The sequence below is a fragment of the Mesorhizobium sp. B4-1-4 genome (assembly GCF_006439395.2).
Taxonomy (GTDB): domain Bacteria; phylum Pseudomonadota; class Alphaproteobacteria; order Rhizobiales; family Rhizobiaceae; genus Mesorhizobium.
Genome location: NZ_CP083950.1, coordinates 1,814,856 through 2,040,057, shown reverse-complemented (window position 1 = coordinate 2,040,057; position 225,202 = coordinate 1,814,856). Strand labels below are relative to the sequence as shown.

Here is a 225,202-nt window from a genome sequence, read left to right as displayed (position 1 = left end):
CCCCGGCAGCCGTCAGCCGCAGCTGGCGGGGCAAAGCCCGCTGCTGTGTGTCTGGATGAATGTGGGTGCCGGATAATTGAACGTCCGCCGGACGCTGCCTGCGTGTCATGGCGGTGCCGCCCGCAGCCATATTGGCGCGGTTTGATGCGGACCTTTCCATGATTGCGCTTGAAGCCATCGTCACCAGCAGAACCTTTGAACCAAAGCCCGGAAACCGGACCAGCTTGTTTGCTCATACAGAGCCGGCACGGGAACAAACCCGGCCGTTTTCCTCACGCAGGCGATTCCCCCGCCACGGGCGCACACCTGCGAAATTCGTCGCGATCACCTGTAGCCTTCTCGCGTGAAGCGAAAGGAGCCGCCTTTCATCTGACCCTGTAGCAGGAAGCTGCGGAGGAGGGCGGTTCCAGGATTGCAGTGATCCACTATCGCTTTTATGATTTGGCGGGTTGGAAGGCAACCCCGATTTCCGATGCCGGCAAAAAGCAGTTCCGCAGCGTAAGCCTGGGTTCCGACCTTGCATGAAAAGGCTTGGTTAACCTTCTCTGGATACCAATCGTTAATCGGGTTCGCGGCCTAACCGGCACTTCGATGAAACGAGCAGGCGCCCTGGCGCCAAACCGTGAGCGACTGGAAGAGAGATGGGATTGGCAGACTTCACAGACAAGGGATGTCGTGTTGGCGGCCAGATTCTCGGCGCCTTCCGTCTCCTGCTGCTGATGGCGATTTTCCTTGCGTGCTCCTCTGTTGCCGATGCCGCCGATGCACCGCTCGTGGCGAAGGGTTACAAGATGGCGGGCGATGCCACCAAAGTGCGCATCGTCATGGATTTCGATCGCGAGCCGGACATCAAATGGTTCCTGCTGCGTGGGCCCAATCGTCTGGTCATCGACCTGGCGAACACCAGGCTGGCCATCGACGCCAAGGATCTGAAGCCGCGCGGCCTGGTCAAGGGCGTGCGGCTGGGTGAGATCGGCGACGGCGTTTCGCGGCTGATCCTCACCGGCAAGGGGCCGTTCGCCGTCGACAAGCTGGATGTGCTCAAGAACGATGACGGAACCGGCTACCGCATCGCCATCGACATGTCGGCGGCCTCCGAACGGGAGTTCGACATCGCGCTTGCCAACCAGGCGTTGACCACCGGCTCCACGGTTTCGACCGACAAGGGTGGGCGGGTAGGCACCGGCCCGGTCTCCAATCCGGGCCACCGCTTCACCGTCGTCCTCGATCCCGGCCATGGCGGTATCGACGGCGGCGCCGAGGGCCTGAATGGCACCATCGAGAAGAACGTCACACTGGCTTTCGCCACGGAGTTGCGCGACAAGCTCGCGGCTATCGGCAAATATGATGTCTTCATGACGCGTGACACCGATGAATATCTGCGCCTGGACGACCGGGTGCGCATCGCCCGCCAGCATGAGGCAGACCTGCTGATCTCGATCCATGCCGATACGATCAGCGTCAAGGGCATCCGTGGCGCCACCGTCTACACCGTCTCCGACAAGGCGTCGGACCCCGAGGCACAGGCGCTTGCCGACCGCGAAAATCTCTCCGACCAGTTCGCCGGCATGGTTATCAAGGACGACAACAAGGAAGTGACAGACATCCTGATCGATCTGATCCGCCGCGAGACGCACACCTTCTCGATGAGTTTTGCCCACACATTGGTCGGCCAGCTGTCGACCAGCGTGGGCCTCATCAACAATCCGCAACGTTCCGCGGGATTCAAGGTGCTGAAGGCGCCAGACGTGCCATCCGTGCTGGTCGAGCTCGGCTATCTCTCGAACGCCAAGGACGAGGCGCAGCTCCTCAACGCCGAGTGGCGCGGCAAGGCCGCGCAAAGCATCACCAACGCTGTTGCGCTGTTCGCTTCCGCCCGGGCCGGAACCGGAACCGGAACCGGAACCGGGGGCTGACATGCCTCACGGGCACGCGCAACCGGAGGCGGCGTTGCGCGACGACAACACAAGCTGCCTTTATTTCCGGCGCGCGGTCACGAAATCAGGGCTTGCCGTATTTTGTCCACATGGTGGCGACATGGGTTTTCGATTACGGTTTGGGACCGGCTCGAAAGCTTGCGTGGAAGGCGGCTTCGTTTAGGAAATTCCCGAACCAAGGACTGGAGCGGGTATGATTCGTCTCATTGGCTATTTCTTCGGCATCGGCACGACGCTGGCCCTTCTGGTCGCGGCGGGCGTTGCGATTTACATCAGCCATCTGTCCAAGGATCTGCCCGACTACGAGGTGCTGGCCAAGTATGAGCCGCCGGTGACCACCCGCATCCATGCCTCGGACGGCTCGCTGATGGCCGAATATGCGCGCGAGCGGCGCCTGTACCTGCCAATCCAGGCGATCCCGGATCGCGTCAAGGCGGCGTTCCTGTCGGCCGAGGACAAGAACTTCTACAATCACCCCGGCATCGACGTGACCGGCCTTGGCCGCGCCATCATCGTCAACTTCCAGAATCTTGGCTCGGGCAGGCGTCAGGTCGGCGCCTCCACGATTACCCAGCAGGTGGCAAAGAACTTCCTATTGACCGCGGACCAGACCTACGAGCGCAAGATCAAGGAGATGATCCTGGCCTTCCGCATCGAGCAGGCCTATCCCAAGGATCGCATTCTCGAGCTCTACCTCAACGAAATCTTCTTCGGCTTCGGCGCCTATGGTGTGGCCGGCGCGGCGCTTACTTATTTCGACAAGTCGGTGAACGAGCTGACCGTGGCCGAGGCCGCTTATCTGGCCTCCCTGCCGAAGGGACCGAACAATTACCATCCCTTCAAGCATGCCGATCGCGCGATCGAGCGCCGTAACTGGGTCATCGACCAGATGGTCGAGAATGGCTACGTCACGCGTGAGGAAGGCAACAAGGCCAAGGCCGAGCCGCTCGGCGTGACGCCACGCCGCACCGGCACCTATCTTTTCGCCGGCGAGTATTTCACCGAGGAGGTTCGCCGCCAGATCATCGCCCGCTATGGCGAGAACGCGCTTTACGAAGGCGGCCTGTCCGTTCGCACGACGCTTGATCCGAAGATACAGCTCATTGCCCGCAAGGCGATGCAGAACGGCCTGTTGAAGTACGATACGCTGCGCGGTTATCGCGGGCCGGTGAAATCAATCGACGTATCCGGTGACTGGGGCGTGCCTCTGGGCAACGTCAAGGGCCTCGAGGATGTTCCCGAATGGTCGCTCGCCGTCGTGCTCGACAGTTCCGCGACCGGCCTGTCGATCGGCCTGCAGCCCGCGCGCCAGGCGTCTGGCGACATCGTCAAGGAACGTGTCGAAGGCACCGTCAGCAAGGACGACATGGGCTTCGCCATGCGCCATGTGGTCGGCGGCAAGACCGTCAAGGCCAAGTCGCCGGCCGAAGTGCTCAAACCGGGCGACGTCATCTTCGTGCAGAAGAACGAGGGCTCCGACAATGCCTACAGCCTGCGCCAGGTTCCCGAGGTGGAAGGCGGCCTGATCGCCATGGATCCGCATACCGGCCGCGTGCTGGCCATGGTCGGCGGTTTCTCCTACGCCCAGTCCGAGTTCAACCGCGCCACCCAGGCGATGCGCCAGCCAGGCTCTTCGTTCAAGCCGATCGTCTATTCGGCCGCGCTCGACAACGGCTATACGCCGGCCTCGGTGATCATGGACGGACCGATCACCATCCAGAGCGGCAACACGACCTGGACGCCGAAGAACTATGACGGCACCGTCGCCGGGCCGGCAACCCTGCGCTCCGGCATCGAGAAGTCACGCAACCTGATGACGGTGCGGCTTGCCAACGACATGGGCATGAAGCTGGTCGTCGAATATGCGGAGCGCTTCGGCGTCTATGATCATCTGGCGCCGTATTTGCCGATGGCGCTTGGCTCCGGCGAGACGACTGTCATGCGCATGGTTTCGGCCTATTCGATCATGGCCAATGGCGGCAAGTCGATCAAGCCGTCGCTGATCGACCGCATCCAGGATCGCTACGGCAAGACGGTGTTCAAGCAGGATGAGCGTGGCTGCGAGGGCTGCAACGCGCCTGAATGGAAGAACCAGCCGGAGCCGGAACTGGTCGACAATTCCGAGCAGGTGCTCGATCCGATGACCGCATACCAGATCACCTCGATGATGGAAGGCGTCGTGCAGCGCGGCACCGGCGCCACCATCGGCGAGCTCGGCCGCCACATCGCCGGCAAGACCGGAACGACCAATGACGAGAAGGACGCCTGGTTCATCGGATTTACGCCCAACCTCGTCGTCGGCCTCTATATGGGCTACGACACGCCGCGCGGCCTTGGCCATGGCGCCACCGGCGGCGGTCTCGCCGCTCCGATCTTCAAGGATTTCATGCGTGTGGCGCTGGACGGCACGCCCAATGTCGACTTCAAGGTTCCCGATGGCATGAGCCTGATCGCCATCAACCGCAAGACCGGCATGCGGGCGACACCGGGTGACCCGGGCACCATCATCGAGGCCTTCAAGCCAGGTACCGGCCCCGCCGACAGCTATTGGGTGATCGGCATGGGCGCCGACGGCTCCAACGCCTCCGGCGGCGCACTATCGCCGCAGGCCAACCAGGCCATTCAGGACGGTGGCGGCGGCCTCTACTGACGGTTCAAATCCCGACCATGGGCCAGCCCGGGGCTGGCCCATTTCGCTTTACACGCGGCAGCACCGTCCCTATGTATCGCGCCGACCAGAGCAATTCCAGGAAAGTGCCTAGCGGTTTTCCGTCCGGAATTGCGTCAAACAGAAAAGTTGCAGCGATTCGGCGTTTCCTTCAAACACCGATCCGCTCTAACCGTCACTTTCAGCAACAGGACAAAATACCAGGCCATGCGCGCGGAAACGCAGAATATTGTCGACGAGATCAGGCAGGCGATAACCCTGCTGAGGAGGCATCTTTGACTGGGATCAGGCCATTAAACGGCTTGAATACCTGAATGTCCGTGCCGAGGACGCCAGCCTCTGGAACGAACCGCTGGAAGCGCAGAAGCTGATGCGCGAACGCCAAGGCCTCGAGGAAGGCATAGCGGCGGTCAAGGGCCTGACCCAGGCCCTGGAAGACAATATCGGCCTGATCGAGCTCGGCGAGGAAGAGGGTGACGAGGGCGTCATTGCCGAGGCGGAAGCCGCGATCCGCTCGATGCAGGGCGAGGCGAAGGCCCGCCAGGTCGAGACGCTGCTGTCGGGCGAAGCCGACGCCAACGACACCTATCTCGAAATTCATGCCGGCGCCGGCGGCACCGAGAGCCAGGACTGGGCCTCGATGCTTTTGCGCATGTACACGCGCTGGGCCGAGCGCCGCCGGTTCAAGGTCGAGGTGCTGGAAGTGCATGACGGCGAAGAAGCGGGCATCAAGTCCGCGACATTGCTGATCAAGGGCCACAATGCCTATGGCTGGCTGAAGACCGAATCGGGCGTCCACCGCCTGGTGCGTATTTCACCTTATGACAGCAACGCGCGCCGGCATACGTCCTTTTCCAGTATCTGGGTCTATCCTGTCGTCGACGACACGATCGAGATCGACGTTTCCGAATCGGACGTGCGCATCGACACCTATCGCTCCTCCGGCTCAGGTGGCCAGCACGTCAACACCACCGATTCGGCCGTGCGCATCACCCATATCGCCACGGGCATCGCGGTCGCCTGCCAGGCCGAGCGTTCGCAGCACAAGAACCGGGCAAAGGCTTGGGAAATGCTGCGCTCGCGCCTCTACGAGGAAGAGCTGAAGAAGCGTGAGGCCATCGCCAATGCCACCGAAGCCTCGAAGAGCGACATCGGCTGGGGTCACCAGATCCGCTCCTATGTGCTGCAGCCCTACCAGTTGGTGAAGGACCTGCGCACCGGTGTCGAAAGCACCAGCCCGTCGAGCGTGCTCGACGGCGACCTCGATGAATTCATGGAGGCCTCGCTGTCGCAACGCATCGAGGGCGGCGCGGGCGAAGTGATGGCGGACCTGGATTAGGTCAGCCGATGTCCTGCGACGCAGGCCAGCGAATGACAGTCGCGCATTTGGTTCGCCCTTTTTCACCATTGTCGCGACGAGCTGGCGCTGTGTGAAAGCGCGCTGTGGCTGCCGCGATGGCAGCGCATGGGCCGGCTACGCAGCTATTGCTTGCGCCGGCTCGCATTTCGGCTCACCATTAGAGGTAGGAGGAGGCAAAGCATATATGGCCGGTCGCGGCGTATCTGCTGACGGTTCGGCCACTGGGAAGACACGTTCCGGGAACGGGCAAGCGAAATGCTTGAATCTCGTTTGAAAGGAGCGTTGCCATGTTCTCTGCCGGTTTTAGATCGGCCTTTGCCGTTCCATCGGTTGGCCGGCCTCTCCTGCCTCTGTGTGCTGCCTGCGCGATAGCTGCCCTGACGGCGCCAGCCCTGGCGCATGACGCCAAGCCGACCGTGGCCAAACCGCAAGGCTGGAGCTATCCGTTCGCCTGCTGCGCGAACTACGACTGCCGCGAGGTATCGCAGACCTCGATCAGCGAGCGCCCGGAAGGCTATGTCATCAAGGATACCGGGGAGGTGCTGGCCTACAGCGACAGGCGGATCAAGGATTCGCCCGACGGTGAGTTTCATTGGTGTGCTCACGTGGCCGGTCTCGATGCAGGCAAGACGATCTGCCTGTTTGTGCCGCCGCAGTCTTACTGATGCATGTCGCCTGGGTCCCGGTTCCGGGAGCCCGACAAGCATGAAACAGAGACCTAAAGTGCGTCGCCACAATCCGTTCGAACGCGACACGCTTTAGAGCCGCTGACTGCTGTCCGCGGGCAAAAGCCTGCTGACGGACAGTTGTCAGGATCGCTTCTTTATGGTGCCTTGCCGCGCGGGCGGCGGACAATGGAGAGGTGATGTTCATGACCATCAAGGGAAGCTGCCACTGCAAGGCCACCGCGTTCGAGGTTTCGCAGGCGCCAGAAACGGTGACGCGATGCACCTGTTCGTTCTGCTCGAAACGCGGCTCGCTCTGGGCCTACTACACCCCATCGCAGTTCAAGCTTATTACCCCGATGAAAAACGTGACCTTCTATCAATGGGGCTCGAAGACTGTAAAACATGGTTTTTGCCCGACCTGTGGCTGCGGCACCTTCACGGAAACGCCGGATTGGTCGACTGGCGAGCCGGATTTCGACAATCCGAAGATCAGCGTCAATTCTCGGCTATTCGACGATTTCGATCTCGACAAGGTCGAAGTGGTGGTCATTGACGGCAAGAATCTCTGGTAGCCTTCCAAGCGTCAGTCAGCTCCGGGGAAAAGCTGAGGCAGGCGCTTTTGCCATTCCGCTTTTCGCCGTATTTCATGGTACAAGTCGCGGGAAGGGCTGATTTGGCGCCATCGCAATGGCGTGACTTGGAGAGGGACCATCCTATGAAGAAGACCGTGCTCGTCGTTGTGGCGACGGCTTTGCTCGTGAGCGCCTGCACCACGACCGATCCGTATACCGGCGACCAGAAGATTTCCAACACGGCCGCTGGTGCCGGCCTCGGCGCCTTGGCTGGCGCCAGCCTCGGCCTGCTTGCCGGTGGCAATGATCGCCGCAACGCCTTGATTGGCGCCGGTATTGGTGCACTGGCCGGCGGCGCCATCGGCGCCACCATGGATCAGAACGAGGCCGAGCTGCGCCGCCAGCTTCAGGGCACCGGAGTCAGCGTCACCCGCAGTGGCGACCAGATCATCCTCAACATGCCATCCGACATCACCTTCAATGTCGATCAGGACGCGGTGAAGCCCGGCTTCTATCCGGTGCTGAATTCCGTCGCGCTGGTACTGAAGAAGTTCCGCCAGACGACCGTCGATGTCTTCGGCCATACCGATTCGACCGGCGGCGACCAGCACAATTTCGATCTGTCGCAGCGGCGTGCGCTGGCCGTCGCCAACTATCTGTCCGGTCAGGGCGTCGATTCGCGCCGCTTTGCCGTCACCGGCTTCGGCAAGACGCGGCCTGTCGCATCCAATGCAACGGCCGAAGGCCGCGCCCAAAACCGGCGCGTCGAGATCCAGCTTTCTCCGCTCACCTGAACTGGACGGCATGCGAATGCGAAACGGTCCCATGTGGGGCCGTTTTTGTTTGAGCCGATTTCGGCGCTCTTCAGATTGGCGCGCTGGGGAATTAGCTAGTTCTAAATAGCTGCTTTCCTGCGGCCGTGGAAAGGAATAGCATCGTGGCTGTCCAGAGGGGATGAGGCGGTACAACTGGCCGCGCAATCAGCATTTTCCGCCTCCGTCTTGAACGGCCAGATCAGAAAATCTGGGAGGAATGCATGACAAGAACAGCCTGCCTTGGGCGCTGCGGCGTCCTCGCTTTGACGAGTATTGTAGGCGCATCGTTAGGCGTCGCTTCGGCCGTGGCCGAAGACGCCAACAAGGCCGACATCGACGCCTTGAAAAAATCGCTGGCCAAATATCAGGACTACACCGTCGCCGTTCGCGACCTCTATCTGTCGACAGTTGGCTGCGTCTATTACAGCGGAGAAAAGATACCGGGCGCGATGGACTATCCGAAAGGCGCCATGGGCATCCATTTCGTCAACGCTCAAAGTGTCGGCCAAAAGCTCGATCCGATGCGCCCCAATGTGCTGATCTACGAACCGACGAAAAAGGGCTTGCAACTTGTGGGGGTGGAATGGCTGGTGCCGCTGACGCCCGACATCAAGGAGCCGCCGAAACTGCTCGGCCAAACCTTCCAGGGTCCGATGGAGGGACACTACCCGCTCATTCCGAGGGAGTTCGTCCACTACGATCTTCACGCCTGGCTGTTCAGGGACAATCCGAACGGCATGTTCAGCCCGACGAACCCGAACGTGAAATGCAACAAGGCCGAGTTTCCGATGCTGGAAAAACCGACCAAGATGATGCCTGGACCGATGTAAGGGGCGAGTCAGGGCTAACGCATGTCGCCGGAAGCGGCCCCGTCTTGGGAGCACGACACGGATGAAAACAAAGGCCTATGGCGCGTCGCCTGACTCTGTTCTCACGCGACGCGGTTAGACGTCTGCCGGGAGGGCAAGCCGGATGGCTGGCTTGCTTTCAATCGTTCGGCGATCAGACCTTGGCGACGATGCGCATGAAGGCCGGCATGTCGTCGCCGAAGCCGACGGTGCTATCATTGTCTTCTTGATGCTGGCGGGCAGGGCGGTTGCGCTGGGGCCTGGTGTCACCGCGCTCCGGTGCTCGATCCGAGGACGTCTTGCGCTCGGTGTTTTCCGAACGGATCGCATCCTTGCGCGCGCGCCGTTCGACAATGTCGGCCACGGCCGACTCGGGTGCATCGGGCTGTTCGCTCTGCTGGGCAACCGCGGCCGGGGCATCTTCCTCGCTGCGTCGGGCACGACGTTCGCCGCCTCGCTTGCGCTCGCCATTGTCCTTGCGATCATGGGCCTTGCGGTCCTCGTCCTTGCGGCCGGCACGACGCGGCACGCCTTTGCCACGGCGCGGAGCATCATCCTCGCTCTCGCTGGCAACAACCGTCGACAGGTCGCCGTCATGCCACTCGATCTTGGTGCCGATCAGCCGTTCGATGGCGTCGATATACTTGGTGTCGGACTTGGTCGCGATGGTGAAGGACTTGCCTGAGCGACCAGCGCGGCCGGTGCGGCCAATACGGTGGACATAATCCTCGGCATGGATCGGAACGTCGTAGTTGAAGACGTGGCTGACGTCGGGGATATCGAGGCCGCGCGCGGCCACGTCCGAAGCGACGAGATAGCGCAATTTGCCGTCTCGGAAATTAGCCAGCATCTGCATGCGCGCGCGCTGGTCCATGTCACCATGCAGTGCGCCGGCATCGAAATCATGCTTCAGCAGCGAGCGGAACAGCTCCGACACCTCGACCTTGCGGTTGCAGAAGATGATGGCGTTCTTCAGTTCCGCGTCTTCGGCCTTTATCAGGTTGCGCAGCGTCTCGCGTTTGTCCCATGGCTTGGAGCCGGATTTCACCAGCCGCTGCGTAATATTGGTGGCGGTGGAGGCTGCCTTGGAAACCTCGACACGCACCGGGGCATGCAGGAATTTCTCCGTCAGCTTGGTGATCTCGGGCGGCATGGTCGCCGAGAAGAACAGCGTCTGCCGGGTGAACGGGATCATCTCGCAGATGCGCTCGATATCGGGAATGAAGCCCATGTCGAGCATGCGGTCGGCCTCGTCGATGACAAGGATCTCGACACCATTGAGCAGCAGCTTGCCACGTTCGCGGTGGTCGAGCAGGCGGCCCGGCGTCGCGATCAGCACGTCGGCGCCGCGCTCCAGCTTCTTGTCCTGCTCGTCGAACGACACGCCGCCGATCAGCAGCGCAATGTTGAGCTTGTGGTTCTTGCCGTATTTGACGAAGTTTTCCTCGACCTGTGCGGCGAGTTCGCGCGTCGGCTCCAGGATCAGCGTGCGCGGCATGCGGGCGCGGGCGCGGCCCTTTTCCAGCCGGGTCAGCATCGGCAGCACGAAGGAGGCCGTCTTGCCGGTGCCGGTCTGGGCAATACCCAGCACGTCCTTGCCGAGCAAGGCGTGCGGGATGGCGCCGGCCTGGATCGGAGTCGGCTGCGTGTAGCCGGCATCGGTGACTGCGGAAAGCACCTTCGGCGACAGGCCGAGGTCTGAAAAGGTCAACGCTTCTTGAGCGATCGTGGTGTCTGAGGACAAGTGTTGTCGTCTTTGGCTGGTTCGGGGAGGCGCAACGTCATTCGTCGCGGCAAGCGCCGCGCGCCTGCAAAGTTGGTATGCGATTAGGCGCAAGTCCACGATTTGTCAACAGAAACAGGCGGGATTGGCGCGATTGTGAAGTCGTAACCTTAATCGCGATGCTTAATCCGGCCGCTTCTCTCTGTGCCGGCTCAGTAACGGAACTGTTCAGCCAGGATGCGTTCGTTCCAGGAATGGTTGGGATCGAACAGCAAGGTCGCCGTGGCTGTCGGCGATTCCCGCACTGTCACGGAAGTCACCGCCTTGACCTCCGTGTGGTCGGCGGCGGCGTTCACCGGCCGCTTTTCAGGCTCCAGAATGTCGAAGCGCACGGTCGCCTTGTTGGAGAGCAACGCACCACGCCAGCGGCGCGGGCGAAACGGGCTGACCGGCGTAAGCGCCAGAAGCGGAGCGTCGAGCGGCAGGATCGGGCCGTGCGCGGAAAGATTGTAAGCGGTCGATCCCGCAGGCGTGGCGATCATTACGCCATCGCAGCTCAGTTCCTCGAGCCGTATCTGGTCGTCGACACTGATGCGGATCTTGGCCGTCTGATAGGATTGGCGCCACAGCGCCACTTCGTTGATCGCCAGCGCCGACACCGTTTCGCCTTCCGAGGTGACGGCCTGCATTTCGAGCGGGCGGATCGTTTCAGCGACCGCGGCCGCGATGCGCTCGGTGAGCCCTCCGGACCGGTACTCATTCATCAGGAAGCCGATGGTGCCACGGTTCATGCCGTAGACCTTCTTTCCCGTTCCCATCGTGTCGCGCAAAGTCTGCAGCAGGAAGCCGTCGCCGCCCAAGGCCACCACAACGCCCGCGTCCGCGACCGAACACTGACCATAGCGCCTCGTCAGGCTTTCCAGCGCCGCCTTGGCGTCTGCTGTGTCGGACGAAACGAAGGCGATGCTGTTGGCGGCTGTGCTCATGGCTCCCCGATCGCGACCGATTGGCGAGATTCCGGCCGCGCCAGCGCCGGGGTAGCATGGGCGGGCGGGTCTGCAAAGAGAGCCGGTATGTCGGCCAGCGAAACTGCGCCGGGCTGCGTCGCCAAAGCCGGTAGCTCGCGCTTCATGTCAAAGCGCGAGCGAATGTGATGGTTAAGGCGGGGCTTAAACTCTCGTAAACGCGGATCGATCATGTTAGCCGGCATGGGCAGCGTGGGGCGCCCGCAGCACCGCTGTATCCTTCGGGATGTCAAATGGAGGCTGCGGCACTTTTGATCGTGCGCATGATTCCTGGAAAATCCTCATACCCGGGACATGCGCCAGCCAGACGAGGCCGACACATTGCCGGTAACACGCCTGATCGTCGTTTTTGTCATGCTGGGTAGCTTCGCGCTGGTCTTCGCCGAGCTTGTGCGCCAGTCGGAAGCAATGAGCACCAGACCATTACCCACGGCGTCACGCTGCGGCGATGCCGCAGGGATGCCTTGCCCGCAAAGAGCGCTCTAGGTCGCGAAAGCACGATCGTCCATCCACGCCATGGAACCGCCGCCGATGCTCGGCATGTCTTGCCTGCTGCTGGATCGCCTGCGGTCTTGGCGGAAACCGAGGAATCGAGGGCCAGACTATCGGATTTCGCTTCCCGCCAACAGCCGCGGCTGAGCCTGCGCCGCCATTCTGTCAGCGGCTCGCCGCCTGGAAAGTGCAGGGCATCTGATTAGGTCGCGGTAGTGCCGGCGAAAAGATATTGACTGTATAGTTAGTTATAATTTAGCCTCGGGGATAACCGAGTTGGCCAGCCGGCATTTGCCTGTGAATGGCCGCGAAGAGGGAAATATCTCGACAGCCGTCCGGCCCATCATCGGGACGAAAGGCGTCAACAGGCTTGTTCATCGCAGGAAATGGACCTGAGGCGGCGACGCGGCCGGTCCCAACAATGGGAGCACTAGCATGAACTGGAAACTGACAGCGGCGGCCGTTGGGCTATCGCTTTTCGCCGTAACAGGCATTGCCCGCGCCGATGGCGAACTCAACATCTACAACTGGGGCAACTACACCAGCCCGGACCTGATCAAGAAGTTCGAGGAGACCTACAAGGTCAAGGTCACCGTCACCGATTACGACTCCAACGACACCGCGTTGGCCAAGGTCCGCCAGGGCGCGTCCGGCTACGATATCGTGGTGCCGTCGGCCAGCGTCGTGCCGATCTGGATCAGCGAAGGTCTGCTGCTGGAGACCGATCCCAACAAGATGGAGAATTTCAAGAATGTCGATCCGCGATGGGTCGATGTTCCCTTTGATCCGGGCCGTAAATACACGGTTCCATGGCAGTGGGGGACAACGGGCATTTCGGTGAACAAGTCGGTCTATGCCGGCGATCCGAACACATCTGCGATTTTCCTCGACCCGCCACCGGAACTCGCCGGTAAGATCAATGTCGTGCCCGAAATGGGCGACATCCTTTTCCTCGCCATCGCCTATGAAGGCGGCAAATACTGCACCGACGACATGCAAGTCCTGAAGAAGGTGCACGACAGACTGATCGCGGCGAAGGCGAAATGGCTTTCGCTCGACTACGCGGCCGTCGACGGCCTGGGCAGGGGCGACATTGCCGCCGGCGTCAACTGGAATGGCATATCGCTGCGCGAGCGGCTGCAGAACGACAAGATCGTCTACGGCTATCCGAAGGAAGGCTTTCCGATCTGGATGGACAATGTCGCCGTCCTCAAGGACGCCAAGAATGTCGAGAACGCCAAGCTTTTCCAGAATTTCATCATGGACCCGAAGAATGCCGCGATGATCTCGGCCTTCGCGCGCTACGCCAATGGCATCAAGGGCTCCGACACTTTCATGCCGGACGACATGAAGGCCGCGCCTGAAGTGGCAATTCCGGCCGAATTTGCCGCCAAGGGCCAGTTCATGCAGGCCTGTCCGCCGAATGTGCAGGCGCTCTACACGAAAATCTGGACCGATCTCCAGAAATAGCGCTGCCAACCCAATCCGAGAACAGCCACCGGGCCGCAATGCGCGGCCCGGCCACCTTCATGCCAAGTGCGGTCTCTTGATCGCGGGAGACTTCCGATGTCCGATCTCGACATTTGCTACATGCCGGCCCATGAGGCGCTGCGGCTGTTCAAGGCGAAGAAACTCTCGCCCGTCGAATTGATGCGGGCCACCATTCGCCGCGCCGAAGCCACAAAATCGGCGATCAACTGCTTCACGTTCACGCATTTCGAGGAGGCGATGGAGCTGGCCGCCAAGGCCGAGGCGAAATACGCCAAAGGCGCCAGAACCGGTGCGCTCGAGGGCCTGCCGATTGGCATCAAGGACGAGAGCTACATCAAGGGCAAGCCGACATCGCACGGTTCGCTGCTGTCGAAAGATGCCATTGGCGGCCACACCTCGACCATGAATGAGCGCATCGTCAAGGCCGGCGGCATCGTCCACGCGCGTACCGCGACGCCGGAATTCAGCTGCGCCGGCTATACCTGGTCGAAGCGATGGGGCGTCACGCGCAATCCATGGAACCCGGACTTCACTCCGGGCGGTTCATCGGGCGGCGCGGCGGCGACGCTGGCTTCGGGCACCTCCGCGATCGCGACGGGATCCGACATTGGCGGGTCGATCCGCATTCCCGCATCGGCTTGCGGCCTTGTCGGCTTCAAGCCGCCCTACGGCCGAAACCCGGATGATCCGCCCTTCAATCTCGACTTCTACTGCCACACGGGACCGTTGGCGCGAACCGTGAAGGACGCGATCCTGCTGCAGAACGTCATGGCCGGGCCAAGCCCGCTCGACATCGCGACGCTTCGCCCCAAATTGCGCCTGCCGTCCGACTATAAGCCGATCCAGGGCTGGAGGATCGCTTTCTCCATGGATCTCGGCTCCTATGAGGTGGATCCGGAGGTTCGCAAGAACACGCTTACCGCGTGCGACGTCTTCCGGTCGCTGGGCGCCACTGTCGAGGAGGTCGATCTGGGCTGGGGCGATGAGGTGCTCAAGGCCGCCATGATGTATCTTGAGCATCTGTTCGGCGCGTCGCTGTCGCAACTGCTCCAACGGCACGCCGACGACATGACCAGCTATGCCCGCAAGTTCGCCGAGGACGGGCAAAAGTCGAAGGCCACGGATTTTGTCGCAACACTGGATGTCGCCGCCAGGATGTACCAGACCCTTGGGCCGTTGCTGGAAAAGTATGACGTGCTCATCTGCCCGACAAACGCTATCCCGGCGGTTCCGGCGGAGTTCGACCAGACCAGGGACACTGTCGAGATCAACGGGAGGCAGGTGAACCCATCGCTGGGCTGGGTGATGACGACGCCGTTCAACATGATGAGCCGCTGCCCGGTTCTTTCCATACCGTCGGGCCATGCCGCCAACGGCGTGCCGACAGGCATCCAGATCGTCGGCCGCACCTATAGCGACGCTCACGTTTTCCGGGCCGGGCTGGCCTATGAAACGGCTCGGGGGCAATGGTATGGAAATGCCGGGACACGCCCGTCGCTTTAAGCGGTTTGGGGGATGAGCCGGCGGTCCGTATGGCACAGCAATCCGTGCGGCGAAATAATTCCGCCGCAGGTCCGAAAGGGCTGACGAAAATGGCGCAGCGCAAGGCAACCGCAAAGCCGGAGAAACACAAGGCTGCGACGACGAAGGGCAGGGAGTCGGCAAACGATGCCGTTCCCAGGGACCGTCGGCGCGAACGCGGCGAAGCGAGCGTGCAGCGCATCATCGACGCCACCATCGAGCTCATCGCGGAGGAGGGCCTGGCGAGCGTCACCATGCAGCGCATCGCCGAACATGTCGGCTCGTCCAACGCGCTGGTCGTCTTCCACTTTCGCAGCAAGGAGAACTTGTTCCGGGCCGTCCTGCAATATCTCAGCGATCAGTATGATGAGCTGTGGTTCAACCTGGTGCGGGCGCCCGGCCTCTCGCCGGTTGACAGGCTGCTGGGAGCCGTCGAATGCGCGCAACGTTTTGCCCGGCAGCATCCGAAATGGGTGTCGGTCTTCGTCGTGTTCTCCAGCGACCGCAAGAGCATGCAGATCTACAATGAGATTGGCCTGCCCAGTGACCTCGCCTACACCGCCGAAGCGCGCGAATTGCTGATCGAGATCGCGCGTGGCGGCGGCTATGCCGGCGTCGATATCAACACTCTCTCAGAGAGTCTGAATTATCTAGTTCATGGTGCGTGGTACTGGGATCATCTGAACCCTTCCGGGCGCGATACCGACGTTCTGCGCAAGACGATGCTGCTCCTGCTGCATCAGGCATTTCCGCGACATTTCGAATTGATGCGTTGAGCCTGTTAGGGGTGCTGCCGCAAATGGCAGCCGGCCCGGCGCTTGTGCGCCAGGTACTCGTCGATCAGCTGGCGGTAGCGCACTCTGCCGAAGCTCGGGAAATGGCCACCATGCACGACCAAGACATCAAGGTCGCGCATGGCGATCAGCGTGGCCATATAGTCCGGGATGTCCGAGTGGTAGACGTCGTCGATCAGCGGGCCGTCATAGACGATGTCACCGGACAGCAGGATGCCGGTCTTTGTCTCGTAGAGCGCGATGCCGCCAGGCGAATGGCCCGGCGTATGGACGACCTCGAAGGCACGGTCACCGAGATCCACAATATCGCCATGCTCAAGCAGACGGTCGGCCGGCGCGGGTAAAATGTCGTAGCGCGCGGTGTCCCAGCCTTGCGGCAGCCGATCGAACATTTCGTCGGTGGCGTAGCGGTCGGCAACCGTCCATTCGCTGCGCGGATCGGCGAGGATTTCCGCTTCGGCGCTGTGCACGCAACGGTCGGGAAATTCGTGGTGACAGCCGATATGGTCGAAATGCGTGTGGCTGGCGACGCAGATGAGCTTGCGCTCCGTCAAAGGCACATGCGTGCGCAGGCTGAAATGGCCGAGCCCGGTGTCGAAGAGGAGATCGCGGTCGCGACCGCGCACATGCCACATGTTGCAGCGGAAGAACGGTTTGATCCATGGTTCATGGATCAGCGTGACGCCGTCGGCCATGCGGATGGTCTCGTACCAGTCTGCCGCGTCGATAGCTGGAAGCACACTCATGTCTCAGTCCGCCAGCTGGATGATGTCGTCAGCGTTGCACGAAACCACGACAGTGTCGCCTGCCTGAACAGTTGTGGATGCGGGTGCCTTGGCGATGAACTGCAGTGCCGGATCCAACGCCGAAGTCGCCAGCACGCGTTTGAAGCTGCCTTGGAAGACGACATCGCTGACTTTGGCGGCACCCAGCGCAATATCGCTTTTGGTCTCACCAAGGCGCAGGTGTTCCGGCCGGATAGCAAGCGCAATGCTGGTGCTGGCCGGCTGAGCGCCGGACAGCGAGATCGCACCCGCTGGCGTCGAAACCGTGATTGCACCGTTTGTTGCTTTCATCACCGTTCCGGCAAGGATCGTGCTTTCGCCCATGAAGGTCGCAGAAAAGCGCGTCGCCGGCCTGGCATAGACACGCTCGGGCGGGCCTTCGTCCTCGATGCGCCCATCATTCATGACCACGCAGTGGTCGGCCAGCGCCATCGCTTCCTCCTGGTCGTGGGTGACATGGATGAAGGCGGTGCCGACGCGCTTCTGGATCGCCTTCAACTCGTCCTGCATTTGCCGCCGCAGTTTGAGATCGAGCGCACCGAGCGGTTCGTCGAGCAAGAGTACCGCCGGCTCGATGACCAGCGCACGCGCCAGCGCGACGCGCTGCCGCTGGCCGCCGGAAAGCTGGTGCGGCTTCTTGTCGAAGGCGGAGGCAAGGCCTACCAGCGCCAGCGCCTCGCGCGCCCGGGCGGCGCGTGTCGCGCCATCGACGCCCTGCATACGCAGGCCGAAGCCGACATTGCCGCCGACGCTCATATGCGGAAACAGCGCGTAGTCCTGGAACACGGTTGTCGTCGGCCGCTTGGCCGGCGGCACCGATGTGCAGTCCTCGCCACGGATAAAGACTTTGCCTTCGCTTGGGGTGAGGAAGCCGCCCAGTATGGACAGCAGCGTCGTCTTGCCGGAGCCCGACGGCCCCAGCAGGATCGTATAGCTGCCGGGCTCGATCCGCAGCGAGACGTTCTTCAGTACGGCCAGCTGCCCGAAACGGTGCGAGACACTGCGGATGTCGACCAGGGGCGCGGTCATGGCTTTCTCCTGCGCAGCAAAGTCAGTTCGAACAGCACCACCAGCACGATGGAAACGGCAAAGACCAGCGAACCGACGGCATTGGTTTTTGGATTAAGGCCGGAGCGCAGCAGGTTCCAGATTTCCACGGGCAATGTGGTGTCGAAACGAGTGAGTAGGAAAGAGATCACGAACTCGTCCCAGGAGAAGGTCATCGACAGGAAGAAGCCGGCGAAGATGGCCGGCGCCATGACCGGCACGGTGATGAGGAGCAGCACCTTCCACTCCGGCGCGCCGAGGTCGCGCGCGGCACGCTCGATGTTGATCTGGTGGTCGCCCATCTGGCTGTAGATGATGGCGAAGCAGAGCGGCAGGTTGATCACGACATGGCCAATACCGGCGGCGAGCAGCGACTTCGGCACGCCGGCCCAGTTGAACAGCACCAGAAGCCCCATGCCGATGATGAGATAGCTGACCGTCAGCGGCAGCGTGATCAGGCCGCGCAGCACGCCCGAGCCCGGCAGCACGAAGCGGGCGAAGCCCCAGGCCGAGAGGAAGCCGAGCGTGACGGCGGTCGCCGAGGAAAGCACCGCGACCAGCAGCGAGTTGACCAGCGCCGAGGTCAGCCTGGCTTCGGAGAGCACGGCATCGTACCAGCGCAGCGACGGGCCGGTGAAGGGCGGGATGGGGAAGGAGGTCGACTGCAACGAGAACAGCACCAGCACGACAACCGGCAGGAAGATGAAGCCGTAGACGGCAAGCGCATAGATCCAGGAAGCGACGCGGATCACTTGGCGCATGGTCAGGCCCGCTCAATCTTCAGCCAGCGCGCGCAGGCGAGGTAGGCAACGGTGACGACCGCCATCAGGATGATCGACAGCGCCGAGGCCAGCGGAAAATCGCCGCGCCGGCCGATCTGCATCATCACCAACTGCGGCATCAGAAGCTCGTTGTTGCCGCCGAGAATCTGCGGCGTGATGTAGTCGCCGATGCACAGCACGAAGGTCAGGAAGGCGCCGACCATGATACCGGGCAAGGTCAGCGGCAGGATGATGTGTAGGAAAGTGCGCACCGGTCCGGCGCCGAGATCGGCGGCCGCCTTGCGATAGCTCGGGCTGAGCTGCTTGAGGTTGGCGAAAATGGTCAGCGTCAACAGCATGACGAAGAAATGCACGAAACCGGTGACCGTGGCCAAACGCGTGTTGGCGAGCTGCGGCGGCTCCGAGATCAGGCCCGAACCTATCAGCGCGCGGTTGATGACGCCGTTCTGCGCCAGCACCAGCAGCCAGGAATAGGAGCGCACGACATAGGAGGTCCAGAACGGCAGCACGGCCAGCATCAGCGCCAAGCGCTGCCAGCGCTCCGGCACCTGTTCGGCCAGGATCCAGGCGAAGGGGTAGGCGAGCAGCACCGAAACCACGGTGACGATTGCCGTGACCTGCAGCGAGTTCACCATCGCCTGCCAGTAGGACGGATTGGTGAAGAACTGGCTGTAGTTGGCGAGGGTGAAACCGCCGCCCCCATGCGCCGTCAGGCTGGAAAGCCCCATGGCGATGAACGGCAGCACGAAGAACAGCAGCGTCCAGCCGAGCGCCGGCGTGACCAGCGCCCAGGGCAGGGCACGGCCCGCCCGGGGCTGGGCACGTCCGTTGTTTCCTGCAGAGTTCATGGGCAGAGGCCGATCACTTGGCCTGCAACATTTCGGTCCACATGTCCTGCATCTTCTTGTCGAGATCGGCATTGGGCGCCGGATAGGCTTGCGCACGAGCGAGGAAGCCCGGCTGCTCGTCGAACCGCAGGACCTTCTTCTGGTCGTCGGTGAGCGCGGCCTTGGTGTTCGACGGCATGCCCCAATAGCAGGACGATGTGGCAAGCCGCGCCTGGCCCTCGGGGCTCAGTATGTACTGGATGAACTTCAGCGCCATGTCCTTGTTCTTGGAATCCTTGAACATGGCCAGCGACTGCGACCACAGCACCGCGCCCTCTTTCGGGATGGAGAAATCCAGCGCTGGGTTCTCCTTCGCCAGTCCCGCCGTCACCCACTCGCCGCCGCCGACCAGTATGTCGACTTCACCCGTGGCGAGCGCGGTCTGACTGGCGGTTACTTCGCCGACCAGCTTGGCATTGGCCTTCATCTTCAGGAGCTCTTCCTTGAGGGCGGGCAGGTCGGCCTCGGTGAGATCAGCCGTCTTCTTGCCGATGGCCAGCGCCGCCATGCCGATGACCGGAAGGTAGTAGTCGTATATGGCGACCTTGCCCTTGTACTTGTCGCTGGTCAGCGACGCCAAAGACTGCATGTCGGCCGGATCGACCTTGGTCTTGTTGAAGCCGATCGTGTTGTAGCCGAACTTTTCGGTGATGCCGTAGCGCTTGCCGTCGATCATCGTCGACTTGTCCATCTTCACTTGCGGGAAAAGGTCGGCGAAGGGCAGCTTGTCTTCCGGCAGCGGCTCGAACAGGCCTTTCTCGACGCCGCGCGGCACGTCGATCGAGTCGATCACCATCACGTCCCAGTCGCCGGGCTGGGACTGCTCGACGATGGCGAGACCAGCGCCGGTGCCCTCGAATTCCTTGACGTTGACCTTGACGTTGTTGGCCGTCTCGAAGGGCTGGAGCAGCGCCGGATCGGAATGGTCGCACCAGATCAGCGCGTTGAGATCGGCGGCCTGGGCGAGGCTGCCGCCCCCAAGCAGCAGGGCCGCGGCGGCGCAAGCTCGATGCAGATGGCGTTTCAGGCCAGAAAGCGGATTCGCGGATTTGACGGACATCGAGTGTTCTCCCTTGCCTTTGTGGCTTCTTGCAAAAAGTTGAACCAATTCTAAAATTGAGTCAATTCTGTTTTTGTGGCAAGAGGCCGACATGAGCGGATTGAGGGCAAGGCAAAAGGCGGACCGTCACAGGCGCATCATCGAGGCGGCGGCGGCGCTTTTCCGCGAGACCGGTTACGAGGGCGCCAAGATCGAGACGATAGCGGCGCAAGCCGAAGTCTCGATCGGCACGATCTACAATTACTACCAGAACAAGGGCGACATCCTCGGTGCCATCGTCTCGCTCGAGGTCAACGAGGTCCTCAATGCTGGACGCGGTGTCGTTGCCAACCCGCCGGCCAATATCGGCGATGCGCTGGACATGCTGGTCGGCATCTATATCGAGCACTCCCTGCATTATCTCAGCAAGGAGATGTGGCGGCAGGCGATGGCGATCTCGACGCAACTGCCAGACAGCCCTTTCGGGCAGGCCTACAGCGCGCTCGACCGATCGCTGACCGAGCAGATACGCGCACTGATCGCCCGGCTGCAGGCGCTCGGCCTGGTACGTCAGGACATCGACGGGGCGTCACTCGGCGAACTGATCTTCAACAACATGAACATGATGTTCATCGAGTTCGTGAAACGCGAGAAGGCAGGAATACCGGAATTGCGCGCGGCGATAAGGCGGCAGAACCGGATATTGGTGGCGGCGATTGGGGTGTGAAACTAACTGTCAGGAGCAGGCAGCAGAAATCGCCGCTTCGGCATCCGACGTGCCTCTCGCGAGCTTCACCTCTTGAGTTGAATTTAAAATATGATACAACCTGAAGGGGCATAAAAGGGGGATAAAGATGTCGTTTTCCATCTGGCATTGGGCAATAGTACTGTTGCTGATCGGCGTGCCTGTTTTCTTTGCCGTCCGGTCAGCCGCGAAGCCATCACAGAATCCAGCGACACTTGCGGGTTTCGGCGGCTGGTTGATGCTGCTGGCGATCGGTCAGACATTGTCACCGCTGCGTACGATCGCGGAATTGGCCAATTCGGTCGAAGGTTACCAGCAACTCGTGACCCTGCCGAACGGGGCTCTGGCGGCGTATGGCGAAGTTGCCCTCAATCTGGCGTTTCTGGCGCTTCAGCTGGTCGTGCTGGTTTCGATGCTGCGACGAAGCCACCGCTTCCCGCAATTGTTTCTGTTCCAGTGGTTTGCAATTCCGCTCGTGTTCATCCTGGACACGATCTGGATCTCATCGATTTTGGGCGTCTCGGTGAACCAAGCGCTTGCAGGCGATGCATTGGTGGCACCCATAGCCTCGTTTGTGGTGACCGGCATCTGGGCCGCTTATCTCCTCAGGTCGATCAGGGTGAGGAATACGTTCACCAGGACGAACGTGTCTGCCCAAATCGCGAGCGCCTCGTAGAGGGGCGCGCCCGTGGTCAAATACAGTTTTGGGCTGCTGGGTCGTACACGTTAGGAACTGGTGCCCCCGGCAGGAATCGAACCCGCGACCTTCGGTTTACAAAACCGCTGCTCTACCAGCTGAGCTACAAGGGCATGGCGCCCCGTTAGCATATTTGTCGCGCCAGTAAAGACAAAACTCCGTTTTTCGGCTTCGTGCCCTGGTCGATGACGCGTGGGCCCCACGCTGAAATCCGCAAACGTGCTTCCTACATGTAAGGCAGGTGCAATCGCTTCGAACTGGAGTGTCGCATGATCAGGCTTGTCATCATTCTTCCGATCGTCGTCATCGCCTGGATGCTGCTGGTGAAGCTCATCAGTGACGTGAAGAAGGCCAATGTCGACTGGACCGGCGTGACCACCATCATCGGCTTCATCGCGCTCGCCTTCTGGCTTCGCCATATCACCGGCATGGGATGAGGTCAGGAAGTAGTCAGTAGTCAGTAGTCAGTAGTCAGTAGTCAGTAGTGACCCGACGTTCGTGATCCTGTCTTCACTACTCACCACTCGCTTTTTCCGGCTCAGCCGAAAAATCTCCCCGACCTTCGAACCTTTTGCCGCCCTCCGTCGACTGATCTCCAGAGGCGAATGGTCGCCTCGGTCAAGGATCCAGGAGATCATCATGTTCAAGCGCACGCTCACTTCCGCTCTCGTAGCCATTTTCGTCGCCACAGGCGCGCTGGCCGCCACGGTTCAGACGTCGTCAGCTTACGGTATGCACCACCACCATCATCATTACGAGGATTGGTCGTACTATTCAGACTACCCGGATTACCCTGATTACCCGGATTACTGGTGGCACCATCATCACCACCACCATCATCACCATCACATCATCGTCTACTGAACATAGCCTGACGGTGCGATCGAAGAAGGGCGGCTTCGGCCGCCCTTCAGACTGCTGACAACCACTGGCATTTGCCGGGGGTTTTTGATTCACTGGGTCATGTTGAAGCGACCCGCCCCTGAACAGACCGCGCTCGAGATGGTGACGTTGGATCAGCTGGTTCCGGCTGACCACCTGTTGCGCAAGATCGATCGCGCGATCGACTTTTTCTTCATCCACGATCTGACAGCGCCGCTCTACTGCGCCGACAATGGCCGACCGCCGCTCGATCCGACCTTGATGTTCAAGGCGCTGTTCATCGGCTACCTGTTCGGCGTGCGCTCGGAGCGGCAGCTGGTGCGCGAGATCGAGGTCAATGTCGCCTACCGCTGGTTTTTGCGGCTGAAGCTGACGGACAAGGTGTTCGACGCCTCGACGCTGTCGCAGAACCGGCGCCGGCGCTACCAGGACGAGACGATCGCGCAGGCGATCTTCGACCGCATCGTCGAGCAGGCGATCCGGGCGGGGCTGGTGGACGGGACGGTGCTCTACACCGACAGCACGCATCTGAAGGCCAACGCCAACAAGGGCAAATACGACCTTGCCCTGGTCGCCAAGTCGCGGGCCGACTACTGGAGCGAACTCGACCGCGCCATCGAGGTGGAGCGGGCGCTGCATGGCCAAAAGCCGCTGAAGCAGAAGCAGAAGCAGCGCAAGCCGCCCGAGAAGCAGACCAAGGTCAGCCGTGCCGATCCGGAGGCCGGCTACATGGTGCGCGAGGGCAAGCCGAAGGGCTTCTTCTATCTCGATCACCGCACGGTGGATGGCCGTTGCGGCATCATCACCGACACGTTCGCCACGCCGGCCAACGTGCATGACTCGATCGTCTATCTCGGCCGGCTCGACCGCCAGGTGGAGCGCTTCGGCTTCAATGTGGCGGCTGCGGGGCTGGATGCCGGCTACGCCACGCCGGGCATCGCCAAGGGGCTGGAGGACAGGACGATCAGGGGCGTCACCGGCTATCGCAACCCGACCCCGCCCAAGCCCGGCATGATGAGGAAGAGCGCCTTCGTCTATGAGCCGGATGCGGACGGCTATCGTTGCCCGCAGGGCCAGTTGCTTGCCTATGCCACAACCGACCGCAGCGGCTACCGGCATTACAGGAGCGATCCGGCGATCTGCCGCGACTGTCCGCTGTTGGCCTCCTGCACCTCAAACGCCAAGGCCGAACGCACCATCACGCGCCATGTCTGGCAGGACGCCCGCGAGCGGGTCGACGCCAATCGCTCGACCGCATGGGGCAAGGCCATCTACCGGCGCCGCAAGGAGACGGTCGAGCGGTCTTTCGCCGACGCCAAGCAGCTCTTCGGCCACCGCTATGCCCGCTTCCGAGGGCGAACCCGCGTCGCCTGCCAGTGCCTGATCGCCGCCGCCGCCCAGAACATGAAAAAGATCGCAATCAGCCTCTGGCCAAGCCCAAAACCAGCACCCGCCTGAGGCCAGATGCGCAGCGCCAGCCTCCTGACATCTTCTCCTGACACCAATTTACAAAGCTCAATCAACGCGCAAAACAAAACCCCGCCGAAAATCGACGGGGTTCGTCAGCAGTCTGAAGGGCGGCTTCGGCCGCCCTTCTTGCGTCCGCGTGCCGCCATGCGCCGATTTCATCGTTGATGACTGGCGCCACGTGGCCACGTCGAGCTGGTCGATCTTTGTCCGCCCGAGAAATCTTTCGAACCTTTTTCCTTGTCACCGCGACAGATGATCAAGAGGCGGATGGATCGCCTCGGTCAATGAACCAAGGAGATCGTCATGTTCAAGCGCATACTCGTTTCCGGCCTCGTCGCCACCACTGTCGCCGCCACCGCTTTGGTCGGCACCGTTCAGCCCTCGGCGGCTCACTCGCATCACCACGACCTCGGCATCGGCATCGCCGCCGGTGTTGGCGGTTTCGTCCTCGGCAGCCTACTCGCCCAGCAGCAGCCGCGAACTGTCTATGTCGACGAAGATGGCGGTTCCTGGCATGTACGCCGCTGCTTCGAACGCTATTCGAGCTACGATCCGGACTCCGACACCTATATCGGCCACGACGGCTACAGCCACTACTGCCGTCTTTGAGAGAAGGTGTGCCAACACAGGCAAGAGGGGCTGCACGCGGCCCCTTTTCCTCGTTTGAACGCCGGAAGGTCGCGTTTAGAGACTAGCCTTCAGTTTGGAGTCCAGGATCGCTAATCCGGCGGCACGGCAGGTGTCGCCAATGAGGAGGCTCGCATTCGGTGACTGGTCACCCATCGCGACGAGTTCGAAGCTGCTTCCCGCGTCGGGATAGATCTTGGCGGCAAAAGGTTCGTCGGTGCCATGGTCGCCGGAAGATTTCTTGACGCTGACATGGCCGCAGATCACGATCTCCCGGTGGCCGTTGCGGGTCCGCTCGCCGGCAAGCATCGTCCCGAACCTGGCGGAGGCAGGGTCCTCCAGGCGCCGGCGATGCCCGTGGTGACGATCTCCTCCAGAGCAAGCGAGATCGGGATCGGATTGACGCGCTGGTCCCCAGGATCGGGTTTGGGCGCTGCCGCCACACATCCGCAATGTGAAGCGGCAAGCAGAAGCGGAACCGTTTTCCTCATGCGTGCCCTTTCGCATGCATTCCAATCACGCCGCTTGTCGTCGGCCTTTGGCGCGGCAACCCACGATGTATAGGCATTTGATGCGCGTCCAGCGGGCCAAACTCCTATCAGCGACAAGAGCGCGCTGCAGCCGATCAGCCCGTTGTCCCGCCGATCATCCTGGTTACCTCTGCCGCCGCATTGCGCACCATCGGGCCGATTTCGGCCAGCCGCTCCGGCGTCACCCGCACGGTCGGGCCCGACACCGAGACGCCACCGATCGGTTCGCCGAACTCGTTGAAGATGGCCGCCGCCACGCAGCGCATGCCGGGGTGCCGTTCCTCGTCGTCGACCGACCAGCCGCGCTGCTTGATCGTCGCCAGGTCGTGGGCGAGGGCAGGGATCTCGGAGAGCGTCTTGTCAGTGAAACGCTGCAGGCCGGCCTTGCGCAGGATGGTCCCGACGCGCTCCGGTTCGAGATGCGCCAGCACCGCCTTGCCGATGCCGGACGCATGGAAGGGGCTGCGCGTGCCCGGACGGAAGAAGGCGCGGATCGCCTGATGCGTCTCGACCTGGCTGACGAACACCACGCAATCATCTTCGGCGACCCCGAGATTTGCCGTTTCGCCGGTGTTCTCCATCAATTCCTGCATAACGATGCGGGCGCGGTCGACCAGCTTGCGGCGGCGCAGGAATGCCGCGCCCATGCGGTAAGTCTCGACACCGATCGACCACAGCTGGTCGCTCGTGTCGAACTCGACCATGCCGTGGTTTTGAAGCGTCGTCAGCATGCGGTAGGCGGTGGAGGCCGCAAGCCCGCTCCGCGCTGATATCTCGCTCAGCGACAGGCCGCTACCCTCGGCGACGATGGCCAGGATCCGCAAGGCCCGATCGAGCGATTGAACCGAATTGGCCTCGGATGGCCCGTTGAAGGCGCGCGGGCGGCCGCGCTGTCGTTTTTCGGGGGTTTCCATTGCACATTGTCACCGATTTCGCCGAGCAAGGAAATGAAAAAGTTTTCCACCGCTATCGGCGAGCAAATTCCTGAAAAACCGGAAGGCAAATAAAATCAATGCATAGCGGCCGTTTTCTAGAAATGAAAAAATATTCTGAAAAAATTGAAAAATAGCCGGCTTGCTGACATCCTTAGTCAATCCAACAACGACAACCCCTGTGGAGGGCCGGAAAATGGCCAGGATGCGCGCTGTCGATGCCGCGGTTCTCGTTCTCGAAAAAGAAGGCATCTCCTGCGCCTTCGGCGTGCCGGGCGCGGCGATCAATCCGCTCTATTCGGCGCTGAAGGCGAGGGGCACTATCCGCCATGTCCTGGCCCGTCACGTCGAGGGCGCCTCGCACATGGCCGAAGGCTACACCCGCGCAAAGGCGGGCAATATCGGGCTGTGCATCGGCACCTCGGGTCCCGCCGGCACCGACATGATCACCGGTCTCTATTCGGCTGCCGCCGATTCCATTCCGATCCTGTGCATCACCGGGCAGGCGCCGCGTGCGCGGCTCAACAAAGAGGATTTCCAGGCCGTCGACATCGCCGCGATCGCGTCGCCTGTCGCCAAATGGGCGGTCACAGTCATGGAACCCTATCTGGTGCCGATGGCGCTGCAGAAGGCATTCCACCTGATGCGCTCGTCGCGGCCGGGCCCAGTGCTGATCGACCTGCCGGTCGACGTCCAACTGGCCGAGATCGAGTTCGACATCGAGGCCTATGAGCCGCTGATGCCATTCAAACCGGCGATGACGCGCGCGCAGGCCGAAAAGGCGCTGACCATGCTCAATGCCGCCGAAAAGCCGCTGATCGTCGCCGGTGGCGGCATCATCAATGCCGATGCGTCGGATCTGCTGATCGAATTCGCCGAAATCACGGGCGTGCCGGTCATCCCGACGCTGATGGGCTGGGGCGCGATCCCCGACGACCACCGGCTAATGGCTGGGATGTGCGGGCTGCAGACCTCGCACCGCTACGGCAATGCGACGATGCTGGAAGCCGACTTCGTCTTCGGCATCGGCAACCGCTGGGCCAACCGCCACACCGGCTCGGTCGACGTCTACACCAAGGGCAAGAAATTCATCCATGTCGACATCGAGCCGACGCAGATCGGCCGCGTCTTCGCGCCGGATCTTGGTGTCGTCTCGGATGCGGGTGCCGCATTGAAGGTGCTGCTCGACGTCGCCACCGAGTGGAAGACGGCTGGCAAATTGCGCGACTGGTCGGGCTGGGCGAGGGAGTGCCAGGGCCGCAAGAAGACGATGAAGCGCAAGACCCATTTCGAACAGGTGCCGCTGAAGCCGCAGCGTGTCTATGAGGAGATGAACAAGGCGTTCGGCCGCGACGCCACCTACGTCACCACGATCGGCCTGTCGCAGATTGCCGGCGCGCAGTTCCTGCATGTCTACAAGCCGCGCAACTGGATCAATTGCGGCCAGGCCGGCCCGCTTGGCTGGACGCTGCCGGCAGCACTTGGCGTTCGCGCCGCCGATCCGGACCGCACCATCGTGGCCCTGTCGGGCGACTATGATTTCCAGTTCATGATCGAGGAACTGGCGGTCGGCGCGCAGCACAGACTGCCTTACATCCACGTCGTCGTGAACAACGCCTATCTCGGCCTGATCCGCCAGGCGCAGCGCGGCTTCTCGATGGACTACGAGGTCAGCCTTGCCTTCGAAAACATCAACCGCGCCGACGACCCCGAAGCCGGTTATGGCGTTGACCATGTCGCCGTTGCCGAGGCCATGGGCTGCAAGGCGGTCAGGGTGCGCAAGCCCGAGGAATTCGCCGCCGCCTTCAAGCAAGCGCAGCGGCTGATGAAGGAACACCGGGTCCCGGTCGTGCTCGAATTCATCCTGGAGCGCGTCACCAACATCTCGATGGGCACCGAGATCGACAAGATCACCGAATTCGAGGACCTTGCCGAACGTCAGGAAGACGCGCCGACTGCGATCGTCATGTTGGATTAGGAGAGAAGAATGCCGCGTTTTTCAGCCAATCTGTCGATGCTCTTTGGCGAGCACGATTTCCTCGACCGTTTTGACGCAGCCGCCCGCGCGGGCTTCAAGGGCGTCGAATATATCGGCCCCTATGATCATGCGCCTGATGTGGTGGCCGCGAGGCTGAAGAAGAACGGCCTGACGCAGGTTCTGTTCAACCTGCCGGCCGGCGACTGGGGCAAGGGCGAGCGCGGTATCGCCGTGCTGCCGGACCGTGTGCCGGAATTTCGCCAGGGCATCGCCAAGGCGATCACCTATGCGCAGGCGCTCGGCTGCGAGCAGGTTAATTGCCTGGCCGGCATCGCGCCGGCCGGTGTCGACCGCAAGGTGCTGGAAGACGTCTTTGCCGAAAACCTCGCCTTCGCGGCGGAGAAATTGGAGCAGGCCGGCATCAGGCTGCTGATCGAGCCGATCAACACGCGCGACATTCCAGGCTTCTTCCTGAACTATTCGGAGCAGGCGCTGGCGTTCATCGATCGTGTCGGCTCAAAAAACCTGTTCCTGCAATACGACATCTATCACATGCAGATCATGGAGGGGGATCTCGCCCGGAAAATCGAGGCAAACCTCGGCCGCATCGCGCATATCCAGCTTGCGGACAATCCCGGCCGTCACGAGCCGGGGACGGGCGAGATCAACTATCCCTTCCTCTACGAGCACATCGACCGCCTCGGCTATTCCGGCTGGATCGGCGCCGAATACAAGCCGAAGGCCGGCACGGAGGCCGGATTAGGCTGGTTCAGCGAGTTCGCCGGGCAGGGGAGCGCTGCGGCTTAGGCGGATTTCCAACCACGGCTGGCGCTGCCCCTCACCCTTATCCTCTCCCCGTGAAGAACGGGGAGAGGGGGCCGCCAGCGCTGGAGCTTTGTCCCTTCTCCCCGTCTTTTCACGGGGAGAAGGTGCCGGCAGGCGGATGAGGGGCAGCGCCGACCTTCGATACATTTGAACAGAGACCTTCAGGAGAAAATCAATGGAAACCATCGGCTTCATCGGCCTCGGCATCATGGGTGCGCCGATGGCAGGGCATCTGCTCGACGCCGGCTACAAGGTCATCGCGAGCGACCACCGCTCCAAGCCATCGGCGGATCTCGTGGCCAAAGGCCTGAAAACCGTCACCGGCCATGCCGCCGTGGCCGAGGCTGCCGACATCATCATTACCATGGTGCCCGACACGCCGCAGGTGGCCGATGTGCTGTTCGGCGAGAACGGCGTTGCGTCAGGCCTGACCAAGGGCAAGCTGGTGATCGACATGAGCTCGATCTCGCCGATCGAGACCAAAATATTCGCTGGGAAGATCAACAACCTCGGCTGCGACTATCTCGACGCGCCGGTTTCGGGCGGCGAGGTCGGCGCCAAGGCGGCGTCGCTCACCATCATGGTCGGCGGCGAGGAAAAGGCATTTGAACGCGCCAGGCCCGTGTTCGAGAAGATGGGCAAGAACATCACGCTGGTCGGACCGAACGGCGTCGGCCAGACCACCAAGGTCGCCAACCAGATCGTCGTCGCGCTGACGATTGAAGCCGTCGCCGAAGCGCTTGTTTTCGCGTCGAAAGCCGGCGCCGATCCGGCAAAGGTCAGGCAAGCCTTGATGGGCGGGCTGGCGGCCTCGCGCATCCTCGAAGTGCATGGCGAGCGCATGGTCAAGCGCACTTTCGCGCCGGGCTTCCGCATCGAACTGCACCAGAAGGATCTGAACCTGGCACTGGAGGGCGCCAAGGCGCTCGGCGTGTCGCTGCCCAACACCTCGACCACCCAGCAACTGTTCAATTCCTGCGCGGCCAATGGTGGTGCCAAGGAGGATCACTCGGCCCTGGTCCGGGCGCTGGAGCGGATGGCCAATTTCGAGGTCGGCAGTGAGGCAGCCGGACTCGAAGGCAAAGCGGCATAGGTCCGGAGGCGGCGGTATAACGTTCCCAAGCCGCCACTTCTTGCCCTACCAAGAACGGGTTTCGGCTGATGTCGTCGAAACCCGTTTCTCGTTTCGTGACCTTCCCGGCAGGCGGCTCTGCCGTTTCCGGATCAGCCGCGCTTCAAAAATGCCCGCGCGGCGTAGAGACTGACCGCCGCCGCGTTCGACACATTGAGCGAGCGGATGGCGCCGGGCATGTCGAGCCGCGCCAGCGTCGTCACGGTCTCGCGCGTCTTCTGGCGCAAGCCCTTGCCCTCTGCGCCGAGCACCAGCGCTATCTTCTCGCCGGCAAAGCTGATTTCGAGTTCCGCCGGCCCATCCGAATCAAGACCGATCGTCTGAAAGCCGGCCTCGTGCAATTGCCCGAGCGCGTCGGCGAGATTCTTCACTTCGATCTGGTCGATATGTTCCAGCGCGCCGGAGGCGGATTTCGCCAGCACGCCTGATTCCTGCGGGCTGTGACGCGCGGTGGTGATCAGCGCGCCGGCGCCGAAGGCGACCGCCGAGCGCAGGATGGCACCGACATTGTGCGGGTCGGTGACCTGGTCGAGCACCAGCACCAGCCTTGTGTCGCCGAGCGCATCGAGGCGCTTGGGCTTCAGCGGCTCCGCCTCGATCAGCACGCCCTGGTGCACCGCATCCGATCCGGTGATCTTGTCGATGTCCCTGGGTTCGACCAGTTCCGCCTTGAAGGACAGGGCGGCGAGGTCGGCTATGTCAAGACGCTCGGCCGCATTGCGCGTCACCAGCATTTTCCGGATCTTGCGGCGCGGATTGTCGATCGCGGCACGCACCGTGTGCAGGCCATAAAGTCGCACCAGGCCGTCGGCGGCATTCTCGCCCGGCGGAACGGGCAGGCGCGGCCTGAATGCCGGCGCGCCGCCGCTTTTCTCGTCGCGATGGGCGCGGCGCAGTTTGGCGTAGTGGGTGTCTTTCGGGGTGTTGGTCTTGTTGTTCATGGCTGGCTTCTATAGCTGGGTCCCGCGGCCAGGGATATGGCCCGTCGCCGCAGCCGGCGAACAACATCGAAAAACCCTACCAGCGCGGTTGACACCCACTGGCCTTGCCGCCATAAGGCGCTTCGCTGATTTCGGAGAGGACATCTATCTCGGATCCGGATCGGCGTGAATGCCTCGTTGCATGGCTCCGGCGGCAGACTGGAGAGGTGCCCGAGTGGTTAAAGGGGACGGACTGTAAATCCGTTGGCTTAGCCTACGTTGGTTCGAATCCAACCCTCTCCACCACTGCCGGCCCGGAAGCCCTGAAACGAGAAAAGCATCGGAGGCGAAAAGCGCATGGCGCTTTTCGGGTGAATCCGGTACTTCAGTGCAAGGCGCGGGTATAGCTCAGTGGTAGAGCAGCAGCCTTCCAAGCTGAATATGCGGGTTCGATTCCCGCTACCCGCTCCAGATTCTCTTCCTCTATCATCGCTAGACCCCAACGCTGCACGGCAAAGCGCGCAGCGCTTCAGGGCATGCGTGCGTTAACTGTTGAACGCGGAGGCCACCTGGTGTTGCGGCGGCACCTGACCGTTTGGCGTCAGTCTGTCGACGATGCCGGGCAGGCGGTGGAAAGCTGCTTGAGCAGTTCCTGCTCGTCCATGCCGGTGCGCTGCGCGATCTCATGGATGACCTGCGGCCCGAGTGCTGCACCCAGATCATTGGCGTTGATCGACTGGTTCTGCCCGGTGCCGACCCAGGAATCGGCGACATTGCCATGGCCGGCTGGTCGGCGCTTCTGCCGCTCAGCATCTTGCCGACCAGCAGCGCGCCGAGCGCGATCATCAGCGGTTTGGTGATGTTGCCGCCGGGAACGGCGTTGTCGAAAAGTCCCATAGTGGATCCTCCATCTCAACCAAGCCCGGCCCATCTCCAACAATGACGCATGCAGGCAGAATTTCAAGCTGGCTTGAGCTTTTGACAATCATATGAAAATGTCGGGTTGGCAGGGGATGGAGAGGAAAAAATGGGTATCATCAGCTGGATCATTCTCGGCGTGATCGCCGGCTTCATCGGCAGCAAGATCGTCAACAAGACCGGCCAGGGCCTGATTATGGACATCGTGCTCGGCATCGTCGGTGCCGTTGTCGGCGGCCTGATCTTCAGTGCTTTCGGTGCATCGGGGGTCACCGGCCTCAACATCTGGAGCCTGATCGTTGCGGTGGTCGGCGCCGTCGTCGTGCTGTGGGCGTATCACCAGTTCAGCGGCAAGCGCACCATCTAGACGCGTCGGCTCTTCGTCTGCCATCTGCGGGCGTGGGATGGAGTCGTGTTTGCGGCTCCATCCGCCGGCCGGTCTGCGTATTGACTCAAGCGACCAAGGCGAGCCGGCGCTTGCGTTCGTCGAGCGATACGATGGCGAGCCCGCTGGCGACGACAAGCAGGATCCCGCAGACGGCCAGCGCATTGGGAAATTGTCCAAATACGAGCAGGCCAGAAATGACCGCCCAGACGGTGAAGCAGTAGTAAAACGGCGCCACGGCGCTGGTCGGTCCGATGCGGTAGGCCATGAAGATGAAGAAATGGCCGAAGATCAGGAAAAATCCGGCGCCGGCCATCAGCAGCAGGTGATGCGTCTCGGGCGCCACCCAGCGCTCCGAAACCAGATGTGCCGCACCCGAGCCGATCAGCACCACCACGACGGCGGAAATCGCCACGATCATTCCCGGCACCTCGGCCGAAACGCGCCTGCCGGCAAGGTCGCGCGCGGCTGCCAGTGCCGCATTGCCGAGCGCAAGCAGGGCGTAGACCGAAATGCCCTGCATGGTCGGCTGCGCCACCATCAATGCGCCGATGAAGCCGAGCCCGATCAGCGCCATGCGTTGGCCGCCGATGCGCTCGCCGAACAGGATCGAGGAGCCGACCAGCATCAGCAGCGGCGTGATCTGTCCGAGCGCGGTGGAATCCGCGATCTGCATGTTAGCGAGCGCCACGACATAGCAAAGGATCGCCGCCAGTTCGAGCAGGTTCCTGCGCAGCACTTGGCCGTCGAAGATCAGGGGGATCTGTTTGCCGTAGCCAAGCAGAAACAGCAGCGGAAAGCCCCAGAGCGTTGCGGCCGCGCCGCGCAGAAACAGCACTTCGTAGGAGGGCAGACCTGTGGTCGCGAGTTTCATCATCGTATCGTTGACGAGATACGATCCGGTCGAGACGATCATGAAAAGCGGGCCGCGAACGGTCGTCGGAAGGAAATGCATCCGGTCAGGAAATCAGACCTCGCCAGCGGCCGCAATGGGCCATCAACTGGCCGTGAACCAGACAGCGATTGGCGGGAACAGAGCGCGATACCGGCTTCGATCGGTCGGCTCCGCGCCCATTTCATTTTGTCCCGAACCTTCCTATATCGGCGTCATATCCCCGCAATCGGATCGCTGGTTCGGACCGAGTGAGACTGCACCGGCCAAAAGACGCTTGTGTTTTTTGGCCTTTGTCGCTAATCGCCCCGCATTCGACTGAACTGAAGGTCCAGGCCGTCCAAGGAAAGAGACTATGGCAAAAGGTAAATTCGAGCGCACTAAGCCTCATGTGAACATCGGCACGATTGGTCACGTTGACCATGGCAAGACGTCGCTGACGGCGGCGATCACGAAGTATTTTGGCGAATACAAGCGCTACGACCAGATCGATGCGGCGCCGGAAGAGAAGGCGCGCGGCATCACGATCTCGACGGCTCACGTCGAATACGAGACGGCCAACCGTCACTACGCCCACGTCGACTGCCCCGGCCACGCCGACTATGTGAAGAACATGATCACCGGTGCGGCGCAGATGGACGGCGCGATCCTGGTCGTGTCGGCCGCCGACGGCCCGATGCCGCAGACCCGCGAGCACATCCTGCTCGCCCGCCAGGTCGGCGTGCCGTCGATCGTGGTGTTTTTTGAATAAGGTCGACCAGGTCGATGACGCGCGAGCTGCTGGAGCTGGTCGAGCTCGAGGTGCGCGAGCTGCTGTCGAAGAACGAATTCCCCGGCGACGACATTCCGATCGTCAAGGGTTCGGCCTTGGCCGCGCTCGAGGATTCGAACAAGACGATCGGCGAGGACGCGATCCGCGAGCTGATGGCTCAGGTCGACGCCTACATCCCGACGCCGGTCCGTCCGCTCGACAAGCCGTTCCTGATGCCGATCGAGGACGTGTTCTCGATCTCGGGCCGCGGCACGGTCGTCACCGGCCGCGTCGAGCGCGGCGTGGTCAAGGTCGGCGAGGAACTCGAAATCATCGGCATCCGTCCGACGACCAAGACGACCTGCACGGGCGTCGAGATGTTCCGCAAGCTGCTCGACCAGGGCCAGGCCGGCGACAACATCGGCGCGCTGCTGCGCGGCGTTGACCGTGAAGGCGTCGAGCGCGGCCAGGTTCTGGCCAAGCCCGGCACGGTGAAGCCGCACAAGAAGTTCGTGGCCGAAGCCTACATCCTGACCAAGGACGAGGGTGGCCGTCACACGCCGTTCTTCACCAACTACCGTCCGCAGTTCTACTTCCGCACGACCGACGTGACCGGCATCGTGTCGCTGCCGGCCGGCACCGAGATGGTGATGCCCGGCGACAACATCACGGTCGATGTCGAGCTGATCGTGCCGATCGCCATGGAAGAGAAGCTGCGCTTCGCCATCCGTGAAGGCGGCCGCACCGTCGGTGCCGGCATCGTCGTCACCATCAAGGAATAATCGATCCGGCTTCTGCCGGTTCGGTAAGGAAAGGGCGGTCTTCGGGCCGCCTTTTTTGTTTTCGGCGCGGCGTGGCCTGGGAACTGCGTCTCACTCCCAAAGCTGCCGCAAGCCCCGTCGCAGTGAGGAGTGTAGGGTGCTCCGGAGGAGCTTTGCCAAGAGTGCCCGGCGGAAACTGGCCATCGAGGCAGGTTGAGCCACGCTCGATTTTGCCGCTATCGTGGCCGTTGGCAGCGCAGGGGCCGGCGGAGGATCGAGAATGAGCCAGGACGTTCCGACAATGTATGAATGGGCAGGCGGCATCGAGGTGCTGAACCGCCTGACCGAAACCTTCTACGACAAAGTGGCGAAGGACCCGATCGTCGGGCCTGTCTTCAAGGCCATGTCGCCGGATCATCCTATGCATGTCGCGGCCTTTATCGGCGAGGTTTTCGGCGGGCCGAAAACCTACAGCGAAAAGTTCGGCGGCCACCGCGAGATGGTCATGCACCATCTGGGCAAGCATTTGACCGAGGAGCAGCGCCGCCGCTGGATCAACCTCCTGGCCGATGTCGCCGACGAGGTCGGCTTGCCCGACGATCCCGAGTTCCGTTCCGCCTTCATGGGCTATGTCGAATGGGGATCGCGATTGGCGAAGATGAATTCCAATCTCGGCGAGACCTGCGATCCGGAGACAGAACCAATGCCAGCCTGGGGCTGGGGCGTGCCTGGCGGCCCGTACAAGCCGCCAGCCGGAAAATCGTAGCCGTGCCGAAACAGACCGCGCAGGTTGCCGGCATCGATCGCCGGCGGCGGGACGTGATCTGCCTGCTTTCGCCAAGACCCTGAATCTGCACAATACCTGCAAACTCCGGCACCTTCCCGTACCGTGCTTGATGCTGATTGCCCATCTGCCATCGGGTTAGTCCTAGGTCGCTTCGCGCGCGGCTGCTGGCGCAAAACGCGCGGTCTTACGAGCGCAACTGGGTGGTGAGCTTTGTCCAGCATTGGACTTTTGCGCTCGAAATCCTTATCTGCGTATGGGTCTTGTGCCTTGCGCTGGGACAATCCTCGCCTTGGACGGTTATGCCTCAAAAGGGCACTTGAGTTCTCATCCGCTTTGTGGAATAGCAGCCCGCGTTACGGGCATAGCTCAGTTGGTAGAGCGGCGGTCTCCAAAACCGCAGGTCGTAGGTTCGAGCCCTGCTGCCCGTGCCATTTTCGAAATGGCTATCAGAAACGACATTTTTGCCGGTGGCCTTTGAAATTCGGCGACCCGCTTGCCATATTGAGGCAATTCGGGCATAAGAGCGCCATAGCCGGGACGGAACGACTGGATGGTTCCGAGGCGGCGTTTGGTCATAAAGCGGACACTTGCCACTTGCGTGGATCAAGAATCGGTTTTATGTAGACAGGACAGACACGCGGCGCGTGGAGCTGGGAAGCCGGCTTTACGCGTCTGATTTGCATGGGCGAAGTGATTGCGCTGATTCGGCGCGACAGTGGACCCAGGCGGCACGTCCCGGCCAGCGGGATCATCCAGGGGACCCGGCCAACGGGTCTTGAAGACAGGCGGCATATGGCTTCGAAAACCACAAATCCATTCGTCTTTCTCCAGCAGGTGCGCGCGGAGACAGCCAAGGTGACTTGGCCGTCGCGGCGCGAGACGATGATCTCGACGGTGATGGTTCTGGCCTTCGCTGTGATCGCGATGCTCTTTTTCTTCACCGCCGATCAGCTCATGGGCCTCGCGGTCGAGCAGATTCTGGGAATTGGACGCTAAGTCCGGCGATTACGGAGAAGTCGTAAAATGGCTACGCGCTGGTACATCGTCCACGCCTATTCGAACTTTGAAAAGAAGGTCGCCGAGGACATCGAGAACAAGGCCAAGCAGAAGGGCCTGTCCGCCGATATCGAGCAGATCGTGGTGCCGACCGAGAAGGTCGTCGAGGTTCGTCGCGGCCGCAAGGTCGATGCCGAGCGCAAATTCTTCCCGGGCTATGTGCTCTTGAAGGCCAATCTGACCGATGCAGTGTTCTCGCTGGTCAAGAACACGCCGAAGGTCACCGGCTTTCTCGGCGACTCCAAGCCGGTGCCGATCACCGAGGCGGAAGCGCAGCGCATCCTGAATCAGGTGCAGGAAGGCGTCGAGCGGCCGAAGCCCTCGGTCACCTTCGAGATAGGCGAGGCGATCCGCGTCTCGGATGGTCCGTTCGCGTCGTTCAATGGTTTCGTCCAGGAAGTGGACGAGGAGCGGGCGCGGCTCAAGGTGGAAGTTTCGATCTTCGGGCGCGCCGTGCCTGTCGATCTGGAATTCGGACAGGTCGAAAAGGGCTGATCCGAATCCTTGGCGCCTGTCGGCGATCAGGGGAGGCGGCGCGGAGGCGCGCGGCCTTGAGAACGGTGGGAGGCGAATGCGGCTTTAGCCTGTCGCAGGAACCGCACCACCAGACTGCAACCGCCGGTGTTTCCCAGGTCGTGGAGCCGGCATAGACAAAGGCAGGAATAGAGATGGCTAAGAAAATTGCAGGCCAGCTCAAGCTCCAGGTCTCCGCGGGTTCGGCTACGCCGTCGCCCCCGATTGGCCCGGCGCTTGGTCAACGCGGCATCAACATCATGGAGTTCTGCAAGGCGTTCAACGCGCAGACCCAGGAAATGGAAAAGGGATCGCCGGTTCCGGTGGTCATTACCTACTATCAGGACAAGTCGTTCACCTTCGTCATGAAGACGCCGCCGGTGAGCTACTTCCTGAAGAAGGCTGCGAACCTGAAGTCTGGTTCGAAGGAACCCGGCAAAGTCAAGGCCGGTACTGTTTCGCGCGACAAGGTTCGCGAGATCGCTACCGCCAAGATGAAGGATCTGAACGCAAACGACGTCGAAGCGGCCATGCGCATGGTCGAGGGCTCTGCCCGTTCGATGGGTCTGGAAGTGGTGGGCTGAGGTCATGGCAAAGATTGCAAAGCGTGTATCCAAGTCCCGCGAAGGCATCGATCCCAACAAGGCCTATGCCCTGGGTGAAGCGCTGAAGCTGCTCAAGGACCGTTCGTCGGTCAAGTTCGACGAGACCGTCGAAGTCGCCATGAACCTCGGCGTCGACCCGCGCCATGCCGACCAGATGGTCCGCGGCGTGGTCAACCTGCCGAACGGCACCGGCCGCTCGGTTCGCGTCGCCGTGTTCGCCCGTGGCGATAAGGCTGAAGAGGCCAAGGCCGCTGGCGCCGACATCGTCGGTGCGGAAGACCTGGTCGACATCGTCCAGAAGGGCACGATCGATTTCGATCGCTGCATCGCTACGCCGGACATGATGCCGCTCGTCGGCCGTCTCGGTAAGGTGCTCGGCCCGCGCGGCATGATGCCGAACCCGAAGGTCGGCACCGTCACCACCGACGTCGCCGCCGCCGTCAAGGCATCGAAGGGCGGCGCGGTCGAGTTCCGCGTCGAGAAGGCGGGCATCGTGCATGCCGGCGTCGGCAAGGTCTCGTTCGATGTCAAGGCGCTGGAAGAGAACGTCCGCGCCTTCGCCGACGCGGTGACCAAGGCAAAGCCGGCTGGCGCCAAGGGCAACTACGTCAAGAAGGTGTCCGTCACCTCGACGATGGGCCCGGGCCTCAAGTTGGATGTCTCGACGCTCGCCGCGTCCTGATCGAATTTTTTGGGCCAGCCGCACGCGGCTGACCTTTGAAGTGAATTCCGGGCCTTGGACTTGTCCTGGGCCCGGTACCGGGAGCCGGAAGGCTTCCGGACATCCTGTCCGAGATTGCAGGCGGCCCTCAGCCTTAATTCGTCTGGGCCTGCATGAGACGGGTGAAGACCTGACAACGGAGCGACTGCTCCAATGAAGGGTTCGAACCGTGTTTGCCTTTTGTCTGCGCATCGCCGGCTTGGCCGTCGATGTGGCGAAAGGGGGCAGGATCCTCGAGCGTCGTTCGGGAGATCCGTTACTGGATGGCCCGGCCGGCAAAAAGGCAACCCGACGCCTGTCTTTGTGAATGGGATGTTCCCGTTAACAGGATGGGGGTCAACTGGAGATAGGCAGTGGACAGAGCGGAAAAACGCGAACTCGTCACGGGCCTGAACGATGCGTTCTCGGGCGCAGGTTCAGTGGTCGTGGCCCACTATGCCGGTATCACCGTCGCGCAAATGAACGACCTCAGGTCGAAAATGCGCGCCGCCGGTGGCACCGTTAAAGTCGCGAAGAACCGTCTCGCCAAAATCGCTCTTCAGGGCACGGACTCCGCATCGATCATCGACCTGTTCAAGGGACAGACGCTGGTCGCCTATTCGGAGGATCCGATTGCGGCGCCGAAGGTCGCGTCCGATTTCGCCAAGGGAAATGACAAGCTTGTCATTCTCGGCGGCGCAATGGGCACGACCTCGCTTGACGCCGACGGTGTGAAGGCACTCGCCACACTTCCGTCGCTCGACGAGCTGCGCGCCAGGCTGGTTGGCATGATCGCCACGCCGGCAACCCGGATCGCCCAGATCGTCAATGCACCCGCGGCTTCGGTCGCGCGCGTCATCGGCGCTTACGCCCGGAAGGACGAGGCGGCATGAGGCCGTTCCTCGCTATCACAAACACACGTTCGAACCTAACGAAGGAATACAACAATGGCTGATCTCGCAAAGATCGTAGACGACCTTTCGAAGCTGACCGTCCTCGAGGCGGCTGAGCTGTCGAAGCTTCTGGAAGAAAAGTGGGGCGTTTCGGCTGCTGCTCCGGTGGCGGTTGCCGCCGCTGGCGGTGCTGCCGCCGCCGCTGCTCCGGTCGAAGAGAAGACCGAATTCGACGTCGTCCTCACCGAGGCCGGCGCTCAGAAGATCAACGTCATCAAGGAAGTCCGCGCCATCACCGGTCTTGGCCTCAAGGAAGCCAAGGATCTGGTCGAAGCGGCTCCGAAGCCGGTCAAGGAAGGCGTTTCGAAGGCCGATGCCGACAAGTTCAAGGCCCAGCTGGAAGCAGCCGGCGCCAAGGTCGACCTGAAGTAAGCGTATCAAGCGGCGGGCGGCCTCGCGCCGTCCGCCACTCCCTTCGCCCGGAGGGAGGACGCCTAACGCGAGATGTACGAGAACCTCTTTCCTGAGGGCCTGGAAGCGGCCTTCAGGAAACGGGTTTTCTCCCGTTTTAGCCGGCCACCGACGGGAGGCTGGAGAACAGACAGAGAGCCGCCGCCCAGGTGGCTCGGAATGCAAGGCGAACCGCGGCGAGGTTCGCCCCGAGTTTAGAGCTAAGGAGCGACGATGGCCCATACCCAGACTTTCAATGGCCGCAGACGCGTACGCAAGTTCTTCGGAAAGATCCCGGAAGTTGCGGAGATGCCGAACCTCATCGAGGTTCAGAAGGCGTCCTATGACCAGTTCCTGATGGTGGACGAGCCCAAGGGCGGCCGCCCGGACGAGGGACTGCAGGCTGTTTTCAAGTCGGTCTTCCCGATCTCCGACTTTTCCGGCTCCTCGATGCTGGAGTTCGTGAAGTACGAGTTCGAAGGACCGAAATTCGACGTTGACGAATGCCGTCAGCGCGACCTGACCTATGCCGCGCCGCTGAAGGTGACGCTGCGCCTCATCGTGTTCGATATCGACGAAGATACCGGCGCCAAGTCGATCAAGGACATCAAGGAGCAGGACGTCTACATGGGCGACATGCCGCTCATGACCTTGAACGGCACCTTCATCGTCAACGGCACCGAGCGCGTCATCGTCTCGCAGATGCACCGTTCGCCGGGCGTCTTCTTCGACCATGACAAGGGCAAGTCGCATTCGTCGGGCAAGCTTCTGTTCGCCGCCCGCGTCATTCCCTATCGCGGTTCGTGGCTCGACATCGAGTTCGATTCCAAGGACGTCGTGCACGCCCGTATCGACCGTCGCCGCAAGATCCCGGTGACGTCGCTTTTGATGGCGCTCGGCATGGATGGTGAAGAGATCCTGTCGACCTTCTACAACAAGATCACCTACAAACGCGCCGGCGACCATTGGCGCATTCCGTTCAACGTCGAGCGTTTCCGCGGCCTCAAGGCCGTCGGCGATCTGGTCGATGCTGATACTGGTGAGGTCGTTGTCGAAGCCGGCAAGAAGATCACCGCCCGTCAGGCGCGTCAGCTCGGCGAAAAGGGCCTGAAGGCGATCAAGGCGACCGACGAGGACCTGCTCGGCAACTATCTCGCCGAGGACATCGTCAACTACGCCACCGGCGAGATCTTCCTCGAAGCCGGCGACGAGATCGACGAGAAGACGCTGAAGGTGCTGCTCGGCACCGGTGAGCAGGAGGTGCAGATCCTCGACATCGACCATGTCAATGTCGGCGCCTACATCCGCAACACGCTCGCCGTCGATAAGAACGAGAGCCGCCAGGACGCGCTGTTCGACATCTACCGCGTCATGCGTCCGGGCGAGCCGCCGACGCTCGAGACCGCCGAAGCCATGTTCAACTCGCTGTTCTTCGACAGCGAGCGCTATGACCTGTCGGCCGTCGGCCGAGTCAAGATGAACATGCGCCTCGAACTCAAGGCCGAGGACACCGTCCGCGTGCTGCGCAAGGAAGACATCCTGGCCGTGGTCAAGACGCTGGTCGAACTGCGCGACGGCAAGGGCGAGATCGACGACATCGACAATCTCGGCAACCGCCGCGTTCGTTCGGTCGGCGAGCTGATGGAGAACCAGTACCGCGTCGGCCTGCTGCGCATGGAGCGCGCGATCAAGGAGCGTATGTCCTCGATCGAGATCGACACGGTCATGCCGCAGGACCTGATCAACGCCAAGCCGGCGGCCGCCGCCGTGCGCGAGTTTTTCGGTTCCTCGCAGCTGTCCCAGTTCATGGACCAGACCAACCCGCTGTCGGAGATCACGCACAAGCGCCGTCTCTCGGCGCTTGGACCGGGCGGTCTGACCCGCGAACGCGCCGGCTTCGAAGTGCGCGACGTGCACCCGACGCATTACGGCCGTATCTGCCCGATCGAGACGCCGGAAGGCCCGAATATCGGTCTGATCAACTCGCTGGCCACCTTCGCGCGCGTCAACAAGTACGGCTTCATCGAGAGCCCGTACCGTAAGATCGTCGACGGCAAGCTGACCAATGACGTCGTCTATCTCTCGGCGATGGAAGAAGCCAAGCACCATGTCGCGCAGGCCAACGCCGAGCTCGACAAGAATGGCGGCTTCGTCGACGAGTTCGTCATTTGCCGCAGTGCCGGCGAAGTGATGATGGCGCCGCGCGAAAACGTCGATCTGATGGACGTGTCGCCCAAGCAGATGGTGTCGGTGGCCGCGGCCCTGATCCCGTTCCTGGAAAACGACGACGCCAACCGCGCGCTGATGGGCTCCAACATGCAGCGTCAGGCCGTGCCGCTGGTGCGCGCCGAGGCGCCGTTCGTCGGCACCGGCATGGAGCCGGTCGTCGCCCGTGACTCGGGTGCCGCCATCGGCGCCCGCCGCGGCGGCATCGTCGACCAGGTGGACGCTACCCGTATCGTTATCCGCGCGACGGAAGATCTCGATCCGGGCAAGTCCGGCGTCGACATCTACCGGTTGATGAAGTTCCAGCGTTCGAACCAGAACACCTGCATCAACCAGCGTCCGCTGGTGCGCATGGGTGACCGGGTCAACAAGGGCGACATCATCGCCGACGGTCCGTCGACGGAGCTCGGCGATCTGGCGCTCGGCCGCAACGTGCTGGTCGCGTTCATGCCGTGGAACGGCTACAACTACGAGGACTCCATCCTCTTGTCCGAGCGCATCGTCGCCGACGACGTCTTCACCTCGATCCACATCGAGGAGTTCGAGGTCATGGCGCGCGATACCAAGCTCGGTCCGGAGGAAATCACGCGCGACATTCCGAACGTCTCGGAAGAAGCGCTGAAGAACCTCGATGAAGCCGGCATCGTCTATATCGGTGCGGAAGTGCAGCCGGGCGATATCCTGGTCGGCAAGATCACGCCGAAGGGCGAAAGCCCGATGACGCCGGAAGAAAAACTTCTGCGCGCCATCTTCGGCGAAAAGGCTTCGGATGTGCGCGACACTTCGATGCGCATGCCTCCGGGCACCTTCGGCACCGTCGTCGAGGTGCGCGTGTTCAACCGCCACGGTGTGGAGAAGGACGAGCGCGCCATGGCGATCGAGCGCGAGGAGATCGAACGCCTTGCCAAGGACCGCGACGACGAGCAGGCGATCTTGGACCGCAACGTCTACGCCCGCCTCTCCGACGTGCTCGTCGGCAAGGAAGCGATCGCCGGACCGAAGGGCTTCAAGAAGGGCTCGACGTTGTCCAAGGACACGCTCGACGACTATCCGCGTTCGCAGTGGTGGCAGTTTGCCGTGGAGAACGAAAAGCTCCAGAGCGAACTGGAAGCCCTGCGTGGCCAGTACGACGACTCCAAGAAGGCGCTCGAACAGCGCTTCATGGACAAGGTCGAGAAGGTCCAGCGCGGCGACGAAATGCCTCCGGGCGTCATGAAGATGGTCAAGGTCTTCGTGGCGGTGAAGCGCAAGATGCAGCCGGGCGACAAGATGGCCGGCCGTCACGGCAATAAGGGTGTCGTGTCGCGCATCGTTCCGGTCGAGGATATGCCTTTCCTCGAGGACGGCACGCATGCCGATATCGTGCTCAACCCGCTGGGTGTGCCGAGCCGCATGAATGTCGGCCAGATCCTGGAGACGCATCTGGGCTGGGCCTGCGCGGGAATGGGCCGGAAGATCGGCGAATTGATCGACGCCTACAAGGCGGGCGGCGACATCAAGCCGTTGCGCAAGACGTTGGAAAGCTTCATGCCTTCCAACGACCGCAATGAGCCGATCCGCGAATATGACGACGAGAGCATTGTTCGCCTCAGCGAGCAGATGCGTCGCGGCGTCTCGATCGCGACCCCGGTGTTCGACGGCGCGCACGAGGCCGACATCAACACCATGCTGGAGCAGGCTGGCCTGCACACCAGCGGTCAGTCGCAGCTCTATGACGGACGCACCGGCGAGCCGTTCGATCGCAAGGTGACGATGGGCTATATCTATATGCTCAAGCTTCACCACCTCGTGGACGACAAGATCCACGCGCGTTCGATCGGTCCGTACTCGCTCGTCACCCAGCAGCCGCTGGGCGGCAAGGCGCAGTTCGGCGGCCAGCGCTTCGGCGAAATGGAGGTCTGGGCGCTGGAAGCCTACGGTGCCGCCTACACGCTGCAGGAAATGCTGACGGTGAAGTCGGACGACGTCGCCGGCCGTACCAAGGTCTACGAGGCGATCGTCAGAGGCGACGACACCTTCGAGGCGGGCATCCCTGAGAGCTTCAACGTGCTCGTCAAGGAAATGCGGTCTCTCGGCCTCAATGTCGAGCTGGAGAACACCAAGCTCGACGAAGCACCGGTTCGGCTGCCAGACGCTGCCGAATAGGGAGTAAACAAGACATCCGGTCGCGGGAGAGGGCTCCCGCGACCGGATGCATCAATTTCTTCGGCCGGTGGGCCGACCACTCAGCGGGCATTCGGCCCGCGTTAGATGCAAGGGGTTTTCGAGGACCCCGAAAAGGAGAACGGCATGAACCAAGAGGTCATGAATCTCTTCAATCCCCAGGCGCCCGCGCAGGTGTTCGATTCCATCCGGATCTCGCTTGCCAGCCCTGAGAAGATTCTGTCCTGGTCGTTCGGCGAGATCAAGAAGCCGGAGACCATCAACTACCGCACCTTCAAGCCGGAGCGTGACGGTCTTTTCTGCGCACGCATTTTTGGTCCGATCAAGGACTATGAGTGCCTGTGCGGCAAGTACAAGCGCATGAAGTACAAGGGCGTCATCTGCGAAAAGTGCGGCGTCGAAGTCACGCTGTCGCGCGTGCGTCGCGAGCGCATGGGCCATATCGAGCTCGCCGCCCCCGTCGCCCACATCTGGTTCCTGAAGTCGCTGCCCTCGCGCATCGGCACGCTGCTCGACATGACGCTGAAGGATATCGAGCGCGTCCTCTACTTCGAGAACTATATCGTCACCGAGCCTGGCCTCACCGCGCTGAAGGAGCACCAGCTGCTCAGCGAGGAAGAGTATATGATCGCCGTCGACGAATATGGCGAGGATTCCTTCACCGCCATGATCGGCGCCGAGGCCATTCATGACCTTCTGGCCGGCATGGACCTGGAGAAGATCGCCGGCGACCTGCGTTCGGAGCTGGCTTCGACCACGTCCGAGCTGAAGCAGAAGAAGTATCTGAAGCGGCTCAAGGTCGTCGAGAACTTCATGGAATCCGGCAACCGTCCGGAATGGATGATCATGAAGGTGGTTCCGGTGATCCCGCCGGACCTGCGCCCGCTCGTCCCGCTGGACGGCGGCCGTTTCGCGACGTCCGATCTGAACGACCTCTATCGCCGGGTCATCAACCGCAACAACCGTCTGAAGCGGCTGATCGAGCTGCGCGCCCCCGGCATCATCGTGCGCAATGAAAAGCGCATGCTGCAGGAAGCCGTCGATGCGCTGTTCGACAACGGCCGTCGCGGCCGCGTCATCACCGGCGCCAACAAGCGCCCGCTGAAGTCGCTGTCCGACATGTTGAAGGGCAAGCAGGGCCGGTTCCGTCAGAACCTGCTTGGCAAGCGCGTCGACTATTCCGGCCGTTCGGTCATCGTCACCGGTCCCGAGCTCAAGCTGCACCAGTGCGGCCTGCCGAAGAAGATGGCGCTCGAACTGTTCAAGCCCTTCATCTACGCCCGTCTCGACGCCAAGGGTTACTCCTCGACCGTCAAGCAGGCGAAGAAGCTGGTCGAGAAGGAGCGTCCGGAAGTCTGGGATATCCTGGACGAGGTCATCCGCGAACATCCGGTGCTGCTGAACCGTGCGCCGACGCTGCACCGACTCGGCATCCAGGCGTTCGAGCCGATCCTGATCGAAGGCAAGGCGATCCAGCTGCACCCGCTGGTCTGCACGGCCTTCAACGCCGACTTCGACGGCGACCAGATGGCGGTTCACGTGCCGCTGTCGCTGGAAGCGCAGCTCGAAGCCCGCGTGCTGATGATGTCGACCAACAACATCCTGCATCCGGCTTCCGGCGCGCCGATCATCGTGCCGTCGCAGGACATGGTTCTGGGTCTCTATTATCTCTCGATCGTCAACCAGAACGAGCCGGGCGAGGGCATGGTGTTTGCCGACATGGGCGAACTCCAGCATGCGCTCGAGACCAAGGCGGTGACGCTGCACGCCAAGATCAAGGGTCGCTTCCGCTCGGTCGACGCCGAAGGCAAGGTCGTGTCGAAGATCTACGACACCACGCCTGGCCGCATGATCATCGGCGAGCTTCTGCCGAAGAACGTCAACGTGCCTTACGAGACCGCCAACCAGGAGATGACCAAGAAGAACATCTCCAAGATGATCGACACCGTCTACCGCCACTGCGGTCAGAAGGAGACGGTCATTTTCTGCGACCGCATCATGGCGCTCGGTTTCGCCCATGCCTGCCGTGCCGGCATTTCGTTCGGCAAGGACGACATGCTGATCCCGGACACCAAGACCAAGCTTGTGTCGGACACCGAGGCTTTGGCCAAGGAATACGAGCAGCAGTACAATGACGGTCTGATCACGCAGGGCGAGAAGTACAACAAGGTCGTCGACGCCTGGGCCAAGTGCTCGGAAAAGGTCGCCGACGAGATGATGGCCCGCATCAAGGCGGTCGAGTTCGAGGACAATGGCCGTCAGAAGCCGATGAACTCGATCTACATGATGTCGCACTCCGGTGCGCGTGGCTCGCCCACCCAGATGCGTCAGCTCGCCGGCATGCGCGGCCTGATGGCCAAGCCGTCGGGTGAAATCATCGAGACGCCGATCATCTCGAACTTCAAGGAAGGCCTGACCGTGCTCGAGTACTTCAACTCGACCCACGGCGCCCGTAAGGGTCTGGCCGACACCGCCTTGAAGACGGCGAACTCGGGCTACCTCACCCGCCGTCTGGTCGACGTGGCGCAGGACTGCATCGTCAACTCCGTGGATTGCGGCACCGACAAGGGCCTCACCATGCAGCCGATCGTCGATGCCGGTCAGGTTGTCGCTTCGGTTGGCCAGCGCGTGCTGGGCCGCACCGCGCTCGACGACATCAACCATCCGGTGACCGGCGATCTGCTGGTCAAGGCCGGCAAGCTGATGGACGAGCGCGATGTGGAGCAGATCGAAAAGGCCGGCGTTCAGTCGGTCCGCATCCGTTCGGCGCTGACCTGCGAGGTCAGGGTCGGCGTCTGCGCGGTGTGCTACGGACGCGATCTGGCCCGCGGCACCCCGGTCAACCAGGGTGAAGCCGTCGGCGTCATCGCGGCGCAGTCGATCGGTGAGCCGGGCACCCAGCTCACCATGCGTACCTTCCACATGGGCGGTACCGCGCAGGTGGTGGACTCTTCGTTCCTTGAAGCCTCCTATGAGGGCAAGGTCGAGATCCGCAACCGCAACGTGGTGCGCAACTCCGACGGCCAGCAGATGGTCATGGGCCGCAACATGGCGGTGCTGATCCTCGACGAAGCCGGCAAGGAGCGCGCCACGCACCGCGTCACCTATGGTTCGCGCATCTTCGTGGACGATGGCGACAAGGTGAAGCGCGGCCAGCGTATCGCCGAGTGGGATCCCTATACCCGCCCGATCCTCACCGAAATCGAGGGCAAGGTGGCGTTCGAGGATCTGGTCGACGGCATTTCCGTGCAGGAAACGGCCGACGAGTCGACCGGCATCACCAAGCGTGAGGTCATCGACTGGCGTTCGACGCCGCGCGGCAACGACCTGAAGCCGGCGATCGTCGTCCAGGACACCAAGGGCAAGGTCGGCAAGCTGTCGAAGGGTGGCGATGCCCGCTTCCTGCTCTCGGTCGAGGCCATTCTCTCGGTCGAGCCGGGTGCGCAGGTTCGTCCCGGCGACGTGCTGGCGCGTATCCCGATGGAAAGCGCCAAGACCAAGGACATCACCGGTGGTCTGCCGCGTGTTGCCGAACTGTTCGAGGCACGTCGTCCCAAGGATCACGCCATCATCGCCGAGATCGACGGCACGATCCGCTTCGGCCGCGACTACAAGAACAAGCGTCGCATCATCATCGAGCCGCATGACTCGACGCTTGAGCCGGTCGAATACCTGATCCCGAAGGGCAAGCCGTTCCATCTCCAGGACGGCGACGTCATCGAGAAGGGCGACTACATCCTCGACGGCAATCCCGCGCCGCACGACATCCTGGCGATCAAGGGCGTGGAAGCGCTTGCTTCCTACCTCGTCAACGAGATCCAGGAAGTCTACCGTCTGCAGGGCGTGTCGATCAACGACAAGCACATCGAGGTGATCGTTCGCCAGATGCTGCAGAAGGTCGAGATCACCACGCAGGGCGACTCGACCTATATCCCGGGCGACCATGTCGACGTGATCGAACTGGAAGAGGTCAACGAGCGGCTGATCGAGGACGGCAAGAAGCCGGCCGAAGGCCAGCCGGTGCTGCTCGGCATCACCAAGGCGTCGCTGCAGACGCCGTCCTTCATCTCGGCCGCCTCCTTCCAGGAGACGACCAGGGTGCTGACGGAAGCAGCCGTCGCCGGCAAGACCGACATGCTGCAGGGCTTGAAGGAAAACGTCATCGTCGGCCGGCTGATCCCGGCCGGTACTGGCGGCACGATGAGCCAGATCCGGCGCATCGCCACCTCGCGCGACGAACTCATCATCGACGAGCGCCGCAAGGCCTCCGGTGTGGAAGTGGCCGAGCCGATGCTCGCCGACATGACAACCGCCGCGCAGTAAGCGCGGCGGCAAGGATCTCAGGCAACAGAAGCCGTCGGGGCAACCCGGCGGCTTTTTCGTTTCACATCAACCCGAGGAGGGAAACATGAGCAGAAAGACATGGACGGCTGTCGACGACTACATCGTCGCCTCTCTCTTCGAGCCGGATCCCGTGCTCGACGCTGTCCTGGCGGCCAACCGCGATCAGGGCCTACCGGCGATCGACGTCTCGGCGGCGCAGGGAAAGCTGCTCTCGCTGCTGGTGCGCATCGGCGGCGCCAGGAAGGTGCTCGAGATCGGCACGCTGGGTGGCTATTCGACCATCTGGATGGCGCGGGGATTGCCGGCCGGCGGCAAGATCGTGACGCTCGAACTCGATCCGCATCATGCCAAGATCGCCCGTTCGAATTTTGAGCGGGCTGACGTCGCGGACCGGGTGGACCTGCGTGTCGGTCCGGCACTTCAATCGCTCGCCGCGCTGGGTGGCGAGAATGCCGGCCCGTTCGACCTGATCTTCATCGACGCCGACAAGCCGAACAACCCGAACTATCTCGACTGGGCCATGCGGCTGTCGCGCTCCGGAACGGTCATCGTCTGCGACAACGTCATCCGCGACGGCGATGTCGTGAACGAAGATGGCCGCGACGCCAATGTCGAAGGCGCCCGCGCGGCCTTTTCATTCATCGGCGGTGACAAACGGCTGGACGGCACCGCCATCCAGACCGTCGGCGCCAAGGGCTATGACGGCTTTGCCATCGCGATCCTCGACTGAAGGCAACCACCGGAGTTGGATGTACGAGCGCCTTCAGTCCTGTTCACAGCCATCCGAGATTGCAGACGTCGACCCAGGCAGGGGGTTGAGCAGCAATCAGTCGAAAAACGCCTCGACCACGTTGCGCTTGCCGAGCATGAAGGCGTCGGCGACATGCTGCAGTGGGGCGAGATCGACGTCGGAGACACCCGCGCGCACGATTTCGGCGAACCGCCTGTAGAGCATCGGGTACTCCGTTTCCGGCTCCTCGTGGACAACTCGCCCGTCAATGGCGAGTTTCGAGCCGCCACCGGAAAGCACCATCTTGCCGGCATCGGTGTCGGCAAGGATGTCCCAGCTTTGCGGGCCGGTCTGCAACCAGTCGAGGTCCATCGTCACCGGCAAGCCGTTCGAGGTGCGGAATGTGACTTGCGCCGCGATCGGAGCGGCGCGGTTCTCTGGAAAGTCGAGTACCGCCGAGGTGATGTGCATCGCCGGCAGGATATAAGTCGCGATCGACAGCGCGTTGATGCCGGGATCGAAGACACCGAAGCCGCCGGGAGCCCAGATCCAGTCCTGGTTCGGGTGCCAGCGGCGGACATCTTCCTTCCAGACGATTGCCGCGGAGCGGATTCGAGTCGATGCGAGAAAGCCGCGTGCCGCTTCAACCGCCGGTGCATAGCGCGAATGCCAGCTGGCAAAGAGGGAAACACCCTGCTTTGCAGCCAGCACCTTCAGGTCCTCGACCTCGCTGACCGTGGCGCCCGGCGGTTTTTCCAGGAAGACATGTTTCTTCGCCTCGAGTGCGGTGCGCGCGGCGTCGTAACGGAATTGCGGCGGCATGCAGAGCGATACGGCGTCGAGCTCCGGCACCGCGTCGAGCATCGCCTCGATGGTGGGAAAATTCGGGATGCCGTCGACCTTGCCATGCCGGCTTGCTGCGGCGGCGAGGCGGTAGGCCTGGTCCTTCGCCAGGGCCGGCAGGTGCTGGTCGCGTACGATCTTGCCGACGCCGATGATGCCGAGCTTGATGGGGCTATTGGTCGAGGACATGTGTGCTCCGGAATGGGAATGGCAGATTTTTCTATGCGCGAGAAGACGGCCGGGTAACTTGCGGAAGATAGAGCGTCTGTCCAGCCGACATCAGCCGCGTCCGGACTTGATTCTCATATCGGCTCGTCGAAAGTAACGATCGACACTTCGCCTTCGAGCGCGCCTTGGTAGGCCGAAAGGTGCGGCTCCTCGTCGGGCACGCCGTCCATGTCGCCGATCTGGTCGAGCTCGGCCTCGGCATAACCTTCCGCGGCGAGCGATTCGAGGGCGCGGCGCACCGCCGAATCGTCGTCGGGCGCGACAAGCATGACATGCACGCCTTCCGCCTTGCCGCCTTTGCGCTTCCACACCCGGCCAGTGATGATGGTGACCGGGCGTTCTTCATTGTCGTTCACGGGCTGATTCCTCCTGGCAAGGGCCGTGTGAGGGGACTTTGAGTGCTCAGGCGGCCTTTTCGCATGAAGCAGGGCCGCGCGACAGCCGGATGCCGGTCACTTTCTTCCTCGCCCTTGCAAATTGGCGAAAGAAAATTACATGCGGTTTTCGCATGGCTGCCAAGCCCCGGCTTCAATGCAATATTTGCCGTTGCGGGGTTGACGCTTCGCGGGCTTGCGAGTAGAAGCCGCCCAGTCAGAACCGATGTGAGGCTCTCCCTTCCGAAGCGACACGCTTTGGAGTTTGCCTCAAACAGGGTTCATCTTACGAGCGAAAAGACATTTCCGGCGTGCATGAAGCGGCTTCCGCTTCCTCTGCGATTTGTTCGGGCAGGACCGCGAGGCGCGGTTTGTGGCCCGAATTTGCGTATGGAAATCACGCTTTGAGCGGCCCTGACCGGGCGAGACACGGAATTGAGAGACAAGAGGGTTTAATGCCTACCGTCAACCAGCTGATCCGCAAGCCGCGCATTGCGCCGGTGAAGCGCAACAAGGTCCCGGCCATGCAGCAGAACCCGCAGAAGCGGGGCGTCTGCACGCGCGTCTACACGACGACGCCGAAGAAGCCGAACTCGGCGCTGCGCAAGGTGGCCAAGATCCGCCTGACCAATGGTTTCGAAGTGATCGGTTACATTCCCGGTGAAGGTCACAACCTTCAGGAGCATTCCGTGGTCATGATCCGCGGCGGCCGCGTCAAGGACCTTCCGGGCGTCCGCTACCACATCATCCGCGGCGTGCTCGACACGCAGGGTGTGAAGAACCGCAAGCAGCGCCGTTCGAAATACGGTGCGAAGCGTCCGAAGTAAGGTTTTCCGGCTTCGGCGCTTTTTTGACTGCGCCGGGCTATGAGAAATTGAGAGACAAAAGCCATGTCCCGTCGTCACAGTGCAGAAAAGCGTGAGATCAATCCGGATCCGAAGTTCGGCGATCTGATCGTTACCAAGTTCATGAATGCCGTCATGTATGATGGCAAGAAGTCGGTCGCCGAGACCATCGTCTACGGCGCGCTCGACCAGGTCCAGTCGAAGACCAAGCAGGAGCCGGTCACCGTCTTCCATCAGGCGCTCGACAATGTCGCGCCGCATGTGGAAGTGCGTTCGCGTCGCGTCGGCGGCGCCACCTACCAGGTTCCGGTCGACGTGCGTCCCGAGCGCCGCCAGGCATTGGCCATCCGTTGGCTGATCGCGGCTGCTCGCAACCGCAACGAGACCACCATGATCGACCGCCTCTCCGGCGAGCTGATGGACGCGGCCAACAACCGCGGCACGGCCGTCAAGAAGCGTGAAGACACCCACAAGATGGCTGAAGCCAACCGCGCTTTCGCACACTATCGCTGGTAAAGCGCGAACAGGACTGAGAGGCAGCTACGATGGCCCGCGAATACAAAATCGAAGACTACCGCAATTTCGGTATCATGGCGCATATTGACGCCGGCAAGACGACGACCACCGAGCGCGTCCTCTATTACACGGGCAAGTCGCACAAGATCGGCGAAGTGCACGACGGCGCTGCGACCATGGACTGGATGGAGCAGGAGCAGGAACGCGGCATCACCATCACGTCCGCCGCGACCACGACCTTCTGGAAGGGCCGTGACGGCAAGATGCGCCGCTTCAACATCATCGACACTCCCGGACACGTCGACTTCACCATCGAGGTCGAGCGTTCGCTGCGCGTGCTCGACGGCGCCATCGCGCTGCTCGACGCCAACGCCGGTGTCGAGCCGCAGACGGAAACCGTCTGGCGTCAGGCCGACAAGTACCGCGTGCCGCGCATGATCTTCTGCAACAAGATGGACAAGATCGGCGCTGACTTCTACCGCTCGGTCGAGATGATCGGCTCGCGCCTCGGTGCGCAAGCTGTCGTCATGCAGCTGCCGATCGGCGCCGAGACCGAGTTCAAGGGCGTTGTCGACCTCGTCGAGATGAACGCGCTGGTCTGGCGCGACGAGACCCTGGGCGCTGCCTGGGACGTTGTCGAGATTCCGGCCGACCTCCAGGCTCGTGCCGAGGAATATCGCGAGAAGATGATCGAAGCCGCCGTCGAAATGGACGAGACGGCGCTCGAGAACTATCTCGAAGGCAAGATGCCGTCGAATGACGAGATCCGTTCGCTGATCCGCAAGGGGACGATCGCGGTCAAGTTCTTCCCGATGTTCTGCGGCTCGGCCTTCAAGAACAAGGGCGTGCAGCCGCTGCTCGACGCCGTCGTCGAGTACCTGCCGTCGCCGGCCGACGTACCCGCCATCAAGGGTGTCGATGCCAAGACCGATGCCGAGATCGAGCGTCATGCCGTCGACGACGAGCCGTTGTCGATGCTCGCCTTCAAGATCATGAACGACCCGTTCGTCGGTTCGCTGACCTTTGCCCGCATCTATTCGGGCAAGCTTTCGAAGGGCATCTCGGTCGACAACACCGTCAAGGGCAAGAAGGAGCGCATCGGCCGCATGCTGCAGATGCATGCGAATTCGCGCGCCGACGTCGAAGAAGCTTTCGCCGGCGACATCGTCGCCCTGGCGGGCCTCAAGGACACGACCACCGGCGACACGCTGTGCGATCCGCTGCATCCGGTCATCCTCGAGCGCATGGAATTCCCCGATCCGGTCATCCAGATTGCCATTGAGCCGAAGACCAAGAACGACCAGGAAAAGATGGGCCTCGCCCTGCATCGCCTGGCTGCCGAGGATCCGTCCTTCCGCGTCAAGACCGACGAGGAAAGCGGTCAGACCATCATCTCGGGCATGGGCGAACTGCACCTCGACATCATCGTCGACCGCATGCGTCGTGAGTTCAAGGTCGAGGCCAATGTCGGTGCGCCGCAGGTGGCCTATCGCGAGACGATCACCCGCAAGCACGAGCAGGACTACACCCACAAGAAGCAGACCGGCGGTACCGGTCAGTTCGCCCGCGTCAAGGTTCTGTTCGAGCCGAATTCGGAGAGCGAAGACTTCGTGTTCGAATCCAAGATCGTCGGCGGCGCGGTGCCGAAGGAATACATTCCGGGCGTCGAAAAGGGCATCCAGAGCGTCATGGGCGCGGGTCCGTTCGCAGGCTTCCCGATGATCGGCGTCCGGGCGACGCTGATCGACGGCGCCTACCACGATGTCGACTCTTCGGTCCTGGCTTTCGAAATCGCTTCCCGCGCCTGCTTCCGTGAAGCCGCACCCAAGCTTGGCGTGCAGCTGCTCGAGCCGATCATGAAGGTCGAGGTCGTGACGCCGGAAGATTACGTCGGCAGCGTCATTGGTGACCTGAACGGCCGCCGTGGCCAGATCCAGGGCCAGGAAGCACGTGGCGTGGCGGTGGTCATCAATGCGATGGTGCCGCTCGCCAATATGTTCAAGTACGTCGACAACCTGCGCTCGATGAGCCAGGGCCGCGCGGCCTACACGATGCAGTTCGACCACTACGAGCCGGTCCCGACTGCAGTCGCCCAGGAAGTCCAGAAGAAATACGCGTAACTCGAAAGAGCTGCCGCGATAACGCAATTCAAAGCCCGCATGGGCGAGCAGGAAATGGAGACATCACATGGCAAAAGGTAAATTCGAGCGCACTAAGCCTCATGTGAACATCGGCACGATTGGTCACGTTGACCATGGCAAGACGTCGCTGACGGCGGCGATCACGAAGTATTTTGGCGAATACAAGCGCTACGACCAGATCGATGCGGCGCCGGAAGAGAAGGCGCGCGGCATCACGATCTCGACGGCTCACGTCGAATACGAGACGGCCAACCGCCACTATGCGCACGTCGACTGCCCCGGCCACGCCGACTATGTGAAGAACATGATCACCGGTGCGGCGCAGATGGACGGCGCGATCCTGGTGGTGTCGGCCGCCGACGGCCCGATGCCGCAGACCCGCGAGCACATCCTGCTCGCCCGCCAGGTCGGCGTGCCGTCGATCGTGGTGTTTTTGAATAAGGTCGACCAGGTCGATGACGCCGAGCTGCTGGAGCTGGTCGAGCTCGAGGTGCGCGAGCTGCTGTCGAAGAACGAATTCCCCGGCGACGACATTCCGATCGTCAAGGGTTCGGCCTTGGCCGCGCTCGAGGATTCGAACAAGACGATCGGCGAGGACGCGATCCGCGAGCTGATGGCTCAGGTCGACGCCTACATCCCGACGCCGGTCCGTCCGCTCGACAAGCCGTTCCTGATGCCGATCGAGGACGTGTTCTCGATCTCGGGCCGCGGCACGGTCGTCACCGGCCGCGTCGAGCGCGGCGTGGTCAAGGTCGGCGAGGAACTCGAAATCATCGGCATCCGTCCGACGACCAAGACGACCTGCACGGGCGTCGAGATGTTCCGCAAGCTGCTCGACCAGGGCCAGGCCGGCGACAACATCGGCGCGCTGCTGCGCGGCGTTGACCGTGAAGGCGTCGAGCGCGGCCAGGTTCTGGCCAAGCCCGGCACGGTGAAGCCGCACAAGAAGTTCGTGGCCGAAGCCTACATCCTGACCAAGGACGAGGGTGGCCGTCACACGCCGTTCTTCACCAACTACCGTCCGCAGTTCTACTTCCGCACGACCGACGTGACCGGCATCGTGTCGCTGCCGGCCGGCACCGAGATGGTGATGCCCGGCGACAACATCACGGTCGATGTCGAGCTGATCGTGCCGATCGCCATGGAAGAGAAGCTGCGCTTCGCCATCCGTGAAGGCGGCCGCACCGTCGGTGCCGGCATCGTCGTCACCATCAAAGAATAATTTGGACTTAAACCGATCTGTCGCGGGCGCGGTAGTTGCCCGCGCCGCGCCAGAACAAGGAAGTGACGCATGAACGGACAGAATATCCGCATCCGCCTGAAGGCGTTTGACCACCGGGTGCTCGACGCCTCGACGCGCGAAATCGTGTCGACGGCCAAGCGCACCGGCGCCAACGTCCGCGGCCCCATTCCGCTGCCGACGCGGATCGAAAAATTCACGGTGAACCGGTCGCCCCACGTCGACAAGAAGAGCCGCGAGCAGTTCGAGATGCGCACGCACAAGCGTCTGCTCGACATCGTCGATCCGACCCCGCAGACCGTCGATGCTTTGATGAAGCTCGATCTGGCCGCCGGCGTCGACGTCGAGATCAAGCTCTAAGGGAACGAGAGCGCGGTAAGGGGCGGTGCCCCTGGCCCGGAACTCTAAAGGAATTGAACCGATGCGTTCAGGTGTGATTGCAAAGAAGGTGGGAATGACCCGCATCTATAACGATGCCGGGGAACATGTTCCCGTCACCGTTCTCCAGATGGAGAACTGCCAGGTCGTGGCACAGCGCACGCAGGAGAAGAATGGCTACACCGCCGTTCAGCTCGGCGTTGGCCTTGCCAAGGTGAAGAACACGTCGAAGGCGATGCGCGGCCATTTCGCGACCGCTTCCGTCGAGCCGAAGGCGAAGCTCGCCGAGTTCCGCGTCTCCGCCGACAACATGATCGATGTCGGCGCCGAGATCACGGTCGAGCACTTTGTCGCCGGCCAGAAGGTCGACGTCACCGGCACGACGATCGGCAAGGGTTTTCAGGGCGTCATCAAGCGTCACCACATGGGTGGTGGCCGCGCGACCCACGGTAACTCGGTCTCGCACCGTACGCACGGCTCGACCGGCCAGCGCCAGGACCCCGGCAAGGTGTTCAAGGGCAAGAAGATGGCCGGCCACATGGGCGACACCCGCGTCACCACGCAGAACGTCGAGATCGTTTCGACCGATGCTGATCGCGGCCTGATCCTGATCCGCGGCGCGGTTCCCGGCACCAAGGGTGCCTGGATCCTGGTTCGCGACGCTGCCAAGGTTGCGCTTCCGGCCAATGCGCCGAAGCCTGCCGCGATCCGCGTCGCCACGAAGAATGAGGCTCCGGCCACAGAGGGAGCGGAATAATGGATCTCAAGATCACAACGCTTGGCGGCAAGGACGCCGGCAAGGTGGAACTCTCCGAGGAGATTTTCGGCCTTGATCCGCGCGAGGACATCCTGCAGCGCGTCGTGCGCTGGCAGCTTGCCAAGAAGCAGCAGGGCACGCACAAGGCCAAGGGTCGCGCCGAAATCGCGCGCACCGGCGCCAAGATGTACAAGCAGAAGGGTACGGGCCGCGCCCGTCACCACTCCGCACGCGCTCCGCAGTTCCGCGGCGGCGGCAAGGCCCACGGCCCGGTCGTTCGCAGCCACGAGCACGATTTGCCGAAGAAGGTTCGCGCGCTTGGCCTCAAGCACGCCCTCTCGGCCAAGGCCAAGAGCGCTTCGATCATCGTCATCGACGAGCTGAAGCTGACCGAGGCCAAGACCAAGGCACTGGTCGCGAATTTCGCGACGCTGGGCCTGACCAGCGCCCTGGTGATTGGTGGCGCCGAGCTTGACCAGAACTTCAAGCTGGCCGCGACCAACATCCCCAACATCGACGTGCTGCCCATCCAGGGCATCAACGTCTACGACATTCTGCGCCGCGGCACGCTGGTCCTTTCGAAGGCCGCCGTCGAGGCTCTCGAGGAGCGCTTTAAATGACCGACCTTCGTCACTACGACGTGATCGTCAGCCCGGCGATCACCGAAAAGTCGACCATGGCTTCCGAGCAGAACCAGGTCGTCTTCAACGTCGCCAAGAAGGCGTCGAAGCCGGAAATCAAGGCCGCCGTCGAAGCGCTGTTCGGCGTCAAGGTGATGGCCGTGAACACGCTTGTCCGCAAGGGCAAGATCAAGCGCTTCCGCGGCACGATCGGCCGCCAGAGCGACGTCAAGAAGGCGGTTGTGACGCTGGCCGACGGCCAGTCGATCGACGTCGCGACGGGTCTCTGAGCAAGGCCGCGAGGACAAGAACATGGCACTGAAAAAATTCAACCCGGTAACGCCGAGCACCCGCCAGCTGGTCATCGTCGACCGCTCGGGCCTCTACAAGGGCAAACCCGTCAAGGGTCTGACCGAAGGCCTGACCAAGTCGGGCGGCCGCAACAACTACGGCCGCATCACCGCCCGTTTCATCGGTGGTGGTCACAAGCGTTCGTACCGCATCATCGACTTCAAGCGCCGCAAGTTCGACGTCGTCGGCACGGTCGAGCGCATTGAATACGATCCGAACCGCACCGCCTTCATCGCACTGATCAAGTATGACGATGGCGAGCTGTCCTACATCATCGCCCCGCAGCGCCTTGCCGCCGGCGACAAGATCGTGGCTGGCGAAGCGGTCGACGTGAAGCCGGGCAATGCGATGCCGTTAGCCGCGATGCCGGTCGGCACGATCGTCCACAACATCGAGCTGAAGCCGGGCAAGGGTGGCCAGGTTGCCCGTTCGGCTGGCGGTTACGCCCAGCTCGTCGGCCGCGACCAGGGCATGGCGATCCTGCGCCTCAACTCGGGCGAGCAGCGTGTCGTTCACGGCTCCTGCATGGCCACCGTCGGTGCCGTGTCGAACCCCGACCACGGCAACATCAACGACGGCAAGGCCGGTCGCACGGTTTGGCGCGGCAAGCGTCCGCACAATCGCGGCGTGACCATGAACCCGGTTGACCACCCGCACGGCGGCGGCGAAGGCCGCACCTCCGGTGGTCGCCATCCGGTTTCCCCGTGGGGCAAGCCGACCAAGGGCAAGAAGACGCGGTCCAACAAGGCGACCGACAAGTTCATCCTGCGCTCGCGCCATCAGCGCAAGAGCTAAGAAGAGGTAACGCCAAGTGACTCGTTCTATTTGGAAAGGCCCCTTCATCGACGGCTACCTTCTCAAGAAGGTGGACAAGGTTCGTGAAGGTGGTCGCAATGAGGTGATCAAGATGTGGAGCCGTCGCTCCACCATCCTGCCGCAGTTCGTCGGCTTCACCTTCGGTGTCTACAACGGCCAGAAGCATGTTCCCGTCTCCGTGAACGAGGACATGGTCGGCCACAAGTTCGGTGAATTCGCTCCGACGCGGACCTACTACGGTCACGGCGCGGATAAGAAGGCGAAGAGGAAATAATCATGGGCAAGGCCAAAGCTCCGCGCAGTCTTGCTGACAACGAAGCGCGCGCCGTTCTGCGCACGATCCGTATCAGCCCGCAGAAGCTGAACCTGGTTGCCGCGCTGATCCGCGGCAAGAAGGTCGCGACAGCGCTTTCCGACCTGGAATTCTCGGCCAAGCGGATTTCCGGCACGGTCAAGAAGACCTTGGAGTCGGCGATCGCCAACGCGGAAAACAACCACGACCTCGACGTCGATGCGCTGATCGTGGCGGAAGCCTATGTCGGCAAGTCGATCGTCATGAAGCGGTTCCACGCTCGTGGCCGCGGTCGCGCCAGCCGTATCGAGAAGCCGTTCTCGCACCTCACGATCGTCGTTCGTGAAGTCGAAGAAAAAGGGGAGGCCGCATAATGGGCCAGAAAGTCAATCCGATCGGTCTTCGCCTCGGCATCAACCGCACCTGGGATTCGCGCTGGTTCGCGAACACCGGCGAGTACGGCAAGCTGCTGCATGAGGACATCAAGATCCGCAAGTATCTTGAGAAGGAACTCAAGCAGGCCGCGATCTCGAAAGTCGTGATCGAGCGCCCGCACAAGAAGTGCCGCGTCACCATCCATGCCGCGCGCCCGGGTCTGATCATCGGCAAGAAGGGCGCCGACATCGAAAAGCTTCGCAAGAAGCTGATGGAGATGACGAAGTCCGAAACGCACCTCAACATCGTCGAGGTGCGCAAGCCGGAAATCGACGCGACCCTGGTCGCCCAGTCGATCGCCCAGCAGCTCGAGCGCCGCATCGCGTTCCGCCGCGCCATGAAGCGCGCCGTGCAGTCGGCGATGCGTCTCGGTGCCGAAGGCATCCGCATCAACTGCTCGGGCCGTCTCGGCGGCGCCGAAATCGCGCGCATGGAATGGTACCGCGAAGGCCGCGTGCCGCTGCACACGCTGCGCGCCGATGTCGACTACGGCACGGCCGAGGCGAATACGGCTTACGGCATCTGCGGCGTCAAGGTCTGGGTGTTCAAGGGCGAGATCCTCGAGCACGACCCGATGGCTTCGGAGCGTCGCGCCACCGAGGGTGATCATTCGCATGGCGGTGGTGGCGAGCGCGAACGCGGTCGTCGTCGCGAGAACGCCTGAGACATTTAGGAATTTGGAGTTAGAACGATGCTGCAGCCAAAGCGCACAAAGTTCCGCAAGCAGTTCAAGGGCCGCATCCATGGTACCGCAAAGGGCGGCACCAACCTGGATTTCGGTGGTTTCGGGCTGAAGGCGCTTGAGCCGAACCGCGTCACCGCGCGTGAGATCGAGGCGGCCCGCCGCGCGATCACTCGCGAAATGAAGCGTGCTGGCCGCGTCTGGATCCGTATTTTCCCGGATCTGCCGGTCACGTCGAAGCCGACCGAAGTCCGCATGGGCAAGGGCAAGGGCGCGGTCGACTATTGGGCGGCGCGCGTCAAGCCGGGCCGCATCATGTTCGAGATCGACGGCGTCAGTGAAGAAACCGCCCGTGAGGCGCTGCGTCTCGGCGCGGCCAAGCTCTCGGTCAGGACGCGCTTCGTACAGCGCATCGCAGAATAAGGACGGGCTGATCATGAAAGCCGAAGACATCCGGACCAAGACCCAGGACCAGCTGACCGACGACCTAGCCAGCCTGAAGAAGGAGCAGTTCAACCTGCGCTTCCAGAAGGCCACCGGCCAGCTCGAGAAGACCGCGCGCGTGAGGCAGGTCCGCAAGGACATTGCGCGTATCAAGACCATCGCTGCGGAAAAGTCCGCGGCCAAGAAGGCTTAAGGACGAAAACCATGCCAAAGCGCATTCTGCAGGGCACCGTCGTCAGCGACAAGAACGAGAAGACGGTTGTCGTCAAGGTCGAACGGCGCTTCACGCATCCCGTGATGAAGAAGACCGTGCGCATGACCAAGAAGTACAAGGCGCACGACGAGAACAACGCCCATAAGGTTGGTGATCAGGTGTTCATCCAGGAATCGAAGCCGATTTCCAAGGACAAGCGCTGGATCGTCGTGTCTTCGGACCAAGCCTGACCTCTGGGCGTAAACAACGAATTTTGGACAGACCGGGGAGGGGCTTCGAGCCCGTCCCGTTAGAAAAGAAGAAGGCGGCCAGTCATGATTCAGATGCAAACAAACCTCGACGTCGCGGATAATTCCGGCGCGCGTCGTGTCATGTGCATCAAGGTGCTGGGCGGCTCGAAGCGGAAATACGCTTCCGTGGGCGACATCATCGTGGTGTCGATCAAGGAAGCCATTCCGCGCGGCCGCGTTAAGAAGGGCGATGTGATGAAGGCGGTCGTGGTTCGCACGGCCAAGGACATCCGCCGCCCGGACGGCAGCGTGATCCGTTTCGACAAGAACGCGGCCGTTCTCGTCGACAACAAGAAAGAGCCGATCGGCACGCGTATCTTCGGACCGGTTCCGCGCGAACTCCGCGCCAAGAACCACATGAAGATCATCTCGCTCGCGCCTGAAGTGCTGTAAGGAGCCGGACCAATGCAAAAGATCAGAAAAGGCGACAAGGTCGTCGTGCTTGCCGGTAAGGACAAGGGCCGTTCGGGCGAAGTCCTCTCGGTTCAGCCGAAGGATGACACCGCGCTGGTGCGCGGCGTCAACATGATCCGTCGTCACCAGAAGCAGACCCAGTCCCAAGAGGGCGGGATCATCACCAAGGAAGCGCCGATCAATCTGTCGAACATCGCGCTGGCCGACCCCAAGGATGGCAAGCCGACCCGCGTTGGTTTCACCTTCCAGAAGGACGGCAAGAAAGTGCGCGTCGCCAAGCGCTCGGGAGAAGTCATCAATGGCTAAGTCTCAAACCAAGCAGGCGACTGCCGCCAACACGCCGCGCCTGAAGCAGGTCTACAACGAGACCATCCGCAAGGCGCTGCAGGAGCAGTTCGGCTACGACAACGACATGCAGGTTCCGCGCCTCGACAAGATCGTGCTGAACATGGGCGTCGGCGAAGCGACCGCCGATTCCAAGAAGCCTTCGGTCGCGGCCGAAGACCTGGCAATGATCGCCGGCCAGAAGGCCGTCGTCACCCGCGCCCGCAATTCCATCGCTGGCTTCAAGGTCCGCGAGAACATGCCGATCGGCGCCAAGGTCACGCTGCGCAAGGAACGTATGTACGAGTTCCTCGACCGCCTCGTGAACATCGCGCTGCCGCGCGTCCGCGACTTCCGCGGACTGAACCCCAAGAGCTTCGATGGCCGTGGCAACTACGCCATGGGCATCAAGGAGCACATCGTGTTCCCGGAGATCAACTACGACAAGGTCGATCAGATCTGGGGCATGGACGTCATCGTTTGTACGACTGCGAAGACGGACGACGAAGCCAGGGCATTGCTCAAGGCCTTCAACTTCCCCTTCCGCCAGTAACGGCAGCGAGAAAAGGAAAAATCTGAAATGGCAAAGACCAGCTCAGTCGAGAAGAACAACAGGCGCCGCAAGCTTGCCGACCAGTACGGTCCCAAGCGCGCTGCGCTGAAGGCGATCATCATGGATCAGTCCAAGCCGATGGAGGAGCGCTTCCGCGCTCAGCTCAAGCTTGCTGCCCTGCCGCGCAACTCGGCCAAGATCCGCATCCGCAACCGCTGCGAAGTCACCGGCCGTCCGCGTGCCTACTATCGCAAGCTCAAAGTATCGCGCATCGCGCTTCGTGATCTCGGCAATAACGGCCAGATCCCGGGCCTGGTCAAGTCGAGCTGGTAAGGAGGACATAACATGTCATTGAGCGATCCTCTCGGCGATATGCTGACCCGCATCCGCAACGCCTACGGCCGCAAGAAGTCGAGTGTCTCGACCCCGGCCTCGCGTCTGCGCACCCGCGTCCTCGACGTGCTGAAGGCTGAAGGCTATATCCGCGACTACAGCCAGACCGACTTCGACAACGGCAAGTCCGAAATCGAAATCGAGCTGAAGTATTTCGACGGTGCGCCGGTCGTGCGCGAAATCGCCCGCGTCTCGAAGCCGGGCCGCCGCGTTTACGTCTCGGCCAAGTCGATCCCGCACGTCGCCAACGGCCTCGGCATCGCCATCCTTTCGACACCGAAGGGCGTGATGGCCGACCACGAAGCACGCGAACAGAACGTCGGTGGCGAGATCCTCTGCCAGATCTTCTGATCTGGCAGCTGACCGCAAAGTGGAATCCGGTCTTCGGATCGTTCCGAAGACAGAGACCTGAAACAAGAGAAGTGACGAGGACAACAAAATGTCTCGTATTGGAAAGAAACCCGTTTCGCTGCCGCAGGGCGTGACCGCGACCGTCAACGGCCAGACCGTGACGGCGAAGGGCCCCAAGGGCGAGCTGAAGTTCGTGGTGAACGACGAAGTCCTGGTCAGGATGGAAGGCAGCGAGATCGCTGTTCAGCCGCGCGACCAGACCAAGACCGCCCGCTCCAAGTGGGGCATGTCGCGCACGCAGATCGTCAACATTCTGCATGGCGTCAAGGACGGCTTCGAAAAGAAGCTCGAGATCACCGGCGTCGGCTATCGCGCCGCCATGCAGGGCAAGAACCTGCAGCTCGCCCTTGGCTTCAGCCACGACGTCGTCTATGAGACGCCGGCTGGTGTCACGATCACCGTGCCGAAGCCGACGGAAATCACCGTGACCGGCATCGACAAGCAGCAGGTCGGCCAGGTCGCCGCGGAGATCCGCGAGTACCGTGGTCCCGAGCCTTACAAGGGCAAGGGTGTCCGCTACGCTGGCGAGAAGATCGTCCGCAAGGAAGGCAAGAAGAAGTAGTGGGCTTGGCCCCCGAAAAGTTGCAGACTTTTCGGAAAAGACCAAGCCAAAGAAGTGTAACGCCGCGGGGAGCGGTCGCGGGAGGCGGTTTCGCTTACCGCATATGGCGGCCCCCGATTTTTGAAGGCAAGGAAGACCATTATGGGTAGCAAGGAAGCCACACAGCGCCGCGCGCAGCGCGTTCGCCGTCAGATCAGGAAAGTCGCCGGCGAGCGTCCGCGTCTGTCGGTTCACCGCACGTCGAAGAATATCTACGTGCAGGTCATCGACGACGCCAAGGGCCACACCATCGCCGCTGCCTCGACGCTGGAGAAGGATCTCAAGGGTTCGCTCAAGACCGGGGCCGATACCGCTGCCGCCGCCGCGATCGGCAAACTGATCGCCGAGCGCGCCACCAAGGCCGGCGTCAAGGAAGTCGTCTTCGACCGTGGCCCGTATATCTATCACGGCCGCGTCAAGGCGCTGGCCGAAGCTGCTCGCGAAGGCGGCCTGAGCTTCTGAAATGACTTTCACCGTCGGCGACCCAAAGCGGCGCCGGCAATCAGCAACCCGTGCTTCCGGAAAAGAACAAGGAACAGGATATGGCACAGGAACGTAGGGAAGGCGGCCGCGGCCGCGAGCGTGAACGCGAAGAGCGTGACGACGGCATGGTGGACAAGCTGGTCCACATCAACCGCGTCGCCAAGGTCGTCAAGGGTGGCCGCCGCTTCGGCTTCGCCGCACTTGTCGTCGTCGGCGACCAGAAGGGCCGCGTCGGCTTCGGTCATGGCAAGGCGCGCGAAGTGCCGGAAGCGATCCGCAAGGCAACCGAGTCGGCAAAGCGCGACATGATCTTCGTGCCGCTGCGCTCGGGCCGCACGCTGCACCACGACGTCGAGGGACGTTGGGGCGCCGGACGCGTGCTGTTGCGCGCCGCCAAGCAGGGTACCGGCATCATCGCAGGCGGCCCGATGCGCGCCGTCTTCGAGACGCTCGGCATGCATGACGTGGTCGCCAAGTCGATGGGTTCGTCGAACCCGTACAACATGGTTCGCGCCACTTTCGACGCGCTGAAGAGCCAGATGCATCCCAAGGATGTGGCTGCCGCGCGCGGCATCAAGTATTCGACCCTTCAGGCCCGCCGCGGCACCGCCGTTGCGGCTGAAGAATAGTCGATCTGACCAGGGATTTTGACCATGGCCAAGAAAGCAACCAAGACCATCACCGTTGAGCAGATCGGTTCGCCGATCCGCCGTCCGAAGGAACAGCGCGCGACGCTGGTCGGCCTCGGCCTCAACAAGATGCACAAGCAGCGCACGCTGGAAGATACGCCTTCCGTGCGCGGCATGATCGCTGCCGTCCAGCATCTCGTCCGCGTCGTGGACGAGGGCTGAGCCAAAGCGCAGGAGAAGTAAGATGAAACTCAACGATCTGCGTGACAAGGACGGCGCGACGCATTCCAAGAAGCGTCTCGGCCGGGGCATCGGTTCCGGTTCGGGTAAGACCGCCGGTCGCGGCGTCAAGGGCCAGAAGGCGCGCTCCGGCGTCGCCGTCAACGGCTTCGAGGGTGGTCAGATGCCGCTTTATCGGCGCCTGCCGAAGCGTGGCTTCAACAACATCTTCGCCAAGAGCTTCGTTGTCGTCTCGCTGGCCCGCATCCAGGAAGCCGTCGATGCCAAGAAGCTTGATGCCAAGGCAACCGTGACGGCCGAGGCGCTTGTCGCCGCCGGTGTCATCCGCCGCGTCAAGGACGGCGTGCGCGTGCTGTCGGATGGCGAACTCAAAGCCAAGCTGGCCTTCGACGTCGCCGGTGCCTCCAAGGCCGCGATCGAAAAGATCGAGAAGGCCGGCGGTTCGGTCAAGTTGCCCGAAAAGGCAGCTGCCGAGTAACGGCAATTTGAAGCGCGATCGGCAAGAGTGGGATTTGTTTTTACTCACGATTGCGCTTTGATCTGCTCAATTAGGCGGCCGCGTCAACGCGGCCGCTTGCATGTTTACAGCCCGGAGCTTATCTCGTGAGCTTCGGTGAAACGCGCCGCCTGACCTCACGGGCCATCAAGCGTTACCAAGCGGAGAATCAGGTATGGCTTCGGCTGCTGAACAACTAGCCTCGAATCTGAATTTCTCGGCCTTCGCCAAGGCGGAGGATCTGAAGAAACGCATCTGGTTCACCATCGGCGCGTTGCTCGTCTATCGCCTCGGCACCTACATCCCGCTTCCCGGTATCAATCCAGACGCTTTCGCCCATGCCTTCTCCTCGCAGAGCAAGGGCGTGCTTGGCATGTTCAACATGTTCGCCGGCGGTGCCGTGCAGCGCATGGCGATCTTTGCGCTCGGCATCATGCCCTACATCTCCGCCTCCATCATCATGCAGCTGATGACGTCGGTCATCCCATCGCTGGAAGCGCTGAAAAAAGAAGGCGAACAGGGCCGCAAGGTCATCAACCAGTACACGCGCTACGGCACCGTGCTGCTCGCGCTGGTGCAGGCCTACGGCATTTCGGTGGGCCTGGAGAACGGCAATGGCATCGTCAGCGATCCCGGCATGTTCTTCCGCATCTCGACCGTCGTCACGCTGGTCGGCGGCACCATGTTCCTGATGTGGCTTGGTGAGCAGATCACCGCGCGCGGCATCGGCAACGGCATTTCGCTGATCATCTTCTCAGGCATCGTCGCCGGCCTGCCACATGCCATTTCCGGCACGCTGGAACTCGGTCGCACCGGTGCCCTGTCGACCGGCCTGATCCTGGCGATCATCGTTCTGGCCATCGTCGTCATCGCGCTCATCGTGTTCTTCGAGCGCGCCCAGCGTCGCCTGCTGATCCAGTACCCGAAGCGTCAGGTCGGCAACCGCATGTTCCAGGGCGACACCTCGCATTTGCCGCTCAAGCTCAACACGTCTGGCGTCATTCCGCCAATCTTCGCTTCGTCGCTGCTCTTGCTGCCGGCCACCATCGCCGGCTTCTCGCAGACGACCAACATGCCGGCCTGGGCGAGCACCATCCTGGCCTCGCTTGGCCACGGCCAGCCGCTCTACATGGCATTCTATGCGGCGATGATCGTGTTCTTCGCCTTCTTCTACACCGCGATTGTCTTCAACCCGAAGGACACCGCCGACCAGCTCAAGAAGCATTCGGGCTTCATCCCGGGCTATCGTCCGGGCGAGCGCACCGCCGATTATATCGATTACGTTCTCACCCGCATCACCGTCGTCGGCGCCATCTATCTGGTGCTGGTGTGCCTGCTGCCGGAGTTCCTGATCTCGGCGACTGGCGTACCATTCTACCTTGGTGGCACATCGCTTCTGATCGTGGTCAGTGTCACGCTCGATACGGTTGCGCAGATTCAGGGTCACCTGATCGCGCACCAGTATGAAGGCCTGATCAAGAAGTCGAAGCTGCGCGGGGGGAAGAAAGCCAGATGAGGTTGATTTTGCTTGGGCCGCCAGGGGCGGGCAAGGGGACACAAGCACAAAGACTGGTAGAAAAACACGGCATACCCCAGCTTTCGACGGGAGACATGCTGCGTGCCGCCGTGCAGGCCGGTACCGAAGTCGGTAAGCGTGCCAAGGCGGTGATGGATGCCGGTGAACTGGTGTCCGACGCCATCGTCAACGCCATCGTTGCCGAGCGAATCGACCAGGCCGACTGCGCCAAGGGATTCATCCTCGACGGTTACCCGCGCACGCTGGTGCAAGCCGATGCGGTTGAATCGATGCTTTCGGAGCGTGGCATCGGCCTGGACACGGTCATCGAGCTGGTTGTCGACGACAGGGCCTTGGTCGGCCGCATCGTCAAGCGCGCCGAAGATGCAAAGGCCGCCGGCCAGCCAGTGCGCAAGGATGACAACCCCGCGGTGTTCGAAGAGCGTCTGCGGGAGTACTACAAGAAGACCGCTCCGCTGACGGGCTACTACTACGCCAAAGGTAAGCTCAAGACTGTCGATGGCATGGCCAGCATGGACGCGGTAACCGCCGAGATAGAAACCGTGCTCGCGGCCGCCGCGAAGGCGCGGTAAGGGAATTCAAAGATTAAGCTTGACGGGAGCGGCCCGCTGCGGTATGGCGGCCCGTCTTCCTATCAGGCGTGAACTTTGCTTGTCCGCAAGGGCAAGGCGGTTGCTTTGAACTGGAAACACCCGCAAGGGCCGGCCTCCACCGGACGCGGGGCAATTTGGACAGCGTCGGACCTGCCTTGTTTTTGAAGGTTGGCCGGCCCATATGGAGAAGAGAAGAATATGGCTCGTATAGCCGGCGTCAACATTCCGACCAACAAGCGCGTCGTCATCGCGCTTCAGTACATTCACGGCATTGGCAAGAAGTTCGCCCAGGAGATCGTCGACAAGGTCGGCATCCCGGCCGAGCGCCGCGTCAATCAGCTGACCGACGCGGAAGTGCTGCAGATCCGCGAAACCATCGACCGCGACTATCAGGTCGAGGGCGACCTGCGCCGCGAAGTGTCGATGAACATCAAGCGGCTGATGGACCTCGGCTGCTACCGCGGCCTGCGTCACCGCCGCTCGCTGCCGGTTCGCGGCCAGCGCACGCACACCAATGCGCGTACCCGCAAGGGCCCGGCCAAGTCGATCGCCGGCAAGAAGAAGTAATCAGGGGAAGGGAATAGGGCAGTAAGGCAGTAGGGAATGGTCCGCGGATCGGGCAATCAATTTCCCTACTGCCTTACTGCCCTATTCCCCTACTCCCTTACGAAGGTGGAGCCGCTGGCATTACGGCGGTGTAGAGATCAACTGAAAGGACTATCATGGCCAAGGAAGCCGCTCGTGTTCGCCGTCGCGAACGCAAGAATATCTCGTCGGGCGTTGCCCACGTCAATTCGACCTTCAACAATACGATGATCACCATCACCGACGCGCAGGGCAATTCGATTGCTTGGTCGTCGGCCGGTGCCCAGGGCTTCAAGGGTTCGCGCAAGTCGACCCCGTTCGCGGCCCAGATGGCCGCCGAGGACGTCGCCAAGAAGGCCCAGGAGCACGGCATGCGCATGCTCGAAGTCGAGGTCTGCGGACCTGGCTCCGGTCGTGAATCGGCCCTGCGCGCCCTGCAGGCGGCCGGCTTCACCATCACGTCGATCCGTGATGTGACGCCGATCCCGCACAATGGCTGCCGCCCGCGCAAGAAGCGCCGCGTCTAACAGTATCGAACGCCGCGCGAACGCTCACAAAGCGTTCCTCCGCGGCATTCCAGGTCGCCCGCCACGATTGGATGGTGGCGGGTCAACGGAAGGAAAGCATCATGATCCAGAAAAATTGGCAGGAACTGATCAAGCCGAACAAGATCGAGTTCTCGTCGAAGAAGAAGACGCTGACCACGCTGGTCGCCGAGCCGCTCGAGCGGGGCTTCGGCCTCACCCTCGGCAACGCGCTGCGCCGCGTGCTCCTGTCTTCGCTGCGCGGTGCGGCTGTCACCGCCGTGCAGATCGACGGCGTTCTGCATGAATTCTCGTCCATCGCCGGCGTGCGCGAGGACGTGACCGACATCGTCCTCAACATCAAGGAAATCGCCATCCGCATGGAAGGCGATGGCCCCAAGCGCATGGTCGTGCGCAAGCAGGGACCGGGTGCGGTTCTCGCCGGCGACATCCAGACGGTTGGCGATGTCGAGATTCTCAACCCCGATCACGTCATCTGCACGCTGGACGAAGGCGCTGAGATCCGCATGGAGTTCACCGTCGACACCGGCAAGGGCTACGTGCCGGCCGAGCGCAACCGCGCCGAGGACGCGCCGATCGGCCTGATCCCGGTCGACAGCCTCTATTCGCCGGTCAAGAAGGTCTCCTACAAGGTCGAGAACACCCGCGAGGGCCAGGTTCTCGATTATGACAAGCTGACCATGACCATCGAGACCGACGGTTCGATCTCGGGCGAGGATGCGGTGGCCTTCGCCGCCCGCATCCTGCAGGACCAGTTGGGCCTGTTCGTCAACTTCGACGAGCCGCAGAAGGAAGTCGCGGCGGAAGCCGTCACCGAGCTCGCCTTCAACCCGGCGCTGCTCAAGAAGGTCGACGAACTGGAGCTTTCGGTGCGTTCGGCCAACTGTCTGAAGAACGACAACATCGTCTACATCGGCGATCTCATCCAGAAGACCGAAGCCGAGATGCTGCGCACCCCGAACTTCGGCCGCAAGTCGCTGAACGAGATCAAGGAAGTCTTGGCGGCGATGGGCCTGCACCTCGGCATGGAAGTGCCGGACTGGCCGCCGGAAAACATCGAAGACCTCGCCAAGCGTTACGAAGATCAATATTGAGCATGAATTCCAAGGATCGGCGGCGTAAGCCGCTCGATCCGACGGTCATGCGGAAAACCATCAGAGGCCGTGGCCTCTTGAACAACTGAAGAAGGAAAAGAGCTATGCGCCACGGTTTCAAAGGCCGCCGCTTCGCCCGCAGCATCAGCCACCGCAAGTCGATGTTTGCCAATCTCGCCGTGTCGCTGCTCGAACACGAGCAGATCGTCACCACCCTGCCGAAGGCGAAGGACCTGCGTCCGATCGTCGAGAAGCTGGTGACGCTCGGCAAGCGCGGCGACTTGCATGCCCGCCGTCAGGTGATCGCCCAGATCGGTAATGAAGGCGTCGTCAAGCGCCTGTTCGACATCATCGCCCCGCGCTACGCCACCCGCAACGGCGGCTACCTGCGCATCATGAAGGCGGGCTTCCGTCACGGCGACAATGCCGCGATGGCCGTCATCGAGTTCGTCGATCGCGACACCTCGGCCAAGGGCGCCGGCGACCGCGCCCGCATCGAGGCCGAAGGCGCCAATGAGGAAGCCGCGGCCGCGTAAGGCGTAGTCTTTGCGAAGTGAATTGAAGGGGCCCCGCAGGCCCCTTTTTTCATATCTGGTGCTCGCCAAAGCCTCCCATAATGGTCCGCTGGCGCGAAAATAATCGGATTTCAGCAGCTTAGCCTTTCATTTTGCACAATCGTCGGGACAATGCGCCCGAACTTGCCTTGGAGGATTCGCGAATGCGCGCCAAAAGACTGCCTCTAGTTCTGCTCTGCGCCTTCATGGTGTTCGCAGCCGCACCGGCAGTCCGGCAGGCTCTGGCTGAAGACGCCGCGAAGCCCGCCGATCCGGGCCTGTCGGACGTGCTGACCGATCTGCTGCACGGCGTTGAAGGGGAGAATGCCACCTCAGGACCGGACAAGCGCGTGCCTTTCGGTCGCGACGAGGTGCAACTTTCGTTCGCGCCGCTGGTCAAGCAGACGGCGCCGGCCGTAGTCAATGTCTATGCCTCGCAGACGGCCAAGGTGACATCGCCCTTCGAAGGCGATCCGTTCTTCGAGGAGTTTTTCGGCCGCGCGCAGCCGCGTGCGCAGTCCTCGCTGGGTTCGGGCGTGCTGGTCGATCCGAGTGGTGTCATCGTCACCAATTTTCATGTCATCAAGGATGCCGACGAGGTCAAGGTGGCGACCGCCGACGGGCGCGAATTCACCAGCAAGGTGATGCTGAAGGACGAGACGCTCGATCTCGCCGTGCTCAAGATCGAAGCCGACAAGCCGTTCCCGGTCATCGCCATCGGCGATTCCGACGCGCTCGAAGTCGGCGATCTGGTGCTGGCCATCGGCAATCCCTTCGGCGTCGGCCAGACCACCACCAGCGGCATCGTTTCCGCGCTTGCCCGCAGCCATATCGGCGTCTCGGATTCGGGCTATTTCATCCAGACCGACGCCGCGATCAATCCCGGCAATTCCGGTGGCGCGCTGATCAACATGGGCGGCCAGTTGGTCGGCATCAACACCGCCATTTACAGCCGCAGCGGCGGCTCGATCGGCATCGGCTTTGCCATCCCGGCCAATATGGTGCGGGCTTTCGCCGATGCCGCGAAGGCAGGGCTCGACTTCTTCGAACGTCCCTATATCGGCGCCGAGTTCGAAGCGGTGACGCCGCAGATCGCCGAATCGCTCGGCATGGAGAAGCCGACCGGGGCATTGGTGTCTTCGGTCGACGCCACGGGCCCGGCGGGCAAGGCGGGGCTGAAGCCGGGCGATGTCGTGCTGCAGGTCAATGGCAAGCCGGTCGAGAGCATCGAGGCGCTCGACTACCGCATGGCGACGCTGTCGATCGGCACCAAGGCGAATTTCGCGATCCTGAACAAGGGCAAGCAGGCGGCAATGGACATCGCCCTGGAGCGCGCGCCGGAGGGGGCGAAAGCCTCGGAGGTGACGCTCCATGGCCGCAGCCCGTTCTCGGGCGCCAAGGTCGCGGAACTGTCGCCGCGGCTGGCCCAGAAGCTTGGCCTGCGCACTGATCTCAAGGGCGTGACGGTGATCGACATCAACCGCGATTCGCCGGCCGCTGATTTCGGCTTCCAGCCGGGCGATATCGTGCGCGAGGTCAACGGCACCACCATCGACACCGCCGCAACTCTGGCGCAGGCTGCCCAGCAGGATACGCGCTGGTGGCGCTTTACCGTCGAGCGCGGCGGGCAGATACTGCGCCAGGTGTTGCGTTACTGAGTTCGGCCCGCGAGGGTCATGCTCCGACCTGAAGATGTGCCCCAACCTGAAGATATAGATGGCCGATCTGTTCAGCGTTGACGAACCGGAAAAGGCGCCGCCCGGACGGCCGCTGGCCGACAGGCTGCGGCCGAGAAACCTTGGCGAGGTCGTCGGCCAGGAGCATCTGACCGGCCCCGATGGCGCACTAACCCGGCTGATCGGCTCCGGTTCGCTCGGCTCGATGATCTTCTGGGGGCCGCCTGGCACCGGCAAGACCACGGTGGCAAGGTTGCTCGCCGGTGAGACCAGCCTTGCCTTCGAGCAGATATCGGCGGTCTTCTCAGGCGTCGCCGATCTCAAGAAAGTGTTCGAGGCGGCCAAGCTGCGCCGCGCCAACGGTCGTCAGACCCTGCTCTTCGTCGACGAGATCCATCGTTTCAACCGCGCCCAGCAGGATTCCTTTCTCCCTGTCATGGAGGATGGGACAGTTGTTCTGGTGGGCGCCACGACCGAAAACCCCTCCTTTGAACTCAACGCGGCCCTGTTATCCCGCGCGCGGGTCATGGTCTTCCATTCGCTCGGCGAGGAGAGCATCGCCAAGCTGATGACGAGGGCGGAGGAAACGGAGGGCAGGGCGCTTCCGCTCGATGACGAGGCGCGGGCGATGCTGATCCGCATGAGTGATGGCGACGGACGCGCATCGCTGACCCTCGCCGAGGAAGTCTGGCGTGCCGCCAAGCCTGGCGAGGTATTTGATCCCGAAGGGTTGCAGCGCATCGTCCAGCGCCGCGCGCCGATCTACGACAAGGGCCAGGACGGCCATTACAATCTGATCTCGGCGCTGCACAAGTCGGTGCGCGGCTCGGATCCGGATGCCGCGCTCTACTATCTCGCCCGCATGTTCGATGCCGGCGAGGATCCGCTCTATCTCGGCCGCCGTCTGGTCCGCATGGCGATGGAGGACATCGGCCTTGCCGATCCGCAGGCGCTGGTCGTCGCCAACGCTGCCAAGGACGCGTATGACTATCTTGGCTCCCCGGAGGGCGAACTCGCCTTTGCCGAGGCCACCGTCTATCTCGCCACCGCACCGAAATCCAACGCCGTCTACACCGCCTTCAAGGCGGCCACGCAGGCAGCCAAGCAGCATGGCTCGCTGCTGCCGCCGAAGCACATCCTCAACGCGCCGACCAAGCTGATGAAAGAGGAAGATTACGGCGCGGGCTATCGCTACGACCATGACGAGCCGGACGCCTTTTCGGGGCAGGACTATTTTCCGGAGAAAATGGGCCGCCAGACCTTCTATGATCCGCCGGAGCGTGGTTTCGAGCGCGATATCCGGAAGCGGCTCGACTACTGGGCGAAGCTGCGCAAGGAACGGGAATAGCCGTCTTGCGTGGCCCGGTGGTCGTCACGCTTCGGGACGAGGCTTCGCCCTGGGGCATTTCAACCTCGGTCGTCCTGCACACACTGTTCGCCGCGACACTGGCATTGTTGCCCTTGCCGAAGCGGCCGAACCGGCTGGAGGAAGAACGTGTGTCCCTCGACATCCTGACGCCTGAACAATTCGAGGCATCGACCAGACCGCCGCCCGCACCATCTGCTCCGGCGATGCCGAAGCCGCGGGCAGCAGCGCCACCACCTCCTTCGAACCCGGCCAAACCTCAACCGCCCAGCGCGCCGACCATGATCCGGCCAACAGAAATGCTGTCGGGCAAGACGCTCGCCGATCCGCGCAGCCGGCAGGCGCGCGCCGATCTTGCGACCTTCGCTTCCGACGAGCGCATGGTGCAATTGTGCGATATCGAGGCCACGGACCAGATTCGCCGATGGCGCGCGGACTTTCAGCCAGACCGTGTGGTGCCCTATGCGACGGCGGAGGAAAAGATCACGGGCACCACGATCGCCGCGAATGGCGCGGCTTTCCGCAGCCGCAAAAACTGGTACAACCTGAAATTCAAATGCCAGCTCGCACAAGACGGTGAAAGCGTCATTGACTTTGAGTTTCTGGTCGGCGATCCCGTGGCCAGGGACAAATGGGACGAGCTCGGCTTGCCGGCGGTGCATTGACCTGATTCCAGCAAGCTCCACAAGGCAGCCACTAGGCCACGATGCCCTGACCGTTGTGTGGTCACCCAAAAAACCTTATCAAGGCGCACGACCGGGCGGTGGTCGTTGCCGTGATTTTGGCATCTCGCAACAGGATCGCGCTTCGCGCGTGGAAAAATGACAAAAACCCTTCGCAAATCCCTTCGCAAATTCGCCATCGCCATTCCGCTTCTCGCCCTTGGCTTCTATTTCATTCCCATCCTGACGACGATCTTCATCGTTTGCGGCCTGATCGACGTCTTGCGCAACGACAGGAAGGATCTGTCGCTGTTCAGCGGCTATTTCCTTGGCAACGGCCTGTTCACCTGGCTGCTCTCGCCGTTCAACCTGCTGGTGGATCTGCTCTGCTACAAAAATCCGGGCGTGTGGAAGCTGGAGCAGTTTCCGGAAGACTATCAGCGCGAGGTCAATGAGGTTCTTGATATTTTCAAGGCGCGCAAGGACGAGATCATCGCCGACATCGACGCCAATTTCGGCGCCGGCCGGCGCGGCATGTATGTCTATCAGTGGTACGGCAAGCACAAGATAGACAACGTCGCCGAGTTCAACAAGGATTTCAAATACATCAAGACCATCGCCGTTTCCGTTTTCAGCAAACGCGAATCGACTTCCTGGCATTTCGGCCCGCTGCGGCTCAGCCTGCGCATCCTCTATAATTTGATCCCGGTGAAGTCGGAGATCTTCGTCGAATGCGGCAACGTCAAGAATTACTGGTACGACAATCCGCTGTTCATTTTCGACGACACGCTGCTGCATCGATCGGTCAATGAATATGACGGCCGCCGCTACTGTGTGTTCATGGACATCATCAGGCCGTCCCCGGTTCCCCGCCTGATAGCCGGCATGCTCGCCGTCGTCTCGGTCAGCGTCGAACGCATCAATTCGATGTTCTACAAGAACTGGAAGATGATTGGCTCGACCAAGCCGAAGAAGGTCGAAACAACCTGAACTGAAAAATCCACTGGCGCAGCCGGACCGGTGCTGTTTCACCAGTCCGGCGGCTGCTGCGACGGCTCATCGCCAATGTGCTATCCCCGCGGTGAGTTCATTGTCGGCGACAACGACGTCATGCTGGGCGAGATCGGCGGAACGCCGGTCTATATCAGCGCCTCGCAATATGAGGTGTGGAAACACACCGACCTCATCATCGACGTAGTAGCGGGCAGGGGTGGCATGTTCTCCCTCGACAACGGGCGCGAAAAACGGTTTCTGACGCGCTCAACCATCTGTGCCATTCCCGGAACGCCTTGCGGGTCTGAAGGGATTGACGCCGCCGCCCTCGCAGGGGCAGTAGACGGCCATGTTCAATCTGCTTCTCGTTGTCATTGGCGGCGGCATCGGCGCCGGCATCCGCCATCTGACCAGTATGGGCGCGCTGCGCCTTGTGGGCCCTAACTATCCCTGGGGCACGATGGCCATCAACATCGTCGGCTCCTTCGCCATGGGCCTGTTCATTGCTATCCTGGCGCGCCGCGGCGGATCGAACGAAGTCAGGCTCTTTGTCGCCACCGGCATCTTCGGCGGCTTCACCACCTTTTCGGCTTTCTCGCTCGATTTCGCGACGCTTTGGGAGCGGGGCGCCACACTGCCCGCGTTTGGATATGCACTGGCCAGCGTCATTGGTGCCATCATCGCCTTGTTTTTGGGTCTTTGGCTCGCAAGAAGCCTGCCTTAATGCTATTGGCGCGCCGAGAGCAGGCCAGGCCCCGCTCGGAAAACAGGTAAGAAAATATGGCAGGCGTTGAACAGATCACGGTGGAAGCCGGCGAGGCGGGCATGCGGCTCGATCGCTGGTTCAAGACCCATTTCCCGGGCCTTGGCTTTGGCCATCTGCAGAAACTGCTGCGCTCCGGCCAGATCCGCGTCGATGGCGGTCGCGTCAAGGCGGACACCCGCGTCGAGCCTGGTCAACTGGTGCGCGTTCCGCCGCTCGAGGTGGATAAGAAAGGCGACAGCCCGCTCACCGGCCACTCGATCCGCAACCAGGACGATGCCGACGTGCTCGCCAAGATGCTGCTGCATGAGGACCCGAAGGTCTTTGTCTTCAACAAGCCGGCGGGTCTGGCGGTGCAGGGCGGTTCGGGCGTCACCCGCAATGTCGACGACATGCTGGAAGCCTGGCGCAACCAGAAGGGCGAGAAGCCACGGCTGGTGCACCGGCTCGACCGCGACACGTCGGGTGTGCTGGTCGTTGCTCGCACGAGACTGGCCGCGATGAAGCTCTCCGAGGCATTCCGCGCCCGTGAGACCAAGAAAACCTATTGGGCGCTGGTCAAGGGCGTGCCGCCCAAGCGCGAGGACAAGATCTCGACCTGGCTGATCAAGGAGGCGACGCCAGACGGCGACCGCGTGCGCATCGCAGCACACGGCGAAAAGGGCGCCGACCACGCCGTCTCCTACTACCGCATCATCGAGCAGGCGGCACAGACGATGACCTGGCTGGAGATGGAGCCCTATACTGGGCGCACGCATCAGTTGCGCGTCCATGCGGCCTATATCGGTTGTCCGATCATCGGTGATCCCAAATATTTCGAGGCCGACACCAATTGGGATTTTCCCGGTGGCATTCAGAACCGCCTGCACCTGCATGCGCGCCGGATTATCATTCCTCATCCGGACAAGGGTGTCATCGACGTCAGCGCCCCGATGCCACCACACATGCGCCAGAGCTGGAACCTGATCGGTTTCGACGAGCAGAGCGCGGAGGACTGATTGTGAGTGGCGCTACCGACGTGCTGGACCGCCGCGACACGGTCGATCTAGCAGCCGCTGCCATCATGGTCGGCCTGACCTTTTCCTGGGGCCTGAACTACGTCGCCGCCAAGATCTCCTATGCCGGCTACGATCCCGTCTTCCTGGCGATCGCGCGCTCGGTCATTGGCGGCTTCTTCGTCTTTCTCTGGTGTCGCTGGCGCGGCATCGCGCTTTTCACCCGGGATGGCACGTTGCTCGCCGGTATCGCTGTCGGCGTGCTTTTCGGCATCGAATTCCTCTGCCTCTACGTGGGGCTGGAGCACACGACCGTTGCCCGCAACACGCTGTTGGTCAACTCAATGCCGTTCTGGATGCTGGTGGGTGGGCATGTCCTGCTTGGCGAGCAGATCACCTGGCGCAAATTCCTCGGCCTGCTATTGGCCTTCGCCGGCCTTGCCACGGTCTTTTCCGATAAGCTCGGCGGCGGCGACATGCTGTTCGGTGATCTCCTGAGCCTCGGCTCCGGGTTCTTCTGGGCCTTGACCAATATCCTCATCAAACGGTCGAAACTGGTTGAAGCGAGCGCCGAGAAGCTGTTGCTCTATCAGCTCGCCGGCGCGGCGATAGTCGGCATTTTGGTATTGCCTCTCGCCGGTCCGCCGGTGCGCGATCCCTCATTGCTGCCGACATTGGCGCTGCTTTTCCAGGCGATCTACATCGTCGCTTTCACCTATGTCCTATGGTTCTGGCTGCTGCGCCGCTATCCGGCCTCCGGCCTGTCCAGCTTCACTTTCCTGTCGCCGGTTTTTGGTGTCTTGTGCGGTGCCTTGATCTTGAACGAGCCGCTGACCATTCGCATTTTTCTGGCACTTGGCTTGATTGTAGCGGGCCTGATCATCGTCAACCGGCCGGCACGCAAGCTGACACCGGTGTAAGAGAGAGATTTCATGCGTGATATCCTCAACGACCTCGAAGCGGGCAAATATCTTTCCGATCCGGATCCGGTGCGTCGCGCCCAGATTCAAATGAAGACACCGCTGCCCAAGCGCTTCTACAAGACCGTTTCGGTTGCGCCGATGGAGGGAGGGTTTGCCGTCCATCTCGACGGCAAGCCGGTGCGTACGCCCGGCAAGGCGCTGTTGGTGCTGCCGACGCAGGCGGCGGCAGCGCTTGTGGCCGACGAGTTCGCCGCGCAGGACGAGACCATCAATCCGGTGACGATGCCGGTGATGCGCCTCGTCAACACCGCTTTGGACGGGGTCGCCAGCGATCCGCAGGCAGTGCTGGAAGACATACTTCGCTTTGCCTCGTCGGATCTGCTCTGCTACCGTGCCGACGCGCCGCAAGGGCTGGTCGAGCGGCAGAACGAGCAGTGGGATCCGGTCATTGACTGGGCCCGTGCGGCGCTCGGCGCCCGCTTCAACCTTGCCGAAGGAATCATCCATGTCGAGCAGCCGCGCGAGACGATCGCCGTTCTGGGCAGTCATCTTGCCCAGCGCGCGCAGCCGCTGCGGCTGGCCGCCATCCACGTCATGACCTCGCTGACCGGTTCGGCGCTGCTGGCGCTCGCCGTCGATTTCGGCGAGCTCGACGGTGAGGCGGCCTGGGCCGCCGGCCATGTCGATGAGGACTGGCAGATCGAGCATTGGGGGCAGGACGCCGAAGCGGTCGCGCGTCGCACGGCCCGCAAACGGGACATGATGGCTGCCGTCAATCTTCTCGAAGCGCTCAAGGTCTGACCGGCCGGTTTATTGCCGCAGCGCACCTAATACCAAAGTCATAATCCCAAAGGCGCTCTGCCTTAGACCCCGGCTTTCTGTCATTTTTTCCGTGATGGCTGTCGTGAGTCCGCGTTCGCAGGAGAACCCGGACGCTGTCACGCGGCATCGAGGACAAGGGTCTCACGGGAGGATAACTCAATGGCAATGGCATCAACCGCCGGCGGAACGAGCCGCGGCATGACGCGGGAGGAGAAGAAAGTCATCTTCGCCTCTTCGCTCGGCACCGTTTTCGAATGGTATGATTTCTACCTCTATGGCTCGTTGGCGGCCTTCATCGGCTCGACCTTTTTCAGCCCGACCATTCCCGAGGCGACCCGCAACATCTTCGCGCTGCTGGCCTTTGCCGCCGGCTTCCTCGTGCGCCCGTTCGGCGCGCTCGTGTTCGGCCGCATCGGCGACCTTGTCGGCCGCAAATACACCTTCCTCGTCACCATGACGATCATGGGTCTGTCGACCTTCCTGGTTGGCCTGCTACCCGGTTATGCGACTTTGGGCATCGCGGCTCCGGTGATCCTGATCGTCCTGCGTATGCTGCAGGGCCTGGCGCTGGGCGGCGAATATGGCGGTGCGGCGACCTATGTCGCCGAGCATGCGCCCGATGATCGCCGTGGCTTTTATACGTCCTGGATCCAGACGACGGCGACGCTCGGCCTGTTCCTGTCGCTGATCGTCATCCTGATCGTGCAGGGATCACTGAGCAAGGAAAGCTATGCCGCCTGGGGCTGGCGCGTTCCCTTCATCGTCTCCTTCGTTCTGCTTGCCGTTTCGATCTGGATTCGGCTGTCTCTCTCCGAATCTCCAACCTTCCAGAAGATGAAGGACGAAGGGAAGGGCTCCAAGGCGCCGCTATCGGAAGCCTTCGGCCAGTGGAAGAACGCCAAGATCGCCCTGCTGGCGCTGCTCGGCCTTACCGCAGGCCAGGCCGTGGTCTGGTATAATGGGCAGTTCTATGCACTGTTCTTCCTGCAGAACGTGCTGAAGGTCGACGCGCAGTCGGTCAACATCATGATCGCCATTGCACTGGCGCTCGGCTCGATCTTCTTCGTCGTCTTCGGGTGGCTGTCCGACAAGATCGGCCGCAAGCCGATCATCATGGCCGGCCTCGCGCTTGCCATCGTCTGCACCTTCCCCCTGTTCAAGGCGCTGACCTGGGCCGCCAATCCGGCGCTCGCCAAGGCGCAGCAAAATACGCGGGCAACGGTGACGGCAGCACCCGGCGACTGCAAGTTCCAGTTCAATCCGGTCGGTACCGCGAAGTTCACGACGTCCTGCGACATCGCGACTTCGTTCCTGACCAAGAACTCGGTTCCCTACGACGTGGTGCCGACGGCCGCGGCCGGAACGGCTGCGTCGGTCAAGATCGGCAACGAGACGGTGACGTCCTACGATGCGGTCGCCGCCGGCGATCAGGCCAAGGCCAAGGACGCTGCCTTCGTCAAGGCCGTCAACATGTCGTTGCAGGATGGCGGCTATCCGCTGAAGCGCGCGGCAATCAAGGTTGTGGATCAGAAACTCGACGCCTTCATCGCGGCCAATCCCGAGTTGAAGCTCGATGCCGCGACCATCCGAGGCGGTGAGAAGGCGACTGTTCCGACTGACAAGGCAGTCACCGACAAGCTGTTGACCAAGGACGAGGCGGCCGGCGCGCCAGAAGTCACCGTCTACAACATTCCGGGCGGCGGTGCCTTCGCCATGGTCGCTGATCCGGCGGCCGTGAACTGGCCAATGACGATCGGCATCCTGTTCATCCTGGTGGTATTCGTGACCATGGTGTACGGACCGATCGCCGCGATCCTGGTCGAGATGTTCCCGACCCGTATCCGCTACACCGGTATGTCGCTGCCCTATCACATCGGCAATGGCTGGTTCGGCGGCCTGCTGCCGGCGACCGTGTTCGCGCTCAGCGCCTACAAGGGCGACATCTACTATGGCCTCTGGTACCCCGTGGTGATCGCGGCGATGTCGCTGGTCATCGGCATGATCTTCGTCAGGGATACGCTCGGCACCGATTTGGACGCCAAGCAATAGCCGACTGGTTGAGCTTAAAAAACAAAGCCCGGCGCGAGCAATCGCGCCGGGCTTTTCATGTCCGAGGCCTGAAGAAAGCGGATCAACTCTTGCGCTGGTTTTCGTCTTCAATCGCCGCTTCGTGGTACCATCCATCAAAATCGACATGCGTGCCCCGCAGGGATGCGAGCTCTGCCGCGAATTTGGCCTTCGCGCCTAAATTTGAAGCAGATTTGCGTGCTGCCAGAGGGAACATCAGAATTTGTGCCGACGGACGGGAGGTAGCGACTTCCACGGGCATTCTCCTTCTTCCGCAGGAGCTTGTCGATTCAGCTTTGCTGCAAGATAGGTTCTGCGTGTCCTTTAGGCAATATGCCTATGAAGAGATCAGTATTTGCCTGTTATTTGTGCATTTCAGGCCTTTGATCGATATTGGTCGACTTGTTGAGGCGGCTCAGAAATTCAACGCGATCTCGCAGCCATTTTGCCGCACTCGCCGACACCCGAGTGGCACACGAATTGCTTTTTAGTGATCCGGCAGGGCCGGCTGCTGAGGGCAGGCGCAAGTCGACGCCGTTCAGTGTTCGGTGATCAAGCAACGAGAGGCTAGAATGACGAAATACAAGCTCGAGTACATTTGGCTCGATGGTTACACCCCGGTCCCCAACCTTCGCGGCAAGACGCAGGTCAAGGAATTCGCCGAATTCCCGACGCTCGAACAGCTGCCGCTGTGGGGCTTCGATGGATCCTCGACCATGCAGGCCGAGGGCCGCAGTTCCGACTGCGTGCTGAAGCCGGTGGCGCTTTACCCGGATCCGGCCCGCACCAATGGCATTTTGGTCATGTGCGAAGTCATGATGCCCGATGGGGTGACGCCACACGAGTCCAACAGCCGTGCGACCATTCTCGACGACGATGGGGCCTGGTTCGGTTTCGAGCAGGAATATTTCTTCTACAAGGACGGCCGTCCGCTCGGCTTCCCCGACAGCGGCTATCCCGCGCCGCAGGGCCCGTACTACACCGGCGTCGGCTACAAGAACGTTGGCGACGTCGCGCGTCAGATCGTCGAGGAGCATCTCGATCTTTGCCTCGCCGCCGGCATCAACCATGAAGGCATCAACGCCGAGGTGGCCAAGGGCCAGTGGGAATTCCAGATTTTCGGCAAGGGTTCCAAGAAGGCTGCCGACCAGATCTGGATGGCTCGCTACCTGCTGCTGCGGCTGACCGAAAAGTACGGTATCGACATCGAGTTCCACTGCAAACCGCTCGGCGATACCGACTGGAACGGCTCGGGCATGCACTGCAACTTCTCGACCAAGTACATGCGCGAAGTCGGCGGCAAGGCCTATTTCGAGGCGCTGATGGCGCAGTTCGACAAGAACCTGGTGGACCACATCGCCGTCTATGGCCCCGACAACGACAAGCGCCTGACCGGCAAGCACGAGACCGCGCCGTGGAACAAGTTCAGCTATGGCGTCGCCGACCGTGGCGCCTCGATCCGCGTGCCGCACTCCTTCATCAAGAATGACTACAAGGGCTATCTGGAAGACCGTCGTCCGAACTCCCAGGGCGACCCCTACCAGATCGCCTCCCAGGTCCTGAAGACAATTTCGGAAGTTGCGACCGACGCGTCGGTTTCGGCCGCTGCCTGAATTGTTTTCGCGACGCGGGCCGTGAACGTGCCCGCCTCGATAAATCGACGATAAAAAGCCTCGGTGGAACGCCGGGGCTTTTTGTCGTGATGCTTGTGGAAAGTGAGTCCGCCAGCTGATCTTAGCCGGTAACAGCCCCGCGCGCCTTGAGTGCCGCCACCACCTTCGCATGCGGCAGGGCAGGGCTGCGGTTGCCGTCGCGGCCAATCATGTCGCTGTTGGCGACGAGCGCGTTGGGCACCGCTTCCTCGGTCGCCTGCACCACGGCCGTGTAAAAATCGTCCATCCGGCCCCAAGGGATGAAATCCATGTGCCCATAGCTCTGCTCGGTGGCCGGTCCCTGCGGGAAGCGGCCGTTGAGCGCGTCGCGGTTAGCGGTCGAGAAGGCTAGGAAAATGTCGCCGGAGAAATGCGAGCCGGCGGTGCCGGTCCGCGCCAGGCCGAGCGGCACGCGTCGGGCCAGCGCCTTGCATTGACCGGGCAAAAGCGGCGTGTCGGTAGCCATGATGCCGATGCAGGAACCGGCGCCCGTCGGGCCGCCGCGAAAATAAGACTCCATCGGGTTGTCATCACCCAGCTGCTCGCCGAGCGGCACGCCGGCGATGGTGAGTTCTTGGCGTGAGCCGAAATTGGCCTGCAAAAAGACGCCGACCGTGTAGGAGCGATGGCCGTAGTCGACGATCCGCGAGGCGGTGCCGGAGCCGCCTTTGAAGGCATAGCAGTTCATGCCGGTGCCTCCGCCGACCGAGGCCTTTACCGGGGTTCTTTTTTCTGCGCCGGCCTGGCGGAGCGAATACACCCAAAAAAAGTCAGGTTGAAAAGGGGCGGCTCGAAACCGTCGTGCCGGCCCACCCCGGCTCACATGAGGGTACCGTGGCTCCGATCGGCAAGCTCGTAAATCGCTCAAAAAGCCCGGAAAACCGCCGGTTATGCGGCGCCTGCCCACTGAAAGGCTCTTATATAAGCTGTGGTTCATACACCGAAATCGGCGGTTATGCCTCCGGTTGGCGGCGTTGACAGATTGCGCCGCGGCATGCGTATTCATGGCCTTGGGGTTGCGCCAAAGTGATGCTGTTCGAACGGGGCGGGGTTTCTTGAACGACGGCATCGGCGGGGGCGCCGGACGAGCGGGCATTGCAGCCTGAGGCAGTGCGCCGCTCGCTCCTGGCGTTTTCATGACGTTCAAAGCCGTTTGCGAACGCAGCTGCATCAGCCTCGTCCCGATCCTGATTTTCATCCTCCGCCGCCAGCTATTGCCTGGGCAAGGGCAATCCATCCCTGAACCGAAAGCAGTCGAGCGCTGGCGCATGGCTGGCCCTTTCGCATTGGCGAAACCAGGGCAGCAAAAAGCCCTTGAAGGAGGACGTCCTTCAAGGGCTTTTTAACGCTATCCCAGGGGATCTTAGACCGAGTAGTACATATCGTACTCGACCGGATGCGGGGTCATTTCGAAGCGCATCACTTCGGCCATCTTCAGCTCGATGTAGCTGTCGATCTGGTCGTCGTCGAAGACGCCGCCGGCCTTCAGGAAGCCGCGGTCCTTGTCGAGGCTCTGCAGGGCTTCACGCAGCGAACCGCAGACGGTCGGGATCTTCTTCAATTCCTTCGGCGGCAGGTCGTAAAGATCCTTGTCCATAGGCTGGCCGGGATGGATCTTGTTCTTGATGCCGTCGAGGCCGGCCATCAGCATGGCGGCGAAAGCGAGGTAAGGGTTCGCGCCCGGATCGGGGAAGCGGACCTCGACGCGCTTCGACTTCGGCGACGAGCCGAACGGGATGCGGCAGGAGGCCGAGCGGTTGCGCGCCGAATAAGCGAGCAGGACGGGCGCTTCATAGCCCGGCACCAGGCGTTTGTAGGAGTTGGTCAGCGGGTTTGTGAAGGCGTTGATCGCCTTGGCGTGCTTGATGATGCCACCGATGTAGAACAGGCAACTTTCCGACAGGCCGGCATACTCATTGCCGGCGAAGGTCGGCTTGCCGCCCTTCCAGATCGACTGGTGGACGTGCATGCCCGAGCCGTTGTCGCCGAAAATCGGCTTCGGCATGAAGGTGGCCGTCTTGCCGTAGGCATTGGCGACCTGGTGCACGACGTATTTGTAGATCAGCATCTTGTCGGCGTTACGAACAAGCGTGTCGAACTTGATGCCGAGTTCGTGCTGCGCGGCGGCCACCTCATGGTGATGCTTTTCGACACGCACGCCCATTTCGGCGAGCACGGTCAACATCTCGGAGCGCATGTCTTGCGCCGAATCGATCGGCGGCACCGGGAAATAGCCGCCCTTGATGCGCGGGCGGTGGCCGAGGTTTCCGGTTTCGTAGTCGGTGTCGTCGTTCGACGGCAGTTCGGTGGAATCGAGCCGGAAACCGGTGTTGTAGGGATCGGCCTTGTACTTGACGTCATCGAACACGAAGAACTCGGCTTCCGGCCCGACATAGATGGTGTCGCCGATGCCTTCCGACTTCATGTAAGCTTCGGCCTTCTTGGCCGTGCCGCGCGGATCGCGGTTGTAGGACTCGCCCGAAACCGGATCGAGGATGTCGCACAGGATGACCATGGTGGACTGCGCGAAGAACGGATCCATGTGGACCGTCTCCGGATCGGGCATCAGCACCATGTCGGACTCGTTGATGGCCTTCCAGCCGGCAATCGAGGAGCCGTCGAACATGACGCCGTCAGCGAACATGTCTTCCTCGACCTCGATGACATCCATCGTCACGTGTTGCAGCTTGCCCTTCGGGTCTGTGAAGCGCAGGTCGACGAATTTCACGTCGTTATCCTTGATCTGCTTCATGATGTCTTTGGCTGTCGTCATGTCATGTATCCCTGTGTGATGACGTTTTTTGATGATGACGTTTTGGGGAGAATGGCCGCCTCAGACGGCGTCCATGCCGGTTTCGCCGGTGCGGATGCGCACGACTTCCTCGATGTTGGAGACGAAGATCTTGCCGTCGCCGATGCGGCCGGTCTGGGCCGCCCTGCGGATGGCCTCGATGGCGCCTTCGACGGCATCGTCGCCGAGGACGACCTCGATCTTCACCTTGGGCAGGAAGTCGACGACATATTCGGCGCCGCGATAGAGTTCGGTGTGACCTTTCTGGCGGCCGAAACCCTTGGCCTCGGTCACGGTGATGCCTTGCAGTCCGGCCTCCTGAAGCGCTTCCTTCACTTCGTCCAGCTTGAATGGCTTGATGATCGCTTCGATCTTTTTCATGTAGAAAGTGGCCTCCACTGCCAAAAAAACGGGTTGTGAGCCCCCGCTTGCGCTCCCATCAAGCACGAACTGTGCCAGATAGCTGGATTCGCAGCGGTCTCATACGATTTCGAAGCCATGCCGCGCCGGGATGCAATTTCGCGTCATACGATGCACGGAATACGGCATGGGCTGCCGAGGCCTACACAGTGCCAGCGCCCGCGTCCGCACAAAACTTAGGCAGATCGCCCATCCCGCGTGCAGTTTTGCGCCTTGATGCTCGTCCAGCGACTTAGCCGCAGCTGGTAAAAACTCCCTCTTCGTTTGCTTCGGCTCGAAAACTGGACAATGCTTGATCGAATGCGGATCGGCAATCCATGAGCGATGAACTTCTTACTTCCGCAGAGATGGGCGAGGCGGACCGGCTGACGATTGCCGCAGGTCCAGTCGACGGCATCGGCCTCATGCGCCGTGCCGGCGAAGCCGTCGCGGCCGAGGTCTTCAGCCGCTATCCCCAGGCGGCGCACGTCCATGTGCTTTGCGGGCCTGGCAACAATGGCGGCGACGGCTACGTCGTCGCCCGCATCCTGGCTGGCAGCGGCGTCGCCACGACAGTCTGGGCATCCGGTGCGCCGAGGCCGCGAAGCGACGCGGCGCTGGCCGCGGCCGAGTGTCCGGTCGCGCGCCGGCCGCTGTCTGGCTTTGAAGCCCAGCCCGGCTCGATCGTGGTCGACGCGCTTTACGGGGCAGGGCTGTCCAAGCCGCTGTCCGGTGATGCCGCCAGGGCGGTCGATATCGCTACCAACAGGCATTTGCCGGTTGTCGCGGTCGATCTGCCTTCAGGCGTTTCGGGCGACAGCGGCAAAGTGCTGGGCGTGGCATTTACCGCCGCCGTGACCGTGACGTTCGCGCGCAAGAAGCCCGGCCATTTGTTGCTGCCGGGACGCGGACGTTGCGGCGAGATCGTGCTCGCCGATATCGGCATCGGCGACGATATCATTTCACGCCTACAACCCCGCACCTTGGAGAACACGCCAGCACATTGGTTGGACGATTTCCCGGTGCCGGCTGTCGACGCCCACAAATACAAGCGCGGCCATGCCGGTGTCTTTTCCGGCGGCCCGAACGCTACTGGGGCGGCGCGGCTGTCGGCGCTTGCCGCGGCCCGAAGCGGAGCAGGGGCGGTGACCGTGCTGTCGCCTGGCAATGCCATGCAGGTCAATGCCGCCCATCTGACTTCGATCATGCTGCGCAAGGCCGATGAGGCCGCCGATATCAAGGCGTTTGTCGCGGAGCGCCGGCCGTCGGCCTTCGTCCTCGGGCCCGGTTTTGGGGTCGGCGAAAAGACACGGACCTTTGGGCTCACGCTCCTCGCCCCCGGCCAGGCAAAGGATGCTTCCGCACAGATCGATGGTCTCGTGTTCGATGCCGACGCGATCACCTCGTTTCGCGAGGCGCCCGACGTCCTGTTCGAAGCCGCTCGCCGACATAACCCGCCGGCCCTGGTGATGACGCCGCACGAAGGGGAGTTCGCCCGGCTGTTTCCAGGCATCGCCGGTGACAATGGCTCGTCCAAGCTGGACAAGGCGCGCGCATCTGCGAAACTTGCCAATGCCGTCATCGTGTATAAGGGCGCCGACACAGTGATCGCCGCGCCCGATGGCAGGGCGGCGATCAATGCCAACGGCGCGGCCTGGCTTGCCACCGCCGGATCAGGCGACGTGCTGTCGGGCATCATCGCCGGGCTGCTGGCGCAAGGCATGCCGGCGTTCGAAGCGGCCTGCGCGGCGGTCTGGATCCATGCCGAGGCCGGCAGCCGGTTCGGGCCGGGCCTGATCGCCGAGGATTTGCCACAGGCAATGGTACCGGTATTGCACGAACTGGTCGCCGCCCGAGGCGTGCTCTGATCAATGGCGCTTATGGCGCCCCGGCGACAATCCGCTCACAACGGAATGTTGTCGTGCTTCTTCCAGGGGTTCTGCATGTCCTTGTTGCGCAGCATGCGAAGCGCGCGCGCCACGCGGCGGCGGGTCGAATGCGGCATGATCACCTCGTCGACATAGCCGCGTTCGGCGGCGACGAAGGGCGACAGGAAACGATCCTCGTAAGTCTTGGTATGGGCCGCGATCTTTTCGGCGTCGCCAATGTCCTTGCGGTAGATGATCTCGACTGCGCCCCTGGCGCCCATGACAGCGATCTGCGCCGTCGGCCAGGCATAGTTCATGTCGCCGCGCAGGTGTTTTGACGCCATCACGTCATACGCGCCGCCATAGGCTTTTCTGGTGATGACGGTGATCTTCGGCACGGTCGCCTCCGCATAGGCGAACAGCAGTTTGGCGCCATGCTTGATCAGCCCGCCATATTCCTGCGCGGTGCCCGGCAGGAAACCCGGAACATCGACGAAGGTGACGATCGGAATGGAAAAACAATCGCAAAAACGCACGAAGCGCGCCGCCTTGCGGCTGGCATCGGAATCGAGCACGCCGGCCAGCACCATCGGCTGGTTGGCGACGAAGCCCACGGTGCGGCCCTCGACCCGTCCGAATCCGGTGACGATGTTCTTCGCGAAACTCTGCTGGATCTCGAAGAAATCGCCCTCGTCGGCCACCTTCAAGATCAACTCCTTGATGTCGTATGGCTTATTGGCGTTGTCGGGGATCAGCCGGTCGAGCGACAGATCATGGTCGGTAACCGACTGGTAGCATTCGATCTCGGGGAGTTCCGATGTGTTGGACCCAGGCAACAGGTCGACCAGCCGGCGCATTTGCAGCAGCGCCTCGACATCATTGTCATAGGCGCCGTCGGCGATCGAGGATTTCGTCGTGTGCACCGAGGCACCGCCGAGGCTCTCGGCCGTCACCGTCTCGTTGGTGACAGTCTTGACCACATCCGGACCGGTGACGAACATGTAGGAGGTATCACGCACCATGAAGATGAAGTCGGTCATGGCGGGCGAATAGACGTCACCGCCGGCGCACGGACCCATGATCACCGAAATCTGGGGGATGACGCCCGACGCGAGCACATTGCGCTGGAAGATCTCTGCATAACCGCCAAGGGCCGCGACGCCTTCCTGGATGCGGGCGCCGCCGGCATCATAGAGGCCGATGATCGGCGCCCGGTTGCGCAACGCCATCTCCTGCACCTTGATGACCTTCTCGGCATGCGCTTCCGACAGCGAGCCGCCGAACACGGTGAAATCCTTGGCGAAGAGGTAGATCGGGCGGCCGTTGACCGTGCCCCAGCCGGTGACGACGCCATCGCCGGCGATCTTGGTCTTTTCCATGCCGAAATCGGTCGAGCGATGCTCGACATACATATCGAACTCCTCGAACGAGCCCTCGTCGAGAAACACCTCGATGCGTTCGCGCGCGGTGAGCTTGCCCTTCTTGTGCTGGGCATCGATGCGCGCTTGGCCGCCGCCCATGCGGGCAATGTCGCGGCGCCGCTCGAGTTCCTTCAGCACGTCCTTCATTGCGTAGTCCCCAAAATCGGAAGCTGCGTTTGTGGTAATGATGCCCGTGGGACAGCGCAAGCGCCGCTTTTCGATCGTTTTTGCTGCGCTGCAACATGCTGCCCTTGCATTTCGAGGCGAACTCAGCCATATGCACGGCATAGGCGCTTGGGCCGGGAACGAATCCGGCCTTCTCGATGAATGAGACTGGTTGCGTCTGTTTTCCCTCTTTTTCGGCTAATCGACCTGATTGGTTGGCAAGGTGGTGAAAAAGCCCCGTGGCATGATGCATGCGGGCACGACAGCGCAGCCGCGCGGACGGTTACGTCCGCCGCCTTGTCGTTCCATGACAATGTTGTCCGACGGCAGGTTGCGCCCTGCCGCCATTGATGTTTGCGGCCAGAGGCCGCCTGAAAGAAGATTATTTTGACCAACGAAAACACTTTGCCCGGCAACGTCACAGCGGAACTCTCCGGTTTCGCGGCGCTGGGAATTACGGGTGCGCTGCTCAAGGCCACCCATGCCGCCGGCTTCGCCGATCCGAAGCCGATCCAGGTGCAGGCCATCCCGCCGCAACTGGAAGGCCGAGACATTTTCGGCATCGCCCAGACCGGCTCCGGCAAGACCGCGGCCTTCGCGCTTCCGATCCTGTCGAAGATCATAGGGCTCGGCACCAAGCGCCGCGCCAAGACGACGCGTGCGCTCATCCTGGCGCCGACCCGCGAACTCGCCGTCCAGATCGAGGAGACCATCAAGATCCTCGCCAAGGGCGCGCATGTCTCGACGGCACTCGTGCTGGGCGGCGTCTCGCGCTTCAGCCAGGTGAAAAAGGTTGCTCCTGGGGTCGACATCCTGATTGCCACGCCCGGCCGGCTGACCGATCTGGTGCGCGAAGGCGACCTCATCCTTTCCGACACCAAATGGCTGGTGCTGGACGAGGGCGACCGCATGCTCGACATGGGCTTCATCAACGACGTCAAGCGCATCGCCAAGGCGACCGCGCCTGATCGCCAGACGGCGCTATTTTCGGCCACCATGCCGGACGAGATCGCGGAACTCGCCAAGGGCCTGTTGAAGCACCCGGTCCGTATCGAGGTCTCGCCGCAAAGCACCGCGGCGGCCGAGATCGTGCAGGGCGTAGTCTTCGCCCGCACCAAGCAGAAGCGCCAGGTTCTGTCGACGATGCTCGCCGACGAAGCGATGAAGTCCGTCATCATCTTTTCGCGCACCAAGCATGGTGCCGACCGGGTGACCAAGGATCTCGAGCGCGATGGCTTCAAGGCCGCCGTCATTCACGGCAACAAATCGCAGAATGCCCGTCAGAAGGCGCTCAACGATTTTCGTGATGGATCGGTGCGCATTCTGGTCGCGACCGATATCGCCGCGCGCGGCATCGACGTGCCCGGCATCAGTCATATCGTGAATTTCGACCTGCCGGACGAGGCTGAAAGCTATGTCCACCGCATCGGCCGCACCGGCCGCAACGGCAAGGACGGCATCGCGATCACGCTTTGCGATCCTTCGGAAAACAGCAAGCTGCGTCAGGTCGAGCGCATCATCCGCACCAAGCTGCCTGTTGTTGCCGACCATCTCGGCAGCCCCGATCCGGTACGCAATCCGGCGGAAAAGAACGAGCGCCGCGAGCCGGCCAATGACCGCGCCGATCACAATGGCCGTCGCGACGGCAGACGGCCCGGCGGCGAGAAGAAGCAGAACAACGGCTTCGGCAAGAAGCGTTTCGGCGACAAGCCGGCCTTTGCCGGCGAACGCAAGCCGGAAGGCGCCAAGCCCTTCAAGGGCAACAACAAGCGCCGCTTCGGCGGCAGGCGGCCCGCCGCGCGGGCTGCTTGATCATCGTCCGCGTCGAGCCAGATCAATTGGCCTGGCTCGACTGCTGGTGATCAAAGGCCGGCTGAGGCATTGCCTCGGCCGGCCTTTTCATATCCGGGGGCCCCCATTGGCGCCGCTATTTGGCGACAGCTTCGATCCAGACCGCGATCCGTTGCACGAGGAAAGCCGTGGTCGACGGCGACAGCGCGTCTCCGGCAAGGACATGGTTGTCGGGATCGCCCGTACTTTCCATGGGGACCAGCTCGTGTGCGCCGCCCCAGCGCGCCGCAATCTCCCGTGTGCGATCGGGCCGCACCACCTTGTCCATATCCGAGAAGATGAACAGGGCAGGGATGGTCGCCTTCTCCACCGGCGCGCCATAGGCAAGTTCCGTCAGCGCTTGCATCGGCATCGTCGCGGCGATCGGATAGCTGGTGGTCCAGAATTTTTCGTGGAGCGCGTTGTGCGGCACAAAGCTGCGTTCCTTGCCGGCAACGAGTTCGGCGATCTGTTTGCCCCATGGCATGGTCAGGATCTCGGCGCCGGATGCCTTCACGCCGAAATTGGGCGAGATGAACGCTATGGCCGCCACCCCCTCCGATACGCCGGGCTGCGTTGCCGCCCATGCCGCCAGCGAGCCGCCGGTCGAGGTTGAGATGACGATCACCTTGTCGCCGATCGCCCGGCCGATGGCGAGTGCCTCCTCATAATCGTTGATCCAGGCATTGACGCTTCCCTGCGTCATGGCCGCGCCGTCCTCGCCGTGCCCGGTAAGACGGGTATAGAAGAGGTTGGCGTCGAGTCGCTCGGCGACCTCGTCGGGCAGGGGGCGGACCTCGCCCTTTGAAGCCGAGAAGCCGTGGATATAGACGATCGACAGCGGCGTCTTGGCATGCACCATCGGGTTGGCCCAGATGATCTCCTTCTCCAGCCCATCGCGGATGCCGGGCACGCCGGCTTCCACCTTGGCCACATAGGCCTGCGGATCGTCACCGATCACGGAAGGATTGAAGTGGACCGTGGTATCGACGGGAACGCGAGGACCAAATACCAAGATCAGTGCAAGGACGGCGATCAGGCCCAGCACAGCAAGCACGATCCGTCGCCCCATCCCAGACTCCACGCAACAACAACAAACCTATGGTGGTGGCCGTGAACAGGCAACGGTCGTTCAGACCGCCAAACCACCAATCCTGTGGGCATTCTATTCGGCGGGCCGCTTGCGCTCGTAATGCAGCGGCCGGGCCTTCCAGCTGGTCGTGAGGCTGATCACCCATCGGGACCATGGCCTCGGCAGCAGGGCAAGAAATTTCAGGGGCCAGCTCGTGCGATACGGAAAGGTGACTTCAAAGCCGCCGGATTTGATGCCCCGCACCATGCGGCGCGTCGCACGGCTGACCGGCATCAGGCCCGGCATCGGCAGCATGTTCTTTTCGGTCAGCGGTGTGTCGACGAAACCGGGGTTTATTACCTGGACGCGGATGTTCATCTTGTCGAAATCGTACTTCAGGGACTCGGCCAGGATGTTGATCGCCGCCTTGGTGCCGCCATAGGCGGCCGTGGTCGGCCAGCCGAAATAGGCGGTGACCGAGCCGACCAGAACGACATGGCCGCGCGCCCGCACGCGCATATGTTCCACGACCGGCACCAACCCGTTGATGATGCCGAAATAGTTGACCTCGAAAGAACGACGAAAATCGCTGACGACGAGAGCCTCTCCAGGCGTGGAGATGTAGTTTCCCGCATTGAAGACGGCGAGCACGATCGGGCCGAGTTCTTTCTCGATCGCGGCGACCGTTCTTGCCATGCGCGGTTCGTCTGTGACATCGCAGGGAAAGGCCGTGACGCTTCCCGGCATCTGCGCCGTCTCGACGATGAGCGTGTCGATCGGATCGTCGTCCAGCGCCGTTACCGCGACCGCATAGCCCTGTGAGGCCAGGTCCCTGGCCAGCGAGCGCCCAATGCCGCTGCTGCCGCCCGTGACCCAGGCGACGCCGTGTTTCGGATCGGCCCGATAGAGTGTCATGCTGCGCCCCGCCGAGTTGTTGGTGCTTTGCTCTAGCGGCGAAGAAATCGAATGAAAAGAGTGCTTTTCGGCCGTGAGCGCAAATGAACTGTGCGACATCAGCCCAGTCTCGAGAATGCCGATGCGTCGCAGCGCCGGAAATGCGACTGGACCAGACAATTCTTGCCTTGAAACCGAAGCGCCGGGTTTCTAGGGTTTCGGCGCACGCACACAAGGAATCCTGAATGCCCCGTTCTGTGATCGACGCGATCGGCAACACGCCTCTGATCCGCCTCAACAAAGCTTCCGAAGAAACCGGCTGCGAGATCCTGGGCAAGGCCGAGTTCATGAATCCTGGACAGTCGGTCAAGGATCGGGCCGGCCTGTTCATCATCCGCGACGCTGAGCAGCGCGGCCTGCTGCAGCCGGGTGGCGTCATCGTCGAGGGGACGGCCGGCAACACGGGCATCGGCTTGACGCTGGTCGCCAAGGCGCTTGGTTACCGCACCGTCATCGTCATTCCGGACACGCAGAGCCAGGAAAAGAAGGACACGATCAGGGTGCTCGGCGCCGAGCTGATCGAAGTGCCGGCCGTGCCTTACAAGAACCCCAACAATTACGTGAAACTGTCGGGACGGCTGGCCGAGCAGATGGCGAGAACCGAGCCGAATGGCGCTATCTGGGCCAACCAGTTCGACAATGTCGCCAACCGCGATGGCCACATCCGTACCACTGCGGAAGAAATCTGGGCCCAGACCGGCGGGAAGGTCGATGGTTTCGTCTCCGCGGTGGGTTCCGGCGGAACGCTGGCCGGCGTCGCCATGGGGCTGAAGGCCAAGAGCAAGGACGTGAAGATCGCGCTCGCCGACCCATTGGGGGCCGCGCTCTACAGTTTCTACACCAGCGGCGAGTTGAAGTCCGAGGGCAGTTCGATCACCGAAGGCATCGGGCAGGGACGCATCACCGCCAATCTCGAAGGGTTCACGCCGGACTTTTCCTTCCAAATCAGGGACGAGGATGCACTGCCGGTCGTCTTCGACCTGATCCAGGAAGAAGGTTTGTGCGTCGGCGGCTCGACCGGCATCAATATCGCCGGCGCGATCCGGCTGGCCAGGGAATTAGGCCCCGGCCACACCATCGTGACCATTCTTTGCGACTACGGCACGCGCTACCAGTCGAAATTGTTCAACCCGCAGTTCCTGCGCGAGAAGAACCTTCCGGTGCCGGGCTGGATGGAGTTGCAGAGCAAGATTTCGGTGCCTTTCGAGAAGGTCGCTTGATGGCGCACAAGACACAAGCGCTGTTTCGTGACGATGCCTATCTCAGCACGGCGGACGCGACGGTCGTTGATGTCAACGACCGTGGCGGCATCATTCTCGACCGGACGATCTTCTACGCCACGTCGGGCGGCCAGCCGGGAGACACCGGCTATCTCGAACGCACCGATGGCAGCCGCATCGCCGTCGCGGCCACCATCACAGGTGAGACCAAGGATGAGATCATTCATGTGCCGTCGCCGGAGCAGGCGGCCTTGGCGGTCGGCGAGAAGGTGAAACTCGCCATCGACTGGGAACGTCGGCACCTGTTGATGCGCATGCACGCCGCTTGCCACCTTCTCACCGTTGTCTGTCCGTTCCCGATCACGGGTGCGGCGGTTTCCGAGGACGACAGCCGTGTCGATTTCGACATTCCGGACGCCAGCTTCACCAGGGAAGAGGTGACGGCGGGCCTGATGGATCTGGTGCGGGCCGATCATCCGATTTTCACCCGGCTGATCAGCGACGAGGAACTTGCCGCGAACCCAGGCCTGGTGAAATCCAAGAACGTCCGACCGCCGGTCGGTACAGGCAAGATCCGCCTGGTCTGCATCGGTGAGAACGCCTCGGTGGACAGCCAGCCCTGCGGTGGCACGCATGTGAAAAGCACTGGGGAAATAGGCGAAATCCATATCGGCAAGATCGAAAAGAAGGGCCGCGAGAACAGGCGCTTCCGCATCCGCTTCGGCCCGATGCCGGCGGCTTGACACACAACGCTTTGTTTTACCCGGGATAGAGAGAACGAGAATGGCCGAAGACAGTCCTTTCACCGTCGATGCGGACTGGTTGCAGGGGCGCCTGGGCGAACCTGGTGTGACCATTGTAGACGCGTCCTGGTACCTGCCGGCCCAAAAGCGCGACGCGCGCGCCGAATATGATGCAGCCCACATTCCCGGTGCCCGATTCCTGGATCAGGATGCGGTTTCGGATCCCGACGCCGCTTTACCGCATACGCTGCCGTCGCCTCAGCATTTTGCGCAATATGTCGGTGCGATGGGCGTCTCGGCCGACGACACGATTGTCGTCTATGACGGTCCGGGATTCTTCTCGGCACCGCGGGCATGGTGGATGTTTCGCATTATGGGCGTTTTCCAGACCTACATTCTGGACGGCGGCTTCGACGGCTGGAAGGCAACTGGCCGGCCAATAACGGCTGAACCGACGAAGATCGCGCCAAGCATCTTCCATGCCGATTTCGACGCCGGTCGCGTCGCCAGTCTGGCCGACATGCGCCGGATCGTCGAGACCGGGAGAAGCCAGATCGCCGATGCCCGGGGGCCGGGCCGTTTCACCGGCGCCGAGCCCGAGCCTCGCGCCGGTGTCCGCTCCGGCCATATGCCAGGCGCGCGCAATGTGCCGTATTCCGCGCTATCGGAGAACGGCTTTCTGCTTTCGAAGGATCGTTTGCGCAAGGTGATCGAGGACGCTGGCATTGACCTGTCGAAGCCCGTGGTCACATCTTGTGGCTCCGGGGTCACCGCGGCCGTGGTCACTCTGGCACTGGAGACGCTTGGCCACACCGACAACAGGCTTTATGACGGCTCGTGGACCGAGTGGGGCGGGCTTTCGAACACGCCTGTCGTGACCGGCCCCGCGACGACCGGCAAGGAATGAGCACGATGGAAAACGGCGCGCTGCAAGACATTGAAGTCACGGTGACTTTTCTCGAAATGCATGCGCCTCCTGCCGTCTCGCCACCGATGCCCTACAACCGCCAGGTCGCGTTGCTGAAGACGAGAGACATTCCCTTGCATTTTTACCGCTACCTGATGGACCGGGTGGGGCGCAAATGGCACTGGGTGAATGTTCTGCGGCTGGATGACGACGAGCTTTCGGCCGGCATCCACCGTGAGGACCGCGACATCAGGGTGCTCTACCTCGACGGTTCGCCGGCGGGCTTCTTCGATCTCAAGCCGCATTTGCCGGAGGAAGTGGAACTCGCCTATTTCGGCATGATGGAACATGCGACCGGGCAAGGTATCGGCCGCTGGTTCCTGGGCTCGGCGATCGCCGCGGCATGGTCGTATGGGCCGAAACGGGTGACGGTGCAGACCTGCACACTTGACCATCCGGCGGCTCTGCCGCTCTACCAGAAGCTCGGCTTCACGCCCGTCGCGCAGAAGAAAGAGGTGGTGCATCCGCTGCCTTTCACCGAGCGTTCGGCCAGCGTCATGCGGCCGTAACACCAGCCGGAATCTGGACCGCCCGTTCATCGGCGCTTCAGGCAGCCTTTTCGGCCGCATTAAGCGCCGGCCGGATCTGCGTCTAGAGCGTCGGGCGAATAGGGTGAACCGTTGGGATTCCCTTTTCGACTGAAGTCTGATTCCTATGGATGCGGAGGTGCACCATGGGCAAAGCGGTTTCGCAGGATTTGAGGCTTCGACTTGTTCGCGGCATTGCCGAGGGCAAGTCGCGGCGGGCAGTTGCGGCGCAGTTTGAGGTGGCGCCTTCGACGGCGGTACGCGTTCAGGCACGCTATGCGGCGACTGGTTCCGTCGAACCGGCCCGTCAGGGGCGTCCTGCCGGGTCTGGCAAACTCGGCCCGTATCGTCAGGCCATTGTCGACAAAGTGATGGCCAGGCCGGACATCACGATGCCTGAGCTTGGCGCGTGGCTTGAAGACGAGCACGGCGTCAGGGCGGACCCGTCGAACCTGTCGAAGTTGCTGTGCCGGGAGGGGGTTTACGTATAAAAAAAGCCCTGCTGGCGTCGGAGCAAGAACGGCCCGACGTGAGAGCGGCGCGCGCGTGAGTGGCGCGACCATCATCAGCCTCTGATGCGCGCCGTGCCGGCGCGGATCGTCTTCATCGACGAAACGAGCGTGAAGACCAACATGACCCCATTGCGCGGGCGCAGCCTGCGCGGCAAGAGGCTCCTCGCCGATGCACCCTTCGGCAAATGGCATACCCAGACCTTCATCGCCGGCCTGCGTTGCCATGAACTGGTGGCCCCCTGGATCATCGACGGAGCCATCGACGGTGCGGCGTTCGATGCCTATGTCGAAACCCAGCTCGCACCGGCTCTCGGGCGCGGCGACATCGTTATTCTGGACAATCTCAATGTCCACCTCAATGTCCACAAAAGTCCGCGCGCCGCAGAGGCACTCAAACAGCGCGGCGCCAGGTTCCTCTTCCTGCCCAAATATTCGCCGGACCTCAACCCGATCGAGATGGCCTTCGCAAAGCTCAAAACCCTGTTGCGAAAGGCCAAAGCGCGCACCTACGACGATCTCGTCCGCGCCGTCGGAAGCATCTGCGCCATGTTCGATCCAACCGAATGCTGGAACTATCTCAAACAGGCAGGCTACGTTGCATGTTAATCGCCCGATGCTCTAATAGCGCGCTCAATCGATATTCCATTGGTCAATTTCGCCTTCGGCTCGGCGGCGATTTCCAGTTCGCAATACGACAAGATCGAGAACATCGCCGACGCGCTTTAGCGCATCCTGCGTCGCGATCCCGGTGCGCGCGTGCTGATCGAAGGCCACACCGATGTATATCCGGTATGTCTTGGAAACCGTTGGCTACGGAGAAGAGTTCCTGCTCGTCGCAGGGTAACATTGCGGCGCTTTGACGATTTCATCCGCTGATTTCCGCGTGAATCAACGCGTTAATTAGCCGGCTTGTTCGGCCCCGTGCCCCCCACCTATTCCAAGAGTGGCTGATCGCCGACATGAGATCAGCCCCTCAATCGTTGGCATGAATCGGGTGGGAAGCTTCGGTCCAAGACAATAATTTCAAGGTAATAACACCGAAGAATGTCACCATGACCATCCAGTTCAAAGCTCTGCCGACAGAGGATGTCAGGCTCCTCCAACGCGGCGGCCCCGATGCCTATGGCCGCGCGCCCGAGCGGAAGATTTCCGACGGAGACGGCATGCCGTGCCGGCACTGTCTCAGGAACATCGCGGCCGGCGACGCCTACCTTATCCTTGCATATCGGCCATTCCCGGAGCTGCAGCCCTACGCCGAAACCGGGCCGATCTTCTTGCATGCGCAAGAGTGCGAGCGGGCCGCCGAAACGGAGGCGCTCCCCGCGATTCTCGAAAGCCCGGACTACATCGTGCGCGGCTATGGCAGGGATGATCGTATCGTGTACGGCAGCGGCGGTGTCATCCCGACCGGGGTTATCGCTGCTCGAGCCGAGACGCTTTTCGAGCGTGACGACATTGCCTATGTGCATGTCCGCTCGGCGCGCAACAATTGCTACCAGTGCCGGATTGAGCGGGCCTGAAGCAAAAAACGCGAGCAGGAAACACTGTCTTACTCCCGTCGCATAGATGCGATAGAAAGCGATTGTCGATCGATTGGCCGACCGCGGATGAACCGGCGGTGATCTCGACATCGAGGAAGCGGGGCTTTGGCTCCGCTTTTTTGTTGTCCGCGCTTCGCGCAAATCCTCTCGCGCAACAAAAAAGCCCGCCGGCAAGGCCGACGGGCTTAGACTATTTGCCTGGAGGGCTTAGTTGAACTTGTACTTGGCGCCGATGCGCACGGTCTGGAACGAAGCCTTGTCGGTCAGCGTACCATCCGGTGCCCCAAATTCAGATGAGAGATCCTTCTTGGCGAATTGCGAATAGCGATATTCCAGACCGACAGTCATGTTGCTGGAGACTGCCGTTTCGAGGCCGCCACCCACCGTGAAACCACTCTTGTTCCAATCGATATCGCCGATCGGATCCGGAACGTTCAGATCAAAATGTTGATAGCTGTAGCCGCCGATCACATAGGCCAGGGTCGATTCGTTGACCTTGGCGCCGACACGGCCCAATGCGTCGAAGCCATAATCGGAATCGAGTTTGACGGAAGCGCCCAGAAAGTCGAGTTTCGATCGAATTCCGGAATAGCGGCCATCGATCTGCACGCCGGCAACCCAGGTGCCGAAATCGTAGTCGTAGCCGGCGTTCAACTCGCCAAACACGCCTTCGCTGCCAATGCCATTGGCATCGAGAGCGCCGCCACCAAAGTCGATGCCCAGCTTGTGAACCGCCGTTCCGGCGCCAAGCGCGCCGCCAACGTAGAAGCCGGTCCAGTTGTAGACCGGAGCAGCGATTGAAGCCCCGCCGCCGTTCTGCGCGCCGAAGCGATAGTCGGCGGCGATATGGAAGGTGTGGGTGGACGGTTCCCCGTTCAACGAAGCACCACCAAAATCGATCAGCGACTTGTCGCCAAAGTTCGCGTACCGATATTCGGTCTTCAGCGTCCAGTTGCCGCGCAGCACGGTTTCCATGCCGACACCCAGCACATAGCCGCTGCGGTTTTCAGTGAAGTTCAACCCTTCAGCACCGCCCGATCCATCAAGCTTGAAATGCTGCCAGCTGTAACCGCCGAGCACGTAACCGAGCGTGTTGGGGTTGAGAACATAACCGGCTCGCAGACCGACATCGAAACCATAGGAATCGGTCAGGTCGATGTCGGCGCCTGGGACGCTGATCGATGGGCCGATATTCCCGAAATTGGCATCGATAAAGCCGCCCAGCAGGAAGCGCTCGGACACCATGTAGTCGTAGCCGGCAGTCAGTTCGCCGAATACGCCATTGCCGCCGACGCCGTTCAAGTCGAAGCCCGGCACGCTGAACTTGTGCACGCTGGCGCCGAAACCGCCACCTATGCCGACATAAGCTCCGCTCCAGTTAAAAACGCTCGCTTCCACCGGCTGCACGACATCTGCCGCATTGGCCGCCGACATCAAGGCCACAGCAGAAACAGCGCCGAGGAGAATAGATTTCGCAGAAACGCGAATAAACATAGCCCGCACCCCTAATAATAAACCCAGCATGTCTCTATCAGAGAGTCGGCCAGCTTAGGTATGACAAAAATGCAACAATAGCGTGCAAAGCACCTTACGGCATGCACGGATGCCGTCAGCCGGCAGACGCGGTTGATTGCCCACCTCCCAAAGAAAAACCCGCCGGCATAGGACCGGCGGGTGACACTGGAGAATCTTGAGTGAAATCAGGCGGCTAGAACGGCCTTCGGCTCGACGAGTTCATAGCCAAGCGCTTCGGCGACCGCGCGGTTGGTAATCTTGCCCTTGTGGACATTGAGACCGTTGCGCAGGTGATGGTCGTCAATCAGGGCCTTCAGGCCCTTGTCGGCGAGTTGCAGGCCATAATGCAGCGTTGCGTTGTTCAGCGCGTGAGCCGAGGTGACCGGCACCGCGCCAGGCATGTTGGCGACGCAATAGTGGATGACGCCGTCGACCTCGTAGGTGGGTTCTGCATGGGTAGTCGCGTGCGAGGTCTCGAAGCAGCCGCCCTGGTCGATGGCCACGTCGACCAGCACCGAGCCTTTTTTCATACCGGACAGCATTTCGCGGGTGACGAGCTTGGGTGCAGCGGCGCCCGGGATCAGTACGGCGCCGACGACGATGTCGGCCGAGAAGCATTCTTCCTCCAGCGCCTCGACGGTCGAGTAACGTGTGTGGACACGGCCCGCGAAGAGGTCGTCGAGCTGGCGCAGCCGCGGGATCGAGCGGTCGATGATGGTGACGTCAGCGCCAAGGCCGGCGGCCATGCGGGCCGCGTGCAGGCCGACGACGCCGCCGCCGAGCACAGTCACCTTGCCGGGCAGCACGCCAGGGACGCCGCCGAGCAGCACGCCGCGGCCGCCATTGGCCTTTTGCAGCGCCGTGGCTCCGGCCTGGATCGACAGGCGGCCGGCGACTTCCGACATCGGCGCGAGCAGCGGCAGGCCGCCACGGTCGTCGGTCACGGTTTCATAGGCGATCGCTGTGACACCCGAAGCGAGCAGGCCCTTGGTCTGCTCCGGGTCCGGAGCCAGGTGAAGATAGGTGTACAGGATCTGGCCGTCGCGCAGTTGGACCCATTCATCGGGCTGCGGCTCCTTGACCTTGACGATCATGTCCGACTTGGCGAACACGTCGGCGGCTGTCTTGGCGATGGTGGCGCCGGCGGCGCGATAGGCGTTGTCATCGGCACCGATGCCGGCGCCGGCTCCGGCCTCGACCAGAACTTCGTGGCCATGGGCGACATATTCGCGGACCGAGCCAGGCGTGAGGCCGACACGGTATTCATGGTTCTTGATTTCCTTTGGGCAACCGACACGCATTTTTCTTCTCCCTGATCCGGCCCTTCCGGGCTCACTCCCTGAATGAACGGAGTGAACCATGAATCGGCCTGCAAGTGTTTGCGAATGCGCTTGCGCGGACAGTCAGGTTTCGATAATCGTTGCGCGAAATGGAATAATTTTCGCAGGAATCACGAAAAATGCCACTCGACAGGATTGATATCGCCATTCTGGAGACATTGCAGAAGGATGGGCGGATGCCGAACGCGGCGCTTGCCGAAAAGGTCGGCTTGTCCCAGTCGGCCTGCTCGCGCCGGCTCGACAATCTGGAGAAGTCGGGAACCATCCGCGGTTATCACGCCCGCCTTTCCAACGCAGCCCTTGGCCATCAGATGACGGCGATCGTCCACATATCCCTGTCCGGACAGTTCGAGAAGACGCTGTCGGATTTCGAGGCGGCGATCAAGCGTTGCCCCAACGTGCTGTCGTGCCACCTGATGTCGGGCGAATACGATTACATCCTTCGGATCGCGGCAAAAGATCTGGTCGATTATGAGCGCATCCATAAGGAGTGGCTGTCGGCGATGCCGCATGTGACGAAGATCAATTCGTCCTTTGCCTTGCGCGAAATCGTCGACCGGACGGCGATGGGGCTGAAGCCGGAAATGGCTTAAGCCTCCGTCACGATCCGATCCATCGGAATGTCGTGCGGCTGCGGATAGATGGTCGCAATGCGCTGCAGGTTATAGCCGACGCCAATGACCAATGGCTTGAACGGCATGGCGGCCAGCGTCCGGTCGAAGAAACCGCCGCCATATCCCAGGCGATAATTGGTGGGATCGATACCGACGATCGGCGAGATGACGATGTCGGGCAGTACCGGATCACCCTCGGCAGGGATCGGGATGTTCCAGACCCCCTTTTCCAATCGGTCGCCCGGTTTGTAGGCGCGAAACATCAATGGCCGCCCCTTTTCGACGACGATAGGCAGTGCGGTACGGCCACCTCGTTCGTTTATGGCGGCCATCCAAGGCCGCAGATCCGGCTCGCCGCGAAACGGCCAGTAAAGGCTGACCATGCGGCCCGCTATGTCGCCAATGATCGCATCGAGGCCATCCGCAATGCGTTGCGACATTGCTGTTCGCGCGTCGGCCGAAACCGCGAGCCGGGCGGCGATCAGCCGTTCGCGTTCAGCTTTGCGCCATCGCCTTACGTCGGTCCAGTCGCTTAGAGGCGCCCGGAACTCGGGATCGAGTTCGTGCATGAAGCAGGGCGGCGAGGAATACTGCGCCGGACCTTGGTCGTCATGATCATTGGCCATGCCTCACCTCATCGCGTGTTCGATGACGCTATACCTCGCGACACGATACAACATGTGCATTCACGACATGGAACGGCGAGTCTCAGGCACTGTCCTTCTGTTGCTGCATTGCACAAAAACACCTACATCCAAAGCAGGCAATTTTGGCCCATCGGGGTGAATCGAGATGAACGAAGCCAGGCATCAAGTTGTGGTGGTCGGCGCGGGTTTCGGCGGCCTCGAATTTACCCGCGCGCTTGCCGGCGCACCGGTTCGCATCACCATGATCGACAAGCGCAACCATCATCTGTTCCAGCCGCTGCTCTACCAGGTGGCGACGACGGCACTGGCGACCTCCGAGGTTGCCTGGCCGATCCGCCACCTTCTGCGCAAACGCAAGGATGTCACCACGCTGCTCGCCAATATCGTCGGCGTCGACCGGGCCGGCAAGCGCGTGCTGCTCGATGACGGCAGCGCCGTCGCCTACGACACGCTGGTGCTGGCCACCGGCGCGCGCCACGCCTATTTCGGCCATGACGAATGGGAGCCTTTCGCGCCCGGCCTGAAGACGCTGGAGGACGCCACCACCGTTCGGCGCCGCATCCTGCTGGCCTTCGAACAGGCGGAGCGGGAGACTGATCCCGCCAAACGCCAGGCGCTGCTGACCATTGCCATTGTCGGTGGCGGCCCGACCGGTGTGGAACTCGCCGGCACCATCGCCGAGCTGGCGCATGACACGTTGCGCGGTGAGTTCCGTAACATCGATACGCGCGAAACGCGTGTCGTGCTGATCGAAGCCGGCGACCGGATCCTGGCCAATTTCGCGCCAAAACTTTCCGAATACGCCAGGAAGGCGCTCGAGCGGCTCGGCGTCACACTTGAACTCGGACACGCCGTTACGCGCTGTGACGCGGAAGGTGTCGTCTTCGGCGACACGCATCTGCCGGCCCGAACGATCCTTTGGGCAGCCGGCGTTGCCGGTTCGCCCGCCGCCGAATGGCTGGGAGCGAAGGCGGACCGAGCGGGCAGGGTGCTCGTCGAGCCCGACCTCAGCGTGCCCGGCAGCCCGGAGATTTTTGTTATCGGCGACGCCGCCCTTGTCTTGCGGCCGGACGGACGCCCAGTACCCGGTGTGGCACCTTCCGCCAAGCAGGAGGGCCGACATGTCGCGGCCACTATCAAGGCCAGGTTGGATGGCGATGCCACCACGCGACTCTTCCACTACAAGCATGCGGGCGACCTGGCGACGATCGGCAAGCGCGCCGCCGCGATCGATTTCGGCTGGATTAAGCTTACGGGCTGGCCGGCCTGGTGGCTGTGGGGCATCGCACACATCTATTTCCTGATCGGGTTCCGTAACCGGCTCGCGGTTTCGTTAAGCTGGCTATGGATCTACGTCACAGGCCAGCGTAGCGCCCGGCTGATCACGCAGGGCGACGACGACAAGACCTGAGTTTCGTCACTGTCCCATTCATGCGCGCGTCATCTGTTGCTGATGGGATGATGTCCGGATGCACGCAGCTCCATGAGTGGACTTGAGCCGATTTTCGGCGCGAAGTTCGCTTGGGGCAGGGCGTGTCACGTCGTCTAAGAAGGAGAGAACATGTCACAACTGCCCGGTTCCGTTTCCCGCCGTGGTTTCCTTGCGGGGGCCGCCGCCACAGGGGCGTTGATCGTGCTTCATCCCTTCTCCGCCCGGGCGCAAGCAAATCAGGCGCACCTTCGGATCATGGAAACCACTGATATCCATGTGAACGTACTGCCCTATGATTACTACGCCGACAAAGCCAACGACACGATGGGCCTGTCACGCACGGCCTCCCTGATCGATGCGGTGCGCAAGGAGGCCGTGAATTCGATGCTGATCGACAATGGCGACCTTCTGCAGGGCAATCCCATGGGCGATTACATCGCCTATGAAAAAGGCCTCAAGGACGGCGATCTGCATCCGATCATGAAAGGCATGAACCTGCTGGGTTACGAGTGCTCGACGCTCGGCAACCACGAATTCAACTACGGCCTGTCCTTCCTGGACAAGGTGCTGGCTGGCGCCAATTTCCCGTTCGTGTGCGCGAACCTGATCCGGGGCACCAAGCTTGCCGCCAACCCGCGCGACGACAAGCTCTACCTCAAGCCCTACATAATCCTCGACAAGAAAATCAAGGATGGGTCGGGCGCCGAGCAGCCGATCAGGATCGGCATCATCGGTTTCGTGCCGCCGCAGATCATGGTCTGGGACCTCAAGAACCTCGAAGGCAACGTCAAGACGCGCGACATCGTAGAGGCGGCCAGGGCCTGGGTGCCGCAGATGAAGGAAGAGGGCGCCGACATCGTCATCGCGCTCTCGCATTCCGGTATCGACGTGAAGCAGGGCGACATGATGGAGAACGCTTCGTTCTTTGTTGCCGGCGTCGATGGCATCGATGCGGTGTTCACGGGTCACCAGCATCTGGTGTTTCCCGGGAAGAAGGATTTCCAGTCAAGCGAGGGCGTCGACACGCAAAAGGGTACGCTGCAGGGCAAGCCCGCAGTGATGGGCGGTTTCTGGGGCTCGCATATGGGGCTTATCGATCTGATGCTGGAGCGCGACGGATCGAAATGGAAGGTCGTTTCCGCAACATCGGAGGCGCGGCCGATCTTCGAGCGCGTCGACAACAAGAACAAGCCGACCGTCGCCGACGACAAGCGCATCATCGCGGCACTCGAACAGGACCATCTGGCGACGCTCGCCTATGTGCGCCGCCCAGTCGGCAAGACCTCCGCGCCGCTCTATTCCTATTTCGCGCTGGTAGCCGACGATCCATCGGTGCAGGTCGTCAGCCAGGCGCAGACCTGGTACCTCAAGGATATCCTCAAGAGCACGCAATGGAAGGATGTGCCGCTGCTGTCGGCCGCCGCTCCCTTCAAGGCTGGCGGACGCAGCGGCGCCGACTACTATACCGACGTACCGGCGGGCGACATCGCCATCAAGAACGTCGCCGACCTCTACCTCTATCCGAATACGGTACGAGCAGTCGAAATCACCGGGGCGCAAGTGAAGGAATGGCTGGAAATGTCGGCCGGCATCTTCAACAGAATAGAAGCTGGCAAGGCCGACCAGGCGCTGATCAACACTGAATTTCCGTCCTATAATTTTGATGTTATCGACGGTGTTTCATACAAGATCGATCTGTCCCAGCCGCCGAAATATGACGCCAAGGGTGGGGTGGCGAATGCCGGCTCCAATCGCATCGTCGAACTGAAATTCGATGGAAAACCGATTGATCCGGCGGCGAAGTTCGTCGTCGCAACCAACAATTACCGGGCCGGCGGCGGCGGCAATTTCCCCGACATCAATGCCTCGAAGATCATCTACGAGGCACCGGACACCAACCGCGACGTCATCGTTCGCTACATCGTAAGCCAGGGCACGATCAACCCGTCGGCGGACGGCAACTGGTCGTTCGCGCCGCTGCCAGGAACCAGCGTCATGTTCGAGACAGGCGTCAAGGCAAAGGATTTCATTGCCGATCTGAAGTCGCTGAAGATCGAACCGGCGGGCGAGGGTGAAGCCGGTTTTGCTAGATATCGCATCCTGCTCTGATCCGGCGGCCGGATAAGGGACCTGTCTTTGCCCGCTTTCCCCGCGCGGGAGATGACCCCGCCGCTTGCGCGCGGTTGTGTGCGTCAAGTTCTGCAAAAAGGGCGGCCATGGGGCTGGTCATGCCGCTATGGTGGCATCGGGACCACTGGTGGCCTGAACGCTTGGGGCTGCTGGGAATCGGAGTATTGCGAGGGCGTCCTGTGGGGTAACTGCTGGTGCACTGACACGGACCCCATAAATAGGCCCGCATCGCGGCAGGGATGCGGGCCCTGTCCCTGGTCGCACGGCGTCTGCAGGCCCTCTGGCGACGAGCGCGGACTTACGCCTTGTAGACCACCTGGCGCACATCGATGTAGCTGGCACGAAAACCGGCTTCGCAATAATGCAGATAGAATTCCCAGAGTTTTTTGAAGCGATCGTCGAAGCCGAGCGGCACGATCTTCTCCCATGACGCCCGGAAGCGATGCCGCCATTCGGCCAGCGTGCGCGCATAGTCGTCGGGAAACACGCGTTCGCGCAGATGCGCAAGGCCATGGTCCTTGCCGAGCGCCTTCAGGATCGACGGCGTCGGCAACATGCCGCCTGGAAATACGTAGCGCTGGATGAAATCCGGCCTGGCACGGTAGGTGTCGTAGGCGGCTTCGTTGATGGTGATGATCTGCAGGCCCGCAGTGCCGCCTGGTTTCAGGCAGGCCTTCATCTTGGAGAAGAACACGGGCCAATATTTCTCACCGACCGCCTCGAACATCTCGATCGATGTAATGCGGTCGTAAGTGCCTGTTTCGTCGCGGTAATCCTGCAGTTTGATATCGACCTTGTCGGCAAGCCCGGCCTTGGCGATACGCGCCTTGGCGAAGTCGTGCTGCTCACGGCTGATCGTCAGCCCGGTTACGCGGCAGCCGATCTCGCGTGCCGCGAATTCGGCAAAGCCGCCCCATCCGCAGCCGATTTCCAGCACATGATCTTTCCTGCCGATACCTGTATCCCTTGCCAGCTCCCGGTATTTGGCGGCCTGGGCGCTTTCCAAATCGTTGGCGCCGTTCGCGTAAAGCGCCGAGGAATAGGTCATGCTCGGATCGAGCCATTGCCTGTAGAAGGCGTTGCCGAGATCGTAGTGCGCCGAGATATTGCGCTTCGAGCCCGAACGTGTGTTGTCGTTGAACCAGTGGCGAATGCGCTGAACCGTGTTGATCAGCCAGTTCGCCCCGCCGGCAACCTTCTCGCCGAGGGCGGAGTTGACCACGAACAATTCCAGGAAACTGGTCACGTCAGGGCTTTCCCAATCACCGTCCATGTAGGATTCGGCAACGCCGATCGTGCCGCCGGAAAAGGCCCGGCCCGGCAGGCGCCAGTTCTTGAGCACCAGCTCGGCATCGGGGCCTGGCGCCTTGCCTCCGACAAGAACGGCACGGCCATCCGGCATCCTGACCTTCAGCGAACCGCGCGGCAGATTCATCGCGGCAGACAGCACCATCCGCGCCTTGGCCGGCAGGCCCTTGACGATCTCGGTGAAATTAAACTCGTCGAGCTTGACCGCTTCGTCCGGCCCCATGCCAGGATGCTTCTTGTGAGCCATGTCCCCACCCTTTCGCGGCGCCTGTTGACGATCGCCGGCTCCGTCTCTCGCAGTTCATTCGCCAAGTTCGAATGCCGTGCCTGATCCTGGCAGCTCATCGGATCGGTCACATGCGGGTCCAAACAAAAGCGCATGCCCTTTTTTGACCAGAGCTTCAGCGCTTCCAGCGAATTCCCGCGACAATCTTCCATGCCATGAAGGGGAACTTCAAGAGGCAGGCCGCGAGCTGGGCTGTGCCACGTGGCGTCTGGCATCTGTTCGCCTTGCATCGACTTGTTGCTGCCGTCAGGGCGTGCTGAACGGCTCCTGTCCGCAGCCTGTTTGGAGTGCAGGATTGGCGTCGGCGGCGATTGGATAGATCAAAAAAGTCTATGTCCGCCGCAGTGCCTTTGCGATAGCTTTAGCCATGCGTTACGTAATCGTCATTGCGGCAATCGCGTTTTTCCTGATCTGGGACGGTCTCTACAATCAAGGCCGGTATCTCGACATCACGGTCAGGGAGATTTCCCATGTGACGCGCTACGTCACCGGCAAGGCCTAGTATTCCCTCCAAAGATAGCAGCCAGGTGCTTCACCCGAGGTGTCCATCGCCGTGAGATGATGTTCTCGGCCTGTCCGGGGCGCGTCGCAAGGACGCGTGGCGCCACGAACGGTTGACGCGAAGAGACCGCCGTCACAAAAGACCCCGGCATACAGATCGAGGAGGCGGGATTGATCCGGCATATCGTTTTCTTCAGCGCGAGGCGCAAGGAAGATGTGGAGGCAGTGCGTACCGGGCTGTTGGCCCTCGGCAATATTCCGCACTCCAGTCTCTTCGAGGTCACTTTGAACACCAAGGTCGATCCGTTGTCGGATGAAGTCGACGTCGTCGTCTATGCTGAGTTCGCTGACGACGCAGCGCTCGCCGCCTACAAGGCGCATCCGCTTTATGCGCAGACCACCAGCAAGGTGAAACCATTGCGCGAACTGCGCTATTCCGCGGATGTCGTGGCCGGCGGCTGATCGAGCGTAGGCCTCGACAGATGCCGTTTGCGGCGCTCATGGGGCATCCTGGACGTCAATCCCCAGGGGCGGCAGAGGAGAGGCTACGTCTGGCGCCGCCATGGCGCGGATTGCAATCACGTCTTGAACCGTTTTGCGGAATGATGCACATCGCGCCTGCATGACCCGAACAACAGCAGCCGGCATTCATCCGCTCGATCATCTGGTGCTGCCGACGCAGAGCCTCGATGTGGCCCGAGCCCGGCTCAGTTCACTTGGCTTCGTCGTCGCTCCGAACGGCATTCATCCCTTTGGCACGGAAAACTGTTGCGTTTTCCTCGCCGACGGCACCTATCTGGAGCCGCTGGCGATTGGCAGTGAACTGGCAGCAATTGATGCGGTTGCCGCGGGCAATGTCTTCGTCGCGCGCGACCGCCTCTATCGCGACAGCCGCGGCGATGAGGGATTTTCCGCTGTGGTTCTGGGTACCGACAGTGCCGATGCCGATCATGCGCGCTATGTCGAGGCCGGACTGTCGGCGGGGGACACGCTGAGCTTTTCACGCGCTTTTACCGACACGGCGGGCCGAAGCAATACCGCATCGTTCAAGCTTGCCTTTGCCGCGGCCCAAGGCCAGACGGACGCTTTTCTTTTCGCTTGCCAGCGGATCAATGCGCCTGATGTGGACCGCAGCGCTTTGCAGGCCCACGCCAATGGCGCCATTGGCATTGTGGAAGTGGTGGCGATCCGCGACCAACCGGCCGAACAGAATCGGCTGATTTCCGTGGGCGTGGGGAGTCCCGCCGCCAGTGGGCAGGGCAGCACGTATCACTTGCCCAATGCAACCCTGAGCGTAGTCGATCCCGCGTCCTTCACAGCGCGCTTTGGTGTTTCGGCCGGTTCACCCACCAGGCTTCGCTTCGCGGCGGTCGTCTTCGCGGTCGGCAGCGCCGAAGCCACGTCGAGGCTGCTTGCAGCCAATGCCATCCAGCACGATATAGCGGGCACTGATATTGTCGTGCAGCCGGCATCCGGACAGGGTGCCGCTTTCATCTTCCGGGAGATCCAATGAGCAACGCCCTGGCGCCCAATTCGTCGGTAACCGTCGGCAATGTCGTTTTCGACAACAATGCAGCCCTGGCGCTGATCGCCGGCCCGTGCCAGTTCGAATCGCGCCAGCATGCCTTCGACATGGCCGGCGCGCTGAAGGAGCTGACCGGCAGACTCGGCATCGGCCTCGTCTACAAGACCAGCTACGACAAGGCCAACCGCACGTCGCTGTCGGCGACGCGCGGCGCCGGCATCGACGCCGCACTTCCCGTCTTCGACGAGCTGCGCAAGGAATTTTCGCTTCCGGTGCTGACCGATGTCCACACCGAGGAGCAGTGCGCGATCGTCGCGCCGCATGTCGATGTGCTGCAGATACCGGCTTTCCTGTCGCGTCAGACCGACATGCTGGTCGCCGCCGCCAGGACGGGCAAGGTGATCAATGTGAAGAAGGGGCAGTTCCTTGCGCCCTGGGACATGAAGAACGTGGTCGGCAAGATCACCGGTTCCGGCAACCCGAATGTCTTGACCACTGAACGCGGCGCGTCCTTTGGCTATAACACGCTGGTGTCGGACATGCGTGCTTTGCCGATCATGGCCGAGATCGGCGCTCCGGTGATCTTCGACGCCACGCATTCGGTCCAGCAGCCGGGCGGGCAGGGTGGATCGTCCGGCGGAGAGCGCCGCTTCGTCGAGACGCTGGCCCGCGCGGCCGTCGCCGTCGGCGTTGCCGGTGTCTTCATCGAGACCCACCAGGATCCCGACAATTCGACCTCTTCCGATGGGCCGAACATGGTGCCGCTCAAGGACATGCCGGCGCTTCTGGAAAGACTGATCGCATTCGATCGGGTGGCGAAGGGCCGCTGAGCCGGCGCTTCCCGGCGGTGCTTGTGGTTGAAAGGGGCCGGTTGTACGCTTGGCCGGCAAATGAGCGTCCTGGCAGGAGGAAAGCCATGTCCGTCGCCCGTGTCACCGAAATCACCTCATCGTCGAAGAAGAGTTTTCAAGACGCCATCGAGAAGGGAATCGCCCGCGCCTCGAAAACCCTGAAGAACGTCGAAGGCGCCTGGATTCAGGATCAAAAGATCGTCGTCGCGGGCGGCAACATTTCGGCCTATCGCGTCAACATGAAGGTGACTTTCATCCTGGCGGAGTGACCGGGCCGCAGCCGAAAAAAGTCGGGAACTTTCGCTCTCGCCCCTCATTGTCAAGCAGAAATCAACGACAACGAGGAGCATGATAATGACGACCCAGACAGGCCATACTGAAGCCATCGCGGCTTCACGAGTCATCGGCACATCGGTTTACAATACCGAGGGCAAGAGCATCGGCAGTATCGAGGACATCATGCTCGACAAGACGTCGAATGGCATCATGTTCGCGGTGATCGGGTTCGGCGGCTTTCTCGGCATTAGCGAGAAGTATCACGCTATCCCTTGGGCGAGTCTCGACTACGACGAGGGCATGGGCGGCTATGTGGTGCCCTTCTCCAAGGAGCAGCTGAAGGCGGCGCCTGCCTATTCGATCAACGAACTCGCCGGCGCTGACGGGGAACGTGCTCGCGACGCTTCCTATGAGTATTACAAGGTCGCGCCCTATTGGCATTGACCGCACAAATAGGGAAGGGCTCCGTTTCGACGGAGCCCTTCCTTGTTTCAACGCAACGCCTATTCGCTGATGTGCAAGGCCGGCAAAGCACCGGCCTTCGGCTGTGACGGCTGATTGTCGCACGACGTCAGGAATGCAGCCGCGATCAGAAACAGACTGACAATACCGCTCAACTCAGACATGGCGAAACTCCTCCTGTTTCGCCCCGCGCGACAACAGCCATAGCCTGGAATGCGCGTCTGATGGCATGACTTATGATGACAGAGATTTGCGCTTCGTGAATCCGACGGGCGGCACTATTTGGCCATGGCCCGATTGCCTTTTGCGTCGCTTTGGCTAAGACGGGCGCGACCTTTCGTCAGATCAATCGGGGACATCGCAATGACCGCCATCATCGATATTGTCGGGCGTGAAATCCTGGACAGCCGTGGAAACCCGACCGTCGAGGTCGATGTTGTGCTCGAAGACGGTTCGATGGGCCGCGCCGCGGTGCCGTCAGGCGCCTCGACCGGGGCGCATGAGGCCGTCGAGCTTCGCGATGGCGGCGCCCGTTATCTCGGCAAGGGCGTGCTCAAGGCCGTGGAGGCGGTCAATGGCGAGCTGTTCGAGGCGGTCGGCGGCATGGAAGCCGAAAACCAGATCCATATCGACCAGACCATGATCGAACTCGACGGCACGCCCAACAAGAGCCGGCTCGGCGCCAACGCGATCCTCGGTGTTTCGCTGGCCGTTGCCAAGGCCGCGGCCGATGCGGCAGGCCTGCCGCTCTACCGCTATGTCGGCGGCACCAAGGCGCACATCCTGCCGGTGCCGATGATGAACATCATCAATGGCGGCGCGCATGCCGACAATCCGATCGACTTCCAGGAGTTCATGATCCTGCCGGTCGGCGCGCCGACTTTGCGCGAAGGCGTGCGCTGGGGTTCGGAAGTCTTCCACACGCTGAGGAAGAAGCTGAAGGATGCCGGCCACAACACCAATGTCGGCGACGAGGGCGGCTTTGCCCCGAACCTGAAGAGTGCGCCGGTAGCGCTCGATTTCATCATGGAATCGATCGAGAAGGCCGGCTTCAAGCCGGGCGAGGAGATCTCGCTCGGCCTCGATTGCGCAGCGACCGAGTTCTTCAAGGACGGCAACTACGTCTATGAGGGTGAGAAGAAGACGCGTGATCCAAAGGCGCAAGCCAAGTACCTTGCCAAGCTCGCCGCCGATTATCCGATCATCTCCATCGAGGATGGCCTGGCCGAGGACGACTGGGAAGGCTGGAAATACCTGACCGACCTGATCGGCAACAAGACGCAGCTGGTCGGCGACGACCTGTTCGTGACCAACACGGCGCGCCTGCGCGACGGCATCCGCATGGGGGTCGCCAATTCGATCCTGGTCAAGGTCAACCAGATCGGCTCGTTGACCGAAACGCTCGACGCCGTCGAAACCGCGCACAAGGCCGGCTACACCGCCGTCATGTCGCACCGCTCCGGCGAGACCGAGGATTCGACGGTCGCCGATCTCGCCGTCGCCACCAATTGCGGACAGATCAAGACGGGTTCGCTGTCGCGCTCCGACCGCATGGCCAAGTACAACCAGCTTATCCGTATCGAGGAAGAGCTCGGCAAGCAGGCGCGTTATGCCGGCAAGTCGGTCATTAAGGGCTGAGCCGCGGCAAGCGAGTTCGAACAGCGGATGTAAAGGGCGGGGTCATTCCCGCCCTTTTCATTTCAGTGTCGCGGGCTGGGCATCCGTAACCGTCCGTTAAGCACAATCGGGCGAAAAAGATCGCGAGCCGCTTGAGTTCGCGGCCGCGAGGGAACGGGCGATGTGGACGCGTCAGCACAAGCAGAGAAATACCGGCCGGCTCATCATCCCCTCGCTTTGTGTGGTGTTCCTGGCCTATTTCGGCTTTCATGCCTACCATGGTGAATTCGGCATCAACTCGAAATATCAGCTCGAAGCGCAAACAGTTGCGCTGCAAGCCCAGCTCGACGCCATCAAGGCGCGCCGGATGGAACTCGAACGGCGCGTTCGGCTCATGCATGACGGCACCCTGGAGAAGGACATGCTTGACGAGCAGGCGCGCAAGGCGCTCAATCTGTCCCAGGCTGATGAAATCACCATCATGTTGCCGGCGTCGGCAAAGTAACTGAATTTCAGTTAATCGCCGATATTTTCAATGATTTTAGCCGCTTAGCTGCATGCCAGCCATGCAATTTCGACATGGCGGAACGCCTTCTCACGTGTTAGCCTTGCATAAATCGGTGGGGAGAGCTGATCTTCCCGGGGGCGGATTTCATCCTGCCCTGATGTCCGCAAAGAGACGCCAACAGGGAGTGATGCATGGCCACCGCCGCCAAAAAAGCGCCTGCCAAATCGAAATCCGACGGGAAATCGGGGCTTTCAGCGCCCAAGCCGGTTGAATTCACCAAGGAGGAAGAGCTTGCCGCTTACCGGCACATGTTGCTCATCCGCCGTTTCGAGGAAAAGGCCGGCCAGCTCTACGGCATGGGCTTCATTGGCGGCTTCTGTCATCTCTATATCGGCCAGGAAGCTGTCGTCACCGGCATGAAGATGGCGCTGATCGAGGGCGATCAGATGATCACCGCCTATCGCGATCACGGCCATATGCTGGCTATGGAGCTGTCGCCGCGTGGCGTCATGGCCGAGTTGACCGGACGCCGCGGTGGCTTGTCGAAAGGCAAGGGCGGCTCCATGCACATGTTCTCCAAGGACAAGCATTTCTATGGCGGCCACGGCATTGTCGGCGCGCAGGTCTCGCTCGGCACCGGTCTCGCCTTCGCCAACCGCTACCGCGACAACAAGAACGTGTCGTTGACCTATTTCGGCGACGGTGCCGCCAACCAGGGCCAGGTCTATGAGAGTTTCAACATGGCCTCGCTGTGGAAGCTGCCGGTGATCTACATCATCGAGAACAACCGCTACGCCATGGGTACCTCGGTCTCGCGCTCTTCAGCCGAGACGGATTTTTCGCATCGCGGCGCTTCCTTCAAGATTCCTGGCCTCCAGGTCGACGGCATGGATGTGCGCGCCGTCAAGGCCGCCGGCGATCTCGCCGCCGAATGGTGCCGTGCCGGCAACGGCCCGCTGATCCTCGAAATGCAGACCTATCGCTATCGCGGCCACTCCATGTCCGACCCGGCGAAGTATCGCTCGAAGGAAGAAGTGCAGAAGATGCGCTCCGAGCATGACCCGATCGAGCAGGTCAAGGCGCGGCTGATCGAGAAGAAGTGGGCGACCGAGGACGAGTTGAAGACCATCGACAAGGAGGTTCGCGACATCGTCGCCGACGCCGCCGAATTTGCCCAGAACGATGCGGAGCCGGATCCGTCCGAGCTCTGGACCGATATCGTATTGTAAGGGGGGCAGGACATGCCGATCGAAATTCTCATGCCCGCTCTCTCGCCGACCATGGAAGAGGGCAATCTTTCCAAGTGGTTGAAGAACGAGGGCGACAAGGTCGTCGCCGGCGACGTCATCGCCGAGATCGAGACCGACAAGGCGACGATGGAAGTCGAAGCCGTCGACGAAGGCACGCTTGCCAAGATCGTGGTTCCCGCTGGCACCGAAGGCGTCAAAGTCAACGCCGTGATCGCCGTGCTGGCGGTTGATGGCGAAGACGTCGACAAGGCCGGCGAAGGCATCGGTGAAGAGGAAAAGCCAGCCAGGGCTGAAGCAGCCGCGCCCGCGCCGGTTGCTGCCAAGAGTGAGGCCGCGGCCCCTGTCGCTGCGGCGCCCAGGACTGAAATCGCCGCCGATCCGGATATTCCAGCCGGCACCGAGATGGTCTCGACCACGGTGCGCGAAGCGCTGCGCGATGCCATGGCCGAGGAAATGCGCCGCGACGGCGACGTCTTCGTCATGGGCGAGGAGGTCGCCGAATACCAGGGCGCCTACAAGATCACGCAAGGGTTGCTGCAGGAATTCGGACCCCGGCGCGTCGTCGACACGCCGATCACCGAGCACGGCTTTGCCGGCGTTGGCGTCGGAGCGGCGATGGCCGGGCTGAAGCCGATCGTCGAGTTCATGACCTTCAACTTCGCCATGCAGGCGATCGACCAGATCATCAACTCGGCCGCCAAGACCCTCTATATGTCCGGCGGCCAGATGGGGGCGCCGATCGTGTTCCGCGGGCCGAATGGCGCGGCTGCCCGCGTCGCCGCCCAGCATTCGCAGTGCTACGCCGCCTGGTACAGCCACGTTCCCGGCCTGAAAGTGGTGATGCCTTATACGGCCGCCGACGCCAAGGGCCTGTTGAAGGCGGCGATCCGCGACCCGAACCCGGTCATCTTCCTCGAGAACGAAATCCTCTACGGCCAGTCCTTCGACGTGCCGAAGCTGGATGATTTCGTGCTGCCGATCGGCAAGGCGCGCATCCACAAGGCGGGCAAGGACGTCACTATCGTCTCGTTCGGCATCGGCATGACCTACGCGGTCAAGGCCGAAGCGGAATTGCGTGGCATGGGCATCGACGCCGAGATCATCGACTTGCGCACTATCCGTCCACTCGATCTCGACACCGTCATCGCCTCGGTCAAGAAGACCAACCGGCTGGTCGTGGTGGAAGAAGGCTTCCCGCAGAACTCCGTCGGCGACCATATCGCCAACCGGGTGTCGCAGCGCGCCTTTGATTTCCTGGACGCGCCCGTGATCACAGTTGCCGGCAAGGATGTGCCGATGCCCTATGCGGCGAACCTGGAGAAGCTGGCGTTGCCGAATGTCGGTGAGGTCATCGAGGCCGTCAAAGCCGTCGCATATCGCTGAACCGGGCGGGAGGACAAAATGCCAATCAACATCACCATGCCGGCGCTCTCGCCCACGATGGAAGAGGGCAATCTTTCGAAATGGCTGGTCAAGGAGGGCGACAAGGTTTCGCCCGGCGATGTCATTGCGGAGATCGAGACCGACAAGGCAACGATGGAAGTCGAAGCCGTCGATGAGGGAACGGTTGCAAAGCTCGTCGTCCCCGCCGGCACGGAGGGCGTCAAGGTCAATGCGCTGATCGCTGTGCTCGCCGCCGAGGGCGAAGATGCAAGCGCTGCCGCCAAGAGCGGTGGTGGTGCCGCGCCAGTGAAAGCCGAAGCAGCGAAGGCGGATTCTCCCAAGGCAGACGCACCAAAGGCCGAGGCCCCGAAGTCTGAATCTGCCGTTACCCCACCAAAGGCGGCTCCGGCCGGCAATGGTCATGCGGCCGGCGAGCGCACCTTTGCATCGCCGCTTGCCCGCCGTATCGCCAAGGAGGCTGGCGTCGATGTCTCGGCCGTCACCGGCACCGGCCCGCATGGCCGTGTGGTGAAGGCCGATGTCGACGCCGCGATTGCCGGCGGCGGTGCCAAGGCAGCCCCTGCGGCTAAGGCTCCAGCTGGCGTGCCTGCTGCTGCCTCCGCTGCCCCAGCGCCGAAAGCGATGTCGGACGATCAGGTGCTGAAGCTGTTCGAGGAAGGCTCCTACGAACTCGTCCCGCATGACAATATGCGCAAGACCATCGCGCGGCGGCTGGTCGAGGCCAAGACCACCATTCCGCATTTCTACCTGACGCTCGATTGCGAACTCGACGCGCTGCTGGCGCTGCGCTCGCAGCTCAATGCGGCGGCGCCGACAAGGAAGACCGATAAGGGTGAAGCCCCGGCCTACAAGCTCTCGGTCAACGACATGGTGATCAAGGCCATGGCCATGGCCTTGAAGGCGGTGCCGGATGCCAATGCCTCCTGGACCGAGAGCGCCATGGTCAAGCACAGGCACGCCGATGTCGGCGTTGCCGTGTCGATCCCGGGCGGGCTGATCACGCCGATCATCCGCAGGGCCGATGAAAAGACGCTGTCGACCATCTCCAACGAGATGAAGGATCTGGCCAGCCGTGCCCGCAGCCGCAAGCTGAAGCCGGAAGAGTACCAGGGCGGCACCACGGCGGTGTCCAACCTCGGTATGTTCGGCATCAAGGACTTCGCTGCCGTCATCAACCCGCCGCATGCGACGATCCTGGCGGTCGGCGCCGGCGAGGAGCGGGCGGTGGTCAGGAATGGCGAGATCAAAATCGCCACCGTGATGTCGGTGACGCTGTCGACCGACCATCGTGCCGTCGACGGTGCGCTCGGTGCGGAACTGCTCGTCGCCTTCAAGCGGCTGATCGAAAACCCGATGGGCATGCTGGTCTAGGTAAAGGAGAAGGCGGTGCGGAAATTCTTCACCAGCCTTTTCACCTTCATCTTCTCCGGATTCGCCGGCGGCCTTCTCGCGCGGGAAGCTGGCCGTCATCACCGACGCCGGTTTGCAAGCTGGCCTGTGGAGCGCGGCTTGGCTGGTGGAAGGGCGGATTGAACGGATGAAGACGGTGCTTTGCTACGGTGACTCGCTGACCTGGGCCTACAATGCCGAGGGCGGCCGTCACGCGTTTGAGGATCGCTGGCCAAGCGTGCTGCAGACTGGGCTTGGCGGAGGCGTTCAGGTCATCGCCGACGGCCTGAATGGCCGCACCACGGCCTTCGATGATCATCTGGCTGGTGCCGATCGCAACGGCGCCAGGCTGCTGCCGACGGCTCTGACCACGCATGCGCCTATCGACCTGATCATCATCCTGCTCGGTGCCAACGACATGAAGCCGTGGATCCATGGCAATCCGGTCGCGGCCAAGCAAGGGATGCGGCGGCTGATCGACATCGTGCGCGGCCACGACTACCCGTTCGACTGGGAAGCGCCGCAGATACTGGTCGTCTCGCCTCCTGTTGTCAGCCGCACCGAAAATGCCGACTTCAAGGAAATGTATGCCGGCGGCGATGACGCTTCGAAATATCTGGCATCTCAGTATGAGGCGCTGGCCGACGAGGCCGGTTGCGGTTTCTTCGATGCAGCTACCGTGGCGGAAACCACGCCGCTCGATGGCGTCCATCTCGACGCCGAAAACACCCGGAACATCGGCAAGGCGCTGACGCCAGTCGTGCGCGTGATGCTGGAATTGTGATTGAAGGAGAAAACCGTGGCTGAGAACTACGACGTCATCATCATCGGCTCCGGTCCCGGCGGCTATGTCGCGGCGGTGCGTTCCGCCCAGCTTGGCTTCAAGACGGCGATCGTCGAGCGCGAGCATCTCGGCGGCATATGTCTCAACTGGGGCTGCATTCCGACCAAGGCGCTGCTGCGCTCGGCCGAGATCATGCACTATTCGGATCATTTGAAGGATTATGGGTTGAAGCTGGACGGCAAGGTGAGCGCCGACACGGCGGCCGTGGTCGATCGGTCCCGCAAGGTATCACTGCGGCTAAATGGCGGCGTTGCCTTCCTGATGAAGAAGAACAAGGTCGACGTCATCTGGGGTGAGGCCAAGCTTTCAAAACCGGGCGAGATCGTCGTGTCCAAGACGGCCAAGAAGCCGATGGAACCGCAGCCGCCGGTGCCGAAGGGCGTCAAGGGTGAGGGCACCTACAGCGCCAAGCATATCATCCTGGCGACCGGCGCCAGACCGCGCGCGCTGCCCGGCATCGAGCCGGACGGCAAGCTGATCTGGACCTATTTCGAGGCCATGGTGCCGAAGGAGATGCCGAAGTCGCTGCTGGTGATGGGTTCGGGCGCCATCGGCATCGAATTCGCCTCCTTCTATCGCACCATGGGTGCCGAGGTGACGGTGGTCGAACTGCTGCCGGCGGTAGTGCCGGTGGAGGACGCCGAAGTCTCGAAATTCGCGCAAAAGCAGTTCGAGAAACAAGGCATGAAGATCATCCTCGAAGCCAAGGTGACCAAGGTCGAGAAGGGTGCCAACTCGGTCACCGCGCATGTCGAGATGAAGGATGGCAAGGTCGAGAAGATCACCGCCGACCGCATGATCTCGGCCGTCGGCGTGCAAGGCAACATCGAGAATCTCGGTCTTGAAGCGCTTGGCGTGAAGACGGATCGCGGTTGCGTCGTTGTCGACGGTTACGGCAAGACGAACGTACCCGGCATCTACGCCATCGGCGATGTCGCCGGCCCGCCGATGCTGGCCCACAAGGCCGAGCATGAAGGCGTGGTGTGCGTCGAGAAGATCGCCAACTTTCCCGGCGTGCATGCCATCGACAAGCTCAAGATTCCCGGCTGCACCTACTGCAATCCGCAAGTCGCCTCCGTTGGTCTCACGGAAGCCAGGGCCAAGGCCGAAGGCAAGGATATCCGCGTCGGTCGTTTCCAGTTCGCCGCCAACGGCAAGGCGATCGCGCTCGGCGAGGATCAGGGCTTCATCAAGACCATCTTCGACACAAAGACTGGTCAGTTGCTCGGCGCGCACATGGTCGGTGCCGAAGTGACCGAACTGATCCAGGGTTTTGTCGTGGCGATGAACCTCGAAACGACCGAGGAAGAACTTATGCACACCATCTTCCCGCATCCGACGCTGTCGGAGATGATGAAGGAAAGCGTGCTCGACGCCTATGGCCGCGCGCTGAACGCATGATAAATTGCTTGCACGAGACTCAGATGCGCAGGCCGCAGGAGCTCGCTGGCAAAGTAGTTCGTTTCCGGATGCATTTTCACCCATCACACAAGGAGAGGGCATATGCACTTGAATGGCGTCGGCTGGATAGCAGCGATCATCATCGGAGGCTTGGCGGGCTGGCTCGCCGAAATGGTCATGAAGAGCAACACCGGCATCTTCATGAACATTGTTCTCGGCATCGTGGGCGCAATCGTGCTGAACGCGATCCTGCAGGCCCTGAACATCGGCGTCTTCGGGGTCGGCTGGACCGCCTATCTGATCACCGGCTTCATCGGCGCGTGCCTGCTGATCTGGGTGGGGCGCCTGGTGCGCCGCTAGTCGATACCATTCCGCTATGCGAAAACGGTTGTGGCGGCATGTGTCGCCGCAGCCTTTTTCTTTGTGTTGAAAAGTCCTAGATGACGTGGAAGTGACGATCGCCGGCGGCGGTCGCGAAAAAAACCAGGGTTAAGATGGTCACCGTCTTCGATACGATCGCCAACGCGCCGCGGCTGCGGCATCCCGAGAAGGCGCACAAGCCCGACCAGGAGGTGTTGCGCAAGCCCGACTGGATCCGCGTCAAGGCGCCGGTCTCCAAAGGCTATGCCGAGACGCGGGAGATCGTGAAATCCCACAAGCTGGTGACCGTCTGCGAAGAGGCCGGTTGCCCGAATATTGGCGAGTGCTGGGAAAAGAAGCACGCCACCTTCATGATCATGGGCGAGATCTGCACGCGCGCCTGCGCCTTCTGCAACGTCGCCACCGGCATTCCGACAGCCCTCGATCCCGATGAGCCGGCCCGTGTCGCGCATGCAGTCAAGCAGATGGGTCTTAGCCACGTCGTCATCACCTCGGTCGACCGCGACGACCTCGCCGATGGCGGCGCGCAGCACTTCGCCGATGTTATTCGGGCCATCCGCGCCGTAACGCCGTCGACCACGATTGAAATCCTGACGCCCGATTTCCTGCGCAAGGACGGCGCGCTGGAGATCGTCGTGGCGGCCAGGCCCGACGTTTTCAATCACAATCTGGAAACCGTGCCGTCGAACTATCTGAAGGTCAGGCCGGGCGCCCGCTATTTCCACTCGATCAGGCTGTTGCAGCGGGTCAAGGAACTCGATCCGTCGATCTTCACCAAATCCGGCATCATGGTCGGCCTGGGCGAGGAGCGGAACGAAATCCTGCAGCTAATGGACGATCTGCGTTCGGCCAATGTCGACTTCATGACCATCGGCCAGTATCTGCAGCCGTCGAAGAAGCACCATCCGGTGATCCGCTTCGTCACGCCGGAGGAGTTCAAGTCCTTTGAGACGATCGGCCGGACCAAAGGGTTTCTGCTGATGGCGTCGAGCCCGCTGACGCGTTCATCGCACCACGCCGGCGACGATTTCGCCAGGCTGCGCGCGGCGCGCGAAGCCCAGCTCGAGAAATCGCTCTGAACGCATGTCGCCCAAAAGTGACCTCGATTTTGGAAGAACGACATGCATGAAAACAACGAATCTAAAGCGCGTCGCATGAAGCCGTTTCGACGCGAAGTGCTCTAGAGCCGGTTTCATGCCGAAATTCGAAGCCACCCGCCGCGTCGCCCATACGCCGCAGCAGATGTTCGCGCTGGTCGCCGACATCGAGGCCTATCCGCAATTCCTGCCGCTGTGCGAAGCGCTGACGGTGCGCTCGCGCAAGGAGCGCGACGGGCGCACCATCCTCGTCGCCGACATGAGCATCGGCTACAAGGCGATCCGCGAGACTTTCACCACGCAGGTGCTGCTGAAACCCGACGAAAACGCCATCGACGTGAAGTACATTGACGGCCCGTTCAAATATCTGAGCAATGTCTGGCGTTTCGAGCCCGATGGCGACGGCTGCGCCGTCCGTTTCTTCATCGATTACGAGTTCAAGAGCCGCATTCTGGGCGCGCTGATGGGCACCATGTTCGACCGTGCCTTCCGCATGTTCGCCGAGGCGTTCGAAAAGCGCGCCAACGTCATCTATGGTGTCGCGCCCTCAGCCTGATCCAGGTCGCCCAAAACTACGCAGCGGTTTTTGGAACAACGACATGCACATCACCAATCGCGCCGTGGCGCTTTAATGCCGGCCAAGAGCTTTCAGCCCAAGTTCCAGTGCGTGCCTGACCGTTTCGCGGCGAATGAAATCGCGGCCCTTGTCGGCAAAGAGCATCCGTTCTGCAGTGACCATCTTGCCGTCCAGGCCGACGCCGAACCACACCAGGCCGACGGGCTTTTCCACTGAACCGCCGCCAGGCCCGGCGATGCCGGTGACTGCCAGGGTTAGCCCGGCGCACGATCGTGCAAGCGCACCGGCTGCCATCTCGACCGCTGTCTCGCACGATACCGCACCATGCGCGTCGAGTGTGGCGGCGCCAACACCAAGCATGTCCATCTTGGCTTCATTGGAATAGGTGATGAAGCCCCGGTCGACCACCGCGGAGGAGCCGGCGATGTCGGTCAGCGCGGCGATGATCATGCCGCCGGTGCAGCTTTCCGCCGTCGCCACCATGATGCCGCGCTCCCGGCAGGCCTCCAACAGAGCGATTGCCAGCTCGCTATTGCTCATTCCGGCACCTCGCCGGGAAACACCACGCTGGCCGTGGCGATCGCCGCAATGCCCTCTTCGCGGCCGATGAAGCCGAGCTTCTCGTTGGTTGTTGCCTTGATCGAGATGCGGTCGGCGGAAATGCCCAGCATCCGTGAAAGGGCTGATGTCATCGCCTCGCGGTGCGGGCCGACGCGCGGCGCCTCGCAGATCAGCGTGATGTCGGCATTGGCGATGCGCCCGCCGCGCTCACGCACCAGTCTCGCCGCGTGTTCGACGAATATCCGGGACGCGGCACCTTTCCATTGCGGGTCGGACGGCGGGAAATGCGTGCCGATGTCGCCGGCGCCGCATGTCGCCAGCAGCGCATCGGTCAGGGCGTGCAGCCCGACATCGGCGTCAGAATGGCCCGACAGCTTTTTCTCATGCGGAATGGCGACGCCGCACAGGGTGACGTGGTCTCCGGCTTCGAAGGCATGGACGTCGTAGCCGTTACCGGTGCGGATGTCGGGAAAGTGTATCGGCACGTTGGAAAGCCTCTGATGCGCCATGGCGATGTCCCGTGCCCACGTGAGTTTGACATTGTCTGGCGAGCCGGGAACGAGCTTGACTGGAATATGCGCCCATTCGGCGATGGCCGCGTCGTCGGTAAAGTCCAGTCTGCCCAGCAGATGCGCCTTGTTGTGCGCGGCAAGAATTGGCGCGTAGGGGAAACCTTGCGGCGTTTGCGCAGCGTGCAGCCCGCTGCGGGAAACAGTCTCCGCGACCACGCCGGAGGTTGATTCTCGCTTCAGCGTCTCGGCGACGGGCAGGGCGGGCAGCGCCCCTTCGTGTTCGGTGATGGCGGCGATGGTGCGGTCGATCAATTCCGCGTCGACGAACGGCCGGACGGCGTCGTGAATCAGAACCTGGCTTGGCGCGTGCTCCATCAGCGCAAGCAACCCGAGCCGGACGGACTCCTGCCGTGTCGGGCCGCCCATGACGGCTGTCACCCGCCCGGCGGCGGCGCCGGCCGCTTGCCGGAACAGCTCATGATCGTCGGCATGGATGGCGACGACGATCCGGCCCGTTCGGGGATGAGCCAGGAACATGTCCAGCGTGTGCGCAATGACGGCGCGCCCGCCGATGCTTTGGTATTGCTTGGGTCCATTGGCCTGCCCGGCACGCGCCCCGCGGCCGGCGGCGACGATTACCACCCCGACTTCGCCATCCGCCTCCGAAACGTGATTTTCACTTGCGTCCGTCATGCCGATTGGTCCTAGTCGCGGCCAAGGCCGAAGGCCAGCATTTTCCCAATTGCGCCTTAATGTGGCGTCATTCCGCGTTGCACATTGCGGCGGTTCTGGCTAGAGAATGTGCAGCGAATGGACATGCTTGGTTTTTGTGCATGGTTAATGTGACCAAACTGGCCGCACCTCTCGATGTCGGCGGCGTGAGTATCCGCAATCGCGTTTTCCTCGCGCCGATGTCGGGAATTACGGATGAGCCTTTCAGGCGCCGTGCCCATGCGCATGGCGCGGGTCTTGTCGTGTCCGAAATGGTGGCCAGCGGCGAACTCGCCAAGGGCCGGGCGGGTTTCGACCTGCGCATACGACATTCAGGCTTGCCGGTCCACATGGTGCAGCTTGCCGGCCGTGAGGCGATCCACATGGCCGAAGGCGCGCGTATAGCTGCCGGCGAGGGCGCCGACATCATCGATATCAACATGGGCTGCCCGGCCAAGAAGGTTACCGGCGGCTATGCCGGCTCGGCGCTGATGCTCGATCTCGACCATGCGCTGTCGCTGATCGACGCCGTCGTGGGCGCGGTCAAGGTGCCGGTGACGGTTAAGATGCGGCTGGGCTGGGACGAAGATGCCCTCAACGCACCCACGCTTGCGCGACGCGCCGAACAGGCCGGTGTCAAGATGGTAACAGTGCACGGTCGCACGCGCTGCCAGTTCTATCAGGGCAAGGCCGACTGGCGCGCGATCGCTCGCGTCAAAGAGGCCGTATCCATTCCGGTGGTCGCCAACGGCGATGTCTGCTCCCCGGCCGAGGCCGCCGCTATTCTCGATCAGTCCGATGCCGATGCGGTGATGGTCGGCCGCGCGCATTATGGCGCGCCCTGGATTGCCGGTGGCATTGCTGCTGCGGCAGCCGGTGAAACGGCGGCCAACGTGCCGCAGAATCCCGCCGTATTGGCCGATTACGTCGTCGCGCACTACGAGGACATGCTGGCGCTTTATGGTGTCGAGAGCGGCTTGCGCCAGGCGCGCAAGCATCTGGGCTGGTATCTCGATCGCCATGTTGGTGGCGTCGCCGACGACAGCCGAAAGGCGATCCTGACCGCGTTCGAACCGGCCCGCGTCATCGCCCTGCTGCGCGATGTGTTTTCGCGCCATCCGCAACCCTTGAAGCTGCGGAGCGCCGCATGAACGCCACCGCTGGCCAGGGCGCTGATAGGGCGAATGCCGCCCAGATCGTCCTCAACACCATCCGTCGCCCGGTGATCATGATCAGCGAGGAAGGATTCATCACCTTCGCCAACGCCGATGCCGAGGATTTCTTTCGCGCGAGCGCGACCATGCTGGCGCGCAACACCCTGTCCAAGCTCATTCCTTTCGGCAGCCCGTTGTTGACGCTGGTCGACCAGGTGCGCGAGCGACGGGCTCCAGTCAACGAGTACCGGGTCGACGTGTCGTCACCCCGCCTCGGCATCGAGAAGGTGGTCGACCTCTATGCCGCGCCGGTGCCGGAATTCCCGGGCTCCGTCGTGGTAATGTTCCAGGAACGGTCGATGGCCGATAAGATCGACCGGCAGATGACGCATCGCGGTGCCGCGCGCTCGGTGACCGGCCTGGCGGCGATGCTGGCGCACGAAATCAAGAACCCGCTCTCGGGCATCCGCGGCGCCGCCCAATTGCTCGAACTGTCCGCTTCCGACGAGGACCGCGCGCTGACCCGGCTGATCACCGACGAGACCGACCGCATCGTGTCGCTGGTCGATCGCATGGAGGTCTTTTCCGACGAGCGGCCGATCGACCGTTACCCTGTCAACATCCATATCGTGCTCGACCATGTGAAGGCGATTGCCAAGAATGGTTTTGCAAAGAAAATCAAGATTCTGGAGGACTATGATCCGTCATTGCCTCCGGTATTCGCCAACCGTGACCAACTCATCCAGGTGTTCCTCAACCTGATCAAGAATGCCGCCGAGGCGATCGGCAGTGACCCACAGGGCGAGATCGTACTGTCGACCGCCTTCAGGCCAGGTATTCGCGTTTCCGTTCCAGGCACACAGGACCGCGTGTCGCTGCCGCTGGAGTTCTGCGTGCGCGACAACGGCTCCGGCGTCTCGGAGGATATCCTGCCGATCCTGTTCGATCCCTTCATCACCACCAAGCCGAACGGCTCGGGGCTGGGGCTGGCGCTCGTCGCCAAGATCGTCGGCGAGCATGGCGGCATCATCGAATGCGATTCGACCCCGCGCCCGCGCGCGACGACCTTCCGCGTCCTGATGCCGGCCTGGAAGGAAACCGCGCATGGCGGCGATCAAGACGCTGAAGGAGACCGCAAATGAGCGCACGCGGCAATATTCTCGTCGCCGACGACGACGCGGCGATCCGCACGGTGCTCAATCAGGCGCTCTCCCGCGTCGGTCACGAGGTGCGCGTCACCTCCAATGCCTCGACATTGTGGCGTTGGGTGGCGGCTGGCGAGGGCGATCTCGTCATCACCGACGTGGTGATGCCGGACGAGAACGCCTTCGACATGCTGCCGCGCATCAAGAAGGCGCGGCCGGAGCTGCCCGTTATCGTCATGAGCGCGCAAAACACTTTCATGACGGCGATTCGCGCCTCCGAAACCGGCGCGTACGAATATCTGCCAAAACCCTTCGATCTGACCGAGCTCCTCAACATCGTCAACCGGGCGCTGTCGGAGCCGCGACGGCCGAAGATCGATGCGCGGCCGGAAGAGAAGCCCGAAACGATGCCGCTGGTCGGCCGCTCGGCGGCCATGCAGGACATCTACCGCATGCTGGCGCGCATGATGCAGACCGACCTGACGGTGATGATCTCGGGCGAATCCGGCACCGGTAAGGAACTGGTGGCGCGCGCGCTGCATGAGTATGGCCGTCGCCGTGGCGGCCCTTTCGTTGCCATCAACATGGCGGCAATTCCGCGCGATCTCATCGAATCGGAGCTGTTCGGGCACGAGAAGGGCGCTTTCACCGGTGCTCAGAACCGGTCCACCGGCCGCTTCGAGCAGGCCGAGGGCGGCACGCTGTTCCTCGACGAGATCGGCGACATGCCGATGGAGGCGCAGACGCGCCTGCTGCGCGTGCTGCAACAGGGCGAGTACACGACGGTCGGCGGCCGCACACCGATCAAGACCGACGTGCGCATCGTCGCAGCCACCAATAAGGATCTGCGCACGCTCATCAATCAGGGGTTGTTCCGCGAGGATCTGTTCTATCGCCTCAATGTCGTGCCGCTCAGGCTGCCGGCGTTGCGCGAGCGTTCCGAGGACGTGCCCGATCTCGTGCGTCACTTCTTCAAGCTTGGCGAGATGGAGGGGCTGCAGACCAAGCGCATCTCGTCCGGCGGCATCGAACTGATGAAGCGTTATCCGTGGCCGGGCAATGTGCGCGAACTGGAAAATCTCGTTCGCCGGCTGGCCGCGCTCTATTCGCAGGATGAGATCTCCGCCGAAATCATCGAGGCGGAGCTGAAGACCGGCGAGCGTCCCGTGGTACCCGGCGGCGGCAACCTCATTCCCGACGACCTGTCGATCGGCCAGGCGGTGGAGCACTTCCTGCAGCGCTATTTCGCCTCGTTTGCCGGCGAACTGCCACCCGCTGGCCTCTATCAGCGCATCCTGTCCGAGGTCGAATATCCGCTGGTGCTGGCCTCGATGACGGCAACCCGCGGCAACCAGATCAAGGCCGCGGAACTGCTGGGGCTGAACCGTAATACGCTGCGCAAGAAGATTCGCGAACTGGGCGTCAACGTCTACAAATCATCGCGGCCGGGCTGAGCGCTGATCCGACATCGCCTCTTTTCGGGGGACTAAACGGCGAAAGATTTCCGTCGTTGTCACACTTGTTGCATAATCGCCACAATGCGTTGCATAGATCGGACGCAATCACTGGCTCCAGACGGCGATATGGCTCCGCAGGCACCGACCCTCAACAAACAGCTTTTCAGTGAACCCGGCGCGCGCGACGGGCGCCGCCTGCTGGCGCTGCCCGGCGTGGTTGCGGTCGGCGGAGCGTTGGTCATGGCGGCCATTTCATTCGCCATCCTGGTCGGTGCAACGCCGATTGCGCCAGACGCCAAGACGACATGGGCGCTGATCGGGCTCAATGCCGCTTTCGTCCTCGTTCTCATCGCGCTGGTCGGACGCGAGGTGCATCGCATCGTCATGGCGCGCCGTCATGGCAAGGCGGCCTCGCGGCTGCATGTGCGCATCGTCGCCATGTTCGCGCTGGTTGCAGCCATTCCCGCCATCATGGTGGCGATCATCGCCTCGATAACGCTCGATATCGGCCTCGACCGCTGGTTCGAGATTCGCACCAAGACGATCGTCAATTCTTCGCTATCGATCGCCGACGCCTACGTGCAGGAAAATGCCCGCAACCTGCAGGGCACGACATTATCGATGGCTTATGACCTCGATGCGTCCCGCACGCTATATGGTCTTGATCGGACTGGTTTTCTCGATCTGATGAACAAGGAATCCGTGGGACGTGGACTGGCCCATGCCGCGCTGATCAAGCCCGACGGTTCTTTCGTCATGAGCGCCAAGACCGATGCCGATTTCGCCATGCCGGAACCGCCCGAAGGTGCGGTCAGCAGCGCCAGCGACGGCAAGCCGGTTCTAATCGAACCGCGCACCCGCAACATCATGGGCGCCATCGTCAAGCTGCGCGAGATCGAGGGGCTCTATCTCTACACCATCCGCCTTGTTGATCCCGAGGTGATCAAGGCGCGGCAGATCGTCAGGTCCAACACGGACGAGTATCGCAATCTCGAAGACAACAGGCGCACCTCGCAGGTGGCCTTCGCGCTGCCCTACCTGTCGCTGACACTGATCATCATCCTGTCGGCAATCTGGACCGGCATTGCCGTCGCCGACCGTCTTGTGCGCCCCATCCGCCAGCTCATCGGTGCCGCCGACGAGGTCGCGACCGGCAATCTCGACGTCGCGGTACCCGTCAGGCCTTCGGATGGCGATGTCGCCTCGCTCGGCGACACGTTCAACAAGATGCTGCTGGAGTTGAAATCGCAGCGCAACGAAATCCTGTCGGCAAAGGACCTGATCGACGAGCGGCGGCGCTTTTCGGAGGCCGTGCTCGCGGGCGTCACCGCGGGCGTTATCGGCGTCGATCCCTACGGCATTATCACCATCGTCAACCGTTCGGCCGAATCGATGCTGGCCATCTCCGCCAGCGCCGCGCTCGGCCAGAACCTTTCCGCCATTCTGCCGCATGTCGGCCGCGTCTTCGAGATCGGCCGCAAATCCGGCAAGCCGGTCTACCGCGAGCAGGTGACCTTCTATCGCGCCGGCGCCGAGCGGACCTTCAATGTCCAGATCACCATCGAGGCTGGCGACGACGGCTCCGAGGAAAAATCCTATGTCGTGACGGTCGACGACATTACCGACCTGGTCCAGGCCCAGCGCTCTTCCGCCTGGGCAGACGTGGCGCGGCGCATTGCCCACGAGATCAAGAATCCGCTGACGCCGATCCAGCTATCGGCCGAACGCATCAAGCGCCGCTATGGCAAGGTCATCACCGAGGATCGCGAGGTTTTCGACCAGTGTACCGACACGATCATCCGGCAGGTCGAGGACATCGGCCGCATGGTCGATGAATTCTCGGCTTTCGCACGCATGCCCAAACCCGAGATGAAGGCCATAGACCTGCGCGAAGCGCTGCGCGAGGCTTCGTTCCTGGTCGAAGTCAGCCGCGCGGACATTATCTTCGAACGGATATTCGGCAACGAGCCGCTGAAGGGCACTTTCGACAGCCGGCTGATGGCGCAGGCCTTCGGCAATGTGATCAAGAACGCCGCCGAGGCAATCGACGGGCTGGAACAAAAGGACGGTTCGCACGGCATAATCCGGATTCAAGCCGGCCGTCAGAATGGCGCAATTCGAATCGACGTCATCGACAATGGCAAGGGCCTACCGCGCGAGAATCGCCAACGGCTGCTCGAGCCTTATATGACCACACGCGAGAAGGGGACCGGGCTTGGTCTCGCTATCGTCAAGAAGATCGTGGAAGACCATGGCGGCAGGCTGGAACTCCATGATGCGCCCGCGGATTTCCATGGCGGGCGCGGCGCGATGATCAGCATCATCCTGCCGCCTGCGGCCGGCGCACCACCGCGCGGCGAAAGCAGGGCGGAACACGAAAGAGAAACTGAAAAGGTCGGTAATGGCGTCTGATATTCTCATCGTCGACGACGAGGAAGACATCCGCGAGCTCGTCGCAGGCATCCTGAGCGACGAAGGTCACGAAACCCGTACGGCATTCGATGCCGACAGCGCGCTGGCGGCCATCGCCGATCGGGCGCCGAGGCTGATTTTCCTCGACATCTGGCTGCAGGGCTCGCGTCTGGACGGACTGGCCTTGCTCGACGAGATCAAGACCATGCACCCGAACCTGCCGGTGGTGATGATCTCCGGCCACGGCAACATCGAAACAGCAGTCTCCGCCATCCGGCGCGGCGCCTATGACTTCATCGAAAAGCCGTTCAAGGCCGACAGGCTGATCCTTATCGCCGAGCGTGCGCTCGAGACTTCGAAGTTGCGGCGCGAGGTTTCCGATCTCAAGCAGCGCAGCGGCGAGACTTTCGACCTGATCGGCATGTCGTCGGCGATGAGCCAGCTGCGCCAGACCATCGAGCGCGTCGCGCCGACCAACAGCCGTGTGATGATCGTTGGCCCTTCCGGTTCGGGCAAAGAACTGGCGGCACGCGCCATCCATACACTGTCGGCGCGCAAGGGCGCACCGTTCGTGACGCTGAGCGCCGCCAACATCACGCCCGAACGCATGGAGATCGAGCTGTTCGGTACCGAATCGAACGGCACCGAGCGCAAGGTCGGTGCACTCGAGGAGGCCCATCGCGGCATTCTCTATATCGACGAAGTGGCCGATATGCCGCGCGAGACGCAGAACAAGATCCTGCGCGTTCTGGTCGAACAGCAGTTCGAGCGGGTAGGGGGCACCAAACGGGTCAAGGTCGACGTCCGCATCATCTCCTCGACCTCGCAGAACCTGGAAGCCATGATTGCCGACGGCCGTTTCCGGGAGGATCTTTACCACCGTCTGGCCGTGGTGCCGGTCATGGTGCCGGGCCTGGCCGAACGGCGCGAGGATATTCCCTATCTCGTCGATAATTTTATGAAGCAGATCGCCCGCCAGGCCGGCATAAAACCGCGCCGCATCGGCGATGACGCGCTGGCCGTGCTGCAGGCGCATAACTGGCCGGGCAACGTCCGCCAGTTGCGCAACAATGTCGAGCGCCTGATGATCCTGGCGCGTGGCGACGATGTCGATGCGCCGATCACCGCTGACCTTCTGCCTTCCGAGATCGGCGATGTCATGCCACGCACCCCCAATCAATCCGACCAGCACATCATGGCGCTGCCGCTGCGCGAGGCGCGCGAACAGTTCGAGAAGGACTATCTGATCGCGCAGATCAACCGGTTTGGCGGCAACATCTCCAAAACCGCCGAATTCATCGGCATGGAACGCTCAGCACTGCATCGCAAGCTGAAGTCGCTGGGCGTCTGACACGCGCCTCGTCCAATCAGCCGCGCCTGGGCCAAGCATTTGCCGGTTACGGCAAAGGCGGAATCACATAAGAAAGCCCGAGAGTTTTCCGGGGGTTGCCAATGCCACGCATTGCCTATGTCAACGGGCGCTACGTCGCTCATGCGGACGCCGCCGTGCACATCGAGGACCGCGGCTACCAGTTCGCCGATGGCGTCTACGAGGTCTGCGAGGTGGCCCGTGGCTTCATCGTCGACATGCCGCGCCACCTTGCCCGGCTCAACCGCTCGCTGACCGAACTGTCGATCGCCTGGCCGGTCGCACGCAACGTGCTGCCGCTCATCCTGCGCGAGGTGGTCAACCGCAACCATGTCGTGAACGGCCTGGTCTATGTCCAGGTGACGCGCGGCGTCGCCAGCCGCGACTTCGTCTTCCCTTCGGCGGACACCAAGCCGTCCCTGGTGGTGACCGCGAGGAAGGCCGATCCCGCCGCAGGCACCAAACGCGCCGAAACTGGCATTGCCGTCATTACCGTGCCCGAGAATCGCTGGGATCGCGTTGACATCAAGAGCGTCGGCCTGCTGCCCAACGTCCTGGCCAAACAGAAGGCGAAGGAAGCCGGCGCGCAGGAAGCTTGGTTCGTCGACACCGATGGCAACGTCAAGGAAGGTGGCTCGTCGAACGCCTGGATCATCACCAGGGATGGCGTCCTGGTCACGAGGCCGGCCGAGCACGGCATCCTGCGCGGCATCACCCGCACCACCATGTTCGAGGTGGCGGCCAAGCTCGGCTTGAAGATCGAGGAGCGTGGCTTTTCCGTCGCCGAAGCCAAGGCTGCAAAGGAAGCCTTCATCAGTTCCGCGACGACAATTGCGATGCCTATCGTGGCTATCGACGGCGATCCGGTCGCCAATGGGCACCCCGGATCAATAACACTTTCGTTGCGGCAGGCCTTTTTTGACATTGCGGAAAAAAGTCCAGCCTGATAACCGCACAGGTGGAATGAACATCAATATATCTCGTTCTGCTTGTCGTTACTGACGGCAAGACGATGTTTGCGCGCTTGACATGGGCCCGACAATTTGGCGCATTGGCTTGCAAACCGAAGGGGATCGGCGAAAGACAAGAACAATGGCGGAACGATCGCAAAACCTTCAGGACCTGTTCCTGAATTCAGTTCGCAAGAGCAAGAACCCGCTCACCATCTTTCTCATCAACGGCGTGAAGCTGACCGGCGTGGTCACTTCGTTCGACAATTTCTGTGTCCTTTTGCGCCGCGACGGTCACTCTCAGCTCGTCTACAAGCACGCCATTTCCACGATCATGCCGAGCCAGCCGGTTCAGATGTTCGATGGCGAGGAAAGCCAGGGCGCCTGATTGGCACGTGAGAAAGACGCGGACGGCACGGTCCGCGGAAAACCAGCGCACGATCCCGGGACGGAAGCCAAGGGTCCAACCCGGGCCGTTGTCATCGTCCCGGTCCTGACCCGCCAGCCACGCAGTGACGACGAGACCAATCGTCCGCGGCTGACGCGTTCGGCCGACGCGCGCCACGACGAGGCGGTCGGCCTCGCCAGCGCCATCAATCTCGATCCGGTCCACACGGCTGTCGTGACCGTCAACGACCCGCGCCCGGCGACCTTGCTCGGCAGCGGCAAGGTCGAAGAGTTCGCCGAAATCGTCAAGGAGAACCACGCGGAGCTGGTCATCGTCGACCATCCGCTGACCCCGGTGCAGCAGCGCAATCTGGAAAAGGAATTCAACGCCAAGGTGCTGGACCGCACCGGCCTAATCCTGGAAATCTTCGGCGAGCGCGCCCGCACCAAGGAAGGCACGCTGCAGGTCGAGTTGGCGCATCTGAACTACCAGAAGGGCCGGCTCGTGCGCAGCTGGACCCACCTTGAACGCCAGCGCGGTGGCGCCGGGTTTCTCGGCGGCCCCGGCGAAACGCAGATCGAGTCCGACCGGCGGCAGCTGCAGGAAAAGATCATCAAGCTGAAGCACGAGCTGGAAACAGTGCGGCGCACACGCGACCTGCACCGGGCCAAGCGCAAGAAGGTGCCGTTCCCGGTGGTGGCGATCGTCGGCTACACCAATGCCGGCAAGTCGACGCTGTTCAACAAGCTGACCGGGGCGGGGGTGTTGGCGCAGGACATGCTGTTCGCCACGCTCGATCCGACGCTTCGCCGCGTGCGTCTGCCACATGGCACGCCGATCATCCTGTCGGACACCGTCGGTTTCATCTCGGACCTGCCGACGCATCTGATCGCCGCTTTTCGCGCCACTCTGGAAGAGGTGGTCGAGGCCGATCTCGTCATCCATCTGCGCGACATTTCCGATCCCGACACGGCAGCGCAAGCCGAGGACGTCGAACGCATCCTGGCCGACCTTGGCGTCGATGCCAGGGACACGAAGCGTGTGATCGAAGTCTGGAACAAGATCGACCGGCTCGACGAAGGCAACAGGAGCCGGCTGCTTGCGGATGCAGCCGACGGCATCAAGGGTCCGCCGATCGCCATATCGGCGGTCACCCGCGAAGGCATCGAAGCGCTGAAGGCGATCATCGAGACACGGATGGCCGGCGAGATCGAGGACCTGACGGTGACGATCGAGCCAGCCCAATTCGGTCTTGTCGATTGGCTTTACCGCAATGGCGATGTCGTTTCGCGAACCGACAATGACGACGGCAGCGCCACCATCTCGCTCAAGGCCACGCGGAGCGCCCGCGAAGAGATAGAGAGCCGATTGCGCCGCAAAAACAACGGGTAAATCGGAGCAATTCCAGGAAAAGTGTAGCCTTTCCCGTCTGGAATTGCTGTCCTATAGGCCTACTTTACGCCCTTGGCTTCCTGCCAGAGCGCTTCCATCTCCGCCAGATCAGCGTTTTCCAGCGTGTTGCCGGACTTTTCCAGGGCCTGCTCGACATAGTGGAAGCGCGACCGGAATTTTTCGTTGGTGCCGCTCAACGCGGCTTCCGAATCGAGCTTGAGGTGCCGGCCGAGGTTGACGACGGCAAACAGCATGTCGCCGAACTCATCCTTGATCGACGCCGTATCGCCCTTGGCCAGCGCTTCGCGCAGTTCGCCGATCTCTTCCTCGATCTTGTCGAGGATCGGGGCCGCCTCGCTCCAGTCGAAGCCGACACGGGCAGCTTTCTCCTGAAGTTTCAACGCCCGCGTCAGGGCGGGCAGGGCGACTGGAACGCTGTCCAGAAACCCCTTGCCGTTCTCTTCGGGGTCGAGGCCGCGCGCGAGGCGAGCCTGCCGCTTCTCAGCCTTTTCCTGTGCCTTGATCTTTTCCCACATGCCTTTGGCCATGCCGGCGCTGCGGGCCTTCTCGTCGCCGAAGACATGCGGGTGGCGGCGGATCATCTTGGTGGTAATGGCCCGGACCACGTCGCCGAAGGCGAATTCGCCGGCTTCCTCGGCCATTTGCGCGTGATAGACGACCTGCAGCAGGAGGTCGCCGAGCTCGTCGCGCAGATCGTCGAGGTCGCCGCGCGCGATGGCATCCGCCACCTCATAGGCCTCCTCGATCGTATAGGGCGCGATGCTCGAGAAATCCTGCTCGATATCCCACGGGCAGCCCGTCTTCGGCGCGCGCAGTGCCGCCATGATCTCGATCAGGCGCGAAATGTCTTTCGATGGCGTCATGGTAGCGGATGCTATCCTGCGGCCGCCGCGCGGCCAATCCCGTCAGCCGGCGAGGGCGCCTTGTCCACAGGTGAGCCGCTTCAGTCGAGTACGGAGACGATGGCCTTGGCGAGGTCATCCATGCCGTCCTCGGGCAGTCCGGCGACATTGATGCGGCTGTCGCCGACCATGTAGACGCCATGTTCGGTGCGCAGCCGCTCGACCTGCGCTTCCGTGAGGCCAAGCCGCGAGAACATGCCGCGATGGCTGGCGACGAAGTCGAAGCGGTCGGAGTTGGATTGCCGGCGCAGTGCCTCCGCAAACTGGACACGAAGGCGGAGCATTCGCAGGCGCATCTCTTCCAGCTCTGCTTCCCAGTCGGCACGCAAGGCGGCGTCTTCCAGCACGATGCGCACCGCCGCCGCCCCATGGTCCGGCGGCATCGAATACATGGCGCGTGCCGCCGACAGCATCTGGCTCATCGCCACATCGGCCTGCGCGCCGTCCCTGGCCAGGACCATTGCCGCGCCGACACGATCGCGGTAGACGGCAAAATTCTTCGAGCAACTGGACGCGACAACCATTTCGGGAACTTTCGCAGCCAGCAGCCGCAAGCCGAGGGCGTCGGCCTCGAGACCGTCGCCGAAGCCCTGGTAGGCGATGTCGACAAACGGCAGCAGGCTGTGCTCGACGACCAGTTCGGCAACGGCAGCCCACTGGGCGGCATCCAGGTTGGCGCCGGTCGGGTTATGGCAGCAGCCATGCAGCAGCACCACGTCGCCGCTCTTGGCCGTCCGCAGCGCCGCCAGCATGTCGTCGAAACGAACCGCGCCCGAGGCCGCATCGAAATAGGGGTATTCGCGGATCTGCAGCCCGGCGGCGCGCATCACCGGCATATGGTTCGGCCAGGTCGGGTTCGACAGCCAGACGGTTGCGTCCGCGCGCGTCCGCTTGAGCAGTTCCGCCACAAGCCGCAGCGCCCCGGAGCCGCCGGGCGCCTGTGCCGCACGAATGCGCGACATGTCCGCGCCCGGGCCGAAGGCGAGCTTGGCCATCACCATGTTGAACCCGGTGTCGCCGGCAAGTCCGAGATAGGTCTTGGTATCCTGGTCCTGCAGCAGCCGCTTTTCGGCTTCGCGCACGGCACGCATCACCGGCGTCTTGCCGTCGCGATCCTTGTAGACGCCGACCCCGAGGTCGACTTTGTTGGGACGCGGATCCGCGCGATAGAGGCCGATCAGGGCAAGAATCTTGTCGGCGGGAGCTGGCTGAAGATCTTCGAACATCGCTATGGTTCCGTTGGCGCGGCGGAGTGATACGCAAATCGAGCGCGCTTCACCAGCGGTTTTGGTTACGTCAAGGCAAAAACCGGCACCTGACCGTGCCGCTTTCAACGGCTCGAGGGAAGGCACGCTCTATGCTCGTACGGCTGACGATGATCTGCAACGGTGCCACGGCCGCGACCCGGCAGGGTGCGTTCCCGGAGGATGAGCCGCTGGAGCCGCGATCGCTGACGCTGGCGAAGGCTATGCGCGGAACATTGCGCCGTGCCGACCGCGTGTGGACAGCCCCGGCGCTTCGTGCCCGGCAGACCGCCGAGGCGCTGGCGTTGGACGCATCGGTTGAACCGCTTCTGGCCGATCGGTACCATGGCCGATGGGCCGGCAGGCGTTTCGAGGACGTGCAGGCGGAGCAGCCCGCCGACATCACCGCCTGGCTCACGGACCCCAATGCGGCGCCGCACGGTGGCGAGTCGCTTGCCGATGTCGCAGGCAGGGCTTCGGACTTGATGGGTCGACTGATCGCCGAGCATGGGCACACAATCGCAGTGACGCACGCCAGCATCATCCGCGCCGCGATCCTGCATGTGCTTGGTGCGCCGCTTACCGCCGGCGGGAAGATCGACATCGAGCCGCTCAGCATCACCGATTTTCGGAGCGACGGCCGCAGGTGGGTGTTGCGTGCCTGCGGGGTAACTGCCCCAAAACCGGCAAGACCGCTTCGGGCCTGACAGCGCTCTACGAAGCCCGGGCGAGGCGAGGGCAACGGCGAACGATGTACTCCGGCAAATCCGGATAATAATAATAGCGCTGCCGGGATTAAAATCCCCACATGCTCCGTAAACAGGGCATGAAACGGTCGATGCCACGCTTCGATATTGTTGGACAGCTCGGGCCGCTGCGGCGTTACGCACAGTCACTGACGCGTAACAATGCGGAAGCCGAGGACCTCGTGCATGACGCGCTAGTGCGCGCCTATGAGCGGCGCGGCACCTTTCGCTCCGGCGGAAACCTGCGGGCGTGGCTGCTCTCGATCGTCCACAACGCGTTTGTTGACCGCATGCGCTCGCGCCGCTCGGAAGCGCTGCGTGTCGAACAGGCCAGATATCTTGCTGCCGCCAGCACACCGGCGCCGCAGGAGCACTCGGTGCGCCTGGCGCAGGTGCGGGACGCGTTTTTCAACCTGCCGGAAGAACAGCGTTCGGCGCTGCATCTGGTCGCCATCGAAGGGCTTTCCTATCAGCAGGCGGCCAATGCCACCGGTGTGCCGCTGGGCACGCTGATGTCGCGCATCGGCCGGGCGCGCGCCGCCTTGCGCCAGATGGAAGACGCCGCCCCGGCGCGCGGAAAAAATCATCTCAGGATTGTGGGAGGCGACTCATGACCGCTCTTGTCGACCCCGTGACCGACACCGACCTCGATGCCTATGTCGACGACCAGCTTGATGTCACCCGCCGCATCGAGGTCGAGGCCTTCCTGTCGATCCGTCCGGAGGCGGCCGCGCGCGTAATGTCGGATCTCAGGACCCGCGATGAACTGCGTGTTGCGCTCGCCGGCTCGAAAGGCATGGCGCGGCCGGCGACCGCTGATGCGGCCCGCCGGTTGGAGAGGGGGCTTGCCCGCGGCCGAATCTTCGGCGTCTTGCAGCGCGCTGCCGCCGTTGCCGCCTTCGTTGCCGCCGGCTGGCTGGCGAACGGCATAATCGGGCCGATGTCGGTGACCAAGGTCGTCGCTTCGCCGCAGCCGCCTGCCTATGTCGACGATGCGGTGCGGGCACACAGGACGACGCTGGTGCGCGAAACCATGCCCTCGCAGCAGGAAGCACACAACTACAATGCCGGCGAGATCCGTGCGGCGACCGCGATCGTCATGCCGTCGCTGCCCAAGGACTGGAAGGTGCGCGACGTGCAGGTCTATCCATCACGTTTCGGCCCGAGCGTCGAGATGGCGGCTGATACCACGGACATGGGCCTGGTGTCGCTGTTTGCGATCCGGCCGGGAACCTTCGACGTGGTCAAGCCGACCGTTGCGCCGTCGGGCGACATTTCCGCGGCCTACTTCCAGATCGGCGAGGTCGCCTATGCGGTGGTCGCGCGCAGCGGAGTTCATGATCTCGACCGCGCCGCCGAGACGCTCGCCAAAACGCTTTACTGACCGATTCACAAAGGAGCACCCAATGAATACCCCCAATCTGGGATACCCCGTGGGAACGGGCACCCAAACCGGTGCCATGTACGACGAGGGCCTGCGGCAGCACATGCTGCGCGTCTACAACTATATGGGTCTCGGCCTCGTGGTCACCGGCCTGGTCGCCTTCATGGTGTCGTCGACGCCGGCGCTCTATGTGCCGATCTTCTCCAGCCCGCTGAAGTGGGTGGTGATGCTGGCGCCGCTCGCATTCGTCATGCTGTTTTCGTTCAAGATGCAGACCATGTCGGCTGCCAGCGCCCAGATGATGTTCTGGGCGTTCTGCGCGGTGATGGGCCTGTCGCTCGCCTCGGTGTTCCTGGTCTTCACCGGAACCAGCATCGCGCGCACCTTCTTCATTGCCGCCACCATGTTCGGTGCCACCAGCCTTTATGGCTACACGACCAGGCGCGATCTGACGCAGTTCTCGTCGTTCCTGATCATGGGCCTGATCGGCGTGGTGATCGCCAGCATCGTCAACATCTTCCTCGGCTCGACCGCGCTGCAGTTCGCCATCTCGGTGATCGGCATCGCTGTCTTCATCGGCCTGACCGCCTGGGACACGCAGACGATCAAGGAACAGTATGCCGAGAATTTCGATGCCGAATCTCGACAGAAGCTGGCCGTCTTCGGCGCCTTCTCGCTCTATCTGAACTTCATCAACATCTTCCAGCTGCTGCTGAATTTCACCGGCGAGCGCGAGTAACGACTGTCCGCTGTGGGCAAGGGCGAGGATTGTCGTCCTTGATGCGGAGAGGTGGCCGGAGGAGAAATCCTCCGGCCACAATTCGTTCCGGCAAGACCTGGCTACATCTTGAGTCCCCGAGAGCTTTTGCTAGTCTGCGCGCCGCACCAGCCTTCAACATCGCGCGAGGACATGTGGCAGACAGCCAAACGCTTCATGGCGACGGCATCTCGGCTGTTATAACCGGGCAGGGTGCCGAACTGGTTTCGCTACGGGATGCGCAGGGGTTTGAGTTCCTGTGGCAGGCCGGACCAGCCTGGCGCCGCCATTCTCCAGTGCTGTTCCCGATCGTCGGCCGGCTGAAGAGCGACCAACTGCGCCATCGCGGCAGGACCTATCCGATGACGCAGCACGGCTTCGCGCGCGACAAGCCTTTCGACTGGGCGGAGAGGGGACCTCGATCCTGTACGTTGGTTCTCACCGACGATGCCGACACGCGTGCGCACTACCCCTTCGCCTTTCGGTTGGCCGTGACCTACACGCTGGAGCCCCAGCAGCTTCGTGTGAACTTCGAGATCACCAATACTGGTGACGAGCCGTTACCGGCCTCGATCGGCGCACACCCGGCATTCAATTGGCCGTTGTTGCCGGAATTGCCCAAGGAGGCCTACCGGCTGACCTTTGCCGAGGCCGAACCGGCGCCGATCCGCCGGCTCAAGGATGGCCTACTGCTTCCGAAGTCGTGGCCAACACCGATCAAAGGCAGGACACTGACGCTCTCCGAACGGCTGTTCGACGACGACGCCGTCATCCTGGATCAGCCTGCCGGCACCAGCGTGCGCTATGGGGCCGAGCGTGGTCCGGCGATCGAAATGACATGGTTGGGATTTGAGGAACTGGGCATCTGGTCAAAGCCGGGCGGTGCCCCGTTCCTGTGCATCGAACCCTGGCACGGTATCGCGAGCCCGGGGGACTTCGACGGCGAGTTCCGCGACAAGCTTGGCGTCATGCTGATCGAGCCTACCGCCAAACACGTTCTGACATATCAGATCCGCATCGTCGAGTGAGCAGGGCGCCCGATAAGGTTGGTGATGAATCGTTCCTTTTTGGACAGCCTTTTTAGATCGGTGTACGAGCGAGGTTTTAAACTGCCGGACGATGGTGCCGATCACATTGACGAGAAGGCGCGCGGCGGTCAGCGCCGACAGGCCGTCAATGTCGGCGGGCGGATAGAACTCGACGAGATCGAATCCGGCGATCCTGGCCCGCTTGCCGAGACCCGCGATCAGATCGATGACCTGCGTGTAGGTGAGGCCGCCGGGCGTGCGCGCCGCCACGCCCGGCATGATGCCTGGGTCGATGCTGTCGCAATCGAGGGTGACGACGACCCGCGCTCCTTCCGGAATATGCCGAAGGGCGGCTTCGACGCCCTGGGCGTGAATCTGGCGTGCGGTCACGAAACGGCTGCCATAGCGCTGTGCCGCTTCGACGTCGGCGATACGTGCGCTGCCGACGCTGCGCAGGCCGACCTGTACGATGCCGGCGACATGCGTCATCTCGCTCGCACGATGCATCGGGCTGGAATAGCCGTAGCGTTCGCCATGGACCTCGTCGCGCCAGTCGATATGGGCGTCGATCTGCAGGACCCAGATCGGTCCATGGTCGGCAAAGCTGGCGAGGAAGGGAATGGTCACGGAACAGTCGCCGCCGAGCAGGATGGGCACGCCTGGCAAGGACAGGATCTCGCGCGTCTTTGCCTCGATACGGGCCCGGTTGCCGGCATTGTCGTGCAGGATGGTCAAGATGTCGCCGGCGTCGATGCAGCAGATCGCCTTGCTGTCGAACAGCGGCCCGCCGAGATCGAAATCCCAGTGCTCGATGAGTGCGGCATCGTCCTGGCTCGCGGCCCGGATCGCGTCGGCGGCCAAGGCATGGCCGCTGCTGTCCTTGCCTGGATAGGTGCTGCCGTGGCCGGCTCCGAAGATAACCGCCCGGGGCGTCTGGCCACCAGCGTGGTGATCGGGAAAGCCCAGGAACGAGGTCGATACGGTCATGATGAACTTTGGAGCCGAACGTGTGCAGGATGGTTGTGATCGGACGAAATCCCAAGCCAAGCCGTTCAGGGCGCAAGGTGCCGGCCCGCGCAAGATCGCCAGCGGCGGCTCTTCCACAACCACGTCCGAAAGTCGCATAAGATAGATTATGGAACTTAAACATTTCCCGACGGCTGGGAATTGCCGCTGATTTTCATGGGTTTGGCATCGATCGATGCGTGTTGCCTTGAGCTGATGGCCAACGCTACGCTGCGTGAATGACGACAGCAAGGCGTGAGATCGAAGTGGCGATTGAAGTGTTCGTGCATGGCTACAGCACGGGCAGAAGCCGAACCTTTCCCTACGAAGCCAGCCGCGTCGGACCATTGTGGCTGATGCGCGATGCCGAGCGCAAGAATCCTCGCGACTATCGCAGCGAGGAATGGGTCGTCCATGACGTCGCCGCCGAGGAAGCTGATGCGATCGTGCGGCAGCATGCGCGGCCGGGTTTTGCTGTTTCCGTCGTGATCGCGAACGACGAATCGGATGGACCAGCCCGAACCGCCTACAAAGCGCTCGGCTATCGGCTGCTGCGGACGGAAGGCTTTTTCGTTCAGCCCCTGCGCTGGATACCGAGCCCGCCAGCTCTCGTCTTGATCGAACGTGTGCGCACAGCCGAACGGGCCGCGCAGTTGCGAAAGATCATGCGCAGGCGGCCGATCGCGACCGATCTGCTCGGCGACGGCGCGCCGTTCCCCAGTATGTGGCGGTCGAAGGCGACGATATCGTTGGGCGCGTCCGCAGCGTGAACGCTGTCGGCGCAACCTGGTGCGCGGACATGTATGTCGAGCCTTCACAACGGCGTCGCGGCATCGGCAAGGCGCTGATGGCTAAAATGCTGCACGATGACCAGGTCCGTGGGTCGCGATGCTCGGTGTTGATGGCGACCCACGCCGGAGCGCTGCTTTATCCCAGCATGGGCTATGAGCGGATTGGAATGCTGCTGATATTTGGCCCAAGGAGCCGAACGTCCTCATGAGGGACCGTTCGTATCACGCTGATTCATAGGGAATTTCGATCACCATGCCGTCATAGGCCGGGGTGACGTTAGCAGGCACTTCGCCCTTGACCGTGGCGTAGTCGAGCGGCACGTGCATGTGCGTCAGCACAGCCTGTTTCGGCGCCAGCTTTTCGATCCATTCAAGCGCCTGGCCAAGCGACAGGTGGCTCGGATGCGTCCTGTATTGCAACGCGTCGATGATCAGAACTTCAAGGGCGCGCAACTTTTCGACGGTGGCATCGGGAAAGTCGCTGATATCAGGGCAGTAGGCCAGCGTCCCGACGCGAAAGCCGAGCGAGATGATATCGCCGTGGATCTGTGGCAAAGGCTCGAGGGCGAGGGCACCCCCCTCTCCCTCGATCACCACCGGCTTGGCGTGGTCGATGATGTGGGCTTCGACGATCGGCGGATAGGAACTGCCTGCTGGTGTCTCGAAGCAATAGCCGAACGCCTGGCGCAGCCGCAGCATCGTTGGCTGGTCGGCGTGGATATCGATCCGCTGGCGCTGATCGAGGACGAAGCCGCGTAGATCGTCGATGCCGTGAATGTGGTCCGCGTGCGGATGGGTATAGACGGCCGCGTCAATGCGCCTGACAGAGGCCATCAACATCTGCTGGCGGAAATCCGGTCCGGTGTCGATGACGACGGTCGTGCGATTGCCGTTCGCGGCGATCCGCTCGACCAGCGCTGCCGTGCGCGTGCGCCGGTTCCTTGGATTTTCCGGGTCGCATTTGCCCCAGTCGCCAGTGATGCGCGGCGTACCTGGCGACGAGCCGCAGCCGAGAACGGTGACGCGCAGGCTGTCGCTCATGCGTTGGACGCCCGCTGGTCCGGGCGCGGCATTTTTCCAAACAGCCGAAAGAAGTTGTTCGTCGTCAATGCAGCGATTTCAGCCTCACCGACCCCGATCGTCTCGGCCAGCACCTTGGCGGTTTGCGCGACATAGGCCGGCTCGTTGCGCTTGGCGCGGAATGGTACTGGCGCCAGATATGGCGCGTCGGTCTCGACGAGCAGCCGGTCATGCGGCACATCGGCGGCGATGGCGCGCAATTCGGCAGAATTCTTGAATGTCAGTATGCCTGAGAACGACACATAGCCGCCAAGCGAAACGCCCACCTCGGCCAGCTGGCGACCCGACGAGAAACAGTGCAGGATGAAAGGAAAGGCACCCTTCCCCGTTTCCTGCTCGAGGATATCGGCCATGTCCTCGTCGGCGTCGCGCGAATGGATGACCAGAGGCAGTCCGGTTTCGCGAGCGGCGGCGATGTGGGCGCGAAAGCCCTGCGCTTGCGCATCGCGAGGCGCCTTGTCGTAGAAATAATCAAGCCCGGCCTCGCCGATCGCCACCACCTTGGGGTGAGCCGATAAACGGACAAGGTCGGCGGCAGTAACGTCGAGCTCTTCTGCGGCATTGTGCGGATGGGTGCCGACCGAGCAATACACCTCGTCGAAAGTCTCCGCGATTTCAAGAATTTGCTGAAATCGCTTCACACGGGTCGATATCGTCACCATGCGGCCGATGCCGGCCGCCACGGCGCGGGCGACAATGGCCGCCCGCTCCTCGGCGAAATCTGGAAAATCCAGATGGCAGTGGCTGTCGACGAGCATCAGGCGTTCGCGTCCGGCTGGTCGACGTAACGCGGAAACACACCTTCCGGCACAGGCAAGGCGGAACCCGGGACAAGCGCATGATCGGCGTGGACGTGCACGAAGTCGCGCCTGTCCGCCGGCACCGCCAGCAGGTCAAGCAGCTTCGAGGCCGATCCCGGAATGTAGGGCTGGCACAGCATCGCCACGCGCCGTACCACTTCGGCTGTCGTCCACAGCACCGTTTCCATGCGCTCCGGATTGGTCTTTTTCAGCGCCCATGGCTCCTGCCCGGCGAAATACCGATCGGCTTCCGCCACGACGCCGAAGATCGCCGCCAGCGCCAGATGGATGCCTTGTTCGGCCATCGCCTTGCGCGCGGTGGCAAGAGCGGCCGCCGCCTGATCCAGGATCGTGCTGTCGGCATCGGTCAGGTCGCCGCGCTTCGGCACCACGCCGCCGCAATTCTTGGCGATCATCGACAGCGAGCGCTGCGCCAGATTTCCGAGGCCGTTGGCGAGATCGGCGTTGGTGCGGTTCACGATCGCTTCATGGCTGTAGCTGCCGTCCTGGCCGAACGGCACTTCGCGCAGGAAGAAATAGCGTACCTGGTCGAGACCGTAATGCTCGATCATGGTGAATGGGTCGATGACGTTGCCGACCGATTTCGACATCTTCTCGCCGCGGTTGAACAGGAAGCCGTGGCCGAAAACGCGCTTCGGCAGCGGGATGCCAGCCGACATCAGGAAGGCTGGCCAATAGACCGCATGGAAGCGCACAATATCCTTGCCGATGATATGTGCATCGGCCGGCCAGAAGCGCCAATTATCAGCCTTTTCATCGGGATAGCCGACACCGGTAATATAATTGGTCAACGCGTCGACCCACACATACATCACGTGCTTGTCGTCGCCAGGCACCGGCACGCCCCAATCAAAGGTCGTGCGCGAGATCGACAGGTCTTTCAGCCCCGATTTGACGAAGCTCATCACCTCATTGCGCCGCTCGGCCGGGCCGATGAAGTCGGGCTGGTTTTCATAGAGGGCAATGAGCTTGTCCTGATAGGCCGAGAGGCGGAAGAAATAGCTCTCCTCCTCCACCCATTCGACAGGCGTGCCCTGTGGTCCATAGCGGACATTGTCGGGACGGACCTCCGTCTCCTCCTCGCCGTAATAGGCTTCGTCGCGCACCGAGTACCAGCCGGCATAGCCGCCCTTGTAGATATCGCCATTGGCGTCCATCGCCTTCCAGATCGCCTGCGAAGACGCGTAATGCCGTTCTTCCGTGGTGCGGATGAAATCGTCGTTGGAGGCGTTGAGCGCGGCCGCCATGCGCTTGAAATCGGCTGAATTGCTATCGGCCAGTTCGCGTGCCGAAATGCCTTCGCGCTTCGCCGTCTGCAGCATCTTGATTCCGTGCTCGTCGGTGCCCGTCAGGAAGAAGACTTGCTTGCCGTCGAGCCGCTGGAAACGGGCGAGCGCGTCGGTGGCGATTAGCTCGTAGGCATGGCCGATATGCGGCTTGCCGTTCGGATAGGAGATCGCGGTCGTGATGTAGAATGTGTCGCGTGACATGAATGAACCGTCATGAATGTCTGAATGGAAGCCGTGGCGGTGGATATCGCATCGGAATGGCGATTGCCATCCCGAGACCAATGCATGCCGCCAAAAGTGACCCCGGTTTTGGGCCAACGGCATGCATCGAAAAGGCCGTCACATTCGCATCGCAGACTTCAGGCGGTCGATCATGGTCAGGGCGTGCTGCTTCTTGTCGAGATTGTAGGTGTCGGTTTCAGATATAGCGTTCAGCGCCTCGTGCCAAGTGTCCGACAACGCTTTGGCACGCGCAAGGTCCCCGTCCAGGGCCACCCGGCTTGCCGCGTCCGATAAAAGATCGAGCGCCCGGCGATTGAAGATGTCGAACTGGATCGCCTGATCGCGCCCGGCGACGGCCTCGGCAAGGCGGTAGGTTGCGCCGACGTCGCTCTTTCCTGCCGCCACAAGCCCATCGAGCGTCTGGGCGATCTCCAGCCCGCCATACTGGGTCAGCAGGATGGCGTTGCGGGCGCTGCCCCCTGCCCGTTCGACCAGTGCCGCCTGTGCTGCCGGATCATCCGGCGGCGGCGGCTCGGCGGTCTGCAGCACCGCCAGCAAATCGTCGGCATCGAGCGGCGTCATGCGTACCACCTGGCAGCGCGAGCGGATCGTCGGCAGCAGGCTGCCCGGCGCATGGACGATGAGAATGAACAGCGTTCTTGCCGGCGGCTCCTCGAGGTTTTTCAGCAAGGCGTTGGCGGCATTGGCATTCATGTCGTCGGCGGGATCGACGATCACCACCCTGTAGCTGCCGTCATGCGAGGTCAGCGACAGGAAGCGGCTGACCTTGCGGATCTCGTCCACGGTGACGACGGTCTTGAAGCTCTTGGTCTTATCGTTCAGCGGACGGGTCAGGTGCAGCACGCCGGGATGTGCGCCGGTTGCGATCTGGCGAAACAGCGGCGACGCCGGATCGGGCACGGCAAGCCTTTCCGGGGCCTGATCGAAGGCCGGGTATTTCAACAGATGATGCGCAAGATGGAAGGCCAGCGTCGCCTTGCCGATGCCTACCGGTCCGGCGAAGATCAGCGCATGCGGCAGCTTTCCCGACCGATAGGCGGCGGCGAGCATGCCGGCCGCCTGCCCGTGTCCGACAAGACGGGGCGTTTCGGCGGGCTCGGGTACGCCGTCCAGCGTATCGTGCTGTTCCGGCGCGATGCGTTCGAAGATCATACCGGTGCGGCCTGCCTGTTGCGCGCGGGTGCCCTCGCCTCGAGTGCCGCGAACACGGCCGCGGTGACGACATCCTCCACCGTGTTTGGATCGGCCGACGCGTCGACGACGATGCAGCGTCCCGGCTCGGCCGCGGCGATGGCCAGGAAGGCATCACGCCGGGCCTGATGGATGGCGAGCGTCTCCTTTTCGAAGCGGTCGGCGCCCGCGTCGCTGCCGCGCCGCAGCGTCGCGCGCCTGAGGCCCTCGGCCGGATCGATATCGAAGATCAGCGTCATGTCCGGCATCATGCCGTTGATCGCGACCTGCTCCAGCGTTTCCATGAACGCCGGATCGATTCCACCGGTAACGCCCTGGTAGACACGCGAGGAATCCAGAAAGCGGTCGCACAACACGATGGTGCCGCGCTCGACCGCGGGTCGGATGACCTGCTCGACATGGTCGGAGCGCGCGGCGGCGAAGAGCAGCGCTTCCATCTTCGGCCCGAATGGCTCCGCGGCGCCTGAAAGCAGCACATGCCTGACCGCTTCGGCGCCTGGCGAGCCGCCCGGTTCGCGCGTGAGCAGGACATCGTATTTCTTGGCGCGCATCTTTCTCGCCAGCCGCTCGATCTGCGTCGACTTGCCTGCGCCCTCGCCGCCTTCGAAGGTGATGAAAAATCCGCGCGCCAATCGAAAGAGCCTTTGTCCATGTTGGAGTGGATTGTTGCGCTCTAGATAGTCCGCGTTCGGGAAAACGTCCATGCCGTCGGTGCTATCGCAGCCAGCCGATCGCCAGTTCCTTGACGGCATCGAGTGCGCGCTGCGGCAAGGTGCCGACACTGATCGACTCGGCGGCGAAGAGTGGCGTCTCCTGGCTTAGCGTATCACCGATCCAGACGCGCAGCGCGCCCACCGGCTGCCCTGCCTCCACCGGAGCGGCGACCGGGCCGGTGTAGACGATCCGGGCCGTCAGCTTGTCACGGTTGGTGATCGGCAGGAAGATGTCGATCGGCCCTTTTGCCTTCAGCGTCACGCCGGATTTCGCCCCGCCAAAAACCTGGGCCTCGCCGATCACCTCGTCCCTGGCGAATATCTCGGTCTTCTCGAAGGACCGCGCGCCCCAGTCGAGTAGCTTGCGCGCCTCTTCGGCGCGTTCCTTGTCGTTGGCAAGCCCGCTCATCACCGCGATCACCCGGCTGCCGTTATGGCTGGCCGAAGCGACGATACCGAAGCCGGCCGCCTCGCTGGCACCGACAACCAGGCCATCGGCGCCGATGTCCATGGCCAACAGCGGGTTACGGTTTTTCTGGGTGATCTTGTTCCAGGTGAAATCCTTCAGCCCATAGTAGCGATAGTAATCCGGGTAATCGCGCCACAAATGCAGGGCAAGCTGGGCCAGCTCGCGCACTGTCGTCTGCTGACCGTCCGCCGGCAGACCGGTCGAATTGACGAAAGTCGATGTCTTGAGGCCGATCTGGCGGGCGCGTTCGGTCATCTGCGCGGCAAAATTGTCCTCGGATCCAGCCATGCCTTCGGCGATGACGATGCAGCCGTCATTGGCAGCCTGTACGGTCACGCCCTGGATCAGGTCCTCGAGGCGGATCGCCGATTTGAGCTTGGCAAACATCGTCGACGTTCCCGACGGCGCGCCGCCCTTGCGCCAGGCGTTTTCGCTCACGACGAACGTGTCGTCGAGCTTGAGACGCCCGGACTTGAGGCCGTTGAAAACCACTTCCATGGTCATCAGCTTGGCCATTGAGGCCGGCGGGATCGGCTTGTCGGCATCTTTCGAAAACAGCACCGTGCCGGTATCGGCATCGATCATGAAGGCCTGTGCGGCCTTGGTCTCGAAAAGCTGTGCGCGGGCCGGGGTCAGAGAAAGCAGGAGACCGAGAAGAAGAACCCCGGCAAAAGGCTGAAGCAAGCGAAACTGCATGAAATTCGACCCGTTGGCCGGTCCCTCCGGCAAGCCAGCGAAACTATCCGGCTTTTTCCGGGACGGATCAACTGTTCAGTGGAATCCGTCTCGCGTATCAGTCGCGCACGGCCAGCGCATCGGGCGCGCCATGCGTCCACGCCGCCTGCAGCAATTCGTCCACGCCGCCGTGGCCATCCGGATAGAGATTGACGGCATACCAGTCATTGCCGTCGAGATCGGAACGCTGGATCTCTATCCGGCCAAAGGGCTCGAGTGCGGCGGCCACGCGCTTGGCTTCAGCGGCATTGTCGAAGGTGCCGGCGGCGACATAGTCGGAATTGGACGGTGACGCCTTCGGATTGGATTTCTTCCACGACCGCAAGATGTCGGCCGGTGACATGCCGCTGTCGTCCAACGCGGCAAAAACATCCGCGCGCCGCACGCGTTCATCCGTATAGGACAGCGAAGCCACGGCGAACGGCGAACGCGGCGGCAGCATAATGTCCGGGCGCTCAGGCACGATCGGACCGAAATCGGGCAGTGCCACGTCGCCGAAGGCCGGCGCCTGCGCCGACAGGGCAGCCGGCTGAGCGAAGGCCGGGCCGGAATCCGTCATCTGGCCCGGGAACGGCGCGGCGGCGGCACCCACCGGCAGGCTCGGCGACGGCCCGTTCATGGCGACCATGACGCCGCTAGGCAGGCCGTCCGACGGGTCCGGGCGCCTATTGCCGGGATGGTAGGAGGCCATCAGATACTGGTCGTCATCGCCGTCGAGCGGCGCGCGCCCGACATATTCCACCTTCACCTCGGCCGTGCCGACATTGGCATAGTCGAGCATCTCCGCGGCACGCTGCGACACGTCGATGATGCGGCCCTCGTGGTAGGGTCCGCGATCATTGACGCGGACGATGACCGAACTGCCGGTCTTGAGATTGGTGACGCGGGCATAGCTCGGCAGCGGCATGGTCGGGTGTGCCGCCGTCAGGTGCGCCACGTCGTAGACTTCGCCGTTGGCGGTCAGCCGGCCGTGGAAGGCATCACCATACCAGGAGGCCAAACCGACCTTGGCGTAGCGCTTTTCTTCCTTCGGATAATACCACTTGCCGCGAACCTGGTAGGGTTTGCCGAGCTGGTCGCGGCCGCCGCCACGCCGCATGAAGGCAACGCGCGGGCTGGCTTTCACGCCATATTCGGTTTCGGCGAAATATTCCTTGGATCGATGCTTGGGATTGACCATCGCCTTCGGCTGCGGCGACGCGCACGCCGCCAGCAACGCGGCCGACGCAGCAAACAGCGCAATCGTGGAAGCGCGACGAAGACGCGGGCGCGTCGCAGCCTGCATGTTCCTGAAATCCCCTACAGTCTCAATCAAAGATGCCGCCGTTTGACATCAGAGGAGCCAAAGCACTCACTCGACAATACCAAAGGCGACTAGAACCCCGATCCTTTTTGCGCAGGAATTGTTTATCACGGTATTAACCGATTATGGCCGGAACCGGGCAAGATTGTGACGCTGCTTGCCGGGGATCACCTGTCTGGGTCATGCGCGCTTCACGGAAGCCGGTTGACAGGTCTTTGCCAGGCACACTAGAGCAGTCGCCTGTGATGAACAGTCACTGGAGGGATGGCCGAGCGGTTTAAGGCACCGGTCTTGAAAACCGGCGTGGGCGCAAGTTCACCGTGGGTTCGAATCCCACTCCCTCCGCCAAGTCAAGCCGAAATGGTGGGTTTTCTCGCATTTTTCGGCTCTAAATAGCCAGACGACTAGCCAAACCGAAAGCGTTCTATAGCGCCACGATCAGCCGCAAGAAACTCATGCCTTGCGTTGCCGTCGCAATTGCTAGGTCGAGGGGCGCTTCGTGTGCCTGGTCGAAACCAGCACCGTGGCGGAACGGATGGGCAGAATGAACCCACGCTTTGAAAGTTCCTAAGAGCCTGTCAACCTTGTCCCCCGCTTCCGGATAAGCGGAGAAATGGTTTAGGAGTTTCGGCCTTAGGTGGTCGTCAATCGCTTTCGGGCTTATTCGGTCAATTTTAGTTGGACCGATGATTGTTATAAATGCGCTTTCAACAGCCTCGAAAATCCCGCTAATTAACCCTTTCCCGCTTTGGTGGGCGACGTCCAAATTGGATAATGCGTCTTGCAACGCGTGATTTGCAGCGGTGAACCGCGTCGATCCTAGTCCCGCCATGGTGCTTTGAATCGCTCGCTCAAATTCTTCGTCTACGAAAAAATGCACTCCACCCTTGTCGTCTATTCGATACCGGAGGGATTCTTCGGCAATTATTGCTCGCGCCTCAGCAAGCAGGAGATTATGAAGACCGTTCATCTTCAGCCACAACGTAATGCCACTGAGGATGTCTGCTATGTCCTCCTTTTCCCAGAAAGCGGAATGGTTATAACTAATCGGATAAGCAACGCCGAACATTCTTTCCATTTGCTCGGCAAAATCCGATTTGTCGCCCATTCTCGCGGCGGCGAACCAAGCTACTAAACGACGCCGTGCGCGCACACTATCCGCCAAGAGGACCGGCTCGCGCAGGTAATTTCGGCGAAAGTATCCGCCTTCTTCTGGTCCACTGCTCATGAATGCTCCGATTGAAAATTCTGAATCCCGACTTTCATTCAATTCCAGACAAAGCGCCAGATAGCAGCCGAGGCTATCCCCTCGGCAAGCTGTGAATCTCCAGCCTAACCGGTCCGCCGCGATCGCAGCTTGTGCAAAACAGCGCTCGCTCGACCGTGCTGAACAATGCGTCCTTGCCATATCGTTTATTCAGCGCTGCCGGCTTTACGTCCGCATGGTGCGAGCAATTTTTGCACCATGCGCGCAACCGGTGCCAATCGCGCAAATCGCCAAGTCCAGGCCGGCGTGGATGCTGCCGTCAATGATGGTTTGCGGAGGAACAGTCGGTTCGCCTGGAGTTACAATTTTCTCCATCCTGTGGCGACCGTTGTAGTGGATTAGCACCATGCCCGGACGACGCCGGACAGCCGCTTGCCATGCCGCTTGGCTGACCGTTGAATCTGGTGATCGGCAGATCGTTTCGACAAGTGTTTTTTCCTCACGATCCCAAACTTCAATCCGGAAATTATCTTCTGCCGTTTTTCCCATGGCTTAGCCCGGCGAGCGCAGCGCCCGCCCGTCCCGTTAAACAACCCTTTGTATGAGCAATAAGGAACAAATTCCTACGGCGTCAAGGCGGCGTTTGGTATTGTTGTTCCCATTTTTTTCACCTGCCGGTGGGGCGGCCCCCTCAACTCACCTAATGTAACGTATTCATATCAAAATTGTGGTATGATTCGTCGGGTGGGCAAGAAGGCGAGGCGCAAAGCAAAGCACTCTATTGAGCTACCGTTTGAAGACGAGGCTCAAACGGAAGCGGTCTACTATGCGCGGAAGTGCGGGATTACCGCAGAAGAAGCCTTGCGGATCATCAAAGAGGCCGGCCCGTCCAAGGACGCTAGAACTGCGCCGGCCTTGTCCCGTTCCATTAGATAACCGACGTATCTCTGCCGGTCATCCCCACACCGCCGCCTGCAACTCGCTGCACGTGCAACTGGCCTCTCTTGGCCATAGCCGGCGCTAATCAGGCTCTTCCCAAAAATCCTGCAACGACGCGTGACGCAAATCTTCCTCGCCGCGCAGATGCTTCACGCGGCCAATCAGCCCCGGCTTGACCCATTGCGTTGCCGAACGCTTCATCCCCTTCGGCGGAGGTCCTGCATGCTCCTGGACGTGCTTCCAGAGGCGTTCGCGTACCTCCCGGCCGGCGTTGATGAATGCGGAGCCGACATAACGTCCGGTGCCGCGCTCTGCCATCAACGCAAAGGCTGGTTTTGCCCGGCTCGCGCTCGACGCCTAGCAACTCATATTCATCGACGCTGAAAGCCTTGGTCTTAAGCCACGCGGTCGATGGTCCGCTTCGGTAAACGCTATCCCGCCGTTTCGATACCATGCCTTCAAGGCCGGCTTGGTCGATCAAATGAAAAATTGCCTTCGCATCGCCCGGTAGCGCCTGGCTGAATTGAATGCGCTGTCCGTCGGGAATTAATACGGCGAGGATTCGCGACGGTCCACCAATACCATGTCCCGCAAATCGTGACCGTTTAGATGCAAGAGATCGAAGGCGACGAAATAGAGATCGTGCTGCCGGCGCGTGATCGCTTTGCGCAACTCGCCGAAATCCGAATTGCCGGATTCGTTGAGAACGATAATTTCGCCGTCGATGATCGCGCTATCAACGTTCAGCGCGGCAGCGGCTTTGGAGAAGTCCCGATATTTTGCCGCCCAGTCGAGACCGCGCCGGGTGAATATTCGAACACCCTCGGCGTCGCGAACAATCTGCGATCGGTAGCCGTCAAATTTGACTTCGTGAATCCAATCCGCGCTCTCTGGCGGCTTTTCCACCAAAGTTGGCATCAACGGAGGGATGAACTCCAAACGCATGCACTGCCCCAACAACCGCGAGTCAAGGCGCGATGGCTAAATTAGTTCCGGAACATTTTAGGCAAATTGAATGTTCAAACGGTTATGGCAGACAAAGACGTAGCCGCTTGCTGGACAGCGCTTCACATGGTGCGGATGGCAATTGAGGGAAACGTGCCCTGCCGGCGTCCTGCCGAGTGAGGAAGCTGTGTTAGAGCTTTACGGACCGGAACCTATCCATGAAGCCGAAGCACTGGCCAAGGCGATCATTGCGACGGTCGAAAAGCTTGCGGAAAAGCCCTGACCATAAGCGGGCGGAGGACCGGCCCGCCATTTTTGCTGATTTTGCTGATTAATTTGTCGCCAGTAGCCAAAGACATGGCCAAGAAGGCTTTGCGACCATTTGTTTGAATGTTTGCTGCTCGATTGACAATTTGTCTGTGCCATTCACGCAAATCGCACAGCGCCACGTCCAAGCCAGCATGAACACTGCGGCGGGATCGTCGGTTCGCCTGCATGGTTGTCGCACCGGCCGGCGAACTCCTGTATGCATAGCGGAAAGCATGGGGGTGCTGTCGCCGTGATCGTAGCGCAGACCACTGAGAGGGACCACTTCGGATTTTACCCGATATTGCGGCCAATGCGTCAGGTGCGACAGGGAAAGGACAGTGACACGTACCAGTCGGACCTAAAGGCCGGAAGCGTTCCGGTCGGCATTCAAACTTTTCTCGCGGCTAACAGCGCATGCCGCGCCATTGATCTTGAATTCGTTGTGAATTTGTCACTCGTAAATTGCCGCGTGTCGGATGCTAGGCCCTTCGCCGTTTGGAAAGCTTCCGCAATAGGTCCGCTTCGTCCGTAATCCCGTCATCGAAAATTTGGAAGACTTTCATAGCCAAGAATTCGCGCTGCTCCCGGTCTTTCTTGGCGAGGCGGCGTTCGTAGCACAGCCGATCAAGCACCCGCTTGAGCATAGCCAGATCAGCGGGCCAGTAGACACCATATCGCGACATTAACACGGCCGCCGCCCCCGCGTGGCTTATGAGGATTTCATACGCGAAAATAGCTTGTCCCGTTGTGGAACAAATTCACGGCTTGGTGATTTCTAAACAGAAGTGGATTCTCTTCTTCACAGGGCCGCTGAGAAAGCCCGTCGCAACGGTCATTGGCTGCGACAGGCTTTTACTTATGTAGCAAACGCACCAAGCGCCTACTTCCTGATAATCCAATCCACTAAGGCAGCTTCAACGCGCTCGCATCCGGTGAACTCGTAGACCAGGCTCTGAGCTAGATCGCGCCATTGACCCTCCGGTGCCTTCATTTCCAAGGCCAAGTCATGAAAGACGTTGCGGAGAATGTCTGCATCGAACGCGGACACGTGGTGCCGCTCAACGTTTCTGGTCGCCTCGTCTATCTTGCGCTTGCGCAACCGCTTTAGAAGGTCGCGCGATGCCGCGATTGCACGCCGGGTTTGATCTATGTCGAAGCGCAGTGAGGCAATTTCAGCCCTAGATCGGTGCTGCGAGATGAAGGTGGCGTCGATCATCGCGCGCGCGATGTCTGTACGGCTTTCAACCATCGCTACCTCCCAATAGCTGAGATTGTAAGTACCTCTATTTAAAGCGGGTCTCCAAGGGATTCAACGTCGGTTTGATACCAAGGGCGCGCGCGCTATTCGGCAGGATCGCCCGAAATGGCGTCGTGAACTTTCGTGCCAATATAGCCCTTCGGTTCGGATAGCCGCTGCTCACGCCGTAGCTGGAATTACCCGATCCAGTCGCGCCATTTATTTTGCGCGGCCTCGGGCGTGTCGGTCGGCAAAATACGATCCACATTTGCCGATCCAGCGGTGATCTTGAAAAGCTCCGCCACTAATGCGGAGCCGTCCGCCGTGAGCGTGTTGCCGCTATTGCTTAGGGGAGGCAGAACGCTCCTCAACCAGCGCGGCCCGGCGTCGCGAGCTACGATGCTCGAAACAGTCAGAAGAGCGTGACAGAGCAGGACAAGTCGGCCGAAAACCAGACGCGATTTCAATGAATTCCGGCTGATCTTCAGTTGGCATCTTGGAGGGCTAAGGCGTAGACGAGTTCTCATCGCCATCCTGCACTGCCCGCAAGCAATCCGCGGCGATAAGGGCGCGGCGATGGCAGCCCGCGCGACGCCAGGCGATTGCTCAGTCGGATTGCTGGGTGCGCTCGGCGATCGCGAATGCCTGCAGGTTCTTGGCCTTGCCTATATCCTGATCCGCGTTTGCGATGATCGAAAAGAAGGCCGCTCTGGCAATGTCCTTCTTCGAGGCGTTGGGATGCGCTTTCTGAGCTGCCTTGACAAGCTGCTTGGGAGACATGTCGGGCGTGACGATCCTCATGAGGGTGTCGCCGATCGCACTCATTTCACTTGCGTCCATGACGGGGTGTCCTGTGCTGACCGTGAGGCCACAATAGCAAGGATCATTCGCGGCTGCCAAGATGGAACCTGCACAAGATAGCACCTGAAATAGAAAACCCCACCGGCAGGGAACCGGAGGGGTTAGTCCTGGGAGGACGCGGGTCGCGCTGCGTTCGCAAACCGCGCGCTCGCCAGATATCGCCCTGTTGCGACGCCTATGTGACAATGGCGGGCGCCGCTGTCGCACTGCCCGTCGCAAACACGACCCCAAAGCCCATATCAAGCCTTTGGAAAGGAGAGATGTGCTTCTGTTCAGAAGCCCAGGCGCAGGCCGCGCCGCGACAGACAAGGCGATAGAGGCGGATGAATGGATATTTTTGGCATCAAGGCGCTGCTGATCTGCGCATTGATCTTCATTCCGTTCGAACATCTGTTCGCCGAGCGGCCGCAGAAGATCTTTCGCAAGGGCTTCGATGTCGATCTGATCTATCTGATGTTCAACGCCTTCATCGTAAAGGTGGCCATGGTCATGATGGCGGCCGTTGTCCTCCACGTCGCCGCAGTCCTTGTCCCTCAATCGGTGACGCGAGCCGTCAGCGGTCAGCCCGTCTGGCTGCAGGTTGCGGAAATCATCCTGATCACCGACATCGGTGTCTACTGGGCGCATCGCGCCTTCCACAAAATCCCCGCGCTTTGGAAGTTCCATGCGGTTCACCACGGCATCGAGGAACTGGACTGGCTCGGCGCTTTCCACTCCCACCCGGTCGACGCGATTGCCACAAAGGCGATATCGCTGATGCCGATCTTTCTCCTTGGGTTCTCCGAGGCCTCGATCGCCGTCTTTTCGATGATCTACTTTGGGCACACGATGCTCGTTCATTCAAACCTGCGGGTTCCGTTCGGCCCCTTGAAGTGGCTGATCGCCAGCCCGCAGTTCCATCGCTGGCACCATGCCAACCAGCGCGAAGCCTATGACAAGAACTTCGCTGGGCAACTGCCTCTCCTCGACGTGCTGTTCGGCACCTACAATGCCACAGGCAATAAGGCGCCGGAAAAGTATGGCGTCGATGATCCGATCCCTGCCAGCTATTTCGGACAGATCGGCTATCCGCTCCGGCCCCGCAGGAAAGTTTCGAACCGAGCCCAGCCGAGCACCGAGGCCTGACGAGCTAGCATCGAGAACGCAGGACCGATGGCCAATCGACATTTGCCGTGTCGCCTTGTGGCAGCAGACGCTGCGTCAAGAGCCGGTTTTGGCCGCTGCCGGCAAAATTCCAGCCTCCACATCCGGAAGGCTTTTGGCGTCGAATCGGCTAAGCCTTGAGACATGAACGAGACCTCACTCTATGTGCCGGTGAAGCGGTTCCTCGAAAGTCTCGACTTCGTCGTGAAGGGGGAAATTGGCGGCTGCGACATCGTCGCGCTGCGTGAGGGTGAGCCGGCGGTCGTCGTCATCTGCGAATTGAAACTGCAATTCAATCTCGAACTGGTGCTGCAAGGCGTCGACCGCGCGGCGGCTTGCGACGAAGTATGGCTGGCGGCGCGCATGTCGGCGCGGGGCAAGGGCCGCGAAAGCGACGCCAGGTTCCGCAACCTCTGCCGCCGGCTCGGCTTCGGTTTGCTTGGCGTGACCGCGACTGACCGTATCGAGGTGCTTCTCAGTCCGGTCGCGCCTGCGCCGCGCAGGAACGCGCGACGCCGCTCCCGTCTTGTCGACGAGCATCAGCGCCGCCGCGGCGATCCTGTCGCGGGCGGAGGGTCGCGCAATCCGATCATGACCGCTTACCGCCAAAGCGCCCTCGCCTGCGCGGCCGCAATGGCCGATGGTCCCAAACGGCCGCGCGATCTGAAGGTCCTGACGCCGATCGCGCCGAAAATCCTGCAGCATAATGTCTATGGCTGGTTCGCGCGCGTCGACCGTGGCCTCTACGATCTCACGGATGCCGGCCGCGCCTCGCTGGTCCGTTGGCCCCCGGTCTCGCATGACGAAGTCCGACACGAGATTTTGATTGCGCCGACCCCCTGAATGCCGGGACTTGCCGGGCCATGAAGTGCCCCTCTCTGTTGATTTTTCAGACAAAATATGGTGCTTGTCCCGCCCATGAAGACACTCTGCATGGTGGCCGTGGCGTCGCTGATATTGGCCTTCCCGGCCAGCGCAATGGACAATGCTTTGCGTGCCGGGCTGATGAAACTTGATCCGCAAACCCGCCTCGAGCAGCGGTGCGATGCCGAAGTTCTGGATCGGATCACCCACGATGACCGCAAGTTCAAAGCCGATCGCGTCGTCGCCTACGCCTTCGCGACGCCCGAGATGAGCGCCGATGCGATCAGGAGCCCGGGTGCGGCGTTCCGCAGCAAAGGACAGTGGTACCGGCTGAAATTCAAGTGCCAGACGGGACCGGACCATATGCAAGTTCTCCAGCTCCGCTACCGAATCGGCGATGAGATCCCGGAAGGCGACTGGGCAAAGTACAATCTCTACGATTAGTTTTTTCGCGAGTTCGGGTCCGCGTTGGCTCGCGAGCCGGCGGTTGCTGAACATTCCCTGTAATGCCACGGCCACGAATTGGTTTTCCAGTGTTGTCCAGTGCTGTGTCTTGACGGCAGCGGACCATCCCTTTAGGCCCGTTTCGACAATCGACGACGAACACTCGGCGAAGGGCTTCCAGGTCGATGGAAATATTTACCGCCGCGGGCCTGTCGGCTCTTCTTCAGGTCATCGCCATCGACCTTGCGCTCGCGGGCGATAACGCCATTGTCATCGGCCTCGCCGCGGCCGGCTTGCCGGCCAGCCAGCGCAAGCGGGCGATTCTCGTCGGCATCGTGGCCGCCACCATTCTTCGCATTTTTTTCGCTCTGATCACGCAATGGCTGCTCACCATTGGCCCCATGCTGCTGATCGGAGGCGGCCTGTTGCTACTGTGGGTCTGCTGGAAGATGTGGCGCGAATTGCGTGTCAGCCACGAGCAGGAGCGTGACGCTACCGAATCGCTGTCCAATGGCGGCTTCGACAGCGATGGGGCCGGCAAGGGACCGAGCAAGACCTTCTCGCAGGCCGCCTGGCAGATCGTGATCGCCGACGTTTCGATGTCGCTCGACAACGTCCTTGCCGTCGCGGGAGCGGCAATGAACCATCCGACGGTGCTGATTGTCGGACTGGCTCTGTCGATCGCCTTGATGGGCTTTGCCGCATCCTTCGTCGCGCGCCTGCTGCACAAATACCGCTGGATTGCCTACATTGGTCTGGCGATCATTCTCTACGTCGCGGTCAAGATGCTGCTGGACGGCGCGGTGCAGCAATTCCCCGAGCATTTTGCCTTCCTGGAGCCTTGGTTCGGGTCGGGCGGACACTGAGCGGCAAGCACCGCGCCGGCCGGCGGTTTGCCTGATCGCCGAACCCGTGCTATTGCGCCGCCCAAATTGAGCTCCTGCCGGAGCCATGCAAACCGTCATATGTCGAGATGTCGGGCCGGATCAGCGTTTCCGGTCCGCATCCATTGGAACCTTGCCCATGTCCGCCCCGCGCGTCAGCTTCGTCAGTCTTGGATGTCCCAAAGCCCTTGTGGATTCCGAGCGCATCATCACGCGCCTGCGCGCCGAGGGCTATGAGATCGCGCGCAAGCATGACGGCGCCGATCTCGTTGTCGTCAACACCTGCGGCTTCCTCGATTCCGCCCGCGATGAATCGCTCAATGCCATCGGCTCCGCCCTGTCGGAGAATGGCCGGGTCATCGTCACCGGCTGCCTTGGCGCCGAGCCCGACGTGATCCGCGAAAAGCACCCCAACGTGCTGGCGATCACCGGGCCGCAGGCCTATGAAAGTGTGATGGCCGCCGTGCATGAGGCGGCCCCTCCTTCGCATGATCCCTATATCGACCTGCTGCCGCCGCAGGGCGTCAAGCTGACGCCGCGCCACTATGCCTATCTCAAGATCTCGGAAGGCTGCAACAACCGCTGCACCTTCTGCATCATCCCGGCGCTGCGCGGCGATCTCGTCTCGCGGCCGGCCGCCGACGTTCTGCGCGAAGCCGAGAAACTGGCCAAGGCCGGCGTCAAGGAACTCCTCGTCATCTCGCAGGACACCAGCGCCTACGGCATCGACATCAAGTACCAGACGTCCATGTTCGGCGACCGCGAGGTGCGGGCGAAATTCCTCGATCTATCGCAGGAATTGGGCAAGCTCGGCATCTGGGTGCGCATGCACTATGTCTACCCGTATCCGCACGTCGCCGATGTCATCCCGCTGATGGCTGAAGGAAAAATCCTTCCCTATCTGGACATTCCGTTCCAGCACGCCTCGCCGCGGGTGCTGAAGAACATGCGCCGGCCTGCACATGGCGAAAAGACGCTCGAGCGTATTCGCGGCTGGCGCGACGTGTGCCCGGATCTCGCCATCCGCTCGACCTTCATCGTCGGATTCCCCGGCGAGACGGACGATGATTTCGAGATGCTGCTCGATTGGCTGGACGAAGCCAGGATCGATCGCGCCGGCTGCTTCAAATACGAGCCGGTGCGCGGCGCCCGCTCCAACGATCTCGGCCTCGAACAGGTGCCGCAGGAGATCAAGGAAGCGCGCTGGCACCGCTTCATGCAGCGCCAGCAGAAGATTTCGGCGACGCAACTCGCCAAGAAGGTCGGCAAGCGCCTGCCGGTGTTGATCGACGAGGCGCACGGCACCTCGGCCAAGGGCCGCACCAAATACGACGCGCCCGAGATCGACGGCTCGGTCCATATCCAGTCGCGCCGCCCGCTGCGCGCCGGCGACATCGTCACCGTCAAGATCGATCGCGCCGACGCTTACGATCTCTACGGCTCAGCAGTCTAGGCCGTGGACTCATCATTAACGCGCAGCCACAGCCGTATTGACGCGAGTTGGACGAATGCGAGGTAATTGGGCGCGAGCTGGTCGTAGCGGGCCGCTACACGCCGACGGTGTCTGATCACGTGCACGTGGCCGAGCGGCTTGCCTGGTTCGAAACCGCAGACGCCCTGCCGCGCTGTAACCGCAGCAGGGCGGTGGGCCGCCAGTACGGCACGGCCCGCGCCAATCCTGACGACTTCTTTCGCCGGCTACGCCGCTTTGCTGGCCGGCGCCGCGTTGTCGACGATCACCGGCGTGTCGAACCAGGTGATCTCAGGCGCGCCGCCAAAGACCTTCGTAACGTGCTCGCGCCACTCTGTGCTGTAGGCGGCCTCGGCCGCGGCACGCGATTCCCAGAGATAGACGCCACCGGCCGTGCGCCCATCCTCCGCCCGCAGGTAATATTTCCGGATCAATCCCGGCAAACTGCGGTACTTCGGGGCGCTCGACTCGAAATGACGCGTCGCCTCCTCGAGGCTGATCGGCTGTGGCAGCCGGAATTGCACCACTGTGGTGATTGTATTGCGCACGACGTTTCTCCTCTCTGATCGGGTCATGCGACCCGGCATTCATCTTGACCGTAAGGCGCCCGGACACGGCATAGCCAGCGTGAGAGACTTGGCATCTGCCTATTTTTGTCCCATCATCGCCTCCCGGAGGAACGTTACGTTAGCGGCAGCAAAGCCTGGGCTGAATTCGCGAAATCTCGACGCGCCTTGTGCAAATTTGCACAGGACAGGGGCTCGCCATGCAGTGGGATGATTTGAGGATATTCCTTGCTGTCGCGCGTGATGGATCGATCAGCGGCGCGGCAAAACGGATCAACGTGCAGCATTCGACGGTCTCGCGCCGTATCAAGGTGCTAGAACAAAAGCTCGGCACGCGCCTGATCGAGCGCAAGGCGTCGGGCTACGAACTCACCAGCGCCGGCGAGGAACTCAAGCTCGCTGCCAGCAAGATGGAAGTCGAGGTGCTGGAGATCGAAGGCGCGCTCGGCGGCGAAGAAGATCGTCCAACCGGCGTACTGCGCGTCGCTGCGATCAACAACATGGCCTCGTCGGTGCTGATGCCGATATTCGCGCGCTTCAGCGCAAAATATCCAGAGATCGAGCTGCACATACAGGTCTCGAACAAGTATGTCAGCCTGGCCAAGCGCCAGGCCGATGTTGCGATCCGCCAGACCAACACGCCGCACGAGACACTGGTCGGCACGTTGCTCAGTAAGGTCGCCTCTGCCGTCTATGGCGAGCGCAACTATGTGGCCTCATTGCGCTCCGGTGCGACGCCGAAATGGCTGGGCGTGGAATGCTGCGCCTCCCACCAGTCGTGGACAAATGCCGCGTGCCCCAACCGCGACCACAGCTTTTTTGTCGACGATACTTTGTTGACCCTCGCGGCGTTGCGCGAGGGAATGGGCCTCGCCTATCTGCCGTGCTTCATGGGCGACAATGACGCCCGACTGCTCCGTTATCTCGCCCCGGAGCCGCATCATGATGTCGGCCTCTGGCTGCTCTACCATCCCAATCTCCGACGCACCAAGCGTGTGCGGCTGTTTCGCGAACACATGCTGGCGGAAATCGTGGGCCAGCGGGAGCTGTTCGACGGTTCGAAGCCGCGACGTGACGACCGGAACAATTTCGACACCATGCCGTCGCCGCAACCGAAACGCCACGAACGACAGGCTGCACCCAGCGTGAAATAGAGTTTGGCCTCCGTTGCCGTTGTGGCGCAACATGTCGCCTTCTGGCCCCTTCTCGGGCCTCCAAGGGCGCCGCAGTCACCATGTCCGCGTTCACGCTGCTTCCGGTGTACAAGCGGATATCGAAGCGTGATCGTTCCGAACGCCCCGTTATGAGTACATGACCCAGAGCGGTTCGTTGAGCCGCTCCAGGTCGTCGTTTTTGCGCAATTCCGGACGGAAAACCGCTACGCACTTTTCCTGGAATTGCTGGATTTATCCCATTTGGCGATAGTTGCGGCCATTTACCCTGTTTGGCTGCCACCTGCTTTATGGTTTGCGGATCGTAAACGCAGAGGCTTGGCATGGACGCCAGACCTGCCAGGCAGAACTACTTTGCAACGCTGGACCTGCTGAGGTTGGCTGCTGCAGTCGCCGTCGTGCTGTATCACTACTGCTTTCGTGGCCCAGCGGCCGGGGCCCCGCCGCAACGCATCCCGCCGAATAAAAAGGGCGCCCTGCGGCGCCCTTCCCCAATTTGAGGTCGCCGTCGCTTACTGCGGCAGCTTGTCGTCGACGCCCTTCACATAGAAGTTCATGCCGAGCAGCGTGCCGTCGTCGGCAACCTCGCCGTCCTTCAGCCATGGCGAGCCGTCCTGCTTGGCAATCGGCCCGGTAAAGGGGTTCCAGCCGCCGGCAATCTTCTTCTCGGTCGCCTCGGCCATCGCCTTCACGTCGTCGGGCATGTTGGTGTAGGGCGCGAGCTTGACAGCGCCATCCTTGATGCCGAGCCAGACATTGTCGGGCTTCCAGGTGCCGTCCATGGCGGCCTTCACCCGGCTGATGTAGTACGGACCCCATTCGTCGGTCAGCGAGGTCAGCTGCGCGTGCGGCGCGAACTTGATCATGTCGGATGACTGGCCAAAGCCGTGCAGCTTGCGCTCCTCGGCCACCTGCAGCGCCGCGGTCGAATCGGTGTGCTGGACGATGATATCGGCGCCCTGGTCGAACAACGCCTTGGCCGCGTCGGCTTCCTTGCCGGGATCGAACCACGAATTGACCCAGACGATCTTGGCCTTGAAGTTCGGGTTGATCGACTGCGCGCCGAGCATGAAGGAGTTGATGCCCATGACCACTTCCGGGATCGGGAAGGACACGATGTAGCCGGCCACGCCGGACTTCGATTCCTTGGCCGCGATCTGGCCGAGCACGTAGCGGCCTTCATAGAAACGCGCATTGTAGATGCCGAGATTGTCACCGGTCTTGTAACCGGTGGCGTGCTCGAACATCACCTTCGGAAACTTCTTGGCGACCTTCACTTCGGCGTCCATGAAGCCGAACGACGTGCCGAAGATGATCTTGCAGCCTTCGCGCGCCAGGCGCTCGAAAGCACGGTCGGCATCGGGGCCTTCGGAGACGTTCTCCAGATAGGCGGTTTCGACCTTGTCGCCGAGCGCCTTCTCGACCTCGAGCCGGCCCTGGTCGTGCTGGTAGGAATAGCCGAAATCGCCGATCGGGCCGGTGTAGACCCAGCAGGCTTTGAACTTGTCGGCAGCCTCTGCGGACGCAGCCAGCGAAAGTGCCGCTGTCGTGGTCATCAGGGCAATAAGCAGTTTTTTCATCGTGTTACCTCTCTGAGTTTAAGCCTTGGAGCTTCCCGTCTTTTTATTGTTGTCAACGATCCGGAACGAATGGCTGCCCCAGGGATGCCGGCGTGTTCATCATCGTCAGACGCTTGTTGCGCGAGATTAGAACGAGAACCACGACGGTTGCCAGATAGGGCAGAGAAGAAAGCATCTGCGAGGGCACAGGAATGCCAAAAGCCTGTGCATGAAGCTGGCCGATCCACACCGCGCCGAAGATGTAGGCGCCGGCCAGCACCCGCCATGGCCGCCATGACGCGAACACCACCAGCGCCAGCGCGATCCAGCCACGGCCCGCGGACATGTTCTCGACCCACTGCGGCGTATAGACCAGTGACAGATGGCCGCCGGCAAGGCCGGCGCAGGCGCCGCCAAAGATGACCGAGAGATAGCGGTAGCGGATGACCTTGATGCCGAGCGCATGCGCCGAGGCATGACTGTCGCCGATCGAGCGCAACGTGAGCCCGGTGCGCGTCTTGAACAGGAACCACATCACCGCCGCCGTCAGCGCGATCGAAATGTAGAACACCGGATCCTGGCCGAACAGCAGCTTGCCGATGATCGGGACCGAGCTCAGTCCGGGAATGTCGAGATTGGGCAGCCTGACACCGGGCTGGCCGACGAAGCTCGTTCCGATCATGCCGGAGAGGCCGAGGCCGAGCAATGTCAGCGACAGGCCGGTGGCAACCTGATTGGTGGCCAGCGACAGCGTCATGACCGCAAACAGCAGAGAGAACAGAGCTCCCATGGCGATGGCCGCCAGAAGGCCGATCCAGGGCGAGCCAGTCAGATAACCGGCCCCGAAGCCGGCGACCGCGCCCATGATCATCATGCCTTCGACGCCGAGATTGAGCACGCCGGAGCGTTCGACCACCAGTTCGCCGATCGCCGCGATGAGAAGCGGCGTCGCCGCCGTGGCGATGGTCAGGAGGATGTTGACGGTGATGTCCATCAGCGGGCTTCCTTCAGCTTCGGCGCGGCTTCCAGCTTCGCTGCGCCATCCGGTTTCGTCAGCGCCAGGCCGATCAGCCGGATGCGGTAGTGAATGAGCGTGTCGCAGCCGAGCACGAAGAACAAAAGCATGCCCTGGAACACTCTCGCCACCTTGTCGGAAATGCCAAGCGCGCTTTGCACCGCCTCGCCGCCGAGATAGGTTAGCGCGAGCACTAGGCCGGCTGCGATGATGCCGAGCGGATTGAGGCGGCCGAGGAATGCCACGATGATGGCCGTGAAGCCATAGCCGGGCGAGATCACCGGCTGTAATTGCCCGATGGCGCCGGAGACTTCCGAGATGCCGGCAAGACCGGCCAGCGCGCCAGACAGCAGGAAGGCGAAGAACACCATGCGGTTGAGGCCGAAACCGGCGAAGCGCCCTGCCCTTGGGCTGGAACCCAGCACGCGGACCTGGAAGCCCTTGAGCATGCGGCCCATCAGGATCCAGATCAGCACTGCGGCAACGAGTGCGAAGACGAAGCCCCAATTGGCGCGCCCGGCATCCGGCATCAGCTGCGGCAAGGTGGCCGCATCGCCGAATTGGATTGTCTGCGGGAAGCCGTGGCCTTGCGGATCGCGCCATGGACCGCGCACCAGCCAGTCGAGGAAGAGCTGGGCGACGTAGACCAGCATCAGGCTGGTCAGGATCTCGTTGGTATTGAACCGGGTCTTCAGCAAGGCCGGGATCGCCGCATAGGCCGCGCCACCGACCATGCCGAGCAGAAGCATCAGCGGCAGCACCAGTGGGCCTTCGAATTGTGGAAACAGCACCGGAATGATGGAGCCGAAGATGGCGCCGAAAATGAACTGGCCTTCGGCGCCGATATTCCAGATGTTGGCCTTGTAGCAGACAGACAGGCCGACCGCGATCAGGATCAGTGGCGCCGCCTTGATCGCCAGTTCGTGCAGTTGCCAGACTTGGCTGATCGGCTCGATGAAGTAGATCCGGAACGCCGTCAGCGGATTGACCCCGAGCAGCGCGAACATAATGGCGCCGGCGATGATCGTCAGCGCGAAGGCGATGAACGGTGACAGTATCGAAAACAGCGCGGAGCGCTGCGGGCGTTTGACGAGTTCGAGGCGCATCATGCCGTCTCCAGCGTATGTTCGGCGTGGCCGGGCTCGGCGCCACCCATCAGCAGACCGACCTTCTCGAAGGTTGCTTCGGCGATCGGCATCGGCTTGGAAAGCTCGCCATTGTGCATGACCGCGATCGCGTCGGATATTTCGAACAGTTCGTCGAGATCCTGGCTGATAACCAGCACCGCCGATCCGCCGCGCGAAAGCTCGATCAGCGCCTGCCGGATATGGGCGGCGGCACCGGCGTCGACGCCCCAAGTCGGCTGGTTCACCACCATCACGCTTGGCCGGCGATCGAGTTCGCGGCCGACGATGAATTTCTGCAGATTGCCGCCCGAAAGCGCTGCAGCTTCGGGATCCGGCGCGCTCTTGCGCACATCCATTGCCTCGATGATGCGTTGGGAGGCGGCGTAGACGGCCCCGCTCTTGACCATCCCGCCAGTGCCGACAAAGGCCTTGCCGTCGGTGGCATGGCGCGACAGCAGCAGGTTTTCGGAGAGCTTCATGCGTGGTGCCGCGCCATGACCGAGACGCTCCTCAGGCACGAAGGCTGCCCCTAGCAGACGCCGTCCGGTGATGGTGAGGCCACCGGCATCCTTGCCGCGGATGCGCACCGAGGCGGCATCCTGCTGCAAGACTTCGCCGGAGACGGATTCGAAGAATTCGCCCTGGCCATTGCCGGCGACACCGGCGATACCGATGACCTCGCCGGCACGGACATTGAGGCTGATGGTCTTGAGCGGAATGGAGAACGGCGTTGCGGGCTTGCGGCTGAGGCTGCGGATTTCGAGCAGTGGCTGCGCGGTTTCGATCCCCTCTACCGGCGCCCTCACCACGGCCTGCACCTCGTTGCCGACCATCATGCGGGCGAGCGAAGCGGCAGTCTCTTGGCGCGGGTTGCAGTGACCGACCACCTTGCCATGCCGCAAGACGGTGGCGCGGTCGCAGATGCGTTTGACCTCCTCCAGCCGGTGTGAAATGTAGAGGATCGATTTGCCTTCCGCGCGCAGCCGCTCCAGCGTCTCGAACAGCTTGTCCGCTTCCTGCGGCGTCAGCACCGAGGTCGGCTCGTCCAGGATGATGAGCTGAGGCGTCTGCAGCAGGCAGCGGATGATCTCGATGCGCTGGCGCTCGCCGACTGACAGGTCGCCGACCAGCGATTCCGGATCGAGCGGCAGGCCATAGCTGTAGGAAAGCGCCCTTGCCTTCGCCGCGATGCTGCTGATCGGCGAGCCGTCATCCAGCGACAGCGCGATGTTCTCGGCCGCGGTCAGCGCCTCGAACAACGAAAAATGCTGGAACACCATACCGATGCCGAGTTTTTTCGCGGCGCCGGGGCTGGTGATCCGCACCGCCTGGCCGTTCCAGAAAATCTCGCCGGAATTCGGCTCCAGCGAGCCGAACAGCATCTTGACCAGCGTCGATTTGCCGGCGCCGTTCTCACCGAGCAGCGCGTGGATCTCACCTTTGGCAATGTTGAGGTCGACATGATCGCACGCGGTCAGCGTGCCGAATATCTTGGTCAGGCCACGAACCTCAAGCAGGTTCGCCCCATCATGATTTGCACTCACAAGTGCCTCCCATCCGGATTGCCGGATATGTTCTGTGTTCCCGCAAGCATCGTATGCGTGGCCAGCTCTTGTGCGAAAGCAGCACCCGACTTGAAAGAGCTTCAAGAATTTCAGCGGAAACTCAAGGGTAAAGATCAGCCTTCCTTGCCTCAGCATGCAGCAGGCCGGCTTTTCGTGCAAACGGTGCCCGCGACCGCGGCAATACGATGAAAACCAAGGCAGCCCCCCTCAGGGAACCAGGATGGTCGTCCCCGTCGTCCGGCGGCCTTCAAGATCCGAATGCGCCTTGCTCGCGTCCTTCAGCGCATAGCGCTGGTTGATCTTGATCTGGACAGCGCCGCTGAGCACCACCTCGAACAGCGCGGCCGCCGAGCCGTCGAGGTCCTCGCGTTTTGCGTTGTACACGAAAAGCGTTGGCCTGGTGGCAAACAAGGAGCCTTTCTGCGCCAGCAACGACATCGAGAACGGCGGGATCGGCCCCGAGGATTGGCCGAAGCTGACGAACATGCCGAGCGGCTTCAGACAGTCGAGCGAGGCCGGAAATGTGTCGTTGCCCACCGAATCGTAGACGACATCGCATTTCCTGCCGCCGGTGATGGCCGCGACGCCGGCGACGAAATCCTGCTCCTTGTAGTTGATGACATGGTCGAAGCCGTGCGCCTTGGCGAGTTCAATCTTGTCGCTCGAGCTTGCCGTGCCGATGACGGTTGCGCCCAGATGTTTCGCCCATTGGCCGAGGATCAACCCGACGCCGCCGGCAGCGGCATGAAACAGGATGGTATCGCCGGCCTTGACCTTGAAGGTCCGCCGCAGGAGATACTCGGCGGTCATGCCTTTCAGCATCATCGCGGCGGCCTGTTCGTCGCTGATGCCGTCCGGAACCTTGACGACCCGGCTGGCGTCGATGACGCGTTCTTGCGCGTAGGCGCCCGTCGTTACGGCATAGGCGATCCGGTCCCCCGGCTTCAGCCAGTCGACGTCCTGCCCGACCTCCAGCACCAGGCCGGCGGCCTCGCTGCCCGGAATGAGCGGAAACCCGCCGGGCGGCGGGTAAAGGCCCGAGCGATGATAGACGTCGATGAAGTTGAGGCCGATTGCCGTGTGCCTGACCAGGATCTGCCCCGCTCCCGGCCGGCCGGGATCGGCGTCCTCATAGGTCAGAACCTCCGGGCCGCCATGGGCGTGGATGCGGATCGCTTTGGACATGGATTGAGCTTCCTCTGGGAGCGGCCGATCAGGTCTTCTTGGCACCGAGGTTTGGAAAGAACTGCATGATGCCACCGATGCAGGCCAGATAAAGCCCGGTAACGGTGATGCCGATCTTGGTGAAAGTGCTGACCTGTTCGCCGAGCACGCCGATCTGGTCGTAGAAGGCTGCGAGAGCCGCCTGTGCAAGGGCAAGCGCGCCGAAGGCGCACCACAAAAGGGTGATGGTGAGATTGATGCGGCGCAGCCGCACCACCCGCACCGGATGAATGAAGTTGATCGGGATGAACGTCAGGATGCCGGCCACCACCACCACGGCGAACGAAACCCATTGTCCCGGCTCGATGACGAACAGCGTGAACACCACCATGTTCCAGACGACGGGGAATCCCTTGAAGAAATTCTCCTTCGTCTTCATGCCGGTGTCGGCATAGTAGATCGCGCTGGAGACGACGATGATCGCCGCCGACAGAAACGACAGGCCCTCGCCCATGAAGCCGCGCTGGTAGAGCGCGAAGGCCGGGATCAGCACGTAGGTCACGTAGTCGATGATGTTGTCGAGGAGTTCGCCCGACCATGTCGGCAGGATTTCCTTGACCTCGAGTCTTCGGGCGATCGGCCCGTCGATACCGTCGACGAACAGCGCCAGACCAAGCCACCAGAACATTGCCGTCCAGCGCTCCTCGCTCGCCGCCACCAGCGACAGGAACGCAAGGAACGAGCCTGACGCCGTCAGCAGATGGACGGAGAACGCCCTCGCCTGCGGCCAGGTGACTTTCTTTTTGGGTCGCGGAATCCGGTCCGCGATCTTCTTAGCGGCTTTCCTGGCCGTTGTGTTCTTGCTCACGGGCCCCGCCAGTCCAGCTTGCAGATTTCGGCCGAGCGGCCTGCAAAATTCCAGTTGCGGCCGAAGGCCCGCATCTTGCTCTTGTCGGACCTGGCCACGATGATCTCCGGCGCGATCCAGTATTCCGAATTGCTGATCACCGTATCCTTCTCGCGATCCTTGCCCGGAATTGGCGTGACCGCCCCGTCTATGATCTTCGGTATCTGGAAGATACGCGTCTTGTCCCGCGTCTCATAGGTGATCGGCACCTGTTCGACACCCAGGAATTTTCCGACGAGGATCGACAGCAGCGATGTGGTCCCGCCCGCCGTGCCGGTGAAGATCTTCGTCAATGCCTTGACCGCGTAGATCGAGGCGCGTTTGTCGATGAACAGGCCCGCGGTCCAGTTGCCGCGGCTCATGTAACCGGGGATTTCCATGATCAGTCCAAGGTTGAGGCCGGAAAGATCGACCTCGCCGAAATGTCCGGAATCGATACGGAAACCAGCCCAGGTCTGGCAATAGCCCTCGGTCGGAGGGTGACTCCCAAGCGACAGCACGCAAGGGCAGAAAACCGTGCAATTGCAGGAGAGTACGAGCTCTCCTTTCATCGCCCAGCCCTGATCTGTCATCGAATTTCCCCCAGTCACAGCGAGATTACTAGCAGCGCGGCTGCCCAGACAAGCAGTATCGCACCGGCCAGCCGGGTTGGAAGACTGCCCGTCGTTTGTTTTTCAATCAGGGTGAACAGGCCGATTAGCGCCATCCAGAAGACGTTCATCACGCCCACGGCGAACATCACCAGCATCAGCGCCCAGCAGCAGCCGAGGCACCAGAAGCCTTGGGCGATGCCCAGCCTGAAGACGCGGCCCGCTTTGGAACTCCAGTTCGAAAACAGGATCGAGAACGGGTTGCGGCACTTCTTCAGACAGGCCTCCTTGAGGCCGCTGAACTGGTAAAGACCGGCAATCAGCAATGCGATTGCGCCGGCAACGCCAAGCAGCGGCTCGAACAGTTCGCCGGATGCGGCGAATGTATGCACCGCGAGCGTGAGTGCCGCGAACAGCATCGAGGCGGCGAACCAGACGCCGAGATAACCGGCGACCAGCACCAGCGGATGAACGACCGGCTCGCCCTTGATCCGGGCTGTATCGGCGATCTCGCAATAGGTGCGGATCATCGGGGCAGCGGAGGGCAGCATCGCGGCGATCGCCATCAGGAACCACATGAGGATGAGTGCCGCGGCACGCGGACCGATGCTTCCATCCAGCGGCGCCGGAGACAGGCAGAGTGCGAACAACCGTTCGAGAAAATCGGGTAATGGCAGTTGCGGCAGGCCACGCAGGAGAGCATCGCCCGGCGCGCCGCCCCGAGCCTCGGCGCCGCGGATCGCCATCGCGGCCAGCGACAGCCAGGCGAGCAGAATGCTGGCACCGACAACGATGTTGACCGTCAGGCGCGGCTTGCGCGCGACATTCGCCATGGCGCGGCCGGCGCGGTCGAGATGGCTGAAATCGTGCTGGTGGCCGGTCATGACAACCGAATGGGCCGAATCGCCGCGTTGATCAAGCCGCATGATCTGACCTATATGCTCCTCCACTGGCAGGTCTGGTTGGGCCGCCTCGCACAGCAAGCCGGAAAGCCGATCTTGGAGCATCAGGAAACAGCGCGCATACTGATTGCCGGCACCGGGCCGGCGGGGCTGATCGCGGCGCTCGCTTTCGCCGGTGCCGGCTTCCCGGTGACGCTTGTCGGGCCAGAGGTTTCAGCCCCCGATGGCCGCACCACGGCGCTGATGAACCCTGCCCTGAAGGTACTGGAGCGACTTGATGTCCTCGAAGCGATCAAGTCCAAAGCCGCACCCTTGAAAGTGATGCGCATCGTCGATGCGACCAGCCGGCTGATCCGCAGCCCCGTCGTCACCTTCCGCGCCAGCGAGATCAACGAGGAGCAGTTCGGCCTGAACCTGCCCAACAGCGTCTTTGCTCCGGCGCTTGCTAGCAAGGTGGCCAATCATTCCGGGATCGAATGGCTGAGGTCCATGGTCAAGACCTGGCATCTTGGTACCGGCAAGGCCCATGCCGAACTGGCGGATGGCAGCGAGGTTGACGCATCGCTGGCAGTCGCGGCCGATGGACGCCAGTCGCCGGCTCGCGAAGCGGCAGGCATTTCGACCGCCGCGCGCTCCTACCCGCAAGCAGCGCTGGTGCTCAATTTTGGCCACAGCCGCGACCATGCCTTCGCTTCGACGGAGTTCCATACCGAGACCGGTCCGTTCACGCAGGTTCCGTTGCCCGGCAACCGCTCAAGCCTCGTCTGGGTGGTGAAGCCCGAGACCGCCAAGGACCTTGCCGCATTGGATGATGCAGCGCTCTCCTTGCGGGTCGAGCAGCGGATGCAGTCGATGCTGGGTCGGGTGACGGTGGAGCCGGGCCGGCAGATTTATCCGCTTTCAACCGTGACCCCTCTGCGCTTCGCGCGACAGCGTGTGGCGCTTGTCGGCGAGGCCGCCCACGTATTCCCGCCGATCGGTGCGCAAGGTCTCAACCTTGGCATCAGGGATATCGACGATCTGGTTGGAATTGCGAACGAAAATCGCCGAGATCCAGGTGCGGCCCGGGCCCTTGCCGCCTACGATTTCAAACGCCGCCCCGATATTCTGGCACGCAGCAGCGCCGTCAATCTGCTCAACATGTCGCTGCTCTCCGACATGCTGCCCGCGCAGATGGCACGTGGCGCCGGTCTCGGCGTGCTTGGCGGGTTTGCGCCGCTCCGCGCGTTTTTCATGCGCGAAGGGCTTCGTCCCGGCAGCGGCTTCGCGGCGCTTGCGGGCGGCCTGCGAAAGCCAATGCGCCGGTAGCAATTTTGCGGACATCCCTGCGACCCACGACGCCGGAGCGCGTCGAGATTGATCACGTCGATCAAAACCTTTGCGCCGCGATCCGCGTAGATTAAGGACGCTCAAACGCTCCCGGGATTGAATTGAGTCGGAGTCTACGCCAAATAAAGTCAAGGAATTCAGCGGTGAGTACGATGAAAACGGCCAAATTCGCAATCGGACAGGTGGTTCGCCACCGCCTGTTTCCGTTTCGAGGCATCATTTTCGACGTCGACCCGCAATTCGCCAACACCGAGGAATGGTACGAGGCGATCCCCGCCGATGTGCGGCCGCGCAAGGACCAGCCATTCTATCACCTGCTCGCCGAGAATTCGGAAACCGAATATGTCGCCTATGTATCCGAGCAGAACCTGCTCGAGGATCAGTCCGGGGAGCCGGTCCGCCACCCGCAGATCAAGGAGATGTTCGACAAGAAGCCCGACGGGCGATACGAGCCGAAACGCCAGTCGCGGCACTGATCCGCCGGCAAATCCAGGGAAGGCCGGGAACGAAAAAAGCGGGGCATGACCCCGCTTTTTTTTGACCCGGGAATGACCCGATGCCGGTGATCAGTTGGCGGTCTTCGCCTTGTCCTGCTCGTCCTTGAGCTTCTTGGCGAAGTCCTGGTTGTTCTTGGCCACGAAGTCCTGAAGTTTCTTCTGCCGGTCTTCGATATCAGACTGCTGCAGCGGCGGGCCGTCATAAGCGCCGCTGAAACCCTGCAGCGCGATCTTGATCGGGTTCGGCTGGTTCTGGAAATTGACGGAGGTCAGCGTAATCGCCTGGCCCTTCTTGAAGGCTCCGACGAGCTGGTCGGTCAGCGGTACTTCCGCAACGCAACGATCCGGGAAGCAGATGACATAGTCGAGCTTCTGCGCCTTGCCGGTGTCGATCTGCAGGCCGATGCCGGGAGGCACCAGACGGCCGGTCGGGACCGTCACCTGAAACACCTTACGGTTCACTTTTCCCTTCAGCTCGATCAAGCTCACACCAGTGACGAGCTGGCCATTGCCGGCGGTGACGATGTTCTGGACGTTGCAGATGTCGACGTCTTCCTGCTTGGTGCAGGCCTTGAACCAGCCCTGCGGGATTTGCGGCTGCTGCTGTGCGGAGGCAGAGGGAAGTCCTGCGCCCAGAAAGCCGGCCACGCCCGCGGCCATGACCGAAAGGCGGTACGCATTGCTGTTCAGGCTCGTCATGTCGTGCACTTCCTCTCAAATGATCCTGGGACCGGCTTCTTCGTGCCGCGTGGTCCAGCTACCTGTTGCCGAAATGAGGCAACAGAATGACTTCGGACGGCGTGTTACACTGCAAGCGGTGCTGAATCCAGCCCGCCCACTTGTAATTCTTGATGACACCATTGGCCGGCACACGGTTGCCCCATGCTAGGGTGCGCACCGAATCATCGAGCCGATCTGTTAAGGAGACGGTCATGAGCCGCGTTCTCGTTTGGCTGATCACCGCGACATCATTTCTCGCCCTGTCACTGGCGCCGGCGCAGTCGGAGCCGAAATACGCTATTGCGATGCAGGGGGAGCCGGCTCTGCCGCCTGACTACACGCATTTCAGCTACGTCAATCCGGACGCGCCAAAGGGCGGCAGCATCACCTATTGCAGGGTCGGAAGCTTCGACAACCTCAATCCTTTTATCCTCAAGAGCCTGCGCACAACTGCCCGGGGCATGATTGACCAGGACTACGGCAACCTCGTCTTCGAGCCATTGATGCAGCGCAATTACGATGAGGCGTTCAGCCTTTATGGCCTGCTTGCCGACAGCGCGGACATGGACCCTGAGCGCAAGAGCATCGAATTCCATCTAAATCCGAAAGCCAAGTGGTCGGACGGCGAGCCGGTGACGCCGGAGGATGTGTTGTTCACTTACGATGTCTTCGCTGAGAAGGGGCGTCCACCCTATAGTGATCGCATGAGCATGATCGCTAGGCTCGAGAAGACTGGCGATCACAGTGTGCGCTTCACCTTCAACGACAAGGCTAACCGGGAATTTCCGCTAATCATCGCGCTGACGCCGATCATCCCGAAACATGCCTTCGACAAGGAGACTTTCGACAAGACGACGCTAAAGCCGTTGATCGGCAGCGGACCCTACACGGTCGACAAGGTACAGCCCGGCCAGCGCATCGTCTTCAAGCGCAACCCGGACTATTGGGGCAAGGACCTTCCATCCAAGCGCGGCTTCGACAATTACGATCAGATCACCATCGAATATTTTCTCAACGCCAATGCCAAAATTGAAGCTTTCAAAAAGGGCCTGTGCGCCATCGATGACGAAGGTGATCCGGTCAAACGCGAGCGCGACATCGATTTTCCGGCATTCCATAAGGGCGAGGTAATCGCCGAAACCTTCGACATCGGAATTCCGCCTGTCGTGACAGGTTTCCTGTTCAACACGCGGTTGCAGAAATTCTCGAACCCCGTGGTGCGGCGCGCGCTTGGGATGCTTTACGATTTCGAATGGGCCAATAAGAACCTTTATGGAGGCAGGTATAGCCGCACCATGAGTTTTTGGCAGAACTCCGAACTTTCCGCACTTGGCCATCCGGCTGACGATCGGGAGAAAGCGCTGCTGGCACCCTACCCCGGCCGTGTGCCGGCCGATGTGATGGACGGTACCTGGCGGCCCCCGGTTACCGACGGTACCGGCAATGATCGCAAGGTGCTGAAAGTCGCCTTCGAAATGTTGAAAGATGCCGGCTGCAAAGTGCAGGACGGAGTGATGCTCGATCCAGAGGGAAAACCCTTCGGTTTCGAAATCCTGACCGCCTCACAAGACGAAGAGCGCCTTGCCGCCATCTATCAGCGCACGCTGGAGAAGATCGGCATCAACGTCAGCATTCGCAGCCTCGACGGCGACCAGATCCAATCGCGCAAGCAACGTTTCGATTTCGAGGTGCTGGTGGGGGCAAGTGGTTCGTCCAACTCGCTCTCGCCCGGTAGCGAGCAAATCGGACGCTGGGCATCTACGGAGGCTAAACGTGAGGGCTCCTTCAATCTCGCCGGTGTTGCTGATCCTGCCGTCGATATGGCGATCGACGCCATGCTGCGCGCCCGCTCGAAGGAGGATTATGTCGCGGCCGTCCGGGTTCTCGACCGGCTGCTGATCTCCGGCAACTACATCGTGCCAATGCAGTACAACACACAGCAGTGGCTTGCTTACTGGAATTATCTGGAACATCCGCGGAAGACGCCCATATTCGGTTATCAGCTGCCAAGCTGGTGGCGCAAACCGAACTGAAAATCCGGAGATCGAGATGAGCCAAGCGAACGCCATAACCGTCGATGTGGTCTCCGACGTCGTCTGCCCCTGGTGCTTCATCGGCCAGAAGCGGCTGGACAGGGCGGTCGCCGCGGCTGGCGATGTGGACGTGCATATACGCTGGCGGCCATTCCAGCTCGATCCGACCATTCCGCCGCAAGGCAAGGACCGCCGGGAGTATATGCTGGCCAAATTCGGCAGCGACGAGCGCATTCGCGAGATTCATGGCCGTATCGAACCGCTCGGCGAAGCAGAAGGCATTTCCTTTGCTTTCGATGCCATCAAGGTGGCGCCAAACACACTGGATGCGCACCGCCTGATCCGCTGGGCTGGCGCTGCCGGCGAAGCGGTACAGAACAGGCTGGTGCGTCGCCTCTTCCAGTTGAATTTCGAGGAAGGCGTCAACATCGGCGACCATGCCGTGTTGATCGAAGCCGCCTGCGAAGCCGGCATGGACGCGTCCGTGGTGGCTACACTCTTGCCGACCGACGCAGATGTCGAAGCTGTGCGCACCGAGATCGCCACAGCCTCGCGCATGGGCATAACGGGCGTGCCCTGTTTCCTGCTCGAAGGCAAATATGCCGTTATGGGCGCACAGGACGTCGACACCCTGGCTGATGCCATTCGCCAGGTCGCGGCGGCCAAGGCGCGCGGCGAGTTGGACGCAGTCGGCTGACGCCCTCCGGGCCAGGTTTTCACCCTCAAGCAAAGGACGGCCCATAGGGATCGGACAGCAGGCAATGCCTCGCACGGCGACTTGGCGAGTCGTCGGCATCTACCCGTTCGGCGACGGATTTCCGGCCCAATGGCGGTAACTTCAACATCCTCGATTCCGGCGCCATGGTCAGGCATGTGGTTCAAGGCGCGGTGAGGTGATCCACAAGCATGGCGCTCCGCCAACACGGTCGCGCGCCATTTCTCGGCTGCCGGCAAGGATGATGCCGGCAAGGAACCAGCCATTAAGGACGGCTGTTTCGGAAATTCTGGTGGGCCCGCAATGAAAAATCGGCTGGTCGGGCAAGCAAATGAGTCACGAATTCGTGTGAATGCCTTCCCCAAGGGAAAGTAGGCGCGCCCTGCCGTGTAATTTCACAACTAGCTGATATCATTATATTAAACAGCCTTTTTGTCAGCTTCGGCGCGACATTTGGAAGGGCGGCGCTGTTGCATTGCCGACACGCCCGGAACTTCAATCCCGCTACCCCTCTACAAAAATTAATAGAAAATGATCAATTGGTGTTACCATCCGTAACAAAACAAAAAAGGTTTGGGCGGGATCGTGATTCGGATCGGAAGACGATCGCAAGAGTCAGTACCGGATGGACTACGCAGCGACGCCACGGGGCAGTCGCATTTGACGCCGGTATCCTCGATGCGCAGTTTCTGGGGGCTCATGCGAGCCTACTGGATTTCGGACCGGTGGAAGGAAGCCTGGACGCTGACGCTGGTGATAGCGCTGCTCACGGCTCTCTCCAGCAAGGCGGGGGTATGGTTCGCCGAAGCCTCCGGTGAACTGGTCAACTCGATCGCCTTCTTCCACGATGCCGCAAACACCACGCCGCTGCGGACGCTCTTGATCAATGCCGGCATTCTTGCCTTGCTGGTTGTGCTCAAGGATGCCGGCTTTACCGGGATCCGCAATCTTGTCTCGGTGACGCTGCACCGCAAATGGCGCGGTTGGCTCGACAGCCGCTTCAACGAGGCCCTGCTGGATGGCAACCACACCCATTTCCATGCCCAGCATGCTTCGCCAGGCGGCAGCACGCCCGCTCCCGACAACATTGACCAGCGCATCCAGGAATCGATCAAGGACATGACAGGCGGCGCCATCGGCCTCGCCATGGGCGTGCTCGGTGTCGCGACCTCACTCTATTTCGTCGGCCAGAAGCTGCTCGAAACTTCCGTCGAGGTGAAGGGGCTGGGGTTCCTAGGCAGTTATGGCAGCGCCGTCCTGGCCTTCCTGGCGGTCGCCACCTATGTGCCGCTGAACACATGGATCGCGGTCAAGCTCGGCGGCCTGCTCGAGCGCCTCAATGTCCGGATGCAGCAGGCCGAGGGCAGCTACCGCGGCGAACTGACCACCTTCCTGCGCCGCAGTTTCCACGTCGCGGCTTCCCATGGCGAAGGCGTGCAGAAGACCATGCATCGCCGGCTTTATGTCGATATCGACGGGACCTGGTCGCGGCTGAACGTCGTCAACACCGTCTATATGTCGTTCGAGCTGATCTACAATTTCATCGGCGCCCGCATCGTTGCCTATGGGCCCGGCCTCGTACCGTTCATCCACAATGGTCTTGATCTCAAGGGCTACATAACCGGCTCCGAACTGGTCAATTCGCTGATCGGCCAATGCTCGTGGTTCATCCATGTCATGCCGGCCATAGCCACGCTGCGCGCCAACAGCCAACGTGTGACGGAACTCGCCAATGCGATCGAGAATGTTCAGTACCCGCAGGAGTTCTACAGCCAGAGCGGCCGTTGCGACTTCCACTATGCCTCCCAGAATCCGGTCTTCGGCCTGACCATCCAGAAACTCGAACTGGCGCATCAGGGTGAGGACGCGACCCCGTTCCTCAGTGCTGCCAACCTGCGCTTCCGTCGCGGCGAGTGGACGTTCCTGAAAGGCGAATCCGGTTGCGGCAAGACCTCGCTGATCAAGGCGATCAATGGTCTGTGGCCCTATGGTCGCGGCACCATCGTCTTCCCCGAAGGGGTGAAGAGCTTCTATGCCGCCCAGGAGGTCAAGCTGCAGCAGGTCTCGCTGAAACAGCTCGTTTGCCTACCTGGCTCCGAACACGATCATGGCGATGCGCAAGCGGCCGCGGCGCTGCACAAGGCTGGCCTTGGCGACTTCATCGAGCATATGGCCAATGAAAGCCGTGAGGGCAAAAGCTGGGATCAGGTGCTATCGGGCGGCCAGAAGCAGAAACTGGTGGTGGCCCGCATCATACTGCAACAGCCAGGACTGCTGTTCCTCGATGAAGCGACCGGAGCGCTCGACCCGGATGGCAAGATTGCCTTCCACCAGGCTATCAAGGACAATTGCCCCGACGTGACCGTGATCAGCGTCATGCACGAAGCCGTGGCGCCGAGATCTGTCGCCGGCACCGAGTTCTACCACAGCATGGTCTTGATCGCAGACGGCGTCGCCACCAAGAAGCCTCTGACTCCGGCGCTGCCGGTCGAACTCACCACAATTCTGGTTCAGCCACAGCCGGTCGAGGACAAATGGCTGCGCTTCTCGCGCCGGCTCAAGCAGAAATAACGATGAGTTCACCGCGACTTGCCGGACAATACGGCAGTCGGCGATCACAGTCTCGCGATGGGGGGCCATCAGGCACCGTTTTCCTTCCTCACCGCGATTGACTCGGCAAGGCGCGCTCCTATGTTGCGCCGGCTTGCTGATAGTCAAATCCGAACCCGCAAGCGGAAAGGTCACCGCGCCATGCCTGGCGACAGTATTAGTCGAACGCAACCGCCGTCCGCCCAGACGTGACCTGAATGGTTCATGTCCTGCCGGACGGCAAGGAGTGAGCCATGAACGATTTTTCTCCCGTAGCGGACGACGAGGCCGTCGCCATCGCCCGCATCCTTGCAAACGACCACGTCGCCGACGTCGTCGAGGCGCTCAACCATGAACCGCGCGAAACGGCGACGGATCTGCTTTGCGCCGTGCCTTTCGAGCGGCTGGTCGAAATATTCGATCAGCCTGAGCTCGAAGGCGCGCCCGAACTCGTGGAGGCCTTGCCCCGCCCCAAGGCAAGCAAGCTGCTCACCGCCATGTCGGTCGACCGGGCTGCCGACATCCTGCGCGAGCTCGACGAACCGGCTCGCTCCGAGCTGCTCGGTGCGCTGGCGCCGCCCCTGCGCGCGACCCTTCTTTCCATTCTGGGCTATCCCGAAGGCAGCGCCGCATCGATCATGACGACCGAATTCGTCAGCGTTCCCTCGGATTGGACCGTTGGGCGCACGCTCGATTACATCCGCAAGGTCGAGCGGACGCGCGAGACCGTCTACGCGATCTACATCGTCGATCCGGAAACGCATCTCCTGGTGCGGTCGACCGGTTTGCGCCGGCTCATCACCGGTGAGCCGGACGACTCCATCATGTCCGTGGCGCCGGACCGCGTGCCGGTGACGGTCACCCCGCTGACCGATCGTGAAAATCTGGCGCAGACGATCTCGAAATACGATTTGCTCGCGGTCCCCGTCGTCGATCATGGCAAGATCCTCGGCATCGTCACGATCGACGACATCATCGACACGATGATCGAAGAGACGACGGAGGACGTGCATCGCTTCGGCGGCATGGAAGCACTTGACGAGCCCTACATGAAGATGAGCTTCCTCGCCATGATCCAGAAGCGCGGCGGCTGGCTCTGCGCCTTGTTCATCAGCGAGATGCTGACGGCCAACGCCATGCAAAGCTATGAGGGAGAGCTGGAAAAGGCGATCGTGCTGACGCTGTTCATTCCGCTGATCATGAGCTCCGGCGGCAATTCCGGCTCGCAGGCGACCTCGCTGGTCATCCGCGCGCTGGCGCTGCGTGAGATCGGGCTGCGCGACTGGTGGCGCGTCGCCTTGCGCGAACTGCCGACCGGACTGGTGCTCGGCTCGATGCTGGGGGTGGTCGGCATCTGCCGTATCGCACTCTGGCAGTATATGGGTTTTTACGATTACGGCCCGCATTGGCCGCTGATTGCAGCGACGGTCGGGGCGGCACTGGTCGGTATCGTCGCCTTTGGCTCCCTGTCTGGGTCGATGCTGCCGTTCGCCCTGAAGAGGATCGGCTTCGACCCCGCCAGCGCATCGGCCCCGTTCGTCGCCACGCTGGTCGATGTCACCGGGCTGGTGATCTATTTCTCGGTGGCGCTGGTCATCTTGCGCGGCACGCTGCTGTAGCACGACAACTGTCTCCGCCGCCGGCAAGGCTGGCGGCGCGGCTGAAGAGAGCTTCGCTCCGTCGAGCGAAAAGGAGGCGCGCCGACAATGCGCTCCTCCTCGACGCCTGGTCGACGACCAGATGGATGCGGCCGCCAAAGTCACGAGCAAGCGGTGCTGGTTGCTTCCCTCTGACGGCAAGCGCTGGCGGCAGAAGAAAGATCAGACGCGCTGGCCGTCTTTCACGCGGTATGTCGGCTTGTACATGGTGACGAGTTCTTCCGCGGCGGTCGGGTGTACCGCCATGGTCCGGTCGAAATCATCCTTGGTCAGTCCTGCCTTCAGCGGAATGCCGAGCAGTTGCGCCATCTCTCCCGCATCCGGCCCCAATATGTGGGCGCCGAGCACTTTGCGCGAGGCGCCATCGACCACCAGCTTGATCAGCATCTTCTCGTCACGGCCCGACAGCGTATGGCGCATCGGCCGGAAGCTGGCGCGATAGATCTCGATCTCGGCGAAACGCTTGACGGCTTCGTCTTCCGACAGGCCCACAGTACCGATTTCCGGTTGCGAGAAGACGGCCGTGGCGATCGTGTCGTGGTCGGGCGCGGTCGGGTTGTCCTTGAATGCCGTCTCGACGAAGCACATCGCCTCGTGGATCGCCACCGGGGTCAGTTGCACGCGGTTGGTGACATCGCCGATCGCCCAGATGTTGTCGATATTGGTGCGGGAATAGTCATCAACCTTGATCGCGCCGACCGCGGTCATCTCGAGGCCAATGCCTTCCAGGCCCATATTCTCGGTGTTGGGGACGCGCCCGATGGCCAGCATGACCTGGTCGACCGTTAGCACCTTGCCGCTGGTGAGAAGGGCGTCGAGCCGGCCGTCCGGTCGCTTGCGCACCCACTCTGTCACCGAATGGCACAGTATCCTTATCCCCTTTTTTTCCATCGTCTCGTGCAGCATGCGCCGCAGGTCCATGTCGAAACGGCTGAGAATCTCCTTGCCGCGATAGACCAGCGTGGTGTCGACGCCGAGGCCGTGGAAGATGTTGGCGAATTCGACCGCGATATAGCCGCCGCCCTCGATCATGATCGCCTTTGGCAGCACCGTGAGGTCGAAAGCCTCATTGGAGAAGATGCAGTGCTCGTGGCCGGGCAGCGCCGGATGGGCCGCCGGGCGGCCGCCGGTGGCGATCAGAATCTGGTCGGCGGTGACGGTGCGGTCCTCGCCCAGAAGATGCACCACGTGCGGATCGACGATCATAGCCCGTGAATGGAAGGGCTCGCCGCCGGCGCCTTGCACATTCTTCTTGTAGATCGCTTCCAGCCGGCCGATCTCGCGATCCTTGTTGGCGACCAGCGTCTGCCAGTCGAAACTGGCTTCCGGCACTGTCCAGCCATAGCCGGCCGCGTCGGCAAAATGCTCCGGGAATTGCGAAGCATAGACATAGAGTTTTTTCGGCACACAGCCGCGAATGACGCAGGTGCCGCCGAAACGGTATTCCTCGGCGATGCCGACGCGCTTGCCAAGTGCCGCGGCGACGCGCGCCGCCCGCACCCCGCCCGAGCCGCCGCCGATAACGAAGAGATCGTAGTCATAACCGGCCATAGACGGCTCCTTAAACGTCGGAAAACGTCAGTGACAGGTAGGCCGCAAACGGCCAAAAGAAAAGCCCGGGCAAGCCGGGCTTCACAGACGGCGGCGGAGGCCGCATTTGAAAACGCAGGGTCAATTCTGCGTGTCGTCGGCAGGAGCCGAACCGTCGGCGGGTGCCGCGCCATCTGTCGGGGCTGCATTGTCGGCAGGTGCGGCTCCATCTGCAGGCGCGGGCGCGGCTGGTGCCTTGGCCTTGGCAGCCGCTGCCAGGGTCTCGCCGACCTGCTGGGCGAGATCGCGGGCGAGGCCGTTTTGCCAGATGTCGGCAGCCTTGACCAAATCACGCGTCACGGTCGGGCCGCTGTCGAGCAGCTTCTTGCCGGACTCGGAACTGTAGAAGGCCGCGATATCATTGAGTTCCTTTTCGGAAAACACCTTCGCATAGGCAAGAGCCGCTTCCATCTCGAGGTCGGCGCGGCGCGAGGCGAGTGCCATCGCCTTCTCGTTGACCGTCTTGCCGATCAGTTCCTGCATATCCGGATTCTTCTGGATGAGCTGCGATTCGAGGGCGGCCGCCGCTTGCGGCAGGATGTTGTCGAAGGAGTCGGTCGCATGGATCGCCGCGACTGCTGCCCGGGCAGCCTTCAGGTGCGATTCCGTGACATCCTGCGAAAACGCCGGCGAGGAGAAGGCCAAGACGGCCGAAGCCGCCAGAACGGCGCAAAGGCCGCGAACCCGGTTATGCAACATCATGGTCGGTAGAACTCCCTGGTTTTCGGGCGGCAAGGACGGTTTGGATGCCGTCGCCGCCGGCGATGATGGCCGCTGACGCCAGCCCGATGAAAAGACCATGCTCGACCACGCCCGGAATGGCGTGGAGAGCATTCGAAAGCGCTCTTGTATCCGGAATGCGGCCAAAAGATGCATCGAGGATAAAATGGCCGCCGTCTGTAACAAAAGGCTGGCCTCCCGTCATCCTCAATGTAACCGGACCGGAAAGGCCCAGATTTCCAGCCGTGGCGGCCACCGCGATCTCGGTGGCGCGCAGGCCGAACTGGTTGACTTCGATAGGCAGGGGAAACCGGCCGAGCGTCTCGACCATTTTCGATCGGTCGGCAATCACGATCATGCGCCGCGAGGCTGCGGCCACGATTTTCTCACGCAACAGCGCGCCGCCACCGCCCTTGATCAGGGTCAGTTCCGGGTCGACCTCGTCGGCGCCGTCGACGGTGAGATCGAGCTCGGGCGTTTCCTCGAGCGTCGACAATGGCACGCCAAGCTCGCGGCATAGCAAAGCGGTGCGCTCCGAAGTCGGTACACCTGTTATCGCCATTCCGGTGGCGACCTTGTCGGCAAGCAGCCGTACGAACTCCTCGGCTGTAGTGCCGGTGCCAATGCCGAGCCGCATGCCGTCCGTGACATGGGCAAGGGCCGCCCGCGCGGCCTCGACCTTCAATTGCCTCGCATCCATGCGCTTTGCTGCCCCGGAACCTGATGCATGCCGTCCAAAAGTGATCTCGGTTTTGGGAAAGCGACATGCATAAAACAAAGAACCAAAGCGCGCCGCATGGCCCATTGGACGCCACGCGCTTTGGTGTTTTGGGCTCCTAGCATTTTTGCAGGCGCGGTCAAAGCCCTTGGCGGCTGTCCACCGGTCTGCTTGCCTTGACGCGTCGCAGCCGCTATCGCCTGCCGATGTACAACCCTGCGCAGGATGGATCATGAGTCGCCCGATCATCGTGTTCGATCTCGACGGAACGCTGATTGACACGGCGCCGGACCTGCTCGACAGCCTCAACCACAGCCTGGCTGCCAGTGAACTCGCGGCCGTCGATGAGGCCGGCTTCAGGCGCTTTGTCGGCCATGGCGGCCGCGTCATGATAGAGAGGGCACACGCCGCGCAGCGGCGATCGCTTGATGTCGCGGAGCATGACCGGCTCCTGAAACTGTTCCTTGATCACTACACCGACAACATTCCCGGCAAATCCCGTCCCTACCCCGGTGTCATCGATGCGATCGCACGCTTCGAGAACGCAGGCTATCTGCTGGCCATCTGCACCAACAAATACGAAGCCAATTCGCGTGCATTGATCGAGGCGCTCGGCTTGACCAGACATTTCGCGGCAATCGCCGGACAGGATACGTTCGCGTTCCGCAAACCCGACCCGCGCCATCTGACCGAAACCATTCGGCTGGCGGGCGGCGATCCACACCGCGCCCTGATGGTCGGCGATTCGCAAACCGATATCGACACCGCCAAGGCCGCCGGCATTCCCGTCGTCGCTGTCGATTTCGGCTATACCGACCGCCATGTGCGCGAATTCGAACCCTCGGCGGTCATCTCGCATTTCGACGCGCTGACGCTCGATCTGGCGCAAAGGCTTATCGCCGCCGCAGGGCACTGAGCGGATAGGTGTCGGCACCCACCAGGACAGACCCGAAAGGGCGAAAAAACCGATCCCTGTGAGAACGCCAGACACCGCCTTGACTTAACCGGCTGCCCTCCCTTATATCGCGGCTCGCTTGGCCTTCGGGCAACGAGCGGGCGATTAGCTCAGCGGGAGAGCACACCCTTCACACGGGTGGGGTCGCAGGTTCAATCCCTGCATCGCCCACCATTTTTCCCAAATGGTTATCCGGCTCTATCTTCGCGCCGAAGCGAGACAAATTGCAGCCTGCGCGGCCATAGCCAGGCGCGTACCGCATCCGTCTGGAACCAACCACAACCCCAGCGAGTTTCCTTCCGTCGAAACTTGAGGGAAAACCATGTCCAGATTTCTTCTGGCGACCAGCGTCGCCGTTCTTCTCGCTGCCGCTCCGGCTCTGGCCGCGGATGAAAAGCCGCTGCCGCCGGCCAATGCCAAGAAACTGTCGGAGATCATCGCCAAGGTCGAGCAGCGCGATGGGTTTCGCTACGTGAAGGAAGTCGACTGGGACAGTGGCGCCTACACCGTCACCTATTACACCTCGGACAAGGCCAAGGTCGAAATCACCTACGATCCGGTGACGGCCGAGCCCAAATAGGGCCGCCTGCAGATATCCTCGGATTGGATGGATATGCCCGGTTCTCGGGGCGCCCGTGGAGGATCCCCGGACGCGCCGCGAAATGTCCATCCTTGGAATATGATGCCGGCCTTTCCGCCGGCCGAGACGCCGACTTCCGGCGCCCGCTGTCGGAGCGATAGCGCATGTCGCCCAAAAGTGCGCAACGGTTTTGGGACAACGACATGCACAAAAACAAGAACTCAAAGCGCAATACGCTTTGGTCAGCTCGAGGGCGATCGCACCGCCTCGGTCGCGTCCAGGGCCTGCTTCAGCCGGGAATCGCGGTCGTAGACATCGTTGAAATACTCGACCTTGCCGGACATGTCGGGCCAGGCGGTGAAGTAGGCGACATAGACCGGAATCTTGCGCATCACATCCTCGGTCGAGTGCCCATGCTTCAGCTTCTCGGCGACATAGTCGACCGAGGTGCCGAGCACCGCCGCCGCCATGCCGCGCGGATCCTGCAGGCGCACGCAGCCATGGCTGAGCGCGCGCATATCCTGCTTGAAGAACGATTTCTGCGGCGTGTCGTGCATGTAGATCGCATGCTTGTTGGGGAACAGGATCTTCAGTTCACCTAGCGCATTGGCCTCGCTTGGCTGCTGGCGCACATTGTAGGGAATGTTCGCGCCGTAAGCGCCCCAGTCGACCGCCGAGGACGGAATGTGCTTGCCGCGCGCATCGGTCACCTCATAGCCGGCGCGGTCGAGGTAGCCGGGATCGCTGCGCAACCTGGGCAGCATTTCGTTGACGATGATCGACTGCGGCACACCCCAATAGGGATGGAAGTCGACCTGCTTGATCTGGTCGTAGAAGAATGCCGTCTGGTTGGTGACCCGGCCGACGACGGCACGTGTCTTCAGCTTCTCTTCGCCATTGTCGATGTAGCTGGCGGTGAACGCTGGCTGGTTGATGAAGACGCGCGGGCTGCCGAGATCGGACGGCAGCCAGCGCAGTTCTTCCAGCGCCACCTGCACCTTGAGCAATCTGTCGGCCTTCGACGTGCCCGCCAGCAACGCGACGGTACGCGGACCGATAACGCCGTCGCCCTTCATGCCCTTCTTCTGCTGCACCGCCTTGATCAGCGGCACCAGTTCGGGAACGTAGACCTCGCTGGTCGCCAGTCGCGACAGCAGCTCTCCATAGGTGCCGCCCATCTCGTCATCGAGATTGCGCGCGATCAGCGACAGCAGCTTCGGCAGCTCGGGGCTGGTTTCGCCCGGCTTCAGCAGCAGCTTTGGATCGACGACGATCTCGTTTTCCTCACTTGCCTGCAGGGACTCCAGTTCGACACGCAGCGCCTGATATTCGGCATTCTGCGGATGCCGCGATTCCAGGTACGTGCGAACTTCCTGCGTATGCGCCAGCGTCTTCAGCACGCCGACCATGTCGAGCGGCTTGGCCGGGAAATCATAGTAGCCGGTCATCCGGTTGGGTTCGACACGGCCGCTCTGGGCGTCATGCGCGTAGCGCAATACGCGCGCGGATAGCGCCATCTCGAAGCGGAGGAGTTCCTTCAACTTGGCCGCGTCATCCGCAGAGGACGAACTCGCGGCAGGCACGTCGACAGTATAGTCGGCGGGCGTGAGGCCGTAGCTTGCAGCCTCGCCGAGCACCCGCACCGCATCCTGGGCGCGGTTGTTGGGGCCGGTTCCGCTCACCCAGATAAAGTCTGGGTTGGCCGAATAGTACGCGATCAGTGCCTTGGCGACGTCGGGTTCGGCATAGAGTTCGTAATCGCCGAGACCGGCAACGGCATCGTGAAAAGCGGCCTCCGTGGTGGATGAAACGAACGCGGCATCCTGCGGCGTCGCGGGTTGCGGCGCTGGGGACAGTTTCGAGAAGTCGACGCGCACCAGCTTGTCGGCCTTGTATGTATAGTAGGACGGGCTGCTGATTTTTACCCCGCCATCGCCGCCGCCCCCCGGCGCTTTCGGCTTGTGCTTCGCCGGCGGCGGAAACTCGCCCTGCGGCTGGTGCTTTATGCCGCCGCCGAACAGCATCTCGAAGAGCCCTTGCGCGCCTGCCTGAGGCGCGCCGAAAGCAAGCGTCGCCGTCATCGTCATCAGCGACAACACGGTTGCTTTGTTACCAAGGACTTTCATGAATCACCCGCTCCGGCCGCAACCGGTTCCCGTTCCGCACGCTAAACCGTCTCGCTCACCGCATGGCGGATGTAAGGCGCGACTATACCGATTCATACCGATTTCGTTAAGCTTTCATAAATTTCGGCGGGGTTGTTGCAGAACGGTTTCACAACGTCGTGACGGCCGGAGCGGAGGTGTTTCCGCTCCAGCGGCGGGACCAGGCGCCTTCACGCTTCGTGCACCGCCCTGCTGGCGGCCGAGGCCGGGGCGATGGCCGCGTGGAAGGCGATGGCTGGCAACCAACGCTGCGTGACAAACGCTGGCTGTTGTGCTCGAAATTCGAACCTGCCGGCAAGAGAGGGACGACCGTGAAAAAAGGGTATCGCGAACTGCTCGACGAGGCGAACGCCGAGATCGAAGTGGTTTCGCCGGAGGAGGCGGCAGGATTGCTCGAGGACGAAGCACCATCTTCATCGACCTGCGCGACCCTCGCGAGATCGAACGCGGCAGGATCCCTGGCGCCAAGCATGTCACCCGTGGCATGCTGGAATTCTGGATCGATCCGGAAAGTCCCTACCACAAGCCGTTCTTCGCGTCGGGGAAAAGCTTCGTCTTCTTCTGCGCCGGCGGCTGGCGCTCCGCACTGGCCACCAAGACCGCGCAGGACATGGGGCTCACGCCGGTCAAGCATATTCTAGGCGGTTACACCGCCTGGAAGGCGGCTGGACTGCCTGTGGAGCCTGGCGAAAAGAAGAAATAATCCGAGTCTGCTCAGTGGAGCCGCGACGGCTCCCGGGCCACGAAGGCGACGGCGTGTTCAACCACGCCCTTATCCGCAAGAATGCGGCGATGGCCGAGCCCTTCGGCCCACTGGAGCCGCACATGGCCGCCGGCACCGGCATAACGTCTTGCATGCTCGGCAGGCACCTCGCGGTCGTCAGGCGCGTGGATGACCAGGGTCGGCACGGGCGCCTGGGCGAGCTGGCGGTCACCGGTGAATTCATGCAGGGGCCGGCCGGAAAGGTTTTCGACACGGTCCGCCATGGCAACCTGCGAGCGGGGGCCGACATTGAGCATGCGGCTGAAGTCGGCGAAGATCGCCGGCAAGGAGCTTGGTGCCGCGATCAGCACAAGACGTCCAGCCGCCAGCGGCGGGACGTTCTTAATGGACCCGGCAATGGCATTGGCGGCGACGGCACCGCCGAAGGAATGACCGACCGCCGCGGTAAAGGGGCCAAACCACTCGCCGGCGACCCGCACCGCGTCCACCGCGTTGACCATGTTCAGTCTGCGGCCCTGCGACTGGCCGTGGCCAGGCAGGTCAAGCGAAACCACCCTGTAGCCGGCCGCGCGATAGCCCTCGATCAATGCACGCATATATTCGGTGCGCGACCGCCAGCCGTGGACGACAAGCACCGTGCCGGCGGCAGCCCTGCCCGGCTCCGGCCGGAATTCATGCACCATCACGCAACCGGTCGCGGTCTTCAGCCGGTGATGGCGCGCTTGCGTCATGAACCCGGCAGCCCGGTCGATGGCGCGGCGCTCGCCGTCGGTGAGCGCCCTGGTGCTTGGCGTACGGCAGAACAGTTCGAAAGCCGCGCGCCCGGTGATACGCGGCGCGATATGTTCGGCCGCGCCAAACACACCTCGGATGACCTTCAGCCCGAATGATGCCATAGTGAGAATCCATCCATACGTTCAAGCATGAACATAATAGTTCAAAGATGAACAATAGACAAGAGCTACCCTGGGACAACCCGCGTTTTCGCAACTGGGTCGCGGTGGCGCGCGCCTGTCATGTGCTGGAGCGCACGCTGGCGGCGAAACTCGCGCCGCTCGACCTGAAGCCGGCGCAGCTCGACGTGCTGATGAACCTTTACCGCCATCCCGGCATGTCGCAGCACGACCTTGCCCGCAAGCTGCTCGTCGGCCGCTCCAACATCACAATGCTGTTGCCGCAACTGGAGACACGTGGCTTGCTACGCCGCGAGGGCGATGAGAAGGACAAGCGCATCCTGCGCCTAGCCCTGACCGAAGCCGGCGAAGCGCTGCTGATGCAGGCGCTGAAAGTGCATATGGCGCTGATCGAAAAGGCGATGAGCCAGTCGACGCCGGAACAATGCGACATGATCGGCGAGCAGATGCGCAAGATAACCGAGGTGCTGAAGGAAGCCTGACCATCTCTTGGCCACGCATCCACTTACCACATCGATTTTTTCGCCCGCTCCGGCCACTCCTTGTCATAGGTTTCGCCGTCGATATTCCTGCGGCTGGTGATTTCCAGGATCTGTCCGGGCGTCGGCAGCGACTTCGGGTCGACATGCCTGGCCGGGTTCCACAATTCCGACCGCACGATGGCGCGGGCGCACTGGAAGTAGACCGCATCGACATCGATGACGGTCACCGAGCGCGCCGGCTTGCCGTCGACGGTGAATGACGCGCAAAGTGCTGCGTCGGTGGTGATATGCGCCCGGCCGTTGATGCGCAGCGTCGTACCGGAGCCCGGCACCAGGAACAGCAGGCCGACGCGCTGATCCCTGATGATGTTCCTCAGCGAATCCGCACGGTTGTTGCCGCGCCGGTCCGGCATCATCAGCGTTTTCGTATCAACGATACGCACGAAGCCGGCGAGATCGCCGCGTGGCGAGCAGTCCAGCCCCTCCGGCCCACTGGTCGAGAGGGCAACGAATGGCGAGGCGTTGATGAAGGCGGCGTATTCCGGGATGACATGGTCGAGTTCCTTGACCAGCGAGGCTTCGCCGGGCAGTCCGTAGAGCGCCTCCAACTGCTCGACCGACGTGATGACCGACATCTTCTTCCCTCCCGCGAACCTTTGCCGGCGCTACGCCACGTCCATGACGATTTGACGACAGCCGGTCGCCGAAGTTGAATCTCCGGCGCGCAGATCAGCGGTCCCGGCTCAAGCCCTTTTCCGCAAGTTCGGCAAGGTAAGCACTCCAGCGCTCGTCCTTCTCGTGCCCGAGCGTGTGCAGGTAGTTCCAGGTGAAGATGCCTGTGTCATGGAAATCGTCGAAAGTGATGCGCACCGCATAGTTGCCGACCGGCTCGATCTTCAGGATGGCCACATTGCGCTTGCCGGGGACCGTCACGCGCTGATCCGGTGAATGGCCCTGCACCTCCGCCGATGGCGATGCCACACGCAGGAGTTCCGCCGGCAGTTCGAACGGTTGATGGCCGGGAAACGTCACGGTGAGCAGCTTGCGGTCCTTGGAGACTCTCAGTTCTTTTGGCGCCGTCATGATCGGTCCTGCTTGAATTGCCCCTTCCCTACGCTGCTTCGTGCCGTGCGAAAAGGCTTGGAGGGTGCCGACGCGCGATGTCGGTCGGGGAATGTTACCAAAGATCAAGGCCGGCTATCTTGAATGGCGGGTTGGATCGTATCACATAGCCATATATAACGACGGCGGTAACGGCCACGGAACGTTCGAACATGGACATGATCGACCCCTTCGGTCGCACGATCAGTTATCTCAGAGTGTCGGTCACCGACCGCTGCGATTTTCGTTGCACCTATTGCATGGCCGAGGACATGGCCTTCCTGCCAAAGAAGGACCTGCTGTCGCTGGAAGAGCTGGACCGGCTCTGCACTGTGTTCATCGAAAAGGGCGTCAAAAGGCTGCGCCTCACTGGCGGCGAGCCGCTGGTGCGCAAGAACATCATGCATCTGGTGCGTCAGCTGTCGCGCCATCTTGACAGCGGCGCGCTGGAAGAACTGACGCTGACTACCAACGGCTCGCAACTGTCGCGCTTCGCCGCTGAGCTTGCCGATTGCGGCGTCAAGCGTATCAACGTCTCGCTCGATACCCTCGACGCCGACAAGTTCCACCAGATCACCCGCTGGGGGCACCTCGGCAAGGTCATGGCGGGCATCGACGCCGCTCAGGCGGCCGGGCTGAAAGTCAAGCTCAACGCCGTTGCGCTGAAGGATTTCAACGACGCCGAACTGCCTGACATGATGCGCTGGGCGCATGGCCGTGGCATGGACCTGACCGTCATCGAGACCATGCCGATGGGCGAGATCGACGCCGACCGCACCGACCAGTACCTGCCGCTGTCGCTGCTGCGCGCTTCGCTGGAGCGCGAATTCACGCTGACCGATATTCCCTTCAAGACCGGCGGCCCCGCCCGCTACGTCCAAGTCGCCGAGACCGGCGGAAAACTCGGCTTCATCACGCCGATGACCCATAATTTCTGCGAAAGCTGCAACCGTGTCAGACTGACCTGCACGGGCACGCTCTATATGTGCCTCGGCCAGGAAGACGCGGCCGACTTGCGCGCGCCGTTGCGCGCATCCGAGGGCAATGAACTTGTCGCCGACGCAATAGACGAAGCCATCGGCCGCAAGCCGAAAGGCCATGATTTCATCATCGACCGCCGCACCAGCCGCCCATCGGTGTCACGGCATATGAGCGTGACGGGCGGCTGACCCTAGCCGCCGATTTGTGCAAGGATCGCCTTTCGGTCATCGGCTTTGGGGCAATGCATGCGGCGGCTTTCCTCAATTATGGCGGGTTTCGCGGCAATTACAGTAGGCAGCGCAACTGCCGCTCCCTTCACCTATGTGAACGAGCGCTTCGGCACGGTCTGCACCTTTCCCGACGACATATTCACCGATCGTCAGCCCGAGCCGGAAAATGGCGACGGGCAGGTATGGCTGAGCGCGGACGGCGCCAGCTTGACGTGCTCCTGCATTCTCAACATCGACAATGACACGCCGAAAGGTTTCATTGCGGCCGAGCAAGCCAGCAAGGAGCAAAGCTACACAATCGCCTACAGCAAGACCGGCAAGGACTGGGCGGTGCTGTCGGGCCGGAAGGATGGTAAGATCTTTTATGAGCGGCGGCTGTTCGGCCGCGATGGCGTCATCCGCACAGTCTGGATCGACTATCCACCGGCCCTGAACTCGAAATATGACCCGATAGTCGGTGCCATTGCCGGCAGTCTCAAGGGGCCATGAACGCTGCCGAGACCAAGAGCATTTTAGCCACACCGCAAACAAATTTTTGTTCGCGAATGTCCGTCTGATTTACCGGCGGTGTTTTCCCGCCTAGCGTCGCTCTTGTAGCGGTTATCGCTCTTGGGGGATTACATGAGACGCCAAATTCTTGTTTCGTTCGCAATGCTCGGCCTCGCCGCCCTGCCGGCGGCTGCCCAGTCGATCGGTGGGACCTACACCGTCGCCGGCACCAATTTCGACGGCTCGTCCTATGGCGGCGAAGCCACCATCACGCTCACCAGCGGGACCACCTGCACCATCCATTGGGAGACCGGCGGTTCTTTTTCCGACGGCATCTGCATGCGCAACGACAATGCATTCTCCGCCGGCTATGTCATGGACAAGGATATCGGCCTCGTCGTCTACAAGGTCGAGGAGGATGGCTCGCTGCATGGCCTGTGGACGATCGCCGGTAAGGAAGGTAACGGCACCGAGGTGCTGACGCCGAAGAAATAGCATCGTCGTGGCCGGACAGCTTGCGGGAGGCGAAGCCGCCTCCCGACCACGGCCAATCCAGAATATGATTCCATGCCGGCGATCGTGGATGCCCCTGTCCTGGTACAGTCCTTTGCCGTTGCTCTTTCCTGGCGAACTGTTACAGGCTTGCTGCCAAAGCAACCGGTAGATGTCTTGCCTCTTTCTCCAAATCTTCGCGGCGCGTTGTTCATGATGGTGGCGATGGTTGGCTTCACGCTCAACGACGCCATCACCAAATATTCTTCGCAATCGATGAACATGGCGCAGGTCATGCTGATCAGAGGCGCATTCGCCTCGCTTTTCGTCGGCCTGCTGGCCTGGCAACGGGGCGCGCTTTCGCAGCCGCGTCTGATGCTGCAGCCGCTGGTGGCAATCCGCGTGCTTGGCGAAGCGGGCGCCACCGTGTCGTTTCTCGTGGCGCTCGCCCATCTGCCGATCGGCAGCGTTTCGGCCGTTCTTCAGGCGCTGCCGCTGGCGGTGACGATGGGTGCCGCGCTATTCTTCGGCGAAGCGGTCGGCTGGCGACGCTGGCTGGCGATCGCCACGGGGTTTGCCGGCGTGCTGGTCATCGTGCGGCCGGGTTTCGATGGCTTCAGCGTCTATTCCCTTGTGGCGCTGGCCAGCGTCGCATGCTGCACCGTGCGCGATCTCGCCACCAAGCGCATTCCTCAAACCGTGCCGACGATGCTGGTCTCGACCGCCACCGCACTCGCAATGACCGTCGTCGGCGCGGTGCTGCTGTCGCCGATGGGCGGGTGGACGCCGATGACCGGCAAAAGCACGGCGCTGCTGGCGCTGGCGGCCGTTCTTGTGCTCATCGGCTATCAATTCATCATCATGGCGATGCGTTCGGGCGAAATCTCCTTCATCGCGCCATTCCGCTATACGGCGCTCCTCTGGTCCATTCTGCTGGGCCTGATCGTCTTCGGCGACATACCGGACATGCCGATGACCGCCGGCGCTACAATCGTCGTCGGCTCGGGCCTCTATGCGCTTTATCGTGAGCGGGTGGTCGGCCGGCGAAGGATCGTCGCTGAAAGCACGGGACCGGCCATGGCGCCGGATGGAATCTAGCCCTCGAAGTTGCTTGCGATTTCCGGCGGCTGGCGTACAGGCTGGGTGGCATGAAGCGAGATGTCGCGGGGATCATTCTGGCTGGCGGCCAATCGAGGCGGATGGGAGGCGGCGACAAGAGCCTGTTGCCGCTTGGCAGTGGCCGCGTGCTTGATCAGGTCCTGTCGCGCTTTGGTCCGCAGATGGAAAGCCTGGCGCTGAGCGCCAATGGCGACCCGGCGCGCTTTGCCCGGTTCGGACTGCCGGTGCTTGCCGACACGGTCGAAGGCTTTGCCGGACCGCTTGCCGGAATCCTGGCTGGCCTTGAATGGGCGGTTGCCAGCACGCCTTGCAAGGCGATCGTCACCGCTGCCGGCGATACACCTTTCCTGCCGCTCGATCTCGTCGATCGCCTGGCCGCGGCAGCCGGTAAGTATCCCGGGAAGATCGCCGTCGCCTCTTCGGCCGGCCGGCGACACCCGACCTTCGCGCTGTGGCCGACCGGATGCCGCGACGCCTTGTGGCATTTCCTGGTCGATGAGGACAACAGGCGGGTTTCGGCTTTTGTCGAGCGGTACGGCCATGTCGAGGTGGCCTTTCCGGTCCTCCAATCCGCCGGCCAGCCGCTCGATCCTTTTTTCAACATCAATGTGCCGGACGACCTTGCCCACGCCGTGCGTCTGTTGCACAGCATGACGTTATGAACAGGCGCGTCTTCGGCATCACCGGCTGGAAAAACTCCGGCAAGACCACACTGACCGAAAAGCTGGTCGCAGAGCTTGTGCGGCGCGGCTGGAAGGTCTCGACGGTCAAGCATGCCCATCATGATTTCGACATCGACAAGCCCGGCGCGGACAGCTTCCGCCATCGGCAGGCCGGCGCCTCCGAGGTGGCGATCGTGTCCGGCAATCGCTGGGCGCTGATGCACGAATTGCGTGGCGAGAATGAACCTTCCTTGACCGATATTCTGGCACGACTTGCCCCATGCGACATCGTGCTGGTCGAAGGCTACAAGCGCGAATCCCACTGCAAGATCGAAACCAGGCGACTGGAAGCGAAGGACCGGACCCCGCTTTCGGCGGGTGATCCCAATGTTATCGCGGTCGCCGCGGATTTCGTCGTTGCGGACAAGAGCCTGCCGGTATTCGACCTCGATGACGTAAAATCGATAGTCGACTTCATCGAACGCACGACCGGTCTCGTTGCTTCAGATGTAACGTAACGGCAGAACCTCATGACCGATTTGGGTGGTTTTGCAGTTGCTTTTTTCTTGAAAAGAATGGGAGTATCGCTTCAGCGGGCGGTCAAAAGCACCGCCCCACAGAGCCGTTTCGGAACGACGGCCGGGACCATAAAGAGAGGACTATCATGCGTATTGCACTGCGTATCGCGCTCGCCGCATCGGCTGCGCTGCTGACGCTCGGCGTAGCCCAGGCCCAGGAAAAGACCCTGAGGATCGGCACCGAAGGCGCCTACCCTCCATTCAACAATCTCACCGCTGATGGCCAACTCGTCGGCTTCGACATCGACATCGCCAAAGCGCTTTGCGATGAAATGAAGGTCAAGTGCACCTTCGTCGCCCAGGATTGGGACGGTATCATCCCGGCGCTTCAGGCCGGCAAGTTCGATGCCATCGTCGCCTCGATGTCGATCACCCCGGAGCGCCAGCAGAAGGTCGACTTCTCGCACAAATACTACAACACGCCATCGGCGCTCGCAGTGCCGAAGGACAGCACGTTGAAAGGCGTGACCAAGGAAGACCTAGCCGGCAAGACGATCGGCGTCGCCACCACGACCACGCACTTCAACTATGCCTCGAAGACCTACACCGACAGCACCGTCAAGGGCTATCCGAGCAGCCCCGAGGAGCAGGCCGATCTCGCCAATGGACGCCTTGACGCCATCGAGGACGACATCGTGGTCCTGCAGCAATGGCTGGATTCGCCTGACGGCGCCTGCTGCAAGATCCTCGGTCAACCGAAGCCGCAACCTGTCGAGATTTTTGGACCGGGCGCCGGCATTGCTGTACGCAAGGGCGAGACCGACCTGGTCAACAAGCTCAATGCCGCCATCGACGCCATCCGCGCCAATGGAAAATACAAGGAAATCAACGACAAGTATTTCAAGTTCGACGTCTACGGCGCCGAGTCCTGATAATTGCGCTGAGGGCGGTGAGGAATTTCTCGCCGCCTTTCACTCATCCCGGGATCGCCACGGAGACAAGACCCGTAAATGCCGGCCCAAAGCATTTGGACACTTCTCAGTTGGGGCCCCGATGGCTGGAGTGACGATATTGCCTATGGCGCGATGGTCACCATCGCGCTCGCCCTTGCAACACTGCCGATCGGCCTGACGATCGGCTTTTTCGTCGCCTGGGCCAAGCAGTCCGAAGAACCGTCGCTGCGGCTGGCGGCCAACATATACACCACCGTGTTTCGCGGCCTGCCGGAATTGGTGACGCTGTTCCTGTTCTTCTTCGGCATGCCCATCTTGCTGCAATACATCATCCGCTTCTTCAAGCCCGAGGCGACGATCGATGTGGACAGCTTCGTCGCCGGCATGATCGTGCTTTCGTTGATCTTTTCGTCCTATGCCAGCGAGGTATTCCTTTCGGCCTTTCGCGCCATTCCAAAGGGCCAGTATGAGGGTGGCTATGCGATCGGGCTGTCGAAGTGGCTGACCATGCGCAAGGTGATCTTGCCCCAGTTGCTGCGCATCGCCTTCCCCGGTCTCGAGAATTGCTGGCTGAGCCTGCTCAAGGACACCGCCCTGGTTTCTGTGGTCAACCTCGCCGAGACCTTGCGCAACGCCGGCGTGGCGGCGCGCGTCACCAAGCATTCGTTCCTCTTCTATAGCTTCGCCGCGCTGGTCTTCCTCGTCCTGGCGATCCTGTCGTCGATCGCCACCGGGTTTATCTTGCGCTCGCTGGGGCGGAGGGAGGCGCGATGAGCATCACGGAAGCGATCGCGGTCGAACGGCCTCCACCGCCGGCTCGCGGCTGGCCGCGCACCCGCATCGTGGGATATGCGCTTGTCGGCCTGTGGATTCTCTTCGGCCTCGGTATCGTTGCGTATCTTTTCTATTCCTGGAACGGCGAATTCTTCGCCAGGTATGCGCCGGCCTATCTGCAAGGGCTGGGAACCACGCTGGCGCTCGTGTCGATTTCGATGGTGGTCGGCGCGATCCTTTCATTGCCCGTCACCTATGGCCGCATGTCGAAGAACCGGATCCTGTCCGGCATCGCCTACTGTTACGTCTATTTCTTCCGCGGCACGCCGCTGCTCGTACAGGTCTATCTGGTCTATTACGGCGTGGGCTCTTTCCGGGTGCAGCTCGAATCCGTCGGACTGTGGTGGTTCTTCCGCGACGCCTTCAACTGCGGTGTGTTTGCCTTCGCGCTCAACACCGCCGCCTACCAGGCCGAAATCCTGCGCGGTGCCATCGAAAGCGTGCCCAGGGGCCAGTGGGAGGGCGCCGCCTCGCTTGGTCTGCACAAGCTGCAGACATTGCGCAAGGTCATCCTGCCACAGGCGATCATCGTGGCGTTGCGACCCTACGGCAATGAACTGGTTCTGATGATCAAGGCCTCGGCCATCGTCGCCATCATCACAGTCTACGACCTGATGGGCAACGCGAAGCTCGCCTACGCCAAATCCTTCGACTTCCAGGCCTATGTCTGGGTCGCCATCGTCTATCTGGTGATGGTCGAGATCCTGCGCCACGGGGTCGAATGGATCGAACGGCGGATCACGGTCCACCTACACCGCTGATGCGTGCGACGCCACGCGTTTAAGCGATCTGTCATCAGTCTGCACCAGTCGATGCGGTGGCGCGCGCCTTGACGAATTCGCCGCATGGCCTAGAGCTTCCGCAACTGAAATCTCTATTCCGTCGGAAGGAAAAAGCATGGCATCGGTGGCATTTCTCGGTCTTGGCGTCATGGGCTACCCCATGGCCGGGCACCTGAAAAACAAGGGCGGCCACGACGTCATCGTCTATAACCGCACCCGCGCGAAAGCCGAACAATGGGTCGCTCAACATGGCGGCAGCTTTGCCGCGACACCGGCGCAGGCTGCCGAGGGCAAGGATTTCGTCTTCTCCTGTGTCGGCAATGATGACGATCTGCGGTCGGTGACGACTGGTCCCGAAGGCGCCTTCAAGGCGATGAAGAAAGGCTCCATCTTCATCGACAACACGACGGCTTCGGCAGAAGTCGCGCGCGAACTGGCACAAGCCGCGCAATCGAGCGGATTCTCATTTCTCGACGCGCCGGTTTCCGGCGGCCAGGCTGGTGCCGAGAACGGCGTGCTGACGGTCATGGTCGGTGGCGACCAGGCTACCTTCGACAAGGCCAGGCCGGTCATCGACGCCTACGCCCGTATGGTCGGACTGATGGGGTCGGCAGGCGCCGGCCAGCTCACCAAGATGATCAACCAGATCTGCATCGCCGGGCTGGTGCAGGGACTGTCGGAAGGCATCCATTTCGGCAAGAAGGCCGGTCTCGACATCGAGAAGGTGATCGAGGTGATCTCCAAGGGCGCGGCCGGCTCCTGGCAGATGGAGAACCGGCACAAGACCATGAATGCCGGTAAATACGATTTCGGTTTCGCCGTCGACTGGATGCGCAAGGACCTCGGCATCTGCCTGGCGGAAGCCGACCGCAACGGCGCCAAGCTGCCGGTGACCGCGCTTGTCGACCAGTTCTACAAGGACGTGCAGGCCATGGGCGGCAAGCGTTGGGACACGTCCTCGCTGCTGGCGCGGCTGGAGAAGTAGGCGCCCATGTCCCTGCCCTCTCCAGGCTGGACCGCGCAGGAGGTCGTCGCGCATCTGCGCTCGATCGGCACCGAGGAGAATCGCCGCGGCATGGCGCGGTTCGGCATCAACACCGCGACCGCGCTCGGTGTTGGCAATGCGGATTTGCGGCCCTTGGCGCGCAAGCTGAAGCGCAACCACGAACGGTCCCTGGCGCTGTGGGACAGCGGCATTCGCGAAGCGAGGCTGATCGCGGCTTTCACAGGTGAGCCAAAGGAGATCACAATTGAGGAATGCCGCCGCTGGGCCGGCGATTTCGATTCCTGGGAAGTTGTCGACACTGTGTCGGACCTGTTCGGGGACACGCCGTTCTGGCGTGAACTGATCGAAGAGTTCGCGGCCGACGAGCGCGAATTCGTCCGCCGCACGGCCTTTGCGATGCTGGCATGGGCGGCGGTGCATCTGAAGAAGGAACCTGACGCGACGTTCCTGCCTTATCTGCGATTGATCGACGCCCAAGCCGGTGATGAACGCAATTTCGTCAGGAAAGCGGTCAATTGGGCGCTGCGGCAGATCGGTAAGCGATCGGTGACGTTGCATGCTCCTGCCCTCGCCCTGGCGCAGAAACTTGCGGTTTCCAGCGACAAGACCAGGCGTTGGGTCGGCAAGGATGCCGCGAAGGAACTGTCAGATGCCAAGACGCTCGAACGCCTCGCCGCCAGAAAAATCTGAATACGCCGATATCCGTTTCACCGAGGTGACACCGGCAACACGCGTCAGCTTCGAGACCTTGTTCGAGCAGCCCGGTGCGCCGAAATATTGCTGGTGCATGGCCTGGCGACACGCCGGTCGCGAGCATATCCAGAACGACGAGAAGAAACGTCGGATGATGGCGCTCATCGACGCCGGCACGCCGGTCGGCATCCTCGCCCATATCGACGGAAAGGCCGTCGCCTGGTGCTCGGTCGCGCCGCGCGAGACCTATCGCAAGCTTTCAAGGCAGCAGGACGACGCCGAGACGGGCGTCTGGTCGATCGTCTGCTTCTACGTGCCAAGGGCTTTGCGCGGCGGCGGGCTTGCTTCGGCATTGCTCGATGCGGCCATCGAGCACGCCTTCACCAAGGGGGCGCGCGTCATTGAGGCCTATCCGGTGGACGAGGCGTCACCGAGCTACCGTTTCATGGGCTTTCGCGACATGTTTGCTGCTCGCGGTTTCAACGAGACCGGGATGGCCGGCTCTCGCCGATATGTGATGAGGCTCGAGCATTGACGCCATTGGCCTCGAAGTCTTTACTCCCCAGCAAGGGAAGCGGCCATGAACTGTTTCAAGTCGATCATAGCGCTCGCGGCGGCGCTGTCTCTCTCCGTTGCCGGAGCCTCGGCCGCGACCATGCACATCTTCTGGAAGGATTTGCGCCCGGCCACCCAGGCGCTTGCCGAAGATGCCGGCCTGCCGATGATCGCGGCAAAATTGCCCGACCATGGCGAGACGCTGTCCCTTGGCCTGCAGGACAAGATCATACAATTAGCCGGCTATGCATTGCCGGTCGATCGCGACGGCGACCTCGTCTATCAGTTCCTGTTGGTGCCGTGGACGGGCGCATGCAGCCACATGCCGACGCCGCCGCCCAACCAGATCGTACTGGTCACACCAGCCCATCCCTACAAGATGTCGGAAGCTTACCAGCCGGTCGCTGTCACAGGTGCCCTGAAGCCGGACATGGAGAAAAGCCAGCTGTTCATTCTCGATGGCGTCAACGTCATTCAGTCCGGTTACACCGTCCGCAAGGCGGAGGTGGTCGGGGTCGACACTGTGTCTGACACCATCACCCTGCCGGTGAACTCGCCCTGGACATTCCTCAACAAGAAGAAGAACTGATCGGATCGACGCTTAGGCGGCGTTGGCGCCTGATTCCTTGTCCAACACCATGTAGTCGAGCGGGATTTCGGTGGTGTATTTGATCTGCTCCATGGCGAAGGACGAGGACACGTCGCGGATTTCGATCTTGGCGATCAGCCGCTTGTAGAACGCGTCGTAAGCGGCGATGTCGGGCACCACGACGCGCAGCAGATAGTCGACGTCGCCGCTCATGCGGTAGAACTCGACGACCTCGGGAAATTCCTGGATGACTTCGGAAAACCGCCGCAGCCATTCATGGCTGTGCGAATTGGTGCGGATCGACACGAAAACGGTGACGCGCACATTGACCTTCTCGTGGTCGAGAATGGCGACGCGCCGCTTGATGACACCCTCCTCCTCGAGTTTTTGGATGCGGCGCCAGCAAGGCGTGGTCGACAGGCCGACCTTCTTGGCGACATCGGCGACAGCGAGCGTCGCGTCCTCCTGCAGGAGGCGGAGAATTTTTCGGTCAAGGCGGTCCATCGGGGGCTCCTGGGGAATAGTTTCGCTATATTCCCTTTTATTCAGGCCATTCACAAGAAAGAAATTCTGCCGATTGCCTTGAAAGCGAGTGATTTCTTGCTGAACGCTTAGCCGATGCGATAGCGGATTTCCGACCGCAGGAAAGGCAGCAAATCCATTTCAAACCATGGATTCTGCTTCAGCCAGCCGGTGTTGCGCCAGGACGGATGTGGCAGCGGCAGCACTTTCGGGCCAACGGAATTGTCCCATATGGCCCGCCAGTCCATCATCGTTTCCGTCACCGAGGGACGGCGCGCGGCGCCCATATGCCAGGACTGAGCATAGATGCCGATCGTCAGCACCAGGTCGATCTTCGACATCAAGGCCATCAAAGGCGCGCGCCAGGCCGGCGCGCATTCGCGCCTTGGCGGCAGGTCACCGCCCTTGGCATCCTGGCCGGGAAAGCAGAAGCCCATCGGCACGATGGCGAATTTGTCGATGTCGTAGAATTCATCGCTGGTCACACCAAGCCAGCTCCGCAGCCGGTCGCCGGAGGCATCGGTGAACGGCATGCCCGACAGGTGTACCTTGGTTCCTGGCGCCTGGCTGGCGATCAGAATGCGGGCGCTGGATGATGGCCGCAGCACCGGTCGCGGCTCATGCCGCAGTGGCTTGCCGATGGGATTTTCGACGCAGATGCGGCAGGCGCGGACCGTCGCGGCGAATCTGTCCAATTCCACGCTCAAGCGGCGGCACTCGGCCGGCTGGAGATCGCCTGATGCCAACGCAGCACATTGGTGCATTCCTCCGGCACCTTGATCCGTGCCGGCTTCATGAAGTCGATCGCGATCAGGCCGGTAATGTCGGCAATCGAATAGCTGTCGCCGGCGGCGAACTCCCGATTGGCCAACTCTCCGTCGAGGAGTTTCAGGAACGCGACCGCCTTCGGCTTGTTGGCCTCGCCCCATTCGGGGATCTGTGGGATTTCCCATTCCTTCATCGCCGGATGAATATGGCGAAAGGCCTGGGCGACGCAACTGAGCAAATTGAACTCCATCCGTCTTTGCCACATCTCGACCTGTGCCTTGCCGAGCGCGCCACGTCCGAACAGGGCTGGCTCCGGGTGCAACTCCTCGAAATAGCGGCAGATGGCGACGGATTCGGTGATGACGGTGCCGTCGTCAAGCTCCAGCACCGGCAGGCGTTGCAAAGGATTGCGCGAACTCACCGCTTCGTTCTTGTGCTCCAGCGCGCCCATGTCGATGGATACGAGCGGAACCGAGATCCCCTTCTCGGCGAGGAAAACGCGAACCCGCCGCGGGTTGGGCGCCCGGCCGCCGTCGAAGAGTTTCATTCGATCCTCCTTCCCTTCCACCAGATACGCTTCACCAGAAGCGAAAGATCTCTCGCACGGCGTCACCGATCGACGCCAGCGTGCCGTGCTTGCGCTCGACAATCTCGCCGCGATGGCCGGCGCGCCAGTCCTGCGGCTGGTCGAACGTACCCGCCCAGATACCAACCTTTGCCGCGCGCGCAATCGCTTGCTCGTTTTCGAAATCGCCATAGGCGACGGCCCAGCCAGCCTCGACCTGAGCGCGGTTGAGATCGGTACCGCCGGCCATGCAGTGACCGAGTAACCGGCCATAGCGATCGCGTTGCCAGCCGCTGCAGGTGACCGGCCGGCTGGCGATCAGGCGCACCAGCGATTGGCGCGCAAGCGTACCACAGGGATAATCGGCGCCGTTCTTGCGGCAGGTCTGGGTGTATTCCGGGGCGTCGATGCCGCGCATGCGGATGCGTTCGGTGCCGAGCGTGATCGAATCGCCATCATTGATGATGGCCGCACCTTGCGTCTTACGCGTCTCCACGCGATCGAGACGCGTCGCCAACAGGATCAGCAGGCCCAGAATGATCACGGTCAGCCCATAGTCCAGCATTTTGCGCCGCAGGCTTCTCGGGCGCGGCACCGCGTACCGCCGGCGCGACCTTGGCGACCAGGAACGGCTCATATGGCAAACGGTTGGTTAATCATTCGAACGTAGCTTAACGCCTTGAAATCGCTGCGCGCCTAAATTGAAGTTTTTGATGCCCCTGCAACGCTCGAACACAGCGGACAAGTTCATTGTGGACCGCAGGAAACCGCATCGCAACAGCGATGTGGCGCGCGCGGTGCGCAAGACGCGCGACCGTCTTTCGCAGCAGGCGGGCAATCCCGATTTCGACCGCGAACTCCTGAAACTCCACGCCCGCGCCATGACGAGCGGCGCCGTGGTCATCCCGCTGCTTGTCCTGGCGATCGCCGCGGCGGGACGGTTCGCTGGCGTCGGCAACGAGATCGGGCTCTGGGCGCTGTTCACGCTCACCTGCTACACGATCGTCGCCTTCATGGCGCGGCGCACAGAGCGGACGGAGGCTTCCGAGATCAATCCCTCGCAGGCGCGAAGGGAGTTCCTGGCCGGCCATTTCCTTTGCGGTCTCGGCTGGGCCTGGTTCGTCTGGCTCGGCTGCGGCGCCTGCGCCCTCGACCAGTTCCAGGTGGTCAAGGCGGTGGTGCTGCTGCTTGCCATGGCCGGGACGGCGGTCATGGCCTCGTCCCTCAGCGGCGCACTGTTGGCAACCTTCGCCGTACCGGTGGCGCTCTATGCCTATACCGGGGCCAAGCTGTGGATGCCGGTCGAGGCGATCATGGCGGCGCTGCTTGCCCTGTCGTTGCCTTTCTTCGCCTATGTCGCCCGTCACATCAATCGCTCCTCCTTGATGCTGTTGTCGTTCCGCTCCGAAAAGGACGCGCTGATCGCTGAACTGGAAACGGCGAAATCGATGTCGGACGAAGCACGCCGGCGGGCCGAGGATGCCAACCTGGCAAAGTCGCGCTTCCTCGCTTCGATGAGCCACGAATTGCGCACGCCGCTCAATGCCATTCTCGGCTTTTCCGAAGTGATGGCGAACGAAGTGCTGGGGCCGATGAGCAATCCCACCTATCGCGACTACGCCCACGACGTGCATGATTCCGGCCAGCATTTGCTTGATCTGATCAACGAGATCCTCGATCTGTCGCGCATCGAGGCCGGCCGCTACCAGCTCAACGAGGAACCGGTGATGTTGCTCAACATCGTCGAGGATTGCTGCCATATGATGGAGTTGAAGGCACGCAACAAGGACATCCGCGTCGTCCAGGATTTCGAACCGACATTGCCACGGCTGTTCGCCGACGAGCGCGCGGTGCGGCAGATCACGCTCAACCTTCTGTCCAATGCCATCAAGTTCACCGCCACCGGCGGCGAAATCCGCGTCCGCGTCGGCTGGACGGCTGGGGGTGGGCAATACATTTCGATCAAGGACAACGGCCCGGGCATTCCCGAGGACGAGATCCCTGTCGTGCTTTCGGCCTTCGGCCAGGGCTCGATCGCCATCAAGAGCGCCGAACAGGGCACCGGCCTTGGCCTGCCCATCGTGCAAGGGCTGCTCGCCATGCATGGCGGCGAGTTCGAGCTCCATTCCAAATTGCGCGAGGGCACAGAGGCGATCGCCATCTTCCCGCTGAGCCGAGTGATGGAAGAATTACCGGCGCTGCCGACCGCGGCTGTGGCGGCGCGCAGGCGGTAGCAGATTTCAGTGCGCAGTCTGCCTAGCCCCGCACTGCTGCTGCCATTCCCGAACTGGTCAGCGCCGCCGCCTTGACCAGGCCCGCGGCAAGCGCTGCCCCTGCCCCTTCTCCGTGGCTGATACCCAGGTCGAGCAGCGGCCGGAAGCCAAGCAACTCCGCGGCCCTTGCATGCGCGGGCTCCGGCGACAGGCTGGCGAGAACACAATGGTCGAGGGCTGCGGCGTTCGCGGCATACAGCACCGCCGCGGCCGCGGTTGCCGCAAAGCCGTCGAGCACCACCGGGACGTTCTGCATCCGCGCGGCGAGGATGGCGCCGGCTATCGCCGCGAACTCGCGGCCGCCGACCCTGCGCAGCACTTCGAACGGGTCTTCGAGATGGCCGCCATGAAATGCCAGGGCCGCATCGACCACCTCCGCCTTGCGGGCCTGCATGGCCGCATCGGCGCCGGATCCTGGACCAGTCCAATCGGCACCCCTGCCTCCGAACAGCGCTGCGAGCAGGGCGGCGGCGACGGTGGAATTGCCGACGCCGAGGTCGCCAAGGCAAAGCAGGTCAGTGCCGCCGGCGATCGCCTCCATGCCAAAGGCCATGGTGGCCGCGCAACCGCGTTCATCCAGCGCGGCATCCTCGATGATGTCGCCGGTCGGGATGTGCAGGGCAAGATCGAACACCTTCAGTCCGAGATCGTTGGCAATGCAGATCTGGTTGATCGCCGCACCCCCGGCCGCGCAAAGCTCGACCGCGTTGGCGGTAGCCGCCACCGGCCGTGGCGAAATCCCGTGCCTGACAACGCCATGATTGCCGGCAAAGACAGCCATCAACGGCCTCGTCACCGCGGGCGGAGCCCGGCCGCTCCATGCGGCAAGCCACGCGGCGATGTCCTCGATGCGGCCGAGCGAATTGCGTGGCTTGTCGGCCTTGGCAAACAGCGCGCGCACCCGCGCTTCAGCTTTGAGATCGGCAGCAGGCAGGTTGTCGAGCAGGTTGCGAAAATCGTCGAAAGGCAGCGCGCTGGTCATGTCGTGAGCAATCATTCCTGGAGTTGGTGAGCGGCATAGCCGCGTTGCGCGATTGGCACAACCTTCCCTGATCATTGTCCCTGGTTGCCGCAAAGGCGGCCGCGGAAGGCGTGATCGCGAGGGCTTGCATTGGCTTTGCCGTTGCACCATGTGGGAGTGGAAGAGCGGATTCCGCACGGATCCCTCGAGAGAAAGTCATGACAGTCATCGAATCTCCCTGCATCCTGGTCTGTTCGATCGATATGAAAACCGGCTTCTGCTTCGGTTGCGGCCGCACGCGCGATGAAATCGGCGCCTGGATGAGCATGACGCAGGAAGCACGCCGCAATGTGATGGCTGAACTGCCGGCTCGGCTGGAAACGGTCGAGCGCCGGCCTCGCCGGGAAACGCGCCGCACCCGCATGGCGCGCGAACGCGACGCACTTTGATGAGGCGTTGATGGGCCGGTTATTCTGGATAGTGATGGCCGTGATCGGGGTAGGAGTGGTCCTGCTCATGACCAACGATTCCGCCGGCAGCACGCTCGGCATCGAGAATTACGACTTCGGCCGGCTGATCTGGCTTGGTGCCTTCGGCGCCCTCATCGGCGCCGGCCTGCTTCGCTCCGGCCGCCCCTTGGGCGCCATGGCCCGCAACCTCGGCGCTTGGGTGGCCATCGTGCTCTCGCTGGTCGCAGGCTATCAGTATCGCTACGAACTGCAGGATATCGCCAGCCGGGTCACCGCCGGCCTCGTTCCCGGTAGTCCGCTGGCGCTCGGCGTCGAAGACGGTCACGCCACCGTGACCCTCGACAAGGCCGAAAACGGTCATTTCGAAGCGCGCATCCTGATCAATGGCAATCCGGTAAGGGCCGTTGTCGACACCGGCGCGACCAGCACCGTGTTGACCTCGGAGGACGCGCAGGCCGCCGGCTTCAATCCGGCCGCGCTCAACTACACGATACCGGTTTCGACAGCCAACGGCATGGCACGCGCCGCAGCTGTGAAGACCGACCAAGTGGCGATCGGCAGCATCGTGCGCAAGGACATGTCGGTGATGGTCGCGGCGCCCGGCATGCTGAGCCAAAGCCTGCTCGGCATGAATTTCATCGGCTCGCTGTCGGGTTTCGACGTGCGCGGCGATCGTATGATTCTCAGGGATTGAGGTCAGGCCGCTTCGGCTGCGGCTCCGCCGAACTCGACAGCCTCGAAAGCCTTCTTCAGCACGACTGGCCCGGCACCGGGCCGCGTCGCGTCCGTCGACAGGATCTGGCGGTAGCGCCGCGCACCGGGCAGCCCATGGAACAGCCCGACCATATGGCGGGTGACATGGCCCAGCCGCCCGCCCTGCTCGATGTGGTGTGCCGCATAGTCCGCCATCGCATCGATCAGCGCGGCGAAATCGAACGCTTCGGGCTTCGCGCCGTAGAAGGCGGCATCGACGCCGGCCAGAATGCCGGGCGCGTGGTAGGCGGCGCGGCCAAGCATGGCGCCGTCGACATGGTCGAGATGCACGCGCGCTTCTTCAAGCGACTGAATGCCGCCATTGATGCCGATGAATTTATTCGGTTTTCCAGCCTTCAGCCGATAGACCCTGTTATAGTCGAGCGGCGGGATGTCCCGGTTTTCCTTGGGACTCAATCCTTCGAGCCACGCCTTGCGTGCATGCACCCACAAAGCGTCGGCGCCGGCATCGAAAACCCCGTCCGCCAGCGCATCGAGTGCCGGCTCCGGATCCTGTTCGTCAACGCCGATCCGGCACTTGACCGCGACGGGTATTGCTACCGTCGCCTTCATCGCCGCGACGCAGTCGGCGACGAGGTCGGGCACTTTCATCAGACAGGCGCCGAATGTGCCCGACTGAACGCGGTCGGACGGGCAACCAACGTTGAGATTGATCTCGTCATACCCGAAGGCCTCGCCGACGCGCGCCGCCTCGGCAAGTTTTGCGGGATCAGAGCCGCCGAGCTGCAAGGCGACGGGATGTTCCGCCGCATCGAAGCCGAGCAGCCTTTCGCGCGCACCTTGGATAACTGCGTCGGCGACCACCATTTCTGTATAAAGCAGCGCACGGCTCGTCAGCTGGCGATGGAAGAACCGGCAATGGCGATCCGTCCAGTCCATCATCGGCGCGATTGCGAGTTTTGCTTCCAGCATCTTGATTTTATTCGTTTCTGGCAAGGCCGGTCAGTGTTGACCCAATGAACTGCGGCCCAAGCCTATGATCTTGTCATTGCTTTTCAAACGCTTGCCGGGCGAGCATTGCCGCGACCCTGCGGTTTGTTTGCCGCTCGTTTGAATCGGTTTAGACTCACAATTTATTTCAAAATGCAAGAGGCATATTGAATTATCCACAAATTGGAGTAGTTTTTTAGCTCTTGCTAATAAAGGGAGGCAGGCATCCACATTGGGGGCGTGCTAGGGAGGGGGTCATCATCATGGCCTATTTCTTGCCTGATAGCATCCGCCGGCTGCGGATGATCCACGCGCGCAGGATGCGTCCTCGCAGAAATGCCTGATCGGGGCATGAGCGAAGGGCTTGGAACGCCCTCGACGCCCTTCCCCCGATCCATTCCACTACTCCAGTTTCTTTAACGAGGACGCGTAGCGCCTGCCTTGCCGGCGGATGCGCGCCCATGCGGCCGGTTGCCGGCGTTGGGGCCGATTTGCGCCTGCCGCATTAAACCAGGGAGAATCTCGATGGCGCTCGACATCCTGATCCAGGACATCCTAGTCGACGAGCCCACCGACCTAACGGACGACGATATCGATCGGTCCGTTGCGCCGTACAGCGCCAACACCACGCCGCAATATCTTCCAAGTCGCGACGGTCTGGGCGGACTGACCTCACCGGAGGTCAGCTTTCAGGCCGACTTCGTGCAGGCCACGGCAAACGCGGCGGAAACCATCACCGCCGTCGCCGCCCCATCCGCTTGGATGGGTTCAGTGATCATCGGAAATCAACTGCAAACAGGAACGCTCCGGCGCATTGGCCGCTGAGCAGGGAGGTACACCATGTCAATTACCATCTTCGGCAAAGTCATTGAGGACGAAAACCTAGGACTGACAACTCTTGCGACGGACAGCGACGCCACCGATTCCGACGACAACGTCACGCTATACACTTTCCAGACCAATATTTCATCCCCGCTCGGGGACAGGCTGACGGCGCTCGGCATTTATCCCGATACGACCACCGCCAGCGGTACGACCAAGGCGATCGGCATCTCCGAGGACACGACGATCGTCAGCACGACCGACCAGAATTTGCGATTCACCGACGGCAGCGGCTTGGCGTTGAACGGCGTCGACTCCGGCTCCAAGGCCATCGACGGCAACGAGATCTTCCTCTATTCCGACTCGAACCTCGACATCGTGCTCGGCCGCGAGGGGAACGTCGATGGCGCGGACCCAAACGGCACGGTCGCCTTCGCCCTCCTGCTGCAGCCAACGAGCAGCGGCGCGACGATCTGGGTCGTGCAGTACGAAGCCCTCACCAACAAGAACCCCACGGCGAGCGAGGACCTCAACACCCTCAATCTCTCCGACCACGTCTACGTCAGCGGATCGTCCAGCTCCACCACCACCACATCGTTCAACATCGGCACCAAGAAGCCCGGACAAAACTATTGGCTGTCGTTCACGAGCAGCGACGGAACGGCGAAGGTCCTCATGACCGGGCTCGACACGAGCACGTCCAGCCCCGACACCGTCAACACCAGTTCGGTCGGTGACGGCAGCAACACCCAGTCGATCACTCCCGGCGGGGCCTTGCGCTTCGATTTCGTCTCGAGTTTCTCGGGCGGCTCGACGAAGGACAAGGCCTTCCTCACCGACGGTTCACTCAACACCCTCGCCTATACAGAAGGAACGGGGGCGAGCTTCGACATCAGCCAGGTAACCCCCACTGGCAGGTCGGTGAACGTGCAGATCATTGCTCAGAACGAGACCAGCACCACCACCCCATTCGGCAGCACGGAGACGAGCACGTCCACCAACCTGGTCGCGCTCGGCGACATCCAAGTCTACAGAGGGACGACCCTGCTCGCCGATTCGGCCATAGCTGGCGCACAAAACGGCATCACCTTCGGCGGCCCCCCCAGCGCCCCCAATGGGATCGTCAACGGCCTCACCGTGGGCGAGAAGGTCCGATTCACCTCCCTGAGCGGCGCGCAATTCGACCAGTTCGTGGTCGTAAACACCAACCCGCCCAAGGGCGCGGGTTTCGACATCCTCAACGTCACGCAAACGCAGACGACGACGACGCCCACCACCGAGACCCAGGAAGTCGGCTCGCACATCATCTTCGAGGACAGCGTGCCGACCGCCAGCACGAGCACGGTGGCGAAGACGGTCTACGAGGACGGACTGGTCGCGCTGGACGACCCGACCAGCGCGACCACCGGCACGGGCTCGGTCTCGACGCTCTTCAACCCGGGCGTCGACAAGCCGCTCACCTACGGGCTTTCAAGCGATACATCCAGCCTGACGAGCCAGAACCTCGAGTCGGGCGGGCACGCGTTGTCCTATTCGGTCGATACCACCACCGACACCTTGACCGCCTCCTACACCGTCGGAGCGGCTACTACCACCGTGTTCACGCTCGCGCTGACCGAGAACGGCGCGAACGCCGGCGATTTCACCTTCACGCTCGACGCGCCTGTCGATCATGCGCCGGGCGCGAGCGACTCGAAGTCGACCGAGATCGACTTCGGTTCGATCGTCCAGGCGACCGACGCCGACGGCAGTACGGCCACCGCCGCCCTCGCGGCGCTGACGGTGACGGTCGTCGACGACGTGCCGGAAAACTTCACGCCGGTGCCGATCGCCAGTGCGGACAACATCCAGGACGCCGCCGGCTCGACGGCCACCAAAAACCTGACTGGCGGTGCGAATGATCCGTACTCCGCCCTGAACATCGATGACCACGCCGGGGCCGACGGCTTCGGCGCCCTGACCTTCACCGGCACGAACGGCTCGCAACTCACGGGCCAGCTCGACAGCGGCGCGACCGGGACCCCCCTGACAACAGCGGACGGGTCGGCCATCTACCTGTTCGGCTTCGGCACGGGCACGCTGACTGCGACGACCGACTCCACCGGCGTGAACGCTGCGGACGACGTGTTCACCATCACGACCGATCCGGCCAACAATCAGTACACGTTCGACATGCTGCAGGCGATCGGCAACGGCTCGCATACCCTGTTCAGCGACTTCGCCGACGTTCCGGCAGGCGACTACGCCTGGTTCTCGTTGCCGTTCAACCCGACGACGAAGCAGCCGGTCACCCCGGGCATGTCGGTGGTCTTCACCGGCAAGACTGCCGGCACGGACACGGTCAACCCCAGTTCGATCGGCACCGGCACTGACGCCCAGTCGGTCAAGGACGGCAACGCCATCCGGATCGACTTCGTCAACGACGTCCATTCGATCAACACCACGAACGACCTGAAGTCCCTCGGCACTCTCGGCTATGCCGGTCACTACGAGGTCAACGACAGCGGCTTTACCCTGGCCCAAGTCAATGGGTCGGGCGGCCCGAACGCGACCGTCGACATTCGCCTCGACGCCTACGACGTCGTTCAAGGCCCGCTCGCCCAAGGAGGGACGTTCCCGAGCGATTCGGGTCAGGACGCGATCACCGAAGTCAAGCTCGTGACCTTTGACAGCAGTGGTAATGAGACAGTCCTCGCCGATTTCACCGGGACTGGGACGAAATCGATCACCTCCGGCGGCAAGACCGAGTCCGTGACGTTCAATTTCGCACCGACGGGGGACGTCAAGGGCGTGGATGTGGAGGGCCTCAAATACATTCCTGGCGTCTATATCCTCGCCAGCACCGCCGACGGGTTCGACCGCCTGGTCGCTACCAACGTCGACACGACTTACAACAACGCCAATCACTCGTTCGACGTGGGCCCGGTGAGCGCCGGAACCTTCATCGCAGGCTCCGACGTCAATATGGCGTTCAACCTCGCGCTGCAGGACTATGACGCGTACAGCAGCGGCACCAACCTCCAGAGCGGAAGCCTGGTCGAGGCTTCGACCGGCACACTCAACATCAACCTGACAGCGCCCACTGTCTAGGGATGCTTCGGCCGAGCCGGTAACCCGGCTCGGCCCTTTTTTGGGGGTGGCAGTGGACCAAGCGAACAGCGACATGACCGACCTGAGCGCGCAGGCCGAGCCGCCCGAGGCAGCGCGTGCCCCGGCCGAGCTGTCCAGGGTCGAACCCGCGCCGCCGCTATTCACGCCGATGGATTCTGGCCTGGCCGGGCTGGCGGTGATCGCGGGATACTACCGCATCGCCGCCGACCCGGCGCAAATGCGCCATCAGCTCGCGCTGACGGGGCGATTCGCCGCGGCCGAGGATATCGTCCGCGGCGCCATCAGTCTGGATCTGCGCTCGCGCGTCCTGCGCAGTGTCAAGGCGAAGCGCCTTGCCGCCGTTCCCTATCCCGCGATGATCGGCCTCAAGGACGGCACCTTCGGCGTCCTGGCGGCCTCCCCCACGAAGGGGCTCGCGCGGCTGCTCGATCCGATCGTCCGCATTGCCCGGGAATTGCCGATCGAGGACATTGCCGCGCTCTCCTCGGGCGAAGTGGTTCTGGTCACGCGCCGCCTTGGCGGCGCGGGAACCGATCCCAGAACTTTCGGATTCCGCTGGCTCCTGCCCTCGATCCTGCGTTACCGGCGGCCTCTCGCCCAGGTCGTGATCGCATCGCTCTTCGTGCAGCTGTTCGCGCTTATCACGCCGGTGTTCTTCCAGCTCATCGTCGACAAGGTGCTGGTGCATAAGGGGGTGTCCACCCTGACGGTGCTGATCGTCGGCCTGATGACGCTGGGACTGTTCGAGTCGGTCCTGCAATTCCTGCGCGCCTATACGCTGAGCCATACAACCAACCGAATGGATGTCGAGCTCGGCCGGCGCCTGTTCCACCACCTCTTTCGCCTGCCCCTCGCTTATTTCGAGACGCGCGCAACCGGTCAGACGGTTGCGCGCGTGCGCGAACTCGAGACGATCCGCGGCTTCCTAACCGGACAAGGCCTGACCTCGCTGCTCGACCTCGTCTTCACGGCGATCTTCTTCGTCGTGATGTTCATCTATTCGCCCACACTGACGCTGGTGGTGCTCGGGACGATCCCCGTCTATCTCCTGATTGCGGTGCTGATCCGCCCGATTCTTCGCGAGCAGATCAATGAAAAGTTCAACCGCGGCGCGCGCTCGCAGCAGTTTCTTGTCGAATCGATTGTCGGAGCGCCGACGCTGAAGGCGGCGAGCGTCGAGCCGATGATGCAGGCGCAATGGGAAGAGCGGCTCGCGTCCTATGTCCGCACCTCGTTCGATGCCGGTGTCACCGGCGCGCTCGGACAGAACCTCATCCAGTATGTCAGCAAGGTGACGACGGCGCTGATCCTGCTCTTCGGCGCACAGGCGGTGATCAACGGCGCGATGACGGTCGGCGAACTGATCGCGTTCAACATGATCGCCTCCCAGGTCGTTGCCCCGATTCTTCGCCTCGCTCAGCTCTGGCAGGACTTCCAGCAGGTGCAGGTTTCGGTGGCGCGGCTCGGCGACATCCTGAACACGCCGCCAGAACCGATGCCTCAGAACCTGCTGACGCTGCCGCCGCCGAGGGGCGGGATCGACCTGCGCGGCGTGTCGCTTCGCTATCGGCCCGACGCGGCTGAGGCGCTGCGCAATGTCACGCTGTCGATCGCCCCGGGCGAAGTCATCGGCTTTGTCGGTGCGTCGGGCTCCGGCAAGTCGACGCTGGTCAAGGTGGTGCAACGGCTCTATTCGCCGCAGGCAGGCCAGATCATGCTCGACGGCATCGACATCGCCCAGCTCGATCCGGGTTGGCTTCGCCGCCAGATCGGCGTCGTGTTGCAGGAGAACATCCTGTTCAACCGGTCAATTCACGAAAACATCGCGCTCGGCGATCCCGCCGTGGCGCGGGCATGGGTTATTGAGGCGGCCAGGCTCGCCGGCGCCGACGAGTTCATCGCGCAGATGCCGCAGGGCTATGACACGATCATCGAGGAGCGCGGCGCCAATCTCTCGGGCGGACAGCGCCAGCGCATCGCCATCGCCCGCGCGCTCGCCACCAATCCGCGCATCCTTATCTTCGACGAAGCGACCTCGGCGCTGGACTACGAGAGCGAGCGCATCGTCCAGGAGAACATGCGCGCGATCGTGCGCGGCCGCACGGTGCTGATCATCGCCCATCGCTTGGCGGCGGTGCGCCCATGCACGCGCATCGTCGGAATGGAAAGGGGCGCGATCGTCGAGATTGGAAGCCACGAGGAACTCCTCGCGCGCAAAGGCGGCCTCTACGCCCGGCTCTGGGCGCTGCAGTCGGATCAGGCGAGGGGCGGGGCATGAACCAGAGAACCGAGCCGCCCCCTCCCGCATCGCCACAGCCGGCCGCCCGACCCGCGGTCATCTCCGGCCGCGATCGCGAATTCCTGCCGGCGGCGATCGAGATCCTGGAAACGCCGGCACCGCCGCTGTCGTCGGTGACCATGTTGACGATTTGCGCCTTCTTCGCGGCCGCGCTCGCCTGGTCGTTCTACGGGCGGCTCGACGTGCACGCCGTGGCGCCCGGCAAAATCGACACGGCCGGCCATGCCAAGGTGGTTCAACCGCTCGACCCGGGCAAGATCGCCGCAATACGCGTCGAGAATGGACAGCCCGTGAGGGCGGGAGACCTGCTTCTGGAGTTGGATCCGGCTGAGGCGGCGGCGGAAGAGAAGGCGAAGCGCGATGAGTTCGATGCGATCCTCGCCGAAATCGCGCGCCGGCGATTCGCTATCGCGACGGCGCGCGCGGTGCTCGATGGTCCGGCGAGATCGGGCGAGGCGAACGAGCACGAGGTCGTAATCGCACAGTTAGCGCAAGCCGCGGCCGACCCCCAGCCGCAAATCGTGTGGGGAACCGAGTTGCCGGAGGCGATACGCCTGCGGGAGGCTTCAGTGCTGACGGCAGACATCAACCAGCTCATCGGCGCCTTGCAGAGCCTCGACAAGCAGAGCCTGCAGAAGGAAGCGACGCGTCAGCGCCTCGGGATGAGCATCGCCTACCAGAACAAGGCGATCGAAACGCTGACAAAGCTCGTCAGCACCCGTCAGGAGGCGCTCGATCGCCAGGTCGGCAGCAAGGTCAATCTCTACGACTCAACGGAGCAGCTGGAAAAATCACAATCGTCGCTCGCCTCGGACCAGGGGCAACTGATCGAAACCGATGCCGCGCTGAAAGAGCTCGCGAGCGAGAAGATCGTGACACTCTCGCAATTCGCAGCCGACAACGAGAACAAACTCGCCGACGCCGAGCGCAAAGCGGACGAAGCCGAACAGGCCGTCATCAAGGCAAGCGCACGCCTTGCGCATACCAAGCTCTATTCGCCGATCGACGGCATCGCACAGGAGATCGCGGTCACCACGGTCGGTCAAGTCGTGACCACCGGGCAGCAGCTCCTGGTCGTCGCGCCGACGGCGCGGGCGCTTCAGGTTGAGGCGCTCGTCGCCAACCTCGACATCGGCTTCATCAAGCCCGGCCAGAGCGCGGTCATCAAGGTCGACGCCTTCCCCTTCACTCGTTTTGGCGTGTTGCACGGCACGGTCACGCGCGTCGCCTCCGCGGCGGTCGAGGAGCAGGAGGCCAAGCGTGGCTTCGCCAACGCCGCAGCCGCCGCCAATACGGCCGGCGCCGCGCCCGCCGGCCAGGCCGGCCAGCCCCAGAACTTCGTCTTCCCGGTCACCATCGCGCTTCAGGAACAGGCTATCAACATAGACGGGGGGATGATCCCTCTGGCTTCGGGCATGACGGTGACCGTGGAAATCAAAACCGACAGCCGCCGCGTCATCGATTACTTGCTCTCCCCGCTCGCCAAGGTTGCTTCGGAGGCGTTCAGGGAAAGATGACGTAATGGCGCACAAGACAAAGAGTTAAAGTGCGTCGATCGAGATGGCACCCGCAAGCATACACTTGCAACGCGGCGCCCAACGCGGCGACCGGGCCGCTGACGCCTCGTCATCACAATGAATGGCTACTTCAGTGAGAACTCGTGCGATCGTGTTCAGATTGGCAGGCACCGGAGCGATGCTGCCACCGCATATGCCGGCTCTGGTTAGCAGGCCCGATTAACTCCCGGTCAAGTGGCTCGGCACCCGCCGACCTGCCCTGAGGGTCAAACGCGGCAACGTCGCGCCCGCAACGGGCGCGACCCACCAGGAGCAAAGGGGCGCGGGCACCTAGCGCCGTAGCGCGTGTACGCTTGCCATACTGTCGCTGCCTATCGGCATCGCCATGTCATCATGGAGAAGCCGCGTGATCCGGGCAAAGCCAGTGAACGCTTTCCTTGCTTCTTCGGCCGACATCTGGCCCGACAGGGCAGCCGAGCAGCAGTTCAGCGCACACTGATACACAGGCCCACGCCTTCCCGCTGGCCATTTGCGCAGGAAAACCATCGCTTCGGCGACACTATCTACTTCTTCTACAGGGTGTCCCTGCCCGCGCGATATCCGCACGGGCGAAAAGAAATGCAGGTAGTCCATAGTTTCCTCCCGGTCGATCGCATTGCGCGCGATCGAACCCAATGAAACGCGGCATCTGGCGGTTGGTTCCACGCAGAAGGTAAAATCTTTAAAAAAATCCGCCGGTCGAAAGCGGCCACCGAAGAAGCTGGCTACATCGTCGGGATATGACAAGCCACTTTGTGGCCGGGCCGATATTCCTTTACCTCCAGCCGCCCGAACGGCAGTGCTCCCGCTGCGATCGGGCATCGCCTGGACAGCATCGCCGTTACCGAAATTCGAATCACCCGACCGGGGATTCGGCAGCGGCCCACCATTGCGGTCCCACGATAATCGCGGTTCGCATTGAATATCTTTAAGGCCAAAGCCGACAAATGGACTGCTTGCCGGTTCCCTGACGTCAGGCTTAATCTCTGCGGTCAACGCGTGAGGGCGCGTTTTGGCAAAAGGGGACGTTGCAATGACAATACAAGGTGCATCGCCTGACCTATACAACGAGGATCTAGCTCCCGCGAAAATCCGCAATTGGGGACCGTTTTCGATCTTCAACGTCTGGACGTCGGACGTTCATAGCCTCTGGGGCTACTATCTCGCCGCCAGCCTGTTTCTGTTCTGCGGCGGCTTCGTCAACTTCATTATCGCAATCGGCATCGGCTCGCTGATCATCTACGCGCTGATGAACATGGTCGGCTATGCGGGCGTGAAGACGGGCGTGCCCTACCCCGTTCTTGCCCGCGCTTCCTTCGGTATCTGGGGCGCCAACATACCGGCGCTGGTACGCGCTATCGTCGCCTGCTTCTGGTACGGCGCGCAAACGGCGGCCGCCTCCGGCGCGATCGTCGCCCTGCTGATCCGCTCGCAATGGTTCGCCGATTTCAACGCCAGTACGCATTTCCTCGGCCATTCAGGCCTGGAGGTGATCTGCTTCGTGGTCATCTGGGCGCTGCAACTGCTGATCATCCAGAAGGGCATGGAAACGGTGCGCCGCTTCCAGGACTGGGCTGGGCCTGCCGTCTGGGTGATGATGCTGATCCTGGCAGTCTATCTCTGCGTCAAATCCGGTACCTTCGCTTTCACCAGCGACATCCCGATGGACGTGCTGAAGGAAAAGACCAAGGACGCGGGCGTGCCGGGCGAACCGGGTTCATGGACCTCGCTGTTCGCGGTGGCCGCCATCTGGGTGACCTATTTCTCGGCGCTCTATCTCAACTTCTGCGATTTCGCCCGCTACGCGCCGGACAAGGCGTCACTGCGCAAGGGCAACATCTGGGGCCTGCCGATCAACCTGATCCTGTTCTCGCTGGTCGCCGGCGTCACCACCATCGCCGCCTATGACGTCTATCATGAAGTGCTGCTGCACCCTGACCAGATCTCGGCCAAGTTCGACAGCTGGTTCCTGGCCGCGCTCGCCGCCTTGACCTTCGCCGTCGCGACGCTCGGCATCAACGTCGTGGCGAACTTCGTCTCGCCGGCATTCGACTTCTCCAACGTCTTCCCACGTCGGATCGATTTCAAGAAGGGCGGCTACATCGCGGCTATCATCGCGCTTGTGCTCTATCCCTTCGCCCCGTGGGAAGGCAGCGCCGCGTCCTTCGTCAACATCATCGGCGCGACGATGGGGCCGATCTTCGGCGTCATGATGGTCGACTACTACCTCATCCGGAAGGGCGAGGTCGATGTCGAGGCGCTTTATCGCGAGGACGGCGAGTTCCGCTTCCAAGGTGGATGGCACGTCAATGCCTTCATCGCCGCCGGCATCGGCGCGGTCTTCTCGTCGATCCTGCCGAATTTCACCAATTGGCTTCCGTCCTGGTGGGGCGTCTATGGCTGGTTCTTCGGCGTCGCCATCGCCGGCATCATCTATTATGTGCTGCGCACCGCCGCAGTGGGTGCGGGGGCCAGAATGGCGAAAGCTTGAATAGGGGAATGAGGCAGTAGGGCAGTACCGTCCCTACCCCTTATTGCCTTATTGCCTTATTGCCTTACTGCCTTACTGCCCTACTCCCTTATCTGCGACCATCTCGGCCAGCTTGCACACCGTGTTCCAGTTGCGCGACGTGCCTATGCCGAGACGCTTGTGGTTGGTCGCCGCAAGCAGCCGCGAGCTTGGTCGCTCGCGCGAAAAGACCACCCAGATGTCGCCGCCGACATAGAGCACCTTCTCATCTGCGGCGGCATAGGCCTGCAGCGCCGCGGCAGCGTCCGGCGGCACCGGCTCCCGCATCACCCGCACCGCCACCTGGTCGCCAGCATCTACGGACTGATCGGCGAATGGATTGCCGGCAGCAAGCTTTAGCCAGTCCTTCGCGCCGCGCACGATGATATCGACATGGCGGCCAAAGGTCTTTTCGAAGGCTGTTTCCAGCCGCTGCTCTAAACTGGAAATCTTGTATGCCCGCGCTTCGAAGACCAGATTGCCGGTCGCAATCAGCGTCCGGGCATTCTTGAGGCCCAGGTCCTCCGCCATTGCCCTTAGATCGGACATGACAAGGCGCCGCCCCTCGCCGAGGCCAATGCTGTAGAGCAGCGCGACATAAGTTTGCATGGCCAGATCCTCCGGCCTATCGCTCAAACCAGGCGTGACTGTTCCACCGCCGCCTCGATGAAGCTGGCGAACAGCGGGTGCGGATCGAGTGGCCGGCTCTTCAACTCGGGGTGATACTGCACGCCGATGAACCAGGGATGGTCAGGGTATTCGACCGTTTCCGGCAACACGCCGTCGGGCGACATGCCGGCAAACACCAGGCCGCAATCCTCGAGCCGCTGCTTGTAGTCGATGTTGACCTCGTAGCGGTGACGGTGGCGCTCGGAAATCTGCGTGTCGCCATAGATATCGGCAATCTTGGATCCCTTGGCGAGATCGGCCTGATAGGCGCCGAGCCGCATCGTGCCACCGAGATCGCCGGTTTCCCGCCGCTTCTCCAGCATGTTGCCCTTCAGCCATTCGGTCATCAGCCCGACGACCGGCTCCTTGGTCGGGCCGAATTCGGTCGAGGACGCGTCTTCGACGCCGGCCAGCGAGCGAGCCGCCTCGATGCAAGCCATCTGCATGCCGAAGCAGATGCCGAAATACGGCACCTTGCGCTCGCGCGCGAACTTCGCCGCCAGGACCTTGCCTTCGGAGCCACGTTCGCCAAAGCCGCCGGGAACCAGGATACCGTGCACCTTTTCCAGCCACGGCGTCGGATCCTCCTTTTCGAAGATCTCCGATTCGATCCAGTCGAGCTTGACCTTGACATGATTGGCCAGCCCGCCATGCGAAAGTGCCTCGATCAGCGATTTGTAGGCATCCTTGAGGCCGGTATATTTGCCGACGATGGCGATGGTCACCTCGCCTTCCGGATTGTGGATCCGATCCGACACTTTCTGCCAGGGCTCCATGCGCGGCTTCGGCGCCGGGTCGATACCGAAGGCCGCCAGCACTTCCGAATCAAGCCCTTCCTTGTGGTAGGCCATCGGCACGTCGTAGATGTGCGGCACGTCTAGCGCCTGGATGACCGCGCTTTCCCGGACGTTACAGAACAGCGAGAGCTTTCTGCGCTCTTCCTTGGGGATGGCGCGGTCTGCGCGCACCAATAGAATATCGGGCGCGATGCCGATACCGCGCAATTCCTTGACTGAATGCTGAGTCGGCTTGGTTTTCAGCTCGCCGGCCGTCGGGATGTAGGGCATCAATGTCAGATGCACATAGACGGCGTTGTTGCGCGGCAGATCGTTGCCGAGCTGGCGGATGGCCTCGAGGAAAGGCATCGCCTCGATGTCGCCGACCGTGCCGCCGATCTCGCACAGCACGAAATCATAGTCGTCATTGCCGTTGAGGACGAAATTCTTGATCTCGTCGGTAACGTGCGGAATGACCTGCACCGTGGCGCCGAGATAGTCGCCGCGCCGCTCGCGCTCGATGATGTTCTTGTAGATGCGGCCGGTGGTGATGTTGTCCTGTTGATTGGCCGAGCGGCCGGTGAAGCGCTCGTAGTGGCCAAGATCGAGATCGGTCTCGGCGCCGTCATCGGTGACGAACACCTCGCCATGCTGATACGGCGACATCGTGCCGGGGTCGACATTGAGGTAAGGGTCGAGTTTTTTGATGCGTGCGCGATAGCCTCGCGCCTGCAGGAGAGCCCCAAGGGCCGCTGCGGCTATGCCTTTTCCAAGTGAGGAAACCACGCCGCCTGTGATGAATACATATCGCGCCATGGGATTCATCGCTTAACGCGGCCTGATTGATTCCGCCAGAGAAAAAACCGCCGCGAAGGATTTTTCTCAAGAAGGCGCCGGAGACGAGGCAAAACAAAAGGGCCGGCTGAGCCGGCCCTTTCGGGATGTTGGTGGAGGCGTCAGATGATGACGACTTTGGTACCGATCCTGACGCGGCTGTAGAGGTCCATGACGTGCTCGTTCATCATCCGGAAGCAGCCATTGGAGGCGCTGGTTCCGATCGACTGCGGCGCGATGGTGCCATGGATACGCAGATGCGTGTCCTTCTTGCCGTCATAGAGGTAGATGGCGCGTGCGCCGAGCGGGTTCTGGCCGCCTCCAGGCATGCCGTCCTTGTACTGGCCGTAATGCTGGGGCTCGCGCTTTTGCATGTCGAGCGTCGGGATCCAGCGCGGCCATTCCTGCTTGTCGCCGACCGCGACGGTGCCCTTGAACTGCAGGCCTTCGCGGCCGACCGCGATCGCATAGCGACGGGCGGTGGACGACGATTCGACGAGATAGAGACGGCGGGCGCTGGTGTCGATGACGATGGTGCCTGCTTCGTAACCGGTGAACTCCACGTCCTGCGGCACGAATTCCGGTTTCACCTTGAACGGCTTCTTGGCGTCTCGCTTGGCAAGGGCCGAGTCAAGCGCGCGCGTCTCGGGCAGATAGCTTATCGACGATCCGGAAGAGGTGCCGCCGAACAGGCCTGCGAACAGGCCGCCACCGCCAGTGTTCTGCTTCTGGCCGGGCGTCTCGCTGCGCAGCTCGCCATTGTTGCCGGTCAGCGCGACGTTCATCACCTCGGCTGGTATCGGTTCGGCCGACTGGATCGGCTCGATCGACGTCACCGGTTCGATGATCTTGGTAGTCTTCTTGGCGGGCTTGGCCTCGGCCACGTCGGTCGCCGGGGCACTCTTGCCCTTGTTGGCCAGGAAGGCCTGCCGTTCCGCCTCGGCCTTTGCTTTTGCCGCCTCGCGCATCGCCAGCTTCCTGGCTTCCAGCGCCTTGGCCTTGGCATCTTCCTTGTCGGCGGCGATCTTGGCCTCGATCTTGTCGATCTGGGCGAGATCGGCCGGCGTCGGGTTTTTCTTCTTCTTGAGAAGCCTCAACTGCGCCGCATCGCTCTTGACTGCGACGTTGATGGCGTCGGTTTTCTCGACCGACTGATTGGCGGCCAGATTGGCCGGTACGCCGGCGAAGGCCGGGGAACTGAGGCCAAGTACGGCGCAAAGTCCCAGGAGAATGAAGCTGCGAAGCTGCATGGCGAAGATCCGATCGTTCAATGCTTGTTGCCCACGGCGTCGCCCGGCGTCCCCCAAGGACACCGAAAATGCCGCGTGCAATCTATAGTCGAATAAGCTCGGCGGTCTCAAGCGCGAGACCTCGCTGCTGCGCGTCGAATCTTCGTGATCGCGCAGCATTTGCCGCGACTGTGTTCAAACGACAACAGGTCGCGGTTTGGGAGAAGTGAAGGCTACTGGTTCGGGACCTGCGGTGCCGCCGGCGCGGTGTTGGTGGCGCCGTTCGTCGCCGGCGACGTCGAGCCGGCGGCGGGCGCGGTGGCCGGTGTTGTTGCCGGAGGCTTCGTGGCGGCGTCATTGCCGGATGGCGGCGTCGGCGTGGCAGTGCCGGCGGGCGCCGGGGTCGTCGTGCCGGGCAATTGGTTGAGCACGCCCTTGCCGGCGCTGTCCGAGGTCGCGGGAGCCCGATCGAGAATGTCGATCGGCTTCTCGCCATAGCGGGCAATGATCGACAATGTCAGCGACGTCACAAAGAAAGCGGCCGCCAGGATCGCCGTCGCTCGTGTCAACGCATTGGCGGCACCGCGCGCCGTCATGAAGCCCGATCCGCCACCAATACCAAGGCCGCCGCCTTCAGAGCGTTGCAGCAGCACCACGCCGACAAGGGCGAGCACGACCATGAGATGGATGACGATCAGTACGGTTTGCATAGTTTATCCTGGCAAGGCCCTGCCCGGCCGCGGACACGACCGGTGAATTGGAGGCGGCTCAATACAATGCTTTCACGGCATTTCCAAGCCCGTGGCCGGAATATGGGAAGCAACGCGTCCTTTGCAACGAATTTGGACGCGCCGCGACCCGTCCATCGTCGTGGATTCATCCTGAAATGCTGCGATACGCTTCCGCGATACCGAGGAAATCGGCAGCTTTCAGGCTGGCGCCGCCAACCAGCGCGCCATCGACATTCCGGACGCCAAGCAACTCCACGGCATTCGACGGCTTGACCGAGCCGCCATAAAGAATGCGTATCCTGGCAGCGGCGGCGCCGAGTTTTTCCGACAGCCTTTCGCGGATATGCGCATGCGCTTCGGCCACGTCGGCCGCGGTTGGCGTCAGGCCGGTGCCGATCGCCCATACCGGCTCATAAGCAATGACGGTGTTGGATGGCGTGGCGCTTGGCGGCACCGAGCCGGCGACCTGGCGCGACAGCACCTCCAGCGCGGCTCCGGCCTCGCGCTCCTGCCGCGTCTCGCCGACGCAAACGATCGCCACGAGTCCGGCACGCCATGCGGCGGCGGCCTTGGCCTGGACAGTCGCATCGTCCTCGCCGCATTGCTCGCGGCGCTCGGAATGGCCGACGATGACATGGCTCGCGCCCGCATCCTTCAGCATCTCCGCCGAGATGCAGCCGGTGTAGGCGCCGCTTTCCTTGGGGTGGCAATCCTCACCACCGGCATGGACCGGCGTGCGCGACAGAATCTCCGCGGCATGGGAAAGCAGCGTCGCGGGAACGCAGATCAGTGCCTCGGTTTCCGCGTCGAGCCCGCTCATGAACCCATTGCCGATCATCCTGAGTTCGTTCAGCGAGGCGCTGGTGCCGTTCATTTTCCAGTTGCCGGCGACGAGCGGGCGAATTCCTGGTGTCATGGTCTGCTTCTCCGGGGCGATATCGGGCTCTGGCCCTCACTACCAAAATCAAGCCACAAAGCAATCGACAGTGGGCCGGAAGGGCGCTATTGCGCTTGTTTCAGACTCGGCGCATCCGAAAATGCGCATAAATCGGAAGTAACCATGCTTGGTACATTGAGAAGCGCGGCGGGTACCTGGGTCGCGAAGTCACTGCTTTCGCTGCTGGTGGTGAGTTTCGCCGCCTGGGGCATTTCCGGGCGGCTGATGGGCGGCTTTGCGGGCCACGATTCGGTCATAACGGCGGGTGGCACCAAGGTGTCCATCAACGAATATCGCCTTGCTTATGATCGCCAGCTCGCCGTCATGTCGCAGCAGTTCGGCCAGCGCCTCACCCACGAACAGGCAAAGGCGCTTGGCATCGACAACACGGTGCTGTCGCAGCTGGTTTCCGGTGCCGTTCTCGACGAACAGGCGCGCAAGCTGGGTCTGGGCTTGTCCAAGGACAGGCTGGCCGAGCTGACGCGCGAAGACCCTGCGTTCAAGGGCCCGAGCGGCCAGTTCGACAGGAGGACGTTCGAGTACCTGCTGCGCGAGGTCGGGATGCGGCCCGAGGACTATCTGAAGAACCGCGCCCAGGTCGCGGTGCGTCAGCAGATCGTCGAAGCGGTCTCGGACGGCCTCAAGGCGCCGGACACTTTCCTCAAGGCGGTGGCACTCTACCGCGGCGAGGACCGCACCGTCGATTACCTGACATTGCCGAAGACACTCGTCCAACCGATCGAGACGCCGAGCGATAGCGTGCTTCAGGCCTATTTCGAGGCCAACAAGAAAACCTACGCCGCACCCGAATACCGCAAATTCTCCTATGTCCGGCTCGAGCCGGCGGACATCATGGATCCGACCGCGGTCACCGACCAACAGGTGAGCGACGACTACAACAAGAACAAGGCGCGCTACACCACGCCCGAAATGCGCACCATCGAGCAGCTTGTGTTCAAGACACCGGACGCTGCCAAAGCGGCGCTCGATTCGCTCAAGGCAGGCGCCACTTTCGAAAAGCTGGTGACCGCCGAAGGCAAGACCCCCGCCGACACGCTGCTTGGCACACTCGCCAAGGATAAGATCGCCGACAAGGCGGTTGCCGATGCCGCCTTCGCGCTCAACGCCAACGAAGTCAGCCAGGTCGTCCAGGGTGCCTTCGGTCCAGTGCTGTTGCGCGTCACGGAGATCAAGCCCGAGGTGGTGAAGCCACTGGCCGAAGTGTCGGACCAGATCCGCAAGGACCTGGCGCTGGGTGAGGCAAGCCGCATTCTTTTGGATGTGCACGACAACTATGAAGACACCCGCGCGTCCGGCAGTTCGCTGGCGGCTGCGGCCGCAAAGCTGAAACTGAAGGATGTCACCATCGACGCCATCGATCGCAATGGCCTCAGGCCGGATGGCTCCATCGTCAAGGACTTGCCGGAATCGCCGGCACTGATCAAGGCGGTCTTTGACGCGGAACCCAACACCGAAAACGAAGCGCTGACCACGGCGGATAACGGCTTCATCTTCTATGAGGTTGGTTCGATCACGCCGGCCCGCGACCGCACATTGGATGAGGTCCGCCAGAAGGTCGTCGCCGACTGGACGGCGGCGGAGACGACCAAGCGGCTCGCCGCCAAGGCGGATGAACTCGAAAAGCGGCTCAAGGCCGGCGCGACGCTCGACGTGGTCGCCGGTGACCTCAAGCTGGAAAAGCAGACCAAGCGCGGCCTGAAGCGCGAAGCCGACGATGCCGATTTCGGCAAGGAGGGCGCCGCCGTCATGTTCGGCGTCGGCGAAGGTGGCACCGGATTGATCCCCTCGCCCACCGGCGATGGACAAATCCTGTTCAAGGTCGCCGAAGTGTTCGAACCCGCCGGGGCCGATGCCAGTTCGGTGCCGGAGGATGCGCAAAAATCTTTCACCTCCGGCATGTCGGACGATCTACTCGACCAGTTGGTGGCGCAGCTGCAGACGCAGTACGGCGTCCGCGTCGACCAGGCCGCCGTTGCCCAAGCCTCGACAAGATGAGCGCGCTGAAAACCCATATCGCCAAGGTCGCGGCCGGCACCGCGCTTTCCTTCGAGGAAGCGCGTGAGGCCTTCGACATCATCATGTCGGGCGACGCGACCCCCGGGCAGATCGGCGGCTTCCTGATGGCGCTGCGCGTGCGCGGTGAAACGGTGAGCGAAATCTCGGGCGCTGTCGCCACGATGCGCGCCAAGATGCTCCGCGTTGAGGCACCCGCCGGCGCGATCGATATCGTCGGCACCGGCGGCGACAATTCCCACAGCGTCAACATTTCAACGGGCTCGGCGTTCGTCATCGCCGCCAGCGGCGTTCCCGTCGCCAAGCACGGCAATCGCGGCCTGTCGTCGCTTACCGGCGCGGCCGATGTCCTGATCGCGCTCGGGGTCAAGATCGATCTCTCGCCCGAGTTCATCGGCCGCTGCATCCATGAGGCGGGCGTCGGCTTCATGTTCGCGCCCGCGCACCATCCGGCGATGAAGCATGTTGGCCCGACCCGCGTCGAGCTTGGCACCCGCACCATCTTCAACCTGCTCGGCCCGCTTTCCAATCCGGCGGGCGTCAAGCGCCAGATGGTCGGCGTATTCCTGCCGGAATGGATCATGCCGGTGGCCGAGACGCTGAAGGCGCTGGGCACCGAGCATGCCTGGGTGGCGCATGGCGATGGCTATGACGAGATCACCACAACCGGCGAGACCCAGGTCGCCGAACTGGTTGGCGGCGAGATCCGCAGCTTCACACTGACCCCGGAAGAGGTTGGGCTGAAGCGCCATGCCAAGGACGAGCTGCGCGGCGGTGATGCCGCCTACAATGCCAAGGCATTGCGCGATATGCTGGGCGGCGCTGCC

General features: G+C 62.0%; 221 protein-coding genes, 6 tRNA genes and 9 pseudogenes (1 of these 236 running past the window's edge). 160 read left to right on the top strand and 76 right to left on the bottom strand.

The window, feature by feature from the left end; genetic code table 11:
• Positions 1 to 641: 641 nt before the first annotated feature.
• The 7 genes from FJW03_RS09890 (at position 642) to FJW03_RS09860 (ending at position 8,850) form a co-directional block, all read left to right on the top strand.
• Positions 642 to 1,916, top strand: coding sequence for an N-acetylmuramoyl-L-alanine amidase (locus FJW03_RS09890; RefSeq protein ID WP_140766889.1), 1,275 nt, complete (start codon positions 642 to 644; stop codon positions 1,914 to 1,916).
• A gap of 214 nt (positions 1,917 to 2,130) precedes the next feature.
• The gene (locus FJW03_RS09885; RefSeq protein WP_140609739.1) at positions 2,131 to 4,587 is read left to right on the top strand and encodes a penicillin-binding protein 1A; all 2,457 of its coding nucleotides are present in this window, start codon (positions 2,131 to 2,133) and stop codon (positions 4,585 to 4,587) included.
• A gap of 225 nt (positions 4,588 to 4,812) precedes the next feature.
• Positions 4,813 to 5,944, top strand: a protein-coding gene (gene prfB, locus FJW03_RS09880) for a peptide chain release factor 2 (protein ID WP_140609740.1) whose coding sequence is annotated in 2 segments (ribosomal slippage) — positions 4,813 to 4,878 and positions 4,880 to 5,944 — 1,131 coding nt in all. Because the reading frame shifts where the segments join, the coding sequence is not laid out codon by codon here.
• A 308-nt stretch (positions 5,945 to 6,252) separates the two neighbouring features.
• Positions 6,253 to 6,630 (top strand): hypothetical protein, encoded by a 378-nt coding sequence (locus FJW03_RS09875; RefSeq protein WP_140766890.1) that lies wholly within the window; start codon positions 6,253 to 6,255, stop codon positions 6,628 to 6,630.
• A gap of 206 nt (positions 6,631 to 6,836) precedes the next feature.
• Positions 6,837 to 7,205: a GFA family protein gene (locus tag FJW03_RS09870; protein ID WP_140609817.1), complete on the top strand. Its 369-nt coding sequence runs from the start codon at positions 6,837 to 6,839 to the stop codon at positions 7,203 to 7,205.
• 143 nt (positions 7,206 to 7,348) lie between these two features.
• The gene (locus FJW03_RS09865) at positions 7,349 to 7,999 is read left to right on the top strand and encodes an OmpA family protein (protein WP_140609742.1); all 651 of its coding nucleotides are present in this window, start codon (positions 7,349 to 7,351) and stop codon (positions 7,997 to 7,999) included.
• 242 nt (positions 8,000 to 8,241) lie between these two features.
• Positions 8,242 to 8,850: a hypothetical protein gene (locus FJW03_RS09860; protein WP_140766891.1), complete on the top strand. Its 609-nt coding sequence runs from the start codon at positions 8,242 to 8,244 to the stop codon at positions 8,848 to 8,850.
• A gap of 172 nt (positions 8,851 to 9,022) precedes the next feature.
• Here the strand turns inward: FJW03_RS09860 and FJW03_RS09855 are convergent, their stop codons facing one another.
• The gene (locus FJW03_RS09855; protein WP_181173349.1) at positions 9,023 to 10,612 is read right to left on the bottom strand and encodes a DEAD/DEAH box helicase; all 1,590 of its coding nucleotides are present in this window, start codon (positions 10,610 to 10,612) and stop codon (positions 9,023 to 9,025) included.
• Between the two features lie 191 nt (positions 10,613 to 10,803).
• Positions 10,804 to 11,577: an NAD kinase gene (locus FJW03_RS09850; protein WP_140609744.1), complete on the bottom strand. Its 774-nt coding sequence runs from the start codon at positions 11,575 to 11,577 to the stop codon at positions 10,804 to 10,806.
• A 966-nt stretch (positions 11,578 to 12,543) separates the two neighbouring features.
• Here FJW03_RS09850 and FJW03_RS09845 point away from each other — a divergent pair.
• The 3 genes from FJW03_RS09845 to FJW03_RS09835 all read left to right on the top strand — a co-directional run bounded on the left by FJW03_RS09845 (position 12,544) and on the right by FJW03_RS09835 (position 15,896).
• On the top strand, positions 12,544 to 13,578 hold the full coding sequence (locus tag FJW03_RS09845; protein WP_140766892.1) for an extracellular solute-binding protein: 1,035 nt from the start codon (positions 12,544 to 12,546) through the stop codon (positions 13,576 to 13,578).
• Between the two features lie 96 nt (positions 13,579 to 13,674).
• The gene (locus FJW03_RS09840) at positions 13,675 to 15,102 is read left to right on the top strand and encodes an amidase (protein WP_140766893.1); all 1,428 of its coding nucleotides are present in this window, start codon (positions 13,675 to 13,677) and stop codon (positions 15,100 to 15,102) included.
• Positions 15,103 to 15,191: 89 nt separating this feature from the next.
• On the top strand, positions 15,192 to 15,896 hold the full coding sequence (locus FJW03_RS09835) for a TetR/AcrR family transcriptional regulator (RefSeq protein ID WP_140766894.1): 705 nt from the start codon (positions 15,192 to 15,194) through the stop codon (positions 15,894 to 15,896).
• A gap of 5 nt (positions 15,897 to 15,901) precedes the next feature.
• Here the strand turns inward: FJW03_RS09835 and FJW03_RS09830 are convergent, their stop codons facing one another.
• The 5 genes from FJW03_RS09830 to FJW03_RS09810 are packed head-to-tail and all read right to left on the bottom strand — an operon-like array spanning position 15,902 to position 20,475.
• Positions 15,902 to 16,660 carry an MBL fold metallo-hydrolase gene (locus FJW03_RS09830; RefSeq protein ID WP_140766895.1) on the bottom strand — a complete coding sequence of 253 codons (759 nt, stop codon included), beginning with the start codon at positions 16,658 to 16,660 and terminating at the stop codon, positions 15,902 to 15,904.
• A 3-nt stretch (positions 16,661 to 16,663) separates the two neighbouring features.
• Entirely contained in the window at positions 16,664 to 17,728 is a 1,065-nt protein-coding gene (locus tag FJW03_RS09825; protein WP_140766896.1) for an ABC transporter ATP-binding protein, read from the bottom strand.
• Positions 17,725 to 18,507: an ABC transporter permease gene (locus tag FJW03_RS09820; RefSeq protein WP_140766897.1), complete on the bottom strand. Its 783-nt coding sequence runs from the start codon at positions 18,505 to 18,507 to the stop codon at positions 17,725 to 17,727. Before FJW03_RS09820 ends, FJW03_RS09825 begins: the two co-directional genes overlap by 4 nt.
• Before the next feature lie 2 nt (positions 18,508 to 18,509).
• Positions 18,510 to 19,376 (bottom strand): ABC transporter permease, encoded by an 867-nt coding sequence (locus FJW03_RS09815; protein ID WP_140766898.1) that lies wholly within the window; start codon positions 19,374 to 19,376, stop codon positions 18,510 to 18,512.
• A 13-nt stretch (positions 19,377 to 19,389) separates the two neighbouring features.
• On the bottom strand, positions 19,390 to 20,475 hold the full coding sequence (locus tag FJW03_RS09810) for a spermidine/putrescine ABC transporter substrate-binding protein (protein WP_140766899.1): 1,086 nt from the start codon (positions 20,473 to 20,475) through the stop codon (positions 19,390 to 19,392).
• Between the two features lie 91 nt (positions 20,476 to 20,566).
• On the opposite strand from FJW03_RS09810, the gene FJW03_RS09805 reads away from it, so the two are divergent.
• Entirely contained in the window at positions 20,567 to 21,181 is a 615-nt protein-coding gene (locus FJW03_RS09805) for a TetR/AcrR family transcriptional regulator (RefSeq protein WP_140766900.1), read from the top strand.
• 127 nt (positions 21,182 to 21,308) lie between these two features.
• Positions 21,309 to 21,875, top strand: a complete 567-nt coding sequence (locus tag FJW03_RS09800) for a DUF2569 family protein (RefSeq protein WP_140766901.1) — start codon at positions 21,309 to 21,311, stop codon at positions 21,873 to 21,875.
• Positions 21,876 to 21,933: 58 nt separating this feature from the next.
• On the opposite strand, the gene FJW03_RS09795 is transcribed toward FJW03_RS09800, so the two are convergent.
• Positions 21,934 to 22,009, bottom strand: a tRNA-Thr gene (locus FJW03_RS09795).
• 156 nt (positions 22,010 to 22,165) lie between these two features.
• On the opposite strand from FJW03_RS09795, the gene FJW03_RS09790 reads away from it, so the two are divergent.
• The 4 genes from FJW03_RS09790 to FJW03_RS09775 all read left to right on the top strand — a co-directional run bounded on the left by FJW03_RS09790 (position 22,166) and on the right by FJW03_RS09775 (position 24,857).
• Positions 22,166 to 22,333: a hypothetical protein gene (locus FJW03_RS09790; RefSeq protein ID WP_081850636.1), complete on the top strand. Its 168-nt coding sequence runs from the start codon at positions 22,166 to 22,168 to the stop codon at positions 22,331 to 22,333.
• Between the two features lie 202 nt (positions 22,334 to 22,535).
• Positions 22,536 to 22,760 carry a hypothetical protein gene (locus FJW03_RS09785; RefSeq protein ID WP_140766902.1) on the top strand — a complete coding sequence of 75 codons (225 nt, stop codon included), beginning with the start codon at positions 22,536 to 22,538 and terminating at the stop codon, positions 22,758 to 22,760.
• A gap of 99 nt (positions 22,761 to 22,859) precedes the next feature.
• Positions 22,860 to 24,236, top strand: a complete 1,377-nt coding sequence (locus FJW03_RS09780) for an IS1182 family transposase (RefSeq protein ID WP_140767523.1) — start codon at positions 22,860 to 22,862, stop codon at positions 24,234 to 24,236.
• Between the two features lie 315 nt (positions 24,237 to 24,551).
• The gene (locus FJW03_RS09775; RefSeq protein WP_140609755.1) at positions 24,552 to 24,857 is read left to right on the top strand and encodes a BA14K family protein; all 306 of its coding nucleotides are present in this window, start codon (positions 24,552 to 24,554) and stop codon (positions 24,855 to 24,857) included.
• 75 nt (positions 24,858 to 24,932) lie between these two features.
• Here FJW03_RS09775 and FJW03_RS09770 read toward each other — a convergent pair whose 3' ends face one another.
• Complete coding sequence (locus tag FJW03_RS09770) at positions 24,933 to 25,184, bottom strand: hypothetical protein (protein ID WP_226890626.1); 252 nt, start codon at positions 25,182 to 25,184, stop codon at positions 24,933 to 24,935.
• Between the two features lie 316 nt (positions 25,185 to 25,500).
• Positions 25,501 to 26,319: an HTH-type transcriptional regulator BhcR gene (gene bhcR / locus FJW03_RS09765; protein WP_140698600.1), complete on the bottom strand. Its 819-nt coding sequence runs from the start codon at positions 26,317 to 26,319 to the stop codon at positions 25,501 to 25,503.
• Between the two features lie 214 nt (positions 26,320 to 26,533).
• Between bhcR and gcl the strand changes: the two genes are divergently transcribed.
• The 3 genes from gcl to FJW03_RS09750 all read left to right on the top strand — a co-directional run bounded on the left by gcl (position 26,534) and on the right by FJW03_RS09750 (position 30,233).
• The gene (gcl, locus tag FJW03_RS09760; RefSeq protein WP_140698603.1) at positions 26,534 to 28,315 is read left to right on the top strand and encodes a glyoxylate carboligase; all 1,782 of its coding nucleotides are present in this window, start codon (positions 26,534 to 26,536) and stop codon (positions 28,313 to 28,315) included.
• Between the two features lie 9 nt (positions 28,316 to 28,324).
• Positions 28,325 to 29,122, top strand: a complete 798-nt coding sequence (gene otnI / locus FJW03_RS09755) for a 2-oxo-tetronate isomerase (RefSeq protein WP_140767436.1) — start codon at positions 28,325 to 28,327, stop codon at positions 29,120 to 29,122.
• 193 nt (positions 29,123 to 29,315) lie between these two features.
• The gene (locus tag FJW03_RS09750; protein WP_140767437.1) at positions 29,316 to 30,233 is read left to right on the top strand and encodes a 2-hydroxy-3-oxopropionate reductase; all 918 of its coding nucleotides are present in this window, start codon (positions 29,316 to 29,318) and stop codon (positions 30,231 to 30,233) included.
• 131 nt (positions 30,234 to 30,364) lie between these two features.
• On the opposite strand, the gene FJW03_RS09745 is transcribed toward FJW03_RS09750, so the two are convergent.
• Positions 30,365 to 31,213 carry a TrmH family RNA methyltransferase gene (locus FJW03_RS09745; protein ID WP_140767438.1) on the bottom strand — a complete coding sequence of 283 codons (849 nt, stop codon included), beginning with the start codon at positions 31,211 to 31,213 and terminating at the stop codon, positions 30,365 to 30,367.
• A 200-nt stretch (positions 31,214 to 31,413) separates the two neighbouring features.
• On the opposite strand from FJW03_RS09745, the gene FJW03_RS09740 reads away from it, so the two are divergent.
• Both FJW03_RS09740 and FJW03_RS09735 read left to right on the top strand, forming a co-directional pair.
• Positions 31,414 to 31,498 (top strand) — tRNA-Tyr (locus FJW03_RS09740).
• A gap of 91 nt (positions 31,499 to 31,589) precedes the next feature.
• A tRNA-Gly gene (locus tag FJW03_RS09735) sits at positions 31,590 to 31,663 on the top strand.
• A gap of 74 nt (positions 31,664 to 31,737) precedes the next feature.
• On the opposite strand, the pseudogene FJW03_RS09730 reads toward FJW03_RS09735, so the two are convergent.
• Positions 31,738 to 32,089 (bottom strand): annotated as a pseudogene (locus FJW03_RS09730) (YidB family protein).
• Positions 32,090 to 32,219: 130 nt separating this feature from the next.
• Between FJW03_RS09730 and FJW03_RS09725 the strand changes: the two are divergent.
• Positions 32,220 to 32,477 carry a GlsB/YeaQ/YmgE family stress response membrane protein gene (locus FJW03_RS09725; protein WP_140609805.1) on the top strand — a complete coding sequence of 86 codons (258 nt, stop codon included), beginning with the start codon at positions 32,220 to 32,222 and terminating at the stop codon, positions 32,475 to 32,477.
• A gap of 85 nt (positions 32,478 to 32,562) precedes the next feature.
• Here the strand turns inward: FJW03_RS09725 and FJW03_RS09720 are convergent, their stop codons facing one another.
• Positions 32,563 to 33,450: a DMT family transporter gene (locus FJW03_RS09720; RefSeq protein WP_140767439.1), complete on the bottom strand. Its 888-nt coding sequence runs from the start codon at positions 33,448 to 33,450 to the stop codon at positions 32,563 to 32,565.
• A 292-nt stretch (positions 33,451 to 33,742) separates the two neighbouring features.
• Between FJW03_RS09720 and tuf (FJW03_RS09715) the strand changes: the two are divergent.
• The 12 genes and pseudogenes from tuf (FJW03_RS09715) (at position 33,743) to FJW03_RS09660 (ending at position 49,366) form a co-directional block, all read left to right on the top strand.
• Positions 33,743 to 34,920: pseudogene (gene tuf / locus FJW03_RS09715) on the top strand (elongation factor Tu).
• Between the two features lie 259 nt (positions 34,921 to 35,179).
• Positions 35,180 to 35,665, top strand: a complete 486-nt coding sequence (locus FJW03_RS09710; protein WP_140767219.1) for a group II truncated hemoglobin — start codon at positions 35,180 to 35,182, stop codon at positions 35,663 to 35,665.
• Between the two features lie 376 nt (positions 35,666 to 36,041).
• Positions 36,042 to 36,117 (top strand) — tRNA-Trp (locus FJW03_RS09705).
• A gap of 361 nt (positions 36,118 to 36,478) precedes the next feature.
• The gene (secE, locus tag FJW03_RS09700) at positions 36,479 to 36,682 is read left to right on the top strand and encodes a preprotein translocase subunit SecE (protein ID WP_140609826.1); all 204 of its coding nucleotides are present in this window, start codon (positions 36,479 to 36,481) and stop codon (positions 36,680 to 36,682) included.
• A gap of 27 nt (positions 36,683 to 36,709) precedes the next feature.
• On the top strand, positions 36,710 to 37,237 hold the full coding sequence (gene nusG, locus FJW03_RS09695) for a transcription termination/antitermination protein NusG (protein ID WP_015317996.1): 528 nt from the start codon (positions 36,710 to 36,712) through the stop codon (positions 37,235 to 37,237).
• A 173-nt stretch (positions 37,238 to 37,410) separates the two neighbouring features.
• Complete coding sequence (gene rplK, locus FJW03_RS09690) at positions 37,411 to 37,839, top strand: 50S ribosomal protein L11 (protein WP_010909262.1); 429 nt, start codon at positions 37,411 to 37,413, stop codon at positions 37,837 to 37,839.
• 4 nt (positions 37,840 to 37,843) lie between these two features.
• Positions 37,844 to 38,542, top strand: coding sequence for a 50S ribosomal protein L1 (gene rplA / locus FJW03_RS09685; RefSeq protein ID WP_140609809.1), 699 nt, complete (start codon positions 37,844 to 37,846; stop codon positions 38,540 to 38,542).
• Positions 38,543 to 38,934: 392 nt separating this feature from the next.
• A complete protein-coding gene (gene rplJ, locus FJW03_RS09680) occupies positions 38,935 to 39,453 on the top strand; it encodes a 50S ribosomal protein L10 (protein ID WP_140609810.1) in 519 nt (172 codons plus the stop codon).
• 54 nt (positions 39,454 to 39,507) lie between these two features.
• Positions 39,508 to 39,885 (top strand): 50S ribosomal protein L7/L12, encoded by a 378-nt coding sequence (rplL, locus tag FJW03_RS09675; protein ID WP_015317993.1) that lies wholly within the window; start codon positions 39,508 to 39,510, stop codon positions 39,883 to 39,885.
• A gap of 252 nt (positions 39,886 to 40,137) precedes the next feature.
• Positions 40,138 to 44,274, top strand: a complete 4,137-nt coding sequence (rpoB, locus tag FJW03_RS09670) for a DNA-directed RNA polymerase subunit beta (RefSeq protein ID WP_140698630.1) — start codon at positions 40,138 to 40,140, stop codon at positions 44,272 to 44,274.
• Positions 44,275 to 44,418: 144 nt separating this feature from the next.
• Complete coding sequence (gene rpoC, locus FJW03_RS09665; RefSeq protein WP_140698632.1) at positions 44,419 to 48,615, top strand: DNA-directed RNA polymerase subunit beta'; 4,197 nt, start codon at positions 44,419 to 44,421, stop codon at positions 48,613 to 48,615.
• An 85-nt stretch (positions 48,616 to 48,700) separates the two neighbouring features.
• Positions 48,701 to 49,366, top strand: coding sequence for an O-methyltransferase (locus FJW03_RS09660; protein WP_140767218.1), 666 nt, complete (start codon positions 48,701 to 48,703; stop codon positions 49,364 to 49,366).
• A gap of 96 nt (positions 49,367 to 49,462) precedes the next feature.
• Here the strand turns inward: FJW03_RS09660 and FJW03_RS09655 are convergent, their stop codons facing one another.
• Together FJW03_RS09655 and FJW03_RS09650 are read right to left on the bottom strand one after the other, a co-directional pair.
• A complete protein-coding gene (locus tag FJW03_RS09655) occupies positions 49,463 to 50,398 on the bottom strand; it encodes a Gfo/Idh/MocA family protein (protein WP_140767217.1) in 936 nt (311 codons plus the stop codon).
• Positions 50,399 to 50,511: 113 nt separating this feature from the next.
• Positions 50,512 to 50,793 (bottom strand): transcriptional regulator, encoded by a 282-nt coding sequence (locus FJW03_RS09650; RefSeq protein ID WP_140609814.1) that lies wholly within the window; start codon positions 50,791 to 50,793, stop codon positions 50,512 to 50,514.
• A 473-nt stretch (positions 50,794 to 51,266) separates the two neighbouring features.
• Between FJW03_RS09650 and rpsL the strand changes: the two genes are divergently transcribed.
• The 41 genes and pseudogenes from rpsL (at position 51,267) to FJW03_RS09445 (ending at position 80,533) form a co-directional block, all read left to right on the top strand.
• Entirely contained in the window at positions 51,267 to 51,638 is a 372-nt protein-coding gene (rpsL, locus tag FJW03_RS09645) for a 30S ribosomal protein S12 (protein WP_006333356.1), read from the top strand.
• A 63-nt stretch (positions 51,639 to 51,701) separates the two neighbouring features.
• Complete coding sequence (rpsG, locus tag FJW03_RS09640; protein WP_006202127.1) at positions 51,702 to 52,172, top strand: 30S ribosomal protein S7; 471 nt, start codon at positions 51,702 to 51,704, stop codon at positions 52,170 to 52,172.
• Between the two features lie 29 nt (positions 52,173 to 52,201).
• Complete coding sequence (fusA, locus tag FJW03_RS09635; protein ID WP_140767216.1) at positions 52,202 to 54,292, top strand: elongation factor G; 2,091 nt, start codon at positions 52,202 to 52,204, stop codon at positions 54,290 to 54,292.
• Positions 54,293 to 54,359: 67 nt separating this feature from the next.
• On the top strand, positions 54,360 to 55,535 hold the full coding sequence (gene tuf, locus FJW03_RS09630; RefSeq protein WP_010909256.1) for an elongation factor Tu: 1,176 nt from the start codon (positions 54,360 to 54,362) through the stop codon (positions 55,533 to 55,535).
• 69 nt (positions 55,536 to 55,604) lie between these two features.
• Positions 55,605 to 55,913, top strand: coding sequence for a 30S ribosomal protein S10 (gene rpsJ, locus FJW03_RS09625; RefSeq protein ID WP_006205468.1), 309 nt, complete (start codon positions 55,605 to 55,607; stop codon positions 55,911 to 55,913).
• Between the two features lie 61 nt (positions 55,914 to 55,974).
• Positions 55,975 to 56,688 (top strand): 50S ribosomal protein L3, encoded by a 714-nt coding sequence (rplC, locus tag FJW03_RS09620; RefSeq protein ID WP_140611522.1) that lies wholly within the window; start codon positions 55,975 to 55,977, stop codon positions 56,686 to 56,688.
• On the top strand, positions 56,688 to 57,308 hold the full coding sequence (rplD, locus tag FJW03_RS09615) for a 50S ribosomal protein L4 (RefSeq protein WP_140766956.1): 621 nt from the start codon (positions 56,688 to 56,690) through the stop codon (positions 57,306 to 57,308). The genes rplC and rplD overlap by 1 nt, the downstream gene beginning before the upstream one ends.
• Entirely contained in the window at positions 57,305 to 57,598 is a 294-nt protein-coding gene (locus FJW03_RS09610; RefSeq protein WP_006205465.1) for a 50S ribosomal protein L23, read from the top strand. The genes rplD and FJW03_RS09610 overlap by 4 nt, the downstream gene beginning before the upstream one ends.
• Before the next feature lie 22 nt (positions 57,599 to 57,620).
• Positions 57,621 to 58,454, top strand: coding sequence for a 50S ribosomal protein L2 (rplB, locus tag FJW03_RS09605; RefSeq protein ID WP_140697827.1), 834 nt, complete (start codon positions 57,621 to 57,623; stop codon positions 58,452 to 58,454).
• A 16-nt stretch (positions 58,455 to 58,470) separates the two neighbouring features.
• Positions 58,471 to 58,749 (top strand): 30S ribosomal protein S19, encoded by a 279-nt coding sequence (gene rpsS / locus FJW03_RS09600; RefSeq protein WP_006205463.1) that lies wholly within the window; start codon positions 58,471 to 58,473, stop codon positions 58,747 to 58,749.
• A gap of 2 nt (positions 58,750 to 58,751) precedes the next feature.
• Positions 58,752 to 59,141 (top strand): 50S ribosomal protein L22, encoded by a 390-nt coding sequence (gene rplV, locus FJW03_RS09595; RefSeq protein ID WP_140611526.1) that lies wholly within the window; start codon positions 58,752 to 58,754, stop codon positions 59,139 to 59,141.
• Positions 59,141 to 59,866: a 30S ribosomal protein S3 gene (rpsC, locus tag FJW03_RS09590; RefSeq protein WP_140766957.1), complete on the top strand. Its 726-nt coding sequence runs from the start codon at positions 59,141 to 59,143 to the stop codon at positions 59,864 to 59,866. The genes rplV and rpsC overlap by 1 nt, the downstream gene beginning before the upstream one ends.
• A 27-nt stretch (positions 59,867 to 59,893) precedes the next feature.
• Entirely contained in the window at positions 59,894 to 60,307 is a 414-nt protein-coding gene (gene rplP / locus FJW03_RS09585) for a 50S ribosomal protein L16 (protein ID WP_010909279.1), read from the top strand.
• A 13-nt stretch (positions 60,308 to 60,320) separates the two neighbouring features.
• Positions 60,321 to 60,521, top strand: a complete 201-nt coding sequence (rpmC, locus tag FJW03_RS09580) for a 50S ribosomal protein L29 (protein ID WP_006205459.1) — start codon at positions 60,321 to 60,323, stop codon at positions 60,519 to 60,521.
• An 11-nt stretch (positions 60,522 to 60,532) separates the two neighbouring features.
• Positions 60,533 to 60,772: a 30S ribosomal protein S17 gene (gene rpsQ, locus FJW03_RS09575; RefSeq protein WP_010909280.1), complete on the top strand. Its 240-nt coding sequence runs from the start codon at positions 60,533 to 60,535 to the stop codon at positions 60,770 to 60,772.
• Between the two features lie 84 nt (positions 60,773 to 60,856).
• The gene (gene rplN, locus FJW03_RS09570) at positions 60,857 to 61,225 is read left to right on the top strand and encodes a 50S ribosomal protein L14 (RefSeq protein WP_006205457.1); all 369 of its coding nucleotides are present in this window, start codon (positions 60,857 to 60,859) and stop codon (positions 61,223 to 61,225) included.
• A gap of 12 nt (positions 61,226 to 61,237) precedes the next feature.
• Entirely contained in the window at positions 61,238 to 61,552 is a 315-nt protein-coding gene (gene rplX, locus FJW03_RS09565) for a 50S ribosomal protein L24 (RefSeq protein WP_140611529.1), read from the top strand.
• Entirely contained in the window at positions 61,545 to 62,123 is a 579-nt protein-coding gene (gene rplE, locus FJW03_RS09560) for a 50S ribosomal protein L5 (RefSeq protein WP_140611531.1), read from the top strand. Before rplX ends, rplE begins: the two co-directional genes overlap by 8 nt.
• Before the next feature lie 27 nt (positions 62,124 to 62,150).
• Complete coding sequence (rpsN, locus tag FJW03_RS09555) at positions 62,151 to 62,456, top strand: 30S ribosomal protein S14 (RefSeq protein WP_010909282.1); 306 nt, start codon at positions 62,151 to 62,153, stop codon at positions 62,454 to 62,456.
• Positions 62,457 to 62,468: 12 nt separating this feature from the next.
• Positions 62,469 to 62,867 (top strand): 30S ribosomal protein S8, encoded by a 399-nt coding sequence (gene rpsH, locus FJW03_RS09550; RefSeq protein ID WP_006205453.1) that lies wholly within the window; start codon positions 62,469 to 62,471, stop codon positions 62,865 to 62,867.
• Positions 62,868 to 62,955: 88 nt separating this feature from the next.
• The gene (gene rplF / locus FJW03_RS09545; RefSeq protein ID WP_140766958.1) at positions 62,956 to 63,489 is read left to right on the top strand and encodes a 50S ribosomal protein L6; all 534 of its coding nucleotides are present in this window, start codon (positions 62,956 to 62,958) and stop codon (positions 63,487 to 63,489) included.
• Positions 63,490 to 63,630: 141 nt separating this feature from the next.
• Complete coding sequence (rplR, locus tag FJW03_RS09540; protein ID WP_140611533.1) at positions 63,631 to 63,990, top strand: 50S ribosomal protein L18; 360 nt, start codon at positions 63,631 to 63,633, stop codon at positions 63,988 to 63,990.
• 80 nt (positions 63,991 to 64,070) lie between these two features.
• Positions 64,071 to 64,640 carry a 30S ribosomal protein S5 gene (gene rpsE / locus FJW03_RS09535; RefSeq protein ID WP_027046810.1) on the top strand — a complete coding sequence of 190 codons (570 nt, stop codon included), beginning with the start codon at positions 64,071 to 64,073 and terminating at the stop codon, positions 64,638 to 64,640.
• Between the two features lie 24 nt (positions 64,641 to 64,664).
• Positions 64,665 to 64,862 carry a 50S ribosomal protein L30 gene (gene rpmD, locus FJW03_RS09530; RefSeq protein ID WP_006205449.1) on the top strand — a complete coding sequence of 66 codons (198 nt, stop codon included), beginning with the start codon at positions 64,665 to 64,667 and terminating at the stop codon, positions 64,860 to 64,862.
• A gap of 22 nt (positions 64,863 to 64,884) precedes the next feature.
• Positions 64,885 to 65,358: a 50S ribosomal protein L15 gene (gene rplO, locus FJW03_RS09525; protein WP_095775807.1), complete on the top strand. Its 474-nt coding sequence runs from the start codon at positions 64,885 to 64,887 to the stop codon at positions 65,356 to 65,358.
• A gap of 193 nt (positions 65,359 to 65,551) precedes the next feature.
• Complete coding sequence (secY, locus tag FJW03_RS09520) at positions 65,552 to 66,892, top strand: preprotein translocase subunit SecY (RefSeq protein ID WP_140611537.1); 1,341 nt, start codon at positions 65,552 to 65,554, stop codon at positions 66,890 to 66,892.
• The gene (locus FJW03_RS09515; protein ID WP_140611539.1) at positions 66,889 to 67,485 is read left to right on the top strand and encodes an adenylate kinase; all 597 of its coding nucleotides are present in this window, start codon (positions 66,889 to 66,891) and stop codon (positions 67,483 to 67,485) included. The genes secY and FJW03_RS09515 overlap by 4 nt, the downstream gene beginning before the upstream one ends.
• A gap of 219 nt (positions 67,486 to 67,704) precedes the next feature.
• A complete protein-coding gene (gene rpsM / locus FJW03_RS09510) occupies positions 67,705 to 68,073 on the top strand; it encodes a 30S ribosomal protein S13 (RefSeq protein ID WP_006205445.1) in 369 nt (122 codons plus the stop codon).
• A gap of 155 nt (positions 68,074 to 68,228) precedes the next feature.
• Positions 68,229 to 68,618 (top strand): 30S ribosomal protein S11, encoded by a 390-nt coding sequence (gene rpsK, locus FJW03_RS09505; RefSeq protein ID WP_006205444.1) that lies wholly within the window; start codon positions 68,229 to 68,231, stop codon positions 68,616 to 68,618.
• Between the two features lie 101 nt (positions 68,619 to 68,719).
• On the top strand, positions 68,720 to 69,730 hold the full coding sequence (locus tag FJW03_RS09500; RefSeq protein WP_006205443.1) for a DNA-directed RNA polymerase subunit alpha: 1,011 nt from the start codon (positions 68,720 to 68,722) through the stop codon (positions 69,728 to 69,730).
• Between the two features lie 104 nt (positions 69,731 to 69,834).
• The gene (rplQ, locus tag FJW03_RS09495; protein ID WP_140766959.1) at positions 69,835 to 70,266 is read left to right on the top strand and encodes a 50S ribosomal protein L17; all 432 of its coding nucleotides are present in this window, start codon (positions 69,835 to 69,837) and stop codon (positions 70,264 to 70,266) included.
• A 182-nt stretch (positions 70,267 to 70,448) separates the two neighbouring features.
• Positions 70,449 to 71,942: a DegQ family serine endoprotease gene (locus FJW03_RS09490; RefSeq protein WP_140766960.1), complete on the top strand. Its 1,494-nt coding sequence runs from the start codon at positions 70,449 to 70,451 to the stop codon at positions 71,940 to 71,942.
• 58 nt (positions 71,943 to 72,000) lie between these two features.
• A complete protein-coding gene (locus tag FJW03_RS09485; RefSeq protein WP_140611547.1) occupies positions 72,001 to 73,308 on the top strand; it encodes a replication-associated recombination protein A in 1,308 nt (435 codons plus the stop codon).
• Between the two features lie 5 nt (positions 73,309 to 73,313).
• A complete protein-coding gene (locus FJW03_RS09480; RefSeq protein ID WP_226890625.1) occupies positions 73,314 to 73,991 on the top strand; it encodes a DUF930 domain-containing protein in 678 nt (225 codons plus the stop codon).
• Between the two features lie 156 nt (positions 73,992 to 74,147).
• Entirely contained in the window at positions 74,148 to 74,978 is an 831-nt protein-coding gene (locus FJW03_RS09475; protein WP_140766961.1) for an aspartyl/asparaginyl beta-hydroxylase domain-containing protein, read from the top strand.
• Between the two features lie 24 nt (positions 74,979 to 75,002).
• Positions 75,003 to 75,293: pseudogene (locus tag FJW03_RS09470) on the top strand (DUF779 domain-containing protein); the annotation flags it as partial.
• A 37-nt stretch (positions 75,294 to 75,330) separates the two neighbouring features.
• Positions 75,331 to 75,705: a fluoride efflux transporter CrcB gene (crcB, locus tag FJW03_RS09465; RefSeq protein ID WP_140766962.1), complete on the top strand. Its 375-nt coding sequence runs from the start codon at positions 75,331 to 75,333 to the stop codon at positions 75,703 to 75,705.
• 56 nt (positions 75,706 to 75,761) lie between these two features.
• A complete protein-coding gene (locus FJW03_RS09460; RefSeq protein WP_140766963.1) occupies positions 75,762 to 76,742 on the top strand; it encodes an RluA family pseudouridine synthase in 981 nt (326 codons plus the stop codon).
• A gap of 2 nt (positions 76,743 to 76,744) precedes the next feature.
• Positions 76,745 to 77,659, top strand: coding sequence for a DMT family transporter (locus tag FJW03_RS09455; RefSeq protein ID WP_140766964.1), 915 nt, complete (start codon positions 76,745 to 76,747; stop codon positions 77,657 to 77,659).
• A gap of 12 nt (positions 77,660 to 77,671) precedes the next feature.
• Entirely contained in the window at positions 77,672 to 78,463 is a 792-nt protein-coding gene (locus tag FJW03_RS09450; RefSeq protein WP_140766965.1) for an ATP12 family chaperone protein, read from the top strand.
• A gap of 180 nt (positions 78,464 to 78,643) precedes the next feature.
• Positions 78,644 to 80,533: an MFS transporter gene (locus tag FJW03_RS09445; protein ID WP_140766966.1), complete on the top strand. Its 1,890-nt coding sequence runs from the start codon at positions 78,644 to 78,646 to the stop codon at positions 80,531 to 80,533.
• Positions 80,534 to 80,615: 82 nt separating this feature from the next.
• On the opposite strand, the gene FJW03_RS09440 is transcribed toward FJW03_RS09445, so the two are convergent.
• Entirely contained in the window at positions 80,616 to 80,807 is a 192-nt protein-coding gene (locus FJW03_RS09440) for a DUF2735 domain-containing protein (RefSeq protein ID WP_140611563.1), read from the bottom strand.
• Between the two features lie 316 nt (positions 80,808 to 81,123).
• Here FJW03_RS09440 and FJW03_RS09435 point away from each other — a divergent pair, with 316 nt between their 5' ends.
• Complete coding sequence (locus tag FJW03_RS09435) at positions 81,124 to 82,164, top strand: glutamine synthetase beta-grasp domain-containing protein (RefSeq protein ID WP_140766967.1); 1,041 nt, start codon at positions 81,124 to 81,126, stop codon at positions 82,162 to 82,164.
• Positions 82,165 to 82,285: 121 nt separating this feature from the next.
• On the opposite strand, the gene FJW03_RS09430 is transcribed toward FJW03_RS09435, so the two are convergent.
• The 3 genes from FJW03_RS09430 to FJW03_RS09420 all read right to left on the bottom strand — a co-directional run bounded on the left by FJW03_RS09430 (position 82,286) and on the right by FJW03_RS09420 (position 85,375).
• The gene (locus FJW03_RS09430; protein WP_226890688.1) at positions 82,286 to 83,140 is read right to left on the bottom strand and encodes a P1 family peptidase; all 855 of its coding nucleotides are present in this window, start codon (positions 83,138 to 83,140) and stop codon (positions 82,286 to 82,288) included.
• 426 nt (positions 83,141 to 83,566) lie between these two features.
• Positions 83,567 to 84,976 carry a type I glutamate--ammonia ligase gene (gene glnA / locus FJW03_RS09425; RefSeq protein WP_140515442.1) on the bottom strand — a complete coding sequence of 470 codons (1,410 nt, stop codon included), beginning with the start codon at positions 84,974 to 84,976 and terminating at the stop codon, positions 83,567 to 83,569.
• Between the two features lie 60 nt (positions 84,977 to 85,036).
• Complete coding sequence (locus tag FJW03_RS09420; RefSeq protein WP_140611573.1) at positions 85,037 to 85,375, bottom strand: P-II family nitrogen regulator; 339 nt, start codon at positions 85,373 to 85,375, stop codon at positions 85,037 to 85,039.
• A 356-nt stretch (positions 85,376 to 85,731) separates the two neighbouring features.
• Here FJW03_RS09420 and FJW03_RS09415 point away from each other — a divergent pair, with 356 nt between their 5' ends.
• Positions 85,732 to 87,261 (top strand): NAD(P)H-hydrate dehydratase, encoded by a 1,530-nt coding sequence (locus FJW03_RS09415; RefSeq protein ID WP_140766969.1) that lies wholly within the window; start codon positions 85,732 to 85,734, stop codon positions 87,259 to 87,261.
• Positions 87,262 to 87,296: 35 nt separating this feature from the next.
• Here FJW03_RS09415 and FJW03_RS09410 read toward each other — a convergent pair whose 3' ends face one another.
• Entirely contained in the window at positions 87,297 to 88,829 is a 1,533-nt protein-coding gene (locus FJW03_RS09410) for an acyl-CoA carboxylase subunit beta (protein ID WP_140766970.1), read from the bottom strand.
• Between the two features lie 405 nt (positions 88,830 to 89,234).
• Between FJW03_RS09410 and FJW03_RS09405 the strand changes: the two genes are divergently transcribed.
• On the top strand, positions 89,235 to 90,659 hold the full coding sequence (locus FJW03_RS09405; protein ID WP_140766971.1) for a DEAD/DEAH box helicase: 1,425 nt from the start codon (positions 89,235 to 89,237) through the stop codon (positions 90,657 to 90,659).
• 115 nt (positions 90,660 to 90,774) lie between these two features.
• Here FJW03_RS09405 and FJW03_RS09400 read toward each other — a convergent pair whose 3' ends face one another.
• A complete protein-coding gene (locus tag FJW03_RS09400; RefSeq protein ID WP_140766972.1) occupies positions 90,775 to 91,749 on the bottom strand; it encodes an alpha/beta hydrolase in 975 nt (324 codons plus the stop codon).
• 93 nt (positions 91,750 to 91,842) lie between these two features.
• A complete protein-coding gene (locus tag FJW03_RS09395) occupies positions 91,843 to 92,664 on the bottom strand; it encodes an SDR family oxidoreductase (protein ID WP_140611585.1) in 822 nt (273 codons plus the stop codon).
• 224 nt (positions 92,665 to 92,888) lie between these two features.
• Here FJW03_RS09395 and FJW03_RS09390 point away from each other — a divergent pair, with 224 nt between their 5' ends.
• From FJW03_RS09390 to FJW03_RS09360, 7 genes and pseudogenes are all read left to right on the top strand, one after another.
• Positions 92,889 to 93,923 carry a cysteine synthase A gene (locus tag FJW03_RS09390; protein WP_140611587.1) on the top strand — a complete coding sequence of 345 codons (1,035 nt, stop codon included), beginning with the start codon at positions 92,889 to 92,891 and terminating at the stop codon, positions 93,921 to 93,923.
• Positions 93,923 to 94,666 (top strand): alanyl-tRNA editing protein, encoded by a 744-nt coding sequence (locus FJW03_RS09385; RefSeq protein WP_140766973.1) that lies wholly within the window; start codon positions 93,923 to 93,925, stop codon positions 94,664 to 94,666. Before FJW03_RS09390 ends, FJW03_RS09385 begins: the two co-directional genes overlap by 1 nt.
• Before the next feature lie 40 nt (positions 94,667 to 94,706).
• Positions 94,707 to 95,573, top strand: a complete 867-nt coding sequence (gene sseA / locus FJW03_RS09380; RefSeq protein WP_140766974.1) for a 3-mercaptopyruvate sulfurtransferase — start codon at positions 94,707 to 94,709, stop codon at positions 95,571 to 95,573.
• 5 nt (positions 95,574 to 95,578) lie between these two features.
• Positions 95,579 to 96,142 carry a GNAT family N-acetyltransferase gene (locus FJW03_RS09375; RefSeq protein ID WP_140611625.1) on the top strand — a complete coding sequence of 188 codons (564 nt, stop codon included), beginning with the start codon at positions 95,579 to 95,581 and terminating at the stop codon, positions 96,140 to 96,142.
• A gap of 164 nt (positions 96,143 to 96,306) precedes the next feature.
• Positions 96,307 to 97,278, top strand: a pseudogene (locus tag FJW03_RS09370) (IS630 family transposase).
• A 15-nt stretch (positions 97,279 to 97,293) separates the two neighbouring features.
• Positions 97,294 to 97,548, top strand: a pseudogene (locus FJW03_RS09365) (OmpA family protein); the annotation flags it as partial.
• A 176-nt stretch (positions 97,549 to 97,724) separates the two neighbouring features.
• The gene (locus FJW03_RS09360; protein ID WP_140760370.1) at positions 97,725 to 98,192 is read left to right on the top strand and encodes a DUF1203 domain-containing protein; all 468 of its coding nucleotides are present in this window, start codon (positions 97,725 to 97,727) and stop codon (positions 98,190 to 98,192) included.
• Between the two features lie 228 nt (positions 98,193 to 98,420).
• On the opposite strand, the gene FJW03_RS09355 is transcribed toward FJW03_RS09360, so the two are convergent.
• Both FJW03_RS09355 and ald read right to left on the bottom strand, forming a co-directional pair.
• Positions 98,421 to 99,707 (bottom strand): outer membrane protein, encoded by a 1,287-nt coding sequence (locus FJW03_RS09355; protein ID WP_181173115.1) that lies wholly within the window; start codon positions 99,705 to 99,707, stop codon positions 98,421 to 98,423.
• Positions 99,708 to 99,913: 206 nt separating this feature from the next.
• Positions 99,914 to 101,029 carry an alanine dehydrogenase gene (gene ald / locus FJW03_RS09350; RefSeq protein ID WP_140760366.1) on the bottom strand — a complete coding sequence of 372 codons (1,116 nt, stop codon included), beginning with the start codon at positions 101,027 to 101,029 and terminating at the stop codon, positions 99,914 to 99,916.
• 158 nt (positions 101,030 to 101,187) lie between these two features.
• Between ald and FJW03_RS09345 the strand changes: the two genes are divergently transcribed.
• Complete coding sequence (locus FJW03_RS09345) at positions 101,188 to 101,661, top strand: Lrp/AsnC family transcriptional regulator (protein WP_015317948.1); 474 nt, start codon at positions 101,188 to 101,190, stop codon at positions 101,659 to 101,661.
• Here the strand turns inward: FJW03_RS09345 and FJW03_RS09340 are convergent.
• A complete protein-coding gene (locus FJW03_RS09340; RefSeq protein ID WP_140760364.1) occupies positions 101,658 to 102,308 on the bottom strand; it encodes a 5-formyltetrahydrofolate cyclo-ligase in 651 nt (216 codons plus the stop codon). The genes FJW03_RS09345 and FJW03_RS09340 overlap by 4 nt on opposite strands.
• Before the next feature lie 166 nt (positions 102,309 to 102,474).
• Here FJW03_RS09340 and FJW03_RS09335 point away from each other — a divergent pair, with 166 nt between their 5' ends.
• The gene (locus FJW03_RS09335) at positions 102,475 to 103,740 is read left to right on the top strand and encodes an NAD(P)/FAD-dependent oxidoreductase (RefSeq protein WP_140760361.1); all 1,266 of its coding nucleotides are present in this window, start codon (positions 102,475 to 102,477) and stop codon (positions 103,738 to 103,740) included.
• Positions 103,741 to 103,890: 150 nt separating this feature from the next.
• On the top strand, positions 103,891 to 105,870 hold the full coding sequence (locus tag FJW03_RS09330) for a bifunctional 2',3'-cyclic-nucleotide 2'-phosphodiesterase/3'-nucleotidase (RefSeq protein WP_140760359.1): 1,980 nt from the start codon (positions 103,891 to 103,893) through the stop codon (positions 105,868 to 105,870).
• A 319-nt stretch (positions 105,871 to 106,189) separates the two neighbouring features.
• Here FJW03_RS09330 and FJW03_RS09325 read toward each other — a convergent pair whose 3' ends face one another.
• Positions 106,190 to 107,446, bottom strand: coding sequence for an SAM-dependent methyltransferase (locus tag FJW03_RS09325; protein ID WP_140760357.1), 1,257 nt, complete (start codon positions 107,444 to 107,446; stop codon positions 106,190 to 106,192).
• A gap of 406 nt (positions 107,447 to 107,852) precedes the next feature.
• Here FJW03_RS09325 and FJW03_RS30015 point away from each other — a divergent pair, with 406 nt between their 5' ends.
• From FJW03_RS30015 to FJW03_RS09300, 6 genes are all read left to right on the top strand, one after another.
• Positions 107,853 to 107,987 (top strand): hypothetical protein, encoded by a 135-nt coding sequence (locus FJW03_RS30015; RefSeq protein ID WP_264296520.1) that lies wholly within the window; start codon positions 107,853 to 107,855, stop codon positions 107,985 to 107,987.
• 170 nt (positions 107,988 to 108,157) lie between these two features.
• Positions 108,158 to 108,448: a Dabb family protein gene (locus tag FJW03_RS09320; RefSeq protein WP_140697754.1), complete on the top strand. Its 291-nt coding sequence runs from the start codon at positions 108,158 to 108,160 to the stop codon at positions 108,446 to 108,448.
• Positions 108,449 to 108,608: 160 nt separating this feature from the next.
• Positions 108,609 to 109,499: a VOC family protein gene (locus FJW03_RS09315; RefSeq protein ID WP_140760389.1), complete on the top strand. Its 891-nt coding sequence runs from the start codon at positions 108,609 to 108,611 to the stop codon at positions 109,497 to 109,499.
• Entirely contained in the window at positions 109,496 to 110,341 is an 846-nt protein-coding gene (kdsA, locus tag FJW03_RS09310; protein WP_140760355.1) for a 3-deoxy-8-phosphooctulonate synthase, read from the top strand. Before FJW03_RS09315 ends, kdsA begins: the two co-directional genes overlap by 4 nt.
• 86 nt (positions 110,342 to 110,427) lie before the next feature.
• Positions 110,428 to 110,631, top strand: coding sequence for a dodecin family protein (locus FJW03_RS09305; RefSeq protein ID WP_140611609.1), 204 nt, complete (start codon positions 110,428 to 110,430; stop codon positions 110,629 to 110,631).
• 85 nt (positions 110,632 to 110,716) lie between these two features.
• Positions 110,717 to 111,082 carry a PRC-barrel domain-containing protein gene (locus tag FJW03_RS09300; RefSeq protein WP_140760353.1) on the top strand — a complete coding sequence of 122 codons (366 nt, stop codon included), beginning with the start codon at positions 110,717 to 110,719 and terminating at the stop codon, positions 111,080 to 111,082.
• Between the two features lie 59 nt (positions 111,083 to 111,141).
• Here the strand turns inward: FJW03_RS09300 and FJW03_RS30010 are convergent, their stop codons facing one another.
• Complete coding sequence (locus FJW03_RS30010; protein ID WP_140697743.1) at positions 111,142 to 111,264, bottom strand: hypothetical protein; 123 nt, start codon at positions 111,262 to 111,264, stop codon at positions 111,142 to 111,144.
• 199 nt (positions 111,265 to 111,463) lie between these two features.
• Here FJW03_RS30010 and eno point away from each other — a divergent pair, with 199 nt between their 5' ends.
• From eno to FJW03_RS09250, 10 genes are all read left to right on the top strand, one after another.
• Positions 111,464 to 112,738 (top strand): phosphopyruvate hydratase, encoded by a 1,275-nt coding sequence (gene eno, locus FJW03_RS09295; RefSeq protein ID WP_140760351.1) that lies wholly within the window; start codon positions 111,464 to 111,466, stop codon positions 112,736 to 112,738.
• A gap of 160 nt (positions 112,739 to 112,898) precedes the next feature.
• A complete protein-coding gene (locus FJW03_RS09290; protein ID WP_140611617.1) occupies positions 112,899 to 113,222 on the top strand; it encodes an FtsB family cell division protein in 324 nt (107 codons plus the stop codon).
• Between the two features lie 194 nt (positions 113,223 to 113,416).
• Positions 113,417 to 114,454: a pyruvate dehydrogenase (acetyl-transferring) E1 component subunit alpha gene (gene pdhA / locus FJW03_RS09285; RefSeq protein WP_140760349.1), complete on the top strand. Its 1,038-nt coding sequence runs from the start codon at positions 113,417 to 113,419 to the stop codon at positions 114,452 to 114,454.
• Between the two features lie 12 nt (positions 114,455 to 114,466).
• Entirely contained in the window at positions 114,467 to 115,858 is a 1,392-nt protein-coding gene (locus tag FJW03_RS09280) for a pyruvate dehydrogenase complex E1 component subunit beta (protein ID WP_140760346.1), read from the top strand.
• 18 nt (positions 115,859 to 115,876) lie between these two features.
• Entirely contained in the window at positions 115,877 to 117,250 is a 1,374-nt protein-coding gene (locus tag FJW03_RS09275) for a pyruvate dehydrogenase complex dihydrolipoamide acetyltransferase (RefSeq protein ID WP_140760344.1), read from the top strand.
• Between the two features lie 166 nt (positions 117,251 to 117,416).
• Positions 117,417 to 118,052 carry an SGNH/GDSL hydrolase family protein gene (locus FJW03_RS09270; protein WP_140760387.1) on the top strand — a complete coding sequence of 212 codons (636 nt, stop codon included), beginning with the start codon at positions 117,417 to 117,419 and terminating at the stop codon, positions 118,050 to 118,052.
• A gap of 15 nt (positions 118,053 to 118,067) precedes the next feature.
• Positions 118,068 to 119,513, top strand: a complete 1,446-nt coding sequence (gene lpdA / locus FJW03_RS09265; RefSeq protein ID WP_140760342.1) for a dihydrolipoyl dehydrogenase — start codon at positions 118,068 to 118,070, stop codon at positions 119,511 to 119,513.
• Between the two features lie 102 nt (positions 119,514 to 119,615).
• The gene (locus FJW03_RS09260; RefSeq protein ID WP_140698868.1) at positions 119,616 to 119,873 is read left to right on the top strand and encodes a GlsB/YeaQ/YmgE family stress response membrane protein; all 258 of its coding nucleotides are present in this window, start codon (positions 119,616 to 119,618) and stop codon (positions 119,871 to 119,873) included.
• A 134-nt stretch (positions 119,874 to 120,007) separates the two neighbouring features.
• Entirely contained in the window at positions 120,008 to 120,973 is a 966-nt protein-coding gene (gene lipA, locus FJW03_RS09255; RefSeq protein WP_140760340.1) for a lipoyl synthase, read from the top strand.
• Between the two features lie 115 nt (positions 120,974 to 121,088).
• Entirely contained in the window at positions 121,089 to 121,547 is a 459-nt protein-coding gene (locus FJW03_RS09250; RefSeq protein ID WP_140606860.1) for a type II toxin-antitoxin system RatA family toxin, read from the top strand.
• A gap of 72 nt (positions 121,548 to 121,619) precedes the next feature.
• Here FJW03_RS09250 and FJW03_RS09245 read toward each other — a convergent pair whose 3' ends face one another.
• Positions 121,620 to 122,108, bottom strand: coding sequence for a CinA family protein (locus FJW03_RS09245; RefSeq protein ID WP_140760338.1), 489 nt, complete (start codon positions 122,106 to 122,108; stop codon positions 121,620 to 121,622).
• Positions 122,105 to 123,334, bottom strand: coding sequence for a bifunctional 2-C-methyl-D-erythritol 4-phosphate cytidylyltransferase/2-C-methyl-D-erythritol 2,4-cyclodiphosphate synthase (locus FJW03_RS09240; RefSeq protein WP_140760336.1), 1,230 nt, complete (start codon positions 123,332 to 123,334; stop codon positions 122,105 to 122,107). The genes FJW03_RS09245 and FJW03_RS09240 overlap by 4 nt, the downstream gene beginning before the upstream one ends.
• 140 nt (positions 123,335 to 123,474) lie before the next feature.
• Here FJW03_RS09240 and dusB point away from each other — a divergent pair, with 140 nt between their 5' ends.
• The 8 genes from dusB to hflX all read left to right on the top strand — a co-directional run bounded on the left by dusB (position 123,475) and on the right by hflX (position 133,619).
• Entirely contained in the window at positions 123,475 to 124,503 is a 1,029-nt protein-coding gene (gene dusB, locus FJW03_RS09235) for a tRNA dihydrouridine synthase DusB (RefSeq protein WP_140760333.1), read from the top strand.
• Positions 124,500 to 125,648, top strand: coding sequence for a two-component system sensor histidine kinase NtrB (locus FJW03_RS09230; RefSeq protein ID WP_140760331.1), 1,149 nt, complete (start codon positions 124,500 to 124,502; stop codon positions 125,646 to 125,648). Before dusB ends, FJW03_RS09230 begins: the two co-directional genes overlap by 4 nt.
• A complete protein-coding gene (gene ntrC / locus FJW03_RS09225) occupies positions 125,645 to 127,105 on the top strand; it encodes a nitrogen regulation protein NR(I) (RefSeq protein WP_140760329.1) in 1,461 nt (486 codons plus the stop codon). Before FJW03_RS09230 ends, ntrC begins: the two co-directional genes overlap by 4 nt.
• A gap of 84 nt (positions 127,106 to 127,189) precedes the next feature.
• Entirely contained in the window at positions 127,190 to 129,520 is a 2,331-nt protein-coding gene (locus FJW03_RS09220; RefSeq protein WP_413466476.1) for an ATP-binding protein, read from the top strand.
• Positions 129,510 to 130,871 (top strand): sigma-54-dependent transcriptional regulator, encoded by a 1,362-nt coding sequence (locus tag FJW03_RS09215; protein ID WP_140606866.1) that lies wholly within the window; start codon positions 129,510 to 129,512, stop codon positions 130,869 to 130,871. The genes FJW03_RS09220 and FJW03_RS09215 overlap by 11 nt, the downstream gene beginning before the upstream one ends.
• Before the next feature lie 101 nt (positions 130,872 to 130,972).
• Complete coding sequence (locus FJW03_RS09210) at positions 130,973 to 131,836, top strand: D-amino-acid transaminase (protein WP_140698879.1); 864 nt, start codon at positions 130,973 to 130,975, stop codon at positions 131,834 to 131,836.
• 145 nt (positions 131,837 to 131,981) lie between these two features.
• Positions 131,982 to 132,227 carry an RNA chaperone Hfq gene (gene hfq, locus FJW03_RS09205; RefSeq protein WP_006202172.1) on the top strand — a complete coding sequence of 82 codons (246 nt, stop codon included), beginning with the start codon at positions 131,982 to 131,984 and terminating at the stop codon, positions 132,225 to 132,227.
• Positions 132,228 to 133,619, top strand: coding sequence for a GTPase HflX (gene hflX, locus FJW03_RS09200; RefSeq protein WP_140760327.1), 1,392 nt, complete (start codon positions 132,228 to 132,230; stop codon positions 133,617 to 133,619). It abuts the gene before it with no gap.
• Between the two features lie 59 nt (positions 133,620 to 133,678).
• Here hflX and mazG read toward each other — a convergent pair whose 3' ends face one another.
• Both mazG and FJW03_RS09190 read right to left on the bottom strand, forming a co-directional pair.
• Positions 133,679 to 134,503, bottom strand: a complete 825-nt coding sequence (gene mazG / locus FJW03_RS09195; RefSeq protein ID WP_140760325.1) for a nucleoside triphosphate pyrophosphohydrolase — start codon at positions 134,501 to 134,503, stop codon at positions 133,679 to 133,681.
• An 80-nt stretch (positions 134,504 to 134,583) separates the two neighbouring features.
• The gene (locus FJW03_RS09190) at positions 134,584 to 135,768 is read right to left on the bottom strand and encodes an aromatic amino acid transaminase (protein WP_140760323.1); all 1,185 of its coding nucleotides are present in this window, start codon (positions 135,766 to 135,768) and stop codon (positions 134,584 to 134,586) included.
• 131 nt (positions 135,769 to 135,899) lie between these two features.
• Here FJW03_RS09190 and FJW03_RS09185 point away from each other — a divergent pair, with 131 nt between their 5' ends.
• From FJW03_RS09185 to FJW03_RS09165, 5 genes are all read left to right on the top strand, one after another.
• Positions 135,900 to 136,493, top strand: a complete 594-nt coding sequence (locus tag FJW03_RS09185; RefSeq protein WP_140760321.1) for a histidine phosphatase family protein — start codon at positions 135,900 to 135,902, stop codon at positions 136,491 to 136,493.
• Between the two features lie 119 nt (positions 136,494 to 136,612).
• A complete protein-coding gene (locus tag FJW03_RS09180) occupies positions 136,613 to 137,146 on the top strand; it encodes a sigma-70 family RNA polymerase sigma factor (protein ID WP_413466501.1) in 534 nt (177 codons plus the stop codon).
• On the top strand, positions 137,143 to 137,916 hold the full coding sequence (locus tag FJW03_RS09175) for an anti-sigma factor family protein (RefSeq protein ID WP_140760316.1): 774 nt from the start codon (positions 137,143 to 137,145) through the stop codon (positions 137,914 to 137,916). The genes FJW03_RS09180 and FJW03_RS09175 overlap by 4 nt, the downstream gene beginning before the upstream one ends.
• Positions 137,917 to 137,938: 22 nt before the next feature.
• Positions 137,939 to 138,655, top strand: coding sequence for a Bax inhibitor-1/YccA family protein (locus tag FJW03_RS09170; protein WP_140760314.1), 717 nt, complete (start codon positions 137,939 to 137,941; stop codon positions 138,653 to 138,655).
• 173 nt (positions 138,656 to 138,828) lie between these two features.
• Positions 138,829 to 139,701 (top strand): aldose 1-epimerase family protein, encoded by an 873-nt coding sequence (locus tag FJW03_RS09165; RefSeq protein WP_226890624.1) that lies wholly within the window; start codon positions 138,829 to 138,831, stop codon positions 139,699 to 139,701.
• An 81-nt stretch (positions 139,702 to 139,782) separates the two neighbouring features.
• Here the strand turns inward: FJW03_RS09165 and FJW03_RS09160 are convergent.
• Positions 139,783 to 140,688 (bottom strand): annotated as a pseudogene (locus tag FJW03_RS09160) (agmatinase); the annotation flags it as partial.
• A 374-nt stretch (positions 140,689 to 141,062) separates the two neighbouring features.
• Here FJW03_RS09160 and FJW03_RS09155 point away from each other — a divergent pair.
• Both FJW03_RS09155 and FJW03_RS09150 read left to right on the top strand, forming a co-directional pair.
• Complete coding sequence (locus FJW03_RS09155) at positions 141,063 to 141,476, top strand: hypothetical protein (RefSeq protein WP_226890623.1); 414 nt, start codon at positions 141,063 to 141,065, stop codon at positions 141,474 to 141,476.
• Positions 141,431 to 141,706: a GNAT family N-acetyltransferase gene (locus FJW03_RS09150; protein WP_226890622.1), complete on the top strand. Its 276-nt coding sequence runs from the start codon at positions 141,431 to 141,433 to the stop codon at positions 141,704 to 141,706. Before FJW03_RS09155 ends, FJW03_RS09150 begins: the two co-directional genes overlap by 46 nt.
• A gap of 13 nt (positions 141,707 to 141,719) precedes the next feature.
• Here the strand turns inward: FJW03_RS09150 and FJW03_RS09145 are convergent, their stop codons facing one another.
• The 7 genes from FJW03_RS09145 to FJW03_RS09115 all read right to left on the bottom strand — a co-directional run bounded on the left by FJW03_RS09145 (position 141,720) and on the right by FJW03_RS09115 (position 149,323).
• Complete coding sequence (locus tag FJW03_RS09145; protein WP_140760310.1) at positions 141,720 to 142,538, bottom strand: MBL fold metallo-hydrolase; 819 nt, start codon at positions 142,536 to 142,538, stop codon at positions 141,720 to 141,722.
• The gene (locus tag FJW03_RS09140; protein WP_140760308.1) at positions 142,535 to 143,335 is read right to left on the bottom strand and encodes a TatD family hydrolase; all 801 of its coding nucleotides are present in this window, start codon (positions 143,333 to 143,335) and stop codon (positions 142,535 to 142,537) included. Before FJW03_RS09140 ends, FJW03_RS09145 begins: the two co-directional genes overlap by 4 nt.
• A complete protein-coding gene (metG, locus tag FJW03_RS09135) occupies positions 143,335 to 144,888 on the bottom strand; it encodes a methionine--tRNA ligase (RefSeq protein ID WP_140760305.1) in 1,554 nt (517 codons plus the stop codon). The genes FJW03_RS09140 and metG overlap by 1 nt, the downstream gene beginning before the upstream one ends.
• Before the next feature lie 138 nt (positions 144,889 to 145,026).
• The gene (locus tag FJW03_RS09130; RefSeq protein WP_140760303.1) at positions 145,027 to 146,082 is read right to left on the bottom strand and encodes a DNA polymerase III subunit delta'; all 1,056 of its coding nucleotides are present in this window, start codon (positions 146,080 to 146,082) and stop codon (positions 145,027 to 145,029) included.
• The gene (gene tmk / locus FJW03_RS09125) at positions 146,079 to 146,753 is read right to left on the bottom strand and encodes a dTMP kinase (protein WP_140606882.1); all 675 of its coding nucleotides are present in this window, start codon (positions 146,751 to 146,753) and stop codon (positions 146,079 to 146,081) included. The genes FJW03_RS09130 and tmk overlap by 4 nt, the downstream gene beginning before the upstream one ends.
• Before the next feature lie 82 nt (positions 146,754 to 146,835).
• Positions 146,836 to 147,999, bottom strand: a complete 1,164-nt coding sequence (locus FJW03_RS09120) for a D-alanyl-D-alanine carboxypeptidase family protein (protein ID WP_140760301.1) — start codon at positions 147,997 to 147,999, stop codon at positions 146,836 to 146,838.
• Positions 148,000 to 148,096: 97 nt separating this feature from the next.
• Positions 148,097 to 149,323 (bottom strand): septal ring lytic transglycosylase RlpA family protein, encoded by a 1,227-nt coding sequence (locus tag FJW03_RS09115; protein WP_140760299.1) that lies wholly within the window; start codon positions 149,321 to 149,323, stop codon positions 148,097 to 148,099.
• A gap of 276 nt (positions 149,324 to 149,599) precedes the next feature.
• Between FJW03_RS09115 and FJW03_RS09110 the strand changes: the two genes are divergently transcribed.
• Positions 149,600 to 149,689 (top strand) — tRNA-Ser (locus tag FJW03_RS09110).
• Between the two features lie 76 nt (positions 149,690 to 149,765).
• Here FJW03_RS09110 and FJW03_RS09105 read toward each other — a convergent pair.
• The 7 genes and pseudogenes from FJW03_RS09105 to FJW03_RS09075 all read right to left on the bottom strand — a co-directional run bounded on the left by FJW03_RS09105 (position 149,766) and on the right by FJW03_RS09075 (position 154,818).
• Positions 149,766 to 150,569, bottom strand: a complete 804-nt coding sequence (locus FJW03_RS09105) for a hypothetical protein (protein WP_140760297.1) — start codon at positions 150,567 to 150,569, stop codon at positions 149,766 to 149,768.
• A gap of 204 nt (positions 150,570 to 150,773) precedes the next feature.
• Positions 150,774 to 151,097 (bottom strand): hypothetical protein, encoded by a 324-nt coding sequence (locus tag FJW03_RS09100; RefSeq protein WP_226890621.1) that lies wholly within the window; start codon positions 151,095 to 151,097, stop codon positions 150,774 to 150,776.
• A gap of 471 nt (positions 151,098 to 151,568) precedes the next feature.
• Positions 151,569 to 152,432: pseudogene (locus tag FJW03_RS09095) on the bottom strand (RNA ligase family protein).
• Between the two features lie 198 nt (positions 152,433 to 152,630).
• Positions 152,631 to 152,858 (bottom strand): hypothetical protein, encoded by a 228-nt coding sequence (locus FJW03_RS09090; RefSeq protein WP_181173113.1) that lies wholly within the window; start codon positions 152,856 to 152,858, stop codon positions 152,631 to 152,633.
• Positions 152,859 to 153,621: 763 nt separating this feature from the next.
• Positions 153,622 to 153,990, bottom strand: a complete 369-nt coding sequence (locus FJW03_RS09085; protein ID WP_140760293.1) for a hypothetical protein — start codon at positions 153,988 to 153,990, stop codon at positions 153,622 to 153,624.
• A gap of 185 nt (positions 153,991 to 154,175) precedes the next feature.
• On the bottom strand, positions 154,176 to 154,445 hold the full coding sequence (locus tag FJW03_RS09080; protein WP_140760291.1) for a hypothetical protein: 270 nt from the start codon (positions 154,443 to 154,445) through the stop codon (positions 154,176 to 154,178).
• 139 nt (positions 154,446 to 154,584) lie between these two features.
• On the bottom strand, positions 154,585 to 154,818 hold the full coding sequence (locus FJW03_RS09075; protein WP_140606901.1) for a hypothetical protein: 234 nt from the start codon (positions 154,816 to 154,818) through the stop codon (positions 154,585 to 154,587).
• A 348-nt stretch (positions 154,819 to 155,166) separates the two neighbouring features.
• Here FJW03_RS09075 and FJW03_RS09070 point away from each other — a divergent pair, with 348 nt between their 5' ends.
• From FJW03_RS09070 to rimO, 5 genes are all read left to right on the top strand, one after another.
• The gene (locus FJW03_RS09070) at positions 155,167 to 155,964 is read left to right on the top strand and encodes a sterol desaturase family protein (RefSeq protein WP_140606902.1); all 798 of its coding nucleotides are present in this window, start codon (positions 155,167 to 155,169) and stop codon (positions 155,962 to 155,964) included.
• A gap of 162 nt (positions 155,965 to 156,126) precedes the next feature.
• Positions 156,127 to 156,825 (top strand): DUF2161 domain-containing phosphodiesterase, encoded by a 699-nt coding sequence (locus tag FJW03_RS09065; RefSeq protein ID WP_140760288.1) that lies wholly within the window; start codon positions 156,127 to 156,129, stop codon positions 156,823 to 156,825.
• A 57-nt stretch (positions 156,826 to 156,882) separates the two neighbouring features.
• Complete coding sequence (locus FJW03_RS09060) at positions 156,883 to 157,290, top strand: DUF930 domain-containing protein (RefSeq protein WP_181168730.1); 408 nt, start codon at positions 156,883 to 156,885, stop codon at positions 157,288 to 157,290.
• Between the two features lie 185 nt (positions 157,291 to 157,475).
• Positions 157,476 to 158,156: a TerC family protein gene (locus FJW03_RS09055; RefSeq protein ID WP_140760284.1), complete on the top strand. Its 681-nt coding sequence runs from the start codon at positions 157,476 to 157,478 to the stop codon at positions 158,154 to 158,156.
• Positions 158,157 to 158,313: 157 nt separating this feature from the next.
• A complete protein-coding gene (gene rimO / locus FJW03_RS09050) occupies positions 158,314 to 159,627 on the top strand; it encodes a 30S ribosomal protein S12 methylthiotransferase RimO (RefSeq protein ID WP_140760282.1) in 1,314 nt (437 codons plus the stop codon).
• Here the strand turns inward: rimO and FJW03_RS09045 are convergent.
• Positions 159,624 to 159,743: pseudogene (locus FJW03_RS09045) on the bottom strand (IS5/IS1182 family transposase); the annotation flags it as partial. The gene rimO and the pseudogene FJW03_RS09045 sit on opposite strands and share 4 nt — an antisense overlap.
• A gap of 129 nt (positions 159,744 to 159,872) precedes the next feature.
• Positions 159,873 to 160,193, bottom strand: coding sequence for a YdhR family protein (locus tag FJW03_RS09040; protein ID WP_226890620.1), 321 nt, complete (start codon positions 160,191 to 160,193; stop codon positions 159,873 to 159,875).
• Positions 160,194 to 160,411: 218 nt separating this feature from the next.
• Here FJW03_RS09040 and FJW03_RS09035 point away from each other — a divergent pair, with 218 nt between their 5' ends.
• Positions 160,412 to 161,365, top strand: coding sequence for a LysR family transcriptional regulator (locus FJW03_RS09035; protein ID WP_140760280.1), 954 nt, complete (start codon positions 160,412 to 160,414; stop codon positions 161,363 to 161,365).
• Positions 161,366 to 161,895: 530 nt separating this feature from the next.
• On the opposite strand, the gene FJW03_RS09030 is transcribed toward FJW03_RS09035, so the two are convergent.
• From FJW03_RS09030 to FJW03_RS08995, 8 genes are all read right to left on the bottom strand, one after another.
• On the bottom strand, positions 161,896 to 162,963 hold the full coding sequence (locus FJW03_RS09030) for a BMP family ABC transporter substrate-binding protein (RefSeq protein WP_140606908.1): 1,068 nt from the start codon (positions 162,961 to 162,963) through the stop codon (positions 161,896 to 161,898).
• A gap of 52 nt (positions 162,964 to 163,015) precedes the next feature.
• Positions 163,016 to 163,936, bottom strand: a complete 921-nt coding sequence (locus FJW03_RS09025) for an ABC transporter permease (protein ID WP_140760279.1) — start codon at positions 163,934 to 163,936, stop codon at positions 163,016 to 163,018.
• Positions 163,936 to 165,066, bottom strand: coding sequence for an ABC transporter permease (locus FJW03_RS09020; protein ID WP_140760276.1), 1,131 nt, complete (start codon positions 165,064 to 165,066; stop codon positions 163,936 to 163,938). The genes FJW03_RS09025 and FJW03_RS09020 overlap by 1 nt, the downstream gene beginning before the upstream one ends.
• The gene (locus FJW03_RS09015) at positions 165,063 to 166,628 is read right to left on the bottom strand and encodes an ABC transporter ATP-binding protein (RefSeq protein WP_140606911.1); all 1,566 of its coding nucleotides are present in this window, start codon (positions 166,626 to 166,628) and stop codon (positions 165,063 to 165,065) included. Before FJW03_RS09015 ends, FJW03_RS09020 begins: the two co-directional genes overlap by 4 nt.
• 228 nt (positions 166,629 to 166,856) lie before the next feature.
• Complete coding sequence (locus FJW03_RS09010; protein WP_140760274.1) at positions 166,857 to 167,834, bottom strand: quinone oxidoreductase family protein; 978 nt, start codon at positions 167,832 to 167,834, stop codon at positions 166,857 to 166,859.
• A gap of 28 nt (positions 167,835 to 167,862) precedes the next feature.
• Positions 167,863 to 168,681, bottom strand: coding sequence for a phosphatidylcholine synthase (gene pcsA, locus FJW03_RS09005; RefSeq protein ID WP_140606913.1), 819 nt, complete (start codon positions 168,679 to 168,681; stop codon positions 167,863 to 167,865).
• A complete protein-coding gene (locus FJW03_RS09000; protein WP_140760272.1) occupies positions 168,678 to 169,292 on the bottom strand; it encodes a DUF1326 domain-containing protein in 615 nt (204 codons plus the stop codon). Before FJW03_RS09000 ends, pcsA begins: the two co-directional genes overlap by 4 nt.
• Positions 169,293 to 169,306: 14 nt before the next feature.
• Positions 169,307 to 170,236, bottom strand: coding sequence for a DUF2182 domain-containing protein (locus FJW03_RS08995; RefSeq protein WP_140760270.1), 930 nt, complete (start codon positions 170,234 to 170,236; stop codon positions 169,307 to 169,309).
• Between the two features lie 72 nt (positions 170,237 to 170,308).
• On the opposite strand from FJW03_RS08995, the gene FJW03_RS08990 reads away from it, so the two are divergent.
• Positions 170,309 to 171,520 (top strand): UbiH/UbiF family hydroxylase, encoded by a 1,212-nt coding sequence (locus FJW03_RS08990; protein WP_140760383.1) that lies wholly within the window; start codon positions 170,309 to 170,311, stop codon positions 171,518 to 171,520.
• A gap of 173 nt (positions 171,521 to 171,693) precedes the next feature.
• Entirely contained in the window at positions 171,694 to 172,017 is a 324-nt protein-coding gene (hspQ, locus tag FJW03_RS08985) for a heat shock protein HspQ (protein WP_140607079.1), read from the top strand.
• 90 nt (positions 172,018 to 172,107) lie between these two features.
• Here hspQ and FJW03_RS08980 read toward each other — a convergent pair whose 3' ends face one another.
• A complete protein-coding gene (locus tag FJW03_RS08980) occupies positions 172,108 to 172,737 on the bottom strand; it encodes an invasion associated locus B family protein (protein WP_140606916.1) in 630 nt (209 codons plus the stop codon).
• 233 nt (positions 172,738 to 172,970) lie between these two features.
• Between FJW03_RS08980 and FJW03_RS08975 the strand changes: the two genes are divergently transcribed.
• The 4 genes from FJW03_RS08975 to mgtE all read left to right on the top strand — a co-directional run bounded on the left by FJW03_RS08975 (position 172,971) and on the right by mgtE (position 179,714).
• The gene (locus FJW03_RS08975) at positions 172,971 to 174,791 is read left to right on the top strand and encodes an extracellular solute-binding protein (protein ID WP_140760268.1); all 1,821 of its coding nucleotides are present in this window, start codon (positions 172,971 to 172,973) and stop codon (positions 174,789 to 174,791) included.
• Positions 174,792 to 174,807: 16 nt separating this feature from the next.
• Entirely contained in the window at positions 174,808 to 175,488 is a 681-nt protein-coding gene (locus FJW03_RS08970) for a DsbA family oxidoreductase (RefSeq protein WP_140760266.1), read from the top strand.
• A gap of 696 nt (positions 175,489 to 176,184) precedes the next feature.
• Positions 176,185 to 178,077 carry an ABC transporter ATP-binding protein/permease gene (locus tag FJW03_RS08965; protein WP_181173112.1) on the top strand — a complete coding sequence of 631 codons (1,893 nt, stop codon included), beginning with the start codon at positions 176,185 to 176,187 and terminating at the stop codon, positions 178,075 to 178,077.
• Positions 178,078 to 178,349: 272 nt separating this feature from the next.
• Complete coding sequence (gene mgtE, locus FJW03_RS08960) at positions 178,350 to 179,714, top strand: magnesium transporter (protein ID WP_140760261.1); 1,365 nt, start codon at positions 178,350 to 178,352, stop codon at positions 179,712 to 179,714.
• 201 nt (positions 179,715 to 179,915) lie between these two features.
• Here the strand turns inward: mgtE and gor are convergent, their stop codons facing one another.
• From gor to rpiA, 3 genes are all read right to left on the bottom strand, one after another.
• Positions 179,916 to 181,304: a glutathione-disulfide reductase gene (gor, locus tag FJW03_RS08955; RefSeq protein ID WP_140760259.1), complete on the bottom strand. Its 1,389-nt coding sequence runs from the start codon at positions 181,302 to 181,304 to the stop codon at positions 179,916 to 179,918.
• A gap of 120 nt (positions 181,305 to 181,424) precedes the next feature.
• Complete coding sequence (locus tag FJW03_RS08950) at positions 181,425 to 182,045, bottom strand: DUF2059 domain-containing protein (RefSeq protein WP_140760257.1); 621 nt, start codon at positions 182,043 to 182,045, stop codon at positions 181,425 to 181,427.
• Complete coding sequence (rpiA, locus tag FJW03_RS08945; RefSeq protein WP_140760255.1) at positions 182,032 to 182,763, bottom strand: ribose-5-phosphate isomerase RpiA; 732 nt, start codon at positions 182,761 to 182,763, stop codon at positions 182,032 to 182,034. The genes FJW03_RS08950 and rpiA overlap by 14 nt, the downstream gene beginning before the upstream one ends.
• 250 nt (positions 182,764 to 183,013) lie before the next feature.
• Between rpiA and FJW03_RS08940 the strand changes: the two genes are divergently transcribed.
• The 3 genes from FJW03_RS08940 to FJW03_RS08930 all read left to right on the top strand — a co-directional run bounded on the left by FJW03_RS08940 (position 183,014) and on the right by FJW03_RS08930 (position 184,316).
• Positions 183,014 to 183,697 (top strand): phosphoglycolate phosphatase, encoded by a 684-nt coding sequence (locus tag FJW03_RS08940; protein WP_140606923.1) that lies wholly within the window; start codon positions 183,014 to 183,016, stop codon positions 183,695 to 183,697.
• 138 nt (positions 183,698 to 183,835) lie between these two features.
• Positions 183,836 to 183,910: transfer RNA gene (locus FJW03_RS08935), tRNA-Val, on the top strand.
• A 148-nt stretch (positions 183,911 to 184,058) separates the two neighbouring features.
• On the top strand, positions 184,059 to 184,316 hold the full coding sequence (locus tag FJW03_RS08930) for a PepSY domain-containing protein (RefSeq protein ID WP_140606924.1): 258 nt from the start codon (positions 184,059 to 184,061) through the stop codon (positions 184,314 to 184,316).
• A 242-nt stretch (positions 184,317 to 184,558) separates the two neighbouring features.
• Here FJW03_RS08930 and FJW03_RS08925 read toward each other — a convergent pair whose 3' ends face one another.
• The gene (locus FJW03_RS08925) at positions 184,559 to 186,442 is read right to left on the bottom strand and encodes a L,D-transpeptidase family protein (RefSeq protein WP_140760253.1); all 1,884 of its coding nucleotides are present in this window, start codon (positions 186,440 to 186,442) and stop codon (positions 184,559 to 184,561) included.
• A gap of 350 nt (positions 186,443 to 186,792) precedes the next feature.
• Between FJW03_RS08925 and FJW03_RS08920 the strand changes: the two are divergent.
• Positions 186,793 to 187,184 (top strand): annotated as a pseudogene (locus FJW03_RS08920) (rhodanese-like domain-containing protein).
• Positions 187,185 to 187,195: 11 nt separating this feature from the next.
• On the opposite strand, the gene FJW03_RS08915 reads toward FJW03_RS08920, so the two are convergent.
• Positions 187,196 to 188,101, bottom strand: coding sequence for an alpha/beta hydrolase (locus tag FJW03_RS08915; protein ID WP_140760251.1), 906 nt, complete (start codon positions 188,099 to 188,101; stop codon positions 187,196 to 187,198).
• Between the two features lie 47 nt (positions 188,102 to 188,148).
• Here FJW03_RS08915 and FJW03_RS08910 point away from each other — a divergent pair, with 47 nt between their 5' ends.
• A complete protein-coding gene (locus FJW03_RS08910) occupies positions 188,149 to 188,601 on the top strand; it encodes a MarR family winged helix-turn-helix transcriptional regulator (RefSeq protein WP_140760249.1) in 453 nt (150 codons plus the stop codon).
• Positions 188,602 to 188,624: 23 nt separating this feature from the next.
• Here FJW03_RS08910 and FJW03_RS08905 read toward each other — a convergent pair whose 3' ends face one another.
• Positions 188,625 to 189,236: a pyridoxamine 5'-phosphate oxidase family protein gene (locus tag FJW03_RS08905; protein ID WP_140760247.1), complete on the bottom strand. Its 612-nt coding sequence runs from the start codon at positions 189,234 to 189,236 to the stop codon at positions 188,625 to 188,627.
• A gap of 94 nt (positions 189,237 to 189,330) precedes the next feature.
• On the bottom strand, positions 189,331 to 189,684 hold the full coding sequence (locus FJW03_RS08900) for a gamma-butyrobetaine hydroxylase-like domain-containing protein (RefSeq protein WP_140760244.1): 354 nt from the start codon (positions 189,682 to 189,684) through the stop codon (positions 189,331 to 189,333).
• Positions 189,685 to 189,875: 191 nt separating this feature from the next.
• Here FJW03_RS08900 and moaA point away from each other — a divergent pair, with 191 nt between their 5' ends.
• The 13 genes from moaA to FJW03_RS08835 all read left to right on the top strand — a co-directional run bounded on the left by moaA (position 189,876) and on the right by FJW03_RS08835 (position 199,605).
• Complete coding sequence (gene moaA / locus FJW03_RS08895) at positions 189,876 to 190,871, top strand: GTP 3',8-cyclase MoaA (protein WP_140760242.1); 996 nt, start codon at positions 189,876 to 189,878, stop codon at positions 190,869 to 190,871.
• A gap of 57 nt (positions 190,872 to 190,928) precedes the next feature.
• A complete protein-coding gene (locus FJW03_RS08890; RefSeq protein WP_140760240.1) occupies positions 190,929 to 191,402 on the top strand; it encodes a hypothetical protein in 474 nt (157 codons plus the stop codon).
• A 132-nt stretch (positions 191,403 to 191,534) separates the two neighbouring features.
• A complete protein-coding gene (locus FJW03_RS08885; RefSeq protein ID WP_140760238.1) occupies positions 191,535 to 191,897 on the top strand; it encodes an oxysterol-binding protein in 363 nt (120 codons plus the stop codon).
• Between the two features lie 174 nt (positions 191,898 to 192,071).
• The gene (locus tag FJW03_RS08880; RefSeq protein ID WP_140760236.1) at positions 192,072 to 192,992 is read left to right on the top strand and encodes a DMT family transporter; all 921 of its coding nucleotides are present in this window, start codon (positions 192,072 to 192,074) and stop codon (positions 192,990 to 192,992) included.
• A 50-nt stretch (positions 192,993 to 193,042) separates the two neighbouring features.
• Positions 193,043 to 193,675, top strand: coding sequence for a molybdenum cofactor guanylyltransferase MobA (mobA, locus tag FJW03_RS08875; protein WP_140760234.1), 633 nt, complete (start codon positions 193,043 to 193,045; stop codon positions 193,673 to 193,675).
• Entirely contained in the window at positions 193,672 to 194,193 is a 522-nt protein-coding gene (mobB, locus tag FJW03_RS08870; protein WP_140606936.1) for a molybdopterin-guanine dinucleotide biosynthesis protein B, read from the top strand. Before mobA ends, mobB begins: the two co-directional genes overlap by 4 nt.
• A gap of 146 nt (positions 194,194 to 194,339) precedes the next feature.
• Positions 194,340 to 195,125 carry an ABC transporter substrate-binding protein gene (locus FJW03_RS08865; protein WP_140606937.1) on the top strand — a complete coding sequence of 262 codons (786 nt, stop codon included), beginning with the start codon at positions 194,340 to 194,342 and terminating at the stop codon, positions 195,123 to 195,125.
• A 78-nt stretch (positions 195,126 to 195,203) separates the two neighbouring features.
• On the top strand, positions 195,204 to 195,920 hold the full coding sequence (locus FJW03_RS08860) for an ABC transporter permease (RefSeq protein ID WP_140606938.1): 717 nt from the start codon (positions 195,204 to 195,206) through the stop codon (positions 195,918 to 195,920).
• A complete protein-coding gene (locus FJW03_RS08855) occupies positions 195,917 to 196,741 on the top strand; it encodes an ABC transporter permease (RefSeq protein WP_140760232.1) in 825 nt (274 codons plus the stop codon). The genes FJW03_RS08860 and FJW03_RS08855 overlap by 4 nt, the downstream gene beginning before the upstream one ends.
• Before the next feature lie 136 nt (positions 196,742 to 196,877).
• Positions 196,878 to 197,747, top strand: coding sequence for an NAD(P)-dependent oxidoreductase (locus FJW03_RS08850; protein ID WP_140760229.1), 870 nt, complete (start codon positions 196,878 to 196,880; stop codon positions 197,745 to 197,747).
• Between the two features lie 6 nt (positions 197,748 to 197,753).
• Positions 197,754 to 198,458: a DNA alkylation repair protein gene (locus FJW03_RS08845; RefSeq protein ID WP_140760227.1), complete on the top strand. Its 705-nt coding sequence runs from the start codon at positions 197,754 to 197,756 to the stop codon at positions 198,456 to 198,458.
• Positions 198,418 to 198,996, top strand: a complete 579-nt coding sequence (locus tag FJW03_RS08840; RefSeq protein WP_140760225.1) for a GNAT family N-acetyltransferase — start codon at positions 198,418 to 198,420, stop codon at positions 198,994 to 198,996. The genes FJW03_RS08845 and FJW03_RS08840 overlap by 41 nt, the downstream gene beginning before the upstream one ends.
• A gap of 45 nt (positions 198,997 to 199,041) precedes the next feature.
• Complete coding sequence (locus FJW03_RS08835; RefSeq protein ID WP_140760223.1) at positions 199,042 to 199,605, top strand: DUF3299 domain-containing protein; 564 nt, start codon at positions 199,042 to 199,044, stop codon at positions 199,603 to 199,605.
• 12 nt (positions 199,606 to 199,617) lie between these two features.
• Here the strand turns inward: FJW03_RS08835 and FJW03_RS08830 are convergent, their stop codons facing one another.
• The 4 genes from FJW03_RS08830 to FJW03_RS08815 all read right to left on the bottom strand — a co-directional run bounded on the left by FJW03_RS08830 (position 199,618) and on the right by FJW03_RS08815 (position 202,097).
• Positions 199,618 to 200,109 (bottom strand): Lrp/AsnC family transcriptional regulator, encoded by a 492-nt coding sequence (locus FJW03_RS08830; RefSeq protein ID WP_006205209.1) that lies wholly within the window; start codon positions 200,107 to 200,109, stop codon positions 199,618 to 199,620.
• Between the two features lie 107 nt (positions 200,110 to 200,216).
• Complete coding sequence (locus FJW03_RS08825; protein WP_140760221.1) at positions 200,217 to 200,891, bottom strand: uracil-DNA glycosylase family protein; 675 nt, start codon at positions 200,889 to 200,891, stop codon at positions 200,217 to 200,219.
• Entirely contained in the window at positions 200,831 to 201,442 is a 612-nt protein-coding gene (locus FJW03_RS08820) for a glutathione S-transferase (RefSeq protein ID WP_140760219.1), read from the bottom strand. Before FJW03_RS08820 ends, FJW03_RS08825 begins: the two co-directional genes overlap by 61 nt.
• A gap of 31 nt (positions 201,443 to 201,473) precedes the next feature.
• A complete protein-coding gene (locus FJW03_RS08815; protein ID WP_140760216.1) occupies positions 201,474 to 202,097 on the bottom strand; it encodes a thermonuclease family protein in 624 nt (207 codons plus the stop codon).
• 76 nt (positions 202,098 to 202,173) lie between these two features.
• Between FJW03_RS08815 and FJW03_RS08810 the strand changes: the two genes are divergently transcribed.
• Positions 202,174 to 203,694 carry a sensor histidine kinase gene (locus tag FJW03_RS08810; RefSeq protein ID WP_140760214.1) on the top strand — a complete coding sequence of 507 codons (1,521 nt, stop codon included), beginning with the start codon at positions 202,174 to 202,176 and terminating at the stop codon, positions 203,692 to 203,694.
• 22 nt (positions 203,695 to 203,716) lie between these two features.
• Here the strand turns inward: FJW03_RS08810 and FJW03_RS08805 are convergent, their stop codons facing one another.
• Positions 203,717 to 204,715 carry a nicotinate-nucleotide--dimethylbenzimidazole phosphoribosyltransferase gene (locus tag FJW03_RS08805; RefSeq protein WP_140760211.1) on the bottom strand — a complete coding sequence of 333 codons (999 nt, stop codon included), beginning with the start codon at positions 204,713 to 204,715 and terminating at the stop codon, positions 203,717 to 203,719.
• 197 nt (positions 204,716 to 204,912) lie between these two features.
• On the opposite strand from FJW03_RS08805, the gene FJW03_RS08800 reads away from it, so the two are divergent.
• On the top strand, positions 204,913 to 205,143 hold the full coding sequence (locus FJW03_RS08800) for a DUF1289 domain-containing protein (RefSeq protein WP_140760209.1): 231 nt from the start codon (positions 204,913 to 204,915) through the stop codon (positions 205,141 to 205,143).
• A 10-nt stretch (positions 205,144 to 205,153) separates the two neighbouring features.
• Positions 205,154 to 205,858 (top strand): TIGR02281 family clan AA aspartic protease, encoded by a 705-nt coding sequence (locus FJW03_RS08795; RefSeq protein WP_140760207.1) that lies wholly within the window; start codon positions 205,154 to 205,156, stop codon positions 205,856 to 205,858.
• Between the two features lie 2 nt (positions 205,859 to 205,860).
• On the opposite strand, the gene dusA is transcribed toward FJW03_RS08795, so the two are convergent.
• On the bottom strand, positions 205,861 to 206,850 hold the full coding sequence (dusA, locus tag FJW03_RS08790; protein ID WP_140760204.1) for a tRNA dihydrouridine(20/20a) synthase DusA: 990 nt from the start codon (positions 206,848 to 206,850) through the stop codon (positions 205,861 to 205,863).
• Between the two features lie 543 nt (positions 206,851 to 207,393).
• On the opposite strand from dusA, the gene FJW03_RS08785 reads away from it, so the two are divergent.
• The 4 genes from FJW03_RS08785 to FJW03_RS08770 all read left to right on the top strand — a co-directional run bounded on the left by FJW03_RS08785 (position 207,394) and on the right by FJW03_RS08770 (position 214,617).
• Positions 207,394 to 207,693, top strand: a complete 300-nt coding sequence (locus FJW03_RS08785; RefSeq protein ID WP_140760202.1) for a hypothetical protein — start codon at positions 207,394 to 207,396, stop codon at positions 207,691 to 207,693.
• A 15-nt stretch (positions 207,694 to 207,708) separates the two neighbouring features.
• Positions 207,709 to 210,780 carry a beta strand repeat-containing protein gene (locus FJW03_RS08780; RefSeq protein ID WP_140760200.1) on the top strand — a complete coding sequence of 1,024 codons (3,072 nt, stop codon included), beginning with the start codon at positions 207,709 to 207,711 and terminating at the stop codon, positions 210,778 to 210,780.
• Between the two features lie 169 nt (positions 210,781 to 210,949).
• Complete coding sequence (locus FJW03_RS08775; RefSeq protein WP_140760381.1) at positions 210,950 to 213,079, top strand: type I secretion system permease/ATPase; 2,130 nt, start codon at positions 210,950 to 210,952, stop codon at positions 213,077 to 213,079.
• On the top strand, positions 213,076 to 214,617 hold the full coding sequence (locus tag FJW03_RS08770; protein ID WP_140760198.1) for an HlyD family type I secretion periplasmic adaptor subunit: 1,542 nt from the start codon (positions 213,076 to 213,078) through the stop codon (positions 214,615 to 214,617). Before FJW03_RS08775 ends, FJW03_RS08770 begins: the two co-directional genes overlap by 4 nt.
• A 330-nt stretch (positions 214,618 to 214,947) precedes the next feature.
• Here FJW03_RS08770 and FJW03_RS30330 read toward each other — a convergent pair whose 3' ends face one another.
• Positions 214,948 to 215,652 (bottom strand): DUF982 domain-containing protein, encoded by a 705-nt coding sequence (locus FJW03_RS30330; protein ID WP_226890619.1) that lies wholly within the window; start codon positions 215,650 to 215,652, stop codon positions 214,948 to 214,950.
• A 37-nt stretch (positions 215,653 to 215,689) separates the two neighbouring features.
• Here FJW03_RS30330 and FJW03_RS08760 point away from each other — a divergent pair, with 37 nt between their 5' ends.
• The gene (locus FJW03_RS08760; RefSeq protein ID WP_140606956.1) at positions 215,690 to 217,147 is read left to right on the top strand and encodes an NCS1 family nucleobase:cation symporter-1; all 1,458 of its coding nucleotides are present in this window, start codon (positions 215,690 to 215,692) and stop codon (positions 217,145 to 217,147) included.
• A 72-nt stretch (positions 217,148 to 217,219) separates the two neighbouring features.
• On the opposite strand, the gene FJW03_RS08755 is transcribed toward FJW03_RS08760, so the two are convergent.
• The 5 genes from FJW03_RS08755 to tpiA form a co-directional block, all read right to left on the bottom strand.
• Positions 217,220 to 217,774 carry a DUF1697 domain-containing protein gene (locus tag FJW03_RS08755; protein WP_140760196.1) on the bottom strand — a complete coding sequence of 185 codons (555 nt, stop codon included), beginning with the start codon at positions 217,772 to 217,774 and terminating at the stop codon, positions 217,220 to 217,222.
• Between the two features lie 23 nt (positions 217,775 to 217,797).
• The gene (locus FJW03_RS08750) at positions 217,798 to 219,435 is read right to left on the bottom strand and encodes a CTP synthase (protein WP_140692829.1); all 1,638 of its coding nucleotides are present in this window, start codon (positions 219,433 to 219,435) and stop codon (positions 217,798 to 217,800) included.
• A gap of 131 nt (positions 219,436 to 219,566) precedes the next feature.
• A complete protein-coding gene (locus tag FJW03_RS08745; protein ID WP_140760194.1) occupies positions 219,567 to 220,694 on the bottom strand; it encodes a L,D-transpeptidase in 1,128 nt (375 codons plus the stop codon).
• A gap of 212 nt (positions 220,695 to 220,906) precedes the next feature.
• On the bottom strand, positions 220,907 to 221,383 hold the full coding sequence (gene secG, locus FJW03_RS08740) for a preprotein translocase subunit SecG (protein WP_140606959.1): 477 nt from the start codon (positions 221,381 to 221,383) through the stop codon (positions 220,907 to 220,909).
• Between the two features lie 166 nt (positions 221,384 to 221,549).
• Complete coding sequence (gene tpiA / locus FJW03_RS08735) at positions 221,550 to 222,320, bottom strand: triose-phosphate isomerase (protein WP_140760192.1); 771 nt, start codon at positions 222,318 to 222,320, stop codon at positions 221,550 to 221,552.
• Positions 222,321 to 222,464: 144 nt separating this feature from the next.
• Between tpiA and FJW03_RS08730 the strand changes: the two genes are divergently transcribed.
• The gene (locus FJW03_RS08730; protein ID WP_140760189.1) at positions 222,465 to 224,357 is read left to right on the top strand and encodes a SurA N-terminal domain-containing protein; all 1,893 of its coding nucleotides are present in this window, start codon (positions 222,465 to 222,467) and stop codon (positions 224,355 to 224,357) included.
• On the top strand, positions 224,354 to 225,202 hold the 5' portion of the coding sequence (gene trpD / locus FJW03_RS08725) for an anthranilate phosphoribosyltransferase (RefSeq protein ID WP_140760187.1). The gene runs 162 nt beyond the window's last position; only the first 849 of its 1,011 coding nucleotides appear in the window; the start codon lies at positions 224,354 to 224,356; the stop codon falls past the right edge of the window. Before FJW03_RS08730 ends, trpD begins: the two co-directional genes overlap by 4 nt.

Coding starts and splice junctions, on each gene's coding strand:
- FJW03_RS09890 (WP_140766889.1), top strand. CDS start 642: ATGGGATTGGCAGACTTCACAGACAAGGGATGTCGTGTTGGCGGCCAG.
- FJW03_RS09885 (WP_140609739.1), top strand. CDS start 2,131: ATGATTCGTCTCATTGGCTATTTCTTCGGCATCGGCACGACGCTGGCC.
- FJW03_RS09875 (WP_140766890.1), top strand. CDS start 6,253: ATGTTCTCTGCCGGTTTTAGATCGGCCTTTGCCGTTCCATCGGTTGGC.
- FJW03_RS09870 (WP_140609817.1), top strand. CDS start 6,837: ATGACCATCAAGGGAAGCTGCCACTGCAAGGCCACCGCGTTCGAGGTT.
- FJW03_RS09865 (WP_140609742.1), top strand. CDS start 7,349: ATGAAGAAGACCGTGCTCGTCGTTGTGGCGACGGCTTTGCTCGTGAGC.
- FJW03_RS09860 (WP_140766891.1), top strand. CDS start 8,242: ATGACAAGAACAGCCTGCCTTGGGCGCTGCGGCGTCCTCGCTTTGACG.
- FJW03_RS09850 (WP_140609744.1), bottom strand. CDS start 11,577: ATGAGCACAGCCGCCAACAGCATCGCCTTCGTTTCGTCCGACACAGCA.
- FJW03_RS09845 (WP_140766892.1), top strand. CDS start 12,544: ATGAACTGGAAACTGACAGCGGCGGCCGTTGGGCTATCGCTTTTCGCC.
- FJW03_RS09840 (WP_140766893.1), top strand. CDS start 13,675: ATGTCCGATCTCGACATTTGCTACATGCCGGCCCATGAGGCGCTGCGG.
- FJW03_RS09835 (WP_140766894.1), top strand. CDS start 15,192: ATGGCGCAGCGCAAGGCAACCGCAAAGCCGGAGAAACACAAGGCTGCG.
- FJW03_RS09830 (WP_140766895.1), bottom strand. CDS start 16,660: ATGAGTGTGCTTCCAGCTATCGACGCGGCAGACTGGTACGAGACCATC.
- FJW03_RS09825 (WP_140766896.1), bottom strand. CDS start 17,728: ATGACCGCGCCCCTGGTCGACATCCGCAGTGTCTCGCACCGTTTCGGG.
- FJW03_RS09820 (WP_140766897.1), bottom strand. CDS start 18,507: ATGCGCCAAGTGATCCGCGTCGCTTCCTGGATCTATGCGCTTGCCGTC.
- FJW03_RS09815 (WP_140766898.1), bottom strand. CDS start 19,376: ATGAACTCTGCAGGAAACAACGGACGTGCCCAGCCCCGGGCGGGCCGT.
- FJW03_RS09810 (WP_140766899.1), bottom strand. CDS start 20,475: ATGTCCGTCAAATCCGCGAATCCGCTTTCTGGCCTGAAACGCCATCTG.
- FJW03_RS09805 (WP_140766900.1), top strand. CDS start 20,567: ATGAGCGGATTGAGGGCAAGGCAAAAGGCGGACCGTCACAGGCGCATC.
- FJW03_RS09800 (WP_140766901.1), top strand. CDS start 21,309: ATGTCGTTTTCCATCTGGCATTGGGCAATAGTACTGTTGCTGATCGGC.
- FJW03_RS09790 (WP_081850636.1), top strand. CDS start 22,166: ATGATCAGGCTTGTCATCATTCTTCCGATCGTCGTCATCGCCTGGATG.
- FJW03_RS09785 (WP_140766902.1), top strand. CDS start 22,536: ATGTTCAAGCGCACGCTCACTTCCGCTCTCGTAGCCATTTTCGTCGCC.
- FJW03_RS09780 (WP_140767523.1), top strand. CDS start 22,860: ATGTTGAAGCGACCCGCCCCTGAACAGACCGCGCTCGAGATGGTGACG.
- FJW03_RS09775 (WP_140609755.1), top strand. CDS start 24,552: ATGTTCAAGCGCATACTCGTTTCCGGCCTCGTCGCCACCACTGTCGCC.
- FJW03_RS09770 (WP_226890626.1), bottom strand. CDS start 25,184: ATGCTTGCCGGCGAGCGGACCCGCAACGGCCACCGGGAGATCGTGATC.
- bhcR (WP_140698600.1), bottom strand. CDS start 26,319: ATGGAAACCCCCGAAAAACGACAGCGCGGCCGCCCGCGCGCCTTCAAC.
- gcl (WP_140698603.1), top strand. CDS start 26,534: ATGGCCAGGATGCGCGCTGTCGATGCCGCGGTTCTCGTTCTCGAAAAA.
- otnI (WP_140767436.1), top strand. CDS start 28,325: ATGCCGCGTTTTTCAGCCAATCTGTCGATGCTCTTTGGCGAGCACGAT.
- FJW03_RS09750 (WP_140767437.1), top strand. CDS start 29,316: ATGGAAACCATCGGCTTCATCGGCCTCGGCATCATGGGTGCGCCGATG.
- FJW03_RS09745 (WP_140767438.1), bottom strand. CDS start 31,213: ATGAACAACAAGACCAACACCCCGAAAGACACCCACTACGCCAAACTG.
- FJW03_RS09725 (WP_140609805.1), top strand. CDS start 32,220: ATGGGTATCATCAGCTGGATCATTCTCGGCGTGATCGCCGGCTTCATC.
- FJW03_RS09720 (WP_140767439.1), bottom strand. CDS start 33,450: ATGCATTTCCTTCCGACGACCGTTCGCGGCCCGCTTTTCATGATCGTC.
- FJW03_RS09710 (WP_140767219.1), top strand. CDS start 35,180: ATGAGCCAGGACGTTCCGACAATGTATGAATGGGCAGGCGGCATCGAG.
- secE (WP_140609826.1), top strand. CDS start 36,479: ATGGCTTCGAAAACCACAAATCCATTCGTCTTTCTCCAGCAGGTGCGC.
- nusG (WP_015317996.1), top strand. CDS start 36,710: ATGGCTACGCGCTGGTACATCGTCCACGCCTATTCGAACTTTGAAAAG.
- rplK (WP_010909262.1), top strand. CDS start 37,411: ATGGCTAAGAAAATTGCAGGCCAGCTCAAGCTCCAGGTCTCCGCGGGT.
- rplA (WP_140609809.1), top strand. CDS start 37,844: ATGGCAAAGATTGCAAAGCGTGTATCCAAGTCCCGCGAAGGCATCGAT.
- rplL (WP_015317993.1), top strand. CDS start 39,508: ATGGCTGATCTCGCAAAGATCGTAGACGACCTTTCGAAGCTGACCGTC.
- rpoB (WP_140698630.1), top strand. CDS start 40,138: ATGGCCCATACCCAGACTTTCAATGGCCGCAGACGCGTACGCAAGTTC.
- rpoC (WP_140698632.1), top strand. CDS start 44,419: ATGAACCAAGAGGTCATGAATCTCTTCAATCCCCAGGCGCCCGCGCAG.
- FJW03_RS09660 (WP_140767218.1), top strand. CDS start 48,701: ATGAGCAGAAAGACATGGACGGCTGTCGACGACTACATCGTCGCCTCT.
- FJW03_RS09655 (WP_140767217.1), bottom strand. CDS start 50,398: ATGTCCTCGACCAATAGCCCCATCAAGCTCGGCATCATCGGCGTCGGC.
- rpsL (WP_006333356.1), top strand. CDS start 51,267: ATGCCTACCGTCAACCAGCTGATCCGCAAGCCGCGCATTGCGCCGGTG.
- rpsG (WP_006202127.1), top strand. CDS start 51,702: ATGTCCCGTCGTCACAGTGCAGAAAAGCGTGAGATCAATCCGGATCCG.
- fusA (WP_140767216.1), top strand. CDS start 52,202: ATGGCCCGCGAATACAAAATCGAAGACTACCGCAATTTCGGTATCATG.
- tuf (WP_010909256.1), top strand. CDS start 54,360: ATGGCAAAAGGTAAATTCGAGCGCACTAAGCCTCATGTGAACATCGGC.
- rpsJ (WP_006205468.1), top strand. CDS start 55,605: ATGAACGGACAGAATATCCGCATCCGCCTGAAGGCGTTTGACCACCGG.
- rplC (WP_140611522.1), top strand. CDS start 55,975: ATGCGTTCAGGTGTGATTGCAAAGAAGGTGGGAATGACCCGCATCTAT.
- rplD (WP_140766956.1), top strand. CDS start 56,688: ATGGATCTCAAGATCACAACGCTTGGCGGCAAGGACGCCGGCAAGGTG.
- FJW03_RS09610 (WP_006205465.1), top strand. CDS start 57,305: ATGACCGACCTTCGTCACTACGACGTGATCGTCAGCCCGGCGATCACC.
- rplB (WP_140697827.1), top strand. CDS start 57,621: ATGGCACTGAAAAAATTCAACCCGGTAACGCCGAGCACCCGCCAGCTG.
- rplV (WP_140611526.1), top strand. CDS start 58,752: ATGGGCAAGGCCAAAGCTCCGCGCAGTCTTGCTGACAACGAAGCGCGC.
- rpsC (WP_140766957.1), top strand. CDS start 59,141: ATGGGCCAGAAAGTCAATCCGATCGGTCTTCGCCTCGGCATCAACCGC.
- rplP (WP_010909279.1), top strand. CDS start 59,894: ATGCTGCAGCCAAAGCGCACAAAGTTCCGCAAGCAGTTCAAGGGCCGC.
- rpmC (WP_006205459.1), top strand. CDS start 60,321: ATGAAAGCCGAAGACATCCGGACCAAGACCCAGGACCAGCTGACCGAC.
- rpsQ (WP_010909280.1), top strand. CDS start 60,533: ATGCCAAAGCGCATTCTGCAGGGCACCGTCGTCAGCGACAAGAACGAG.
- rplN (WP_006205457.1), top strand. CDS start 60,857: ATGATTCAGATGCAAACAAACCTCGACGTCGCGGATAATTCCGGCGCG.
- rplX (WP_140611529.1), top strand. CDS start 61,238: ATGCAAAAGATCAGAAAAGGCGACAAGGTCGTCGTGCTTGCCGGTAAG.
- rplE (WP_140611531.1), top strand. CDS start 61,545: ATGGCTAAGTCTCAAACCAAGCAGGCGACTGCCGCCAACACGCCGCGC.
- rpsN (WP_010909282.1), top strand. CDS start 62,151: ATGGCAAAGACCAGCTCAGTCGAGAAGAACAACAGGCGCCGCAAGCTT.
- rpsH (WP_006205453.1), top strand. CDS start 62,469: ATGTCATTGAGCGATCCTCTCGGCGATATGCTGACCCGCATCCGCAAC.
- rplF (WP_140766958.1), top strand. CDS start 62,956: ATGTCTCGTATTGGAAAGAAACCCGTTTCGCTGCCGCAGGGCGTGACC.
- rplR (WP_140611533.1), top strand. CDS start 63,631: ATGGGTAGCAAGGAAGCCACACAGCGCCGCGCGCAGCGCGTTCGCCGT.
- rpsE (WP_027046810.1), top strand. CDS start 64,071: ATGGCACAGGAACGTAGGGAAGGCGGCCGCGGCCGCGAGCGTGAACGC.
- rpmD (WP_006205449.1), top strand. CDS start 64,665: ATGGCCAAGAAAGCAACCAAGACCATCACCGTTGAGCAGATCGGTTCG.
- rplO (WP_095775807.1), top strand. CDS start 64,885: ATGAAACTCAACGATCTGCGTGACAAGGACGGCGCGACGCATTCCAAG.
- secY (WP_140611537.1), top strand. CDS start 65,552: ATGGCTTCGGCTGCTGAACAACTAGCCTCGAATCTGAATTTCTCGGCC.
- FJW03_RS09515 (WP_140611539.1), top strand. CDS start 66,889: ATGAGGTTGATTTTGCTTGGGCCGCCAGGGGCGGGCAAGGGGACACAA.
- rpsM (WP_006205445.1), top strand. CDS start 67,705: ATGGCTCGTATAGCCGGCGTCAACATTCCGACCAACAAGCGCGTCGTC.
- rpsK (WP_006205444.1), top strand. CDS start 68,229: ATGGCCAAGGAAGCCGCTCGTGTTCGCCGTCGCGAACGCAAGAATATC.
- FJW03_RS09500 (WP_006205443.1), top strand. CDS start 68,720: ATGATCCAGAAAAATTGGCAGGAACTGATCAAGCCGAACAAGATCGAG.
- rplQ (WP_140766959.1), top strand. CDS start 69,835: ATGCGCCACGGTTTCAAAGGCCGCCGCTTCGCCCGCAGCATCAGCCAC.
- FJW03_RS09490 (WP_140766960.1), top strand. CDS start 70,449: ATGCGCGCCAAAAGACTGCCTCTAGTTCTGCTCTGCGCCTTCATGGTG.
- FJW03_RS09485 (WP_140611547.1), top strand. CDS start 72,001: ATGGCCGATCTGTTCAGCGTTGACGAACCGGAAAAGGCGCCGCCCGGA.
- FJW03_RS09475 (WP_140766961.1), top strand. CDS start 74,148: ATGACAAAAACCCTTCGCAAATCCCTTCGCAAATTCGCCATCGCCATT.
- crcB (WP_140766962.1), top strand. CDS start 75,331: ATGTTCAATCTGCTTCTCGTTGTCATTGGCGGCGGCATCGGCGCCGGC.
- FJW03_RS09460 (WP_140766963.1), top strand. CDS start 75,762: ATGGCAGGCGTTGAACAGATCACGGTGGAAGCCGGCGAGGCGGGCATG.
- FJW03_RS09450 (WP_140766965.1), top strand. CDS start 77,672: ATGCGTGATATCCTCAACGACCTCGAAGCGGGCAAATATCTTTCCGAT.
- FJW03_RS09445 (WP_140766966.1), top strand. CDS start 78,644: ATGGCAATGGCATCAACCGCCGGCGGAACGAGCCGCGGCATGACGCGG.
- FJW03_RS09435 (WP_140766967.1), top strand. CDS start 81,124: ATGACGAAATACAAGCTCGAGTACATTTGGCTCGATGGTTACACCCCG.
- FJW03_RS09430 (WP_226890688.1), bottom strand. CDS start 83,140: ATGAACCACAGCTTATATAAGAGCCTTTCAGTGGGCAGGCGCCGCATA.
- glnA (WP_140515442.1), bottom strand. CDS start 84,976: ATGACGACAGCCAAAGACATCATGAAGCAGATCAAGGATAACGACGTG.
- FJW03_RS09420 (WP_140611573.1), bottom strand. CDS start 85,375: ATGAAAAAGATCGAAGCGATCATCAAGCCATTCAAGCTGGACGAAGTG.
- FJW03_RS09415 (WP_140766969.1), top strand. CDS start 85,732: ATGAGCGATGAACTTCTTACTTCCGCAGAGATGGGCGAGGCGGACCGG.
- FJW03_RS09410 (WP_140766970.1), bottom strand. CDS start 88,829: ATGAAGGACGTGCTGAAGGAACTCGAGCGGCGCCGCGACATTGCCCGC.
- FJW03_RS09400 (WP_140766972.1), bottom strand. CDS start 91,749: ATGGGGCGACGGATCGTGCTTGCTGTGCTGGGCCTGATCGCCGTCCTT.
- FJW03_RS09395 (WP_140611585.1), bottom strand. CDS start 92,664: ATGACACTCTATCGGGCCGATCCGAAACACGGCGTCGCCTGGGTCACG.
- FJW03_RS09390 (WP_140611587.1), top strand. CDS start 92,889: ATGCCCCGTTCTGTGATCGACGCGATCGGCAACACGCCTCTGATCCGC.
- FJW03_RS09385 (WP_140766973.1), top strand. CDS start 93,923: ATGGCGCACAAGACACAAGCGCTGTTTCGTGACGATGCCTATCTCAGC.
- sseA (WP_140766974.1), top strand. CDS start 94,707: ATGGCCGAAGACAGTCCTTTCACCGTCGATGCGGACTGGTTGCAGGGG.
- FJW03_RS09375 (WP_140611625.1), top strand. CDS start 95,579: ATGGAAAACGGCGCGCTGCAAGACATTGAAGTCACGGTGACTTTTCTC.
- FJW03_RS09360 (WP_140760370.1), top strand. CDS start 97,725: ATGACCATCCAGTTCAAAGCTCTGCCGACAGAGGATGTCAGGCTCCTC.
- FJW03_RS09355 (WP_181173115.1), bottom strand. CDS start 99,707: ATGTTTATTCGCGTTTCTGCGAAATCTATTCTCCTCGGCGCTGTTTCT.
- ald (WP_140760366.1), bottom strand. CDS start 101,029: ATGCGTGTCGGTTGCCCAAAGGAAATCAAGAACCATGAATACCGTGTC.
- FJW03_RS09345 (WP_015317948.1), top strand. CDS start 101,188: ATGCCACTCGACAGGATTGATATCGCCATTCTGGAGACATTGCAGAAG.
- FJW03_RS09340 (WP_140760364.1), bottom strand. CDS start 102,308: ATGGCCAATGATCATGACGACCAAGGTCCGGCGCAGTATTCCTCGCCG.
- FJW03_RS09335 (WP_140760361.1), top strand. CDS start 102,475: ATGAACGAAGCCAGGCATCAAGTTGTGGTGGTCGGCGCGGGTTTCGGC.
- FJW03_RS09330 (WP_140760359.1), top strand. CDS start 103,891: ATGTCACAACTGCCCGGTTCCGTTTCCCGCCGTGGTTTCCTTGCGGGG.
- FJW03_RS09325 (WP_140760357.1), bottom strand. CDS start 107,446: ATGGCTCACAAGAAGCATCCTGGCATGGGGCCGGACGAAGCGGTCAAG.
- FJW03_RS30015 (WP_264296520.1), top strand. CDS start 107,853: ATGCGTTACGTAATCGTCATTGCGGCAATCGCGTTTTTCCTGATCTGG.
- FJW03_RS09315 (WP_140760389.1), top strand. CDS start 108,609: ATGACCCGAACAACAGCAGCCGGCATTCATCCGCTCGATCATCTGGTG.
- kdsA (WP_140760355.1), top strand. CDS start 109,496: ATGAGCAACGCCCTGGCGCCCAATTCGTCGGTAACCGTCGGCAATGTC.
- FJW03_RS09305 (WP_140611609.1), top strand. CDS start 110,428: ATGTCCGTCGCCCGTGTCACCGAAATCACCTCATCGTCGAAGAAGAGT.
- FJW03_RS09300 (WP_140760353.1), top strand. CDS start 110,717: ATGACGACCCAGACAGGCCATACTGAAGCCATCGCGGCTTCACGAGTC.
- FJW03_RS30010 (WP_140697743.1), bottom strand. CDS start 111,264: ATGTCTGAGTTGAGCGGTATTGTCAGTCTGTTTCTGATCGCGGCTGCA.
- eno (WP_140760351.1), top strand. CDS start 111,464: ATGACCGCCATCATCGATATTGTCGGGCGTGAAATCCTGGACAGCCGT.
- FJW03_RS09290 (WP_140611617.1), top strand. CDS start 112,899: ATGTGGACGCGTCAGCACAAGCAGAGAAATACCGGCCGGCTCATCATC.
- pdhA (WP_140760349.1), top strand. CDS start 113,417: ATGGCCACCGCCGCCAAAAAAGCGCCTGCCAAATCGAAATCCGACGGG.
- FJW03_RS09280 (WP_140760346.1), top strand. CDS start 114,467: ATGCCGATCGAAATTCTCATGCCCGCTCTCTCGCCGACCATGGAAGAG.
- FJW03_RS09275 (WP_140760344.1), top strand. CDS start 115,877: ATGCCAATCAACATCACCATGCCGGCGCTCTCGCCCACGATGGAAGAG.
- FJW03_RS09270 (WP_140760387.1), top strand. CDS start 117,417: ATGAAGACGGTGCTTTGCTACGGTGACTCGCTGACCTGGGCCTACAAT.
- FJW03_RS09260 (WP_140698868.1), top strand. CDS start 119,616: ATGCACTTGAATGGCGTCGGCTGGATAGCAGCGATCATCATCGGAGGC.
- lipA (WP_140760340.1), top strand. CDS start 120,008: ATGGTCACCGTCTTCGATACGATCGCCAACGCGCCGCGGCTGCGGCAT.
- FJW03_RS09250 (WP_140606860.1), top strand. CDS start 121,089: ATGCCGAAATTCGAAGCCACCCGCCGCGTCGCCCATACGCCGCAGCAG.
- FJW03_RS09245 (WP_140760338.1), bottom strand. CDS start 122,108: ATGAGCAATAGCGAGCTGGCAATCGCTCTGTTGGAGGCCTGCCGGGAG.
- FJW03_RS09240 (WP_140760336.1), bottom strand. CDS start 123,334: ATGACGGACGCAAGTGAAAATCACGTTTCGGAGGCGGATGGCGAAGTC.
- dusB (WP_140760333.1), top strand. CDS start 123,475: ATGGTTAATGTGACCAAACTGGCCGCACCTCTCGATGTCGGCGGCGTG.
- FJW03_RS09230 (WP_140760331.1), top strand. CDS start 124,500: ATGAACGCCACCGCTGGCCAGGGCGCTGATAGGGCGAATGCCGCCCAG.
- ntrC (WP_140760329.1), top strand. CDS start 125,645: ATGAGCGCACGCGGCAATATTCTCGTCGCCGACGACGACGCGGCGATC.
- FJW03_RS09220 (WP_413466476.1), top strand. CDS start 127,190: ATGCGTTGCATAGATCGGACGCAATCACTGGCTCCAGACGGCGATATG.
- FJW03_RS09215 (WP_140606866.1), top strand. CDS start 129,510: ATGGCGTCTGATATTCTCATCGTCGACGACGAGGAAGACATCCGCGAG.
- FJW03_RS09210 (WP_140698879.1), top strand. CDS start 130,973: ATGCCACGCATTGCCTATGTCAACGGGCGCTACGTCGCTCATGCGGAC.
- hfq (WP_006202172.1), top strand. CDS start 131,982: ATGGCGGAACGATCGCAAAACCTTCAGGACCTGTTCCTGAATTCAGTT.
- mazG (WP_140760325.1), bottom strand. CDS start 134,503: ATGACGCCATCGAAAGACATTTCGCGCCTGATCGAGATCATGGCGGCA.
- FJW03_RS09190 (WP_140760323.1), bottom strand. CDS start 135,768: ATGTTCGAAGATCTTCAGCCAGCTCCCGCCGACAAGATTCTTGCCCTG.
- FJW03_RS09185 (WP_140760321.1), top strand. CDS start 135,900: ATGCTCGTACGGCTGACGATGATCTGCAACGGTGCCACGGCCGCGACC.
- FJW03_RS09180 (WP_413466501.1), top strand. CDS start 136,613: ATGAAACGGTCGATGCCACGCTTCGATATTGTTGGACAGCTCGGGCCG.
- FJW03_RS09175 (WP_140760316.1), top strand. CDS start 137,143: ATGACCGCTCTTGTCGACCCCGTGACCGACACCGACCTCGATGCCTAT.
- FJW03_RS09170 (WP_140760314.1), top strand. CDS start 137,939: ATGAATACCCCCAATCTGGGATACCCCGTGGGAACGGGCACCCAAACC.
- FJW03_RS09155 (WP_226890623.1), top strand. CDS start 141,063: ATGCGCGATGCCGAGCGCAAGAATCCTCGCGACTATCGCAGCGAGGAA.
- FJW03_RS09145 (WP_140760310.1), bottom strand. CDS start 142,538: ATGAGCGACAGCCTGCGCGTCACCGTTCTCGGCTGCGGCTCGTCGCCA.
- FJW03_RS09140 (WP_140760308.1), bottom strand. CDS start 143,335: ATGCTCGTCGACAGCCACTGCCATCTGGATTTTCCAGATTTCGCCGAG.
- metG (WP_140760305.1), bottom strand. CDS start 144,888: ATGTCACGCGACACATTCTACATCACGACCGCGATCTCCTATCCGAAC.
- FJW03_RS09130 (WP_140760303.1), bottom strand. CDS start 146,082: ATGATCTTCGAACGCATCGCGCCGGAACAGCACGATACGCTGGACGGC.
- FJW03_RS09120 (WP_140760301.1), bottom strand. CDS start 147,999: ATGCAGTTTCGCTTGCTTCAGCCTTTTGCCGGGGTTCTTCTTCTCGGT.
- FJW03_RS09115 (WP_140760299.1), bottom strand. CDS start 149,323: ATGCAGGCTGCGACGCGCCCGCGTCTTCGTCGCGCTTCCACGATTGCG.
- FJW03_RS09105 (WP_140760297.1), bottom strand. CDS start 150,569: ATGAGCAGTGGACCAGAAGAAGGCGGATACTTTCGCCGAAATTACCTG.
- FJW03_RS09100 (WP_226890621.1), bottom strand. CDS start 151,097: ATGGGAAAAACGGCAGAAGATAATTTCCGGATTGAAGTTTGGGATCGT.
- FJW03_RS09090 (WP_181173113.1), bottom strand. CDS start 152,858: ATGGCACAGACAAATTGTCAATCGAGCAGCAAACATTCAAACAAATGG.
- FJW03_RS09085 (WP_140760293.1), bottom strand. CDS start 153,990: ATGGTTGAAAGCCGTACAGACATCGCGCGCGCGATGATCGACGCCACC.
- FJW03_RS09075 (WP_140606901.1), bottom strand. CDS start 154,818: ATGGACGCAAGTGAAATGAGTGCGATCGGCGACACCCTCATGAGGATC.
- FJW03_RS09070 (WP_140606902.1), top strand. CDS start 155,167: ATGGATATTTTTGGCATCAAGGCGCTGCTGATCTGCGCATTGATCTTC.
- FJW03_RS09065 (WP_140760288.1), top strand. CDS start 156,127: ATGAACGAGACCTCACTCTATGTGCCGGTGAAGCGGTTCCTCGAAAGT.
- FJW03_RS09060 (WP_181168730.1), top strand. CDS start 156,883: ATGGTGCTTGTCCCGCCCATGAAGACACTCTGCATGGTGGCCGTGGCG.
- FJW03_RS09055 (WP_140760284.1), top strand. CDS start 157,476: ATGGAAATATTTACCGCCGCGGGCCTGTCGGCTCTTCTTCAGGTCATC.
- rimO (WP_140760282.1), top strand. CDS start 158,314: ATGTCCGCCCCGCGCGTCAGCTTCGTCAGTCTTGGATGTCCCAAAGCC.
- FJW03_RS09035 (WP_140760280.1), top strand. CDS start 160,412: ATGCAGTGGGATGATTTGAGGATATTCCTTGCTGTCGCGCGTGATGGA.
- FJW03_RS09030 (WP_140606908.1), bottom strand. CDS start 162,963: ATGAAAAAACTGCTTATTGCCCTGATGACCACGACAGCGGCACTTTCG.
- FJW03_RS09025 (WP_140760279.1), bottom strand. CDS start 163,936: ATGGACATCACCGTCAACATCCTCCTGACCATCGCCACGGCGGCGACG.
- FJW03_RS09020 (WP_140760276.1), bottom strand. CDS start 165,066: ATGATGCGCCTCGAACTCGTCAAACGCCCGCAGCGCTCCGCGCTGTTT.
- FJW03_RS09010 (WP_140760274.1), bottom strand. CDS start 167,834: ATGTCCAAAGCGATCCGCATCCACGCCCATGGCGGCCCGGAGGTTCTG.
- FJW03_RS09000 (WP_140760272.1), bottom strand. CDS start 169,292: ATGACAGATCAGGGCTGGGCGATGAAAGGAGAGCTCGTACTCTCCTGC.
- FJW03_RS08995 (WP_140760270.1), bottom strand. CDS start 170,236: ATGCGGCTTGATCAACGCGGCGATTCGGCCCATTCGGTTGTCATGACC.
- hspQ (WP_140607079.1), top strand. CDS start 171,694: ATGAAAACGGCCAAATTCGCAATCGGACAGGTGGTTCGCCACCGCCTG.
- FJW03_RS08980 (WP_140606916.1), bottom strand. CDS start 172,737: ATGACGAGCCTGAACAGCAATGCGTACCGCCTTTCGGTCATGGCCGCG.
- FJW03_RS08975 (WP_140760268.1), top strand. CDS start 172,971: ATGAGCCGCGTTCTCGTTTGGCTGATCACCGCGACATCATTTCTCGCC.
- FJW03_RS08970 (WP_140760266.1), top strand. CDS start 174,808: ATGAGCCAAGCGAACGCCATAACCGTCGATGTGGTCTCCGACGTCGTC.
- FJW03_RS08965 (WP_181173112.1), top strand. CDS start 176,185: ATGCGCAGTTTCTGGGGGCTCATGCGAGCCTACTGGATTTCGGACCGG.
- mgtE (WP_140760261.1), top strand. CDS start 178,350: ATGAACGATTTTTCTCCCGTAGCGGACGACGAGGCCGTCGCCATCGCC.
- gor (WP_140760259.1), bottom strand. CDS start 181,304: ATGGCCGGTTATGACTACGATCTCTTCGTTATCGGCGGCGGCTCGGGC.
- FJW03_RS08950 (WP_140760257.1), bottom strand. CDS start 182,045: ATGATGTTGCATAACCGGGTTCGCGGCCTTTGCGCCGTTCTGGCGGCT.
- rpiA (WP_140760255.1), bottom strand. CDS start 182,763: ATGGATGCGAGGCAATTGAAGGTCGAGGCCGCGCGGGCGGCCCTTGCC.
- FJW03_RS08940 (WP_140606923.1), top strand. CDS start 183,014: ATGAGTCGCCCGATCATCGTGTTCGATCTCGACGGAACGCTGATTGAC.
- FJW03_RS08930 (WP_140606924.1), top strand. CDS start 184,059: ATGTCCAGATTTCTTCTGGCGACCAGCGTCGCCGTTCTTCTCGCTGCC.
- FJW03_RS08925 (WP_140760253.1), bottom strand. CDS start 186,442: ATGAAAGTCCTTGGTAACAAAGCAACCGTGTTGTCGCTGATGACGATG.
- FJW03_RS08915 (WP_140760251.1), bottom strand. CDS start 188,101: ATGGCATCATTCGGGCTGAAGGTCATCCGAGGTGTGTTTGGCGCGGCC.
- FJW03_RS08910 (WP_140760249.1), top strand. CDS start 188,149: ATGAACAATAGACAAGAGCTACCCTGGGACAACCCGCGTTTTCGCAAC.
- FJW03_RS08905 (WP_140760247.1), bottom strand. CDS start 189,236: ATGTCGGTCATCACGTCGGTCGAGCAGTTGGAGGCGCTCTACGGACTG.
- FJW03_RS08900 (WP_140760244.1), bottom strand. CDS start 189,684: ATGACGGCGCCAAAAGAACTGAGAGTCTCCAAGGACCGCAAGCTGCTC.
- moaA (WP_140760242.1), top strand. CDS start 189,876: ATGGACATGATCGACCCCTTCGGTCGCACGATCAGTTATCTCAGAGTG.
- FJW03_RS08890 (WP_140760240.1), top strand. CDS start 190,929: ATGCGGCGGCTTTCCTCAATTATGGCGGGTTTCGCGGCAATTACAGTA.
- FJW03_RS08885 (WP_140760238.1), top strand. CDS start 191,535: ATGAGACGCCAAATTCTTGTTTCGTTCGCAATGCTCGGCCTCGCCGCC.
- mobA (WP_140760234.1), top strand. CDS start 193,043: ATGAAGCGAGATGTCGCGGGGATCATTCTGGCTGGCGGCCAATCGAGG.
- mobB (WP_140606936.1), top strand. CDS start 193,672: ATGAACAGGCGCGTCTTCGGCATCACCGGCTGGAAAAACTCCGGCAAG.
- FJW03_RS08865 (WP_140606937.1), top strand. CDS start 194,340: ATGCGTATTGCACTGCGTATCGCGCTCGCCGCATCGGCTGCGCTGCTG.
- FJW03_RS08860 (WP_140606938.1), top strand. CDS start 195,204: ATGCCGGCCCAAAGCATTTGGACACTTCTCAGTTGGGGCCCCGATGGC.
- FJW03_RS08855 (WP_140760232.1), top strand. CDS start 195,917: ATGAGCATCACGGAAGCGATCGCGGTCGAACGGCCTCCACCGCCGGCT.
- FJW03_RS08850 (WP_140760229.1), top strand. CDS start 196,878: ATGGCATCGGTGGCATTTCTCGGTCTTGGCGTCATGGGCTACCCCATG.
- FJW03_RS08845 (WP_140760227.1), top strand. CDS start 197,754: ATGTCCCTGCCCTCTCCAGGCTGGACCGCGCAGGAGGTCGTCGCGCAT.
- FJW03_RS08840 (WP_140760225.1), top strand. CDS start 198,418: ATGCCAAGACGCTCGAACGCCTCGCCGCCAGAAAAATCTGAATACGCC.
- FJW03_RS08835 (WP_140760223.1), top strand. CDS start 199,042: ATGAACTGTTTCAAGTCGATCATAGCGCTCGCGGCGGCGCTGTCTCTC.
- FJW03_RS08830 (WP_006205209.1), bottom strand. CDS start 200,109: ATGGACCGCCTTGACCGAAAAATTCTCCGCCTCCTGCAGGAGGACGCG.
- FJW03_RS08825 (WP_140760221.1), bottom strand. CDS start 200,891: ATGCACCAATGTGCTGCGTTGGCATCAGGCGATCTCCAGCCGGCCGAG.
- FJW03_RS08820 (WP_140760219.1), bottom strand. CDS start 201,442: ATGAAACTCTTCGACGGCGGCCGGGCGCCCAACCCGCGGCGGGTTCGC.
- FJW03_RS08815 (WP_140760216.1), bottom strand. CDS start 202,097: ATGAGCCGTTCCTGGTCGCCAAGGTCGCGCCGGCGGTACGCGGTGCCG.
- FJW03_RS08810 (WP_140760214.1), top strand. CDS start 202,174: ATGCCCCTGCAACGCTCGAACACAGCGGACAAGTTCATTGTGGACCGC.
- FJW03_RS08805 (WP_140760211.1), bottom strand. CDS start 204,715: ATGACCAGCGCGCTGCCTTTCGACGATTTTCGCAACCTGCTCGACAAC.
- FJW03_RS08800 (WP_140760209.1), top strand. CDS start 204,913: ATGACAGTCATCGAATCTCCCTGCATCCTGGTCTGTTCGATCGATATG.
- FJW03_RS08795 (WP_140760207.1), top strand. CDS start 205,154: ATGGGCCGGTTATTCTGGATAGTGATGGCCGTGATCGGGGTAGGAGTG.
- dusA (WP_140760204.1), bottom strand. CDS start 206,850: ATGCTGGAAGCAAAACTCGCAATCGCGCCGATGATGGACTGGACGGAT.
- FJW03_RS08785 (WP_140760202.1), top strand. CDS start 207,394: ATGGCGCTCGACATCCTGATCCAGGACATCCTAGTCGACGAGCCCACC.
- FJW03_RS08780 (WP_140760200.1), top strand. CDS start 207,709: ATGTCAATTACCATCTTCGGCAAAGTCATTGAGGACGAAAACCTAGGA.
- FJW03_RS08775 (WP_140760381.1), top strand. CDS start 210,950: ATGGATTCTGGCCTGGCCGGGCTGGCGGTGATCGCGGGATACTACCGC.
- FJW03_RS08770 (WP_140760198.1), top strand. CDS start 213,076: ATGAACCAGAGAACCGAGCCGCCCCCTCCCGCATCGCCACAGCCGGCC.
- FJW03_RS08760 (WP_140606956.1), top strand. CDS start 215,690: ATGACAATACAAGGTGCATCGCCTGACCTATACAACGAGGATCTAGCT.
- FJW03_RS08755 (WP_140760196.1), bottom strand. CDS start 217,774: ATGCAAACTTATGTCGCGCTGCTCTACAGCATTGGCCTCGGCGAGGGG.
- FJW03_RS08750 (WP_140692829.1), bottom strand. CDS start 219,435: ATGAATCCCATGGCGCGATATGTATTCATCACAGGCGGCGTGGTTTCC.
- FJW03_RS08745 (WP_140760194.1), bottom strand. CDS start 220,694: ATGCAGCTTCGCAGCTTCATTCTCCTGGGACTTTGCGCCGTACTTGGC.
- secG (WP_140606959.1), bottom strand. CDS start 221,383: ATGCAAACCGTACTGATCGTCATCCATCTCATGGTCGTGCTCGCCCTT.
- tpiA (WP_140760192.1), bottom strand. CDS start 222,320: ATGACACCAGGAATTCGCCCGCTCGTCGCCGGCAACTGGAAAATGAAC.
- FJW03_RS08730 (WP_140760189.1), top strand. CDS start 222,465: ATGCTTGGTACATTGAGAAGCGCGGCGGGTACCTGGGTCGCGAAGTCA.